Here is a 223,516-nt window from a genome sequence, read left to right on the forward strand (position 1 = left end):
CTCCGACGACCCCGAGAACAGCAGGTGCGCCTCGTCGAAGAAGAACACGAGCTCCGGCTTGTCGGTGTCGCCGACCTCGGGCAGTTCGTTGAACAGGTCGGCCAGCAGCCACATCAGGAACGTCGAGAAGACCTCGGGCTGGTCCTGCACGCCCGGCACCTCGAGCAGGCTCACGATCCCGCGGCCGTCCGGTGCGGTGCGGAGGAACTCCCGGGTGTCGATCTCGGGTTCCCCGAAGAACCGGTCGGCGCCCTTGTCGGCGAAGGTCACGAGCTCGCGGAGGATCACCCCGGCGGTCTGCTTCGACAGCCCGCCCAGCTCGGCGAGCTCCGCCTTGCCCTGGTCGCTCACCAGGTACGTGAGCACGGCGCGCAGGTCCGACAGGTCGACCAGGGGCAGCCCGGCGCGCTCGGCGTAGTGGAACACCAGCCCGAGCGAGGACTCCTGCGTCGCGTTCAGGCCGAGCACCTTCGACAGCAGCAGCGGACCGAAGCCGGAGACCGTCGCACGGATCGGCACCCCGGTGCCCTGCCCGCCGAGTGAGTAGAACTCCGCCTGGCTCCCCGTGCCCTGCCAGCGCTGGCCGATCGCCTCGGTGCGGGCGAGGAGCTTCGCGTTCGGCTGCCCGGCCTCGGCGAGTCCGGAGAGGTCGCCCTTGACGTCGGCCGCGAACACGGGAACGCCGTTCGCCGCGATCTGCTCGGCGAGCAGCTGGAGTGTGCGGGTCTTGCCGGTGCCGGTGGCACCGGCGACCAGGCCGTGCCGGTTGAGCATGGCGAGCGGGATGCGCACCTGGACGTCGGGCAGCGGGCCGCCGTTGACGAGGGCCCCGAGCTCGAGGGCGGAGCCCTCGACGGCGTACCCGGTGCGGATCGCCTCGACCGCGTCGGGACCGAGCGGTCCGGCTGCTTGTGGCGTCACCGGTGCGGAGTCAGGGGTCGACGTCGGCGCGGAGACCGACGTCGGATCGGGGGCCGACGTCGCGTCGGTGGTCGCGTCGGGCACCGTCCGGCCGGGAGGCGCGGTGCCCGTCTCGACGGTCGACCCGCCCGTCGACGCGGTCGCGTCCGTCGACGCGGTCGCCTCGTCCACTCGGCTCACGTCCGGGGCCGGTGTCGGTGCCGCCTCGTCCACTCGGCTCACGTCCGGGGCCGGTGCCGGTGCCGCCTCGGCCGCCCGGTGCAGCGCCGCGGCGAGCTCCTCGGCCCGTCGGGCTGCCTCGTCGGCCAGCCGTCGCGCCTCCTCCGCCGCTGCCTGCGCCGCTGCTGCCGCTGCCCGTGCCTGCTCCACCGCGTCGATCATGTCCGCAGCATACGGACGGCCGGGGTCAGCGGTCCGGCCACGTCTCGCGGGGCGCCCCGGTGCCGGTCCGGACGACGGTGTCGACGTCGTCCGACAGCGGTCGCGTCGGACGACAGCGCCACCGCCGCTCGTCCCGGCTCCCGCGCCCCACCGCACGGCCGGGCGCCGGCGGAGGTCGCTCCCCGGTCAGTGCGAGAGCGCCGGCACCGTCCGCGGCCGGACGACCACCCAGAGCACGATGACCGCCACGGCCGCCGTGCACGCCATCACGCCGGCCATCGGCGTCGCCGCGGTGATCCCGAGCCAGCCCACGATCGGCGACACGAGCCCGGCGACCCCGAAGTTCAGCGCACCGAGGAGCGACGCGGCGGTGCCGGCCTCCTTGCCGTGCGCAGCGAGGCCGATCACCTGCACGAGCGGGAACGTGAACCCGCACGCGGCGATGAAGAACCACAGTGGCACGAGCACCCCGACGAGACCGGCGCCGAGCTGGTCGAGCACCACGATCGCGACGGCGGACACGAGCAGGGTGGCGGTCGAGCAGGCGAGGATCCACTGCGGGCCGACCCGCTGCGCCAACCGCGAGGACACCTGCACGCCGACCACCACGCCGATCGAGTTCACGGCGAAGAGCAGACCGTACTGCTGCGCGTCGAGACCGTAGACCGTCTGGAACAGGAAGGGCGAGGCGGAGAGGTACGAGAACAGTCCGCTGAACACCATCGCGCCGATGAGCGCGACGCCGACGAAGATGCGGTCGGAGAGCAGGGCCTTGTAGCGCTGCCCGATCGTGGAGTGACCGGCCTCCTTCCGCCGGGCCGGCGGCAGGGTCTCCACGATGAGGAGCGACGATGCGATGACGACGGCCGCGCCGTAGCACGCGAGGAACACGAACACACCACGCCAGCTGACGAACTGCAGCATCTGCGAGCCGATGAGCGGAGCGAGGATCGGTGCGAGACCGTTCACCATCGCCAGGCGCGAGAGCATCCGGACGAGCGGCTTGCCGCCGAACAGGTCACGGACGGTGGCCATCGCGACGACACCGCCGGCCGCGGCACCCATGCCCTGCAGGACGCGGAACAGCGCGAGCACCTCGACGTTCGGCGCGAGCGCAGCACCCACCGAAGCCGCGACGTGCACCGACGTGGCGATGATCAGCGGGAGACGGCGCCCGACCTTGTCGCTCCACGGCCCGACGAGCAGCTGTCCGACGGCGAAGCCGAGGGTGGTCGCGGTCAGCGTGAGCTGCACGGCGCCCTCGGAGATGCCGAGCTCGCGCTCGAGCGACGGGAACGCCGGCAGGTACAGGTCGATGGTGAACGGCCCGAGCGCGGTGAGCGCGCCGAGCACGAAGACGTAGACGAGGCGCTGCCGCCGGGTGAGCGAGTCACCGGGGTGCAGCACGACGCGGAGCGAGCCGGTGGTGGCGGGCGCGGTCACGAGCGGTCCTTCACGGAGGTCGGGTGCAGGAGAGGCGGGATCGGGTCCGCTCGTCGACGTCGGGGACGTTCGACGGCGGCCGAGGCAGACGGACGCACGATCGGATCAGATCGGGTCGAATCGAATCGATTCGGCGTCGGAACCATCCTAGGGCCTGTGTGAGCGCTCTCGCGACGTCCGTCCGCCGTCGTCCTCGTCACACTGCGCGCTCTGTCCCGTCCGCGCGGCCGCCGTGCGGTAACGTCGGACTGCTCGAGCGCCGCCTGGTGCGGTCGGAACGAAGAGGGGGTGGTGTCGTGGTCGACGCCCGGATCGTGCACACCACGGCAGCGCTGCGCGAGGCGATCCTCCGGCTCGCAGCGGACCGCCCGGTCTCCGCGATCACCGTCGCCGACGTCACCCGTGCTGCCGGCATCAACCGGGCGACGTTCTACTCGCACGCGGTGTCCCCCGGATCGCTCCTCGCCGACGCACTGACGCCCGAGCTCGACCGCATCCGCGAGGACGACGTCGAGGCCCGCCGCACCGCGTCGGCCCGCGGCGCGGACGAGGACGAGCTCGCCGCCATCACCCGCCGCGGCATCGACGCCGTCGTCGAGCACGTCGTGGCGCACCGTGACATCTACGCCCGCGGGTTGCCCGACACCGAGGACGCCTCGCTCCACCGGATGCTCGTGCAGCACTTCACCGTGTCGAGCGCGCAGCACATCCGCGAGCTCGACCCCGCATCGCGCCCACCCCTGCTCGACGACGTCGCCGCCGGCTTCGTGGCCCAGGGCTTCGTCGGTGCGATCGAGGCGTGGCTCGCCGGACCGCGGCGTTCCCGGAAGTCCCTGGTCGAGACGATCACCCTGTCGTTCCCGGCCTGGTGGCACTGAGCCGAGGCGCCGACCGCGCCCGGTCGCACTGACCCGCGCCGGGCGTCGACCGCGGTCCCGGCCTCAGTCGGCCGTGTCCGGCTGCTCGCCGCGCTGCAGCGACCGGACGACCGCGACCGCAGACCGAGCCGTGTCCCCGGCATCGGCTGCCGCGGGCACGCGGTGGTCGGCGGAGACGCCGTCGCCACCGGTCCCGCTCGCCGGGAGCGGATCCCCCACCGACACCACGACCACACCGGCGTCGTGTGCCGTCTGGACCGCCCCGGTGAGCGCGTCGGCATCCGCGGCGTGGACGAGCAGCGCCTTCGCTCCGGCACGGACGAGCGCGTCGACGGAGCGGGCCTGTTCGACGGCGGTCGCCGAGGACGGTGCCACCCGGACGTCCGGCTCGAACCCGGCGCCCGCGAGACCGCGCTCGAGGTCCGCCGCGAGCACATCGTCCCCGGGGGCGAGCACCACCCCGACCACGGCGTCCTCGGCGAACCCGCCGTCCGAGCTCGTCAGGTCGGTGCTGCGGACGGGCGTCGGCGCGGCGGTCGTCGGCCCCTGGCACCCGGTCAGGGCGAGGATCGCCGCCACGAGGACGGCGACGACGCTGGTGCGCACGGGACCTCCTCGGCTCGATCGGACCCCCACGCTACCGCCGGTCGGGTCCGGCGGTGCCTGGTGCCAGCGACGAGGGCACGGGTGCGGGCACGGGCCCGAGCCGCCGCACCGCCACCGATCCGAGGAGCGCGATCAGCGTCATCGCGACGAACACGAGCGGGAACGACCACGCCCCCTCGGCTCCCCCGCTGCCGACGAAGAGCAGCCCCGTGACCGCGAGGCCGACGACGCTGCCCGAGGCGTCGGCGATCGTGAGCGCCGAGCTCGCGAAGCCGTCGTCGCCCTCGCCGGAGAACCGGAGCGTCAGCATCGACAGCCGCGGGTACATCGCGCCCATGCCCGCGCCACCCACGAACCACCCCGCCACGAGCACCCACCACGGCAGGTCCCACACCGCGACGGCGAGCGCGCTGAGCAGGCTGACCAGGACGAGCCCGAGCCCGGCACCGAAGGTCCGGGACGCGGTGAGCCGCTGCTCCCCGAGCCGACCGTGCAGCCAGCTGGCCCCCGCCCAGCTCAGGGCGGCCACCGTCAGGGCGAGCCCCGCGGCCGAAGCGCTCAGGCCGTGCCGTTCCTGCAGCAGGAACGGGACGTAGGCCTCGCTGCCGAAGAACGCGGCGGCGACCAGGCCGCGCAGGAGCACCACGGACGGCAGGCCCGCGGCGGCCCGGAAGGTGCCCGTCGGCAGGAGGGGCCGCAGGGCCGCCCACGCGCCGACCACCCCGACGACCACCGCCACGACACGCGCCCACGGACCGAGGTCCGGCGCGACGTTGAGCAGCAGGATCGCGAGCGCCGCCGCGACCGACCAGCCGATGCGCCCCGCTCGCCACGGCGGCCGACGCTCGACCGGTGGCGCGTGCAGGCGTGCCAGCGTCGGGACGAGCAGCGCGAAGGCGACGACCGCGATCACGAGGGCGCCCGCGAAGACCCAGTGCCAGCCCCACACCTCGGTCACGAGCCCCGCGAGCGCCGGACCGACGAGCGCGGGCACGACCCACGCGGCGGCGAACCCGGCGAACACCGGACCGTGCAGCTCGGCCGGGAAGATCCGGGCAACGAGCACGTACAGCACGACGTCGACCGCGCCGGCTCCGAAGCCCTCGACGAGCCGACCTGCCAGGAACACCTCCATCGTCGGCGCGGTCATCACCACGGCCGTGCCGATCGCGAAGAACGCCGCCGACACCCAGGCGACGATCCGCCCGCCCGAACGGTCCGTCCACGTCCCAGCGAGCACCATCCCGGGCACCCCGGCTGCCAGCGGGGCCGCGAAGGCGAGCGCGTAGAGGGTCTGTCCGTCGAGGTCGCGACTGATCTCCGGCATCACCGTCGTCATCGCGAGGTTCTGGAACGCCGCCACCCCGACGATGGCGACCATGCCGAGCGTGGCGAGCGCGTAGCGCCCGCTGAGGATCCCCGACCTCGTCGCCACGCTGCTCACCGCCCCAGCCTAGGGGGCGGCACCGACGATCCCTCGTCTCCCAGTGACGGACGGGAGGCTCCCCACCGGTCCGGTGGGGAGCCTCCCGTCCGTCACGACAGCGGCAGCGGCCGCGGTCACCGGGACCGTCGGCGCGTCCTGGTCAGCGCGACGTGGTCAGCGCGACAGCGCCTGCAGCACGTCCGCGACGAGGTCGCCCTGGTCCTCGATGCCCACCGACAGGCGGACGACGTTCTCCGGGACGGCGAGCTCGGTACCCTTGACCGACGCGTGCGTCATCTCGCTCGGGTAGCCGATCAGCGACTCGACACCGCCCAGGGACTCGGCGAGCGTGAAGACCTCGGTGGACTCGACGAAGCGCTTCGCTGCCTCGGGTCCGCCGGTCAGGGCGACGGACAGCATCCCGCCGAAGCCGCGCATCTGCTTCGCGGCGACCTCGTGCCCGGGGTGGTCGGCCAGACCCGGGTAGTACACGCGCTCGACGCCGGGGGCGGAGACGAGCGCCTCGGCCACCGCCTGCGCGTTCGACGAGTGCCGCTCCATCCGGACCGGCAGCGTCTTGATGCCACGGGTCGTGAGGAAGGCGTCGAACGGCGACGCGATCGCGCCCGCACCGAACTGCAGGAAGCCGACCTGCTCGGCGAACGCCTCGTCCCGCAGGACGACCGCGCCGCCGACGACGTCGGAGTGCCCGCCGAGGTACTTCGTCGTGGAGTACGAGACGGCGTCCGCGCCGAGCGACAACGGCTGCTGCAGGTACGGCGACGCGAAGGTGTTGTCGACGACGACCAGCGCGCCGGCGGCGTGCCCGACCTCGGAGAGCAGCGCGATGTCCGCGATCTTCATGAGCGGGTTCGTCGGCGTCTCGACCCAGAGCACGGTCTTCGCGGGCGCGCCCTCCAGCGCCGCACGGACCCGGTCGGCGTCGCTCATGTCGACGACGACGAGCTCCACGCCCCACGGCACGTGCAGGCGGTTCACCAGGCGGTGCGTGCCGCCGTACACGTCGTTGCCCATCACGACGCGTGCGCCGGGCTCGAGGTACGCGCGGAGCAGGGCGTCCTCGGCGGCCAGACCGGACGCGAACGAGTACGCGGCGACACCGCCGTCGAGGTCGGCGAGCAGGGTCTGCAGGGCGTCCCGCGTCGGGTTGCCGCCGCGGGAGTACTCGTACCCGTTCCGCATCGCCCCGACGCCGTCCTGCACGTAGGTGCTCGTGAGGTGGATCGGCGGGATGACGGCACCGGTCGTGGCGTCGGGCTCCTGGCCGGCGTGGACGGCGCGGGTCGCGAACTCGGTCATGCGCTGGGGTTCCTCGTGGATCGGGCCCGCAGGTCGAGGCCGCGGGTCGGGTGTGGTGGGTGCTGTGCGGACGTCACTCGGACAGCGACGTGAGCAGGTCGTGCCGGGTGAGCACGGTGACGGGCTTGCCGTCGTCGACGACGAGCAGCGCGTCGACCGTCTCGAGCGCCCGACGGGCGGCGGACAGCGACTCGCCGGTGCCGATCAGGGGCAGCGGGTCGCCGACGAAGCCGCTCACCGCGTCGGTCATCGCGGCGGCGCCGGTGAAGACCTGCTCGAGCAGGTCCTTCTCGGCGACGGCGCCGACGACCTCGCCGATCACGACCGGCGGCTCGGCGCTCAGGACCGGCATCTGCGAGACGCCGTAGGTCGACATGATCTCCACGACGTCGCGGACCGTGTCCGACGGGTGGGCGTGCACGAGGTCGGGCAGGCGACCGCCCTTGTCCGCGACGACCGAGCCGACCGTGCGGGCGTCGTCGCCGTCGGCGAATCCGTAGGAGCGCATCCACCGGTCGTTGAAGATCTTGCCGAGGTACCCGCGGCCGCCGTCCGGCAGCAGCACCACGACGACGTCGTCCTCGGTCAGGTCGCGTGCGGCACGCAGGGCGGCCACGACGGCCATGCCGCTCGACCCGCCGACGAGCAGGCCCTCCTCGCGCGCCAGTCGACGGGTCATCGCGAAGGACTCGGCGTCCGTCACGGCGATGATCTCGTCGGGCACGCCTGCGTCGTACGCCCCGGGCCAGAAGTCCTCGCCGACGCCCTCGACCAGGTACGGCCGACCGGTGCCGCCCGAGTAGACGGAGCCCTCGGGGTCGGCGCCCACGATCCGGACCCGGCCGTCGGACGCCTCCTTCAGGTACCGACCGGTGCCCGAGATGGTGCCGCCGGTGCCGACCCCGGCGACGAAGTGGGTGAGCTTCCCCTCGGTGTCGCGCCAGATCTCCGGACCGGTCGTCTCGTAGTGGCTGCGCGGGCCGTTCGGGTTCGCGTACTGGTTCGGCTTGTAGGCACCGGGGATCTCCCGCACGAGCCGGTCGGACACCGAGTAGTACGACTCGGGGTGCTCCGGCGGGACCGCGGTCGGCGTCACCACGATCTCGGCGCCGTACGCGGTGAGGACGTTGCGCTTGTCCTCGCCGACCTTGTCCGGCAGCACGAAGACGCAGCGGTACCCGCGCTGCTGGGCGACGAGCGCGAGACCGACGCCGGTGTTGCCCGAGGTCGGTTCGACGATCGTGCCGCCCGGGCGCAGGTCGCCGGAGGCCTCGGCCGCGTCGATGATCCGCGTGGCGATGCGGTCCTTCGACGAGCCACCCGGGTTCAGGTACTCGACCTTCACCAGGACGGTCGCCCGGATGCCCTCGGTGACACGGTTCAGGCGGACGAGCGGGGTGTCACCGACCAGGTCGACGACGGAGTTCGCGTAACGCACGCGGCAGAGTCTAGGTGGCCGGCCCGGTCGTCGTCTGGGTTGCGACGAAGGATGTCGACGCATCGTTCTGTTGGTGGAAGAGCGAGGCGTAGACGCCGTCGCGTGCGAGCAGCTCGTCGTGGTCGCCCCGCTCGACGATCCGCCCGTGGTCGAGCACGAAGACGACGTCTGCGTCGCGGATCGTCGACAGGCGGTGCGCGATCGCGATCGTCGTGCGCCCCGCCGCTGCCGTGTCGAGCGCGGTCTGCACCACGTGCTCGGAGATCGAGTCGAGCGCGCTCGTGGCCTCGTCGAGCACCAGCACCGGCGGGTCCTTCAGCAGCACGCGCGCGATCGCGATCCGCTGCTTCTCGCCGCCGGACAGCCGGTAGCCGCGCTCCCCCACGACGGTGTCGTAGCCGTCGGGGAACGAGGCGATCGTCTCGTGGATGTTCGCCGCACGGGCGGCACGCTCGAGTTCCTCGTCGGTCGCGTCCGGCTTCGCGTAGCGCAGGTTGTCGCCGATGGAGGCGTGGAACAGGTAGGTCTCCTGGCTCACGATCCCGACGTGGCGCATCAGGTCCTCGTGCTCCAGGTCGCGCACGTCGGCCCCGGCGAAGCGCACGCTCCCCGACGACGCCTCGTACAGGCGCGGCACCAGGTACGAGATCGTGGTCTTGCCCGCGCCGGACGGTCCGACGAACGCCGCGAACTGTCCGGGCTGCAGCTCGAACGAGACCCCGCGCAGCGTCGGCTTGTCCGGTTCGCCATCCGGGTACGTGAACGAGACGTCGTCGAACGCCACGTGCCCCAGGCGCGACTCGTCCACCGGCCGCGCGTCGGGTGCGTCGGTGATCGCCGGCCGGAGGTCGAGGTACTCGAAGATCCGCGCGAACAGCGCACCCGAGGTCTGCAGGTCCAGCACCACCCGGAGCAGGCCGACGGTCGGGAAGAGCAGCCGCGACTGCACGGTCGTGAACGCGACGATGGTGCCGGCGGTGATCGGGACGTCACCGATGATCAGGTACGCGGCGACGACGTAGATGACCGCCGGGATGATCGACAGGAAGACCTGGACGATCGCGAAGAACCACTGCCCGGACATCTGCTGCCGGACCTGCAGCTGGATCTGGTTGCGGTTCTCGTCCCCGTAGCGCTGGGTCTCACTGCGCTGCTGGGTGAAGCTCTTGGCGAGCAGGATGCCGGAGACGCTCAGGGCCTCCTGGGTGATCGCGGTCATGTCGGACAGCGACTCCTGCGTCTGCGCGGCGATCCGGGCCCGGACCTGGCCGACCCGGCGCTGCGCGATGACGAGCAGCGGCAGGAGCACGACCGCGACCAGGGTCATCTGCCAGCTGAGCAGCAGCATGGCGACGACCGCCGCGATGACGGTGACCGTGTTGCCCAGCACCGAGGAGATCGTGTTGTTCAGCACGCTCGCAACGCCGCCGACGTCGTTCTGCAGGCGGGACTGGATCACGCCGGTCTTCGTGCGGGTGAAGAACGCGAGCTCCATGCGCTGCAGGTGCGCGAAGAGCCGCATGCGCATCGCGCCCATGACCTTGTTGCCCACCGTCGCCGTCAGCCAGGTCTGCCAGATGCCGACGCCGGCGCTCGCGATCCAGAGCGCGACCATCCCGCCGACCAGCTCGAACAGGACCGGCAGGTCGGGTCGACCCGAGGGCGGGAAGAGCCCGCGGTCGAAGGCCTGCTGGGTGAGCAACGGCGGGATCACCGAGAGCGCCGCCCCGACGAGCACGAGCACGACCGTCAGCACGATGGCGCGTCGGTGCGGGACGAACAGGCCGGCGATGCGTCGGAGCAGGTGCGGGATCCGGGGCGCCTCGGCGTTCGCGGCCTTCTGCGCCTGCACGTCACCGCTGGAGATCCGCCCGCCGCCGCGGGGACCGCCCGGACGCATCCCGTGCCCCATGCTCATGGCACCAACGTATCCCCGGCGCCGACTCCGGGCGGCTGCCCTCAGCCCTCGGCGTATTTGACCCCGTTCAGGGGCCGTGCGACCATCGTCCGTCCCCTTCCCCGCGCCGATCACGAGGTCCCATTGACGTCCGCGCCCACCCGCCCCACGTCCCTCCGTCACCAGCTCGCTCGCCGCAAGCCGATCGAGCAACTGCAGGCCGAGGCCGCGGCGGGTGTCGACGGCGAGCCGCTCCGGCGCTCGCTCGGGGTCTGGCACCTGACGATGATCAGCGTCGGGGCGACGCTCGGCACCGGCATCCTGGTCGTGCTCGGGACCGCCGTGCCGCTGGCGGGTCCGGCGGTCTGGATCTCCTTCGTGCTCGCCGGCGTGGCCGCGCTGCTGTCCGCCCTGTCGTACGCCGAGATGGCCGGCGCGGTGCCGACATCGGGGTCGAGCTACTCGTACACGTACGCGACGATGGGCGAGGGCATCGCCTGGGTCTGCGGCTGGTGCCTCGTGCTCGAGTACGCGGTCTCCGTCGCCGCCGTCGCGGTCGGAGCGAGCGAGTACGTCGACGAGACCATGCGCGTCTTCGGGTTCCACCTGCCCGCGGCGATCGCGGCCCCGCCCGGTGACGGCGGCGTGGTCAACCTGCCGGCCGCGGTGCTCGTGCTCCTCGCGATGGCGGTCCTGCTGCCGGGTGCCCGCGAGAGTGCCTGGGTAAACACGCTCATGGTCGTCGTGAAGATCGCGCTGCTCGTGTTCTTCGTGGTCGTCGCCTTCACGGCGTTCTCGTCGCAGAACTTCGCACCCCTCGCGCCGATGGGGGCTGCCGGGGTGACCGCCGCGGCCTCGCGCCTGTTCTTCTCGTACATCGGGTTCGACGCCGCCTCGACAGCGGGGGAAGAGGCGAAGGACCCCCGCCGTGACCTCCCCCGAGCGATCATCGGGTCGATCGTCATCGTCACGACGCTGTACATCCTGGTCGCGATCGCCGCGATCGGTGCCCGACCGTGGACGTCGTTCTCGTCCGACGAGGCCTCGCTCGTCCGCATCGTGGTCGAGGTCACCGGTCAGCCGGTCGTCGCGCTCGTCTTCTCGATCGGCGCGGTCATCGCCATCGCGAGCGTCGTGCTCACGGTGCTCTACGGCCAGACCCGCATCCTGCTGACGATGGCGCGGGACGGCATGGTGCCGTCCGTGTTCGGCCGGGTGTCGCCGCGGACGGGTACCCCGGTGCCGAACACGCTCATCGTGGGCATCGTCGTCGCGGTCGGCGCAGCGCTGGTCCCCCTCGGCGAGCTCGCCGACGCGACGAGCATCGGCACGCTGGTGGCCTTCGCCCTGGTGAACGTCTCGGTGATCCTGCTCCGCCGCACCCGCCCGGAGCTCGAGCGCTCGTACCGGGTGCCGCTGTTCCCGGTCGTCCCCGTCCTCGGGACCCTGTGCTGCGTGCTGCTCGCGGTGTTCCTCGGCGCAGGCACGTGGATCGCGTTCGGCCTGTGGATGGTCGCCGGCGCCGTGCTCTACCTGGCGTACGGCCGCCGCCACAGCACCCTGCGCTGACGCGCGCGGCTGCGCCGGCTGCGCCCGCGGCCGTGCCGGACGACTTCACGCGCTCAGCGACAGTTCACGGCCCGACACGGCCGTGAGCTGTCGCTGAGCGCGTGAGGCCTCTCCTCCCCAGCTCCTCCAGTACGTCGACGTGTCCACAGGTCGGCGCCCGTCACCGCGCCGCGATGCGCTCGCGGCGAGCATCGTGCTCATGCACGAGCACAGGCGACTACCCACGATCCTCCGCGCGGCACACGGCGACCCCGCTCGAACCCGGGCGCTGCAGCGACATCACGCCGCCGGGCGCCTGGTACGACTGCTGCCCGGCGTGTTCGTGGCGATCGAGGACTGGGAACACCTCTCTCCCGCCGGACGGCACCTCGCACGAGCCCGGGCCGCAGCACCGACCCTGCGACCCGGCTCCGTGTTCTCCCACGTCACCGCGGCGTTGATCCACGGCTGGCCGTGGATCGGCCGCGTCGACGAACGCGTCCACGTCCTGGACCCCGCGGCCCCGGTGATCCAGCACCGCGTCGGTGTGATCCGACACCCCGGCACACCACGGCACGATCCGTCCGATGCCGCGTTCGACGGAGTCCCCGTGACGTCGCTGCTCGAGACGGCTGTCACGCTCATGACGACGGCGGAGCACCACGTCGCGGTCGCGGCAGTGGACGCCGCCGTCCGCTCGGATGACCTCCGGACCGAGCGACTCCGGGCCGCCGTCCCCCTGCGACCCGCGCGTGGCTCGGCCCGAGCAGCCGCCGTGCTCCAGGCACTGGACCCGCTCCACGAGTCGGTCGGCGAGTCGTTCGCGTCGGCCCGGTTCGTGGAGCTCGGGCTCCCTGCGTGGACCAGCCAGGCGCAGTTCCGGCATCGTGACGGCTCCGTCGACCGGGTCGACTTCTGGTTCCCGTCACTCGGCGTCGTGGTCGAGTTCGACGGCAGGCAGAAGTACGTCGACCCGTCGATGCTGCAGGGGCGTGATCCGGCCGACGTCCTCTGGGCCGAGAAGCGACGCGAGGACCGGATCCGAGCGCTTCCCGCGGTGCGATCGGTCATCCGGGTGACCTGGTGGCACCTCGTCGAGCCGGATCGGCTGCGAGCACTCTTCCGCGCTCACGGCGTGCTGGTGTGACGCCCGACGACTTCACGCCCTGAGCGACACCTCACGGGCGCCGGTGGCCGTGAGGTGTCGCTGGGCGCGTGAAGTCCCAGCGCACTGCACATGCGCCGCGCACGACGAAGGCCGCCGCCCCGAGGGGCAGCGGCCTTCGTGACCGAACGGTCGAGACTACGCGAGCTCGATCGTGGCGCCGGCGGCCTCGAGGGCCTCCTTCGCCTTGTCGGCCGTCTCCTTGTTGACACCCTCGAGGATCTTGGCGTCGGCGGTCTCGACGAGCGCCTTGGCCTCGCCCAGGCCGAGCGACGTGAGGCCACGGACCTCCTTGATGACCTGGATCTTCTTGTCACCGGCCGACTTGAGGACGACGTCGAACTCGCTCTTCTCCTCGACCTCCTCGGCGGGGGCAGCAGCGCCACCGGCCGCGGCGACCGCGACGGGGGCAGCAGCGGTGACCTCGAAGACCTCCTCGAACTTCTTCACGAAGTCCGAGAGCTCGATGAGCGTGAGCTCCTTGAAGGCCTCGATGAGCTCGTCCTGCGAAAGCTTCGCCATGATTTTCTCCTACTACTAGCTAGTACGTGTGGTTGATGAACGCGTGCCTGATCAGGCCGCGGACTCCTGCTTCTCGCGGAGGGCGTCCACGGTGCGGACGGCCTGCGAGAGGGGTGCCTGGAACAGGTACGCAGCACCGAACAGCGAGGCCTTGAAGGCGCCGGCGAGCTTGCCGAGCAGCACTTCGCGGGACTCGAGGTCAGCGAGCTTGTCCACCTCGGTCGCGGTGAGCGGGTTACCGTCGAAGTAACCGCCCTTCACCACGAGCTGAGGGTTCGCCTTGGCGAATGCACGCAGCGACTTCGCGACGGCGACGGTGTCACCGTGGACGAAGGCGAGAGCGGACGGGCCAGCGAGCTCGTCGTCGAACGACGTGATGCCGGAGTTGTTCGCCGCGATCTTGGTCAGCGTGTTCTTCACCACGGCGTACGTGGCGTGCTCACGGATCGAGTTGCGGAGCTCCTTGAGCTGCGCGACCGTGAGACCGCGGTACTCGGTGAGCAGAACGGCGTTCGAGCTCTGGAATGCTTCCGTGAGCTCGGCGACCGCAGCTTCCTTGTTCGCCATGGTTCTCCTTGGGGTTCTTGCCGGCTAGCCCCTGGTCACCACACGAAAAAAGCTCCGGCGCAGAGGCTCGGAGCTGCTCCCCCGCGAACGGGAGGAGTTGTTCTGAACACCTGCGCTGGCTGCCCCACGAGTGAGGACCTTCGGTCTGTGCGCGAGCGCACAGACGACCGGCGGTCTTTGGCTTCGAAGAAGGTACCACAGGATCCGGCGGTGACCAAGTGCCGGTCTGGAGGCGCGGTGCGGGCCCGCCCCGCGCCTCCCGTCCGTCAGGCGGTCACCTCGTCACCCGTGACGTCCCGTGCACCCGCGCCCGCCGGTCGGGTGGCCGGCAGGTGCACGGTGAACACGGTGTCCCCCGGGACGCTCGCGACCGCGACCCGGCCACCGTGCGCCTGCACGACCGCGTCGACGATCGCCAGCCCGAGCCCCGTCGACCCGGCACTCCGCGACCGCGAGCTGTCCGCCCGCGCGAAGCGTTCGAACAGCTTCGGCAGGAACTCCGGGTCGATGCCCTGCCCGTCGTCACGGACCGTCAGGTCGACGCCGTCGGCGACGGGGGCGAGGCCGACCGTGATGTGGGTGCCGTCCGGGGTGTGCGTCCGGGCGTTCGTCACGAGGTTGACGACCACCTGGTGCAACCGGGCGGCGTCGCCGGGGACGACCACGGGCTCGTCGGGCACGTCCACGGCGATGACGTGGTCGGGCGAGGCGGCGTGCGCGTCGTTCACCGCGTCGAGCACGAGGCCGGTCAGGTCCACGTCGGCGAATTCGACCTCGCGACCCTCGTCGAGTCGGGCGAGCAGCAGCAGGTCCTCGACCATGCTCGTCATCCGGAGCGACTCCGACTCGATGCGACCCATCGCGTACACGACGTCCTGCGGCAGGTCCGCGCCCATCCGCCGGGTGAGCTCGGCGTACCCGCGGACCGACGCGAGGGGTGTGCGGAGCTCGTGCGAGGCGTCGGCGACGAACTGCCGGACCTTCTGCTCCGAGCGCTCCCGGGCCTGCATGGCGTTCCCGATGTGTCCGAGCATGCGGTTGAAGGCGGTGCCGACCCGGCCGACCTCGGTGCGTGGGTCGGTGTCGGGGACCCGGACACCGTCGAGGGCGTCGCTGCGCTCCAGGGGCATCCGTGCGACGGAGGACGCGGTCTCGGCGACCCGCTCGAGTGGTCGGAGCGACCGACGGACGACGACGGCGGCGACCCCGGTCGCGGCGAGCAGGGCGAGCGCGGTGACCACCAGCACCACGCCGAAGAGCTTCCAGACGCTCTCGTAGACGGGCGCCATCGGCAGGCCCACCACCAGGACGGCCGATCCGAGCGACACCGCGGTGACCCGGTACCGACCGAGGTCGCTGCCGAGGTCGATGGTGTGCGCTGCACCGTCGACGGTGACGTCGCCGAGCGGTCGCACCGCTGAGGACGCCAACCGGTCGACGTCCCCGGCGTTGTCGAGGACGCTGCCGATGACGGCGTTGCCGTCCAGGAAGTACGCGGTCAGCGTGCCGGCCGCCTGGCCGCTCGGTCGACCGATCTCGAGTCCGGGCCCGCCCGGTCCCTGCTGTTCGACCGAGCGTTGCGCGCGGGTCGTCGCGAACGCGAGCTGCTCGTCGATCGCCGACCGCTGGATCGAGAACAGCGCGATGATGCTGCCCGCCCCGATGACGGCGCTGACGGCGACGACGAGCGCGACGATGCTCAGGACGAGGCGCCGACGGAGCGTCACGAGGTCGGCTTGATGACGTACCCGACGCCGCGCACCGTGTGGATCATCGGGGTCTCGCCGGCGTCGATCTTCTTCCGCAGGTAGGAGATGTAGATCTCGACGACGCTGGACTTGCCGCCGAAGTCGTACGACCAGACCCGGTCGAGGATCTGCGCCTTCGAGAGCACCCGGCGGGGGTTGCGCATGAGGAAGCGGAGCAGCTCGAACTCGGTCGCCGTGAGCTCGATCGGCCGTCCGGCGCGGGACACCTCGTACGACTCCTCGTCGAGCACCAGGTCCCCGACGACGATGCGGGAGTCACCGGCCTCGGACACCGAGATCTGCGAGCGGCGGATGAGCCCGCGGAGCCGCGCCACCACCTCCTCCAGCGAGAACGGCTTCGTGACGTAGTCGTCGCCGCCCGCGGTCAGCCCGGTGACGCGGTCCTCGACGGAGTCCTTGGCGGTGAGGAACAGCACCGGGGTGTCGTCGTTGTTCTGCCGCAGTCGGCCGAGGACCTGCAGTCCGTCGAGGTCGGGCATCATCACGTCGAGCACCATCGCGTCCGGCTTCCACTCGCGTGCCGTCGTCAGGGCCTCCTGACCGCCGTTCGCGCTCTTCACGTCCCAGCCCTCGTAGCGGAGCGCCATCGAGAGCAGGTCGGTCAGGCTGGCCTCGTCGTCCACGACGAGGATGCGCAACGGCGAACCGTCGGCGCGGGTGAGGCGGGGGGCTGCGGCGGGCTGGGAGATGGTCACGTCATCGAGGATCGGTGCGGTTCCTATGAGCGGTCTGTGGAGCACCCCTCCCCGCTCTGTGGATCGTCCGACGGACGCCTGCACCGTTCGGCTGCTCGCTCGCCGGGCCGCTCGCTGCCCACGGCCCGGCCGTCCCGCCCTGTCGCACGAGCCGCACGACGCGGTCCCCGGACGGCCGCACGGCACCGCCGCCGTACGGTCGGCCGCATGCTGCGATCCCCGGCCTGGCCCGCGTCCGTCTCGCTCGTCGACACGGCGTCCGTCGAGGCGGCGGCCGGGAGGACCGGGTCCTCGCCGGCGGACCGTCTCGCCTTCGCGCAGGTGCTCGCCGACACCACCCCGGTGCTGACCGCGGGGACGGCCGGTCCGGTCTTCGCCACCCTGGCGGCGGTCGCCGCCGCGGACGTCGCGCTCGCCCGGACGGTCGAGCCGCACCTCGACGCACTCGGCATCCTCGCGCAGGCGGGCACCGCGGTGGCGTCCGGGTCGACCTGGGGTGTCTTCGCGGCCGAGGCCCCGGGGCTCCGGGTCACCGCGACGCCGTCGTCCGGCAGCGGCGCGTCGGACGGTGCCGTCACGCCCGGTGACACGGTCGCGACCGGGAGCGCCGTCGTCGCCGACGGCGCCGTCAGGCTCGACGGCACGAAGCCCTGGTGCTCGCTCGCGTCCTCCCTGACCCACGCCCTGGTGACGGCGCACGTCGGCGAGCAGCGCCAGCTCGTCGCGGTCGACCTCCGCCAGCCCGGGGTGACCGTGCACGACGAGGCCTGGGTCGCCCGCGGGATGCCCGACGTCCCCAGCGGTCCCGTCGACCTCGACGGCGTCGTCGGCACCGCGGTCGGCGCTCCCGGCTGGTACCTGACCCGTCCGGGGTTCGCGTGGGGCGGCATCGGCGTCGCCGCGTGCTGGTGGGGCGGCGCGGTCGGGCTCGCACGGGCGCTCCGGACGGCCACGGCGGCGCGACCCGGCTCGGAGCTGCTGCAGGCCGCACTCGGCGCCACGGTCGCTGACCTCGCCGACGCCGAGGACGCGCTCGCGACCGCCGCGGCCCGGATCGACGAAGCCTCGACCGGTGCAGCCGGACCGGACGACGACACCGACTGGTCGCTCGTGGCACAGGTCACGCGGTCGCGGGTGCGCCGCGCGGTCGACGCGGTGTCGCAGCGCGTCGTCGCGACCCTCGGCCCTGCCCCGCTGGCGAACGACGCCGCGGTCGCCGCACGGGTCGCTGACCTCGGGCTCTACGTGCTGCAGGACCACGGGGAGCGGGACCTCGCCCGGGTCGGACGGATCGTCGTCGAGCGCGGCGGTGTCGCGTGGTGAGCTTCGACCACCGCGAGCCCGGCACGGACCCCGCGGCGTGGACAGCGTTCCTCCGCTCGGTGCCCGCGGCCCCGGTCGACCTCCGGGGCGTCGGTGCCGTGGTCGTCGTCGCGCCGCACCCGGACGACGAGACCCTCGGCGTCGGCGGGCTCGTCGCGACCGCCGCCGACGCGGGCGTCCCCGTGCACGTGCTCCTCGTCACCCGCGGCGAGCGCTCCCACCCCGACTCCCACACCGTGACACCGGCCGACCTGGCCCCGCGCCGGTCGGCCGAGTTCCGGGCCGCGCTGCGGGTGCTGCACGCGACCGCCGGTGCCACCGAGCTCGACGTCCCCGACGGTGCGGTGCGTGAGCACGCGGAGGTGCTGCGCGCCGCGCTCGAGCACCGGCTCGCCGGGACACCACGTCCGACGCTCGTCGTCGCGCCGTGGCGCGGGGACGGGCACCGCGACCACCGGGTCGCCGGCGAGGTCGCGGAGCAGGTGGTCGCTGCGACGCCGGGCACGGAACTGCTCGCCTACCCGGTGTGGGCCTGGCACTGGGACGACCCCGCTGCTCGCACCATGCCGTGGGACCGGGCCCGCACACTCGTCCTCGACGCCGACGTCCGCGACCGGAAGGCCCGGGCGCTGGCCGCGTACCGGTCCCAGACGGAGCCGTTGTCCGACGCACCCGGCGACGAGCCGATCGTCGACGACCGCCACGCCGCGCACCACCTGCGCGCCGAGGAGTGGCTCTTCGCGCCGCTGCGGTCGCGCTCGCGGGAGTCGTTCGACGCGCACTACGCCCGGAAGCCCGAGGGGTGGGACTTCGAGGGCTCCTGGTACGAGCAGCGGAAGCGTGCCGTCACGCTGGCCGCGCTGCCCCGCCCCCGCTTCCGGTCGGCCCTCGAGCTCGGCTGCGCGACCGGGGTGCTCACGGCAGCACTGACCGAGCGCGCGGACGCGGTGCTCGGGACGGACGTCGCAGCCGCCGCGATCGAGCGTGCTCGGCGTCGTGCACCGGCCGCGCGCTTCGAGACGGCCGCGTTCCCCGTCGAGTGGCCGGACGGGCGGTGGGACCTCGTCGTCCTGTCCGAGGTCGGCTACTACCTGTCGCCCGACGACCTCGACCGCACCGTGGACCGGGTGCTCGGGTCGCTCGACGACGACGGCGTGCTCGTCGCCTGCCACTGGCGTCACCCGGACGACGACGCGGTGATCGGCGGCGACACGGTGGACGCCCGGCTCGCCGCCCGGTGGCCGCGGCCCGCGCTCGTGCGCCACGTCGAGGAGGACTTCGTGCTCAGCGTGCTGCCCGGCCCGGCCGTCACCTCGGTCGGCCGCGCCGAGGGGCTCGTCCGGTGAGCACCGCCCGCGCCGAGGGGTTCGTCCGGTGAGCACCGCCCGTGTCGACGTCGTCGTACCGGTCCACGACGAGGAGAGCTCGGTGCGCGCTGCCCTCGACGCGCTGGCCGCTGCCGTCACGACCCTGCACACCGCGCACCCGTCGGTACGGTCCGGCGTCACGCTCGTCCTCGACGGGTGCACCGACGGTACCGCCGGCATCGTCGAGGCGACCCGGCAGACCGACCCGGTGTGGCGGGCCGGACACCTCCACGTGCGGACGTCGCCGCGCGTCGGCGTGGGTCGTGCCCGGGCCGTCGGGACCGCGCACGCCCGGGCGCTCGCCCGGACGTCGCCGCCCGACCGGCACTGGTTCGCCCACACCGACGCCGACTCGCGGGTCCACCCGGACTGGCTCGTGCAGCAGGTGGACGCACTGCTCACCGGAGCGCACGTGCTCGTCGGCGCGGTGGTCCCCGACCCGGACGACCTCGACCCCGCCGTGCTCGACCGCTGGCGTGCGGCGCACCCACCGGGGGCCACGCTCGGGCACGTGCACGGTGCGAACCTCGGCGTGCGTGCGGACGCCGACACCGCACTCGGTGGGTTCGATCCGGTCCCGGAGCACGAGGACGTCCGGTTGGTGGAGCGGGCGCGGGCGCTCGGGCTCGACGTCCGGGCGACGACCGAGCTGCCGGTGGTCACGAGCGGCCGCTTCGCCGGACGGACCCCCGGGGGCTACGCCGAGCACCTGCGCCGCACCTACGGCGACGCCGGCTGACCCGCCGTCTCGTCCGCCGGGTTCAGGCCACGGGGTAGTCGCAGTACGCGAACCAGCGCGAGTCGGGCGACCACGGCGGCACGTTGACCGTCCCCTGGCCGCCGTCGAGCACCACGAGGGTCGCGGGCAGGACGGCGATCCGCGCACCCCGCGTCAGGACCCCGGGCAGCAGCCGCAGCTCCACCCGGTGGTCGGCGGGGTGCCCCTGCACGCCGGGCTCGTACGACAGGTAGAGCAGGTGCGCGCCGTCCGGGGACAGGTGCGGGAACCAGTCCACCCGATCGTCGGCGGTGATCCGTACGGGAGCGCCCGCGGCGGCGCGGCCCGTGGTGCCACCGCCAGCGCCGTCGTCGTCGTCACCGTCGTGGTCGCCGTCGCCGGATGCGTCGAGTCGGAGCGCTGCGAGCTGAGCGGTGCCCGGCGTGAAGCGCTCGGTGTTGAACAGGAGCGTCCGGCCGTCCGGCGTGATCGCGCAGCCGTCGTCCGGGTGCTCGTCCCGGGTCAGGAACGTCGTGGTTCCGGACACCGGGTCGACGAGGGCGACGTCGGTCGTCCAGACGCCCTCGGGCGTCCGCTCCCCCACGATCGCCGCGAGCGACGAGCCGTCCGGCGCGATGCCGTGCAGGTAGTACTTCCGAACGACCGGCAGCGCCGCGCGCGTGTCGGTGATGCGTGTGGCCGAGCCCCCCTCGGGCAGCGGCACGCGGTACAGCTCACCGTCCCGGGCGCTCACCACGACGGACTCCCCCGACGGGTCGAGCACGTGGTCGTTGTTGATCTCGCCGACCCCGGGCATCGGCACCGGCACGAGCGCGGTCTCGTCGAGCACGCGGTCGTCGCCGGGCTGCGGGAGCGGCAGCAGCCAGAGGTCACCGTCCCCGTTCAGCACGAGCGTGCGGTCGTCGAGGACGTTCGGCGCCTCGACGAGCACCGTGTCCGACTCGAACACGAGCCGACTCGTCCGCGAGGCCACGTCGTACACGTGCACTCGGCTGGTCTGTCCCGGCAGCAGTTGCCGCCCGCGTGTCCCGGTCATCCGTCCATCCTGTCTGATGCGCGGAAGCGACAGATCTCCGGCGACCGTTGCCGCAGATCTGTCGCTTTCGCGGAAGTGCCCGAGCGGGACCTGCCCGAGCGGGGACCTGCCCGAGCGGGAAGTGCCGAGCGGGAACCGTCCGAACGAGTGAGAGCGCTCCGCCTACTTCACTGCGCCCGCGGTCAGGCCGGCCACGAACTGGCGCTGCACGATGAGGAACGCCACCACGACCGGGATCGACACGACGAGCGACGCCGCCATGATCTGGTTCCAGTACACGTTCGTCTGCGTCGAGTACTGCTGCAGACCGTTCGCGAGCAGCTGCCCGTCCCCGTTCGTCATCACCGAGGCGAAGAGGACCTCGCCCCACGCGGTCATGAACGAGTAGATGCCGACCGCGACGAGACCCGGGCGGGCCGAGGGCAGGATGACCCGGAACAGCGCACCCATCGGACCCGAGCCGTCGACCATCGCGGCCTCGTCGAGCTCGCGCGGGATGGTCTCGAAGTAGCCCGAGAGCATCCAGATCGAGAACGGGAGCGTGAACGTCAGGTAGGTGATGATGAGCCCGAGCCACGACCCGACGAGCTGGATGCCGAGCGCGTTGCCGAGGTTCGTGAAGATGAGGAACAACGGCAGCAGGAACAGCACACCCGGGAACATCTGGGTGGAGAGCACCGCGGTGGTGAAGGTGCTCTTGCCCCGGAAGTTCCACCGCGAGACGCCGTAGGCCGCGAACGTCGCGATGATCAGCGAGAACAGCGTCGCGATCGTGCAGACCACGAGCGAGTTCACGAAGTACTTCGCGAGCGGCACCGTGGACCACATGTCGATGAACGGCTGGAAGGTGATGGTCGTCGGGATCCACGTGAAGTTGTTCTGCACGTCACCGAGCGGCTTCATCGCCGTGGTGATCATCACGTAGAGCGGCACGACCGTGAACAGCGTCAGCAGGACGATCGTGACGACCTTGAAGGACTTGGCGCCCATTGTTTCACGCACGGACGGACCTCCGGTTGGTCACGGCCAGGTAGATGCCCGTGACGATGAGCAGGAAGAGCAGGAGCAGGACGCTCATCGCGGCACCGGAGCCGAAGTTCCAGGTGATGAACGACGCGTTGTAGATGTGGAAGCTGAGCAGGTCGGCTGCCGGCGGCTGCGCGGTCGATCCGAACAGCACGTAGGGCGTGTTGAAGTCGTTGAACGTCCAGAGGAACATCACGAGCACGAGTGTCACGTTGACCGGTCGGACCATCGGCAGCGTGATCGAGCGCCACTGGCGGAAGGGCTTCGCGCCGTCCACCGACGCGGCTTCGTACACGTCGTTCGGGACGGACTGCAGCCCGGCCATGAGCATGAGGAACGCGAACGGCCAGGTCTTCCAGATCGCGACGACCACGACGGACACGAACGCGTTCGAGCCGATCAGCCAGAACGGCCCCTGCCCGCCGAACAGCCCGAGCTGGTCGACGAGGACGTGGTTCACGGCGCCCGAGTCCCGCTGGAACATGAACTTCCAGGTGATGATGCCGGCGTACATCGGCAGCGCGTAGGGCACGAGGAACAGCGTGCGGAAGAGCCCGCGTCCCTTGAACGGCTTCTGCAGTGCGACCGCCGCAGCCATGCCGAAGGTCCACGCCAGGGCGACGACGATGATCGTGTAGCCGCAGGTGATGAGGAACGAGTTGAGGACGCCCTTGCCGATGGCCTGGTCGAAGTCGATCGCGACCGAGTAGTTGCGCAGCCCGGCGAAGGGCGCGGCACCCCAGTTCGCGATGAAGTACTTGGTGAGCTGGACGAACGAGATCCAGATGCCGGTGAGCATCGGCACGATGTGGATCAGCAGCTCGAACAGGACAGCGGGTGCGACGAGCGCGTACGGCAGCCAGTGGCGCTTCGGCTTCCGACCCGGCTGCGGCCCCGACAGGGTCGGGGCCTTCGTACGGGTCAGGTCGATGCGCTCGGAGTCGGGCAGGACCGAGGTGGTCATGGGTGGTGGCCTTCCGGCGATGACGGGATCGGGTGCGTCGTCCGCCGGGCCGTGGCAGCGGCCTGGAGGATCGACCAGCGTGAGCCGATCGGCTCACCCCGGCACGGGGCCGGGTGTGGAGGGGCGAGGCCCGGGGCGCGTCCTGCGGACGCGCCCCGGGCCTCCAGGCCGACTAGCCGACCGACTGCGAGACCTGGTCCTGCGCGGTCTGCAGGGCCGTCTTGATGTCGCTGTCGGACACCGTGCCGCCGGTGGCGATCTTGGCGAACATGTCGTTCATCGCCTTGCCGACCGTCGACTCGAACTGGTCCTCGGCGGGCACCAGCGGGAGCGGCTTGGCCTTGTTGTTGTAGATGTCGAGGAACGTCTTCGTCTGCTCGTCGGTGACCGAGTCAGCAGCGGAGGCGAGCACCGGCAGGGCCGAGTACGGCTTGTCGAGCGTGCTCTGCGTCGACTCGCTCGTCATGAACTTCACGAACTCGAGCGCGCCGTCCTTGTTCTTCGTGTTCTTGAAGATCGACAGGTTGATGCCGGCCGGGAAGGACGCGATGTCCTTCGCGCCCTCGGGTGCCGGGAAGGGCACCACGCCGAACTGGTCAGCGGACATGCCGTTGGAGGTGATGGTGGCGTTCGCGTTGTTCTGCGTCAGCATCATCGCGGCCTTCTTGTTCGCGAAGTCCGAGACCGCCTGCGTGCCGTTGTCGTACTGGGCGTTCGAGGTGTTGACGACCTTGTCCGACTGCATCAGGTCGAGGTAGCGCTTGATGCCGTCGACGTTCGCCTTCTCGGTGAAGGTCGGCTTGCCGTCCTTGTCGAACCACTCGCCACCGTTCTGCGCCGAGTTGATGAACGCGAAGTGGGCGTTCTCGGTGTACGACCCACCGGCGATGGTGAAGCCGTACTGGTCGCCCGTGGTGAGCTTCTTGGCGTCCGCCGTCAGCTCCTCCCACGTGGTGGGTGCCTGGAGACCGGCGTCCTGGAACATCTGCTTGTTGTAGTACAGGCCGTACGCGAGACCGTAGAGCGGGACGCTCGTGACGGTCTTGCCGGGGGCACCGCCGGTGGAGAGCGCGACCTTGCCGAACTTGTCGGCACCGCCGATCGCCTTCATCTCCGAGTCGCCGAACTCCTGGAAGGCGCCGGTGGCCTGGAGCGAGGTCGCCCAGGTGTTGCCGATGTTCACCACGTCCGGGCCCTGACCCGAGGTGACGGCGGTCGTGATCTTCGTCTGCAGGTCGTTCCAACCGATGACCTGGAGGTTCACCTTGATCCCGGTCTCCTTGGTGAACTTCTCGAGGACGGGGGTGAGCACCTCCTTGTCGTTCTGCAGGGACGTGCCCTGGTTGGACGCCCAGTAGGTGAGCGTCTTCGAGTCGCCGGACGAACCGGACGATCCCGAGGAGCAGGCTGCGAGGCCGGTCACGGTGAGTGCCGCGGCCGCGGTGATGGCCAGTGCGCGGATGGCAGTGCGCATGACTCTCTACTTTCTCGTCGTTGAGGTGGTGCAGGAGGTGGTGCGGTGGTGCTGGTCGTGCTGTCGGGTGCTGCTGTGTGGTGCGGTGTCCCCGACCGGGTGTCCGTCCGTCGTCGGACGGGTCCGGCCGGCGCCGTCCGTCAGGACAGGGTGGACGCCGCGGGGTCCCAGCCCTCGGGGAGGGTCGGGGAGGGTGCGACGGTGCTCTCCACGAGCACGGTCTCACCACGTTCGGCTGCCTCGGCGATGGAGACCATCACGTCGAGGACGTGGAAGGCGAGGGCGCCGGGGACCCGGTTCTCCTCGCCGGCGCGGAGCGAACGGGCCAGGTCGACCACGCCGGTGCCGCGCGAGTACGTCGAACCGACCGCGGGGATCGTCTCGGGGTCTTCGGCACCGTGCGCGTACAGCTCGGTGTCGCCGTCGAAGTCGTTCGGGTCCGGGAACACGACCGTGCCGGTCTCCCCCGCGATCTCGACGAAGCCGGTGCGACCGCGGTCCGACTCGAACGAGAACACGCTCTGCGCGCTCCCGCCGTGCTCGAACTGGATGAGCGCGGAGTGGTTCGTCGGGACCTCGACCGGGAACTCGGTGCCCGCCTTCGGGCCGGAGCCGATCGTCCGCGTGGCACGGGCCTTCGACGCCGTTGCGGTGACCTTCGCGACCGGACCGAACGCCTGCACGAGGGTCGTGATGTAGTACGGGCCGATGTCGAAGAGCGGGCCGGCCCCGTGTGCGAAGAGGAACTCCGGGCTCGGGTGCCACGACTCCGGGCCGGGGCTCTGGAAGAGCGTCAGGCCGTTGAGCGGGGTGCCGATCCGGCCCTCGCGGACGACGCGGAGCGCGGTCTGGAGCCCTGCGCCGAGGAACGTGTCCGGCGCCACGCTGACGGTCTTCCCCGCGGCACGTGCCGCGTCGCGGAGCTCGGCGGCACTGGCGCGGTCGAGGGCGTAGGGCTTCTCCCCCCAGACGTGCTTGCCGGCGGCGAGGACCTGCAGGGCGACCTCGACGTGCGCGGCGGGGATCGTCAGGTTGACGACGATCTCGATGTCGTCGTCGGCGAGGAGCTGCTCGACCGAGCCGGACCCGGCGACGCCCCACTTCTCGGCCTGGGCGGCGGCACGGGGCTCGTCGATGTCGGCGATGAAGCGGACCTCGACGTCGGGGAACACCGTGAGGTTCGACAGGTACTGGTCCGAGATGACGCCGGCACCGATGACGCCGACGCCGACCGGTCCGGTGCGGCGGGTGCCGTCGACGGCTGGAGACGCGGTGGCTGCGGTCGTGTCGGTCATGCCCGGGCCCCCTCGAGGAACGTGTAGGAGTCGGCCACGGCCTGGAACACGTCGCCCTCGTGGTCGTCGAGCTCGACGACGTGCAGGGCGTCGGGCGCCGCGGCGACGATCTCGCGGATCGGCATGATGCCGTTCCCCACGGCGACCTGCTGCTTGTCGTCGTGCGAACCGTCGCCGTCCTTGACGTGCAGGAACTGCACCTTGTCGCCGAGGCGCTGCAGCACGGCCACGGCGTCGTCACCGCCGACCTTCGCCCAGTAGGTGTCCAGCTCGAGCACGACGTCGTCGGACAGCGCGTCCGCGAAGACCTCGTAGGCGCTCACGCCGTCGATGCGGTTCGAGAACTCGAACGCGTGGTTGTGGTACCCGAGCACGAGCCCGTGGTCGGCGGCGCGGGGAGCCAGTGCGCTGAGCTCGCGGGCGATCGCCTCGACGTCCTCGCGAGTCGTCCACCGCGCCTCGTCGATGTGCGGGTCGATCAGGGTGCCGAGACCGACCGTCACGCTGGCGTGGAAGATGCGCTCGAGGTCCTGCTCCCCGGCGTCCAGCAGGCGGGCGTGACCGCTCGGGACCTGCAGGCCGGCGGCGGCGAGGGCGTCGCGCAGTTCCTCGGCACGGTCGACGAACCCGAAGGCCTCGACGTTCGTGTAGCCGATGGACGCGATGCGCTGCAGCGTGCCCGGCAGGTCCGCCGAGAGGGCGTCCCGCACCGTGTAGAGCTGGACCGACAGGGGTTGTGTCACCAGGGGTTCTCCTCGTCGAGATGGTGGATCGTCAGTGATCGAGCGTCACACTATGACCGCTTCTGTCGGCGGTCAAGCAGAAGTTGCGACAGAGTCGACAGTCTTCGTTGCGTGGCGCGTTCGATGTGTGCTTCACTCCCCACATGGTCGACTTCACCCGGACGGCAGCGTCGCCTCCGGTCGGAGCGAGCGAGCTCTTCCAGATCCTCCGCGACGGTGTGCCGCGGACCCGGGCGGAGCTCGCCGCCCTGACAGGTCTCGCACGCTCGACGATCGCCGTGCGCCTGGACGCGCTCGTCGACGTGGGGCTCGTCGGTCCCGTCGAGACCGCGGCCTCCACCGGTGGCAGGCCGCCGGCCCAGGTCGCCCTCCTCCCCCGCGCCCGACTCGTCGTCGCCGCGGACCTCGGTGCCTCGCACGGCCGCGTCGCCGTGACCGACCTCGTCGGTGCGCCGCTCGCGACGCGGGAGGCGGCGATCGACATCGCCGCCGGTCCGATCCCCACGCTCACCTGGCTGGTCGAGACCGTCGACGCACTCCTCGACGAGGTCGGCCGCGCGCGCGACGACGTCGTCGCGATGGGCATCGGCGTGCCCGGTCCCGTCGAGTTCTCCACCGGGCGTCCGGCGAACCCGCCGATCATGCCGGGCTGGGACGGCTTCGACGTCCCCGGCTGGCTGCGCGGTCACCTGTCCGCGCACGTCCTGCTCGACAACGACGTGAACATCGCCGCGCTCGGCGAACGGGCGCACGGCTGGCCGGACGTCGACCACCTGCTCTTCGTGAAGGTGGCGACCGGCATCGGGTCGGGCATCGTCTCCGACGGCCAGCTGCGCCGCGGCGCCCAGGGCACGGCCGGCGACATCGGCCACGTGCGGGTGTCACGTGCCGGTGACATGCCCTGCCACTGCGGCAACACCGGCTGTCTCGAGGCCGTCGCGTCCGGCCCCGCCATCGCGCGGGCCCTGCGGGCGAAGGGCCACGACGTGCACACGAGCGGTGACGTCATCGCACTGGTCGAGCGCTCCGAGCTCGACGCGATCGGTGCCGTCCGCCAGGCCGGCCGCGACATCGGCGAGGTGCTCGCCACCTGCGTCTCGCTCGTCAACCCGTCGGTGATCGCGCTCGGTGGCTCGATCACGCGCGCCGGGGAGCACCTCCTCGCCGGCGTCCGTGAGGTCGTCTACGCCCGCTCGATGCCGCTCGCCACCGAGCACCTCGTGATCGCGCAGTCCCGCGCCGGCTCGGTCGCCGCGCTGCAGGGTGCTGCCGCGCTGGCCATCGGCTACGCGCTCTCCCCCGCCGGCGTCGACGAACTGGTCGCCGTGGCGGAGCGACGCGCGCTCGTCTCCTGAGGGCGGACGCCGCGCGCGTCGGTTCGCGCCGTGTCGGCCCGCGGGGTGAGAATCGTCGGGTGACGATCGTGCAGCCCACCCTGTGGGGCGACCTGGACCCCGGTCTGGAGGCCCTCCCCGCCTCCGCCACGCCGGCCGCGTCCGACGCGCGGTCGGCTGCACGTGCGGCCGCTCCCGTCGGGCGGTCCGCCGCGGGTCCGCGCTCCACGGCGGGCGTCCACGACGCGTTCACCGCGCTCCGCGGGCACACCGAGCGGATCGTCGCGCACTCGTCCGACCGGGTGGCCTGGCTGCGCGCCCGCGCGATGGGGATCACCGCCACCGACGTCGCACGGCTCGCCTCGCTGCGCGCCGTCGAGGCCGTCGTCGCCGAGAAGCGGTACGGCTCCCGGTTCTCGGGGAACGCCTGGACCGAGCACGGCAAGGACCGCGAGCCCGTCATCGCCGCCTGGGTCGCCGCCACGCACGGCATCGAGCCGTCGGCGCACCTGTTCCACGCGAGCACGAACCGTGCCCACCTCGCCACCCCGGACGGCGTCGGGTACGACGCGTCGGAACGCCTCGTGCTCGCGGAGATCAAGACCACCGGCAAGGCCTGGCGGAGCATCCCACGGCACTACCTGCGCCAGGTCTGGTGGCAGCAGTACGTCCTCGGCGCCGACCGCACGCTGTTCGTGTGGGAGCGGCACGACGACTTCGTGCCCGTCGCCGACGAGCCGGAGTGCCGCTGGGTCGACCGTGACGACGACCAGATCCGCGGGCTGGTGCAGCTCGCCGACCTGGTGCTCGACAAGCTGCGGGCGTTCCGGGTCTAGACCTTCACCAGGCGCAGGCGGCTCATCCCGACCACGAGGACACCGAGCAACGCGATCGTGACGCCGACACCGATGCAGTACAACGTGACGACGCCGTAGCCCTGCGACGGGTTCAGGAACGGGTACGGCACCCAGCCGTCCGTCGCGCCCCGGACCAGGACGACGACCGTCCAGACCGCCGGGTAGAGCAGGAACCACCAGATGTGACGGAAGAGCAGTCGCGCGCGGTCGGAGAACAGCAGCCAGTCGAGCACGGCGTAGAGCGGGATCCACCTGTGCAGCAGGTCGTTCGACCACGGGACCGTGTTCTCGACGGCCGCGCCGACGAGGAGCGTGTTGTAGACGATGCCGGTGGTCGCGATGTAGACCGTCGCCGCGCCCCTGAAGACGCTCACGCCGAGCACGGTGCGCTTGCGACGGGCCGCCGCGACGAGGGCGACCGCGAACGCGACGCCGATGATGATGTTCGACTGGATCGTGAAGTAGCCGAAGAAGTTCAACGGGTCGTAGCCCGCGAGCGTGGAGCTGACGAGCCACTGGCCGAGCACGGCGGCCACGACGCCGATCACGGCGAGGAGCCGCAGTGAGTTCACGAGGATGCGCACGGTGCCACGCTATCCGGCTGATCGCCCGGGAACGCAGAGGGACCCGCACCGATCCGGTGCGGGTCCCTCGATCCGATCGGTCGATCAGATGGTGCTTCCGATCAGTCGATCAGATGGCGTTGACGTCGAGCGGGATGCCCGGTCCGAAGGTCGTCGAGACGGCGCCCTTCGTGATGTAGCGACCCTTCGAGGCGGACGGCTTGAGGCGGACGATCTCCTCGAGCGCGGCCGAGATGTTCTCGTCGAGCTGCTCCGGCGTGAACGAGGCCTTGCCGACGACGAAGTGCACGTTGGCGTGCTTGTCGACGCGGAACTCGATCTTGCCGCCCTTGATGTCGTTGACGGCCTGCGCCACGTTCGGGGTCACGGTGCCGGTCTTCGGGTTCGGCATGAGGCCACGCGGGCCGAGCACCTTGCCGAGACGACCGACCTTGCCCATGAGCTCCGGCGTCGCGACGGCGGAGTCGAACGCGGTGTAGCCCTCGGCCACCTTCGCGATGAGCTCGTCGCCACCGACCTCGTCGGCACCGGCGGCGATGGCGGCCTCGGCCGCAGCGCCCACGGCGAAGACGATGACGCGGGCGGTCTTGCCCGTGCCGTGCGGCAGGATGACCGTGCCGCGGACCATCTGGTCGGCCTTGCGGGGGTCGACGCCGAGCTTCAGCGCGACCTCGACGGTGGAGTCGGTCTTCGCCGAGCCGGTCTCCTTCGCGAGGGCGACGGCCTCGGTCGGGGTGTAGAACTTGTCGGCCTCGATCTTCGCGGCCGCGGCCTGGTAGGCCTTGGACTTCTTCGCCATGGTGTTCTCCTTGCAGAGCTACGTGGTTGACGAGCCGGCGAGGCTCTCCCACGGAAAGGGGTCGGGGTGTGTGGGGCGCTGAGGCTTACGCCTCGACCGTGATGCCCATCGAACGAGCGGTGCCGGCGATGATCTTCGCGGCCTGCTCGATGTCGTTGGCGTTCAGGTCGGCCTGCTTGGTCTCGGCGATCTGACGGACCTGGTCCATCGAGATCTTCGCGACCTTGACCGTGTGCGGGGTCGAGGACCCCTTCTGCACACCCGCGGCCTTCTTGATCAGCTCTGCGGCCGGCGGGGTCTTGAGGACGAACGTGAACGAACGGTCCTCGTAGACGGTGATCTCGACCGGCACGACGTTCCCGCGCTGCGACTCGGTCGCGGCGTTGTACGCCTTGCAGAACTCCATGATGTTCACGCCGTGCTGACCGAGCGCAGGACCGATCGGCGGGGCCGGGTTGGCGGCGCCCGCGTTGATCTGCAGCTTGATGAGGCCCGTGACCTTCTTCTTCGGTGCCATGTTGTGCTTCCTCCTGGAATCGAACGCACGGGGACCCGTGCACTCTCCCGCTGGCCCGGCGGATCCGGACCGCGGTGAAGCCCCGCATGCCACAGCACGCGGGGCCAAACCTCAGCAGTCTACCCGATCGGTCGGACCGGGTCGACGCCCTGGGACGAACTAGAGCTTGGTGACCTGGTCGAAGCTCAGCTCGACCGGGGTCTCACGCTCGAACAGCGAGACGAGGACCGTGAGCTTGCCGCTCTCCGGCTTGATCTCCGAGATCGACCCCGGCAGACCAGCGAACGAGCCCTCCTTGATCGTGATCGTCTCGCCGATCTCGAAGTCGACCTCGGCCTGGGGCTGCGCCTGCGCGGCACCGCCGGACTTCGCGCCGCCCTTGGTGGGCGCGGCCTCGGCGACCTGGACGAGCGACTTCAGCATGCCGAACGCCTCGTCGAAGCGCAGCGGCGTCGGGTTGTGGGCGTTGCCCACGAAGCCGGTGACGCCGGGGGTGTGGCGGACGACCGACCACGAGTCCTCGTTGAGGTCCATGCGGACGAGCACGTACGAGGGGATCCGGACCCGGGTGACCAGCTTGCGCTGCCCGTTCTTGATCTCGACGACGTCCTCCATCGGGACCTCGACCTGGTAGATCGAGTCCTCCATCGACATCGAGATCATGCGGTTCTCGATGTTCGACTTCACGCGGCGCTCGAAGCCCGCGTAGGAGTGGATGACGTACCACTTGCCCGGCTTCATCCGCAGCTCGGCCTTGAAGGCGTCGTACGGGTCGACCTCGGCAGGCTCGTCGTCGGCGTCGAGGGCCTCGTCCGCGGCGAGCGTCTCGTTCGCCTCGGCAGCCGTGGCGTCCTCGAGCTCGGACTCCTCCTCGTCCTCGACGGCCTCGACCGCAGCCTCGGCCTCGTCGGCGGAGTCGATCTCGAGCGCGTCGTCCACGACGGCGTCCGCCTCGGGGTCGCGGGACTCGGCCAGTGCGGTGAGCGTCTCGTCGACGGAGGCGTCGACCGTGCCGTCGTCCGGCTCGTCGCTCAGACCGAGGGAGTCGTCGTCCTCGTCCTCGACGGAGATCGCGCGCTCCTCGGCGGACTCGACCGAACGGCCCTCGGCGGTCTCGACGTCGCCTTCCTGGTTCTCCTCGACCTCGGAGGACTGCTCAGCAGCCGTGGCGAGGTCGATGTCGTCGCGGGAGTAGTCAGACACTGCGGTTCTTTCCGTTCGGTGGTGCGGATCGGGTGAGTGGCCGGAGCGGTTCGCGTCCGTCGCCGTCTCGGGGAGACCGTACTCCTGTCCGTGTCCGGCCAGGTGGACGGACGCTGCCGGCCGCTGTCGGACTGGCCGCTGTCGGACCAACCGCTGACCGGCCGGTCGACGACGGATCAGACCGTCGGACCGTTGCCGAACACGTAGCCGACCCCGAGACCGAAGACGAAGTCGAGGATCGACACCAGGATCATCATCACGACGACGAAGACGAGCACGACGCCGGTGTAGCTGAAGAGCTCCTTGCGCGTCGGCGTCACGACCTTGCGGAGCTCGCCGATGACCTGGCGGATGAAGAGGGCGACGGCGGCGATCGGGCCACCTCGCTGAGCACGGTCGGCCTTGGCCTTCGCGACGACGTCATCCGTCGTCGTCTCCATGTCCTTGCTCGCCACCTTCACACCTTCCAGACTTGCAGGGCGGACAGGACTCGAACCTGCAACCTGCGGTTTTGGAGACCGCTGCTCTACCAATTGAGCCACCGCCCTGTGAGGGTCGAGACCCCCTGGCACACGTTCCGTCACCGTTCCGTGCGCCGGTGGTCGAGTGTACGGGAGTACGTCACACGCTGTCCACTCGGCCGCTCCCCCGGCGTGCCGCGCCGGTAGGCTCGTGGCCGTGAGCACCGCAGCCCCCGGCCCCGAGTCCACCGCCCCCGAGCACGCGCCGACCCCCGTCGACGCGACCTCCGACCGCCCGCGCATTGCCTCGCGCATCGCCGCGATCGCGGAGTCCGCGACGCTCAAGGTCGATGCCAAGGCGAAGGCGCTGAAGGCCGCCGGTCGCCCGGTGATCTCGTTCGCCGCCGGCGAGCCGGACTTCGCCACGCCGCAGCACGTCGTCGACGCGGCCGTCGTGGCCGTGCAGGACCCGGCGAACCACCGGTACACGCCCGCGACCGGCCTGCCCGAGCTCAAGCGGGCGATCGCCGAGAAGACCGCGCGCGAGTCCGGCACCACGGTCGACCCGTCGCAGGTCATCGTCACCAACGGCGGCAAGCAGGCCGTCTACCAGGCCTTCCAGACGATCGTCGACGAGGGCGACGAGGTCCTCCTCCCCGCCCCGTACTGGACCACCTACCCGGAGGCGATCCGCCTGGCCGGTGGCACTCCGGTCGAGGTCTTCGCCGGCAGCGACCAGGACTACCTCGTCACGGTCGAGCAGCTCGAGGCCGCCCGCACGCCGCGGACCAAGGCGCTGCTCTTCTGCTCGCCGTCGAACCCGACCGGCTCGGTGTACTCGGCCGAGCAGACGAAGGCCATCGGCGAGTGGGCGCTCGAGCACGGCATCTGGGTGATCAGCGACGAGATCTACCAGGACCTGGTCTACGACGACGTCACGTTCACGGGCATCCTCGACGCGGTGCCGGCCCTGGCGGACACCACCATCCTCGTCAACGGCGTCGCCAAGACCTACGCCATGACCGGGTGGCGCGTCGGCTGGTTCATCGGTCCGGCCGACGCCGTGAAGGCCGCGTCGAACCTGCAGTCGCACCTGTCGTCGAACGTCGCGAACGTGTCGCAGCGCGCGGCGATCGCCGCACTCACCGGCCCGCAGGAGCCCGTGCAGGCGATGCGCGAGGCGTTCGACCGCCGCCGCCGCGCGATCGTCGACGGACTCAACGCGATCCCGGGCTTCGTCACGCCGACGCCGAAGGGCGCCTTCTACGTCTACCCCGACGTGACGGCACTGCTCGGCCGCGAGTGGGCGGGCTCGACCCCCACGACGACGCTCGAGCTCGCGGACCTGATCCTCGAGCACGCCGAGGTCGCGGTCGTCCCGGGCGAGGCCTTCGGTCCCTCCGGGTACATCCGCATGTCGTACGCGCTGGGCGACGACGACATCGCCGAGGGCGTCCGTCGCCTCACGGAGTTCTTCTCCGCGTAGATCCCCCTCCGCAAGACGCAACGAAGGCGGTTCCTCGCAGCGCTGTGACGCTGTGCGGGACCGCCTTCGTTGCGTTCTGCGGGCCGGGAGGGTCGGCCTGGAGGCCCGGGGCGCGTCCGGTGGTCAGCTCGCGGCGAGCAGGTCCCCCACCACGACCGGCTCCGGCACCAGCGAGACCCCGAACCGGTTGAGGACGGTCACCTGCACGTACCGCGCCAGCTCGGCGACCTGGGCGGCGGTCGCCCCGCCGCGGTTCGTCAGCGCGAGGGTGTGCTTCGAGGAGATCGCGGCGTGCGATCCGGGGACCGCGTACCCGCGGTGGACACCCGCGTGCTCGATGAGCCACGCGGCACTGAGCTTGACGTCCTCGCCAGCGGGCCACCGCGGGGCCTCGGCGGGGAGCGTCTCGGCGAACGCCGCGGACACGATCGGGTTCGTGAAGAACGAGCCGGCGCTCCAGGTGTCCGGGTCGGCGTCGTCGAGCACCATGCCCTTCGAGGCTCGGAGCCGCAGGACGGTCTCGCGGATCGTCATGGGCTCGACCGGGGTGCCGAGGTCGACGCCGAGCGAGCCGGCGAGCTGGGCGTAACGGACCGGGACCCCCTGGTCGACTGCCGTGCCGAGACGGAACTCGACCGTCAGCACCACGCCCCGCCGCCCGTGCTTCAGCGTCGAGGTGCGGTAGCCGAGCGCCAGCTCGGCCGCTTCCACCCACGTGCGGTCCCCCGTCGACGCGTCCAGGAACTCGATGCGGGTGAGCACGTCGGAGAGCTCGACCCCGTAGGCGCCGATGTTCTGCACGGGGGCGGCGCCGACCGTGCCCGGGATGCCGCTCAGGGCCTCCAGACCGGTCCAGCCGTTCTCGACGGTCGTCGCGACGAACCGGTCCCACGGCTCACCGGCCGCGACGCGGACGGTGACGCCGTCCGCGTCGGGATCCGCGTCCACCCCGTGCGTCCGGACGAGCACGACGGTGCCGGCGAAGCCGTCGTCGGCGACGAGCAGGTTGCTGCCGCCGCCGACGACGAGCCACTCGTCGTCCTGCCAGGCGGCCCGCGCGTGCGCGACGAGCTCGTCGGTCGTGTCCGCGACCAGGAGGGTGGCCGCGGGACCGCCGACGCGGAACGTCGTGAGGTCGGCCAGTCGCGTCGTCACGGTCAGCGGAACACCACCGTGACCTGCGCCTTGCCGAGCACGGTCTGCCCGGCGGCGGTCACGGTGAGGTCGATGCGCTGCGGACGGCCCTGGTCGTCCACGGTGCCGACCTTGGCGACCACGCCGACGGTCGCGCCCTGCTCCGGGTCGACGACGACCGGGCGGGTGAAGCGGACGCCGTAGCGCTGGACCCAGCCGCCGTCGCCGAGCCACTCCGCGACGGGCTGGACGGCGAGGCCCATGGTGAGCATGCCGTGCGCGAGCACGCCCGGCAGGCCGACGGACGCGGCGACGTCGTCGCGGTAGTGGATCGGGTTGAAGTCCCCCGAGGCCCCGGCGTAGCGCACGAGGGCGTCGCGGGTCAGGTGGACCTCGCGCTCGGCGACGACGGCGCCGACCTCGAGCGCGGTGGCGGGTGCGGCGGTCATGCGTCGTCTCCTCGGACCACGAGGGTGGAGGTCGCCGTGACGACGTGCTCCCCCGAGGCGTCCTGCATCGTGCTCTCCGCGGTCACCATGGCGTTGCCACCGAGGGTCTTGACGCTGGTGACGGTGAGCGTGGCGGTCAGCTCGTCGCCGGCCACGATCGGCCGGTCGTAGGTGAAGGACTGCTCGCCGTGCACGACACGGGAGAAGTCGATGCCGGCGTCCGGTTCGGCCAGGAGCTGGGCGAGCGTGGCCTCCTGCACGACGACGGCGAAGGTCGGCGGCGCGACCACGTCGGCGTACCCGGCGGCGCGGGCGGCGTCCGGCTCGTGGTGGATCGGGTTCGTCGCGAACACGGCGCGGGCGAACTCGCGCACCTTCTCGCGACCGACCAGGTAGGGCTGGGCCGGCGGGAACGTCCTGCCGACGAGCTCGGGGTTCACTGACACGGGTGGGAGTCTACCGAGCACCCTCGACACAGGGCCGCTTCATGAGGATGCATCGGCTAGGCTCGGCGGACGGCGTCCGGGGGGACGCCGTCGGGACGACTCCGGGGACGGGGAGGGACGCATGGAGCACACGACCGAGTACGCGGTCCACACGGGCGACCGGTGCACCGCGATGGAGGTCGCCAGCGCGGCCCTCCGGCAGGCGGGACACCGGGTCGAGTCGACGGGCGGCACGATCACCGCGACGACCGGGAGCCGGCTGCTCACCATCCTGCTCGGCGCGCTCGTGCACCCGTCGCGGGAGTTCCGGCGCTACGAGCTCTCGACGACCGTCACGGGGACGTCGACCACCATCACGCTCCGGCACGCGCAGCACGCCACGGCGGTGTCCGGCGGGAGCATCGGGGCGGGGCGTCGGCGGAGCGCGTGGCAGCAGGTGGAGGCGACGCTCGAGCGGGCGCTCCGGGCCGCCGGCGTGCTGACCGCTCCCCCGCGCTGACGCCCGGGCGCGGAGTGGCGCGCGCCTCGGGTGGCGCGAGTGTTCGGGAGCCCGTGCCGCCGTCGCGTGCGGCGCGGTCCGCGCGATGCACATCTGGCCAGACCGGGCGCACTTCGCCACTTCGGGCATACCTGGCCAGACCGGGCGTACCTGGCCAGACCGGGCGTACCTTGCATGTCAGGATCACCAGGTACGCCCGATCACGTCAGGTACAGCGCCCGTGATGGGAAAGAACGGGCGAGCCGGACGTGCGACACGACCGTTGCCCGAGGCGTTGCGGCCCGGGAGAAGTGCAGCACGGCAACGAGAAGACCCCGGGAAGAAGAAGCCCGGGAACGACGAAAGCCCGGCGATCTGGCCGCCGGGCCTGTGGTAGCGAGGACGGGACTTGAACCCGTGACCCCACGATTATGAGTCGTGTGCTCTAACCAACTGAGCTACCCCGCCAGAGATCCGGAGCGACAACAGCTCCGGGTCGGAGCCCCGAGTCAGGATTGAACTGACGACCCCTTCCTTACCATGGAAGTGCTCTACCACTGAGCTATCGGGGCGAGTGCCGCTCGGCGGCACCAGACGAGCGTAGCAGACGCGCGGCGGTGGTCGGGAACCGGACGCGACGCCCGGGCGTGCCGCCGCGCCTCCGCTAGTTCGCGTTCGCGCGGAGCCAGGCCAACGGGTCCACCGGGACCCCGCCGACGTGGATCTCCAGGTGCAGGTGGGGTCCGGTCGAGTTGCCGGTCGAGCCGACCTCGCCGAGTTCGTCCCCCACGGCGATCTCCTGGCCGGTGACGACCTTGAACGTGCCGTCCTTCATGTGGCCGTAGACGCTGACGAACTGCTTGCCGTCCACGTCGTGCTGGACCCAGACGTCGTTGCCGAAGCCGCCGTCGTGCGCCTGCACCTTGATGACGGTGCCCGCGGCGACCGAGCGGATCGGGGTGCCCTCGCCCGGGGCGAAGTCGACGCCCATGTGGTTCGTCGAGCAGAACGAGCAGCCCTCGACCTGGCGGCCGCCGAAGCCGGACGTGATCGGGACGCCGGTCAGGAACGGCCACTGGATGGACCCGTTCGGGTCGTTCGTGAAGGTCGACGCGTCCACGTTCTTGTACTGCGTGGCGGACGTGACCGAGTACTGGTCGCGGGTGGTCTCCGCGTCCGCAGCTCCGTCACCCACGCTGAGCGACTGCCCGTCACCGGCAGCGACGGTCCGGGCCGTGGTGGTGTCCGACTGCGGCACCCAGAGCGCCTGTGCTGGCAGAGACGTCGAGACGACCAGCCCGGCGGCGAAGAGCAGGGCTCCGACCGCGGTGACGCGTGAGGCGTTCCGACGGAAGGCGGCACCACGCTCGGCCCGGGGCACGATCGAGGACGCGGGCGCACCACCGATGTGCCGGGTCGCGCGGTCGACGCGCACCGACGGGGCAACAACGGAGCCAGCAGCCGCGGATCGCCGTCCTGCGGACGGGTGCACCGGATCGACCACCGGGGTGGGCGCACGCGAGGCGTCGACCGCCGGCGTGACGTCCGGCGACGCGGGGGCCGGCGGCGTGACCGCGCCGGCCGACGGTGCGGGCCGGACAGGCGAGGTCGGCGCGAGGTCGATCGGGGAGACCGGAGCCGCCGGCGTCGTCGGTGCGACGAGTTCGTCGAACGACGGCCCGGAGACGGACCCGGTGGCCGCCGCCGTCGCCTGCGCCGCAGGCTGGACCACCGTCGCAGCGGCACGACGCTCGGCCTCGATGCGTGCGCGTCGCGTCAGGTGCACGACCGGTTCGGTCGCGGTCTCGGGGCGGGTGGGCGTCGTCGCGGTCGGCTGGGAGGCGTGGGGCATGTGTTCGGGGCTGATCCTGATCGGGGCACGAGGCGCTCGTTGGTAACGAGCAGGTAACGGGACTGCAGCACGCTAGCAGGGGCCGTGCCGCACCGCCAGTCGCGTGCACGACCGTGCAGGACCCACGACGGGACTCCGCCCGGCGGTCAGTCCCCGAGCACCTCGGACTCGAGCCGACGCACGAGGGCCTCGAGCTCGTCCGCCACCGCCGGTGCGGCGAACAGGAACGACCGCGTGCCGTCGGCCTCCCAGATCCGGACCTCGGCCCCCGCCTCGGCCGCGACGAGCGACCCGGCCGCCATGTCCCACGGGTTGATCCCGCGCTCGTAGTAGGCATCCACGGTGCCCGCCCCGACCGCGCAGCAGTCGAGCGACGCGGCTCCGGCACGCCGGACGTCCCGGACCTCGCCGATCAGACCCGCGAGGACCGCGACCTGCTCGCGACGGCGCTCTGCGGTGTAGCCGAAGCCCGTCGCGACGAGCGTCTCGGCGAGCGATGCGGGCGTCGACGCCCGGAGCGGGACGCCGTCGCGCGTCGCGCCCTCGCCGACCACCGCGCGGTGCACCGTGCCCGTCGCCGGTGCCACGACGATGCCCGCGAGCGCCTCCCACTCCGTCGGGTCCGCGCTCCCCCGGACGACACCGATGCTCACGCCGTACTGCTCGCTGCCGTACAGGTAGTTGACCGTTCCGTCGATCGGGTCGACGACCCACGTGATGCCCGACGAGCCGATCCCGGAGCCGGACTCCTCGCCGTGGAAGCCGTCGTCGGGACGCGCCTCGGCGATCCGGGCACGGATGAGCGCCTCGACCTCGCGGTCGGCTGCCGTCACGACGTCGACGATGCTCGACTTCCGGTCGGCGACCTCGACACCCTCCGCACGTCGGCGCGCGGCGAGGGCAGCTGCCTCCCGGGCGATCGACTCGGCGAGGTCGGCGAACTGGACTGGGGTGAGCGTGTCGGGCATGCCCCCAAGCCTGCCGGATCGCGACCAGGAAGGCCGCCAGCCCAGGAACGGCAACGACAACGACAACGGCAACGGCAACGGCGAGAACATCGGCCGAGGAACGGGAACAGCCCCGTCCGATCCGGACGGGGCTGTCGTGTGTGGCAAGTGAGGGATTCGAACCCCCGAAGGCTACGCCGGCTGATTTACAGTCAGATCCCTTTGGCCGCTTGGGTAACTTGCCGTGTGCGCACCCGGCCGGTGTGGTCACCAACCGAAGGCGCGGTGAAGAGCATACCGGACTCCGGAGGGTGCTCGTGACCACCGAACCGGGACCGCGCCGCGCCGTTAGGCTGTCCGGCATGGCAGACAGTTCCTTCGACGTGGTCAGCAAGGTCGACAAGATGGAGGCGGAGAACGCCCTCAACCAGGCCGCCAAGGAGATCGAGCAGCGGTACGACTTCAAGGGCGCCGACGCGTCGATCGCGTTCAGCGGCGAGGACGTCCTCATCAAGGCGAACTCCGAGGAGCGCGCGAAGGCCGTCCTCGACGTGCTGCAGAGCAAGGCCATCAAGCGGAACATCTCGCTGAAGAGCCTCGACGCCGGCGACCCCTACCCCTCGGGCAAGGAGTACCGCATCGAGGTGAAGTTCAAGAACGGCATCGAGCAGGACGTGGCGAAGAAGATCGGCGCGTTCCTCCGCGCGAACGCCCCGAAGAGCGTGAAGAGCCAGATCCAGGGTGACGAGCTCCGCGTCTCCTCGAAGAGCCGCGACGACCTGCAGAACACGATCCAGCTCCTCAAGGGTGAAGAGTTCGACGTGCCGCTGCAGTTCATCAACTTCCGCTAGCCCCGCACCCCGTGGAGCACTGGCTCGGCGTCGCGGTCACCGTCCTCCTGGTCCTGCTGGACCTGGCGATCCGCGTCTTCTCGATCATCTACGTCCCCTACAACCGGAAGCCGCAGACCGCGACGGCCTGGCTGCTCGCCATCTTCCTGATCCCGTACATCGGGTTCATCGTCTTCCTCATCATCGGGTCGACGAAGCTGCCGAAGGCGCGTCGCGAGAAGCAGACCGAGATCAACGCGTACATCCTCGAGCAGACCGAAGGCATCGAGCGCGTGCGCCGCGACCACCCCTGGCCGCCGTGGCTCGAGAGCGTGACGAAGCTGAACCGCGAGCTCGGCGCGATGCCGCTCGTCGGCGGCAACTCCGCCGAGCTCTACCCGGACTCCTACGAGTCGGTGCAGGAGATGACCCGCGCGATCGACCAGTCACGGCGGTTCGTGCACGTCGAGTTCTACATCGCGACGCTCGACGACACGACCCGGCCGTACTTCGAGGCCCTCGCCCGGGCGCAGGCCCGCGGCGTCACGGTGCGGTTCCTGCTCGACCACTGGGCGAGCCGCGGGTACCCGGGCTACAAGGACACGCTCGCGTTCCTCGACCGCGCGAACATCGAGTGGCACCTCATGCTCCCGCTGCAGCCGCTGCAGGGGAAGTTCCAGCGCCCCGACCTGCGCAACCACCGGAAGATCATGGTGATCGACGGCTCGGTCGCGTTCACCGGGTCGCAGAACCTGATCGACCCGTCCTACGACCTGAAGTCGCACATCGAGAAGGGCATGGTCTACAAGGACCTGTTCGCCCGGTTCGAGGGGCCGGTCGTCGCGGGACTCAACGCCCTGTTCGTGACGGACTGGTACAGCGAGACCGACGAGCTCCTGCTCCGCGAGAGCGACCCGGTGCAGCGGGCCGACCGCGGCGACGCGCTCGACTGCCAGGTCGTGCCGTCCGGGCCCGGCTTCGACGGCGAGAACAACCTGCGCCTGTTCAACGCGCTGCTGTACTCCGCGCAGGAGAAGGTGTCGATCACCTCGCCCTACTTCGTCCCGGACGACTCGATGCTCTACGCCATCACGACAACCGCGCAGCGCGGGGTCGCGGTCGAGCTCTTCGTCGGCGAGATGGGCGACCACGCGATGACGTGGCACGCGCAGCGGTCCTACTACGAGGAGCTCCTGCGCGCCGGCGTCCGGATCTGGCTCTACCGTGCGCCGACGATCCTGCACGCGAAGCACTTCACCATCGACGACGAAGTGTCGGTCATCGGGTCGAGCAACATGGACATGCGGTCCTTCAGCCTGAACCTCGAGGTCTCCGTGATGGTGCGCGGCCGCCGCTTCGTCGACGCGCTGCGCGGGGTGCAGGACGCGTACAAGGACGCGTCGTTCGAGCTCACGCTGGACGCGTGGCTCGAGCGCCCGCGCCGCTCGCAGGTCCTCGACAACGTCGCGCGGCTCACCGCCGCCCTGCAGTAGGTCCCCGGCCGGGAGGCGCGGCGCCGGCCGTCAGCGTGCGTCCGGCACCAGACGGGTGAGGCGCGCGACGAGACGCTCGAGCGGTCCGCTCCCGAGGAACGCCCGCCACAGCATCGCGACGAGCACCGACCCGATCGCGAACCACGCCCACACCGCCCCGGACTGCGGGTACTCCGGCAGCAGCGCGATCACGACCAGGTGCCCCGCGTAGACCGTCAGCGGCATCGACCCGACCGCCGCAAGCGGGAACGCGGTCCGCGCGGCGGTCCGTCCACGCCCGTCGAACACCAGGGTGCACAGGGCGATCACCGCCACCGCGACCCCGGCGGTCGCGACGACGTCGACGACCGACGACGAGTGGTCGCGCGGGGACAGCAGCAGCTGTGCGAGCGCCGACGCTCCCCCGCTGCCGTCCGGCGCCCACGGCACCCCGGGGAACGCCTCGTACACGGCGCCGGGCGGGACCGGCGCCAGGACGTTCCCGACCACGTACGCGACGACGGCGACCAGGGCGCCGGACGCGAGGAGCGCGACCTGCGTGCGCCGTGCCTCCAGACCGACCCTGGCGACCGCGAGACCGACCAGCACGTACGCCAGGAACGTGACCACGGGGTAGACGAGTCCGAGCTGCACCTCCCACATCCCGGCACCCGCGTAGAGCGGCACGACCGCGAGTGCGACGACCGGCGACAGCAGCGCGCACACCGCGGCGGCGACGAGCAGCCCCACCGGACGCCACCGGAGCGTCGGGAGCACGAGCAGGAACAGCGCGCCGTACGTCGGCAGGATCACGTAGACCGGCGTGCCGAGGGCCATCAGCAGGAGGCCGACGGCGACCACCGCCACGGCACGGATCGCGAGGCGTACCCGGATCCGCCCGATCGCCGGTGGGCCGGGCGGGTCCGTCCTGCCGCTCGTCAGGCCGATCGAGACACCCGCGAGCACGGCGAACAGCGTCGACGGCCGCCCGTGCGCCACGGCGGTCCAGGTGGCGGGATCGGACCAGTCGACCTCGTCCGCGATGCCGCCGATGTGTGCGGCCATCATGCCGAGGAGCGCGAGTGCCCGCGCGACGTCGACGCCCTGCAGTCGGCCGGGCGCGACGAGCGCGCCTCGCATCGCGGCGGGCGGTGCGGGGCGTGCGGCGGTCATCGTGCGGCGATCAGCTCGTGGGCGAGGAGACGCGTCGGAGCGAGACGTCGACCATCTCGTCGCGCGGCACGACCTTGATGCGCTCGCGCCCCTCGGCGGCGCCCAGGGCCTGCTCGTGCTCGTCGAGCGCGTGCCACCCGTCGAGGTCGGTGTAGTCCACGCCGCGCTCGCGGAGCAGGGCCGGGACCGCCTCGGGTGACGGGTCGGCGGGCGTCCACCACGAGGCCTGGTCGTTCACGATGTGCTGGACGGTCTCCATGGCGTCGGACTTCGTGTGCCCGATCAGGCCGACCGGACCGCGCTTGATCCATCCCGTGGCGTAGACGCCGGGGACGGGCGAGCCGTCCTCGTCGAGCACCTGGCCCTCGCGGTTCGGGATCACGCCGGTCGTGTCGTCGAAGGGCACGCCGGGCAGCGGGGAGCCGAAGTAGCCGACCGCGCGGTACACGGCCTGCACGGCGAGTTCGCGGATCTCCCCCGTGCCCTCGACGCCGCCCTCACCGTTCGGCCGGGTGCGCTCGTAGCGCAGCGCCGTGACGTGGCCGTCCTCGCCGACGATCTCGACGGGCTTGGCCCAGAAGTGCAGGTGGAGCCGTCGGCTGGCCTGCCCGACCTCGCGCGTGCGCCACTGCTCCAGGACGCGGTTCATCACCATGACCTGCTTGTTCGTCTGGATAGCGATGAGCGACGCCTCGTCGTGGTCGAAGTCCTCGTCGTACACGACCATGTCGACGTCGCGGAGCTCGCCGAGCTCGCGGAGCTCCAGCGGGGTGAACTTCACCTGCGCCGGACCCCGACGACCGAACACGTGGACGTCGGTGACCGGGGAGCCCTTGAGCCCCTCGTACACGTTCGCCGGGATCTCGGTCGGCAGCAGGTCGTCCGCGTGCTTCGCGAGGATGCGCGACACATCCAGCGCGACGTTGCCGTTGCCGATGACCGCGACGCTCGACGCCGTGAGCGGCCATGTGCGCGGCACGTCCGGGTGCCCGTCGAACCAGCTGACGAAGTCCGCCGCGCCGTACGAGCCGTCGAGGTCGATCCCGGGGACGTCGAGCTCGGCGTCCTTGATCGCGCCGGTCGAGAACAGCACCGCGTTGTAGTGCTGCTTGAGGTCGTCCATCGTGATGTCCCGGCCGAAGCGCACGTTGCCGAACAGTCGGACGACACCGCGGTCGAGTACGTCGCGCAGCGCGTTCACGATGCCCTTGATCCGCGGGTGGTCCGGCGCCACGCCGTAGCGGACGAGACCGTAGGGGGCCGGGAGCTGCTCGAAGAGGTCGATCGACACGTCGGTGCCGTGCGCCTCGCGCAACAGGATGTCCGCGGCGTAGATGCCGGCGGGACCGGCGCCGACGATGGCGATTCGGAGGGTGGGCACTGATGTCTCCAGTTCGTTCGGTCGGGTGCTCCCGGCGGGCCGTGGCGGGCCCTCGTGTCAGCGGCTGCGCTCGACCACGGACTCGGCGAACCGCGTCAGTGCGCGCTTCACGGTGCCGTCGGGCAGCGGTTCCAGGGCGGCCACCGCCTCCTCCGCCCAGCGGACGGCCACGGCGCGGGTCGCCGTGGTCGCCTCGTGCTCGCGGAGCGCGGCGACTGCCGACTGGTAGGGCTCGGAGCCCACGGCGTCGTCGGGGGCGTCCTTGACGTCGTGCTCGATGCGGTCGAGCAGCGCCGCCGCGCCGTCGTCACCGGCAGCCAAGCGGCGGAGCTGGAGCAGGGGCAGCGTGTCGACCCCGGCGCGTAGGTCGTTGCCGGCGATCTTGCCGGTGCGGTCCTTCGCAGGGGCGAGGTCGATGACGTCGTCGACGAGCTGGAAGGCCACGCCGACCTTCTCGCCGAAGGTGCCGACGGCGTCGAGGTAGGCGCGGTCCGCGCCGGAGAACATGACGCCCGCGCGGGCCGCGGTGGCGATCAGCGATCCGGTCTTGTCGCTGAGCACCTGGATGTAGTGCTCGACCGGGTCGTCGTCGGGCTGCGGTCCGGTCGTCTCGTGCAGCTGGCCCATGCAGAGCCGCTGGAAGGTCTCGGCCTGCATCCGGATGCCCTCGGTGCCGAGGTCGGCGGTGATCAGGCTGGCCCGTGCGAAGAGCAGGTCACCGGTCAGGATCGCGACGTTGTTGCCGTAGGTGACGTGCGCGGCGGGCACCCCGCGGCGGACCGGCGCCTCGTCCATGACGTCGTCGTGGTACAGCGACGCCAGGTGCGTGGTCTCGATGCTCACGGCGGCCTTCACCACCGCGTCCGTCACGCCGTTGCCGAGCTGCGCGATGAGCAGGGTCAGGGTGGGCCGGATGCGCTTGCCGCCCGCCGAGAGCAGGTAGCGACTCGTGGTGTCCGCCAGCGTGTCGGTCGACCGCATGGCCTCCTCGAGGCCCTGCTCGACGAGCTCGAGCCCGTCGTCGACCGCGCTGATGAAGCGCCGCTCGGACGGGGTCGCGAACAACCGCTCGCCGATGCCCAGCGAGGCGCGGAGGCTCGGTGCGCGACGTGCGACCGGGACGCTCGGGTTCAAGTGCTGCTCCGTGTTCGGGGTCTGGTGACCGGTCAGGCGTCGCCGGGTTCGACGCTCGGCTGCTCGCCGGTGTGCTGGTGCTCGCGACGCGCCTTCGCCCGGCGGGCGACGGACTCGCGCACCTCGCCCGCGACGGGCTTGCGGCCACGGTGCAGCGCGACGATGCCGGCGGTCAGGTTGCGGTGCGCGACCATCGTGAAGCCGACGCCGCGGAGCCACTGGCTGAGGACCTGCTGGTCCGGCCACGCCTCGATCGACTCGGCCAGGTACCGGTACGCCGCCGGGTTGCTGCTCGACAGCCGTGCGATGCCCGGCAGCACACGCTTGAGATATGCGCCGTACCCGAAGCGCAGCAGCGCCATCGGGGGCGTGGAGAACTCGCAGATGACGAGCCGACCGCCGGGCTTCAGCACCCGGAGCATCTCGGTGATCGCCTGCATGGGGTCGTTGACGTTGCGCAGCCCGAAGGAGATCGTGACCGCGTCGAAGGTGTCGTCGTCGAAGGGCAGCTGCTCGGCGTCGCCCTCGACGAACGTGATCTCGGGGTGCCGCTCGCGTCCGACGGCGATCATGCCCGCCGACAGGTCGAGCGCCGTGACGTCCGCACCCTTCTTCGCGAGCGCCGCCGCGCTCGTGCCGGTGCCCGCGGCGATGTCCAGCACCTTCTCGCCCGGCTGGGGGTCGACCGCTCGGACCGTCGCGACGCGCCACAGCGGGGCGTTGCCCGCCGACAGGATGTCGTTCGTGAGGTCGTACTTCGCGGCGACGTCGTCGAACATGGCCGCCACCTCGTCCGGCCGCTTGCTCAGGTCCGCTCTGCTCACCGCACCATCCTAGAGGGCGAGGCTCCCCACTGCCCGGACGCCCGGCCGGGGCCCGGCGGTCCGCCGCGCGCGTACGATCGGGTCGTGACCCGAACCACCACGGCGGCCCCCACGCTCACGGTCTCGACCAGGATCCTCGACGACCCGGGGGACGTCCTCCGCCACACCCTCCGGGACGCACCGCTGGCGTTCGTCCGGAGCGGGGACGGCATCGTGGGGATCGGTGAGGCGGCGCGGTTCACGTTCTCCGGCCCCGACCGGATGCGGCAGGCGTCCGCCGTCTGGCGCGACCTCGTGCGGGGCGCGACGGTGGACGATCCCGTGCAGCTGCGCGGGACCGGGCTCGTCGCGTTCGGGTCCTTCGCCTTCGCCGACGACTCCGCGGAGCGGAGCGTGCTCGTCGTGCCCCGGGTGGTCATCGGCAAGCGCCGGGGGAAGGCGTGGCTGACCGCCGTCGACACGACCCCCGACCCCGAGCCCCTGACCTTCTCGCGGACCTCGGTCCCGGTGCCGGCCGTCGGCGGACACGTCTCGGTCGCCCTCGGCCCCGGCCAGGTCGACGAGGACGCCTACGCCGCGGCCGTCGCGGACGCCGTGCGCCGGATCACCGCGGGCGAGGCCGAGAAGGTCGTCCTGGCCCGCGACCTGGTCGGGTCGCTGCCGGCCGGCGCCGACCGACGCGCGATCCTGCTCGACCTGGCGGCCGCGTACCCGCAGTGCGTGACGTTCGCCGTCGACGGCCTGGTCGGCGCGACCCCCGAGACCCTCGCCCGGACCGACGGCACGGAGCTCTCGGCACGGGTGCTTGCCGGGAGTGCCGCACGCGGTGCCGACCCGGCGTCCGACCGGGCCGCGGCCGAGGCCCTCGCGTCGAGTGCGAAGGACGTCGAGGAGCACGGGTTCGCGATCGCGAGCCTGCTGCACGCGCTCCGCTCGGTCGCAACCGACGTCCGCGCGGACCCGGAGCCCTTCCGCCTGCAGCTGCCGAACCTCTGGCACCTGGCCACCGACGTCCGTGCGACCCTGCCGCTCGGCACCACGTCGCTCGACGTGGCCGACGCCCTGCACCCGACCGCCGCCGTGGCGGGGACCCCCACCGACGTCGCCGTGCGCCTGGTCGCCGAGCTCGAGGGCGTCGACCGCGGTCGGTACGCCGGCCCCGTCGGGTGGCTCGGGGCGAACGGAGACGGCGAGTGGATGCTCGCACTCCGCAGCGCCCGCATCGACGACGACGGGACGGTCCGGGCGTGGGCGGGTGCCGGGATCGTCGCCGGGTCGGAGCCCGCGCGCGAGGTGGCCGAGACCGCCCTGAAGTTCCGCCCGATACGCGACGCCCTGGCCTGACGGCCGAGCGCCGGTCGGCCGAGCGCCGGTCGGCCGAGCGCCGGTCGGCCGAGCGCCGGTCGGCCGAGCGCCGGTCGGCCGAGCGTCAGTCGGCGAGCGGGACCTCGACGACCAGGCGCTGCGCCGGGTCGGTGAGCGCGCCCTCGAGGTCGCCCCACGTCGCAGCCCGCCGGTACGCCCAGCCGAGCCCGGTGACGACCCGCTCGACGTCGACGTGCTGCGGCGTCGTCATCACACGCCGCATGTCCTGCTCGGGGGTGGTCGCCGCGACCTCGAGGCCGCGGAAGATCGCGCCTCCGCCGTCGTTGCCGACCACCACCTGGACACGGTGCGTCGGCTCCTCGGTCCCGGTGACGAACGCCCCGAGGTCGTGCAGGAACGTCAGGTCGCCGACGAGCACCCGCGTGGTGCCGACGGAGTCCGGCGTCCGCTCGAGTGCGGCGGCGATCCCCAGTGCGGTCGACACCGTGCCGTCGATGCCCGCGAGCCCGCGGTTCGCGTGCACCCGGATCTTCTTGCCCGGCACCTGCGCGTCCGCGACCCGGATCAGCTGCGAGGCGCCGAGCACAAGGCGGTCGTGCGGCCACGTCGCCCCCCAGACCGCCTCGACGAGCATGGTCCGGTCGACCGCTCGACGACGCAGGGCGACCTCGTCGCGCAGGTACCGGTTGCGCTCGGCGCGGTCCCCCGAACGCTTCGCGTCGAGGTCCGGCCCGGCATCACCGTCGCCGAGGAGTGCGCGGCTCGTCGCCACCCACCGTCCCACCCACGCGCGGTGCGCCGGGGTGGTCCGACCCGTCACGCGGACGCCGGAGACGAAGGCGGTCGCGGCGTCCGGCCGGGAGGCACGGGCCGGGTCGAAGGGGTCGGCCCCCGGTCCGCGGACCACGACCGTCTCGACGTCGGCCCGCTGCAGCAGGGCGGGCACCTCGCGGCTGAGCGTGGGGTGTCCCAGGACGACGGCGCGGCGCACGGCACCGCCGAATGCGGGGTCGCGGAGCAGCTCCCGGTAGGTGACGACCAGGTTGCGGCCGAAGCGCGCCCCGCTCGACACCTCGGCCAGCAGCGGCGCGCCGAGCTCCCACGCGATCCGTTCGGCGTCCTCGCCGGCGTCGTGTCCCGCGATGACGACGGTCGCGGGCTCGTCGTCCGGAGCGAGCTCGGCGACCGGCAGTCCGGCGTGCACCCGACGGCAGGCGTGCTCGGTGTCGACCTCGTCCTCCGGCACGGGCGCGACGTCCTCGGGGCGGAGCCCGGCGGAGAGCGGCTCGCGGAAGGCGACGTTCAGCTGCACCGGTCCCGGCTGTCCGGTGTGCCCGGACGCGACGGCGACCGCCTCGCGTGCGAGGGACCGGACGGCGTCGACGTCCACGCCGTCCGCCGCGGTCGGTGCCTGGACGTCACGCACGAAGGACACGGCCGGGCCGAACAGTCCGGGCTGGACGGTCGTCTGGTTGCTGCCGATTCCCCGCAGCTCGTCCGGTCGGTCGGCGGACAGCACCACCATCGGCACACCGGAGTGGTGCGCCTCGAGCACGGCGGGGTGCAGGTTGGCGACGGCGGTTCCCGACGTGGTCACCACCGCTGCAGGCCGGCCGGACTCGACGGCGAGCCCGAGCGCGAAGAACCCTGCGGTGCGCTCGTCGAGCCGGACGTGCACGGTGGTGCCGCCGGCCCGCTCGAGGGCGACCGCGGCGAGGGCGAGTGCCTGCGACCGGGAGCCCGGGCTCACGACGACGTCGGTGACACCGGCACGGGCGAGCTCCCGCAGGAGCGCGAGCGCGAAGTCCGTGGCCGGACTGCCGGAGCCCGCGGGACCGTCAGCGATCGGCGGGGCGGTCGTCGTCTCGTTCGTCGCGGTCGCGTCGTTCGTCACGGAGCTGGTCATCGCGGAACTGGTCCTCGAGGTCTCGGAGGGTTGCGTCGTCCTGGTCCGTTCCGGTGCGGAGGGTCCCGGTGCCACGGGGGCCACCGAGGAAGTCGGGGTCGTCTTCGGGTCCACGGTACCGGGGCGTCGGTGCGGGTGTGGCGGGGGCTCGACCGAGCACGAACCACAGCAGGCCGCCGAGCACCGGCAGGACGAGCACGAGGAGGATCCACCACCCGCGCCGCAGGGAACGGATGCGCTGGCGTGGCATGGTTGCGCAGTCGATGACCGCGTAGACCGTGAAGGCCACGGCGGCGACGGCGACGATCAACCACAGACGGACCATGCGACGACTCTAGGCAGTGCGCCTGGGACGGACCTGCCCGTCAGCCGCTGCACGAGCGACGTTCCGTAGACTCGTGGGGTGAAAGCGTGGCTCGTCTACACCCTTGCCCGGCTCGGCATCTTCGCCGCGGCGCTGGCCGTCCTGCTCGTCATCGGCCTGAAGTGGTACTGGGCGGCGATCGGCGCTGCGTTGATCGGCCTGCTCGTGTCCTACATCGCCCTGCCCGGACTCCGGGGCCGGGTGACCTCGTCCATCGCCGAACGCCGGGTTCGACCGGAGCACGACGCCGACTCGGACTTCGAGGACGACTTCGTCGACGCCGCCGACACCGACGCGACCGCCGCCACCGACCAACCCGTGTCGGACGCCGACCGGCACCGCGAGCGTCGCGAGCACGACGCGGAGTAGTCCGCGCCGTCGCGGCGCGTCCCGACGGGTGGTCCGCACCGCCCGGTCGCCGTCCCCCGCGGCCGCCCGGTCGACGCGCCTACGGCAGGAGGACGAGCGTCAGGCCCAGGACCACGCCGTAGGCGAGCGACGCGAAGGACGACAGCTGCAGGGCCGTGATGAGCTCGCGCGGCTTCCGCGACGAGACGCCGATCGCGAGTGCCGGCAGCGCCAGCAGCAGCGAGAAGTACGCGAACCCGGTGCGGAAGTACAGCAGCACGAACCACAGCAGCACGACGTACGGCAGCATCAGGAACAGCCCGAACAGGACCCGGGCGACGGGCCGACCGACCACGACCGCGAGGGTCCGCTTGCCGGCCTGACGGTCCTCGTCCACGTCGCGGATGTTGTTGACCATGAGCACGGCGCAGGCGAAGAAGCCGGCGGCGACCGCCGCTGCCCAGCCGCTCGCGGTGACCGCCTGGATCTGCACGTACTGGGTGCCGAGCACGGCGACCAGCCCGAAGAAGACGAAGACGAAGACCTCGCCGAGCGCGTTGTAGCCGTACGGCTTCTTCCCGCCGGTGTAGTACCAGGCCGCGACGATCGCGGCCGCGCCGACGAGCAGCAGCCACCACGTGCCGGTGAGCAGCACGATGACCAGGCCGGCGACCGCGGCGAGCCCGAAGAACGTCAGCGCGACGGTGAGCACCGTGCGGGGCTTCGCCAGGCCGGCACCGGTCAGACGGGCCGGACCGACGCGGAACTCGTCCGTGCCCCGGACGCCGTCGGAGTAGTCGTTGCTGTAGTTCACGCCGATCTGCAGGAACAGCGCGACCGCGAGCGCGAGCAGGGCGACCGCCAGGTGGTGGTCGCGTCCGAGGTACGCGCCGAAGTCCCCCGGCTCGCCGGAGTCCACGAACGCGACGCCGGTGCCGAGCACGACCGGCACGACGCCGAGCGTGAGGGTGCGGAGCCGGGCCCCGCCGATCCAGTCGCCCGCGGTCGCCCGCCGCTTCGTGCGCTGCGGTGCCGAGGCCTTCGCCGGGTTGCCGCTGCGGCCCTTGACCGCGGTCCTGTTCTTCGTACGTGCCACGGCCGACCATCGTATCCGTGACGGCTACGGGGTCGGTGCGTCCTCGGGGTCGGCGAGCGTCCGGACGGCCCGCCGGTCGGGCTTGCCCGATGCGAGCATCGGCAGCGCGTCCACGACGAGCACCGCAGCGGGGCGGGCTGCTCGTCCGAGTGTCCCGGCCACGTGCGCGCGGACCGTGTCGAGGTCGAGCGGGCGTTCCGTGACGACGACGGGGACCTCGCCCCACTCCCCCGACGCCCGTCGCGTGACGACCGCTGCGTCCTGCCCGGGCAGCTCGCGCACCCGGCGTTCCACCGCGCCGAGCGGGATTTTCTCACCGCCGGAGACGATGACGTCGTCGAGCCGGCCGAGCACGCGCAACCGACCGTCGTCGTCGATCGTCGCGGCGTCGCCGGTCCGGTACCAGCGGTGGCCGTCGCGCTCGACGAAGGTGTGCGCGGTGCGCTCCGGGTCGTCGAGGTACCCCTCGGCGAGCATCGGACCACTCAGCTCGAGCGCGCCGTCGACGAGTTCCGCGCGGACCGTGCCGAACGGCGTGCCGTCGTACACGCAGCCGCCGCTCGTCTCGCTCGCGCCGTAGGTCGTGACGATCCGGATGCCGGCGTCGAGGGCGCGCTGCCGGAGCGGTGCGGGGGTGGACTGGCCGCCGACCAGGACGGCGTCGAACCGGGTCGCGGCAGCGGTGGCGCGCGGATCGTCGAGCACGCGGGCGAGCTGCACCGGCACGAGCGACGTGTAGCGGCGAGGCGCTCCGGGGCCGACGTCGAGCCGGTCGACCGCGTCGGCGAACGCACCGCCGTCGAAGTGCCCAGGCGGGACCACGATCGGGGTGGTGCCCGACGTGATCGAGCGTGTCAGGACGTTGAGACCGGCGATGTAGTGCGTCGGGAGCGCGAGCACCCACCGGCCGGGACCACCGAGTGCGGCATCGGCCGACGCGGCGCCCGCGAGCAGTGCGTCCGACGACAGGGCCACCCGCTTGCCGGTGCCGGTGGACCCGCTCGTCTCGACGACCAGGGCGACCCGCTGCGCGACGTGCGACGGCGGCGGTGTCGGTAGCGCCGGGGCGTCCTCGGCGACGGGGAGCAGTGCGGGGCCGCCGGCGAGGGCAGCCTCCAGGCCGCGCAGCACCGCGGACGGGTCGGACGCGCCGATCGCGACCAGCGGGCGGTTCACCTGCGGGGTCCCGGGATCAGTAGTGCCACGGGAACGAGGTCCACTCCGGCTTGCGCTTCTCGAGGAAGGCGTCGCGCCCCTCGACCGCCTCGTCCGAGGCGTAGGCGAGGCGCGTCGCCTCGCCCGCGAAGACCTGCTGGCCGACCATGCCGTCGTCCACCGCGTTGAAGGCGTACTTGAGCATCCGGATCGCCGTCGGCGACTTGCCGAGGATCGTCTCACCCCAGCGGATCGCCTCGCGCTCGAGGTCCTCGTGCGCCACGACCTTGTTGACCGCACCCATCTCGTACGCGCGTTGCGCCGAGTACTCCTCGGCGAGGAAGAAGACCTCGCGCGCGAGCTTCTGCCCGATCTGGCGGGCGTAGTACGCGCTGCCGTAGCCACCATCGAAGGACCCGACGTCGGCGTCGGTCTGCTTGAACCGACCGTGCTCCGCGCTCGCGATGGTCAGGTCGGCGACGGCGTGCAGTGAGTGCCCGCCGCCTGCGGCCCAGCCGGGAACGACGGCGATGACGACCTTCGGCATCATCCGGATGAGGCGCTGGACCTCCAGGATGTGCAGCCGACCCATCGACGCCTGCGCGGCCGCGGGGTCGACGCCCTCGGGTGGCGCGCCCTCCTCGCCGACGTACTGGTAGCCGCTGCGCCCGCGGATGCGCTGGTCGCCGCCCGAGCAGAACGCCCAGCCGCCGTCCCTCGGACTCGGGCCGTTGCCCGTGAGCAGGACGACGCCGACGTGCGGGTCCTGACGGGCGTCGTCCAGGGCACGGTAGAGCTCGTCGACGGTCCGCGGGCGGAAGGCGTTGCGGACCTCCGGCCGGTCGAACGCCACGCGGACGATGCCCCGCGAGACGTGCTTGTGGTACGTGATGTCGGTGAAGTGCTCCGCGACCGGAGCTGCGGTCCAGACGTCGGGGTCGAACAGGTCGGAGACGGGAGCAGCCATGCCTCCACCGTATCGCCGGGGTGTGGGACCGGCCCGCGCTCCCCGTCCGGACCCCGACTCGGCGGGGCTACGTGCCCGCGAGCGCCTCGGGGGCGAGGACGACGAGCAGCACGATGAGGATGACCGGGTTCGCGAAGAACGCGAGGACGACCCCGAACGCGCCGTACCAGCGGCCGAACGATCCCACCGCGGCGATGAAGCCGAGCACCGCCGCGATCAGGGTGAGGAAGACCACCACGAAGCAGATGCCGAAGGCGAAGGTGGTGTCGCCGCCCATGAATACCGCGAAGGCGCTGGCGTCGACCGCGGCGGAGACCACGGCGAGCCCGAGGGCGATCTTGCCGACGATCGGGTTCCGGCGGCGACGGGCGGCGTGTTCGAGCGCGCGGGTGTCGACGGTGTTGCGCTGCATCAGGCGCTCGAAGTCACCGGTGTCGGACCGCGCTCCGGGGGTCCGGGGTGCGGCTGGACGGGCGGTCGCGCTCGTGGCCCGCTGGGTCGGCGCCGGGGCGGCTGTACGCTGCGCTGCAGCTGGTCGGGCTGCACCGGGACGCTGTGCCGCCGCTCGCTGTGCCGCCGCTCGTTGGGCTGCGGCACGCTGCGCGGCTGCTCGCTGCTGCGGATCCGACGCCACCGGCCCTCCCTCTCCTCGGTCGCCACACGGACGTGCCACGGGTGTCCGTGACGCCGTCGACGCTCAGGCCGACCGATGCATGCTAGTGGCCTGCCCTGGCGGTCGGCTCCGAGGAAGCGGCGGGAGCGCTGGACGCGGGACGGGCCCCGCGCCGCCTGTGCTGCGAGCGTCGCCGGTCCGGTCGCTGACACGGCTCGTGCGCGAGGATGGGGTGTGCTCCCCGACCTCGCTGACCTCATCGCAGACGCCCACGTCGTCGCGCTGCCCATGCGCGTCCGGTTCCGCGGCATCACCGTCCGCGAAGCCCTGGTGCTCCGCGGACCCGCAGGGTGGACGGAGTTCTCGCCCTTCGTCGAGTACGAGGACCGCGAGGCGACCGCGTGGCTCCGGAGCGCCGTCGACTTCGGGTGGACCGAGCACGACCCCGCGGCCGACACCGTGCCGGTGAACGCCACGGTGCCGGCGGTCGGACCGGACGCGGTCGCCGACCTCCTGGCGCGCTACCCCGGCTGCACGACCGCGAAGGTGAAGGTCGCCGAGCCGGGGACGAGCATCGAGGACGACGTCGCCCGCGTCGCCGAGGTCCGTCGCGTGATGGGACCGGACGCGGCGATCCGCGTGGACGCCAACGGGCTCTGGTCCGTCGACCAGGCCGTCGAGGCGCTCGAGCGTCTCGCCCCGTTCCGGCTCCAGTACGCCGAGCAGCCGTGCCGATCGGTACCCGAGCTCGCCGAGCTCCGCCGCCGCGTCGCGGGACTCGGTGTGCCCGTGGCCGCCGACGAGAGCGTGCGCCGAGCGTCGGATCCGCTCGCCGTCGCCCGGGCGGGGGCTGCCGACGTGCTCGTCGTGAAGGCGCAGCCGCTCGGCGGGGTCACCGCGGCGCGCGCGATCGTCGCCGAGGCCGGTCTGCCGTGCGTCGTCTCCAGTGCGCTGGACACCTCGGTGGGGCTCGGGACCGGGGCGTTCCTCGCGGCTGCGGCGATGACGCCCGGGTACGCGGCGGGCCTCGGGACGGCGGCGATGTTCGAGTCGGACGTCACCGCCACTCCCCTGCTTCCGGTGGATGGTCGGGTGCCGGTCCGCCGCACGGAGGTGTCCCGAGAGCTCCTCGAGCGCAACGCGGCGTCGCCCGAGCGCACGGCGTGGTGGCTCGCTCGGCTCGAGCGCGTGCACGCCCTGCTTGCCGGCGCGTAGCCCGCAGCTGGTCGCGTCGCCGGCCGGCAGCGGCGCAGGCGCCATCGCGACCGGGCAGGACCTGCCGCTCACGTCTGTCGAGCGGGCACGTTCTGTCGGCGGCGAGCACCGAGCGTGACAGATCGGGCCCGTTCGAACGGAACGGAACGGGACGGGACGGACGGCCGGGCCGAACAGGCCGAACCGGTCGGAGACGACCCGGGTGCACCGGCACCGGCCGCCGGCGGTGTGACGGACGGGAGGCGCGGTGCCAGCTGGCACCGCGCCTCCCGTCCGTCTCCCGGTCGCGTCAGCGACGCCCGGCCGGGCTCAGAGACCCGAGTAGCTGTGCAGGCCCTTGAAGAAGACGTTGACGACCGAGAAGTTGAACATCACCGCGGCGAAGCCGATGAGCGCCAGCCACGACGAACGGGCACCCCGCCAGCCGCGGGTCGCACGCGCGTGGATGTAGCCGGCGTAGACGACCCAGATGATGAAGGTCCAGACCTCCTTGGTGTCCCACCCCCAGTACCGGCCCCATGCGCGCTCGGCCCAGATCGCACCCGCGATCAGGGTGAAGGTCCAGAGCACGAAGCCGACGAGCAGCACGCGGTAGGTCAGGACCTCGAGCCGTTCGGCGTCGGGCAGCGTCTCCATGAAGCGGAGCTGCTTCGAGACCGGGCGGCCCTGGCGGTAGGTCTGCACCAGCTGCGCCACCGCGAGACCCGCGCCGAGGGCGAAGAACCCGGTGCCGGCGATCGCGACGAAGACGTGGATGACGAGCCAGTACGACTGCAGTGCGGGCTGCAGCGGGACGACGGGCACCCAGTAGTTCACGGTGGCGATGCCGAGCAGGATGATCGTGAGCCCCGTGATGAACACGCCCAGGAACTTCAGGTTCTGCCAGAACTGCACCAGCAGGAAGATCAGCGTGATGAGCGCCGTGCCGGTGAGCGAGAACTCGAACATGTTGCCCCACGGCACACGGTCCGCCGCGATGCCGCGCAGGACGGTCGCGCCGACGTGCAGGACGAGCGCGAGGATCGTCATCGCCATGCCGACACGCTCGAACTTCGTACCGCCGCCCGTCCGGCCCCGGTCGGTGTCGACCTTCTCGAGCACGACCGTGCCGCCCTGCACCGTTGCGACGGTGCGTTCGGCGGGCGCCGCCGCAGCGGCGCCGGCAGCGGACGCGACCTGACCCGACCGCTTCGCCATGTCGAGCGCGAACGAGATGAACGCGATGACGTAGACCGCCATCGCGGAGTACGTCAGGACGACCGAGTAGGTCGCGAGGTTGGTCGTCATGTCCGGGTTCACGAAGGGATCCTAACTCCGAGGTCCGACAGGTGCCTCTTGGCGATGTCGTCGACGGCGCGCTCGAGGTTGGGGTCCTCGCCGCGCGCCAGGCCGGCGTACTCGAGGTCGTACTCGCCGTGCTCCGCACCCTTCCGCGGGACGGCCTTCACCCACACGCGACGACGGGGCACGAACAGCGACGTGAGCAGGCCGAGCACCGCGAGCACCGCGAAGCCGGCGACGAACAGCTGCGACGGATCGTGGTGCACGTCGAGCGAGACGTAGCGCTTCACGCCGTCGAAGGTGATCGAGCCGGTGCCGTCCGGCAGGGTCTTCGTCTGCCCGGGCTTCAGCTCGATGCTGGCGGTCTTCGACTGTCGCCCGGCGATCTGCTCGAGGCCACTCGTGTCGAGCGAGTACACGCTCTGCGGGACGCCGCTGTCGAGACCGAGGTCGCCGCGGTACACCTGCAGCGTCAGGAGCGGGTTCTGCGCGTCCGGGTAGGCGCTGGCGAACGCGCCGGTCGACAGCTTCGACGCGGTCGGGTAGAAGAAGCCGACCATGCCGAGCTGCGACGGTGAGGCGTCCGGCACCTTGATGACACCGGTCGACGTGTAGTTCGCGTCCTCCGGCAGGAACGGCACGACGTCCTGGAACGCCACGTTCCCCTTGCCGTCGCGGACCGTGACCTGCATCGCGTAGCCGTTGCCGAGCAGGTAGACGTTCGTCCCGCCGACCGACAGCGGGTCGTTCACGCCGATGCGACTGGTCTTCGGCGCCTGGCCCTTCTCTTGACTCGTCACCGTCGCCGAGTAGTCGAGGGCCTGCCCGAGGGCGTCGAGGTTCTTCTCCTCGTACGTCGTCGTGAACTTGTCGAGGGTCAGGTTGTAGCCCTGCAGGTCCGACTGACGGAACCACCGGCCGGGGTTGAAGGAGTCGTACGAGCCGAGGACGTTCGAGAACGTCTGCCCCTCGACCAGCAGGCGCTGCCCCGTGTAGCTGAACCCGCCCCCGAGTCCGACCGCCACGAGCACCCCGACGAGCGCGGCGTGGAAGACGAGGTTGCCGGTCTCGCGCAGGTAGCCGCGCTCCGCGCTCACCGAGTCCCCGAAGCGCTCCACCCGGTAGCCGGACCGCTTGAGCAGCGCCGCCGCGCGGGTCACGGCGTCGTCGACGGACGGGAGGCTCGTGGCCGCGTCCGCCTCGACGGGGACCGACCGGTAGCCGGCCAGTCGGCCGAGGCGCACCGGGGTCCTCGGCGGTCGCGTCCGCAGCGCCTGCCAGTGGTGCTTCGTCCGCGGGACGATGCACCCGATCAGCGAGACGAAGAGCAGCAGGTAGATCGCCGAGAACCACACCGATGTGTAGGTGTCGAAGACCTGCAGGGTGTCGAGCACCGGGAAGAGCTGCGGGTGGTCCGCCTTGTACTGCACCACACCGTTCGGGTCGGCGGTGCGCTGGGGCACGAGGGAGCCCGGGATCGCGGCCAGCGCCAGGAGCATGAGCAGGAAGAGCGCAGTGCGCATGCTCGTCAGCTGGCGCCAGAAGAAGCGGACGTAGCCGACGAATCCGAGCTTCGGCTGCGTCGGTCCGTCATCGCCGGTCACCGCCGGAGCGGCGCTGTCGACGTGGTCGGACGGGCGCATCGGGTCGGCACCCGAGGTCGTCTCGTCCACGGAGACCGGCTCGGCGTCGGGGCGCTCGGGGGTGGTGTCGTGCTCAGACCACGGGGACAAAGCTCTGGATCACCGCCCCGAGGCTCGACATGACGGCCGACCAGATGCCGGTGACCATGAGCAGACCGATGACGATCAGGATCGCTCCTCCGATGATGTTGACGGTGCGCATGTGGCGCTTGACGACCCGGATCGCCCCGGTCGCCCACCCGGCGCCGAGCGCCACGAGGACGAAGGGCACACCGAGCCCCAGGCAGTACGCGACACCGAGCCACATGCCCTGCCAGGCGCTGCCCGACTGCACGCTGAGCAGGTTGATCGCGGCGAGCGTCGGCCCGAGGCAGGGGGTCCAGCCGAGGCCGAACACGATGCCGAGCAGCGGCGCCCCGACGAGGCCGGTCGCGGGCGTCCACGACGGCTTGATGGTGCGCTGCAGGAAGGTGAACCGTCCGATGAAGACCAGGCCCATCGCGATCACGACGACGCCGAGCACCTGCGTGATGAGGTCACGCCATCGGACGAGCCAGAAGCCGAGCGCGCCGAACACGGTCGTGTACGCCACGAACACCGCGGTGAAGCCGAGCACGAACAGCACGACGCCGAGCACGACACGACCCCGACGCTGACCGCCCTCCGCGATCCCGCCGACGTACCCGAGGTAGCCGGGCACGAGCGGGAGCACGCACGGGGACAGGAACGACACGAGACCGGCCAGGGCGGCGACGGGCAGCGCCACCAGCATCTGGCCGCTCAGGATGGCGTCGGCGAAGGGGTTGCCGGGCACGGGTCAGGACGCCTTGCCGTCGAGCTCGTCGCCGACCAGCGTCTGCAGGATGCTCTTGCCGTCGATCGCGCCGAGGACGCGGGCGGCCACGCGGCCCTGCTTGTCGAGGACGATCGTCGCCGGGACGGCGTTCGGGGCGATCTGCCCGGAGAGGGCGAGCTGCACGGTGCCGTCGCGGGCGTCGAGCACGGTGGGGTAGTCGACGCCGAAGGTGCGCTCGAACGCCGCCGCGGTCCCCTCCTCGTCGCGGACGTTGACGCCCACGAAGACCACGTCGTCGTCGGCGTACTGGTCGTGCACCTGGTTGAGGTACTTCGCCTCGGCGCGGCACGGCGGGCAGCCGGCGTACCAGAAGTTGAGCACGACGACCTTGCCGCGGAGGTCCTTCGCCGAGATGGTGTCCCCGTCGGTGTCCTTCGTCGTGAAGTCGACCGGGTCCGTCCGCTTGTCGGCAGCGACCTCGGTCACCGCGCCGGTACCGGAGATGTAGTTCTGGGTGGTGCCGCTGCCGTACTGACGGGACAGGTCGTCGTTCGACGACGAGCACCCGGCGAGCGCCAGGGCTGCGATCACCGCCGAGGCTGCGACGGCGGCGATCCGGCTGCGTGCGGACATCAGACTGCTCCTTCGTCGACCGCGGACACGCGCAGGGACTGCGCGGGGTCCGCGTACCCGACCTCGGTGAACCGACCGGACGAGGTGGCGGGCACACGCTCGAGGGTCGTGATGCTGGACAGGTCGCAGCGGCGCTTGCGCGGGTCGTGCCAGAGCGGCTCCCCCGCGAGCTTGCGGTGCACCGTCCAGATGGGCAGCTGGTGGCTCACGAGCACGACGTCGCCGCCGTCCACGCTCTCCCACGCGGACGTGACCGCGGCGAGCATGCGGTTCGCGATGGACTCGTACGCCTCGCCCCAGCTCGGGCGGAACGGGTTCGCGATCCACGGCCACTCGGCCGGACGCCCGATGGAGCGCTTCGTGAAGCCGGGGCGCTGGCCCTCGTAGCGGTTGGTGGGCTCGATCAGCCGTTCGTCGAGCGCGACCTCGAGCCCGTAGGCGGCCGCCCAGGGGGCCGCGGACTCCTGCGTGCGCTGCAGCGGCGACGCGACGATCCGTCGGACGTCGACCCCGGCGTCGTGCCAGGCGGTCGCCGACGCGGCGGCCATCCGGGCACCGAGTTCGCTGAGCCCGAAGCCGGGCAGCCGGCCGTAGAGCACTCGCCCCGGGTTGTGGACCTCGCCGTGCCGGACGAGGTGGATCCGTGTCGCGGGCATGGGTTCCAGTCTAGGTCGCTCCACCGTCATCACCCGCCCCACAGCGGATTCACCGGATGTGCGAGCGTTCAGCCCCGTCCGGTCGGCCGGATCAGCCCAGGCGTCCGGTCAGCCGACCGTGCAGCGCCACCGACCCGGTGTTCAGGTTGACGACCTCGACGGTCGAGCCGTGCCGGGCGTACCGCTGCTCCACGCCGTCGAGCGCAGCGACGGTGCTCGCGTCGAACACGTGCGCGGCCGACATGTCGACGATCACCCGCTCCGGGTCCTCGGCGTAGGAGAACCGCGTGACGAGGTCGTTCGAGGAGGCGAAGAAGAGTGCTCCCTGCACGCGGTACCGGACCGTGTGCTCGTCGACCGGCTCGCGCACCACGGAGACGACGTGCGCCGCTCGACGCGCGAACACGAGGGCGGCGACCACCACACCCACCAGGACGCCGGTGGCGAGGTTGTCGGTGGCGACCACCACCACGACGGTGATGACCATGACCGCCGTCTCACCGAGCGGCATCCGTCCGAGCGTGCGCGGCCGGACACTGTGCCAGTCGAAGGTCGCGACGCAGACCATGAGCATCACGGCGGTGAGCGCCGCCATCGGGATCTGCGCCACCAGGTCGTGCAGGACGATCGTCAGCACGAGCACCGACGCCCCCGCGGCGAAGGTCGACACCCGCGTCCGCGCACCCGCCGTCTTCACGTTGATGACGGTCTGGCCGATCATCGCGCACCCACCCGTCCCACCGAAGAACGCCGACGCGATGTTGGCGATGCCCTGCCCCCAGGACTCGCGCCACGCGCTGGACCGGGTCTCGGTCAGGGAGTCGACGAGCTGCGCCGTCAGGAGCGTCTCGATGAGCCCGACGATCGCGACCCCGAACGCGTACGGCGCGACGATCTGCAGGGTCTCGAGCGACAGCGGGACCGTGATGCCGCCGAAGCCGGGCAGGGAGGTCGGCAGGGAGCCCTCGTCGCCGACCGTCGGCACCGCGACCCCGAACACGATCGTGATCGCCGTGACCACGACGACGGCGATCAGCGGCGCCGGGACGGCCCTCGTCAGGAAGGGGAACGCGACGATGATGCCGACGCCGAGGGCCGTCAGCGGCCACACCACGAGCGGCACGTCGTCGCCGAACAGGTTCGGCAGCTGCGCGGTGAAGATGAGGATCGCGAGCGCGTTGACGAAGGCCACGTTCACGCTGCGCGGGATGAAGCGCATCAGCCGGGCCACCCCGAGGAACCCGAGCACCAGCTGGAACACACCGCCGAGCACGACCGCGGGGACGAGGTAGGCGACGCCGTGGTCGCGCACGAGCGGTGCGATCACGAGCGCGACCGACCCCGCGGCGGCGGAGATCATCGCGGGGCGGCCGCCGACGATCGAGATCACCACCGCGATCACGACGCTCGAGAAGAGCCCCACCGCGGGGTCGACGCCGGCGACCACCGAGAACGAGATCGCCTCGGGGATCAGGGCGAGGGCGGTGACGACACCTGCCAGGACCTCGCGGGTGAGCAGACGAGGTGACCGGAGGGCGCTGAGGACGCTGGGTGCCGCGGGGGCATGGGGTGCGAGGGACATCGCTGACGACCCTACCCTGACGTGAGGGTAGGGTTGACTCACGTGTACCGAGCGACGACGGAGGGAGGTCTGCCACGATGACGACCGTGCACTCCCCCTCACCGGCTCCCGACGACCGGACACCCGACCAGGTCACGGACGGTCCGGCGTCCGGCGAGACCATGCACATCGGCGAACTCGCCGAACGTGCCGGGATGTCACTGCGGACGATCCGGCACTACGACGAGGTCGGTCTCCTCGTGCCGAGCGGCCGGACCGCCGGGGGCTTCCGCGTGTACACCGCGCAGGACCTCGAGCGCCTGCTCGTCATCCGTCGGATGAAGCCGCTCGGCTTCACGCTCGACGAGATGTCCGAGCTGCTGCGGGTCGTCGACGCTCTGGCCGGCGCCGCTCCGGAGGACCAGCCGGCACTCGCCGCCCGACTCGACGCTTCGCTCGTGGACGCCCGCGCCCGGCACGCGAAGCTCGTGGAGCGCGCCGGTATGGCCGAGGAGTTCATCGGCACGCTGAGCACCCTGCGCGCCTCGCTCCCCTGACCAGCGGACGACTCCGCACCGTCACCGGTCGACCTGCAGTTCCCCCGCCTCGATCAGCCGTGCCCGCTCACGCCGCGCGGCCTGCCACTCGTCCTGCCGACGGAGCAACTCGTCGTGCTCCCAGATGAGACGGCGGGCCTTCCACGGGCGCCATCGGTAGCGCCGGCGCACGCGCTGACGCCACTCCTCCTGCCGCCGTCTGACCAAGGCGAGCACCGGATCCTCAGCCACCGTGTCCGTTCCTTCCCGTGATGAGTCCGAGCACCAGCGTCCCGAACACGGCGTCGTCACCGTGCAGGTCCTGCATGTCGTACATCGCGTCGGCGCTGATGCTGCCGATCTCCGCGCGCCCGGTGTCCGGGTCGCACGCCTGGTCGACCGTCCACACGAACCGCGCCCACGCCCGGTCACGCTCCTCACGTGCCACGTCCCGCCGCCACCGCACCAGCGCCCGGATCCCGCCCACAGCAGCACCGACCAGCGTCAGCGCAGACCCGACCACCGCGGCCAGCACCGCCGCCACCGCGACGGGCGGCCAGGCCGCGAGCCCCACTCCCGATGCCGTCATCCGGGACCCCTCTCGACTCGCGACCCGACCACACGGACGACGCTACGGAGACGCCGAGGCCGAGCCGCGCCTCCCGGCCGGAACTGTGGAGGACGCACGCCGCGACCCCACTTGTGGAGGAGGCCGTAGACTCGACGACCGTGATCGAACGCACCCGCATCGCCGACCTCGCCGCCCTCCCCGACGGCCCCGTTGCCGTCGCCGGCTGGGTGGAGACCGTCCGCGACCAGAAGAAGGTCCAGTTCGTCGTCCTCCGCGACGAGACCGGCGCCGCGCAGCTGGTGAACCCGGCGACGCGCGAGGCCGAGGACGGCGACGACGACGCCCAGGCCCGGCTCGCCATCACCAACGAGATCTCCGGCCTGGCGCACGGCACCTTCGTGCACGTCCGCGGGACCCTCAAGCACGACGAGCGCGTCAAGCTCGGCGGCCTCGAGGTCAAGGTCGGCTCGCTCGAGGTCGTCAGCGCGGCGATCCCGGAGACGCCGATAGCGGATGACTCCTCGCTCGACAAGCGCCTCGACTGGCGCTTCCTCGACCTGCGCAACCGCAAGCAGAACCTCATCTTCCGCATCCAGACGACGCTGGAGCACGCGTTCCGCACCTACTGGGTCGAGCGGGACTACATCGAGATCCACACCCCGAAGCTGATGGCGTCGGCGTCCGAGTCGCGGGCCGAGCTCTTCCAGCTCGAGTACTTCGAGACCACCGCCTACCTGGCGCAGTCGCCGCAGAACTTCAAGCAGATGGCGCAGCCCGCCGGCTTCGGTGCGGTGTTCGAGATCGCCGACGCCTTCCGCGCGGACCCGTCGTTCACGAGCCGCCACGCGACGGAGTTCACGAGCGTCGACGCCGAGATCTCGTGGGTCGAGTCGCACGCCGACGTCATGGCCATGCACGAGGAGCTCCTCGTCGCGGGCTTCACCGCCGTGAAGGACAAGTACGGCAAGGAGATCGAGGAGGTGTTCGGCTTCGAGTTCGTCGTGCCGACCGCTCCGTTCCCCCGCGTCACCCTGGCCGAGGCCCGGAAGATCGTCGCCGACAGCGGACACGACGTCGTGCGGGCGGACGGCGACCTGGACCCCGAGGGGGAGCGCCGGGTCAGCGCGTGGGCGAAGGAGACGCACGGCTCCGAGTTCGTCTTCGTCACCGACTACGACGCCTCGATCCGCCCGTACTACCACATGCGTCACGCCGACGACCCGACGCTCACGAACAGCTACGACCTGCTGTTCAACGGCGCCGAGATCTCGACCGGCGCCCAGCGCGAGCACCGCGTCGACGTCCTCGAGGCGCAGGCCGTCGAGAAGGGCCTCGACCCCGAGGAGCTCGGCTGGTACCTCGACTTCTTCCGCTACGGCGTCCCGCCGCACGGCGGCTTCGGCATGGGCCTCGCCCGCGTGCTCATGCTCGCGCTGCACGAGCCGTCCATCCGTGAGGTCACGTACCTGTTCCGCGGCCCGACGCGCCTGACCCCGTAGCCACCGCCGACGACGACGGCCACCCTCCGACAGGAGGGTGGCCGTCGTCACGTGCGGGCCGGGAGGCGCGTCCTACTGCTCCCAGTCGATGGCCGCCCGCCCCGTGACCAGCTCGCGGATCTCGGCGGCCGCCGCCTGGTGGTCCGGGTGGACCTGGTATCCGTCGAGACCGGCGAGGTCGTCGAAGGTCGCCACGACGGCGACGTCCTGGTTCTTCCCCGGGTAGGCGACGTTCTCCACGACCTGCAGCGAGCGGATCGACCCGATCGTGCCGATCAGGCCGGTCAGCAGCTCGCGGATCCGCGTGGTGACCTCCACGCGGTCGAGGTCTTCACGGACCGTCCAGGAGACGACGTGGTGGATCATGCGCCGGCCTCTGCCTTCTCTGCCTTCTCGAGGGCACCGTGCAGCCGGTCGGCGTCGACGTGCCAGTTGCTGTGGACCCGGCCGTCGACGAGGACGACGGGGATGTCCTCGGCGTACTCCTCGCGCAGCGCGTCGTCGTCGAGGATCGACCGCTCCTCGAGGGTCGTACCGGGATGGGCCGCCACGACCTGCTCGACGACCGGTCGGGCGTCGTCGCAGAGGTGGCAGCCGGGCTTCGTCAGGAACGTCACGGCGGGCATGCACCCCACCCTAGACCGAGCGGACACGGCGCCCGGGAACACGAAAGCCCCGGCGGACCGGGGCTTCGGGTGCAAGTACTGGACTTACTTCTTGTTGCGACGCTGGTGACGCGTCTTGCGAAGGAGCTTGCGGTGCTTCTTCTTCGCCATGCGCTTGCGACGCTTCTTGATGACAGAACCCATAGTGGACCTCGCTCGGAACGATGCTGATGTGTGGACACCGGGCCCGAAGAGACCGCGGAAAATCAACCCGGCCGAGTCTAGCGGAGCGCAGCGGTCCTGTCGAACGAGCGCGGGCCGGGAGACCTCAGCCGACGTCGGCGATGCCGCCGCGCAGGAGCTCGGCGACGGCCGACTCCGGGACGCGGAAGGACCGGCCGAACCGGATCGCGGGGAGCTCCCCCGCGTGCACCATGCGGTACACGGTCATCTTCGAGACGCGCATCATCTCGGCCACCTCAGCGACGGTGAGGAAGCGCACGTCGTCGAAACTGCCGGTCATGGTCCGCCTTCGGGTACCCGCGGTTCGCGCGGGGTCGGTGTGACCTGTGTGGTCAAGGGTGAGTGTAGGGGCGCGTGGGACCGCGTGTCCAGGAGACTCCGAGCGGACGCTCGACCGGGCGCGACGCGGACCCCCGACCGGGCGCGACGCGGACGCTCGACCGGGCGCGACGCGGACGCTCGACCGGGCGCCACGCGGACCCTCGACCGGGCGCGACGCGGCCGCCGGGCCGAGCGATCAGTCGTCCTCGCCGCGGCGCGTGAAGCGCTTCCGACCGCGGTCGACCACGCGCTCCCAGCCCTGCTGTGCGCCCGTGAACGCGGCCGTCGCGCGGTGCGACGCCTCGGCCATCACGCGACCGAGCTCGGTCCCGACCTCGACGGTCGAGCGAACGCCCGCACCGGAGCGACGCACCGAGACCGGCTGTCCGTCCAGCGTCCACGCCGTCGTCGCCGGTTTGCCGTCCGCGTCGACCGCGCCGGTGAACGGCACCACCCACTCCTCGAGCCGCACCAGGGGCTCCGGGTCGAGTCGGTAGAAGCGGTGCTGGCCCTCCTCCCTGCTCGACACCAGGCCGTGGTCGCGCAGGACGCGGAGGTGCTTCGACACGGTCGGTTGGCTCACGCCGATCTTCTCGACGAGCTGGCCGACGCTCAGCTCACCCCCGGTGGCGTCCGACCCGTAGGCCGTCAGCAGTGCGCCGAGCAGCTCGCGCCGGGTGGGGTCCGCCACGACGGTGAAGATGTCGGCCATGGGGCAAGGCTAGTCGGACGACCGCGCATGTACCATGTCCGCTGACCTGCTCGACGGCTCCGGAGGCGCCCGATGCTCGACCGCACCGAGCCGCTCGACCGGCACGCGCCGGTGAGCGACGTCCGTCGGTGGTGGAACAGCGTGCTCGACGTCCTCCGAGCATCCCCGTCGCGGCTCGCCATCCTCGTCTTCGTCGCGCTGATCCTCATCTTCACGACGCTCTTCACGACCCCGTGGGCGGCGGCGGACCGCTCCCCCACGCACTTCGCGGACGCCCTGTTCACGGCGGCATCGGTGGTCTGCGTCACCGGCCTGGCCACCGTCGACATGGCCACGCACTGGTCGGTGTTCGGCAAGGTCCTGATCGTGGTCGGCACCCAGATCGGCGCGGTCGGCGTGCTCACCTTCGCCTCGATCCTCGGCCTGGTCGTCACGCGGCGACTCGGGCTGCGCGCGAAGCTCATCGCGGCGGGCGACTCGAACCCGCTCCGCACGCACCCGGGTGCGGTCCCCGAGGGTCAGGCCGTGCGGCTCGGCGAGGTCGGCACGCTGCTCCTCACGGTCGCCGTCAGCACCCTGACGATCGAGGTCGCCATCGGCGTGCTCATCCTGCCCTCGGTCCTCGCCGCCGGGTACCCGTTCTGGACGGCCGTCGGCGACGCGTTCTACTACTCGGCGATGGCGTTCACGAACACCGGCTTCTCGCCGAACGCCGACGGGCTTGCCCCCTTCGCGAACGACTACTGGTTCCTCTCCCTGCTCATGGTCGCGGTCGTCGCCGGTTCGATCGGCTTCCCGGTGATCCGCGCGGTGACGAAGCAGTTCCGGACTCCACGGCGGTGGCCGATCCACGTCAAGCTGACCCTGACCACGAGCGCAGTGCTCCTCGTGCTCGGTGCCGCCGTCTACACCGCGCTCGAGGCGTCGAACCCCCGCACGCTCGGCGACGCCGGGGCCGGGCACACGGCGTTCCAGGCGCTCTTCTTCTCGACGATGACGCGGTCCGGTGGCTTCGCGACCATCGACGTGCAGCAGATGCACGGTGCGAGCCTGCTCGTCACCGACATGCTCATGTTCATCGGCGGCGGCTCCGCCTCGACCGCCGGCGGCATCAAGGTGACGACGCTCGCCGTCCTGTTCCTGGCTGCCGTCGCCGAGGCCCGCGGTCGTCGCAGCATGGAGGCGTTCGGCCGCCGTGTCCCGAGCGACGTGCTGCGCGTCGCGGTCGCGGTCGTGCTCTGGGGCGCGACCATCGTCGCCGTCATGACGGTCGTCCTGCTGCAGATCACCGGCGACTCGCTCGACCGCGTGCTCTTCGAGGTGATCTCGGCGTTCGCCACGTGTGGCCTGAGCTCCGGGATCTCCGCCGAGCTCCCGGAGGCCGGGAAGTACGTGCTCGCCGCCACGATGTTCCTGGGTCGGGTCGGTACAGTGACCATCGCCGCCGCCCTGGCCGCCAGCCAGAGCAGGCAGCTGTTCCGCCGTCCCGAGGAGAGGCCGATCGTTGGCTGACCGCCGCGCCGCACGCGCCGAGCGCCGTGCCCCCCACCCCGCCGACGGCGCCGTCAGCCACGACGCGCCCGTGCTCGTCCTCGGCCTCGGGCGCTTCGGTGCCGCCACCGCCGGGCAGCTCGAGCGACAGCACCGCGAGGTGCTCGTCGTCGACACCGACGCCTCGCTCGTGCAGAAGTGGTCGGACCGCGTCACGCACGCCGTGCAGGCGGACGCGACCGACATCGACGCCCTCCGGCAGATCGGTGCACAGGACTTCGCGATCGCCGTGGTGGCCGTGGGCTCGCACCTCGAGTCGAGCGTGCTCATCACGTCGAACCTGGTCGACCTCGGCATCCCGCAGATCTGGGCGAAGGCCGTCAGCCGGTCGCACGGCACGATCCTGTCCCGCATCGGCGCGAACCACGTGGTCTACCCGGAGCGGGAGGCCGGCGAGCGCACGGCGCACCTCGTCTCCGGCCGCATGCTGGACTTCATCGAGTTCGACGACGACTTCGCCGTCGTCAAGATGTTCCCGCCGCGCGCGGTGCGTGGCAAGGACCTCGCCACCACGGTGATCCGCACCCGGCACGGCCTGACCGTGCTCGGCATCAAGTCGCCGGGCAGGGCGTTCGTGCCCGCTACGCCCGACAGCGTCATCGGCGAGGACGACGTGATCATCGTCTCGGGCACCGAGACGGACCTGGAGCGGTTCGCCGCGCTCGAGTAGCGACCAGTCGACGGACGGGAGGCCCGTGGCGACGCCGCCACGGGCCTCCCGTCCGGCTCCCGGTCACCTCCCACGGGTCGGGGCGGCACCGGCGATCAGGACGCGGCGATCTCCTCGGCTCGCGCGATCGCGGCGCGGGAGGCGCGCGTGAACGTGCCGGACAGGTCGGCGTCCTGCAGGACGGCGACCGCGCGCTCGGTGGTGCCCTTCGGGCTGGTCACCGCACGGCGCAGGTCCGCGGGCTCGCGGCCGGACGCGGCGAGCAGCTCGACGGCGCCCCGGACCGTCCCCTGCACCATCGTCGCGGCCTGCTCCGGCGTGAAGCCGAGCCCCTCGGCCGCCTGCTGCCACTGCTCGACGAGCAGGAAGACGTACGCGGGGCCCGACCCGGACACGGCGGACAGGGCGTCGAGCTGCGCCTCCGGCACCTCGATGACCTGTCCCGACGCGGCGAAGACGCTCGATGCCAGGGCGACCGCGTCGGCGTCCCCCGTGGTCCCCGCGCTGACACCGGTGATCCCGTGACCGACCCCGATCGGCGTGTTCGGCAGCGCGCGGACGACTCGGACCCCCGCGGGCACCCGAGCCTCCATCGATGCGAGGGTGGTGCCGACGGCGACGCTCACGACGACCGCACCGGGGTGCAGGGACGCGGCGACATCGTCCAGGACCTCGCCGACCAGGTACGGCTTCACACCGAGCACGACGAGTCCGGCGCCCCGGACGGCCTCACGGTTCGCGTCCGGGTCGGTCTCCGTGGCCGCCGCGGCGAGGCCACGCTCGCGCCACGCCGCCGCGGACTGCTCGGACCGCGTCGTGAGGGTCACGGTCGTCGGGTCGAGTCCCGCGGCGAGCAGGCCCTCGAGGACGCTGCCGGACATGGAGCCGACGCCGAGCATGGCGGTACGGGGCAGTGCGATCGTCATGGTCCCGACCCTACCCAGCGCCCACGCCTAGGATCGGTCCGTCAGGGGGCCGTCCGCGGGGGTCGGCCCGGTGCACCGCAGGGAGAAGGGACACCGTGAGCGCTTCGGGAGGCACCAGGGCGATCGTCGCTGCACTCGCCGCCAACGTCGGCATCGCGATCGTGAAGTTCGTCGCGGCCGCGATCAGCGGGTCGGCGGCCATGCTCGCGGAGGGCGTGCACTCCCTCGCCGACTCGGCGAACCAGCTGCTGCTCCTGCTCGGCGGACGCCGTGCACGGAAGGCCGCCGACCAGGAGCACCCGTTCGGCCACGGCCGCGAACGGTACGTGTACGCGTTCGTCGTCTCGATCGTCCTGTTCACCATCGGCGGCGTGTTCTCGCTCTACGAGGGCGTCGAGAAGCTCGCCGACCCGCACCCGATCACGAACTGGTGGCTCCCCGTCGCCGTGCTCGTCATCGCGATCGGGCTCGAGGGCTTCTCGCTCCGGACCGCGCTGCGCGAGGCCCGCCCGCACAAGGGCTCGCAGTCGTGGGTGCAGTTCGTGCGCCGGGCGAAGGCGCCGGAGCTCCCCGTCGTGATGCTCGAGGACACCGCGGCGCTGACCGGCCTCGTGTTCGCGCTGTTCGGCGTCGGGCTCACCGTGCTCACCGGCAACGGGGTGTTCGACGCGATCGGCACGATCCTCATCGCCCTGCTGCTCATCGCGGTCGCGATCGTGCTCGGCATCGAGACGAAGAGCCTGCTCGTCGGCGAGGGCGCGAGCGCCGCCGACGTCGAGCGCATCCGGGCCGCCGTGCTCGACGGACCCGAGGTCGAGTCGATCGTGCACCTCAAGACGCTGTACCTCGGGCCGGACGAGCTCATGGTGGGCATGAAGGTCGCGGTCGACGGCGACCGACGCCTCGGCGACGTGGCCGCCGGCATCGACACGGTCGAGCAGCGGATCCGCGACGCCGTCCCGGCTGCGCGCGTGATCTACGTCGAGCCGGACGTCCTCCGGACCGGGCCCCGTCCGCCGACCGAGGCGATCGTCATCCGCGCGGCCGACTGAGGCAACCCGTGCCGCCCGCGCCGTCGGTCCGCCAGCGCCGTCGGTCGGTCAGCGGCGCTCGTGGAAGAACGCGTCGAGCAGGTCGGCACAGGCCCGCTCGCGGACGCCGGCGACGACCTCGGCCCGGTGCGGCAGCCGCCGGTCCCGCGCGATGTCGTAGACGCTGCCGCTCGCCCCGGCCTTCGGGTCCCACGCCCCGAACACGATCCGGGGCACGCGTGCGGCCAGGGCGGCACCGGCGCACATCGGACACGGCTCGAGCGTGACGACCAGGGTGTGCTCGGCGAGGTGCCAGTCCCCCGTCGCCGCGGCCGCGGCGCGGAGCGCGAGCACCTCGGCGTGGGCGGTCGGGTCCTGCCGGGCCTCGCGCTCGTTCCGGCCGACCGCGACGACCTCGCCCGCGGCGTCGAGCACGACGGCACCGACCGGGACGTCCCCGGCGGCCAGGCAGGCACGCGCCTCGTCGAGCGCGCGGTCCATCGCCGCGGTGAACGGTCGTCCGGCTGGGTGCTCCACGCGTCGATCCTGCCCCATCGGCACGGTACGCTCGACACCATGCGAGTCCACGTCGCCGACCACCCGCTCATCACCCACAAGCTCTCGGTGCTCCGCGACCGGACCACACCCTCCCCGACCTTCCGCGCGCTGACCGAGGAGCTCGTCACGCTCCTCGCGTACGAGGCGACGCGCAACGTCCGGGTCACGGCGACGCCGATCGACACCCCTGTCGCACACACGATGGGCGTCGCCATCGCGAAGCCCCGTCCGCTCGTCGTGCCGATCCTGCGCGCCGGGCTCGGCATGCTCGAGGGCATGGTCAAGCTCGTCCCCACCGCCGAGGTCGGCTTCCTCGGCATGGCCCGCAACGAGGACACGCTCGAGCCGCAGACCTACGCCGAGCGCCTGCCCGACGACCTGTCCGGCCGGCAGTGCTTCGTGCTCGACCCGATGCTCGCGACGGGTGGCACGCTCGCGGCAGCGATCGACTTCCTGTTCGACCGCGGCGCGGAGGAGGTCACGTGCGTGTGCATCCTCGGCGCACCCGAGGGCCTGGCCGCCGTCGAGCAGGCCGTCGGTGACCGGAACGTGAGCATCGTCCTGGGCGCCCTCGACGAGAAGCTCGACGAGAACGGCTACATCGTCCCGGGTCTCGGCGACGCCGGCGACCGCCTGTACGGCCTGGCCGAGTAGCACCCGCTCCCCCGACGCCCCCGTCGACACGGCTCCGGCCCTGTCGCCGGGGGCGTCTCGCGTCCGCCGTGGTCGTGTCGAGACGCCGGCGTCGATGCGAGACGCGGCGTCCCCGACGAGACGCCGTCGCTTCCGGGGGTGTCTCGGGCGGGAGACGGCGTTCGGCACACATGCCGGCGTCTTGCGCACCGCACCCCGTCCGCGCGGCGGCGTCTCGTGCACCGCACCCCCTGCTCACGCGTGCGTCTCGCGCACCGCGCTCCGTCCGCACGACGCCGGAGGGGAGGCGCGTGGCGGGGTCGCAGCGCGCCTCCCGTCCGGCAGACGGTCCGGTCCGAGCACCGTCTGTCCACTCCCGTCACCGTCCGCACGGACGGTTGACAGCGCCTTGGTATACCGCAGATACTCGTCCCATGACTGTAACCGTGTCCTCCCGAGTCCTCTCCGAGGCCCTGGGGAACGCCGACATCATGATGTCGGCGTCGGCGGTCATGCGTTGTCGAATGTGTGCCTGATCGGTACCCGTTCCAGCCGGATCCCCCGCGACACCACCCCGGTCGCGCGCGTGTGATCCCCGGGTGACAGCACCTCGACGACGTCGCGACAGCACGTCCCGTCGGACCGACCGTCACCCGTACCTCCCGGGAGGCCCCGGTCCACCGCAGGACCGCTGGGCGACACGGCGATCAGCCGTACCCGGACCGACGCACTCGACACCGCACGGTGCACCGCACCGCAGCCCCGCCCGGAGAACCGCCATGTCGCTCACGATCCCCCAGCCCCGCACCGCCCTCCGCCCCGCCACCGCGGTGCCCACCGACCTCGGGACGGTGACCCCGATCCGCCCGCGTCGGGAGCCCGTCGCCCCGCCGGTCCCGAGCGGGATCCCGACCAGCCCGGTCGTCGCGCCGCAGCGGAACCGCGCCCTGCCGGAGGGCACCGAGGCACGCGGCTTCGCGCTGTACGTCGGCATCGACGAGGCTGCTGCCGCCGCTGCCGGCACGACCCTGGCGGCCGTGGTCGAGCAGCTGAAGGCCCTCACCGCCCAGCTCGTGCCGTCGTCGGAGACGTACGCCGCCGTCGCCGTCGCAGCCGAGGGCTCCGGCGGGCGTGACGTCGACGTGGTACGCCTCGCACTGCAGGACCGCTCCGCCGTGGCCGCCCGCAAGCAGGCCGAGAAGCCCGAGCCCGAGGAGACCGGGGTCGTCATCGACATCTCCCGGAAGCGCGTGACGCTCGACGGCGAGGCCGCTCCCCTGACCTACAAGGAGTTCGAGCTCCTGCAGTTCCTCGTGCTGCGCGAGGGCCAGACGGTCGACCGCGCCGCCATCATCGACGGCCTGTGGTCCGACGGCGAGGACGAGACCCCGAACGAGCGCACCATCGACGTGCACGTGCGGCGACTGCGGTCGAAGCTCGGCGCCTTCGAGGAGATCGTCCGGACGGTGCGCGGAGTCGGCTACCGCTTCGACCGGCACGCGGACGTCGCGGTGCGCTACGCGTCGACGCCGTCGCCCGACCTCTTCTGATCCGCTCCGGCGACGTTCGGTGAACTCGCAGCGAACGATTGCCCCGCACGCTGGCGCACCGTTACCTCGTCGTTATACAGTCGGTCATGCAGGCAGTGTTTGCTGTGGCACCGTCTGCGGAATGTGATTGCAGGACACTCTTGGTGCAAGGGAGAGGGCCGGTCGCTCAGAAGGCGACCGGCCCTCGTCACGTCCGGACGCGTCCGTCCCCCGAGCCGGGTGCGGCGTCGCACGCCGTCGGTAGTGTGGGTTGACCGTACGACCGGAGGGACGACGACCGTGGACGACGCACGCCGCAGCGACAAGGCGACCGCTGTCGCGGCCTGGGAGGCCCTGTTCCGGGCGCAGGTGACCGTGATGCGCGCACTCAACGCCGACTTCCCGGGCGGTGAGATCTCCTTCAACGAGTACGACGTCTGCTTCAACCTGTCGACGCAGCCAGGACGGCGCGCACGCATGCGCGACCTGACCGGGCACCTGCTCCTGACGCAGCCGAGCGTGAGTCGCCTGGTGGACCGCCTGGCGTCGCGGGGCATCGTCGAGAAGCAGCCGGACCCGAGCGACGCGCGGGGCGTGATCGTCGCCCTCACGGCGCACGGCTTCGACGTCTACCGCTCGGTGGCGGTGCAGCACGCGCAGACCATCGCCGACCAGGTCGGCGCCGGACTCGACGACGACGAGCTCCGGACCCTGACGGCGCTCTGCACGAAGCTGCGCGACGCAGCGGGCACCGGCGACGTCCGTCGTCCCCGCGCACCCGAGGCGGTGTCGGCGTGAGCGGCGCACTCGTCTGGCTCCGCGAGGACCTGCGACTCGCGGACAACCCCGCCCTGCGAGCGGCGATCGACCACGGCGGTCCGGTGACCGTCGTCGTCGTGCTCGACGAGGAGTCGCCGGGCATCCGTCCGGTGGGCGCCGCCAGCCGCTGGTGGCTCCACCACTCGCTCGCCGCCCTCGACGCCGAACTCCGGGACCGCCACTCACGACTCGTCCTGCGCCGTGGCGCCGCCGCGCGGGTGATCCCCGAGCTCGTCGCGCAGACCGGCGCCGACGCCGTCTACTGGAACCGCCGGTACGGCAAGGTGGAACGCGACCTCGACGCGGGCATCAAGAGCGCCCTGACCGACGACGGGAAGGACGCCCACAGCTTCGCGGCGAACCTGCTCTGGGAACCGTGGACGGTCCTCACCGGACAGGGCGAGCCGTTCAAGGTCTTCACCCCGTTCTGGCGCGCAGCCCAGGCGATGCCCGAACCGCGGCACCCGCTGCCGAAGCCGCGTGACCTGCCCGCCCCGGCGGACGTCGATTCCGACGACCTCGACGACTGGGCACTGCTGCCGACGGCGCCGGACTGGGCGGGCGGGCTCCGTGACGCGTGGGAGCCCGGCGAGGCAGGCGCACACCGGAAGCTCGAGCAGTTCGTGCACGGGCCGCTCGAGGACTACGACCAGCGTGACGAGCCCGCGATGGCCGCGACCAGCGACCTGTCCCCGCACCTCCGGTGGGGCGAGGTCAGCCCGTACCAGGTGTGGCACCGGCTGCACGGCGAACTCGAGCCCGAGCAGCGCCGGCAGGCCCCGGCGTTCCTCCGCCAGCTCGCGTGGCGCGAGTTCAACTGGAACGAGTACTTCCACTGCGACGACATCGCGACCGTGAACGTTCGACGCGAGTTCGACGCCTTCCCGTGGCGCGAGGTGGACGACGACGAGCTCGACCGCTGGCGGCACGGGCGGACCGGCTTCGACCTGGTCGACGCCGGCATGCGGGAGCTCTGGCACTCCGGGGCGATGCACAACCGTGTCCGCCTGGCCACGGCGAGCTTCCTCGTGAAGAACCTCCTCGTCGACTGGCGCATCGGTGAGCAGTGGTTCTGGGACACCCTGGTCGACGCGGACCCGGCGAACAACGCGGGCAACTGGCAGTGGGTCGCCGGCTCCGGCTTCGACGCCGCGCCGTACTTCCGCGTGTTCAACCCCGACCGGCAGATGGAACGCTTCGACCCGCACAAGGAGTACGTGCGGCGCTGGGTTCCCGCGGACGAGGACCGCCCGGAACCGATGGTCGACCTCAAGGCCTCTCGGCAGCGTGCGCTCGACGCCTACGACCGGATGCGTCGCGCATGACGCCGTCGGCCGGGGTGCTCGCGGAGGTCGACGCCCTGTTCGCCGCGCGGGTCGCCGACCGGGTGGCACCGAGCAGCGTCTGGGGCGTGTTCGACCGGGACGGCCTGGTCGCCACCGGCGGGCACGGCGACCGTGGTGACGGCCGCGCACCGGACGCCGACACGGTCTACCGCATCGCCTCGTGCACGAAGAGCGTGACCGCCGCGACGCTCCTCACCCTGGTCGCCGAGGGGCGGGTGGCCCTCGACGACCCGATCACCACGGCCGTCCCGGCGTTCGCCGAGGTCGTCCTGCCGTCGGCCGACGCGCCGGTGCCCACGCTCCGGATGCTCCTGACGATGTCCGGCGGGTTGCCGACCGACGACCCGTGGGCGGACCGGCAGGAGTCGATCGCCGACGACACGTTCGACGCGGTGCTCCGTTCGGGGCTGCTGTTCGACTCCGTCCCCGGCACGCGCTTCGCCTACTCGAACACCGGGTACGCCCTGCTCGGCCGCGCGGTCGCCCACGCCGCCGGGGTGCCGTACACGGAGGCGGTGACGGGCCGGGTGCTCCGACCCCTCGGGCTCACGGACACCGTGTTCAGCGCCGCCGAGGCACGGGGGTACCTCGTCACCGGCCAGCGCGACGACGACGGGTCGTGGACCCCGCAACCGATGACCGGACCGGGTGCGTTCTCGCCGATCGGCGGTCTGTTCTCGACGGTCCGCGACCTGGCACGCTGGGCGCGGTTCCTCGCCTCGGCGTCCAGCGCCGCGCCGGAGGCCGGACCGGTCTCCCCCGCCGACCGCCGCGCGATGCAGCAGGCGATGCGGATCGTGCCGCGCTCGGTGGTGCCGACCGCGGGGCGACCGACGGCGTACGGCTTCGGGCTGTTCGTCGAGCAGGACGACCGCGCCGGGGAGATCGTGTCGCACTCCGGCGGCTACCCGGGCTTCTCGGCGCACGTGCGGTGGTCCGCGGAGCACGGTCTCGGCGTGGTCGCGTTCGAGAACGCGACGCAGGCGAAGGTGTCGGCGCCGACCGAACAGGCGCTCGACCTGTTGCTCGCCGACGCGCTCGGCGACCGGACGACGGGAGCAGCGGGAGCGACGTCAGCGAGCGCAGCGGCCACGGCACCGGGCGTCCGCCGCACCGTCGAGGCCACGCGCGCGGCGCGTCAGGCCGTCACCACACTGCTCCGGGCCTGGGCGGACCCGTCCGTCGACGACGACACCGCCGCCGACCTCGGGGCGGCCGTGTGCACGCCCAACGTCCCGCTCGACCGCCCGTGGGTGACCCGACGCCGCACGCTGCTCGAGGGCGCGCAGGCGGTCGGCGCCGACCTCGCGGCGGCTCCGGTGGACGAGCAGTCCGCGGCGCCGTCGCACCTCCGCTGGTGGCTGCCCGGCAGCGCAGGTCGCCTGCGGGTCGAGATCCGGCTCGCCCCGCTCGCGGCGGGCCGGGTGCAGACCCTGACCGTGACCCCGGAGCGCGCCGAGCAGGGGTGACCGGCGGGCCGGCTGGTGATCCGCTAACATTTCAGGTGATCGTGTCCGCACGGTCGCCGACCGATCACTCGACCTCGCCGGAGACGCCATGCCCAGGAGACCCGACCCGACCCTGAAGCCCGCGATCGTCGCGAAGGTCGCCCGGCACCTGCAGGACACGAAACTCGAGGACGCCTCGGTCCGGAGCATCGGCCGCGTGCTCGGCACGAGTGCGTACCCGATCGTGTACCACTTCGGCTCGCGTGAAGCCCTGATCGACGCCGTGGTCGACCACCTCTCCGCCGCGCAGGACCGTTCCCTCGACCCCGCCGCCGACCCGTGCACGCTCACCGAGCACCTGCTCGCCGTCTTCGGTGGCCTCGACACCCCCGAACGGCGCCTCGCGGCGCGGCTGACGTTCGAGCTCGGGTGCGTCGAGGGGCTCGACGGCCGCGACCGCCAGCTGCGGCTGCACCGCCGCCGGGTCGACGAGCTCTCGGCGTGGTGCCGTGCGCACGGCCGCTGCGAGGCGGACGCGGACCGGACCGCACGGGCCGCGGTCGCCGCGGCGCGCGGTGCCCAGTGGGGTGCCCTCGTCGACCCGGACCGCTCGGACGTCGACGGCGCGCTGCGCGCGATCGCGCACGACCTCGCGGCGTCGGTGCGCCTCGCTGCCGCCTGACGGCCGACGAGCACGGCACCCGGCCGGCACGACGACCGACCCGCACGACGACGGACCGGCGCGATCACCGACCCGCACGACGACGACGGACGGGAGGCGCGGTGCCAGCCGGCACCGCGCCTCCCGTCCGTCAGCCGGTCACCACGTGACCGGCAGCCGCGTCACAGGGTGACGAACGACTGCGACTTGGCGTTCGCGAAGCGAGCCGCGACGTTCTCCCAGTCGACGATGTTCCACACGGCCTTGACGTAGTCCGCCTTGACGTTGAGGTAGTCGAGGTAGAACGCGTGCTCCCACATGTCGAGCATGAAGATCGGCACGACGCCCAGCGGCACGTTGGCCTGCTGGTCGAAGAGCTGGAAGGTGGTGAGCTTCTGACCGACCTGGTCCCACGCGAGCACCGACCAGCCGGAGCCCTGGATGCCCGTGGCGACGGCGGTGAACTGCGCCTGGAACTTCTCGAACGAGCCGAAGAACTCGTCGATCGCCGCGGCGAGCTCGCCCTCGGGGACCTTCGTGTCCGGGCCGAGGTTGGTCCAGAAGATCGAGTGGTTGACGTGGCCGCCGAGGTTGAACGCCAGGTCCTTCTCGAGCTTGTTCACGTTCGCCAGGTTGCCCGACTCGCGGGCCTCGGCGAGCTGCTCGAGCGCGGTGTTCGCACCCGTGACGTAGGTCTGGTGGTGCTTGTCGTGGTGCAGCTGCATGATCTTGCCGCTGATGTGCGGCTCGAGCGCTGCGTAGTCGTACGGCAGCTCCGGCAGGGTGTACTCAGCCATCTGAGGTCCTTTCGATCGGTGGTTGGCGGAACGGTGCCCCGCGGCTCACGAGAGCCGGGAACGGTCGGAGAGGGAGTGGAATTCCCGGTTGTGGTAGACCAGCGGCTCGCCGCGGTCGGTCCCGGTCGCGATGTCGAGCACCTCGGCCACGACGACGGTCGACGAGCCGATCTCGGTCGTCGACCGCGGGCGGCAGCGCAGCGCGGTCGCGGCGGCGGGCAGGTAACGCTCACCGGTCGGCAGCGTCCCCCACATCGGGTCGTCCGCCGCGGGGCTACCGGTCGCGGCGAACCGCTTGGCGAGACCGACGCTGAGCGAGTCGACGAGGTGCACCACGAAGACGTCGGCGCCGAGCACGACCCCGGCGGAGCCGGACTTGGTCGAGAGCGAGAAGACGAGCACGGGCGGGTCGACCGCGACGCTCGCGACGCTCGAGGCGGTCAGGCCCGTCGGACCCTCGGGCCCCTCGGCGGTGATGACCGCGACACCGGCGGGGTGTCCGCGGAAGGCGGCCTTGTACGCGTCGGCGATGGTGGCCGGGGTGTCGTCGGGCATGGCAGTCGTGGTGTTCCTCCGGATGGGATCGGCCGCGGCTGCGCGGCCACCTCCCACCGTAGGACCTCGACCAGGGTCCACGTCAGCGATTCCCAGGTTCGTCCGATCCCGGGCGCGCCGGACGGACCGCCTCAGTCGCGCTTCAGCATCACGACGGAGGCCGCCGCGGCGACGAGCATGAGCACCGCCGCGACCGCACCGGTGATCGTCACGCCGGAGTCGAACGCGGCCCGGGCACTCTCGAGCAGCGCCTGCCCGGCCGTGCCGCCGAGGTCGGCCGCAGCGGACACCGCCCCACCGAGGGTCTCCTGCGCCGCCGTCCGCGCCGAGCCGACGAGGGCGTCCGGCACCGACACGTGGGACCGGTACGCGGTCGCCAGGATCGTCCCGAGCACCGCCGTCCCGAGCACGGCGCCGATCTCGTACGCGGTCTCGGACACCGCCGACGCCGCGCCGGCCTTGTCCGCGGGAGCCGTGGAGATGATGAGGTCGTTCGTGACGGTCTCCGATGCACCGATGCCGATGCCGAGCAGCACGAAGGCGACCGCGAGCGCGACGATCGACGCGTGGTGCCCGAGGACCGAGACCATCGCGTAGGCGGCGGCCGAGAACGTCAGGGAGACGGCGACGACCCAGCGCGGGGCGACCCTGGCGACGATCGGTACGACGACGAGTCCGGCGACGATCGTGAGCACCGACCCGGGCACGAGCACCAGGCCGGACGTGAACGGGTCGAGCCCGGCGACGAGCTGCAGGTGCTGCGCGATGAAGAACAGGAACCCGGTGAGCGAGAACATCGCCGCCATGTTCATGAGCACGCTGCCCGTGAACGCGGTGCTCCGGAAGAGCCGGAGGTCGAGCATCGGCGTGCGCGAGCGCAGCTGCCGGCGGACGAACGCGATGCCGCAGAGCACGCCGACGGCGAGCGCCGCGATCGCGAAGCCGCGCTCCTCCGGGTGCACGACCGACTTGATCGCCCACGCGGTCGGGGCGAGGGTGCCGAGCGACAGCAGCATGCTCGGGACGTCCACCGGACCCGGCTGGGGGTCGCGGGACTCGGGGACGAGGAAGGGCACCCCGACGAGCATGAGCACGAGGATCGGCACCGCGACGAGGAACACCGCACCCCAGTGGAAGTGGGCGAGCAGCGTGCCGCCGACGAGCGGACCGAGCGCGTTGCCCGCCGCGAACATCGTCGACCAGACGGCGAGGGCGACGCGGCGCTCCCCCGCGTCGACGAAGACGTTGCGGATGATCGACAGGGTGGCGGGCATGAGCATCGCGCCGAAGACGCCCATCACGGCGCGGGCGGCGACGAGCATCCAGGCCTCGGTCGCGAAGGCCGCGGCGACGGACAGCAGCGCGAAGCCGGTCGCGCCGACGACGAGGATGCGGCGTCGCCCGATGCGGTCGCCGATGCTCCCCATCACGACGAGCAGGCCGGCGAGCACGAGCGGGTAGGCGTCGACGATCCAGAGCTGGGTCGTCGCGCTCGGGTCGAGGGCACGCGCGATGGTCGGCAGCGCGAAGCTCAGCACGGTGTTGTCGACGGAGATGAGCAGCACCGGCAGCATCAGCACGGCGAGCGCCGCGAACCGACGGGCGCGGCTGCCGGTGACGGCGGTGGCGACGGGGCTGGTGAGCAGAGTGGACACGGTGACTCCCTGGGGAACGAGCCGGACCAGGTCGACGGCGGACACTTTCGGTGGGGCAGACGAGACGGGACGCGGAAGTGGTCACGCGCCCCGTCAGGACTCCATGAGTGTACCGTCTGGACGGTTGTGGTTGCAAGTGCAACCAATCGACGGACGGGAGGCCCGTGGCGACACCGCCACGGGCCTCCCGTCCGTCGTCGGTCCCCGCTGCGGACCGAGGTCGCTCAGGCGGACTCGCGCACCAGCAGCCGGTGGCGGACCGTGCGCTGCACGGCCGCGCCGGACCGCGGCAGGTCGTCGACGAGCATGCCGGTGGCGAGGTCGAGGGCCTCGCGCGCGACGGCGTCGAGGTCGACCGCGAGGGTGGTGAGGGTGGGTGCGACGAGCGTGCCGAGCGCGAGGCCGTCGACGCCGACCACGCGGACGTCCCCCGGGACGTCGATCCCGGCGCGCCGGCAGGCTCCCAGGACCCCGAGCGCCATGAGGTCGTTGAAGGCGAGCACCGCGTCGACCCGGCGGAACCGCTCGAGCGCCCTGGTCGTCATCGCGGCGCCGAGCTCCGAGGTCGGGGCGTCGGCGATCGCGATCTCCGGCAGGTAGCCGCGGCGGCGGAGGGCGTCGAGCATGAGCCGGCCGCGCCCGCTCGGCCGCCCGGTGTCCGAGGCGTCGACGATCACCGGGTGCCGGACGCCCGTCTGCACGAGGTGGTCGGCGAGGTCCTCGACCGCCTGGGTCGGGTCGATCCGGACGGCTCCGCGGAGGACCTCGCCGGCGGGGTCGAGCTCCACCACGGGCACGGAGCCCAGGTGCTCGACGAGTTCGGGCGCCCGGGCCCCGAGGTAGCCGATCACCACGTCCGTCTGCACGCCGAGCGCCCGGACCGCGCGGTCCGAGTCACCGGCGAGCCCGGCGTCGGCGAGCATGACGTCCCACCCGCGTGCGGCCGCGAGCCGGAGCACCGCGGCAGCGAGCTCCGGCGAGTAGGGGTTCCGCAGGTCGTCGACGACGAGCCCGAGCTGCCGGTCGCCGCCCGTGACCAGCCCACGGCCGAAGCGCGAGGGACGGTAGTCGAGCGCCGCGGCCGCCGCGAGCACGCGCTCCTTCGTCGCCGGGCTGATGCCGTACAGGCCGTTCATCGCCCGGGTCACCGTCTGCCGGGAGACCCCGGCAGCGGCCGCGACGTCGTGGATCGTGGCGCGCGCCGGGGTCGGACCGACGGTGCGGCTCAGGCGCGCAGGTCCAGCCACGCCACCTGCTCCGGGCTGAGCTCGACCGACAGCCCCGTCATCGAGGACCGCGCCTCGGCGATCGTGCGCGGTCCGAACAGCGGGAACGTCGGGAACGGCTGGTGCAGCACGTACGCCAGGGCGATCGCGGTCGCGGGCACGCCGTACTGCTCACCGAGCTCCCGCGCGCGGCGGAGGCGCTCGAAGTTGTCGTCGGAGTAGTAGCAGCGCACGAGCTCGGCGTCGCTCGTGTCGCCCGGGGCGGCACGGCCGGTGAAGAAGCCCCGGGCCTGCGACGACCAGGGCAGCAGCGGGACCTGGCGCTCCTCGAGCCAGCGCTTCGACGCCGGGTCGGTCGCGTGCTCGCAGCCGTCCCACGGCACGTCGTACGCCTCGGCCAGGCCGAAGTGGTTGCTGAGGACCTCGAAGCCGTGCCTGCCGTTCGCCGCCGCGTAGGCGTTCGCCTCGTCGAAGCGCGCCGGGGTCCAGTTCGACCCGCCGAACACACGGATCCGTCCGGCACGGCGGTGCTCGTCGAGGACGTCGACGAACTCCCCGACGGGGACGTCCGGGTTGTCGCGGTGCATCATGTAGATGTCCGCGTGGTCCGTGCCCTGCCGGTCGAGGCTCTCGAGGAGCTGCCGGGTGAGCGACTCCGGGTCGCAGTACGGGGTGTGGGCGCCCTTCGTGATGACGACCACGTCGTCCCGGATGCCGCGGTTCTCGATCCACTTACCGAGCCGCCCCTCGAGCACCCCGCCGCCGTAGATGTACCCGGTGTCGAAGACGTTGCCGCCCTGCTCGACGAACATGTCGAAGATCGCGCTCGCGTGGGCGAGGTCGGGCTGGTTGTCGACGCCCATCACCAGGCGGGACATCCGCTTGCCGACACCCGGCACCTCGCCGTAGCGCATCGGGGCGTCGTCGCGGACGCGCAGGGGTCGCCCGCTGACCGTCGGCACGTCGGCGGTCTCGGCCTCGAACGGGTAGCGCAGGCCGATCGCGGCGCGCCAGCGGTCGAGCGTGCGGGCGGTCGCGAGGGTCTCGTCGAGGGTCATCTGCGCCGCCTCGACCGCGCCCGACGCCAGCGCCGCGGTGGTCGCGTCCGCCTCGAGGGCGTAGGGCTCGGCGCCGGCGAAGGACAGCGTGCGGGGGTCCTCGTCGACGGTGTGCACCGTGATGGTCGGGTCGGCCGACAGCGTCCACGGGTCGGTCAGCACGATGCGACCGCGCGTGCCGTGCACGGTGACGGCGTTCTCGTCCTGCACACGGACCCCGGTGCGGACGCTCGCGGTGGTGCCGTCGCGGTACGTCAGGTGTGCGACCGTCCACTCGTCGACGCCGGTCGGACCGAGGGTGCCGGTGGCGGTGAGCTCGACCGGCTCGGCGACGGCGACCCCTGTGGCGGCCTGCACGACCGCGGCGGCCATGGTCACCGGGTAGCCGCCGACGTCCAGGATCCCGCCGCCGGCGGTGGCCACGTCGAACAGACGGCCGCTGCGCTCCCCGCTGCGGAACGCGAAGGACGCGTCGACGTGGGTGACCTGCCCGACGACACCGTCGCGCACGAGGTCGAGCAGCGCCGCGGTCTGCGGGTGGAAGCGGTACATGTACGCCTCGACCAGCGGCAGACCGGCCTGGCGTGCGGCGTCGACGAGCGCCATCGCGGTGCCGTGGTTCGGCGCGAGGGGCTTCTCGCAGAGCACGGCCTTGCCGGCGTCGAGGGCGCGGAGCACCAGGTCGGCGTGACCGGTGTGCACGGTCGACACGTACACCGCGTCGACGGCGGTGTCGGCGAGCACGGCGTCGTACTCCCCCGCGCGGACGTCGGTGAAGCCGTGCTCGGCGGCCTCGTCCGCGAACGCCTGCGCTCGGTCGGGCGACGAGCTCCCGGCGGCCACGAGGGTGCCGGTCGACGCGGGCAGCTGGGAGAGGAAGCGGCGGGCGATGCCGCCCGGGCCGAGGACGGCCCATCCGGGCGTGGTCGCACCGACCGGGGAGCGGTCGCCGGCGGGCGTGGTCGAGGGGGTCGCGGTCTGCGCTGACATGCGGATCCTGTTCCTGTCGTGAACCTTCACGGTCACGGCGACGCTAGCCGCGCGGATGCTGCGGGACAAGCCGCTCGTGAACGTTCACGGAACGCGGCGGTCGTCACGGTCCGGACGGTTCCCTAGACTCGTCCGCATGGCAAGTGCCCGAGACCGTGTCCTGGACAGCTTCGTCGCCATCGTGTGCGAGGAGGGCGAGCGTCCGGCGACCCTCGACGCCGTCGCCGCACGGGCGGGTGTGTCGAAGGGCGGGCTGCTCTACCACTTCGGGTCGAAGGCTGCCCTGGTCGAGGGACTGTGCGAGCGCCTCTCCGACCTGTCCGCCATCGACGTCGACCGGATGCGCGAGGCCGAGGACGGCGCAGCACGGTACTTCGTGCGCAACTGCCTCTACGTCGGGAGCGAGCTCGACCTCGCCCTGCTCGCGGCCAGCCGGCTGCAGCAGGCCGGGTACGAGGAGGCGGGGCGCACCCTCGACGAGACCGAGAACGCGTGGCTGGAGACCCTGGTCGACGCCCTCGGGGACGTCCCCACGGCGCAGGCGGTCAAGCTGCTCGGCGACGGGCTCTACCACCAGGCGTCCCTCGGTGCTGCGATCGCGACCGACGTCCGCCCGAACCGCGGCACCGTCGACATGGACGCGCTGCTCGCGGTCGTCGACCGGCTCATCGCGACCCGGCCCGGGGCCTGACGTCGGCGTCTTCCGGCCGTCCGTGAACCGGTCCGCTCCTTCCTGGGGATAGACTGGTCAGGATCCACCCGCTCGAACCGGAGGTACCACCGTGGGCCGCGTCATCGCCGCTTTCTTCTCGATCCTGCTGCTGCTGGTGTCGATGTACCTGTTCGGGTTCGCGTTCCAGGTGCAGTCGGGCCAGGCGTTCGTCTTCATGGGCGGTCTCGTCCTCATGACGCTCTCGTTCTTCCTGCCGATCCACGTCTTCGGCAAGAAGTAACCACAGCCGTACCACGACGGCCCCGCACCTCGTCCGAGGTGCGGGGCCGTCGTCGTTCGTGGTGGGCCGTGTCGAGCGCGCTGGCGCCGTCGCTCGACCGTCGCTGGCGCTTCGTGTCGAACCACGGATCCGACATCGAACCACGCTCGCTGGCTGGTTCGATGTCGGATCCGTGGTTCGATGTCGGCTCTCGGCCCCGGGCTGCGGGTCAGGCCATCTGGCGCAGGCTCCTCAGCGACACGGCGGTGGCGATCGCGGCGTGCGCGGCCTCGGCGCCCTTGTCCTCCTTCGAGCCGGGTAGACCGGCGCGGTCGATGCCCTGCTGCTCGTCGTCCAGCGTCAGCACACCGAACCCGACGGGCTTGCCGGTCTCGAGCGCGACCGTCGTCAGCCCGTTCGTCGCGGCGCTCGACACGTACTCGAAGTGCGGGGTCCCGCCGCGGATGATCACCCCGAGGGCGACGACCGCGTCGAACCCGCCCTCGAGCGCCGCCTTGGCCACGACCGGCAGCTCGAAGCTCCCCGGCACCGGCACCACCTGTGCGGTGGCGCCCAGGCGCTGCACCTCGCGCTGGGCACCGGCGAGGAGGCCCCCCGCGATGGTCTCGTGCCACTGCCCGGTCACGATCGCCACCCGGATCCCCGATCCGTCGACGTGGTCGCGCTCGGCGGCTCCTGCTCCGCTCATCGTGTCGTTCCCTCCTGGGGCGCGGACCCAGCCGCCGCCCGGTCTGCCGCGTCGAGCCACTCGACGAGTGCGGCGATGGTGATGACGGGCACGCCCTCGCGCGCCCCGAGTTCGACGAGGCCCGGCAGACGCATCATCTCGCCGTCCTCGCCGACGATCTCGCAGATCGCCGCGGCGGGACGGAGCCCGGCTGCGGTGACCAGTTCGATCGCGGCTTCGGTGTGCCCGGCGCGCTCGCGGACGCCGCCGGGTCGGGCCCGCAGCGGGACGACGTGTCCCGGGCGGTGCAGGTCGTCGCGGACCGAGGCCGGGTCGGCGAGCACCCGGAGGGTCCGTGCCCGGTCGTGCGCGCTGATGCCGGTCGTGACACCGACCGCGGCGTCGACCGTGACGGTGTAGGCGGTGCCGCGGACGTCCTCGTTGTGCGCGACCATCGGCGGGAGGTTGAGCGCGTCGGCGATCTCGGCGCTGACCGGGGCGCAGATGAACCCCGACGAGTGCGCCACCGTCCACGCGATCCACTCCGGGCTGGCGAGCTCGGCGGCGAGGATCACGTCGCCCTCGTTCTCGCGGTGCTCGTCGTCGGCCACGATCACCGGGCGTCCGGCGGCGATCGCCGCGACGGCGTCCGGGATGCTCGACAGCGCGGGCCCTGCCGGAGCGCCGGTGCCGACCACGTCTTCCCCGTGGTCCGCCTGCCCGGCTGCACCCGTCGGCCCGACGCCGCCCGTCTGCGCACGGTCGGCGGCGTCGACGGCGGTCACCGTGCCTCCAGGACGGGTGCGGTCGCGGCGTCGAGCCGGAGCATCCGGCGGACGTGGCGCGTCAGGACGTCGGTCTCGATGTTCACCCGGTCGCCGGGGACACGGGCGCCGAGCGTGGTGGCCTCGAGCGTCTCCGGGATCAGGCTGACCTCGAACCACGCGTCGGACGGCGGGGTGTCCTCGTCGGACACGGCGCTGACGGTGAGCGAGACGCCGTCGATCGCGACCGAGCCCTTGTCGACGACGAGCGGGCTGAGGTCGGGCGCCAGCGAGAACCGGACGCGCCGCCACCCGTCGCCGTCGGCGGTCTCGAGCACGGTGGCCGTGCCGTCGACGTGGCCCTGGACGATGTGTCCGCCGAGGCGGTCGCCGACCGAGGCCGCGCGCTCCAGGTTGAGCCGGTCCCCCACGGCGAGCGCGCCGTGGGCGCTCATGTCGAGCGTCTGCTTCATGACGAAGGCGGTGAAGGTCTCGTCGGTCTGCTCGACGACGGTCAGGCAGACGCCGCTCGTGGCGATGGAGTCGCCGTGGCGGGCGTCGGCGACGACCTTCGGGCCGCGGACGGTGAGCGCGACGGAGTCGCCGTGCTGCTGGACGGCGGTGACGGTGCCGAGTTCCTCGATGATGCCGGTGAACACTGGTGTCCTCTCAACGGGACTCCGGGGGTGCTCGACGATCGTCGGCATCGACGGACCGGGCGCGTCCGGGTACGGACGTGTCCTGTCCGCCAGCGCTTCCTCCCATCCGGACTCTCACCGTCGGTCCCGGAATCCCACCGGGTCAGCATCGGTCGGGTTCGCACCCGTCGTCAGCTCGTGGACTGTCACCACCGGTTCGGACTTGCACCGACCCCGGAGCGCTTGCGTACCCCGAACGATACCCCACGCCCCCGACCGTCCGCCCGGCGGCGTTGCGCCGTGTGACGGCGCCGCGGGGTCCGGCCGACCGGCCACGGGACGGACGGGAGGCGCGTGGCGGGGGTGCGACGGGCCTCCCGTCCGTCGCATGGTGCGCCGCGAGACGCCGGCGTCCCCGTGGAACGCCGCTGTCGCCGCGAGACGCCGCCGCATCCGACGGCGTCCGGCACACCCGGCGGCGTCTCGTGTGGACGCCGGCGTCTCGCGGACCACTCCGCCCCTCGATGGACGCCGGCGCCTCGTGCCGACGCCGGCGTCCCGCGTGGTCAGTGCCGCCCGCGCACCAGCGCCACCGCCTGCCGCAGCGACAGGTCCGGCAGGTAGGCCCGCACGACGGCGACCCCGATCGCCGGCAGCGCCACCGGGTCCGGGTAGGCGAGCACCAGCGGGTGCAGGTCCGGCCCGAACTTCGCCTTGAACCGCAGCAGCGAGCGGAAGCCGTAGACCGGCTCGAGCACACCGCCGACCAGGTCGAGCAGGTCCTGCACGCCCTCCGCGGCGGGTGCACCCTCGGCGGACTGTGCGAGCGGCGCCGCGGAGAGGCTGAGGCGTTCCACCCCGTCGTCACGCATCCGCTGTGCGGCGCTGGCGACGAGGAACTCCATCACGCCGTTCGGGGCCGCGTGCGTGCGGCGCATCACGTCGAGCGTCCAGCCGACGACCCGGCCGGCACGGTGGCTCGGCAGCCAGCTCGTGACGGCGAGGACGGTGCCCTCCGGGTCGAGTGCGACGAGCGTCCGCACCGCCGGGTCCCGCATCTCGTCGATGCCGCCGAGCGTGAACCCCATCTCGGGCAGTTCCCGTTCCGAGACCCACTCCTCGGAGATCGCCTCGATCTGGCGCACCGTCGCCGGGGGCAGGTCCTGCCAGGACGACCACAGTGCGGTGATGCCCTCACGGTCCGCCTTGTTCACGGCCGTGCGTACGTCCTGCTTCTTCTTGCCGCTCGTGGTCCAGGTCCGAGGGTCGAGGTCGGCGTCCTCCGCGACCGGCAGTGTCTCCCACCCCTGCGCGGTGAGTGTGCCGGCGGCCTCGGTCCCGATGCCGTAGAACACGGCCGTCCAGCCGTTGTCGTCGCACCACCGGGCGAAGTCGATCATCGCCGCGTCGCGGGCGTCGGGCCACCCGAACGGGCCGCCGACCGTCACCGCCACCCGGCCGTTCCGGCGGAACGCGACACCGGCGCGGCCGTCCTCGCTGAACCAGTACGCGTTGCCCTGCCAGGTCGTCATCCAGCCGAAGGTGTCCCCGCCGGCGGCCTCGAGCAGCGTGCGGGCACGGAGCCGGCTCTCGCGCAGCCCGTCGGCGTCCGCGTCGGGTTCGACGGCACCGGTGGGACGGACCGCGGCGCCGGCGACGACAAGCCAGAGCACCGGGCCCGCGGCGCCGAGCACGAAGCGGAGTGCCGGGTCGAGGGAGGCCAGCCGGTCCCAGAACACCACGGGCGACAGCGGGCCGAGCGCCGCGACGACGAGGCGGAACGGGTCGGCGACGGTCTCCCGGGTCGACGCCGCAGTGACGAGCACGACGGTCGTCACGACGACGAGCGCGACGAGGACGACGACGGCGAAGGTCACGACACGGCGGCGTGCGGGCAGGACGGTGAACGACCGGCGGAGCAGCACCAGGACGAGTGCGGTCGCGAGGGGTACGACGACGGAGGCGATCACGGAGACGGTGACCACGAAGCGGTTCTCGGCGCCGTGGAGCGCTGCCGCTCCGGCGGGCAGGAGTCCGTAGGTCACGGCGGCTGCGACGGCGAGCACGACGTCGACGACCACGGCGAGCCACACCGCGAAGCGGCTCCCGCGGAACAGCCCGAGTCCGGCGACGAGGAGAACCAGGAGCGGCGCGACCGCCAGCACGAGCGTCCAGGGATCGGTCGCCCGGTACGCCAGCAGTCCCCGGAGGCACTCGCCCGACGCGCTGTCCGCACGGCAGCCGTGCACGGGGGTGACCGGACCGGTGCCGACGACGGCCGCGAGCGGGGCGAGGAGCCCCACCCGGGCACGGGACACGAGTGCGATCACCGGGCCGACGGCGGACACCAGGACCACGGTTCCGAGCAGGACGCGCGTCTCGCGGTGCGAGCTCCTGGTCCAGCCGATCCGGGCCGGACCGCGCCGGAGCAGGTCACCGAGCAGCCACCCGGCCGCGGTCGCGAGTGCGGCGTACAGATCCGAGGCGTGCCCCGCGTAGAGCAGCAGCGCGGCGACGACTGCCACGGCGTTGACCCGGATGCGTCGGCGCCAGAGCGGGCCGGCGAACGCGCTCGCGGTGACGATCGTGCCGACCAGGGCGGTCCAGGGGTCGAAGCTCGTGGCGCGTCCGAGCAGCAGGCTCCCGACCTGGCGGCCGTCCTGGTCGACGAGCGCCGTCAGGGCGCCGAGCCCGGTCCCGACGACGGTCGTCACGACGAACGCGAGGACGGTCCGGCGTCCGCCCATGAGCCGCTCCGACGCTCCGACGAGCACCACGACCCCGACCAGGGTGAGGACGAGTGCCACGACACCGGTCGTCACCGCGAAGACGCGGAACGGGCTGAGGGGCACGGCGTCGAGCGTCGCGGTGCGCGCGACGACACGGACGACGAGTCCCCCGACCGAGGTGAGGAGCACGAGGACGAAGACGACGGCGGTGACCGGGTACCGGCGGACCGACCGGGCGATCCGCGACCACACGGCGGTCACTCCTGACGTGGTCCTGCTCACAGCGCACCCTCCTGTTGCGGGAGACCGAGGTGCCCCAGCACGACGGGCAGCCCGTGTGCGAGCACGTAGCGCACGGTGTTCCAGTCGTGTGCCGATCCCGGCGACACGATGACCTGCGTCTGCATGCCCGCACGGACCGCTGCGGCGTGCAGGGTCTCGGTCGACGCCCGGTAGGGAGCGTCCTCCGAACCGTAGCCGAACACGGTGAGGTGGTCACGGTACGGACCGTGCGCCGCCATGATCGCAACCGGTGCCGCGGCGCGGTACGCCGCCGTCGACCCGCCGAAGGCCAGCGCGGTGCTCGTGTGCGCGTTGCCCGTGACGGGGGCGAGTTCGCTGGAGATCGCCAGCGCCGAGCCGAACACGTCGGGGTGCTCGGTGGAGAACTGCATCGCGCAGGTCGCGCCCTGTGAGAACCCGGTGATGCCCCAGGCGTCGGGTCCGCTGGCGACCGGCAGGTGGTGCTGGATCCAGTCGACCGTGTCGGTCATCACGTAGGTCGCGCTCCGACCGAGGCGTCGGGAGTCCACGCACATCGGGTTCCGGTTCGGCGCCCCGAGCTGGTCCGGCGCGACGACGATCGGCGCGAGGCCGTCGTGGGCCGCCGCGTAGCGGTCGAGGAAGCTCCCGAGGTCTCCGGTCTGGAACATGTCGGCCGGCTGACCGGGCTGCCCCGAGAGCGCGACGAGCACGGGCAGGCGTGGCGGATCCGCGACCTGCGCCGCCGGCGGGAGCCAGACCACCGCCTTGCGGGCACGGAAGTGCGATACCTTGCCCGGGATCGACACGCTGAACGTCTCCCCCTTCGACGGCATGCCGGCGGGTGCGTGCCAGTCCGCCGCGTCGACCTCGGGCTGCGATCCCTGGTCGGCCAGCACCGGCAGGTCCCGGGTCTTGTAGGGGTTGGTCGCGATGGCCTGCTCGATGTTCTTGTAGAACCCGAAGTCCACGTTGACGCCGAGGCCCGCGGACAGCACGAGCGCGCCGGCCGCTGCGACGGCGAGGACGCGTGCGAGCCACCCGCCCTGCACCGCCACGACGAGCAGCAGCGCCACACCGGCGAACGCGAAGGCGATCCACATCCGGGTGACGGGGGTGAACTGCACGCCGAAGTCGTCCTGCACGTCGCCCGTCCACCACACCGCGGCGAGGCCGATCCCCGCGCCGACCGCGACTCCTGCGACCCGGACCGCGGCGCGACGCAGCCGGTGCCGCTCGTGCAGCGGACCGACCAGCGCCCAGCCGGCGAGGAGGGCTGCGATGACGTACACCGGGACGAGCAGACTGCTGCCGGTGATCGGGACGCGGAGGAGTTCGTGGAGCACGGGTTCATCGTGGCCCCGCAGCGCTGCCGCACAGCCTCGGAAGCGCTTCCACTGCGCACAGGTTGGGCACCGAATGCTCCCAGGGAAGCTCCAGTGACTCCAAAGCGGGTCGCCTCGAACGGACACGGGTCGGAGGGGCGTCGCGGACGACGCCCCTCCGACCCCCTGGTGTCAGGCGGTGCGCTTCCGGAGCGCGAGCACCCCGGCTCCCAGGAGCAGGAGCAGGAACGCGATGCCTGCCGGGACCGTCTGCGAGCCGGCTCCGGTGTAGGCGAGCTCGGGCTGCGCTGCCCCCGCAGGAGCGGTCGCCGCAGCCGTCGTCGCCGACGCGGTCGGCCGGGAGGCGCTGGTCGCCACGACCGCGTCGGCCGCGGGGACGTCCGTGGTCGCGACCGGGACGGTGGTCACGCCCGGCTCCGAGGTGCCGGGGGTGGTGCCGCCGGGCACGGTCGTACCCGGGTCAGTACCCGGGTCGGTGCCGGGGTCCGTACCGGGGTTCGTGCCCGGGTCCGTACCGGGGTTCGTGCCGGGGTCCGTACCGGGGTCGGTGCCCGGGTCCGTGCCGGGGTTCGTGCCCGGGTCCGTACCGGGGTCGGTGCCCGGGTCCGTACCGGGGTCGGTGCCCGGCGTCGTGCCCGGGTTCGTGGTGCTGGTGCCGTCGCCGACGATGCCGATGCCGTTCCCGCCGATGGTGATCGGCACGCTGATGACCGGGATCACCTGCGCCCCACCGAGCAGACCGCCGTCACCGGAGGTCGTGCCGCCCGCGCCCGGGGTCGTGCCCGATCCCGTGCCCGTGCCGCTGCCGGGCGTCGTGGTGCTCGTGCCGTCACCGACGATGCCGATGCCGTTGCCACCGACGGTCACCGGGACGGACACGACCGGGGCGACCTGCGTGCCGGAGCCCACACCGTCGTCACCCGACGTCGTGCCACCGGCTGCCGGGGTCGAACCCGATCCCGTGCCCGTGCCGCTGCCCGGGGTCGTGGTGCTCGTGCCGTCACCGACGATGCCGATGCCGTTGCCACCGATGGTCACCGGAACCGACACGACCGGGGCGACCTGCGTCCCGGAGCCCACGCCGTCGTCACCCGATGTCGTACCACCCGCGGCCGGGGTCGAACCCGAACCGCTGCCGGTGCCGGTACCGGTACTCGTGCCGTCACCGAGGACACCGATGCCGTTCCCACCGATCGTGATCGGCAGGTCCACGACCGGCGACACCTGCGTGCCGCCGAGCACCGCGTCGTCACCCGACGTCGTGCCACCCGCAGTCGGGGTCGAACCCGAGCCGGAGCCCGTGGTCGGCGCCGTCCCCGTCGCCGAACCGTCACCGAGCACACCGATGCCGTTCCCGCCGATCGTCACCGGGACCGACACGACCGGGGCGACCTGCGTCCCGGACGCGATGCCGTCCGACCCGGACGTGGTCGGCTCCGCTGCCGGCGCCGCGGGCGCGGGGCTGCTCGTGACCGGGGCCGGCGAGGATGCCGGAGCAGCCGCTGCGTCGCCCGCGACCCCGACGGCGTTGCCGGAGACCGTCACCGGAGCGGTGACGTCACCGACGACCTGCGTCCCCGAGGCGACACCGTCCGAGCCCGACGTCGTCGGAGCCGGGGCCGGCGCAGGAGCCGGAGCCGGAGCCGCCGGAGCCGGAGCCGGAGCCGGGGCGGTCGGAGCCGGAGCCGGGGCGGTCGGAGCCGGAGCCGGGGCGGTCGGAGCCGGAGCCGGGGCGGTCGCCGCCGCGTCGCCCGCGACGCCGACCGCGTTCCCGGTCACCTGGACCGGGGCCGTGACGACGGGCGCCACCTGGGTACCGGACGCGATGCCGTCCGAACCGGACGTCGTCGGAGCCGGAGCAGGTGCCGGTGCCGGTGCGGCGGCCGGGGCAGGAGCCGCGGCGGGCGCCGCGGCCGGGGCGGTGGAGACGGCGTCGCCGAGCACCCCGAGGGCGTTCCCGGCGGCGGACACCGGCGCGCTGATCGCCGGAGCGACCTGGGTGCCGGACAGGAGGCCGTCGTCACCGGAGGTCGTCGCAGCGTTCGCCGCGCACGCCCCTCCGAGTGTCAGGCCGCCGACGAAGAGGGTGAACCAGAGCCCTCTCGAGACGTACTTGTTCATGGTCGTTCGTTCCTCACTGATCGAGATCTGTCGTCCGACCGCGATCGCGGTCGGGTGGTGCGGGCCTGCCGTGCCGGACAGGCGCACCGATCTCAGTCAGGAGCGACGTCGTGGTCGCCGACGACGGACGTGGGGACCACGTCGTCGGCGAGGGTGCCGCGTGACCCCGCGGCGAGGGAGAACAGGACACCGGACGTGCCGTCGACCCCGACGGGCGCGGCGCCGGCGGAGCCGGAGGTGGAACCGCCGGTGGTCCCGGAGGTACCCGGGCCGGACGGGAGGCCCTCGTGGCCGTCACCGTCCGCGGGGACGAGGAGCGCCACGCCGCCGACCGTCGCCGCGGCCGGAGCGCCCGCGGGGGCGGCGGCGACCACGGTCACGGCCCCGGCGCGATCGGTGGTCTGCGCGCCGACGGGTGCTGCGGGGACGGCTGCCGACGAGGATCCCTCCAGGACCAGCGGAGCGGCCGCGGCGGACACGTCCGTCGAGGCCGACGCGGCGGCCGTGGCCGGTGCGCCGGGACCGGACGCGTGCGGCAGGGTGACCACGGGCTGCTCGACCGGACCGCCCACCGGGATCGGTGTGGTCCCGGGGACGGGCAGCGCGCCTCCCGGCAGGAGGGGCGGCAGCGGGACCGGCAGGACCGGCGTGACGGGCAGCGGCAGGACCGGGAGCGCGTCCTCGACGGGCGCGACGACCTGCTCGACCGTGCCCGGCAGCACGCCGACGGTCGTCCCGACGCCGTCGACCACGTCGTCGACGACACCGGTGACCGGGCGGGTGACGGTGCCGAGGGTGTCGTCGCCGAGCAGGTCCCGCGTGACCGGGAGCGCGCCGACCACCGTGTCCACGGTGCCGACGACGCCGGAGACGGGTCGTGCGTCAGTGACCGACTGCACCGTCTCGGTGACGGGCCGGACGACGTCGGTCAGGGTGTCGGTGAGCGGCCGGGAGGCACTGCTCACCGCGCTCGCGGCACCGTTCGTCGTCGACGTGGCCGGGCTCGCGGCGGTGCCGGTCGGGGCCGGTGCCGCCTGCTGCGGAGCCGGCGTCGACGTCCCGGTGTGCTGCGCCGACGGTGCCACCGGGACGACCGGTGCGGCCTGCTGCACGGGCACTGCCACCGGGGCGGGCTGGGTCGGGACCGGGGCCGGCGCAGGTGCTGCGGGCGCAGGTGCCGATGCTGCCGGGACCGGCGCAGCCGCCGCGGGAGCAGGGGCGGCGGCGGCCGGAGCCGCCGGAGCGGCGGCGGGCGGGGCGACGGCACTGCGGACGGGTGCGACGGCGCTGTCGACGACCCCGCCGACGCCCTGCGTGACGCCCTGGACGGTGCCACCGGCGTCCTGGACCAGCCCACCGACCAGCCCGCGCTGCTGCGGGGCACCCTCGGCCGCGGCGGCCGGACGGGCTCCGAGGAGCAGCGAGAGCAGCACGAGCGCAGCGGCGACCCCGACGCCCACCAGGGCGGTCCGGAGCAGCGCGCGCCAGGGGTCGCGCAAGGGCTGGTCCATGCGCTCACCTCCTGATCTCGGCTGCGCACGTAGAGTGGTTGACCGGCACTGTACGCCGATCGATCCCGGACCGGAACCGGTTCTGGAAGGAATTCTCAGGAAAGGCCGCACGTGGTCTCGATCTTCTCCGCCCCGACGCGCAACCTCGACATCGTGACGCTGCACGAGATCCTGCGGCTCCGACAGGACGTGTTCGTCGTCGAGCAGGAGTGCGCCTACCCGGACATCGACGGCCGTGACCTCGAGCCGGGCACGGTGCAGTTCTGGGCCGGTCAGGGGTCGGTGGACGCCACGCTCCGACTCCTCCGCGAGGACGACGGCACCGAGCGCATCGGCCGGGTCGCCACCGCCCGGCACGCCCGGTCGCAGGGGCTCGGGGCACAGCTCATGGAGGCGGCGATCGCCGAGTCGCGCTCGTCGTCGATCGCGATCAACGCGCAGGCGCACCTCGAGCAGTGGTACGGCCGCTTCGGCTTCGTGCGATCCGGCGACGACTTCCTCGAGGACGCCATCCCGCACGTCCCGATGACGCGCACGCGCTAGTCAGGCGCTCCGTCGGCAGGGCTTCGTCCGGGTCAGGCGCGCCAGCGGCGGAGCTCGTCGAACGACCGACCCTGGTGCGCCCGGTCCGCGACGAGCCGCTCGAAGACGATGTTGGTCTGCGTCGTCGCCACCGCCGGGTCCCCGCTCAGCTCGTCGGCGACGAAGTCCCGCAGCTGCTCGGTGGAGGTGCACGCGATGTGCACCAGGAAGTCCTTGTCGCCGGCGAGGAACGAGACGTCCTGCACGACGGGCACCCGGAGCAGGCGCTTCGCGAAGTCGCGGAGCTCGTGCCGGGCGGCGGCGTGGACCCGGACGGACACCATCGCCTCGATCGCGAACCCGAGCCCTGCGACGTCGACGTCGGCGCGGTAGCCGCGGATGACGCCGGCGTCCTCGAGCGCGCGCACCCGTGTCAGGCATGTCGAGGGCGCGATCCCGACCGCGGCGGCCAGCCGGTTGTTCGGGATCCGGGCGTCGGCCGCCAGGGTCCAGAGGATGCGCTCGTCGACCTCGTCGAGGCGCGGCGTGGTGACGGGACGACGGACGGTTCGGTCGGACACGCCCCGAACGTTACCGCCGGACGGCGCCGGGGCTCCATCGTCCCGCGCGTCGGCAGCGCTACATCGCCAGGGTCATCCCGACCACGGCGACCGTCATGGCGAAGACCTCGCCGCTGCGGACCGCACGACGGTCCTCGCGCGCCCACTCGTACCGGAGCAGCCAGCCGCTGAACCCGCAGTAGCCGATCACCCCGGCGCCGAGGACCACGGAGAGCGCGATCCCGTGGCCCGCGTGTCCGTCGGTCAGACCGGTGGCGTGCCCCATCAGCAGCATGCCGGCCATCACGACCGAGGACAGCGCCCGGTGCACGTCCATCGGTTCCGCCCGGCGCCCGTCCGGCCGACGGCGCCGCAGCACGGGCAGCGGCGCCAGGAGCAGCAGCACGGCGGCCGCGAGGAGCGTCCACGACGCCCCGGCCTGCACGACGGGCAGCACCATCGCCACGAGCATCACGGCGGCGGGGACGATCACGCCGGGGCGGGGACGGTAGCGGTCCCCCACGATGCAGCACACCGACGCGAACTGCGGCACGACGAGCATCGCGTCGGCGACGGTCTCGTGCACGGCGGTCATGGCGAGCGGCGTCCGGGGTGGGTCCGGTCGGTCAGTCCTGGGCGCGGGCAGCGGCCTTGTCGGCGCGCTCCTGCTTCACGCGGGCGTTCTCGGCGTGCACCTCGGCCTGGGTCGCGCGCTCGCGCACCAGCCACTCGGGCATCTCCTGCAGCAGCGCCTTGATCTCGGCGGTGGTCAGGGGCTCCTCGACGCCGGCGCGCACGAGGCCGGAGATCGACACGCCGAGCTTCTGCGCGACGACCGGACGCGGGTGCGGCCCCTCGCGACGGAGCTCCTCGAGCCACGCCGGCGGCTGCGTCCGGAGCTCGTCGAAGGCGGTGCGGGTGACCGGTTCCGCGCGGAACGACTCCGGGGCTGCCGCCAGCAGGATGCCGAGCTTCTTCGCGGCCGTCTCGGGCTTCATCGTCTGTTCCTGCGCCATGGGTACCAGGGTACGGCCCCTACACTCGGTTGCATGACCGCGGCCCTCACCATCGCCTTCGTCCCGGGGGTCTCCCCCGCGAAGTGGGTCCGGGTCTGGCGGGAACGCTTCCCGGACGCCGAGCTCGGCCTGCTGCCGATCGGCCGGACCGAGGTCGACCAGGCACTCACCGGCGAGGCGGACATGGCCTTCGCACGGATGCCCGTCGGCGCGCACCTGAACGCCATCCCGCTGTGGACCGAGACCGCCGTCGTCGCGATGCCGAAGGACGGCCCCCTCGCCTCGGCCGACGTCGTGACCGAGGCCGACCTGGCCGACGTGCACGTCGTCGACGCCGGCCCCGTGCCGGACGACGTGTCCGCCGCCCTCGACCTGGTCGAGGCGAACGTCGGCGTCGTGGTGCTCCCGCAGTCCCTCTTCCGCGCGGCCAGCCGCAAGGACCTGGTGGCGAAGCCCCTCGACGGCGCGGCGGGCACCAGGATCGCGCTCGTCTGGCGCGACGCGGACTCCTCGGACACCACCGAGGAGTTCATCGGCGTCGTGCGCGGCCGCACCGCGAACAGCTCGCGGAACGCCGCGGACCGCCCGGGAGGCACGACGAGCGCCGACGACGACGGCTCGCGCGGCGCGCGTGGCGGCTCCGGCGCCGGTCGCGGCTCCGGTGGAGGCGGCCGGTCCGGCGGTGGCTCCGGCGGTGGCAAGGCCACCGCGAAGCAGGCCTCCGGCGGCAAGGCGGGCGGCAAGGGCGCCCGCAAGCCGCGCGGATCCGGACGGCCCGGCACACAGCGACTCGGCAACGGGAAGCCGAAGCGTGGCTCGAAGGGCAACCGGTGACGGAGACGCGGCTCGTCCCGATGCCGGCCACGCGCCTCCCGGCCTGGCTCGACCGGACGATGGCCGACTACGTGGCGTCGCGCATGCGGGCCGGTGAGACCCGCGAGCAGGCGGAGGCGAACAAGCAGAAGTCGCTCGACCAGTGGTTCCCCGACGAGGCACCCCTGCCCGACCACTTCGTCTGGGACCTGGTCGACGACGAGGACATCGTCGTGGGGTTCCTCTGGATCGGACCGTTCTCGCCGGGCGGCACCGAGTGGTGGGTCTTCGACGTCGAGGTCGACGAGCAGCACCGTCGCCGCGGCCACGCCCGACGGGCGCTCGAGGCCGGGCAGCGGGTCGCCCGCGAGCACGGAGCCGCGAGCATCGGCCTCAACGTCTTCGGGTACAACACCGGCGCGCAGGACCTGTACGCGTCGCTCGGCTACCGCGTCACGGCGACCCAGATGCAGCTCCCGCTCGACTGAGCGCGATCGGTCCTCAGGCCCAGACGCCGGAGGTCCCGCGACGGTGGCTGCCGACCAGGTGCGTGTCGACGATGCCGAGTGCCTCCATCAACGCGTGCATCGTCGTCGGCCCGACGAACGCGAACCCGCGCTTCCGGAGTGCCTTCGACAGGGCGATCGACTCGTCGCTCGTCGTCGGGACCTCGGCGATCGTCCGCGGCGCCGGCGTCACCTCCGGCCGGAACGACCACACGAGGTCGGCGAGTCCGCCGTCGGCGCGCAGAGCGATCGTCGCGGTCGCGTTCGTGATCGTCGCACGGATCTTCGCCCGGTTCCGGACGATGCCGGCGTCCGCCATCAGGCGCTCGACGTCGCCGTCACCGAAGGTCGCGACGACGTCGGGGTCGAAGTCGGCGAACGCTGCGCGGAACGCCGGACGCTTCGCGAGGATCGTGCGCCAGGACAGCCCCGACTGGAACGCCTCGAGCGACAGCCGCTCGAAGACCCCGCGCTCGTCGCGGACCGGCATGCCCCACTCGGTGTCGTAGTACTCGCGGAGCATCGGGTCGGTCGCGGCCCACGCCGGTCGCGCGAGTCCGTCGTCCCCCGTCACCAGGCCGTCGGGGGTCGTGGTCGTGTCGGTGCTCACGGCTCCATCCTGGCCGACGGCACCGACAGGGACGTCACTCCTGGTCGTCCCCGTCGGTCATCGCCGACTGGTCCATCCAGACGTACTCCCACCGGTGGCCGTCCGGGTCGGTGAAGCTGCGCTGGTACATGGAGCCGTAGTCGGTCTCCGGACGGTCCTCGTTCCCGCCGGCCATGACGGCAGCGTCCACGATGCGGTGCACCTCGTCCTTCGACGCGGCGCTGAGGGAGTTGATGACCTCGATCGTGCCCGGGTCGGCAATGGTCTTGTCCGTGAACTCTCGGAACTTCGCGTGGGTCAGGAGCATCACGTACACGGTGCTGCTCACCACGATGCACGCGGCGGTCTCGTCGGTGAACTCGGGGTTGACCGAGTACCCGAGCGCCTCGTAGAAGCCGACCGCTCGATCGAGGTCGGTGACCGGCAGGTTGATGAAGACCATCTGTTCCACGGCGGATCCCTTCGTCGAGCACCAACCTGGCGCAGGCGTCCGAGGAGTGCAACCGTTCCGCCCCGCAACGAACTGGTACGTCATACTCTGGTCGCATGGAACGCGCCTACGTCGACGAGTCCGAGCCCGGCGGCGGCCTGGACCACACCAGCTACGTCCTCGCCGCGGTCGTGGTCCCGCACGGCCGGACTCAGACTGCACGCGAAGCGGTCCGGGCGGCGAAGCCGTCCCGCATGCGGAAGCTGCACTGGTACGAGGCACTCCGGACGCAGCGCATCTCCTGGTTGGACCTGCTCGCGGTCGCGGCAGCGGTCCTGATCGTGCGCTACGACCGCGCCCCGGCACGCGCCGAGCGCCGTCGACGGTCGTGCCTGGAACGCCTCGTCTGGGAGCTCGAGGCCCGCGGCGTGCGGCACGTCGTGCTCGAGTCGCGAGGCGCCTCGCGTGACGCCGCCGATCGTTCGATGCTCGATGCACTCCGCCGACGGGGCGTCGGTCGGTCCGTCCGGTACGAGCACGTCCGAGGAACGGACGAGCCCCTGGTCGCCCTCGCGGACCTGGCCTGCGGGGCGTACGTGTCCGGGTTGCACGAGGAGGTCGGCGCACAGGTCGTCGTCGTGCGCTGACGCAACGCGAGGTGCCGCAGAGCGGAGCGCCGTGGAGCTCGCCAGCTGCTCAGTCGTTGAGGCCCGGACAGCGCAAAACCCCGGGCCCGCGCTGGCTGCAGGCGTATCCGGGGCTCACTTCCGGCCGAGCAACACGCGGCCGACATGTCAATGTTAGGAACAGTGACCAGCGTCGTCAAGCGCGCCGCGCCTCCCGTCCGTCCTCTCCCTCCCGTGACGCCCGCCCTGCAAGGTGAGAACGGGCGTCCCCGGTCGAATCGTCCGACCCGGGACACCCGTTCTCACCGGGCGGACGCGCAGGCGCCCGCGCGGCGGGAGATCAGGCCCGCTCGCGCCCTTCGCCCGCGGCGCGCTGGTCGGCCTCGGCCTCGGCCTGGCCGACGATGTCCTCTGCCGGCACCGGGTTCAGCCGGTCCCACAGGAAGAACAGCAGCCCGCCGACGAGCAGCGAGAGCCCGACCCACAGGTTGATGTGGATGCCGCCGGTCTTCTCGGGGTCGGTGTCCCAGTGGACGATGCCGACGATGGTGGTGATCACGCCGTAGAGCACGAACAGGCCACCGAGGATGCGGCGCAGGTCGAGTCGGCGGGTGGAGCGGACGAGGGCCGCCTGCTCCTCGGTGAGCTTCGTGGTGTCCTCACGCATGGGAGTACTCCTTCGGGTCCGGGCCTAGAGGAACGGCAGGTAGAGGGCGACGCACAGCACGAGCGCGACGGTGCCGAGCAGCGCGGGCGAGCGGTACCAGGCGGTGTCGGTCGCGACGGCCCCGGCGGTCATGTCGATCTTGCCGACGCCGTAGACCAGACCGCCGAGCTCCGACACGTCCTTCGGCTTCGTGGCGAGCGAGACGAGCACTCCGACGACGAGCACCGTCACGAAGGAGATGATCGCGCCGTACATCGTCTCGGCGGTCGCCGTCGAGAAGAGCGACGGGTTCACCAGGTAGGCGATCCAGGTGATCGTCGGCGTGACGATGCCGAGCACGTACCCCCAGAGCGCACCCTGCGTGGTCATCCGCTTCCAGAGCAGACCGAGGATGAAGACGCCGAAGAGCGGTGCGTTGAAGAACGAGAACAGCGTCTGCATGTAGGTCATGATGTTGCCGGCCTGCGCGGCGAGGAACGCCGTGCCGATGCCGACCACCACGCCGACGACCGTGACCCAGCGGCCGGTCTTCAGGTAGTGCAGGTCGGGCATGTTCGGCTTGATGTAGCGCTGCCAGATGTCGTACGTGAAGACGGTGTTGAACGACGAGACGTTCGCCGCCATGCCCGCCATGAACGATGCGAGCAGACCCGTGACCGCGATGCCGAGCACACCGGTCGGCAGGTACATCTGGATGAGCTTCGGGATCGCGTCGTTGTAGGTGAGCTCCCCCGAGGCGAACTGGTTGCCGACCACTGCCGCGGCGATGAGGCCCGGGATCACGACGATGAACGGGATGAAGAGCTTCGGGATCGCCGCGATGAGCGGGGTCCGGCGGGCGGCGGACATGTTCTTCGCCGAGAACGCGCGCTGCACCTCGGTGAAGTTCGTCGTCCAGTAGCCGAAGGAGAGCACGAAGCCGAGGCCGAGCACGATGGCGAGCCAGTTCGCCCCGATCGGGTTCGTCACGTCGCCGATGCCGGTGCCGGTCCAGGTCTGCAGGTGCTGCACGCCCTGGGTCTGCTTGATCGCCTCGGTGAGACCGCTCCAGCCGCCGACGCGGTGCAGGCCGACGATCGTCAGCGGCACGAGGCCGGCGATGATCACGAAGAACTGCATGACCTCGTTGTAGATCGCGCTGCTCAGGCCGCCGAGGGTGATGTACGCGAGCACGAACGCGGCGGACACCAGGATGGCGAGCCACTCCGGCCAGCCGAGCATCGCCTCGATGACGATCGCCATCGCGTAGAGGTTGATGCCGGCGATGAGCACGTTCGATACCGCGAACGCGATCGAGTTCACCAGGTGCGGCGCCTTGCCGAAGCGGCGGAGCATGAACTCCGGCACCGAGCGGACCTTGGAGCCGTAGTAGAACGGCATCATCACGAGCCCGAGGAACACCATCGCGGGCACGGCACCGATGAGGTAGTAGTGCAGCGTCGCCATCCCGATCTGCGCGCCGTTCGCGGCCATGCCGAGGATCTCGGTCGCGCCGAGGTTCGCGGACACGAACGCCAGGCCGGTGATCCAGGCCGGCATCGAGCGGCCGGACAGGAAGAAGTCCATGCTCGTCCGCACCTGCTTGCGGGCGGTGAACCCGATGCCGATGACCACCGCGAAGTACACGATGATCATCAAGTAGTCGACCCAGCCCAGTTCGAGCCGGATCCCGTTGGTCGCCGCAGCGAGAACCATGCGATCTCCACATCAATGTGTTGCAGTCGGCAACTGCGCCGACCCGGACGGGAACGTTACACCGCGATGTGACCGTTCACACACCCGGCACACCCGGCACCGCGGCCGCGCCCCCGTCCCTCGGTAGGCTCTCCCCCATGAGCGAGCCGGCCACCGACACCACGACACGCCCGGAGCGGATCCTCGTCCTGAACGGGCCCAACCTCGACATCCTCGGGCGTCGCGACCCGGCCCAGTACGGCACGGTCACGCTCGCAGAGCTCGAGGCGATCGTGCACACCGAGTGCGCCGTGCACGGGCTCGAAGCGGACTTCCGGCAGACCAACCGCGAGGGCGAGCTCGTCGAGTGGCTGCACGAGGCGCTCGACGACTTCGTCGGGGTGGTGATCAACCCCGCCGCGTACGCGCACACCTCGGTCGCGCTCCACGACGCGGTCGAGGCACTGAGCGTCCCGGTCGTCGAGGTGCACCTGTCCAACACGTGGAAGCGCGAGCCGTTCCGGCACGTCGACCACGTGGCGACCGCCGCGACGGCGGTCATCGCCGGCGCGGGCGCCGACGGCTACCGGCTGGCCGTCGCGCACGTCGCGACCCTGGTGGTGGACCCCACCGACTGACGGCCTGGAGGCACGGCGCCCGCCCGCCCCGCGCCTCCCGTCCGGCGCGTCTCCCGTCCCGCTTGCTGCAGCCTTGCGTCGAATCTCGAGCGGGTGACACACGTCACCGTCACCCGCGAGAGAGACAGATCGCGCCCGCTCGGTGAGCGACGGGCGGCGTGTCCTGCCCGCTCGGCGGAGGTTGCCGGGCGCGGCGGGCCGCGGTCGACTGCGGGAGCGGCGACTAGAAGTCGGCGGGGCGTCGGACGTCGTCGGCGCCGACGGCGGCGAAGCCCCCGCGGACGATCGGCAGCGCCCGTCGCACGGCCTGGTCGATGCGCAGCTCGAGGTCGACGCTGGCGAGGTCGTACCCGCCCTCGCGCTTGGTGAAGTCCCGCTCGTTGCCGAACACGCCGAGGGGCAGGGTCGTCGACTGGAAGAAGCCGAACAGCGGGCGCATCTGGTGCTCGACGAGCAGCGCGTGCCGGTCGCTCCCGCCCGTGGCGGTCAGGAGCACCGGGGTGTCGACGAGGTCGTACTGCCTCACCCAGTCGAAGAAGAGCTTGAACGCGCCGGAGTACGCCGCGCGGAACGCCGGGCTGCCCACGACGAGCACGTCCGCCGCCTCGACGGTCTCGAGCGCCCGTCGGGTCTCGGCCGACATCGCCTCGCGGGAGGGCGCGGCGCCGAGGTCCGCGAGCAGGGGGCCGATCTCGACCTGCGCGGTCCGCGCGTCCGGCAGATCCTCCGCCAGGCGCGCGACGGTCGCCGCGACCAGGGTCGAGGTGCGCGAGGGGTCCGATGGGCTGCCGCTGACGCCGACGACGAGTGCTCCGTCCATGCGCTCGATGCTCACACGTCGTCGGGGTGCCCGCCCGGGTGTGACGACTTGTGTCGCGTGCCAGCGGCCCGGCGTACCGTCCGGTGGATGCAGACGTTCCTGCCCTACGCCGACTTCCGCGCCTCGGCCGAGGTGCTCGACGACAAGCGGCTCGGCAAGCAGCGCGTCGAGACCCTGCAGGTGATGCGGGCGCTGACCCTGCCGGACTACGGCTGGCAGCGCCACCCGGTCGTCGCGATGTGGCGGGGGTACCGCCCGGCACTCATGGCGTACCAGGACGCGACGTGCCGGGTGTGGCTCGAGCGCGGGCACGCCGACACCTGCCTCGAGAAGACGCTCGCCGACCTCGGGCTGGTCCCCGAAGACCTGGTGGCGTACGAGCGCGGAGACTTCGCCGTGCCAGCGTGGAACGCCGACCCCGCGGTCCACGAGTCCCACCGCTCGAAGCTCGTGCAGAAGGCGCCGGAGCACTACCGGCCGCTGTTCCCCGACGTGCCCGACGACCTGGACTACGTCTGGCCCGGCGTACCCGAACCGTCCGCGTCGACGCGCTGACCGGGGGACCGCGCGATCGCTGCCCGGATGACGCCACCGCGGCCCGCCGTGGACTGACAGGGGGGCGTGCGGCGCCGGTCAGGGTCCGGCGCCACGTCCACGACGGGCGCGGCGGCCGCTCGGACGCGACGACAGGGGATGTCGTGTCCGGCGCCGGACGCGGTCAGGGGTACCACGTCCGGTCAGGAGCACCGCGGGCCCCAGAGGGGGGACGGGGCCGCGCGGTGCTGGCTTCGGGTCAGGTCACCAGGGCTGTTCGACGTCCCCTCGGTACCGGTCCGCCTCGCTCGGTGCGGGCAGGGATCGACGGACTGCCGCGGTGCCGACGGTCGGGGTCAGGGCGCTCGCGACGGTGGCGAGTGCGCCCACGGTCGCGATCACCCCGAGCGGGGCGGTGCCGAGGTCGTGCTGCGCGGCGAGGGCGAGGGCCACCACGGTCGCCGGCGCCGGCAGGAGCTGGACCGCCCGGAAGGGGGCCTCCCGTCGGTGCCGAGTCGTGATCGCGTTCGCCATGGCTCCATGGTGACGGAGGATCGCTGTCCGCAGAAGGGGGGACATCACCCCAACTGTGGAGGAGAACGTCTAGTACACCCCTCCGAGGTCACGCACGGCAGCGACCGCCGCGGCGACGGCTCCGACGACCACGGGCACGTCCGCCTCGGTGAGCCCGGCGTCGAAGGTGAGTCGCAGGGCCGTCCGTGCGGTGTCCTCCGGGAGACCGATCGCGGTGAGGACGTGCGAGGCCTCGGTGCTCCCCGCGGCACAGGCGCTGCCGGACGAGGACACGACGTCACGGGCCTCGAGCTCGAGCAGCACGGTCTCGCCGTTGACCGCGGCGGGACCGCCGGGCACCGCCGGGAAGCAGAACGAGGCGTGCCCCGGGAGCCGACGCGAGCCGGGCACGCTCGGTGCGGCTCCGGTCAGCACGGCACCGGGGACCGACGCCAGGACCCCCTCGACGACGGCGTCGCGGGTCGTCGTCGCCCGGTCGGCGTGGGCGTCCCTGGAACCCTCGACGAGCGACACCGCGGTCGCGAGGGCGACCGCTCCCGCGACGTCCTCGGTGCCGGACCGTCTCCCCCGTTCCTGTCCTCCACCGTGCAGCAGCGGCTCGAGCGGCACACCGCCACGGACGGCCAGCGCACCGGTGCCCTTCGGCGCGCCGAGCTTGTGCCCGGAGAACGAGACCGCGTCGACACCGAGCAGGTCGAGCCCGATCGGCAGCCACGGCGCGCTCTGCACCGCGTCGGTGTGGAACCGGGCGCCGACACCGTGCGCGACCGCCGCGAGTGCCGGCAGGTCCTGCACGGTGCCGATCTCGTTGTCGGCGTGCGCCACCGACACCAGGGTGGTGTCCGGACGGACGGCCCGGGCGAGCGCCTCGGGCGTCACCGTCCCGTCGCGCTCGACCGGCACGAGCGTGACCGTGAACCCGTGGTGGCGCTCGAGGTACCGGCAGCTCTCGAGCACCGCCTCGTGCTCGATCGCGCTCGTCACGACGTGCCGGCCACGGGGTGCCGCGAGTGCGATCCCCTTCACGGCGGTGTTCGCGCCCTCGGTGCCGCCGGTGGTCAGGACGACCTCGCCCGGCCGGCACCCGAGGAACCGGGCGATCGTCGCGCGGGCGTCGGCGAGCCCCCGTGCCGCGGCGTCGCCGACCCCGTGCGTCGAGGACGGGTTGCCGAACACGCCCGTCAGGTACGGCCACATGGCCTCGAGGACCTCGCGGCGGACCGGCGTGGTCGCGGCGCGGTCGAGGTAGAACACCGTCAGGCGCCGGTCGCGTCGACGTCGCCACCGGCGGACGCGCCGGTCACGTCGACGTCGAGCCCGAGGTCGAGCGCCCGGGCCGAGTGGGTCAGTGCCCCGACCGAGACGACGTCCACCCCGGTCCGCGCGATCGCGCCGACGGTCTCGAGCGACACGCCGCCCGAGGCCTCGACGAGTGCGCGGCCGGCGACCTGGTGCACGCCCTCGACGAGCTGCTCCGCTGTGAAGTTGTCGAGCATGATCGTGTCGACCCCGGCGGACACCACGGCCTCGACCTGGTCGAGCCGGTCCACCTCGACCTCGAGGTGGACCGTGTGCCCGAGCCGACGGCGGGCGTCACGCACGGCGTCGCCGATCGGGGTGCCGCCGGCGAGCAGCACGGCCAGGTGGTTGTCCTTGGCGAGGACGGCGTCGGACAGCGAGTTCCGGTGGTTGTGCCCGCCGCCGCAGCGCACGGCGTACCGCTCGACCGCACGGAGGCCCGGCGTCGTCTTGCGGGTGTCGGCGATCCGGGTCCCCGTCCCCGCGACCGCCGCGACGTACCGCGCGGTGACCGTCGCGATGCCGGACATCCGCTGCACCAGGTTGAGCCCGACGCGCTCGGCGCGCAGGACCGAGCGGGCGGGCCCCACGACGGTCGCCAGCACCTGCCCGGCCGCGAAGGTCGCGCCGTCGGCGAGGTGCAGCTCGGTCCGCACCGCGGGGTCGACGGCGTGCATCACGGCCGCGAACACCGCACCGCCGGACAGCACGCCGGGCTCGCGGGCGGCCAGGGTCGCGGTCGCCCGGGCGTCGACGGGGATGAGCGTCTCGCTGGTGACGTCGCCCCACGGCGCGTCCTCCTCGAGCGCGGTCTCGATCACGCGGCGCAGGGCGTGCGGCGGGATCGCCCCGGGGTCGGACGGTCCGGTGGGACGGCCACCGGCCACGGCGGTGGCACCGGCTGCTGCGGGGACGGTGGTGGTCATGCGGGGACTCCCTGCTGGACGAGGGCGGTGCTGTCGGACGGCGTGGTGCTGACGGGTCGGTCGGCGCGGTCGACCGGGGCGCGTCCCGTGGCGACGGCGCGGGCCCAGCCGACGGACACCGGCGCGGACGGGTCGGTGTCCGGGTGGTCGGTCCGGGCGTGCGCGCCACGGGACTCGGCGCGGGCCTCGGCGGCGAGCGCGGTGATCCGCGCCAGGTCGAGCAGGGCACGGTCCTCGTGGTCCCGCACCGAACGCGCCACCGGCGGACGCAGGGCGGCGAGCGCCCGACGCGCGGCCGCCAGTCCGTCCGCGTCACGGAGCAGGCCGACCCGCTCCGTCATCTCGGTCTGCACCGCCTGCCGGAGGTGGGCGGCACGGTCGGGGTGGGCGGAGCCTCCAGGCCGTCGACGGCGGTCGGTCCGGTACGGCGTTGCGTCCGGAACGGTCGTGTGCCGCTCCGTCGTGTCCGGTCCCGTTCCGTCCGGCCGGGAGGCACCACGCGGGTCCGCCACGTCACCCACCCGGTCGTCGGGCACGGTGTGCACCGGCAGGGTCGCGTCGCCGCGCAGGCGCAACTGCGCCGGTCGCGGTGCACCGATCGCGTCGGCGGTTCGCACGCCGAACACGAGGCCCTCGAGCAGCGAGTTCGACGCGAGGCGGTTGGCGCCGTGGACGCCGGTGCAGGCGGCCTCACCGACGGCGAGGAGTCCGGGCAGGCTCGTGCGGCCCTCGCTGTCGGTGGCGATCCCACCCATCGCGTAGTGCGCGGCGGGGGCGACCGGCACGCCCTCGCGGGTCCAGTCGAAGCCGGCCGCACGGGTGGCGCGGGTCAGCCCGGGGAAGCGCGCGACGAGCCGGTCCGCGCCGAGCCCCGTCGCGTCGAGGAGCACGGGGGCGCCGCCCTGGTCGCGGACGGTGGCCGCGATGCCGCGGGCGACCACGTCGCGCGGGGCGAGTTCGGCGTCCGGGTGCACGGCGGTCATGAAGCGCCGGCCGGTCGCGTCGCGGAGGACGGCGCCCTCGCCGCGGACCGCCTCGGACAGGAGCCCGCCGTCCGGGACGGCCAGCCGGGTCGGGTGGAACTGGACGAACTCCAGGTCGGCGAGGACGGCACCGGCACGCCAGGCGGCGGCGACCCCGTCCCCCGTCGCGACCAGCGGGTTCGTCGTCTCGCGGTACAGGTGCCCGGCACCCCCGGAGGCGACGACGACCGTGTCGGCGTCGATCCGTCGGGGCTCGCCGAGCAGGTCGAGCACGTCGACGCCGACGACGGCGCCGTCGCGGACGACGAGGTCGGTGAGGCAGGTGCGCTCCAGCACCGTGACGTGCCGGCGGAGCAGGGCGGCGACGAGGGTGCGCTCGACGGCCGCCCCGGTGGCGTCGCCGTCGGCGTGCACGACCCGCCAGCGTGCGTGCGCGGCCTCGCGCCCGCGGGCGAGGTCGTCGCCGTGGCGGTCGAGCGAGTCCGGGTCGGTCGTCCGGTCGAACGGCACACCCAGTGCGAGCAGGTCGCGGACGCGCGCCGGGCCGTCGGCGCAGAGCAGTGCGACGGCGCGCGCGTCCGCGCTCCCGACGGCCGCGGTGTGGGTGTCGTGCTCGTGCAGGGCGACGGTGTCGTCGGCGCCGAGCGCGACGGCGATGCCGCCCTGGGCGGCGGCGGTGGCGCCGTCGGCGAGCCCGCCCTTCGTCACCAGGGTGACGTCGTGGCGGGCGCTGGCGCGGATCGCGGCGGTGAGCCCGGCGATGCCGGACCCGACGATGACGACGTGCACGGTGTGGTCCTCGGTGTCCTCGGTCGCCGGACCGTCAGCCGCGGGGCTTCGCGGCGAGCATGCGCTCGAGCGCGACCCTGGCGTCGGCCTGCACGTCGGCGGGGACCGTGATCTCGTTGAGGACCTCGCCGCGGACGAGGGCCTCGAGCACCCAGGCGAGGTAGCCCGGGTGGATCCGGTACATCGTCGAGCAGGGGCAGACGACCGGGTCGAGGCAGGTGATCCGGTGCTGCGGGTACTCGGCGGCGAGCCGGTTCACCATGTTGATCTCGGTGCCGATCGCGAACGACGTCGGCTCGGTGGCGGCTGCGACCGTGCGCCGGATGAGGTCGGTGCTGCCGGCGGCGTCCGCGGCGTCGACGACCGCCATCGGGCACTCGGGGTGCACGATGACCTGCACGCCCGGGTCCTCGCGCCGGGCCTGCTCGATCTGCTCGACCGTGAAGCGGCGGTGCACCGAGCAGAAGCCGTGCCAGAGGACCACCTGCGCGTCGAGCAGGGTCTGCTCGTCGTTGCCGCCGAGGGCCTTGCGGGGGTTCCACATCGGCATGCGGTCGGTGCTGATCCCCATCGCCTTCGCGGTGTTCCGGCCGAGGTGCTGGTCGGGGAAGAAGAGCACGCGCTGCCCGCGCTCGAACGCCCACTCGAGGACGGTCGCCGCGTTCGACGACGTGCAGACGATCCCGCCGTTCCGGCCGCAGAACGCCTTGAGGTCGGCGGCGGAGTTCATGTACGTGACCGGGATGACCGGGACGCGGCCGTCGGCGTCGGGCGCCGTGCCGTAGACGGCGGTGAGCTCGGCCCACGCGGCCTCGACGCTGTCGATGTCGGCCATGTCCGCCATGGAGCAGCCGGCGGCGAGGTTCGGCAGGATCACGCGCTGGTCGTCGCGGGCGAGGATGTCCGCCGTCTCCGCCATGAAGTGCACGCCGCAGAACACGATGGCCTCGGCGTCCGGCTTCGTCAGGGCGGCGTTGGCCAGCTGGAACGAGTCGCCGAGGAAGTCCGCGTGCCGGACGACCTCGTCGCGCTGGTAGAAGTGCCCGAGCACGACGACCCGGTCCCCCAGTGTCGCCTTCGCCCGCTCGATGCGCGCGCGCAGCTCGTCGTCGCTCGCGGTCTTGTACTCGTCGGGGAGCTGCCCCTGTCGCGGTGCCGAGGTCGGGATGACGTCGGACATCGACGAGCCGGGACCGTAGCCGGGACGGCTGTCGAAGTCCCACGTCGGTGCGGCGAGGTCGGGCGTGCAGGTGCTGCCCGCGACGGCGCCGTTGGAGATGCGCTCGATGGTGACGGCGATGGACACGGTGGTTCCTATCGGTTTGAGGTGGACCGCGGCGGCAGGACCGTGGCCAGGGCCGTGGCCCCGGGCGTGGTCCGGGTCGTGGTGTCGGTCAGCGGACCGTTGTCCGCGTAGGCCAGGTCGGGGTTCGAGCGGTACAGCCGGGCCGGCCGGTGCCGGTCGCCGCTCGTGGTCTCGTCGGTGGGCAGGATCGCGTCGGTCCGCTCGACCTGGCGCCGGAAGTTCGCGGGGTCGAGGGTGCGGCCGAGCACCGCCTCGTACACACCCCGGAGCTCGGCGAGGGTGAAGCGGTCGCCGAGGAAGGCCTGCGCGATCCGCGAGTACGACATCTTGTTGCGCAGTCGCCAGAGGGCGTACTCGACGATGCGGTCGTGGTCGAACGCGAGCGCCGGGTGCTCGTCGGCGAGGAACCACCGGACGTTCCAGTCGTCGGGGACGGACTCGGCCTCGTCCGGGTGCACGAGCGCCCAGTAGACGATGGACACGACCCGGCTCGGCGAGCGGTCGACGTCGCCGAACGCGTAGAGCTGCTCCAGGTACCGCGGTTGCACGTTCGTCGTCTCGCGCAGGCGTGCGGCGGCGGAGTCCTCGAGCCCCTCGTCCGGACCGACCCAGCCGCCCGGCAGCGCCCACGAGCCCTCGAACGGGTCGGTCACGCGGCGCACCAGCGGCATCCACAGCGCCGGGGCCCCGGTGTCGGGGTGCGGGCGCAGGGCGACGATCACGGTGGAGACCGCGACGCGGATGGTGGTGGAATCAGTTTGTGTCATGGTGACTCGAAGTGTTCGGGTTGCGTTGACACTATCACCGTTCACGAGACCGGAACAGACCCGTAACGCACCGGGGACCACGCGTGCCTACATTGACGGCATGACGACGGTGACGAGGGTGCACGCCGTGGTGTCCGGCTCGGTGCAGGGGGTCGGCTTCCGGTACTGGACCGCACGCAAGGCAGACGGACTGGAGCTCGACGGGTACGCCAGGAACCTGTTCGACGGGACGGTCGAGGTCGAGGCCGAGGGGCCGTCCGAATCGGTGCAGGCGCTCATGGCGTTCCTGCGCACCGGCCCGCCGACGGCCACGGTGACCGACGTCGCCGAGCGCAGCGTCGTGCCGCACGGCGACGGGGACGGGTTCGCGATCCTGCGCTGACCGCGGGCGAGGTCGCGCCGCGCATCCGGTCCGTGCGCTCGGTCCGTTCACGAGGACGACACACGGAAGCGGAATACTCGGATCCGTTCAGGCTGTTGCCTCGTCTGCGCAGTCCGCGCCCCCTCTGCACGCCGTCACTCCCCAGGAGCCCCGCATGACCCAGGCCGTCGATTCCGCCCCGCGCACCGGGAGCGTCTCGCCGCCCTCCGCCGGCGAGACCAGGCTCGTGATCGGGCTCCTGCTCGTCTCGGCGTTCGTCGTCATCCTCAACGAGACGATCATGGGTGTGGCGCTGCCGCGGCTCATGGAGGACCTCGACATCTCCGCGGCGACGGGGCAGTGGCTCACCACGGGCTTCCTGCTGACCATGGCCGTCGTGATCCCGGTCACCGGCTTCCTGCTGCAGCGGTTCAGCACCCGGCAGATCTTCATCGCCGCGATGGCGCTCTTCTCGCTCGGCACGCTCGTCGCCCTGGCCGCACCCGGGTTCCCCGTGCTGCTCGTCGGCCGCATCGTGCAGGCCAGCGGGACCGCGATCATGATGCCGCTGCTCATGACCACCGTCCTCAACCTGGTCGAGCCGGCGCACCGCGGCCGGATCATGGGAAACATCTCGATCGTCATCTCGGTCGCGCCGGCCGTCGGTCCGACCATCTCCGGCCTGATCCTCAACGCGTTCTCGTGGCGCTGGCTGTTCGGGTTCGTGCTGCCGATCGCCGTCGCCGCGCTCGTGCTCGGCATCCTCAAGGTCCGCAACGTGACCACGCCCCGACGCGCGCCGCTCGACGTCCTGTCGGTCGTGGTCTCCGCCGTCGCGTTCGGCGGGATCGTCTTCGGGCTGTCGAGCTTCGGCGAGGCCGGGTCGACCGGTCCGCTCGTCCCCGTCCTCGCCCTGGTGGTGGGCTTCGCGGCACTGGCGTTCTTCGTCGTCCGGCAGACCCGCCTGCAGCGCACCGACAGCGCCCTGCTCGACCTCCTGACCTTCCGCACGAAGGGCTTCACGGTCCCGATCGTGGCGATGGGCATCAGCTTCATGGCGATGTTCGGCACGCTCATCCTGCTGCCGATCTACCTGGAGCGCGTACTCGGGCTCGAGGTCCTGACCGTCGGGCTCCTGCTGCTGCCCGGTGGTCTGCTGATGGGGCTGCTCTCCCCCGTCGTCGGGCGCATCTACGACCGCCGCGGTCCCCGGGTGCTCCTCGTGCCGGGCTCGATCATCATCAGCGCGGTGCTGTGGGCGCTCTCCACGGTCGGCGTGGACACGAGCGTGTGGTTCGTCCTCGGCGCCCACGTCGTGCTGAGCATCGGGCTCGCGCTGACCTTCACGCCGCTGTTCACCGCCGCGCTCGGGGGTCTGCCGCCGAAGCTGTACTCGCACGGCAGCGCGGTGCTCGGCACGACCCAGCAGCTCGCGGGTGCGGCGGGCACGGCGCTCTTCGTCACGCTCCTCACGATCGGTGCGGCCTCGGCGGGGGCCGACGCGGACGCCGCCGGGGTGGCCGCCGCGACCGCCTCGGGTGTGCAGACGGCGTTCCTGGTCGGTGGGGTCATCTCGCTGGTCGGCATCCTGACGTCGGCGTTCGTGCGCCGCCCGGCGACGCCCGAGGGCGCCCCCGCCGGCGCTCCCGCGATGCACTGACCGGCGCTGGTCCGCGGTACCCCGTCGTCGACGGCGGGCACCGCGCCCTCGCCCGCGGTGCCCCGTCGACGACGTCGGGCACCGTCCCGGCCGCAGTGCCCCGTCGACGACGGCGTGGCATCGTGGGCGGCATGCGGTCGACGGCGAGCGAGATCAACTGGTCCGGCACGGTCACGTACTCGGCCGAGCGGGTGGAACGGCCGCGGACGCTGGAGGAAGCCGCGGAGATCGTCGCGCGGTCCCGCCGGGTACACGGCCTCGGCACCCGGCACTCGTTCAACGACGTCGCGGACGCCCGCGGGGTGCTGCTCGACCTGACCGGGCTCCCCACCGACCTGGTCGTGGACACCGCCGCCGGCACGGCCTCGATGAGCGCCGGCACCCGGTACGGCATCGTCGCCCCGGACCTCGACGCCGCCGGGGTCGCCCTGCACAACACCGGCTCGTTGCCGCACATCTCGCTCGGCGGCGCGATCGCCACCGGCACGCACGGCTCCGGCACGACGCTCGGGTCGCTGAGCACCGCCGTCCGGTCCTTCGAGCTCCTCGGCGCGGACGGCTCCGTGCGCACCGTCCGCCGCGGCGACGACGACTTCGACGGGGCCGTGCTGCACCTCGGGCTGCTCGGCATCGTCACGCGCGTCGAGGTGGACGTCGAACCGCGCTACCGGATGCGCCAGGACACCTACGGGCGGATCCCCTGGGACCGGTTCCTCGCGCACGTGGCCGACGTGCACGCGGCCGCCTACTCGGTGTGCTCGTACACCGTGTTCGGGGACGAGATCAGCGAGGTGCTGCTGAAGTCCCGCGTGCCGGAGGGCGCCGACGACGTCGACGTCCCGGAGGCACTGCTCGGCGCACCGAGGCTGCCTGCACGCCCGGCGGACGGGCACGTCACCCCCCGGGACGGCACGGTCGGACCGTGGTGGGACCGGCTGCCGCACTTCCCCATCGACGCCGTGCCGAGCGTCGGGTCCGAGGTGCAGAGCGAGCACTTCGTCCCGCTCCGACACGCGGCCGCGGCGCTCGACGCCCTCCGCGGACTGGCCGACCGGATCCAGCCGCACCTGCACGTCTGCGAACTCCGGACGATGGCCGCCGACCCGTTCTGGTTGAGCCCGACGCAGGGCGAGGACGTGCTCTGCATCGCGTTCACCTGGCGGAAGCACCCCGAGGCCGTGGCGGCGCTGCTGCCGGACCTCGAGGCACGCCTCGCGCCGTTCGACGGGCGACCGCACTGGGGCAAGACGAGCTCGCTCGACACCGGTGCGATCGAGGCGCTCTGGCCACGACTGGCCGACTTCCGGCGGCTGGTGGCGGCGGGCGACCCGGAGCGGGTGTTCGCGTCCGCGTTCGGTGAGCGGGTGCTGCGGACCTGAGCCGCGCCTCCAGACAGGGCGCCCGTCACCCGACGGGCGTGACCGTCCGCGTCTCGCCGTCCCAGTGGCGGACACCGCCGACCGTGAGTGTCTCCGGCAGCGGGGTCGCGCGCAACGCGGCCACGGCGGCGGGCAGGTCCTCGTCACGCACCCGACGGGCGAAGGTGACGTGCGGCGACCAGGCACCGGGCAGCGAGGTCTCGACGGCGTCCGGCGCGAGCCGGTGCACCGAAGCGTGGAACGCCGACAGCACCGGGTCCACGACGACGGCCCGGACGAGCACGGACCGCCCTGCGCCGGCCGGGAAGAGCAGGAGCCCGCCGAGCCGGAGCGTCGTCGGCACGGGGGCGTCGAAGCGGTCCGGGACCGGCAAGGCGTCGCCGGCGGCCAGGGTGACGTGCGGGTCGTTCGTCCCCGACCGCCCGAGGCTCGGCAGGTCGGCTGCCGTCAGGGCGTCCCACGCCGCGCGCACGGCCGCGTCGGAGTCGGGGTCGAGGACGAGTTCGATGCTGCGCACACCCCGAGTCAACCAACGCCCCGCTGCGTCCGGCACTCGCCCCGCACCGCCTGTGGAGAACCCGGCGGGATGTAACACGGCGGAACGCGTCGTGCGTGTCGTGCCGCAGACAGCCACACTCGGAACCTGGCCGCGCATCCCGCGGCTCCCCACCGCACCGCCCGTGCACGCCGCCGTCCGGGCCCGCCACGCCCGGCACCGCCGCATCCGTCCGGGCACGTCCCCCACGAGGAGCACCCATGTCCGCAGCACCCGTCCTGCCCCAGAAGCCGAAGGGCAAGCGCCCCGTCGGCTGGATCATCGCTGCCGCGGTCGTCGTCATCGCGATCGTGGTCGCCGTCGTGGTGGCGGCCGTCCGCTCCGGCGGGTCGGACGACGCTGCCTCCGGTGGCGGCTCCGGCAAAACCGTGACCATCGGTGTCGCCGACAAGTCGCTCGGCTACTGGAACACCTACACGAAGCTCGCGAAGGAGCGACTCGGCGTGACGGTGGAGCTCACGAACTTCTCGGACTACTCGCTGCCGAACCCCGCGCTCAAGGACGGCCAGCTGGACATCAACCAGTTCCAGCACATCCAGTACCTGGCGGACTACAACGTCACCTCGAACGACGACCTGCAGCCGATCGGTTCGACCGCCGTCTACCCGCTGCCGCTCTACGCGACGGACTACACGAAGACCAGCGAGCTGCCGCAGGACGCCAAGATCGCGATCCCGAACGACTCGATCAACCAGGCGCGGGCGCTCCTCATCCTGCAGTCCGCGAAGCTCCTCGTGCTCAAGGACGGCGGGTCCGCGTTCTCGACGACGACCGACATCACCTCGTCGAAGGTCGACGTCCAGCCGCTCGACGCATCGCAGACCGCGAACGCCCTGCAGCAGGGCTCGGTCGCCGCGGCCGTCGTGAACAACAACTTCGCCACCGCCGCGAAGCTCCCGACCAGCGACATCATCTTCCAGGACGACCCGGCCAGCGCGAGCGCAGCCCCCTACGTGAACGTCTTCGCCGTGCGCGACGCCGACAAGGACAACGAGACGTACCTGGACCTCGCGAAGCTCTTCCAGGACGACGCCGTGCAGCAGGCGTTCAAGAAGGACCTGCCCGAGGCCGTCGCCCGTGACGAGAGCGCCACGAAGCTCCAGGACGAGCTCGCGAAGGTCGAGCAGGACGCGAAGGCGGCCAAGCAGTAGTGCCCGCCCTCGTCGAACTCCGCGGCGTCTCGAAGCACTACCGCCGCGCCGACACCGGCGAGACCGTGGTGGCCGTCGAGGACGTCTCCCTGGACGTGCACCAGGGAGAGGTCCTCGGCGTCATCGGGTACTCCGGTGCCGGCAAGTCCACCCTGGTCCGCCTCGTGAACGCCCTCGAGCTGCCCTCGTCCGGCACGGTCACCGTCGGTGGCAGGGAACTCACCGCCATCCCCGAGAAGGAACGCCGCCTGGCGCGTCGGAAGATCGGCATGATCTTCCAGCAGTTCAACCTGTTCCGCTCGCGGACCATCGCCGGGAACGTCGCCTACCCGCTCAAGGTCGCGGGCGTCGCCAAGGACGAACGCGACCGCCGCGTCGCCGAGCTCCTCGACTTCGTCGGGCTGCTCGAGCGCGCGCACGCGTACCCGGAGCAGCTGTCCGGCGGGCAGAAGCAGCGCGTCGGCATCGCCCGCGCCCTCGCCTCGAACCCCGAGCTGCTGCTCGCCGACGAGGCCACGAGCGCCCTCGACCCGGACACCACCTCCGAGGTCCTCGCGCTCCTCCGCCGGGTCAACCGGGAGCTCGGCGTCACCATCGTCGTCATCACGCACGAGATGGACGCGGTCCGGCAGATCGCCGACCGCGTCGCCGTCATGGAGAACGGCCGCGTGGTCGAGGTCGGGGACGTCTACGACGTGTTCGCCTCGCCGCAGACGGGCGCCGCCCAGCGCTTCGTACGCACCGCCCTGCACGACCGTCCGTCCGCCGAGCAGCTCGCCCGGCTGCGCGAGCACCACCGCGGCCGGCTGGTCACCGTGCAGATCACCGACGAGGTCGGCCTGCAGAACCGGATCGACGCCGCCTTCCGCACGGCTGGCGTGTCCGCCGAGCTCGTGTTCGGCGGCGTCGGCGAGATCCGCGAACGCCGCATCGGATCACTCACCTACGAACTGACCGCGGAGGACCCCACCGCCGTCGACCGGGCGCTCGGTGCGCTGCGCGACGGTCGAATCACCGTCGACGAGGAGGTCGCAGAATGAACGGGAACGGCTTCCAGAGCGTGATCGACACGTTCGACGTCTTCCTCGGCGCGATCCGCGACACCCTGGTCATGACGCTGGTCTCCCTGGTGTTCGCCGGCGTGATCGGACTGGCGCTCGGACTGGTCCTGTACGCGACCCGTCCGGGCAACCTGCTCGGCAACCGGACGGTCTACACGATCGTCAACGTGCTCGTGAACATCGTGCGCCCGATCCCGTTCGTGATCTTCCTCGCCGCGATCGCGCCCCTGTCCCGCGTCGCGGTGCAGACCACGATCGGCGTCCCTGCGGTGACCTTCGCGATCTCGCTCGCGGCGTCGTTCGCGGTGTCCCGGATCGTCGAGCAGAACCTGCTCGCGGTCGACCCCGGCGTGGTCGAGGCGGCACGGGCATCGGGCGCGCACCCGGTGTCGATCCTGCTGACGGTCCTCATCCCCGAGGGCGTCGGGCCGCTCATCCTCGGCTACACGTTCATCTTCGTGGGCATCGTCGACATGACGGCGCAGGGAGCCCTGATCGGCGGCGGTGGCCTCGGCGAGTACGCGATCGTGTACGGCTCGCAGCGGTACGACTGGTGGATCGTCTACGTGTCGGTCGCCGCGATCGTGGTGATCGTGCAGCTCGGGCAGTTCATCGGCAACCGGCTCGCCAGGGCGACGCTGCGTCGCTGAGCTGACCACTGGTCGCCGAGGCGGCCACGGACGGACGGGAGGCGCGGTGCCAGCTGGCACCGCGCCTCCCGTCCGTCGCCCGGTCGCGTCCCGTCCTCTGGCGCCGTCCCGCCGTCGGCTCCGGTCGCGCCGGGGCGGCTCCAGTCGCACGACGTGCCGCTCATGATCACTCGGGACGGCATGTCGTGCGACCAGGACGGTCGGCCGACGGCATGGCGTGCGACCAGGACGGTCGGTCGACGGTGGGTCCTGCGACCAGGACCCGGGGCGCGGCCGCCGCGCACGCCACCGTCAGGCGGCGGGGGCCTCGGGGACCTCCACGGCGGCGGTCGCGACGCCGGGGTGCTCGTAGTGCGCCCGGACCAGGATCGGCCGGTGGTCGGAGATGCCCGCTGGCAGGGTCTCGACGCCGGCGATGTGCAGTCCGACGCTCGTCGCGAAGTCGAAGTGGCCCGTGAACTTGCGGTAGCGCAGGTAGGTCGGCTGGTCGGAGAGCGACAGCGCGAAGCCGTGCTCCTCGATCTTGCGGCGCAGGTTCGTCTGGAACCAGGGGTAGTTGAAGTCGCCGACCATGATCGCCGGGGCCTCGTCGGACAGGTCGCGCACGAACTGGTGCGCAGCCTCGATCTGCTTGCGCCGGAGCGAGTTCGTGGCCGTCAGCGGCGAGGCGTGGAACGACGCCACGATCACCTCGGTGTCGGCCTCGGTGTCGCGGAGCCGCATCGCGATGAGCCGCTCGTGCGCGGGCGCGAGCACCCGGTCGTGCAGGGACTTCTGCAACGAGTGGATGCTGAAGTCCTGCACCTCGAACCGGTCGTCGCGCTTGTAGATCGCGAGCCCGAGGCGGTTGGCCTTCGTCGACGCGGCGAGGGAGAGCCCGGCGACCTTCGACGCGAGGTCGTTGCTGTCGCACTCCTGCACGCAGACGACGTCCGCCTGCGACGCCTCGGCCAGGGCGGCGAGTTCGCCGTTGGCGGTGTGCTCGCGGAGGTTGTAGCTGACGACGCGCAGCTCGGTGGGCTGCACGGCGGTGTCGCCTGCGATCGTCCCCTGCTGCTGTGGCCCGGCCATGCTGCCTTCCGTCCTGGGTGTCTCGGTCACCCTGCCGCGGCAACCGTACTCGGCTGTCGCGGACAGTTGCTGTGACCGTAGCGCACCCCGGGTTTCGAGCGTGTGACCGTGTCGCGAACGGACAGCGGTCGGCGCGCCGCCGTCCGCACCCGCCGCGCCGGTCAGCGCGCCGCAGCCCGCACCCGCCGCGCCGGGCGCACCGTGTCCCCCGCGGTCCGGCTCATCAGGACGCCCTCGACGCACGCCACCACGAGGAGCACCGCGATCACCCAGAACGCCACGTCGTAGGGCCCGGTCCCGCCGAGCCCGGCCGCAGCCCGGATCGCCACCGCGGCCACCGCCACCCCGAAGCCCGCCGCGACCTGCTGCAGCGTGGACGAGAGCGTGTTCGCCGGGGTCATGTCCGCCTGCTCGACGTCCGCGAAGGCGATCGTGTTGTACGCCGTGAAGCCGACCGAGCGCGCGGCGCCGCTCACCACGAGCAGCACGGCGAGCAGCCAGAACGGGGTGTCCTCGGTGAGGAACACCATCGCGACCACGCTCAGCGCCGCGATCGCACTCGACACGACGATCACCGGCCGGTAGCCGAACCAGCGGAGGAACGGCGTCGTCATCGGCTTGATGCCGAGGTTGCCGACGAACACCCACAGAACCGCGGACCCGGCGAGCACCGCGCTCCAGCCCCAGGCGTCCTGGAACAGCAGCGGCAGCACGAACGGCACGGCCGACACGGCGAGCCGGAACAGGCTGCCACCGGCGTGCGAGACGCGGAAGGTCTCGAGCCGGAACGAGCCGAGTCCCATGATCGGGTGCGGTGCCCGGCGGAAGTGCCGCACGGCCAGCCAGCAGCACACCGCGCCGACGACACCGGACACGACGACCGCGACCAGGGGGATCTCGTCGAGCGCGAGCAGCGAGGCCATCACCACGAGCGACCCGAGCCCCAGGCACGCGAGCAGCGACCCTCGCCAGTCGAACGGGACGCGTTCGGACGCGCGCTCCTGGGGCACGAGCACCAGCGCGGCGACGAAGGCGCTGATCCCGAGCGGGATGTTCACGAGGAAGATCCAGTGCCAGCTGAGGGTGTCGACGAGCACCCCGCCGACGAAGGGCGCGATGATCGGCGCGGCGAGTGCGGGCCAGGTGAGGATGGCGATGGCCGTGACGAGCTGCTCGCGCCCCGCGCTGCGCAGGACGACCAGACGCCCGACGGGCACCATCAGCGCCCCGCCGAGGCCCTGCAGGATCCGCCAGGCCGTGAGCTCGACGAGCCCGGTCGACGCGGCGCAGAGTGCGGACGCCACGGTGAACAGTGCGATCGCCCCGGCGAACACCGTACGCGACCCGACCCGGTCGGTGAGCCAGCCGCTGACCGGGATGAACACGGCGAGCGTGACGAGGTAGGCGGTGATCGCCACGCCGATCGCGGCGGAGTCGACGCCGAGGTCGCGCCCCATCGCCGGGGCGGCGGTCGCCAGGATCGTGCCGTCCAGGAGCTCCATGAAGAAGGTGCCCGCGACGAGCACGGCCACCGCCGTGCTGCCCCGTCGTCGTGTCGTCGTCATCGTCATCATCTCAGTCGAATGCTATGCCCGCTCGGTTTCTGAGCCGCGCAGCCGGGAGCGCCCGGACGCCGCGCAGCGCACCGTCCCGGGATCCCGCGCATCGTCGGCCTCACCGACTCGCGACCAGCCGACTGTTCTGCAGAGCAGAATGAGTCCGACGAGAACGTTGCCCTCAGGGACACGGCACCGGGAACGTTGCAGCAGGAGCGGACCGCACCAGCGCAGGAGGACCGATGACGACGACCACCGCAGCAGGGCAGCCCGTCCGCACGCCCGGCACCGTCACGACGAAGGGCGCCGCCGACCCCGCCGCCCCGGTCGTCGGGCGCCACGTCCTCGACCACGCGCACTTGCCGGTGATGACGCTCCGCGAGTCCGCCCTCACCCACAACACCGCCGTCATGCAGTCCTACGTCGACCGCCACGGACTGCTCCTCGCCCCGCACATGAAGACGCACATGGCACCGGCCCTCGCCGAGCGCCAGGTCCGTGCGGGCGCCTGGGGCGTCACCGTCGCCTCCGTCCAGCAGGCGATGGTCGCCTGGGCGCACGGCGTGCACCGGATCCTCGTCGCCAACGAGGTCCTCGACCCCGCCGGTCTCGCCTGGCTCGCCTCGCGCCGCCACGTCGACCCCGACGCCGACGTGCTCTGCAACGTCGACTCGGTCGCCGGTGTCGCGGCCGCGGCGAGCGCCGCCCGCTCCGTCGACGGCACCGTGCACGTCCTGGTGGAGGTCGGCTTCCCCGGCGGCCGCACGGGCGTCCGCTCGGCGGACGGGGCGCGCGAGGTCGCCGAGGCCGCGCACGACGCGGGCCTCGTGCTCCGTGGCGTGACCGGGTACGAGGGCGGCCTGCCCGACGTCGACACCGCCCGTGCATGGGTCGCCGGGGTGCTCGCGATCGCGGGCGACCTCCGCCGTCTCGTCGCCGGGCGCGCACTGCTCAGCATGGGCGGCAGCGCGTGGTTCGACGGGGTGGTCGACGCCGTGCAGGACCGGCCCGACGACGTCGACGTGCTCCTGCGGTCGGGCGCCTACCTCACCCACGACGACGGCTTCTACGCCCAGCGCACGCCGTTCGGCCGCCGCCCCGAGGAGGGCTCGCTCCGCCCGGCGATCGAGGTCTGGGGTCGCGTCACGTCGTGCCCGGAGCCGGGTCGCGCGCTGGTCGCGGTGGGCAAGCGCGACGTGTCGTTCGACGAGGGCCTGCCCGTCGTGCGCGGGATCCGGCCGGGAGGCACGGCAGGCGACCCGCAGGTCGTCCCACCACCCGGCGCGGTCACCGTCACCCGCCTGGACGACCAGCACTGCTACCTCGCCCTGGCCGACGGGGCACCCGGGCTGACGCCCGGCGACGTCGTCGTGCTCGGCGTCTCCCACCCGTGCACGGTCTTCGACAAGTGGCGGCAGGTGCAGCTGCTCGCGGACGACGACACCGTCACCGAGACGATCGCGACGTGGTTCTGATGCCCGTCGACGACGAGCAGCAGCCGGGGCCGGCCGTCCCCGCGCGGAACGCCGCCCTGTCGCTCCGCCGGGGGCTGGCGCTCCTCGACCACGTGGCCGACCGCACCCGGAACGGTGCCGCGTCGGTGTCCCTCGGCGAGCTCGCGTCGATGCTCGGGACCGCGAAGTCGACGGTGCTGCGCCTGACCGCCCCGATGGTCGAGACGGACCTGCTCCGCCGCACGCCCGACGCCGGCTTCACGCTCGGGCTCGGTGCGCTGCTCCTCGGGCAGAGCTACCTCGAGGGCATCGACCTGCGCTCCGCCGCCGCGCCCTTCATGCGGCGCACCGCCGAGTTGACGGGGCTGACGTGCCACCTCGTCGTGCCCGACGGCACCGACATCGTCTACGTCGACAAGGTCGAGACCCGCGGCACGGTCCGGATGGGGTCGCGCATCGGGAACCGCCTGCCGATGCGCAACACGGCGTCCGGCAAGGCGATCGTGGCGTTCGGCGACCCGGGGCTCCTCGGCGCGGTGCTCGCCGTGCCCGCGACCGCGATGACCGACCAGTCCATCACCGACGACGGGCGCTGGCGGCAGGAGGTCGAACGCACGCGGGCGCGCGGCTACGGCATCGACGACCGCGAGAACGAGCCGGGCATCCGCTGCGTCGCCGCGCCCGTGCTCGACCACGCGAACCAGGTCGTCGGTGCGATGAGCATCTCGGGGCTGGCGTCCCGCTTCCCCGCGGCGGCGGTCCGTGAGCTCGGGGACGGTGTCGTCCGGACCGCGCTCGAGATCTCGGTCGCCCTCGGGTCCTCCTCCGCACAGCTCGCCCTGCGGCGGACGACGCCGGGCGGAGCGGTCCGGTGACCGCGAGCGCGGGGGTGCTCACCCTCGGCGAGACGATGCTGCTGCTCGCCGGCCCGGGCGTCGGCGAGGTGTGCGACCTCGACCACATGCGCGTCGACACCGGCGGGGCGGAGAGCAACGTCGCGATCGGCCTGGTCCGGGCCGGGGTGCCGGCGACCTGGGTCGGCCGGGTCGGAGCGGACCCCGCGGGCGACCGGGTCCTGCGCGACGTCGGACAGGCCGGCGTGGACGTCGTCGCGGTCGTCGACCCGGAGCGGTCGACCGGGCTGATGATGAAGGAACGGCTCCGGGACGGCCGGACCCGCGTGACCTACCACCGTCGGCACTCCGCGGGGTCGGCGCTCGCGCCCGAGGACGTCCCGCCCGGGCTCGTCGAACGGTCGGCGCTCGTGCACGTCAGCGGCATCACGCTCGCGCTCTCGGAGTCCGCCCGGCGGACGGTCACCGCGGTGCTCGACCGGGCCGAGGCCGCCGGGGTCCCGGTGTCGTTCGACGTGAACCACCGGCAGAAGCTGCTCGACGCCGCGGTCGCCCGAGAGCACTACCGCGCCGTCGCCGCCCGTGCCGCGGTGGTGTTCGCCGGTGACGACGAGGCCCGGATCCTGCTCGGGTGCCCGGACGACCGGGACGCCCCAACTGTGTCCGACGAGGACCTCGCCCGGGGGCTGGCCGACCTGGCCCGGGGTCGTGCCGTGGTCAAGCTCGGCTCCCGCGGTGCCGTCTCGGTCGTCGACGGGCGGACGACCCGGCGCGCGGCGACCCCGGTCCGCGTCGTCGACCCGGTGGGTGCCGGCGACGCGTTCGTTGCTGCGTGGCTCGCGGCGACGATCACGGGAGCCGATCCGGACACCGCACTCGACCGCGCCGCGGACGCCGGGGCGCTCGCCTGCACGGTCCCGGGCGACTGGCGACTCCCCGCTCCGGGAGCCGCGGCCGAGGCCGAGGCCGACGCCGACTCCGACACCGACACCGCCGTGCACGACCGCGTCGACCGCTGATCCCGCACCAGAAGAGCACGAACGCCACCCCGAGGAGCCCAGCTCGTGAGCACGAACCGTACGACCTCCGGCAGCACCACACCGTGTCCCGACCACGGCACCCGGCACGGCGCGGGTCCCGCCGTCGCGATCCTCCGCGGTGGCACCGGCGACCACGTCGAGGCGGTCGTCGACGCCCTGGTGGGAGGCGGCGTCCGGGCGATCGAGCTCACCACGAACACGCGACGGTGGCGCGAGGGAACCGCCTGGACCGCACGACGGTTCGGCGGTGACGTCTCGGTCGGGGTGGGCACCGTACTGGACCCCGAGCAGGTCGACGAGGCTGCCGAGCTCGGGGCGTCCTTCGTCGTCAGCCCGCACCTCGACCCCGCGATCGGCGAGCGAGCGCACGACCTCGGACTCGGGTGGTACCCGGGTGCAGCGACCCCGACCGAGATCGTGCGGGCGTGGCGGCTCGGCGCCCGGGCGGTGAAGGTCTTCCCGGCGGCGCAGCTCGGCGGCCCCGCGTACCTCCGGCAGGTGCTCGCCCCGCTCGACTTCGTCGACGTCGTCCCGACCGGTGGGATCGGTGTCGACGACGCCGCCGACTACCTGGCGGCCGGGGCGGTGGCCGTCGGACTCGGTTCCCCCCTGGTGGGCGACGCCCTGACCACCGGGGACACCGATGCGGTGCGGTCCCGCGCCGAGCGGCTCCTCGCGGGGATCGCCCGATGACCACCCCGGACGTCGGTGCCGCGGTCCTGCTGCGGGGCGGGTCGGTCGTCGGGCCGGACGGGCTGCACCGTGCCGACGTGCTCGTCGACGGCGGCCGGGTCACCGCGGTCGACCCGGGCCTGCATGCGCCCGACCACGCGAGCACGATCGACTGCGGTGGGCGCGTCGTCCTCGCCGGGGCCGTCGACGCGCACGCGCACGCCGGGTCGCGGGTCTTCGACGAGGACGTCCAGCTCGCCCTGCTCCGACAGGGCGTCACCACGATCGTCACCGGCCAGGACGGCGTCGGTCCGGCCCCCGGTGACGGGACGTGGGCGGACCGGTACTTCGCAGCGATCGACGGTCCGCACCCCCGCTACCGCGGCGACGGCATCGCGGGCCTGCTCGCGACGTACGACGGCACCACGCCGGTGAACGTCGCCACGCTCGTGCCCGCCGGCACCGTCCGGCACGAGGTGATCGGCGACGAGGACCGACCGGCGACCGCCGAGGAGACCGCTGCGATGCGGGCGCTCGTCCGCCGCGGGCTCGCCGACGGGGCGCTCGGCCTGGCCTCCGGACTCGACTACGTCCCCGGGCTGTACGCCGACCCAGCCGAGCTCGCCACGCTCTGCCGGGAGGTCACGGCAGCCGACGGCATCTACGTCTCGCACGTCCGTGGCGGGTACGAGGCGAACCTGCGCGAGGGGCTCGACGAGGTCGCCGCGATCGTCCGGGCGAGCGGCGTCCGTGCGCACGTGTCGCACCTGCACGCCCCGGTCGACACCGCCCTCGGCGCGCTCGACGACCTGGCGGCCGCGGGTGTCCCGCTGACCTTCGACGCCTACCCGTACTCGCGCGGGTGCACCATCCTGTCGATGCTGCTGCTCCCCGCCGCGCTCGCCCGTCCCGGCACCGAAGATCTGGCCCGCGCGGTCGCCGACGGCGACGGACGTGCCCGGGTCCGTGCTGCCGTGCTCGAGCGGGTGACCGCTCGGCCGGACCTCGGAGCGGGCTGGGCCGACCAGATCACCCTGTCGCACGTGCCGTCCCGCGCACACCACGACCTGCAGGGCAGGACCCTGACCGAGGCGGCCGCCCTGCGCCGCACCGAGCCCGTCGAGCTGGCGGTCGACCTGCTCGTGGCCTCCGCGCTGCAGGTCACGGCGATCATGCGGGTGCCGCACCCCCGCTCCCCCGCGGACCTCGCGCCGCTCGTCCGGCACCCTGGGCACACCGCGGGATCGGACGGCATCCACGTCGGCACGCACCCGCACCCGCGGGCGGCGGGCACCGTCGCGCGGTACCTCGGTGACTTCGTGCGCGCCGGGTTGTTGACCTGGCCGGAGGCGCAGCGGCACCTGTCCACCACCGCCGTCGAGCACCTGCGGCTCGGCGACCGCGGGGCGGTGCGTGCCGGTGCGGTCGCCGACCTCGCGGTCGTCGACCCCGAGCGGGTGGCCGCGCGCTCGACCTACGCCGACCCCACGGCCACCGCGGTCGGGACCGACGACGTCCTGGTCGCCGGCGTCCCGGTGCTCCGGCACGGGGAGCTGACGGGCGCGACCCCAGGAGCGGGGATCCGGCGCGGCGGCCCGCCCGCACCGCGCGAGGTCGGTCCCGCGTGAGGTTCCGTTCAGGGACCGGGACGCGGGCGGACGGTCAGGAGGCGCTCGGCAGCACCGCGACGACGTCGATCTCCACGAGGATGCCGGCCAGGTGCGACTGGACGGTCGTGCGCACCGGGTACGGCTCCGAGAAGTGCTTCGCGTACTCCGCGTTGAAGGCCGCGAAGTCGCGGTCCGAGTGCTCGAGGTGGACCGTCGACTTGACGACGTCGTCGAGGGTCGCGCCGTGCTCGGCGAGGACGGCGGCCACGTTGGCCAGCACCTGGGCGGTCTGGCCTGCGACGTCGTCCGCCATCGCGCCGGTCGCCGGGTCCTGCGGTCCGAAGCCCGCGGTGTAGAGGAACCCGTTCGCCACGATCCCCTGGCTGTACGGGCCGGCCGGTGCCGGGGCGTTCTCGGTCACGATGGCGGTCTTCGGCACGGTGGCTCCTCGTCGGTCGTCTGACTGGGCCCGGCAGCGCGGTCACGGCGGTGCGGTCCCCGCAACACGTGCCCGTCGCACCGGGCAGGCGCTTCCAGGCTAGGACCGGCCACGCGACGGAGGCCGACCACTCGCCGGGCTCGTTCCGGTCTGCAGAACGCAGGGACGAGCCTCCCGTCCGCTCCGGGAGCGTGCCGGAGGGTGCCAGGCGACGGTCGGTACGCTCGTGACGTGCCCACCACGAGCCCTGCGCCCGCCGGAGCGGGCCGGTGAGCCGGACCGACGGCACCGTCACCGGGACGCTCGCGAACGGTCGACGACGCATCGTCGACCTCGCGACGAGCCTGCCCGTGTGGGCCGCGGTCCTGATCGTCTGGGGCGGCGGCCGTCTCGTGTCCACGGTCTGGCTGGCGCTCGCCTACCCGCTGATGGCCCGGGCGATGCCGGACAACGCGATCTGGGGGAACGAGCACGGCTTCGGGTCCTTCCTGACCGCCTGGGACGGGCAGTACTACGAGCAGATCTCGGTGCACGGCTACCCGAGCACGCTGCCCCTCGACGCCGCCGGGCACGTCGCACAGAACGCCTGGGCCTTCCTGCCCGCGTTCCCGTTCGCGATCCGCATGCTGACGGCCTCGACGGGCGTGCCGTTCACGGTGGGCGCTCCGCTCGTCGCCCTGGCCGCCGGGCTGGTCGCGACGTTCCTGCTGCACCGGCTGGTGAGCGACCGTGCCGGCAACGCCGCGGGCATGTGGGCGGTCTTCTTCTTCACGTGCGGCCCACTGTCGTTCCTGCTCCAGGTCGGGTACGCGGAGAGCACCTTCCTCGCGCTGACGTTCGGCGCCCTGCTCGCGCTCGAGCGGCGACGGTACGGCCTGCTGGCGGTGCTCGGGGTCGTCGCCGCGTTCACGCGCCCTGGTGCGCTCGCGCTGCCGCTGCTGCTCGGGGTCGTCGCACTGGTCCGCTGGGTGCGGGCACGACGGGAGGCCGCCGGCACCGGTGTGCGGTCGCTCGACGCGTTCCCCGTGGCGGAGCGCGTGCGGGTCGTGGCCGCGGGCGTGGTGATGGCGGCGGCGGGGCTGGCGTGGCCGGTCGTCGCGGCCCACGTCACCGGTCGGCCCGACGCGTACCTCGAGACCGAGATGTCCTGGTGGGTCAACTTCATCGGGCGCGTCGAGTTCACGCCGATGACGCCCTGGTTCCTGATCGCCGGCCGGTGGCTCGGGGTCGGCGGGGTCCTCATCGTGGTGTCCCTGCTCGTGGCGTACCCGGTCTGGCTGCTGCGCCGGTCGACCCGGGCGCTCGGCTCCACGACGGTGCTGTACTCCGCCGCCTACGCGCTCTACATCTTCGCGGTGTCGCTGCCGATGGCGTCGACGCCCCGGCTCCTGATGCCGCTCGCGCCGCTGTTCGGTTCTCCCGAGCTCGTCGCCCGGCCCTGGATGCGCTGGACGTTCGTGAGCTGTGCGCTGCTCGGGCAGCCGGTGCTCGTCGCCGTGCTCTGGTTGCTCGGCCCGCCCTGACCCCGATCCGGACTTCGCCGTGACGCCGCCGAGACGCCGAGACGCCCCCGGATCCGGGGGCGTCTCGCGTGCTCGGAGGTGTCTCGCCGATGCAGAGGTGTCTCGACGGACTCCTGCTAGAGCTCGACGGTGCCGTGGTGCCCGGTGTCGGGCTGGCTCTGCTTGCCGAGCGCGGCCTTCAGCGTCTGCACCAGGCTGCCGACGGGGCCGGTGTCCTGCGTCCAGTACTCGACCGAGTCACCCTCGACGGTCAGCAGTCGGATGGTGGGGTCCTGCCGGCCCTGGGGGAACCAGGCCTCGGCGAACGGTGACCAGAGTTCGTCGATCACGGACTCGTCGCGGGTGACCGTGGCCGTGCCGGCGATCGACAGGTAGCCGCCCTGCGACTCGATAGCGACGTTGACGTGCGGGTTCCGCGCGATGTCCTCCACCTTCTCGCTGCCGTCCTGCACCAGGAAGCGCAGGGTCCCGTTGAACGCCTTGTCCTGCACGGCGAGGGGCCGGGCGTGCAGGCTGCCGTCGTCGCTGACGGTGGTGAGCAGGGCGGTTCGGGCGCCGTGGACGATGTCCGAGATGGCTGCGCGGTGGTCTGCCTGCGTGTCGGTCATGATGCTCCTGTTCGTCGTGCGCCCCGTTGTGCTCGACGTCCGGCCGGGCACTGCCCGGGCGCGTTCCGTTCCCGCCAGTGTGCCCCTCGTCGCTGGGACCTGCCCGGCGCGGCACGGGCGGCCCCGGAGCGTGGAGCGGACGAGCAGGGGTCAGGCGGCGGGTTCGCGGATCGTCGTCTCGACGTCGACGACCTGCGGGACGCGCGGCATCGACGCGAAGCCGAACGCCACGGGCGGGTCGAGCGGGGCCAGTGTGCCGAGGGACTCCCCCGCCCAGGACCCCGAGACGGCCGTGACGTCGTGCGCCCCGGTCACGCCGTAGTACTCGCGGCGGCCGCCTCCGGCGGTGCCGGCGGTCCCCGCACCGGGAGCGACGAGTCGTGCGACCGGGTCGATCACGCTGAGCCACCGGGGGTCGCGCGCGATCGGCTTCGGCACGATGCGGAGCACCCGGCCGAGCGGTGAGATGGCACCGACGTCGATCGAGGCGCGGAGCGGACCGGCGTCGAGCTCGAGCCCACGGGCCGTCCGACGGGCGCTGACGTCGACCACGGAGACGGTGTCGAACCGGTAGGTGCCGGAGACGTACGCCGCGACGATCTCGTCCGGTGCGAGCAGCACGCTGGACCCGTCGGGCTGTTCCACGAAGACGTCCGTGAAGGCCCCGAAGGGTGACCGCTCCCACATGCCGACGACGAACCGCACGCCGGACGTCGTGCCGACGCCCATGATGCGACCACGGAACCGACGCTCGACGATCTCGGGACGGGGTGACATGCCCTGGACGGTACCCGGCGCTGCCGTGAGCCGGCGTGGCGGGGCGGGGCGGGCCTCCCGGCCGGACGACTGCCCGTGCCGCTGCCCTGCTGCTGCCGCTGCGGAGCGGAGCGTGACGCGGAAGCGACAGACTGCGCCGGAACATCGGCGCACATCTGTCGCTTCCGCGGAAGGAACGGGACGGAAAGGCCCCCTACGGCACCGGCACCGGCTCGGCGAGCAGCTCGCGCACCCGCGGCGCGACCCGCGTGCCGTAGAGCTCGATCGACCGCATCATGTCCTCGTGCGGCAGACGGCCCGTCGCGTAGCGCATGTCGAAGCGCGAGACGCCGAGGATCCGCATGTTGCGCGCGATCTTCCGCGCCACCGTCTCCGGCGACCCGACGTACAGCGACCCGCCCGCGGACAGCCCGGCCTGGTACTGCGCGGCATCGAGGGGCGGCCAGCCGCGCTCGCGGCCCAGACGGTCGGTGACGGCCTTGTGGTACGGCCAGTAGCGCTCGGCGGCCTCCTCGTCGGTCTCGGCGACGAAGCCCGGCGAGTGCATCGCGATGGGCTGCTGCGGGAGCTCGAGCTGCGCCAGCGCCTGGCGGTAGAGCCGCGAGAACGGGGCGAACTGCGCCGGCTGCCCGCCGATGATGGCGAGGAACAGCGGCAGGCCGTACGACGCCGCACGGATCACGGACTGCGGTGAACCACCGACGCCGACCCACGTCGGGATCGGGCCGTGCTCGAGCTTCGGGAAGACGTCCTGGTCGACCAGCGCCGCGCGCTTCGTGCCGGACCAGGTGACGGCGTCCCCGCCGCGCAGGGCGTTCCAGAGCTGCAGCTTCTCCTCGAACAGGACCTCGTAGTCCGACAGGTCGTAGCCGAACAACGGGAACGACTCGGTGAAGGACCCGCGGCCGAGGATGACCTCGGCTCGACCGTCGGACAGGGCATCGACCGTGGCGAAGCGCTCGTACACGCGGACCGGGTCGTCCGACGACAGGACGGTCACGGCGGAGCCCATCCGGATGCGGTCGGTGCGGGCGGCGATCGCAGCGAGGACGACCTCGGGGGCGCTGACCACGAAGTCCTCGCGGTGGTGCTCCCCGACGCCGATGAAGTCGATGCCGACCTGGTCGGCGAGCACGGCCTGGTCGACGACGTCGCGGATGCTCTGCGCGTCGGACCGCAGGGACCCGTCGGCGCGCTCGGTGACGTCGCCGAAGGTGTCGAGGCCGAGCTGCACCGGGCCGATGCGCTCGGGTGCGGGCGGCGGGACGTCCGAGGGACGGCCGGTGCCGAATGCGTTGCTCATGTGCGCCTCCTGGTCGATGCGTTTGCATGGATCGTACCACCCTGCGGAGCGGCGGACCAGCCCCACGACTCCGTCCGACGACCGGCCAGCCCTGCGCCCCCGCCCGGCGACCGGCCAGCACGGCGGCGTACCGTCCCGCGCATGGCGAACATCCCCGACCAGACCGGCCGCCGCATCGTCGTGACCGGTGCGAACAGCGGCACGGGCAAGGAGACCGCGAAGCGCCTCGCCGGCGCCGGGGCGAGCGTCGTGCTCGCCGTCCGCACGACCACCAAGGGCGAGGACGCCGCCACCGAGATCCGGCAGGAGCACCCGGGCGCCGACCTCGAGGTCCGCGAGCTCGACCTCGCCGACCTCGGCAGCGTCCGCCGGTTCGCCACGGGGATCGCCGACGACGGACGGCCCCTCCACGTCCTGGTGAACAACGCCGGCGTGATGGCCCCGCCCGAGCGCTTCGAGACCGCGGACGGCTTCGAGCTGCAGTTCGGCACGAACTTCCTGGGGCACCTGGCGCTGACGAACCTGCTGCTGCCGACGCTGCTCGGCACGGCCTCGGGCAGCGACGACCCCCGGCCCCCGCGCGTCGCGACGATGTCGAGCCTCGCCGCGATCCCCGGCAGCATCCGCTTCACCGACCCGCAGTGGGAGCACGGCTACAACGGCTGGCGCGCCTACTCGCAGTCCAAGCTGGCCGACCTGCTCCTCGCGCTGCACCTGCACCGGCTGTCCGCCGAGCGGGACTGGCCACTCGTCAGCACGGCGGCGCACCCCGGGTACACCCGCACCAACCTGCAGTCCGCCGGGCGGTCACTCGGTCGCGACCGCCCGGTGCGGGCCAGCGACCGCGCCCTCCCCTTCACGCAGGCGGTGGAGCAGGGCGCCGAGCCGCTCCTGTACGCCGCCGTCGGTCCGGCCGCGGTCGGCGGCGCCTACTACGGGCCGTCCGGGTTCGGCGGCCTGACCGGTCCGACCACGACCGTGTCGGTGCCGCGGTCGGCCCGCAGCGCCGACCTCGCCCGCTCGCTGTGGGCGGTCGCCGAGGACCTCACGGACACGCACGCGCCCGCCTGACCGATGGCCTACCACTGCGGCACGGCACCTCGGCGCACCGCGGCGACGCGGCACCTCGGCGCACCGCGGCGACGCGGCACGTCGGCCGGGAGGCACCACCCGCCCCGCCCCGTCGGCGTCAGAACCGCACGTGGTCCCGCGCGAACGCGGCGATCACCCCCGCCTCGAGGGCACGCTGCCCACGGGCGGTCGGGTGCACGTCGTCGGACTGCATCCACTCCGGGTGGCCGGACAGCGGTTGCCCGATGTCGACGTAGGTGCCGCCGTCGCGCCGGACCGCCCGGTGCAGTGCGTGCGAGATCGTCGCGAGCTGCGCCGGCGGTGCCTGCTCGCTCCACACCGCGCTCAGCCCCACCACCCGGGCCTCGGGCAGGTCGCGGTGGACCAGGGCCACGAGCTGGTCGGTGGCGCTCGTCACCTGCGCGTCGTCCTCGCCCAGGTCGTTGGAGCTCGCCTGCACGAAGACCACCCGGGGGCGCAGGTCGACCGCGCGCTTCACGAGTCCCGGGTACGCGCTGGCGCACTCGTCCTGGTCCCCCTCGGCCACGACCCCGGCGCCGTCGCAGGACAGGTTCGTCAGCTGCCACCGTTCGGTCCGGGCGAGGAGCGCCGGCCAGGCCTGCTCCGGCGTCAGCCCGTGGCCGCCGCTCACCGAGTCGCCGATCACGACGATCCGCTCCCCCGGGGCGTGGTCCCAGGCGCGGCCGGTCGCGCTCGGCGACGGTGCCGCGGCCACCGAGGAGTCCTCGCTGCACCCGACGAGGGTGAGTGCGGTCAGGGCGGCGAGCGCCGTCGCGACGACGGCTCGGCCGCGGGGACGGCGGCGTGGGGCGGTGCTGCCGTCGACCGCCGGGGTGTGCGGGGACGGCCGTGTGGTCGGGGTCACGTCGGGGACCGTACGCCGCCCGACCACGACCGGACCGCCCGGTGCGCTGCTGCTCCTCACAGCATCGGGGATCCTCGGGCTGCAGCGTCGGGTCGTGCCTCAGGCGCGGTGGAGCTCGACCGAGCCGTCGAGGCGACCCGGGTGGGCGAGCCGAGCGTGCTGCAGCACCGTCCGACCGAGCGCGACCGCGGCGGCGACGACCGACAGCGTCGCGACGTGTCCGTCCGGCTCGACCGCGTCACGGAGGATGGCGTCCGGGTGGTCGGACGGCAGCGTCGAGGACTCCGCGAGCACGCCGAACCACCCGCTCCAGCCGTCGCCCGCGTCCTCGCCGTGGTCGACCGTGCGGAGTTCGTCGAAGGGACCGAGGACGGGCGGGCCGGTCGGTGCGGGGGCGCCGCGGAAGGCGTCGAGCCACCGACCGATGCGCGGTGCCGCGGGGTCGTCGGGTGCACCGTGCGTGACCATGTGCACGCCGGGCCCGAGCTCGGTCGTCCGGACCGCCGTGCCGTCCCACGTGTCGACGGCGGCACCGTCGGCCGTGGCGCGGACGAGGTTGAACGCCCGGGTGGTCGGGAGTGCGCCGTCGAGGCCCGGTGCCGCGCCGGTCAGGGCGTCGAGCGGCAGCACCCCGCGGGTGGTCCACGTCCCGTCCTCGCTCGGTACGGGCTCGGCACGGTTCAGCACGACGGCGAGTCCCGCCGTGTCCGAGGCCGCGAGCCATGCCCCGCCGGCGGACCGGTCGCGGACGCCGCGTACGGTCGGGTCGAGCTCGGGCCACCAGGCGGCGGGCGGGTCCCAGGGCCGGTCGGGCGACTCGTCGCGGAGGGCCAGCACGGTGACGGGCCACGCGGCGGCGGAGTCGACGCGGACGACGACGGTGCACATGGGCTCGATCCTCGCACGGCCGTCCGGGTAGCGTGACCGACGTGGATGCTGCAGCAGGTCGCCGTCTGTCCGTCGTCGTCGGGATCACCGGGGGCATCGCCGCCTACAAGGCCGTCGGGGTGGTCCGCGACCTCGTCAAGCGCGGCCACGACGTGCACGTCGTCCCGACCGAGGGCGCACTCCGCTTCGTCGGCCTGCCGACGCTCGAGGCGCTGAGCCGGAACCCCGTCACGACCAGCGTGTGGGACGACGTCGCCGAGGTGCGGCACGTGGCGCTCGGACGCCGGGCGGACCTGGTCGTCGTCGCGCCGGCGACCGCGGACTCGCTGGCGCGCATGGCGCACGGCCTGGCCGGGGACCTGCTCGGGACGACCCTGCTCGCGACCGAGGCGCCCGTCGTCGTCGCACCCGCGATGCACCCGCAGATGTGGGAGCACCCGGCGACGCGCGCGAACCTGCGCACCCTGCGCGACCGGGGGGTGCACGTCGTCGGACCGGTGGTCGGTGCGCTCACGGGCGACGACGCCGGGATCGGCCGGATGGCGGAACCCGAGGACATCACGGCCGCGGCGCTGGCGGTGCTCGACCGCCCGGCGGAGGCAGGGCGACGGGACCAGGGCGGGGCGGGCCTCCCGGCCGGTGCCGTGGCGGGGACGGGTGCCGGTGCTGCGGCGACGGGCGCACGGGGCGACCAGGGCGACCTCGCCGGGGTGCGGGTCGTCGTCAGCGCCGGCGGGACGCGGGAGCCGTTCGACCCGGTGCGCTTCGTCGGCAACCGGTCGAGCGGACGCCAGGGGGTCGCGATCGCCGCGGACGCCGTCCGACGCGGCGCGACGGTGACGCTCGTCGCCGCGAACGTGGACGCCGGGCTCACCGCGGGTCTCGGGGCGACGGTGGTGCCGGTCGGGTCCGCCCGGGAACTCGCCGACGCGGTGCACGCCGCGGCGGCCGACGCCGACGTGGTGGTGATGACCGCCGCGGTCGCCGACTACCGACCAGCCGAGGTCCGGCCGGACAAGCTGAAGAAGGACGAGCAGGGCGACACCATGACGCTCGAGCTCGTCCGCAACCCGGACGTGCTCGCCGACCTCGTGCGCGCGCGCCGCACCGGGCAGATCGTCGTCGGGTTCGCGGCGGAGACCGAACCCGACCGCGAGGCCCGGATCGCCCTCGGCCGCGCCAAGATCGCCCGGAAGCCGGCCGACCTGCTCGTCGTGAACCACGTCGGGTGGGACGCGGGCTTCGAGCGCGAGGAGAACGCGATCGAGGTGCTCGTGCCCGGTGGCGAGGTCGTCCGGGAGACCTCCGGCAGCAAGGCCGACGTCGCCGCGGCGGTGCTCGACCTCGTCGCGACCGCGCTGACCTGAGCGACGCCCGGCACCCGCACGGGCGGCGGCGTGCACGATGGGGCCATGCGACGACGCGAGCGCTCCCGACGCGCCACCCGGACCGCCACCGTGCTCGCCGTGCTCCTCGGCGGGGCCGGTGTCACGCACTTCCTGCGCCCGCGCGGCTACGACCGGATCGTGCCGGAGGGACTCCCGCCGCGCCTGACCACGGTCGTGTCCGGTGTGGCCGAGCTCGGCATCGCCGCCGGGCTCGCCGTCCCGGCCACCCGACGGGCGTCCGGCTGGGCGGCCGCGGCGCTGTTCCTCGCGGTGTTCCCCGCGAACGTCAAGATGGCCGCCGACCTGCTCGACAGCCCGCGCGCCGGTCGCGTCGCACGACTGGTCGGCGTTGTGCGGCTGCCGCTGCAGGCCCCGCTCGTCGCCTGGGCCGTGCGCGTCGGTCGACACGCGCCGCGTCGATGACCGGGGCGGTCGCACGGCGAGCTGCCGTCCCGCTCGTGCACCGTCCGGTCGCCGTGCACGCGTGGGAGGACATCGTCTTCGCGCACTGGCGGCGGGACCCGGCGTCGCTCGCCCGGCTCGTGCCGCGGGGCACGCGACCCGACGTGGTCGACGGGAGCGCCTGGGTCGGCCTGACCGCCTACGTGTTCCGCGAGACGGCCGTCCCACCGTTCCCGCCCTCGCGGCGACTCGGGTCGATGACCGAGGTCACGATCGAGATCCCGACCGTCGACACCAGGGGACGCCACGGCATCGTGTACCGCACGGTCGACACCGGCCACGTGCCCGCCATCGTCGCGGCGAACACCCTGCTCGGCGTGCCGTACACGTTCTCCCACGTCCGGGCGATCCGTCGCGGGGACACCCTCGACCACCGCTCCGTCCGGCATCCGGCCCGCACGGCGCACCCGGTGCGGTGGGCTCGGGAGCTCGTGCGGGGCCGCCGGCCGCGCCCGCCGCGACCGCGCCCGCGACACGACGCGGTCGTCCGGGTCACCGCCGGCGAGGTGGTGGACACACCACTCGCCGCCGCGCTCACCACCCGCTCGGGCATCCACGCGCGACACCTGGCCCAGACGCTGTTCTGGCAGCGGCAGCACCCGCCGTTGGCGGTCCGTGCCGCCCGACTCGAGCGACTCGAGGGCGACCTGCCGGACGCCGTGGGGCTGCCCGGACTGTTCGACCGGGAGCCCGACTCGTTGCTCGTCGTGGACGCCACGACGGTGCGGTACGCGTGGGGCGAGGTCGTGCGGTGAGCGTCGACGGGGACGCGGTCGACCGGCAGGACCGCGACCGGTCCGACCTCGACCGCTTCGTGCGCGCGCAGGAGGGCGTGCACGAGCAGGCGCTGGAGGAGCTCGCGTCCGGCCGGAAGCGCTCGCACTGGATGTGGTTCGTGTTCCCCCAGCTCGCCGGGCTCGGGCGCAGTGCGACGGCGCAGCGGTACGCGCTCGCGGGGCTCGCCGAGGCGCGGGCGTACCTGGCGCACCCCGTGCTCGGACCCCGACTGCTCGAGGCCGCCAGGACCGCGGCAGCCGCTCCGGCACGGAGCGCGGACGAGCTGTTCGGCGGGATCGATGCGCTGAAGGCCCGCTCGTCGATGACGCTGTTCGCGCGGGTAGCGGCGGACCCGGCCCCGTTCCGAGCCGTCCTCGACCGGTGGTTCCACGGCACCGAGGACCCGCTGACGGTCCGGCTCCTCGACGAGGCCTAAGCACCGAGCACTGGACACACCGAGCCGGAGCCGACGCGTGACGGACGACCGTTCACATATCAGGTACGGTGATCACGCGCCGACACCGACCGGTTCCGGCGTCCCACACCGTCCACCGAGAACGAGGACACCAGCATGCCGGTCCCCAGCAGCGCCCCCACCGAGCACCAGCTGCTCCGCGACACCGTCCGCCACAAGATCCACGCCGCGATCATGGACGGCACGCTCGAGCCCGGCGAACGGCTGAACGACGACGAGCTCATCGCCTGGCTCGGTGTCTCCCGCACCCCGATCCGCGAGGCCCTCAGCCAGCTCGCCCGCGCCGGCCTCATCGAGATGGCACCGAACCGCTACACCCGGGTCACCACGCCGAAGGCCGAGGAGGTCGTCGAGGCGATGCAGACCCTCGGCGTGCTGTTCGGCGGGGTCGTCCGCCTGGCCGTCCCCCGGCTCACGGCGTCGACGCGGAAGAAGATCCTCGCGCAGCTGGACCGGACGATCGCCGAGCTCGACGCCCACGACGTCCCCGGTGTGAACCACGACGCCCTCTCCGTCTTCGGGCTCTACGTCGACGCCTGCGGCAACGAGAACCTGCAGCGGGTGTGCCGCGACACGATGGACGGACTCGCCTTCCGACTGCGCCTGCCGAACCTCGACGAGCTCATCGACTGGGACCAGCTGACGGCCGACTTCCGACGGCTGCGGGACGCGACCGAGAGCGGCGACAACGTAGCCGCCGAGCTGGCGACCGAGGCGATCCACCTGCTCCCGGGCGAGAAGCAGCACCGCTCGAGCTGAACGAACCTGTCACCTCGTACAGGAACGCCCGCTCCGGACCAGGGAGTGGGCGTTCGTGCACTCGGCGGCAACGGCCCGCCCGGCGCTCGGCAACGGTCCTGCCCGCACCGGTAGCATCGCTCCGACCACGGTCGAGCCGCCTCGACCCGACGACCCGGGAGCCCCGCATGAGCCACCGCCAGCCGGACCGCACGGAGATCGCCGCACGCCTGGCCGCGGCGGTCGGTCGCATCAACCGTCGCGCCCGCACCGACTCGGCCTCGCTCGGCTACGGACTCGTCTCCGCGCTCGCCACCATCCAGGCCGAGGGACCCCTGCGCCCGGGCGACCTGTCGCGGATCGAGGTGGTCACGAAGCCGACCATGACGCGCATCCTGACCGAGCTCGAACAGCGCGGCTTCATCGAGCGCGAGGCCGACCCGACGGACGGTCGGGCGTTCATGGTGTCGGCCACCCCGGCCGGGCTCGCGGCCGTCGAACGGGCCCGCTCGGACCGCACCGGCATCGTCGCCGGACTCATCGCCGACCTGCCGGTCGAGGACGTCGACGCGATCGCCGCGGCCCTCGTCGCACTCGAGCGGATCGGTCAGGGCGAGCGCACCCAGGAAGCCCCCACCTCCGGTCGCTGAACCCGCCGATCAGCGGCCGTTACCGAACCGTTACCAAGGGGTGGACGGACGGTTCTGCCAGTCCTCCTGGACGCACTGTCCAGGCTGACACGTCATCGTGACGGCTTCGCCCGAGCAGGCGGCCACCCGGTCGCCCAGCGGCGGACGGACGGGCCCCACACCACCGTCCGGTCCTCCCCCGGCTCGCGGCTCCCCCACGACGGCCGTCCCGACGGTCGTGCACGCTCCCCCACCCCCGCGTGCCCGATCCGGCGTGCCCGGGAGTCGCCCTCCAGCCGGCCGACCACCGGAACCGATGACGCGAAACATCCCCGAACCACCCAGCACGACCGCACCCAGCACGACCGCACCCGGCACGACCCGACCCGGCACGACCGCGACGGACCCGACCACCGCGACCACCCGACGCCAGGCGCTCGACACCCCGAGCCGCCGCGTCCGCCGCGCGCTCCGCAGCCGGTCCGCCCTCGTCGTCGGCAGCGCGGCCGCCGTCGCCCTCGTCGGCGGCCTCGCGACCGTCGGCACGCAGCCGGCGATCGGTGAGGCGATCGGCGTGCCCTCGGCGAGCGCCACGAGCACCCCCGCGCTGCACGGGACGGACCTCGACCGCGCCCAGGCCGCCGCGACCATCGCGACCGCCCGCACGGTGCTCGCCGACGCGAACGACAAGACCGACACGAGCGCCCTCGAGCGCCAGGTGCACGCGCTGTCGGACTACCGCAGCATGTCCGGCTCCGCGATCACCACCCACATCGCGTCGACCGTCGACGCCACGACGCAGGTCGCCGACCAGAGCGCGTCGCAGGACAAGGCGGACGCCGACGCGGCGGCAGCAGCGGCGGCGAAGGCACAGGCCGACGCCGAGGCGAAGGCCGCAGCCGAACGTGCAGCGGCGGAGGCCGCTGCGGCAGCGGAGCGCCAGGCCGCCGCGAACACCGTGGCCGGCGCCAAGGCCACCGCGTCCTCGATGGCGGCGTCGCAGTACGGCTGGGGCTCCGCGCAGTTCCAGTGCCTCGACAGCCTCTGGACCAAGGAGTCCGGGTGGAACTACCAGGCCGTCAACCCGAACGGTGGCGCGACCGGCATCCCGCAGGCGCTCCCCGGGTCGAAGATGGGCACCGTCGCGGCGGACTGGCGGACCAACGCCACCACGCAGATCACGTGGGGGCTGCAGTACATCAGCGCGGCCTACGGCACGCCCTGCGCGGCGTGGGCCCACTCGCAGGCGACCAACTACTACTGAGCCGCCGACGGGTGACGGTCGTCACCACCCGACGGACGGGAGGCACGGTGCCAGCGGGTGCCGTGCCTCCCGTCCGTCACGTGGTCCGCCGGTCCCGCGTGCCGGCCCGGCGCTCCGTCGCGCGACCCGCCGGTCCGCTCAGCCGACGCGCGCGATGCGCACGTCCACGCGGCCGAGCGCGAGTCCGCGCTCACCGGCGACGCGGAGTGCCGCGTCGTGCGCCGCACGCGCTGCGACCCGGGCGGGCACCGATCCGTCGGTGCCGACGACGACGCGCAGGACGTCGTCGTCGAGCACGACCCGGGTCACCGGTGCACGCGAGGCGATCCGGCGGGCGGACTCGACCGCGCTGCCGAGCGTCGGCTTCGCGCGGTACAGGTCGGCCACACCGGGTGCCGCCAGGACGGCCTCCTCGATCGCCGCGGCCGTTGCGTCGTCCAGGCTCATGCGGGGTCCTCCTCGTCGGCGGCGCCGGGCACCGCTCCGTCGTCGTGCCGCGGTGGGAGCGGGGGCAGGAGGTCCCGGACCCGCACGTCGACCGCCTCGACCACCAGGTCGGTCTGCTCGGCGAGGGTCTCGGCGACGGCCTGGCGGACCTGCTCGGCGGTGGCGTGGATGGGCGTCCCGGCCCGGATCGCCAGCTCGACCAGCACCCGGACGGGCGCGTCGAGCAGGGTCACGTCGCCCTGGAGCGAGCACCGGGCGATCACGACGCCGGGCACGACGTCGCCGGCCGTCCGCACCAGCGACCGGATCGCGCCCTCGGTCATCACGGGGCGCTCGGTCGGCACCGACGGCCGGAGCGGGACGTCCCGACCGGCTCGGGCCTCGAGCGAGATGTTCGCCAGCACACCGCCGATCCACGACTCGTCGGCCGGTGCCTCCTGCTCAGCCGCGGCGTCGAGCGAGCCGAGGGACGACTGCCGGAGCCGGACCAGGGCGGCGAGGGCGTTCTGGCACGCGGCTGAGTCGTCGATGCTCGGGTCGGCAGGCAGCATCCCGGCGTCCAGGTAGTCCGCGAGCTCGTCGATGGTGTGGCCGTCGAGGTCCTCGGGTTCCAGGGCGTCGAGGCGCACGTCGGGCTGCACGTCGTCGTGGTGCACGTCGTCTGGCTGCACGTCGTCTGGTCCGGTCATCGCCATGCCTCCATGAGACGGATCATGTTCTTCCTCGCGCGCGAGAGCAGGCCGCGCACCGTCGACACCGGCAGGTCGAGTTCCTCGGCGATGTCCTCGTAGCGGTACTCGAGCACCTCCTTCATCACCCAGCACCGCCGCTGTGCCTCCGGCAGCTCAGCCAGGGCGGTCTCGACGGCCTCCTCGCGCGACCGGGCCTCGGCGACCCGCTCCGGGGCGTCGTCCCGCGGCGCCTCGACCTCGAGCTCGGTGACGTCCAGGTGCTCACGCCGCGCACGGATGCGGTCGATGCACTTGCGGCTGAGGATGCGCATGAGCCACGACTTGACCTTGGCGCCGTCCTCGAGGGCGTCGAGGCGGCCCCACGCGGTGATGAAGGTCTCCTGCACGACGTCGTCGAGTTCGTCGGTCGATCCGAGGGTGCGCCGTGCGTAGGCACGGAGCAGCGGCGTGTACCGCCGGATGAGGACCTCGAACGCCCGGACGTCGCCGTCGGACGAGCGGCCCACGAGGACGGCGTCGTCGAGGTCGGCGAGGGGCTGGTACGGCACGTCACCCTTCTACCGGTCAGTGGTGGAGGAAGTCTGGGCGGGTGGCGGCGGGGCCCGTCCCGATCACCTGCAGCGGGCCGACCGGGCGGGCGCCGAGCGTCCGGACGCGCACCTGTGCCAGACCGTGTGCCGAGGGGATGCGTGCCGTCGCGCTGTGCATCGGGGACGGGCCGGGGCGTCGCAGGACGGCGGCGGCGGCGGCGCAGGTGGTGTCGGTCATGGTCGGTCTCCTCTGGTTCCACCGGTGTGACGGATCCCGGAGCCGGATCGTCACGCCGCCGGGTGATGTCACGTGCTGCGGTCCGTCCGCCGTCTGCGTCAGGATGGGGAGCATGAGCCACATCACCGCCGTCTGCCGCGTCGACCAGCTGCTCCGCGACTCGGGCACGATCGGGATCACCGCGATCGACAAGCGTCCGGTGGACGGCCCCGTCCGCGTCCGCCCGCTCGGGCTCCACGCGGACGTGCAGGCGGACCGGAAGCACCACGGCGGCGAGGACCAGGCGGTCTACGCCTACGCCGACGAGGACGCCGCGTACTTCGCCGAGGTCCTGGGGCGCGACGTCCCGCCGGGCCTGTTCGGCGAGAACCTGCGCACGAGCGACGTCGACGTGACCGGCGCCGTGACGGGCGAGCGGTGGCGGATCGGCGAGACGCTCGAACTCGAGGTGACGATCCCCCGGGTGCCCTGCGGCACCTTCGCGCGCCGGATGGGGGTCCCCGGGTGGGTGAAGCGGTTCGCAGCGGAGAACCGTCCGGGCGCCTACCTGCGGGTCCTGCACAGCGGACCGGTGGCGGCGGGCGACCGCGTGGTCGTGACGCACCGACCGGAGCACGGCGTCACGATCGGGGAGATCTCCGCCGGGCTGTCACCCGAGCGGGCCCGCGCCGTGCTCGACTCGGGAGACCGGCTCGCCCCGAAGGTCGTCCGCGACGTCTCGAAGGTCCTCGCCCGCGGTCGCGTCTGAGTCACCGGCACGACGTCCTGCGCCGGGATCGAGCGGGCGTCGGGCCCTCGGGAGGCCGGCGACCACGAGGTCGTACGAGTTCGCGACGAGGTCCTCGACCATCGTCTCGTCGAGTCCGTCGCCCGGCGAGAGCGTGATCCAGTGCCGCTTGTCCATGTGCCACCCCGGAGTGATCTCGGCGTGGTCGCGCACGAGGGCCGCCGCGTGCGGCGGAGCACACTTGAGGTTGACGATCGGGACGCCGCGCAGCGTCGTCGCGAGGACGAACATCCGCCCGACCACCTTGTGGACGACGGAGTGCTCGCCGAAGGGCTGCGTCTCCTCGACCGCGGGGAGCGCGAGGGCCGTCCGGAAGGTCACCTCGTGCAGTGCTGCGCCGTCCACCCCACCAGCATGCCGCACGGTCCCGACACGACGGCGAGCGCGACCACGACGGCGAGCGCGGCCGGCGGCGGTCAGAGCGTCGGGACGCCCTCGTGCCCGGACCTCGGCCTGGCGGTCCCGGCGATGCCGGTGACCACGGAGCCCGCGGGAACGTCCTTCGTGACGACCGTGTTCGCCCCGACGACCGAGTCCGCGCCCACCGTGATCGCGCCGATCAACGACGACCCGGCGCCGAGCACCACGCGGTCCCCCACGGTCGGGTGCCGCCGCTGCCCCGGACCGTGTTCCCCGCCACGCCCGCCGAGGGTGACCCCGTGGAAGAGCAGGACGTCGTCACCGATGACCGCCGTCTCCCCGATCACGACGCCCATGCCGTGGTCGATGAAGAACCGGCGACCGATGCGCGCCCCGGGGTGGATCTCGATGCCGGTGACCGATCGGGCGATCTGCGCGACCCCCCGGGCGACGAACCGCGAGCCGGGGAGGCCCCGCGCGAGCCAGAGCCGGTGCGTGAGCCGGTGGGTCCAGATCGCGTGCAGCCCCGAGTAGACGACCGCGTTCTCCAGGTCGCCCCGGGCGGCGGGGTCACCGCGGCGTGCCGCAGCAAGGTCCTCCCGGACCCGCCACAGCACGCCACGTCGGACGGCACGCGTCACGCAGTGAGCCCCTCGAACAGCGGCGTGGACAGGTAGCGCTCACCGGTGTCGCACACGATCGCGACGACGCGCTTGCCGGCGTTCTCCGGGCGGGCGGCGATCTCGACGGCCGCGTGGATGATCGCGCCGGACGAGATGCCCGACAGGATGCCCTCCTCGGTACCGAGCGCGCGGGCGACCCGGAGCGCGTCGTCGAGCTCGACGTCGAACACCTCGTCGATGACGTCGCGGTCGAGGACCTCGGGCACGAAGTTGGCACCGATGCCCTGGATCTTGTGCGGGCCGGCCTTCCCCTCGGTCAGCAGCGGGGAGTCCTTGGGCTCGACGGCGACGATCTGCACGCCGGGCACGCGCTCCTTGAGCACCTGCCCGACACCCGTGATGGTGCCGCCGGTGCCGACGCCGGCGACGAAGACGTCGACGTGACCCTCGGTGTCGCGGAGGATCTCCTCCGCCGTGGTCTTCCGGTGGATCGCGGCGTTCGCCGGCGTCTCGAACTGGTGGGCCAGGATCGCGCCGGGGGTCTCGTCGACGATCTGGCCGGCGCGGGCCACGGCGCCCTTCATGCCCTCGGAGCCCGGGGTCAGGACGATCTCGGCGCCGAAGGCTCGGATCAGGGCCCGCCGCTCGACGCTCATCGTCTCGGGCATCGTGATGACGACGCGGTAGCCACGTGCGGCGCCGACCAGGGCGAGCGCGATGCCGGTGTTGCCCGACGAGCCCTCGACGATCGTGCCGCCCGGGCGCAGTTCGCCGGACTCCTCGGCCGCGTCGATGATCGCGACGCCGAGGCGGTCCTTCACGCTGGAGCCCGGGTTGTAGAACTCGAGCTTCGCGAGCACCTCGGCACCGTCGGCCTTCGGCAGGCGGTTGAGCCGGACGAGCGGGGTGTTGCCGAACGCCTGCGAGATGTTGTCGTAGATGGTGCCGGTCATCCGTTGTCGTCCTCCGGGTCGAGTCGTCACGCCGTCGGTGGCGGCGCTGCGGTCCGCTCGCGATCTTAGCGACGGCGCCCGGCGTTCCCCTGTCGATGACGCCCGTTGACGCCCGTCCTACTCGCCGCCGAGCAGCGCACGCCGCAACTGCGCCTCCGTCGGCAGTGATCGCTGTAGGTCGGGCGGCAGGAGTTCGTAGGACGCGACACCCACCGGTGCGTTCGCCGCGCTGAGTGCGTAGCGGACGACGGCGTCGTTCTTGCCGCCGACGAGCAGGAGCCCGACGGTCTCGGCGTGGTGGTCGCGGCGCAGTCGGTCGTCGACGAGGGCGACGTAGTAGGTGAGCTGGCCGAGGTTCTCCGGCCGGAAGGCGCCGGTCTTGAGCTCCACGACCACGTAGCGCAGCTGCTCGACGTGGAAGAAGAGGAGGTCGACGAAGAAGTCGCTGCCCTCGACCTCGAAGTGGACCTGGCGTCCGACGAACGCGAACCCTCGCCGAGCTCCCGGAGCGTCTCGGCGATCCGGGTCGTCATCGCCGCCTCCAGCGTTCGCTCGTCGCGGTCGCCGTCCACCGCGAGGAAGTCGAGGACGTACGGATCGCGGGTCATCTGCTGCGCCAGGTCGGCTCCGTCCGCGTCGAGCAGGCGGCTGAAGTTCGTGCTGGCGGCACCGTGTCGCTCGTGGGCGCCGCTCCTGATGTTGTGGCGGAGGACGTTCCGAGACCACCCGGACTGCGCGGCGGTCGCCGCGTACCACGCCCGTACCGCAGGCGATCGGACACCGAGCAGGAGCGTGACGTGCCCCCAGGGCAATCGGTCAACAAGCTGTTGACCGATTGCTTGCTCGTTCGGCCAGGCGACCGCGAACTGACGCATGTACTTGAGGTTCGTCGCGGAGAAGCCGCGCATCGCCGGGAACTCGCTCCGGAGGTCTTCCGCGAGGCGACCGAGGACCCCGCTCCCCCACGGCGCGGATCGGGACCGCTCGAGCAGTTCGCGGCCGATCGCCCAGTAGAGGTGGATGACGTGCGCGTTGGCAGCGAGCTGCACCGCGGTCCTGGTGCCGCGGACGTGGACGCGGATGGCGTCGAGCGTTTCCCGGTACGTCGCCGGGAGCAGGTTCCCCTCGTTCATCGCACAAGTGTCATGAGCAGGGCGCGCGCGGGGCGAGCTATCGGAATGTACGGCGACCGCGATGGGAAGAGGCGGAGCAGGAGTCCCGAGCGGCGCGCGGCGGTCGTACGCCGCGCCCCCCGGCCGCGTCCCTGCCACCGCAGCGCCGACCACGACCGGCAGCCGGCCTCAGTGCAGCGCGCTCCCCGCGAACCGCTCGTCCGTCGCCTCGAGCACCCGCAGCACGTTCCCGCCGGCGAGCGCCCGCAGGTCGTCGTCGCCCCAGCCGCGGCGGCGGAGCTCCTCCGCGAGCACCGGGTACCGCGACACGTCCCGCAGGTCCGGCGGCAGCACCGGTGTGCCGTCGTAGTCGCCGCCGAGCCCGATGTGGCGCGCCCCCGCGACCTCGCGGGCGTGGTCGACGTGGTCGGCGACGTCCGCCACGGTGACGAGCGGCGGCTCCCCCTCGGAGCCGGCTTCCTCCCAGTCCGCCCACGCGCGCGAGACGAACTTCGGCACGAACGTGATCATCACGACGCCGCCGTTGTCTCCGAGTCGGACGAGCACGTCGTCGGGGACGTTCCGCGGGTGGTCGTCGACGGCGACGGTCGACGAGTGGCTGAAGACGACCGGCTGCGTCGCGACGTCGAGGGTGTCGCGCATCGTCGCCGGTGCGGTGTGGGACAGGTCGACGAGCATGCCGATCCGCTCCATCTCGGCGACGACCTCGCGGCCGCGGTCGGTCAGGCCCCCGTGCGCCCGGACACCGGTGGCCGAGTCCGCCCAGGTCGTGTCGTCGTTGTGCGTCAGCGTCATGTAGCGGACACCCAGCCGGGCGAACGACCGGAGCACCGCGAGGTCGTCGCCGATCGAGTGGCCGCCCTCGGCACCGAGCAACGACGCGATGCGTCCGGCATCGACGGTGGCACGCAGCTCGGCGGCGGTCCGCACGAACGTCAGGTCGTCCGGGTACCGCGCGACGATCCGGTGCGCGGTGTCGATCTGCTGCAGCGTGGTCCGCACGGGATCCGGGTCGTCGGACGGCACGAACACCGACCAGAACTGACCGACGACCCCACCGGCCCGGAGCTTCGGCAGGTCGGTGTGCAGCGTCCCCTGCTCGGTGTCGATGCCCTCGACGCCGGAGTCGTGGGACTCGCGACGCTCCCAGGGCAGGTCGTTGTGTCCGTCGATGACCGGGAAGGCGAGGGAGTCGAACGTCATGGCGCCGACGCTACCCTGCGACCGCAGGCTCACTAGGCTCGCGGTGTGCTCCCCGTGACGCTCCGCACCGACCGGCTCGTGCTCTCCGCTCCGGGTCCGGCCGATGTCGAGGCCGTCGTCGCGTACGCGAACGACCCCGACGTGATCGCCTTCACCCCGGTCCCGGTGCCGTACGGTCACGCCGAGGCGCACCGGTTCCTCGAGCAGGTCGATGCCGGGTGGCGCGACGACACCCGCTACGACTTCGGGATCCGACGAGCGGACGACCCACGGTTGCTCGGCACGGTCGGCGTGTTCGGCTTCGCGGACGGCGCCGGCGAGATCGGCTACGCACTGCACCCCGACGGCCGCGGGCACGGGTTCGTGACCGAGGCCGCAGCGCGCGTACTGGATTGGGCCTTCGCAGCCCCGCCGACCGGGCTGGGTCTGGTGCGGGTGCAGTGGCGCGCGCTCGGCACGAACGCGGCCTCGGCCGCGACCGCCCGGCGGATCGGCATGCGGTTCGAGGGCCGGTCCCGCTCCGCCGTCGTGCACCGCGGGGTGCGCCACGACCAACTGCTCGCCGCCGTGCTGCGGGACGACGACCGGAGCACGCCGACGGACTGGCCGACGCCGTGACGGTCGCCTTCCGCGTCGTCACCGAGATCGCCGCTCCGGTCGAGCGCGTCTTCGCGCTGTCGCTCGACATCGGCGCGCACGAGCGATCGATGGCCGACACCGATGAACGCGCCGTTGCCGGCACGACGACCGGCACGATCGGGCTCGGGGAGAGCGTCACGTGGCGCGCGCGGCACTTCGGGGTCGTCTGGTCGATGACGAGCAGGATCACCGCCATGGAGGCTCCGGGTCGCTTCGTCGACGAGCAGGTGCGTGGTCCGTTCGCACAGTTCCGGCACGAGCACCGGTTCGAGCCGTCGGTCGTCGGCACGCGCATGGTGGACGAGATCGTCTTCCGGGCACCGCTCGGTCCGCTCGGGTGGCTGGCCGAGCGGATCGCGCTCGCCCGGTACCTGCCGCGGCTGATCGCCGCGCGGAACGCAGCGCTGCGCGACGAGCTCGAGCGGGGCGACCCGCCGCCGCGGCGCGGCGACGGGCGCCGACACGACCGCGACGACCGCGACGACGGTCAGCGAGCGGCGAGCTCCCCGAGCGCGTCGTAGGCAGCGGCGACGGCGTCCACGCGGGCACGACCCGCCGGTCCGGAGGCCTCGTACACGTCGTTCGCGATCGCTGCGACGACCGCGAAGAGCGCCGCCATCGAGTCGAACGCCGACGGCGAGTCCACCGGGCAGAGCACCGCGGTCGCCGCGGGAGCCGCGATCACCGCCGCCGTCGGGTCCCCGAGGACGACCACGTCGGCACCGGTCGCGACGCAGTGCCGGACGAGCCGCTCGGCACCCGCCGCGTGGCGCCGGACGGTGACGAGCACGACGAGGTCCCGCCGGTCGAGGTCGGCGACCTCCTCGCCCAGACGCTGCCCCGGAGCCGGACCGATCCGCACGTCCGGACGCACCTGCGCCAGCTGCGACCGGAGCTGCATGGCGACGGGGTGGGCACCGCGTTCCCCGAAGACGAGCACCCGACGGGCACGGACGATGCGGCGGGCGAGTCGGACGCGGTCCGCCCGCGCGAGTGAGGCGAACGCGGCGTCGAGGTTCCGCGCCTCGACAGCGCGCTGATCGACGTGCGCGGCGTCCTCGGCCGCCCAGGGCAGGCCGCTGCCCCGCGCGGACATGAGTTCCTGCCGGACCTCGGCCGCGTCCTGGAACCCCAGGGAGCGGACGAGCCGCGACACCGTGGCCTTCGAGGTACCCGACTCGGCCGCGAGCTCGGCGGAGGTGCCGACGAGCAGCAGCTCCGGGTCGTGGCGGACCATCGCGGCGACCCGGCGTTCGGCGGGCGACAGCCGGTCCCAGACCGCGTCGACCCGGGCGCGGACGTCGGGCACGGCGCTCACCGGGTTTCCGCCCGGTCGTCGGCGATGCGCTCGACGGCCACGGCCAGGGCGTCGAGGCCGAGTGCGACGTCGTCCTCGGAGACGAACTCGTCGGGGTGGTGGCTGATGCCGTCCGGGTTGCGGAGGAACAGCATCGCCACGTCGGTGACGAGTCCGAGGGACATCGCGTCGTGCCCGGCGCGCGAGAACAGCTCGGCCGGCGCGACCTCTCCCGTCGCGGCGATCCCGGCGCGGACGGCGTCCATCAACGCCGGGGCGCAGAACACCGCCGGTGCGCGGTGCACCTCGGTCGGCGCCACCGTCACCCCCCGGCGGGCCCCGATCTCGTCGAACGCGGCCGTTATGGACTCCCAGACGCGGTCACGGCCCTCGTCGAACTCGCCGCGCAGGTCGACGCTGAACCGGGCGAGCCCCGGGACGACGTTGACCGCTCCGGGTTCCACCGACATCGTCCCGACGGTCCCGACGTGCTGCTCGGCACGGCAGATCCGTTCGACGGCGAGCGCCGCCTCGGCCGCGGCGAGCAGGGCGTCGTGCCGCCGCTCGTACGGCGTGCCGCCGGCGTGCCGGGCCTCGCCGACCGCCTCGACGGAGAACCGTCGGGCACTCGCGATGCTCGTGACGACGCCGAGCGCCTGACCGGCCTGCTCCAGGTACGGACCCTGCTCGATGTGCGCCTCGAGGTAGCCGACGAGTCGCTCCGGGCGCAGTGCCGCCTCGCCGACGCGGGCGGGGTCGAGCCCGAAGTCGGTGAAGGCCTGCCGGAGCGTGGTGCCGTCACCGTCCTCGAGGTCCCACCAGGCGTCGTCCCAGACCCCGGCGACCGCGGAGGACCCGAGCAGGGCCTTGCCGAACCGCGTTCCCTCTTCGTCGGAGAACGCGATGACCTGCAGCGCGAAGGGCAGCGGCCCGGACGCGGCGAGCCGGGCCGCGGTGCGGATCGCCATGAGCACCCCGACGACGCCGTCGTAGCGACCGGCGTCGACCACGGTGTCGAGGTGTGAGCCGAGCAGCAGCACGGGGGCGTCCGGCGTCGCGCCGTCGACGATGCCGTGCAGGTTGCCGGCGGCGTCCTGCCAGGTGCGGAGTCCGGCGTCCTGCATCCACTCCGCGACCACCGCGTTCACCCGGGCGTGCTCCGGGGACAGGTACACGCGGGTGGTGCGTCCTTCGTCCTGCGAGATCTCGGCGAGGGTGTCGCACCACCGGACGATCGTCGCGGCGTCGGCGATCGCGCGGGCGCTCGCCGTCGGTGCTCCCGGTGCCGCGGGTGCCTCGGTGGTCGAGGGTCCGGTCGCCGGCGTCACGCGGGTGCCCCGATGGATGCGGTGCGATCGGTGTCGACGGCGGGGCCGGCGTGCACGTCGAGGGCGGCGTCGACCCCTGCGCCCTGCGGCACGGCGTGGCCGGCGCGGCGCAGGCAGTGCTCGAGCGCGGCGAGGGTCCGCACGACGGTGTCCTTCCGCGCGTTGTAGCCCATCGTCCCGATGCGCCAGACCCGTCCGTGCAGCGGCCCGAAGGACGTGCCGATCTCGATGCCGTGGTCCTCGAGCATCGCGCCGCGGACCTGATCGCCCACGACGTCGTCCGGGATCTCCACGGCGACGACGTTGTGCATCTTGTGGGCGACGTCGCCGAACACGCGCAGCCCGAGGGCCTCGACCCCGGCGAGCATCGCCCGACCGGCGGTCGCGTGGCGCTCGATCACGGCTTCGCGCCCCTCCTCGAGCAGGATGCGGGCGCACTCGTTCGCGGCGTAGAGCATCGACGCGGCCTCGGTGTGGTGGTTGAGTCGTCGCGGGCCCCAGTAGTCGAGGATCATCGCGAGGTCGAGGTAGTTCGAGCGGATCGGGTCGTCGGACACGACGTCGTCGGCCTCGCGGATGCCGGCCTCGATGCTCCGGCGGCCGTCGAGCACCGACACGGCACGCGGCGACAGGGTGATCGGCGCGCTGCCGGAGGGCCCGCCCAGGCACTTCTGCAGGCCGGCGCTCACGACGTCGATCCCCCAGGCGTCGGTCTCGAGCGGGTTGCCGCCGACGCTCGCCGTGGCGTCGGTGTAGAGCAGCACGCCGTGCCGCTCGCAGATCGCCCCGAGCTCGTCGAGCGGCTGGTTCATCGTCGTCGAGGTGTCGCCCTGCACCACTGCCAGGACCTTCGGCCGGACCCGGCGCACGGCGTCCTCGATCACCGACGGCGGGAAGACCTGCCCCCACTCGGTCTCGATCGTGTGCACCTCGGCACCGGCACGCGTGGCGATCTCGGCGAGCAGGTGCCCGAAGCGTCCGAAGACCGGCACGAGCACGCGGTCGCCCGGGGCGAGCAGGGACACCAGGGCCGCCTCGATGCCCGCGCGGGAGGTGCCGTCGACGAGCACCGTGGCGTCGTTCCGCGTCCCGAAGACCTGGCGGTAGAGCTCCTGCGTCTCGGTCATCGTCGCCGTCATCCACGGGTCGTACTGCCCGACGAGCGGGGTCGACAGCGCGCGGAGCACGCGGGGGTCCGCGTCGATCGGTCCCGGCCCCATGAGGAGTCGGGCGGGCGGGTTCACTGGCTGGGTCATGGTGCCTCCGTTCCGTTCAGGACGATACCGGAACGTTCGTTTCGTGCGTGTTGCGGTGCGGTCGGGCGGTCGACCAGGACCCCCTCGACGGCGGTGACCCCGTGGTCGGCCGTCGCCACGAGCCGACCGCGGAGCCAGGTCTCGGTGACGACGCCGACCGTGTGGAGGCCCGCGTAGGCGGAGACCGGGTTGCGGTGGGCCAGCGCCGACACCTCGACGACGCCCTCGGCCGCGGGGTCGAGGACCGCGAAGTGGGCGACCGTGCCCGGCGCGATCCGGCCGCGGTCGGTGAACCCGACGAGCGCCGCCGGCCCCGTCGTGAACCAGGGCAGGACGGCCTCGAGCGGGACCCCACGACGCAGGGCCTCGGTCCACACCGCCCGGAAGCCGACCTGGAGACCGGCGATGCCGCCCCAGGCCGAGCCCCAGTCGTCGGTCTTCAGGTCGGCCGTCGACGGCGAGTGGTCGGACACGACGCAGTCGATCGTGCCGTCGAGCAGCCCTGCCCACAGCGCGTCGCGGTTCGCGTCGTCGCGGATCGGCGGGCAGCACTTGAACTCGGTCGCGCCGTCGGGGATCGACCCGGCCTCGAACGCCAGGTAGTGCGGACACGTCTCGACGGTCACCCGGACGCCCTCGGCCCTGGCTGCGCGGATCATCGGGAGCACCCCCGCGTCGGACAGGTGCAGCACGTGCACGCGGGCTCCCGTCGCCCGGGCCCCGTCGAGGACCCGCGCGACGGCGGACTGCTCGGCACTGCCCGGACGGGTGGCGAGGAAGTCGACGTAGTGGCCACCGAGCGACCCGTGCGGCACCAGGTGGTCCGGGTCCTCGGCGTGCACGATGAGCAGCGCGTCGAGCTCGGCGACCTCCTCGATCGCCGCGCGCAGCTGCGCCGGGTCGAGGTGCGGGAACTCGTCGACGCCGCTCGGCGCCGTGAAGCACTTGAAGCCGAAGACCCCGGCGTCGTGCAGCGGGCCGCGTGCCCCGGCGTTGGCGGGGATCGCTCCTCCCCAGAACCCGACGTCGACCGCGACGCGTCCCTCGGCGCTCGCCCGCTTCACCGCGAGGGCGTCGACGTCGACCGTCGCCGGGATCGAGTTAAGCGGCATGTCGATGATCGTGGTCACGCCGCCGAGGGCCGCCGCCCTCGTGGCCGAGGCGAACCCCTCCCACTCGGTGCGACCGGGTTCGTTGACGTGCACGTGGGTGTCGACGAGTCCCGGCAGCAGCACGTGCTCGTCCGGGACGCTCCGGTCCTCCGTCGCCGCGACCGACGCCTCGAACGGCAGGACCGCGTCGACCACGCCGTCGCGGACGACGACCGCGGCCGGCTGCAGGACGCCGTCCACCCAGGCACGCCGAGCGCGGAGCACCAGGTCCGCGTGCACTGCGGCGCTCATGCCGACACCTCCGCGAGCAGGACCGGAGCCGACACCGGCGCGGAGGACCCGGCCGCCTGCACCGTGAAGCCGGACAGCAGTCCCGTCACCGGCTTCGGCGGCGGGGGTGCGTACTCGCCGGCCTTGCCGGTCCGCAGCCCGAGCCGGACGAGCGACTCCGCGAGCACCGTCGCCGCGGCCACCCCGTCGACCACCGGCGCACCGATCTCACGGGAGACCTCGGCGCAGAACTCCGCCATGCCCGCGCACCCGAGCACCACGGCGTCCGCGCCGCCCGCGATCACGGCGCGGCACTCCTCGACGACGAGCTCCCGGGCCCCCGACGTCGGGTCCTCCAGCTGCAGCACGGGCACCTCGCACGCCCGGATCTCGGTCACCAGGGAGGCGAACCCGTAGCGCTCCGCCAGCTCCCACGCACGCCCGGTCGTGCGGGCCAGCGTCGTGACGACCCCGAACCGGCGACCGAGCATCGCGGCGGCGTGGAAGCCGGCCTCGGCGATCCCGATCACCGGTCCGGCGGCGAGCTCCCGCGCGGCGTCGAGTCCCGGGTCGCCGAAGCACGCGACGACGTACGCGTCGACCCCCTGCTGCTCGCCGAGCGCGATCTGCTCGAGGAGCCCGGGGACCGCGAGGGCCTCCTCGTAGTGGCTCTCGATCGAGGCCGGTCCGGTCGTGGGGGTCACCGCCTCGACGAGGGTGCCGGGGCCGGCGACGGCGGCCGCGGCGCGGCCGATCGCCGCCGTCATCGACGCGGTGGTGTTGGGGTTGACGACGCGGATGTGCAAGCGGGACCTCTCGGACGGGAGTGGGGACAGGAGGGAGGCGGTGGACCCGGGAGGCGACGGTGCGGCCGGGAGGCGGGTCGCGCCTCCCGGCCGGTGTCGGCGATCAGGTCGGGTCGGGTCGGCGAGTGCCGTGCGACGGCCGGGTCAGTCGCGTCCGACGGCTGCGCCGTCGTCGACCGTCGGGTCGTCCGCGGCCAGCACCGGCATCCGGGGCGACCGGCGCTCGAGCGCCCAGAAGACGACCAGACCGAGGCCGCAGCCGATGAACCAGCTGTAGTTGCTCAGCCAGGGCAGGACGCCCGTCGCCGGCGGCAGCACCGCGCTCGCGACCGACACGGCACCGGCGACCAGCAGGGTCCACATCGCGTTCGGGTTCCAACCGGCGCGGTACCAGTACCGGGCGGTGGGCTCCTTCGTGTACATGTCGTCGACCGCGACCCGCTGCTTCGCGACGAGGTAGTACCCGGCGATGAGGATCCCGAAGAGCGGGCCGATGAGGGCACCGAGGATGCCGAGCGTGTAGAGGATCGCCTGGTCGTTGCCGTACCAGTTCCACGGGGTCAGCAGGACCGAGCCGACGGCGGCGATCATGCCGCCCGTCCGCCAGCTGATCTTCCGCGGGGCGACGTTCGAGAAGTCGAACGCGGGGCTGATGAAGTTCGCGACGATGTTGATGCCGACCGTCGCGGTGACGAAGGTCAGGCCGCCGAGCAGGATCGCGAACGGTGCGTCGATGGCCTGGACCGTCTCGATCGGGTCGGTGATGAGCTTGCCGAACACCGGCACCGTGGCGCTCGCGCAGAGCACGGTGAGCACCGAGAAGAACAGGAAGTTGACCGGCAGACCCCAGAAGTTGCCGCGCTTGACCGACCGGAACGAGCGGCCGTAGCGCGAGAAGTCACCGAAGTTGAGCATCGGGCCGGAGAAGTAGCTGACGACGATCGCGACGGCCGAGAGCATGACCGGGATCGAGGCGCCGAACGACATCGGCGCACCAGTGTGCAGGGTCAGCGAGATGTTGCCGATGCCGGCCTTCGCGACCAGGTACACCGCGAGCGCGATCATCACGACGTAGACGGCCGGGCCGGCGAAGTCGATGAAGCGGCGGATCGCCTCCATGCCCATCGAGAACAGTGCGGCCTGGGCGACCCAGAGGATGCCGTAGGAGATCCAGCCGAGCGCGGAGAGCCCGAGGAACGAGTGGTCGAGGAGCGCCGCGGAGCCGGGGATGAACTTGAGGAAGACGATGTTCAGCGACTGCGCGGCGAGGAAGGTCTGCACGCCGTACCAGGCCGTCGCGATGAGGCCACGGATGACCGCGGGGACGTTCGCCCCGATGACGCCGAAGACCGCGCGGTTGATCACCGGGTACGGCACCCCGGTGCGCTGCGACGGTTTCGCGACGAGGTTCGCGAAGACCTGCACGATGAGGATGCCGACGACGAGGGCGACGAGGACCTGCCAGCTCGCGATGCCGAGCGCGAAGAGCGACCCGGCGGTGACGTACCCGCCGACCGAGTGCACGTCGGACATCCAGAAGGCGAAGATGTTGTAGCTCGTCCAGCGCTGCTCGCGCAGGGGTGCGAGGTCCTCGTTGGTGAGCGCCGGGTCGTACCCGGGCTTGACGACGCCTGCGCCGGCGGCTGCCGACGAGGTCGTGCGGGGGGCGTGGGGCGCGGCGACCGGGGTCGCGATCTCTGTGACCAAGGCGTCCTCCGTGGGAGTGGGCGGCGGGGGTCCCCGCTCGTGGACGACGCTATGGAGGCTGTTCGCGCCGTCCGTTTCCCTCGTGTAACGGTCGTGTGACACGACCGGCCGGTTGGAACGGACGTTCCGAGCTGGAGGCAACCGTCGTCAGTGCCAGGTGCTCACCGCGACGTCCAAGACCTTGAGGACCACGACGACGATCGGTCGGACCACCCAGGTCCAGCACCACCGGAAGGGCTGTGGTAGCCACATCGGCTGCTCGTACTGCCGCCGCTTCGCCGTGCGTTCCGCACGTGTCAGCGGTTGAGCTCTCCTGCGTCGCGAGACCGCATCGGAGGACGTCGCGCGCGTCACGGTCGTCCGGGGAACCGCAGGTCCCGCCAGGTGAAGCCGCCCCGGGGCGGGAGCGCCGCTCGGATGTGCTCGTCGTCGAAGTGGGCCCTCGGCGCGAGGTCCGCCGGGAGCTCGCCGGCCGGCTGCGTCGCCTCGGTGACCCCCTCGACGAGCATCCGCACCTGCGCCTTCGCGACGAGCGGCACGCGCATGGTCCACTCGGTGACCTGTCCGAGCACCCGGTGCGCCCACACCGGCGCCGGGAACACCCGCACCGGCCGGTCGACCACGCGCGCGACCCGGCGGACCGCCTCGCTGAGCAACAGCGCCTCGCCGCCACGGACCGCCACCGTGCGGCGGGACAGCCGCCCCTCGAGGGCGCCGACGAGCACGTCCACGAGCTCGGCCACGGGGATCGGGCTGATCGTCTTCTCGCGGAACCCCACGGACGCGAACAACGGCACGGTCTGCACGGTGTGGCTCAGGTGGTCGACGAGGTGGTCCCCGTGCCCGTAGATCATGCCCGCCTTCAGCACCGTGTAGTCGAGCCCGGACGACCGGACCATCTCCTCGGCTGCCCACTTCGTCTCGTGGTACGGGGAGCCGGTGCCCGGCCGAGCCCGCAGGAAGCTCAACAGCACGACGCGCTGCACCCCGGCCCGGTGGGCCGCCTCGAGCACGGCGGCGGTGCCGCGGACGTGCACGCGCTCGAACGTCTGGTCGCCGATCTCGCGGTTGATGCCTGCGCAGTGGGCGATCGCGTCGACCCCGGCGAAGGCCTCGGTGAGGGCGTCGACGTCGTCGATCTCGACGCCGGTCCGACGCGAGACGACCACCACGTCGTCAGCTGCGTACCGTTCCGCGAGGTGTCGTCCCACGAACCCGGTCCCACCGGTGATCGCTACCCGCATGTCTGTTCCTCCGCCCGGGGCGAATCGCCCCCTGCACTCACTCTAGGGAGTCCCGTCGGACCCCGTCGGCGGGTGTCAGGCGGCGGGACGTCGGACCGGAGGCGCGTGGCGGGCGGGCGCGGCGCCTGCGATCCGGAGCACGACGAGCGGCTCCCCCGCGTCACCCCGGTCGGAGGTGGACACCTCAGTCCTCGCCGAGCTCCCCCGGGACGGGCAGACCGAGCAGGGTGATGAGCTTCAGCAGGGTCTCCTCGGCGAAGTCGTCGACGGGATCCTCGACGACCGCTTCGGCGAGGAGCGGCCGGATCGCGGCTGCTGCCACCGAGCTCCCCGTCACTGCTGCAGCCCACCTCGCCAGCCCTTCGGCCTGCTCGTCCAGGTCGACGTCGTCGCTCTCGTCCGGGTCGTCGAAGTAGTCGCGCGGTTGGAACCCGAGGTAGACCAGCCCTCCGGCGGAGGGTCCGGGCTCGTACGCCACGGTGACCAGGTCGCTGTCGTGGACGGACGCGGAGAAGAAGGGCTCGGGGTGGGCGCCCGGGTCAGCGATCTCCTCCTCGTCGACGCTCCACCGCTGATCGGCGAACGTGAACGTGGCGAACATGCCCATGCGGGACCGTCCTTCGGATCGTCGAGGTGACGCCGACCCAGGGAGAGCGGCGTGCGTGCAGTGTACGGCTCGCGCGGGTCCGCCATCGGCGGTTCGGTGCGTGACCGGCGCCGACGGGGCATGCAGTTCGAAGCCGAACGACATCCGAGGAGTCATCGCCGGCAGAGCGGACAGACGGGCCAGTCCGTGCGTCGCGCTCCGGGTACTCTTCCGTCGTGCAGCCACCCACGGAGGAACCGCTCGTCTGGAAGGTGGCACGACCGCCCCGGGAGCGAGGGGTGCCGGGTACCTGGCCGACGATCGCGGCGCTCGCGGTCGGTCTCGCCGCGACGGTCGGCGTCGTCTGGTTCGCGCTCTCTTGGTCCGTGCTCGTCGGCGACGCGCTGGGCTGGGCGCGCTGGATGCTCGTCCTGGTGCAGGGAGGTCTGTGGCTGTCAGCGGCCGCTCTGTGCGTGTGGCAGTGGAAGCATCGCCGGAGTGGCCTGTGGGTCGCACTCACGGCGGGCGTCGTCGCCAGCGTCTTCTTCGTCGTCGCGACGTTCTTGCTCGTTGCGTCCCTTCCCTGTCCGTCGTTCTGCTGAGGACGACACCGTCCCCGCTAGCGTCGGCGGTTCAGGGCAGCGCCGAGCCCCAGGTGATGTCACCGTGACAGAAGACCGCGGTCACCCCGTCACCTGCCCACACGTCCATCCACGTGGGAGCCGTCGGGCGGGCACTGACGGACGGGAGCGAGGACTTCGCGAGCACCGCGATCGCCGCCCGTTCGGGCCAGACGGGCTTGCACGGACCGCCGCCTCCGCAGCCGCACACCTCGTACGCCAGCTCGGCACCGGCGCGCACCAGCTCCGCCGCGGTCTCCACGCTGATGTCCGTCTTGCGGCGGGTCAGTCGTGCGCCCGCCGGCGTGAACAGCTCGCCCGCGAGGTTGAAGGTGCCGGGACGGACCGCGAAGCGGCCGGAGGTGGCCCGGGCTCCCGCGGTCGGGCTGCCGACAGCGACGGCAGCCCGTCGAGCGCGCTTCGTCATGACAGGAGTCTCGCACCACCCGGGCCCCGCTCGTCGACCCGCGATGCGCCGCCCGTCATGCGGGTGCCATGATCAGCGGGTGATCGTCCTGGGACCTCCCGCAGTGCGCTTCGGGTCGGCTGCCGTCGGAGCCGCCGCCGGCCTGTTCGCGGTCGTTGCGGCCGCCGCAGCGGCGGACGGCGGAGAGCCGCTGTTCCTGCCGGCCCTGATCCTGCTCGTCGGTCACTGGATCTCACCCATCACGGCCTTCTGGGTCTCCTCGGGCGTGCTGGCGGGCCCGGCACGACGTTCAGCTGCAACGTCCGTCCGCCGGCTCGATCAGTACCGGATCGACCGGGTACGGCGCCCGCGCCGAGCTCGGGCCGGCCCGGGCTGCCGCGCTCGGAGCATCCTCGGTACTGCTGCTCAGTGGCAGGATGCCCTCATGCCGACCATGAGTGCGATCCTCGTCATCGACCTGCAGCGAGGCGTCGTGCGCGACTGCTTCGATACCGAGGGCGTGCTCATGCGGACCGCCCGCCTCGTCGACCGTGCACGAGCGAGCGGTGTACCGGTGGTGTGGGTGCAGGACCACGGCGACTTCGCCGAGGGGTCTCCGGACTGGGAGCTCGCAGCACCGTTGGAGCGCCGGCCGGACGAGCCGCTCGTGAAGAAGGAGTACCGGGACTCGTTCTCGGACACCGACCTCCTCGCGATCCTGGAGCGCTCGGGAGTGCAGCACCTCGTCGTCGCCGGTGCGCAGAGCGACTACTGCATCCGTACGACGACCCAGGCCGCAGCGGTCCACGGGTTCGACGTGACCTTGGTGTCGGACGCGCACACGACAACGGACGCGGAGCACGACGGTGTCCACGTGAGTGGGGAGCAGATCGTCGCCCACACGAACATGTACTTCGGCGGCCTCCGGTACCCCGGCCGGCACTTCGCCGCCGAGCCGCACGACCGAGTGGACTTCGCGCTCAAAGGCTGACCGACCGGTCGCCGGCGGGGTTCGACCACGGGCCTCAGACGACGCGGATCCGCGACGGACACTGATCCTCGACTGAGCCGCCGAGAGCGCACGCTGATGGGCGTGTCGCCGCCTCACATGTCGTCGATGAAGCGGAGGGTGTACCCGTCGGGGATGGTCTGGTGCTCGACGTAGTGGACGAAGACCGGCGCAGCCTGGTCTGCGGTGAACAGCTCGGCCGGGTGCCGCGGCTCGTGAGCGTCTTGCACGTCGATGACCTCGGTGAGCGGGTCGGCGAGGTCATGGGGACAACCGATGACGTACAACCGGTACTCGCCGTCGTCTTCGCGACGGCGGAGTTCGACGCTCATCTTCTCCGCGGTGCCGCCGGCTTGGAGGTAGGAGGCGTCGAACTCCGCTTCGACCTTCTCCGGGTTGAACATCCAGTCGGCGTCGTCTGGGCACCACCAGATCCGCCACGCGAAGCGCTCGTCGTCATCGAGCAGACCGAGCATGTGCTGCACCTGCTCCGGCATCGGCCGGAACGTGTCCTTGAGGACGCTGCTGATGTGGCTGTTGGTCTCTTGGATGATCATGCGTTACTTCACTCGCTGGTAGTTGACCGACGTGATCTCGATGCGTTCACCGTTCAGTGTGGCGTAGGCCGGGTGGTCGTACGACACCTCGCGGTCGAACGCTTCTTGGGTCTTGTCCGCGGACTTGCCGCTCTTGACCTCGATGCCTTCCCACGTCCCGTCTGGTTTCTTCATCAATCCGTCGTAGACGCGCTCCTTCGTCGCGCCCTCCATCTCTGCGCGAACATGCTGCGTCGACGTGACCTTGGTCCCGTTCTCCGCTTCGTACTGCTTGATGCCCTGCGCTTCTTTCTCTGCCGAGTCGATGCGGGCCCTGTCGTTGTCCTTCGACTGGTACTCGCCCTTGTTGTTCCGACCTGGGTGGTTCTCGTTCGGGCCGTTCGGATCCTTCTTCGCCTGCTCCACGTGGTCAGTGCGGTTCGGGTTGACACGGTCATCTGTCATCGCGTGGACACCGAGCTGCCCGCCTCCGGCCGTTGCAGCCGCAGCGCCGGCACCCATGACGGCGATGCCGGCAGCGTTCAACGGCACTCCAGCCAAGGCGCCGACTCCGGTTGCATCGAGCGCAACGCCGCCGCCCTCCATCGCCGCGCCACCAGCCATCATCGCGATGCCGCCGAGCAACTCGAGTGTCTCGTCCGGGTGCTCGACCATCGCGTTACCCAGCGACGCGAAGATGTTCCCAGCGACCGCCGCGGTGTCCTGCACGTACGGCCACATCGCCTCCGCTTCTGCGCCGAGGACGGCGCTGCCGAGGCCAACCGCTGCCTTGGTGGTGTTCCACGCGTCCTCGAACCAGTTGCGGTGGTGGTCGCCGCCGACCTTGCCGGACACGTTCGTTGCCGTGTGCACCGGGTGCGCGTCCACCGTCGATGGGCTGATGCCGTCGAGTTGCGCGGCGAGGCCCGCCAACGTCGTCGTGACGTTGTCGTTGTGGCGCTCCACCTTGACTCGGAGGGCGACTTCCTCGCCGACGAGCTCCGGCACCTGCTCCCAGTTGGTGACGACCGTAGCGACGGCTCCGAGGACGTCACCGGCTGCGGCCTGCTTCGCGGCGGCTGCGGCAACCTGGCCGGGAGCAGAGGCGTGGAACTGCTCGATCTGCTGCACCAGCACGTCGCGGTCGCGCTTGAGGTCCTCGATGCTGTTCGCGGCGCGGCAAGCCACCTGCAGGAACTCGTCCGCGGCGGCCTGCATCTGCCGGGCCTTCTGCACTGCCGAGTCCATCAGGGGCGTCAGCACCGGCTGCAGCGCATCGGAGATGAACACGGTCGGCAGCTGCGACCAGGACCGTGATCCGTCGGTCGCTGCATCGAGGACTCCATCCGCCGCGGAAGCGAACCGGCGAGCAGCGCTGCGGAGCCCGTCCGCGTCATCGGGTACGTCCGTGACGTCGGCGGCGGTCAACGCACCGGCGAGATCGCTCAATTCCCGATGCTCCGGGCAGCGTCGGCAATGTTGCCGTCGGTGGCCGTGATGGCTGTCGCCGCGACGGTCAGCGACGTGCTCAGACTCGTCATCCGGTCACCGATGTCAGTTGACCGTCCTCGGAACCGGTCCTGCAGTCGCAGCATCGAGTCCGCCAACGGCGACGATGTCACCGCGCTCGTGGCAGCGGCGAGCGCTGCGTCCGCCTGCGCGGCGTGCTCGTCACTGGTGACACCGCGAAGTTTCAGCTCCCGGACCAACGCCTCAAGGCCACGTTCATCGAGTCGCAACTCCCCAGCCATGAAACCCCTTGTTCGTGGGACAGCGTGTTGCAGAGGTAACCATACGTCGGACCTGGGTGGTCGCGCGACGGCGGTCTGCCTCCTGACCCTCGAAAGCCAGCGACAATGCGGTGTGATCTCCGGGTTGAACCTTCCCGTCACCGTCACCTTCCGCGACGACGTCCCGGGGATGGCTCGACGAGGCAGTGCCCGGCTGCTGGTCGAGGCAGTCCGCGTCGCCAGCGCACACCGGTCGTCCGGCGTCGGAACCACTCTGATGCGATGGGTCGTCGAGCAGGCCGCGGTTGCACTCGGGACTCCGCTGGTGCAGCTGACTTCCGACGCCGCGCGGACCGACGCGCATCGCTTCCACCGTCGTCTCGGCTTCATCGACTCCCACGTCGGCTTCAAGATCGCCGTGTCGTTGCCCGACGCGCCTGTCCGGTAGCCGGTCGAGCATCGGTAGTTCTTCTGACCTGAGGTCAGATCCGCTCGCTCCGTCGGTCCGCCGAGTCTCACGTGTCTGGTCCTGACGAGATTCCGGTGCGGGCCCGTCGATCGGCCCGATCCGCTCACCGAGCGTCAGTCTCTCGAGCGGATTCTCGCCCTGGGCTCCCGTCGTGTCCGTGCGGGCCCCAGGAGCGCACGCTGCTCGGGCACGAGCCGTCTCCTCCCGGCACCGCGGAGCCGACTCGTCTTCCGGTCAGAGCGCGTGCGTCCCGAGCAACGCCCCCGCGACGTACGTCGCCGCGAGCGCGAGCGCCCCACCCACGACCACCCGCAGCGCCGCCCGACCTCGACGGGCACCACCGAGCACCGCCCCCGTGGTCCCCGTCAGCGCGAGGGCCACGAGCGATGCCGTCACGGTGACGGCGACACGAGCGGACTCCGGCGCGAGCAACATCGCGATGAAGGGCAGGAGCGCGCCGACGGTGAACGTCGCCGCCGACACCCACGCCGCCCGCCAGGGGCTGACGACCTCGTCCTCAGCATCCCGGAGCGCGGCCTCTGCCCGACGCCGGCGGACCTCGGGGCGCGCGAGTTCCCGTGCGACGGCGTCCGCCACCGAGTCCTCGACGCCGAGCGACCGGTAGTGCGCGGCGAGCGCCGGAGCGTCCTCGGCGTCGGCCTCGAGCTTCGCCTGCTCCGCGGCCTGTCCGGTGCGCTGCGCGTCACGGGCCCCGCTGACGGAGATGTACTCGCCGAGGGCCATCGAGATCGCACCACCGACGAGCGCCGCGGTCCCGGCCGCCACGACCGGCCCCGTGCCCGCCCCGGCACCGGCGACGCCGACGAGCACGGCCGCGACGGACACGATGCCGTCGTTCGCGCCGAGCAGGCCGGCGCGGAGCCAGTTGAGTCGGGCGGCGCTGGCGGCGTCGTCGTGCTCGGCGGTGGGGAGCGAGAGGTCCGATGCAGTCGACATGACGGTAATGGAACCACTCCCGAGCCGATCGCGCCAGCAAGGTGAGGCAAGCCTGATCAGGGGTTTCGTGGTGAGGTGAGCCTCACCTCACCCGCCGACACCCGCCCGCCAGACGTGGGTCGGACGGCCGCTCAACGCGTGCGGGAACGGCTCGCCGACCGGTCGGAAACCGGCGCTCGCGTAGAGCGCGAGGGCGGGGGCGTTGTCGTCCAGCGCGTGCAGCTCGCACCGGACGTGACCGGCGGCCGCGGCGGCGTCCACCGCTGCCGCGAGCAGCCGGCGTCCGAGGCCGTGACCCTGCGCGGCAGGCGCGACCGCGAGCAGGCTGAGGTACGCGGCGTCGCTCGGCGTCCCGCCGGATCCGGGTGCGCTGACGAGGGCGAACCCGAGCGGGACGGCTCCGCCGTCCTCGGCGACGACGAGTGCCACCCGCTCCGCCGCGAACTTCTCGTCCGCGCGGGCGCGCACCGCTTCGGACGCCGGGACGCCGTCACGGTCCGCGACGGCGTCGACCCAGAGCGCGACGCACGCCGCCGCGGTCGACTCGTCGTCCGCGGTGCGCACGACGAAGGACGACCCGATCACCGGACCACCCTACGTCGCACGCCCCGGCGGTCGGTCAGGCGGTCGCCCGTGCGCCGACGCGGTACTGCGCGCCGCGGTGCTCGTCGGGCAGGCGGTCGCCGCGGCCGTGCAGCTTGTGGCGGAGCGACCCCTCGACGTACTCCTCGGGGTACGCGCCGCGGGCCCGCAGCTCGGGCACGACGAACTCGATGACGTCCTCCCACGTGCCGGGGGTCACCGCGTAGGCGAGGTTGAACCCGTCGACGTCGGTCTGCTCCTGGATGTCGATGAGCTGCTGCGCGATCGTCGACCCGGAGCCGACCGCGACCGGGCCGAGTCCGCCGATGGCGGTGTGCTCGGCGATGTCGCGGACGGTCCAGTTCGAGCCGTCCTCCCCCGTCGCCGCCGACAGGTTCGCGGCCGCCGACTGGATGGCGTTCGACTCGATGTTGCCGAGCGGTTCGTCCAGGTCGTACTGCGACAGGTCCACACCCATCCAGCCGGAGTTGAGCACGAGCGCCCCCTCGGCCGACGCGTACGACAGGTAGTCGCGGTACTTGGCCTGGGCCGCCTCGTCGGTCTCGTCGGTGATGACCGTGAGCAGCGTGTAGACGCGGGCTGCGTAGCGGTCGCGACCAGCTGCCTCCAGGGCGTCGCGGATCTTGCCGACGGTGGCCGCGAGCTGCGGGACCGTCGGCGCGCCGACGAAGACCGCCTCGGCGTTCTCGGCGGCGAAGCGGATGCCGCGCGGCGAGGCGCCGGCCTGGTAGACGACGGGGCTGCGCTGGACCGAGGGCTCGGACAGGTGGATCCCGGGGACGTCGAAGTGCTGGCCCTGGTGCTCGATCGGGTGCACCTTCGCCGGGTCGGTGAAGACGCCGGTCTCGCGGTCCTCGACGACGGCGTCGTCCTCCCACGAGCCCTCCCACAGCTTGTAGAGCACCTCGAGGTACTCGTCGGCGACGTCGTAGCGGTCGTCGTGCGAGAGCTGGTCGGTCTGACCCATGTTGCGAGCCGCGCTCGGCAGGTACCCGGTGACGACGTTCCAGCCGATGCGGCCCTTCGTCAGGTGGTCGAGCGTCGAGATGCGACGGGCGAACGGGTACGGGTGCTCGTAGGCGGTGCCCGCGGTGATGCCGAACCCGAGGTGCTCGGTGACGGAGGCCATCGCGGAGACGAGCAGGATCGGGTCGTTCACCGGCACCTGCGACCCGGTGCGGAGCGCCGCCTCGTTCGTCCCGCCGTAGACGTCGTAGGTGCCGAGGACGTCGGCGATGAAGATGCCGTCGAAGCGCCCACGCTCGAGCAGCTGCGCCAGGTCCGTCCAGTACGACAGCTCGTTGTAGTTCCGCGATCGGTCGCGGGGGTGGCGCCACAGTCCGGAGGACTGGTGCGCCACGCAGTTCATGTCGAACGCGTTGAACCGGATCTGCCGCTGCTTCGGGTCGCTCACGGTCGCGACGCTACGTGGCGGAGGCGTCCTGGTCACGCACCGTGACGAAGCGTGACACGCGACCGTGTGCCGGACGGGAGGCGCGGGACCGGCCCGCCCCGCGCCTCCCGTCCGTCGCACGCTCGTGTCAGCGGGCTGCGCTTGCGTCAGCGGGCTGCGCTGGCCCCTCAGTGGGCTGCGCTGGCCTCGCGCGCCGCGGCCTCCGCCGCCACCCACGCGAGCATCCCGCACTTCACGCGCATGACGAACTTCGAGACACCGTGGAACGCGACGAGGTCCTCGAGGACGTCCTCGTCGGGCTCCCCCGCGCCGCGTGAGCGCATCATGTCCCGGAACGCCGACGTGAGCTCGAGCAGCTCGGGCACGGTCCGGCCGACGGCCATGTCGGTGAGCACCGACGCGGACGCCATCGAGATCGAGCAGCCGTCACCCTGCCACCCGATCGCGGCGATGCGGTCCGTGCCCGGCTCGAGGCGCAGGCTGACGGTGATCTCGTCGCCGCAGGTCGGGTTCCGCTCGAAGTGCGACGCGTCGGGGTCCTCGAGCACGACGTCGCCGTGCCGGACCTTCGCGTGGTCGAGGATGACCTGCTGGTAGAGCGAGTCGAGGCTGTTCACGAGGCCGCTCCGAAGTAACCGCGGACCTCGCCGACGGCCGTGAGGAAGCGGTCGACGTCCGCCTCGGTCGTGTACACGTAGGTGCTCGCGCGGCTGGTGGCGACGAGGCCGAGCCGACGGTGCAGCGGTTGTGCGCAGTGGTGCCCCGACCGGACGGCGATGCCCTGCGCGTCGAGGTACTGCGAGACGTCGTGGGCGTGCACCCCGTCGACGTCGAAGGACACGAGCCCCGAGCGCGGCACACCGGACGGCGGCCCGACGACGCGGATGCCCGGGACCGCCGCGAGACCGTCGAGCATCCGCTGTGCGAGGTGCTCCTCGTGGGCGCGCACCCGTTCCATGCCGATGCCCTGCAGGTAGCGGACCGCCTCGGCGAGCGCGACGGCCTGTGACACCGGCTGCGTGCCGGCCTCGAACCGCTCGGGCGCCGGCATGTACTCCGACGCCTCCATCGTCACGGTGGTGATCATCGACCCACCCGTGCGGAACGGCGGCAGGGCGTCGAGGAGCTCGGCGCGACCCCAGAGGACGCCGATGCCGTTCGGCCCGAGCATCTTGTGCCCCGAGAACGCGGCGAAGTCGACGCCGAGCTCCCGCACGTCGAGGGGGCGGTGCGGCGCCGACTGGCAGGCGTCGAGGACGACGAGGGCACCGTGCGCGCGGGCGGCCGCGACCACGGCGGCGGCGGGCGCGACCATGCCCGTGACGTTCGAGACGTGGGCGAACGCGACGACCTTCGTCCGCTCGGTGATGCGCTCGACGGCGTCGGCGGCGGTCCAGGTGCCGTCGTCGGCGACCGGGACCCAGCGGAGCGTCGCACCGGTGAGCGCGGCGAGCTCCTGCCACGGCACGAGGTTCGCGTGGTGCTCGGCCTCGGTCACCAGGACCTCGTCGCCGGGGCCGATGCGGAAGCGCTCGGCCGCCGCCCCACCGCGCCCGCGGCTGGCGTTCGCGATGCCGTACGCGACGAGGTTCAGCGCGTCGGTGGCGTTCGCGGTCCAGACGACCTCGGACGGCGACGCGGCGCCGACGAACCCGGCGACCGTGGCGCGGGCGTCCTCAAAGGCGTCGGTGCTCAAGGCCGCCAGCGTGTGCGCACCGCGGTGCACGGCCGCGTTGTCGTGCTCGAGGAACCGTCGCTCGGCGTCGAGCACCTGGCGCGGCCGCTCGGCCGTCGCCCCGGAGTCGAGGTACGCGAGCGGCTGCCCGTTCACCTCCTGCTGGAGGATCGGGAAGTCCCGCTTGATCGCGGCGACCTCGGACTCGGTCAGCGGCTGGTTCGGGGCGAGCACGGTCACCACACAATCGTGGTCCGTCGCGCCCACCACGTCCAATCGCCCTCAGCGGACAGGCGGGATCGCGCCCCGGCTCGCTCCGCGGGGCGGCGGGAGGCCCTCCCGCTACTCGTTGCCGATGCGCTTGTCGGCTGCGTCGCGGGCGTTGTCGATCTTGTCGTCGTACTTGCCGCCGGTGGCCTTCTTGACGGCGTCGGCCACACCGCCGAGGACCTTGTCGCTGACGTCCTCGGCCTTCTCGCTCTTCAGGGCGTCCTGGACCTTGCCGTCCTTCAGGAACTCCTGCGCCTTCTTCGTGATGTCGTCGAACCCCGCCATGGACGGCTCCTCACCTCGTGCGGGGCCCGTCGCCCCGACCTGCCGCCGATGGTAGGCGCGCGCACCGCTCGTGTCCGCGGTGCCCCGGCTGCGCCTCAGACCATCTGGGCGCTGCGCCGCCGCGCGAGCACGTAGGAGACCGCGACCGAACCCGTGATCGCCAGGAGCGACGGGATCAGGATGTCCGTGCCCTCCTGCGTGAACTCGACGACGAGCACGAGGGCGGTGAACGGCGCGCGCATCGTGGTCGCCAGGAAGGCCGCCGCGCCGACGAACGCGAAGGCCGCGAGGCTCGATCCGTCAGCCGGCCAGAGCAGCACCCACAGGCCGCCGAGGGCACCGCCGACCGCGGACCCGATGGCGATCGAGGGCGTCAGCGTGCCGCCGACCGCACCGGCCCCGATCGTCGCCGACGTGGTGATGGTCCGGATGATGCCGAGCAGCAGCAGGAACACGATCGGCGACAGACCCGCGAACGTCGGCGCCTCTGTCGTGGCGTTCATCGCGACGAGTCCGAGGGCGCGGCCGTTGCCGAGGATCTCCGGGAACGGCACGGCGATGAGCCCGACCATGGCGAACACGACCGGCAGCACCACGAGCAGGTGCCACCCCTTCGGCGCCATCCCCTGCAACCGGTTCGTGAGCTTGACGAAGCCGACCCCGGCGAACCCGAGCACCGGCCCGACGATGATCGCCCACACCAGCAGCGACGGCGACAGGTGCATCGCGGGCACGTGGTAGAGCACCTCGTCCGGGATCACGATCCGGGCGGTGAACGCGGCGATCGCGCTCGTGGCGAATGCCGGCAGCGCGGTGGCGAACGTCAGCTCGCCGAGCAGGACCTCGACCGCGAAGAGCGCTCCGCCGAGCGGGACGTCGTACACCGCGGCCAGGCCGGCAGCCGCTCCGCAGGCCACCAGGATCCGCGTCTCACGACCGGTCAGACCCGCACGCGCGGTGACGAGCTGGGACAGCCAGGCACCGATCTCGCGCGGCGCGACCTCCTTCCCGATGGACGCACCGAGCCCGACCGCGAGGATCTGCACCGCGGCGTTCGCGACCGTGGCGAACGCCGGCATCCGCTTGCCGTCGACGGCACCGGTCACCGACACGACGGGCTTCGCCCACCGTCGGAGCGCCCACCACGCGACGCCCGTCAGGACACCGGCCGCGGCGAGCGCGAGGAAGCGGTTCAGCCCGGACGGCGCGTCCGCGGCCTCGCGGTGCCCGCCGAACGGGTAGCCGAAGGCGACGAACTGGATGGCCTGCAGGGCGAGCCACACCGCGATGCCCGCGACCCCGCCGGCGATGCCGACGAGTGCGGTGATGACGGCGAGCTTGAGGGCCCAGACCGGCGTGGTCGTGCGTGTCGCGGTTCCGGTCTGCGGCATGACGGGAAGCCTAGCGGCGATCGGGACCGGCCCACGGACCGCGGACCTGACCTGTGGACGGACGGGAGGCCCGGGGCGGCGTCGCCACGGGCGTCCCGTCCGTCTCCTGGTCGCGTCCCGGTCAGACGGCCGTCACGCGGAAGGGGACCACCCGGTCCGACGGCAGGAGCGGCGGCTGCAGGCCGACCTGCTCGAGCACGCGCCCGCTGAAGACGCGGTCGCCGGACCACCACTCGGGCGGGCGGACGTCGTGGCCGTCCCCGACCAGGACCGGGTCGACGCGGTACCGCGTCTCCGGGTCGAGGTCACGGAAGACCACTCGTCCGACGCCGGACACCTCGGACCGACCGGTGCTCACGACGAAGAAGGCGGCGTCGCGGCGGTCCTCGGCGACGACGCCGTGGACCAGGCGTGTCGGGTCGACCTCGTCGACGCGGACGAGCTGCCCCGTGTGCAGCAGTGCGCGCCACTCCTTGTGCAGCGCGATCCACGACGCGAGCGTGCGCTCCTCGTCCTCGGTCGCCTGCGAGAGGTCCCACTCGATGCCGAAGTGGCCGATCAGGGCCGTCCCGGCACGGAACGACACGTCGTGGAAGCGACCCGTCGTGTGGTTGACGCCGCTCGCGACGTGTGCGCCGAGGAGTTCCGGCGGCAGGAGCTGCTGCGTCCAGCGGTGCATCTGCTGCCGCTCGGACGGGTCGATGTCGTCGGACACCCACACGCGGTCGGTGTGCTCGATGACCGCGAGGTCGACGCGGGCACCGCCGGACGAGCACGACTCGATCTCGAGCGACGGGAAGCGCTCCTTGAGCGTCGCCATGAGCCGGTAGGTGGCGAGGGTCTGCTCGTGCACGGCCGCGCTGCCGCCGAGGAAGCCCGCCTCGACCAGGTCGCGGTTGTGGTCCCACTTGACGTAGTCGACGCCGTACTCGCCGATGATGGCCGTCATGCGCTCGAGCACGTACGCGAAGGCCTCGGGGATCGCGAGGTTGAGCACCTGCTGGTCGCGGGAGCGCACCGGCAGCCGCCCGTCGGCCTGCATGATCCACTCCGGGTGCGCGCGGGCGAGGTCGCTGTCCTCGTTGACCATCTCGGGCTCGAACCACAGGCCGAACTCCATGCCGAGTGCACGGACGCGGTCGACGATCGGACCGAGGCCGTCCGGCCAGACGTCCTCGTCGACGTACCAGTCACCGAGGCCCGCGTGGTCGTCGCGGCGGCCGCGGAACCAGCCATCGTCGAGGACGTACCGCTCGACCCCGAGGCGCGCGGCACGTTCGGCCAGGTCGGTGAGCCGGGCGAGGTCGTGGTCGAAGTAGACCGCCTCCCAGACGTTGATCGTGACCGGACGCGGGGTCGTGGGGTGCTGCGGGCGGCTGCGGAGCCAGTGGTGGAACCGGCGGGCCTGGTCGTCGAGGCCCTCGCCCCAGGCGCCGTAGACCCACGGGCCCTCGTAGGTCTCGCCGGTGCCGAGCCGGACCTCGCCGGGCAGCAGGAGCTCACCGCCGCCGACGACCTGGCGCCCGGTGGCCAGACGCTCGGCGAAGTGGCGGTGGTTGCCGCTCCACGCTGTGTGCACGCCCCACACCTCGCCCCGGGCGAAGCCGAAGCCGGGCTCCCCCACGCTGAGGACCGTGGCGGCGTCCGCGCCGGTGCGACCCTTGCGGCTGTCGCGCTCGTGCGTGCCGACGACGAGTTCGCGCCGCTGCGGAGTGCGCTCCTTGCCCCAACGACCGGCGAAGTCGAGCACCTCGCGGGCGCGGGACGGCACCGGGAACGCGACGGTCAGGTCGTCGACCGTGTAGGTCCCGGCGGCGGTGTTCGTCACGGCCGCGCCGGTGCGGACCAGGCCGGAGACGAGCAGCTCGAGCGTGATGCGGACGGCGAGACCGGCGGTCGGGTCCTCGGCCTCGGCGGTCAGCCGGGTGTCGTCGACGTGGAGCGCCGTCACCGTGAAGGCCGGGGACCAGTCACGGCCGTCGCGGTGGCCGGAGAGCCCGGGACGGCCGGTCCACCCGCGGTGGGGCTCGGGCAGCAGGGCGAGGCGGACCGGCACGTCGGCCTCGTTGTTCGCGACCGGGGCGACGTCCGCGTCGGCAAGGGCGACGAGCTCGTCGTGGCCCAGCGGGCCGAGGGCGGTACCCCAGTGGACGACGGCGGGCAGCGCGCCGTCGCGGCAGTCGAGGACGACGGACACCCCACCGGCGGTCAGGTGGACGAGGTCGTTCGTGGTGGTGGGCATCGTTGCTCCGGTCGGCGTCGTCGACGCCTGCGCGTCGTGGGCAGGACGAGCCTGGCCGCCGTGGTGCGTCCCGCGCAACACGACGCGCGCGGCTGGTCGGAACCGACGAGGCAAGGGGCCGTCAGAACCAGCGCTTGACCTTGAAGACGACGAACAGGATCGCGGCGAAGGCGATCATGGCGACGATGGACAGCGGGTAGCCCCACGTCCACGACAGCTCCGGCATGTGCGTGAAGTTCATGCCGTAGATCGCGGCGATGAGCGTCGGGGCGAACAGGATCGCCGCCCACCCCGAGATGCGCTTCGTGTCGTCGTTCTGCTTCTGCGCCGCCAGGGTCGAGTCGACCGTCAGGGCGTTCTGCAGCAGCTGACGGAAGGTGTCCAGGCGCTCGACCGTGCGGATGACGTGGTCGAGGACGTCCCGGAACCGGCGCTGCAGCTCGACCGGCAGGTGGTACTTCTCGGCTCCGCGGTGCAGGTTCTCGATGATGCCGATGAGCGGGCGGGCGGCGCGCTGGAAGTCGACGACCTCGCCGAACAGCTCGTAGATGCGCCGCGAGACCCCGGCCACCCCGGAGAACAGCTGGTCCTCGATCTGGTTGATGTCCTCCTCGAGCCCGTCGATCACCGGCGCGTAGCCGTCGACGATCGAGTCCATCAGCGCCCACAGCTGTGCCTGCGGTCCCGCGGTGACCAGGGCCGGCTTGCCGCTCAGCCGCTGCAGCGCGCGCGGCACGGCCTGGGGTCCGCGCGGGTCGGCCGGGACCACCGCCAGGAAGAAGTCCTGCCCGACGAAGGCGTGCACCTCGCCGAACTCCACCTGTTCGGGACCGTCCTGGTAGACCGCCGGCTTCAGCACGGTGAAGAGCGTCGAGCCGTACCGTTCGAGCTTCGGGCGCTGGTGTCCCTCGGCCGCGTCCTCGACCGCGAGCTCGTGCAGCCCGAGGGCGACCGCGACGTCCCCGAGCTCCTCGGCGTCGGGGCGGTGCAGCACGATGCACGCGCTCGCGCCCTGCTCGCCGATCATCCGGAAGGTGTCGTCGAGGGACGGGCAGGCGATCGGGGCGATGCGGTCGACGTAGACGGTGTTGAGCTCGACGGTCACGAGGCCACCGTACGCAGTGGCGGACGACTCGTCCCCCGACCACCTGGACGTGCGCTGCGACGGGGTGCACCGGACGGGCCTACCGTGCAGGTCATCAGCATGCTGACGAACGGAGCGGACATGAGGAAGATCTGGAAGCGCATCGCGGTCGCCGTGAGCGCCGTCGTGGCAGTGGTCGGCGCGTTCGTCGGCTCGGGAGCGGCGGGCGGGACCCCGATCGCCGAGGCGTCGGGCGGCGCCCTGTCGGCGTCCTCGACCGCGATCGCCCCCGCCGGACCGGCGTTCTCGATCTGGAGCGTCGTCTACGTCGGCCTGATCGCCTGGACCGTGCGGCAGTTCTTCCGCACCGCCGACGACGAGCGCCACGACCGCCTGTTCGTGCCTGCGGTGCTGTCCCTGCTGCTCAACGCCGCGTGGATCCTGTCCGTGCAGTTCGGGCTGCTGTGGGCGAGCGAGCCGATCATCGTCGCACTGCTGGGTGTCCTCGTCTGGGCGTTCGCGGTCCTGCGGCGGACGCGGCCCTCGGGCACCGTCGAGGCGATCGTGACCGACGGGACCTTCGGGCTCTACCTCGGCTGGGTCTGCGTCGCGACCGCCGCGAACACCGCCGCGGTGCTGACGGCCGCGGGCTTCCGGGGCTTCGGGCTCGGACAGGACGTCTGGGGCGTGGTCGTCGCCGCGGTCGCCGGACTCGTCGGGGTGCTGCTCGCGGTGTGGGGCGGCGGACGACTCGCTCCGACGGCCGCGCTGTCCTGGGGACTGGCGTGGGTCGCGGTCGGACGGCTCGACGGCCCGCTCGTGTCCGTGCCGACGGCCGTGACGGCGGTCGTCGCGGTCGCCGCCGCGGTCGTCGTCACCCTCGTGGTGCGCTCCCGCGTCGGCTGGGCTGCGCGCTCGCGCGGCGCGGCCGCGCAGGCGCCCGCGCCCGCGGCGTAGCCGCGGCGCCGACTTCACGCGCTGAGCGACAGTTCACGGGGCGGAGCCCGCGTGAACTGTCGCTCAGCGCGTGAGGTAGCGGCGGCCGGCGCGCGGCGCGGCGCCGCACGGCCGCCGCCGGCCGCGGCCGCGGCCGCACGTCAGCGCGCGGCGGCCGCCAGGCCGTGCGCGGCGGCGACGGCCTCGTTCACGACCTGGCCGGCGTGCACGTTCACGCCCTTCGCGAGCGCCGGGTCCGCTGCGGTCGCCTGCTCCCACCCCCGGTCGGCGATCGCGATGGCGTAGGGCAGCGTCGCGTTCGTCAGCGAGATCGTGCTGGTGCGCGGTACCGCTCCCGGCATGTTCGCGACGCAGTAGTAGACGGCGTCGTGCACGAGGAACGTCGGATCGTCGTGGGTGGTCGGTCGCGAGCCCTCGAAGCAGCCGCCCTGGTCGATGGCGATGTCGACGAGCACCGATCCCTGTCGCATGTCCGCGACCATGGCGTCGGTGACGAGCTTCGGCGCCGAGGCTCCGGGGATGAGCACCGAACCGATGACGAGGTCCGCGTCGCGCAGCGCGTCGGCGATCGCGTGCGAGGACGACCGCAGCGTCGTGATCCGCCCGTCGAACCGGGCGTCGAGCGCGCGCAGCCGCGGCAGGCTGATGTCGAACACCGTGACCTCGGCGCCGAGCCCGAGGGCCATCGTCGCGGCGTGCTCCCCCGCGACCCCGCCGCCGATGACGACGACCCGACCGCGCGGCGTCCCGGGGACACCGCCGAGGAGCAGCCCGCGGCCGCCCTTCGTCCGCATGAGCTGGTCCGCACCGACCTGCACGGACAGCCGGCCGGCGATCTCGGACATCGGCGACAGCAGGGGCAGCGATCGGTCCGGCAGCTGCACGGTCTCGTACGCGATCGCGGTCGCCCCGGAGGCGACGAGTGCATCGGTGAGCGGGCGGTCGGCCGCCAGGTGCAGGTAGGTGAAGAGGACCTGCCCGGGGCGGATCGAGGCGTACTCGGAGGCGACCGGCTCCTTGACCTTGAGGACGAGCTCCGCCTGCTCCCAGACCTCGGCGGCCGTGGCGACGACGGTGGCGCCCGCAGCCCGGTACTCGTCGTCCGAGAAGGACGATCCGGCTCCGGCCCCGGACTGCACCAGCACCTGGTGACCGTGCAGCGCGAGCTCGCCGACCCCCGCCGGCGTGGCCGCGACGCGGTACTCGTTGTTCTTGACTTCGGTGGGGACGCCGATCAGCATCACGGACTCCTTCGTGGGCGGTGCAGGACCCTTCCACGATGCGTCGCGGTTCGTTACCGGAGCGTTTCAGCCGAACATCTGCATGACCGGAGCGCATTCCGACGCACGAGATTCGATCGGGGCCCCTCCCGCAGCCGGTCGATCAGCGCGTTCGGAGTGACTCGCTCGGCAGTTCCCCGAAGCGCGCACGGTAGGTCGCGGAGAACCGGCCGAGGTGCCCGAACCCCCACGCACGGGCGATGTCCGCCACGCTGGTGTCGTCTCGATCACCGCGGACCAGGTCCCCACGGGCGCCGTCGAGCCGCACGCTGCGCAGCAGGTCGCCCGGGGTCTGGTCGAGGTGCCGTCGGAGCGACTGCTGCAGCCCACGGGGGCTGAGCCCGGCGGCGGCTGCGATCTCGGCGGTCCCGATGGGGTCCCGCGCGTGGGCGTGCACGTACTCGAGAGCCAGCCGCAGTCGGGCGTGCTCCGGACCGTTCCCGGTCACCGTCGACTGCCAGCGCTCACGGTGCGGGAAGGCCTCGACCGCGGCGGCGGCGAACGCGTCGACGATGCTCCGCCGAGCCGCCGGCGTGAGCGCCTGGTCGGCACCGAGCCAGGTCCGCGTGTGCTCGCGGACCGCTGCCTGCCAGGCACGCATGCCCTCGGCAGTCGGACGCCGGAGCGGGTCGAAGGCGAAGGCGTCGTCCCCGACGAGCGCCCGGAGGTGCGCACGGTCGAGCTCGACGAGGTTGAGGCCGATGTCCCGGTGGTGCAGCTCGTACCGGTCGGGCAGCACGAGCGGCACCCCGGGTTCGAGGTCGACCGACCGGCCGTCGACCGTCAGCGTGCTCGACCCGGCGCGGAGCCAGGCCACCAGGAACTTGTCGTCCACCGCGCTCTCGGTGCGGAGGTCCACCAGGAAGCGGGACGACCGCAGGGAGAGCAGGTCGTCGCCCACCCCGGAGAAGTCCCACATCGGGCGGTTACCCGTCCGACGGACGCGGGGCGTCCGGAAGTCGTAGTCGGCCGTGAAGAACGCCAGGGCCTCGTCGACGTCGGTCCCGGTGATCCGTCGGAAGGACCGACCGTCCGGGGTCGCCGGAGTGGTGCGGTCGGATTCCACCCGGCCGAGGTTCTCGTGAGAAGGCACCATGCACCAGAACCTACGGGGGACCACCGACATGTAGGTCACGACCTGACCGAGGCACCCTGCTCAGGGCTGCAGGATCGCCTGCCCGACGCTCTCGTCGAGGATGAGGTCGGTGACGAGCCCGGCGGCGAGCGCACCCCGGAGGGACGCTGCCTTCGACCGGCCGGCCACCACGCAGACCCGCCGTGGCGCCCGCTTGATGGTGTCGAGGTCAGGCGCACCCGCGCGGGCGTTCACCCCGATGTCCTTCCACGACCCGTCGGCCCGGTAGAACACGGTCGAGACGTCCCCGACGACGCCCGCCTCGGAGAGCTCGTCGCGGTCGGAGGGGTCGAGGTACCCGCCGGAGTACACGTGCGAGGGCACCGGCGCCTGCGGGGCCCCGACGCCGAACACGACGAGGTCCATGCGTTCGTGCAGGTCGAGCACGCGGCGGATCGAGCGCTCGCGGAACAGTGCCTCCTTCGTCGCCGGGTCGTCGAAGAACGCCGGCACGGGGAACTGCTGCACGAACGCGCCGTACGCCTCGCCGAAGCGGCGGAGGATCTCCGACGCGTAGACGATGCCCGTGGTCCGGGTGTTCGCGGCGCCGTTGATCTGCACCACGGTGGAACCGTGCGTGGTCTTCGGCACCAGGTACCGGCTGACCGCGCTGACGGTCGAACCCCACGAGATGCCGATCACCATGTTCGACTCGACGTACTGCGTGAGGATGCGCGCGGCGGACAGCGCCACCCGCTCGAGCCGGTCGACGTCGCTCGTGTGGTCCGGCACCGGGACGACGTGCGCGTGCACCCCGAAGCGGGCGCGGATGTTCCGGCTGAGCGCGGCCGCCTGGTCGAGGGGCGAGCGGATCTGGATGTCGACGAGCCCGGTGTCCCTGGCGAACTTCAGCAGCCGCGAGACCGAGGACCGCGAGGTCCCGAGCTCGTCGGCGATGGCGTCCATCGTCAGGTCCTGCAGGTAGTAGAGGTGTGCGGCGCGCAGCGCCTGCTGCGTGCGCATCGGCTGAGCCGCGTCGCTCATGGTGCTCCGATCGGTAGAACGCAACCATGCACGGACGTGCACGGCCTCTGCAACCCCTGTCGCGCCTCCCGACCGTCCGTCCCGCCACCCGCGCGCCGCCACGACACGTGTGCTGCACGTTCGTGCACGCGAGTTGCCCGCACTTCCACCCAGGAGCACCATCGAGGGAGTCCCCACGGAACCGACCAAGGAAGCGACGCACCATGTCGAAGAAGACGCAGCCCCGGAAGACGGTCAGCGCGCTCACCGAGCGCCCGAACGCACAGGTCCTCATCGTCGGTGGCGGCATCAACGGCATCGCCACCTTCCGCGACCTCGCCCTGCAGGGCGTCGACGTCGTGCTCGTCGAGCGCGGCGACTACGCCGGCGGCGCCTCGGCCGCGTCGAGCCACATGATCCACGGTGGCATCCGGTACCTCGAGAACGGCGAGTTCCGCCTGGTGCGCGAGAGCGTGCAGGAGCGCAACGGCCTGATCCGCATCGCCCCGCACTACGTCAAGCCGCTGCAGACGACGATGCCGATCTTCTCGACGTTCTCCGGCATCATGAACGCCCCGCTGCGCATGCTCACCCACAAGCAGCGCTCGACCAAGGAGCGTGGCGCGGCCCTCATCAAGATCGGCATGACGATCTACGACTCCTTCTCGCGGGACGGCGGCTCGGTGCCGAAGCACCGCTTCCTGACGAAGAAGGCGGCGCTGGCCGACATGCCGGCGCTCAACAAGGACCTGAAGTACACGGGCACCTACTACGACGCCTCGGTGCACGAGCCGGAGCGCCTCGCGCTCGACGTGCTCAAGGACGGCCTCGCCGCGGCGACGGGCGCCGGCAGCGCCGCGTCCGCCCGTGCGGTCAACTACGTCGAGGCCGCCGGTACCCGCGACGGCGGCGTGGTGCTGCGCGACCGCGAGACCGGTGAGGACTTCGTGTTCACCGCCGACGTCGTCGTGAACGCATCCGGCCCCTGGACCGACCTGACCAACCAGGCGTTCGGCGGCGAGACGAAGTTCATGGGCGGCACGAAGGGCTCCCACATCGTCGTGCAGAACGACGAGCTGCTCGAGGCGACGAAGGGCCGCGAGCTGTTCTTCGAGAACAACGACGGCCGCATCGTCCTCATCTACCCGCTGAAGGGCCGGGTGCTCATCGGCACGACCGACATCGACGCCGACCCGTCGCAGCCTGCCGTCTGCACCGAGGAGGAGGTCGACTACTTCTTCGGGCTGGTGAAGCACGTCTTCCCGCAGATCGCCCTCGACCGCGACCACATCGTCTACCGCTACTCCGGCATCCGCCCGCTCCCCCGTCACGAGGACACCGCCCCCGGCTTCGTCTCCCGCGACTACCGGATCGTCGACACCCCGATCGCCGGGCTGCCCGGCACGACCGTGCTCTCGCTCGTCGGTGGCAAGTGGACGACCTTCCGCGCCCTGGCCGCGCACCTGTCGAGCGACGTCACGACGAAGCTCGGCGTCGCCCGGAAGGTCGACACGACGGGCATGCCGATCGGCGGTGGCAAGGACTTCCCGACCACCGACGCGCAGCGTGCGCTGTGGATCAAGTCGCACCGGGACGGTCTCGACGAGCAGCTCGTCGACGGCCTGCTCGAGCGCTACGGCACCCGTGCCGCCGAGGTCGTGGACGTCCTGACCGACGGCCCGGTCGAACCGCTCGAGTCGGACCCGTCGCTCACCCGTGCCGAGGTCGCGTACTTCGCCGAGCACGAGCAGGCCGTGCACCTGGTCGACGTCGTGCTCCGTCGCACGAACCTGGCCTTCGTCGGCGGGGTCACCATCGACCTGCTCGACGAGCTGGCCGACGTGCTCGCAGACACCCTGGGCTGGAGCACCGAGGAGCGCGCGGACGAGGTCCAGCGCACTCTCGACGTCCTGCGCGAGTCGCACGGCGTGATCGTGCCGCTGCACACGACGACGGCGCAGCCCGCGTAGTCCACGCGGCCCCCGACGGACGGGAGGCGCGGTGCCGGCCGGCACCGCGCCTCCCGTCCGTCGTGTGGTCCCGAACTCGTCCGTCGCGCCCGCCGCGCACGCCACCATCTCGATGAGACGACGCCGTCCCGACGAGACGCCGCCGAATCCGGCGGCGTCTCGCCCAACCGCGGGCGTCTCGCGTCGACGCCGGCGTCTCAGCAGGCGTCGCGAACGTCAGAACGCGTCGCCGGTCGGGTCCTGCGCCGTCCGGTCGATCAGGTCCTCGCCGCCGACGGGCTCACCCTCCCAGTCGACCAGGCGCCAGCCGTCCTCGAACGACCCCTCGACCTCGACGATCCCGGTGTTCTCGAGGTGCCGCTTGGTCCCGAACTCGTCGGGGGTGTTCTGCGCCGCCGCACTGGCCCACGTGCGGATCGCCGCGCCGTGGCTGAACGCCGCAGCGACCTCGACGCCCGTGCCGAGGATCTGCCGCACGGCGTCGTCGTAGCGCGCGAAGAACTCCTCGCCGCTCTCGGCCCCGGGCATCCGGCTCGCCCGGTCCCCCGCCGACCAGCCGTGCACGGTCGAGATGTACAGCTGCACCGAGGTCCGGTCGCGCTTGCCCTGCAGGTCCCCGGCCTCGATCTCGCGCAGCCCGGGGAGCACGACGGGTTCGGTCCCGAGCGCGGCGGCGAGCGGCGCGGCGGTGACCTGCGTTCGGACCATCGACGAGACGAACAACCGCTCGATCCCGCGGTCGGCGAGGGCCGTGGGCAGGGCGTCCGCCTGCTGCTGCCCGAGCTCGGTGAGCCCGGGGCCGGGTACTTCGGCGTCGAGCACGCCGTCCACGTTCGCAGGGGTCTGGCCGTGCCGGATGAGCAGGAGTCGCATGCGCCCCACCCTACGGACCCGCGGTGACCTACCCCTGGCGGGCCTTCCACCGCGGGTCCCGCTTGTTGATGACGTACACGCGGCCGCGGCGTCGCACGATCTGCGAGCCGGGGATCTTCTTGAGCGCCTTGAGCGAGTTGCGGACCTTCACGGGTCTCCTTCCTGTACCGACCCCTTGTTGAGAACGGTTGTCATGTAGGCTACCCGACATGCGCCCTGCAGCAACCACCCTCGTCACCGCCCTGCACGATGCCGACGTAGTCCGCGTCGCGCGCCGGATCGGCAGCGGCCACCGGATGCACGTCCAGGGCGATGCCCTCGCGGCGGCCAGGGGCATCGCCGCGCGGCGCGACCAGCTCGACCGCGTGTGCGGACCGGACGCCGACCACGACCTCGTCGTCACGCTCGCGCCGGAGGTGGACGTCCGCGCGGTCGGGATGCTCCTCGCGAACGCCGCACGTTCGGAGACCGGCGACGACCGGGTCCTGCGCCACGTGGTCGCCGTGCTCCGGGCGGACGACGTCGCCCACCTGCTCTGGTCGGACGTGGACGATGCCTTCGTGGCCGCAGAGCGCGTGGTGGCCCTCGTCGAGTACGCGACCGTGGTCGCGCTCGACCGACTCGAGCCACTCTCCGGCCGTCGTCGTCGGGCGCTCGTGGCGTTGCTCCACCGCATGGCCCCGCAGGCGGCGATCGTCGCGGCACCCGCCGTCAGGGGGCCGCTCGACCTGCCGGCGTCGAACGGCGGCGCCGCCCGCCTGCTGGCCTCCGGCGCCGGCTGGATGCGCGCACTGTCGAGCGACGCCGGTCGGACCGACACCGGGCGAGGGCCGCGGGACGACCTGGTGACGATGCGGTACCGCGAGCCGCTGCCGTTCCACCCCGGGCGACTCGCCGACGTCATCGCGGACGACCTCGCCGCGGGCGCGAACGGGCGGGTCCTGCGCTCGAAGGGGTTCGTCCGCCTGGCGTCCCGGCCGGACCACGTCGGCTCGTGGTCGAGCTTCGGCGCGATGCTCGCGCTGGACCCGACCGCGAACCCGTCATGGGACGAGGACGCACCGGTAGGGCAGGCGATCTGGTTCGTCGGCGAGCGCCTCGACGTGCACGCGATCGAACGCGCGCTGGACGGCGCACTCCTCACGTCGGAGGAGCTGCTCGCCGGGCCGGACGTCTGGCGTCGGTGGCCGGACCCGTTCCCGGTGTGGCCGGCGCTCGACCCCTCGCACGAGTACCGGCACGACTGACCGCGCTGCGACACTGCACGCGTCGATCGACGAGTGCCATGTCGCAGAGCGCGCGCCGCGCCCCACGCCCCACGCCCCACGCCCCGCGCCTCACGCCCCAGACGACCGATGCCCGGGACGATCGGCGCCGGGCGGCCTCAGCGCCGGGCGGTCTCCGCGATCCCGTCGTGCGCCGCGAAGGGCAGGTCGCCCAGGTCGAGGTTCGGGTTGGTGTCCTGCGTGAGCACGAGCTCGCGCGCCTCGGCCTCGGACTCCACCGCGGGCATCGACCCCGGGAGCGGCCGCTGCGACGACTCCCGCATGCAGAACACGCCGATCGCCCCGACGATGCTCATCGCCACGAGGAAGTACGCGGGCGCGAGCTGGTCGCCGGTCGCGGTCAGGAGCGCCTGCACGATGAGCGGCGTCGTCCCACCGAACACCGCGATCGCGATGTTGTAGGCGAAACCCATGCCCCCGTACCGGGTCGACGTCGGGAAGAGCGCGGGCAACGAGGCCGCCTGGTTCGACACCCACAGGGCGGTCATCAGCGCCAGCAGCCCGAGTCCGGCCAGGGTCGACCACTGCGCGCCGTGGCCGATGAGCAGGAAGGCCGGGACGGCGAGCACGACCGTGGTGCCGGCACCGATCCACATCACGGTGCGACGACCGATGCGGTCGGAGACGCGACCGGCGACCGGCAGCATCACCGCGAGCAGCACGAGCACGGGGATGGTGAGGAGCGTCCCGTCGATCGCCGAGTACCCCAGCGAGTCGGTCAGGTACGTCGGCATGTACGAGGTCAGCGCGTAGCCGACCGTGTTGGAGGCACCGACGAGCATGATCGCGATGACGATCGGGCGCCAGTGGTCCCGGATCATCACGAGCACGTTGGCGGGCCGACCGCCCTCGGCGGCCTCGCGGTCCGACGCGGCAGCTTCCTGTGCGGCCTGCGTGGCCTGGAAGACCGGCGACTCCTCGATGCGCAGGCGGAACCAGATCGCGACGACGCCGATCACGCCGGCGAGCAGGAACGGCAGGCGCCAGCCCCACGCGGTCATCGTCTCGTCGCCGAGCGTCACCTGCAGCACGGTGACCACGGTGGCGCCGAGCGCGAAGCCCATGTAGCTGCCGAAGTCGAGGATGCTCGCGAAGAAGCCGCGTCGACGGTCGGGTGCGTACTCGGTCACGAACGTGGTCGCACCGGCGTACTCGCCACCGGTCGAGAAGCCCTGCGCGAGCTTCAGCACGACGAGCACGACCGGGGCGACCGCACCGATGGTCGACCAGGCCGGCAGCACTCCGATCAGGAACGTCGACGACGCCATCAGGATCAGCGTCGTGGCGAGCACCTTCTGCCGCCCCAGCCGGTCCCCCAGCCGCCCGAACACGATGCCACCCAGGGGCCGCGCCACGTAGGTCGCCGCGAACACGCCGAGGCTGAACAGGATCTGCACCGACGGCTCGGCCGTGGGCAGGAACACCTTGCCCATCGTGACCGCCAGGTAGCCGTAGACCCCGACGTCGTACCACTCCATCGTGTTGCCGACGACCATCCCGCTGACGGCCCGGCGCATCATGCTCTTGTCGACCACCGTGACGTCGCTGACCCGCAGACGTCGGGGCGCTCGGGCGGTGGTACTGCTGGGGTCGGAACCCATACGCGATCTCCTCGTGGTGGGGACGGGCCGATCGGTACCGGTCCGGAACAGCCAGCAACGGTACCGAGCGACCGACATGTCACTGGCCGGGGATTCACAGGTACCGGCGTGTCACCCGGACGGGGGTCACGCCCGATCCGCACGACGGTGCCGATCGGCCCGGAGGTCACGAGGCGGTAACGTCTGCCCCGTGGCGATCGAACCGGACACGAAGAACTGGACCTGGGTGATCGGGACCGCGTGCCCCGACTGCGGCTTCGACGGTGCGACCCTGGCGTTCCGCGACGTCCCGTCGGTGATCGCCGAGAACGCTGCCGCGTGGCCGGAGCAGCTCGCCCGTCCGGACGTCCGGCAGCGCCCCGACGACCGCACGTGGTCGCCACTGGAGTACGGCGCGCACGTCCGCGACGTCCACCGGAAGATGACGGAACGGCTCCGGCTCGTGCTCGCCGAGGACGACCCGGCCTTCCCGAACTGGGACCAGGACGCCACCGCCGTCCAGGACCGCTACGGCGAGCAGGACCCGGCGGTCGTCGCCCGGGAGCTCACCGATGCGGCCCGTGACGCGGCGGCCGCGTTCGCCGCCGTCCCCGACGGCGCCGTCGGACGGACGGGGCGGCGCTCGGACGGCAGCGCCTTCACGGTCACGACCCTCGCGACCTACTACCCGCACGACCCGGTGCACCACCTGTGGGACGTGCGCCGGACCGCCCACCGCACGGGGTGACGGACGGGAGGCGCGGTGCCGGCCCGCACCGCGCCTCCCGTCCGCCCCTGGTCGCCTCGCGGCTCAGGCGAGTGCGTCGAGCAGGGCGCGCGCGGTCGCGGCGTCGGTCACCAGTTCGTTGATCATGCCGGCACGGACGGCGCCGATGATGCTCGGCACCTTCGCCGACCCGACGGCGACGCCGACCGCGTGCGGGACGCCCGCGAGCACCTCGCGCGAGGTCCGGACCATGCGCTCACTGCCCGGGAACTCGATCGGCGACCCGTCGGCGGCGAAGAAGTTGAGGCAGACGTCACCGGCGGCCTGGTCGAACACGGCGTCCTCGACCGGGATCCCCCGCGCGAGGGCATCGCGTGTGGGGGTCGGTGCGCCGACGCCCAGGATCGCACCCTTCGCCCGCCCCCACAGGCCGACGACGTGCTGGAAGGCGGGGTCCTCGTCGAGCGAGGCCCGCATGGCGGCCGACGGCAGGGCCTGCGCGAACAGGAACGCCGGGATCGCGCCGGAGTGCTCGGCGGCCGTCCGGGTGATCTCGTTCGTCTGGAACCACGGCATCGGGTCCGCCTGCCCGCCGACGGTGGGGACGAGCTGCACCCCCGCGAGCGGTGGCATCCCGGTCTGCGCGACGTCGTAGACCGTCCGACCGGACGACACCAGGACCGCGTCGCCCGGGGTGAGCCCCATCCCCTCGACAGCGGTCGCGATCGGGGCGGCCAGGTCGGCGCCGAGCGTCGCCTGGTGCGTCACGGCCGCCAGGTGCACGGCGCGCAGCCCGAGCACGACCTGCAGCCGTTCGGCGAGCGCGACGGTCTCGTCCTGGAAGGGGTCCACGACGTCGATCCGGACGAGACCGGCGCGGCGCGCCTCGGCGACCAGCCGGCTGACCGTGGGGCGCGAGACCCCGAGGCGCGAGGCGATCTCGACCTGGGTGGCGTCCTCGAGGTAGTACATCCGGGCCGCCTGGTAGACGGTGTCCAGCGGGAAACGGGCCCGCGACCCCTCGGCGCCGGTGGTGCTCTCGGAGGACATGCTCGCTGGACCCTTCGGATCGGTCGGACACTCGGATCGTAGTCCGACCGAGGGTCACCGGATCGTGAACCCGCCGTCCACGCGGAGGTCGGCACCGTTCACCATCGCGGCACCGTCGCTCGCCAGGAACAGCACCGCGGCGGCGATCTCGGCGGGGGTCGCGAAGCGGCCGGTCGGGATCTCGTCCTGGTGCCGGATGCCCGCCTCGTTCGCCCAGGCCGCACGACCCAGGTCGGTGAGCACGACCGTCGGCGAGACGGTGTTGACCGTGACCCCGCGCCCACCCCACTCGAGCGCGAGCACGCGGGTCAGGCCGAGGACACCGGCCTTCGACGCACAGTAGGCGGCGTGCCGGTCGAGGCCGACGTGGGCCGCCTGCGACGCGATGTTCACGATGCGCCCGGTGCCGGCGGCGAGCATGTGCCGCCCGACCGCCTGCGCGAGCCGGAAGGTGCCCGTCAGGTTGACGTCGAGCGTCCGCGCCCACGCACCGGCGTCGAGGTCCTCGGCGGCGTCGAGCGCGACGATGCCCGCGCAGTTCACGAGCACCTCGATCGACCCCGCGGCGTCGACGACCTGCTGGACCGCCGCCGCGACGGAGCCGTCGTCGGTGACGTCGCACGCGAGCCCGAGGTGGTCCCCGGCGGCGACGGCGGGCAGTTCGGCGGCGGCAGCTGCCGAGGCGTCGGCCCGGACGTCGACGATGGCGACCCGGGCACCGCGGGAGGCGAAGGCCTTCGCGATCGCGTTCCCGATGCCGGACGCACCGCCCGTCACGACCGCTGTCCGGCCGGTCAGGTCGTTCGTCAGGTCGACGGTCCGGGGACCGGGCCGCAGGGCCGCGGCGAAGTCGGTGTCGTTGGCGGTTCCGGTGGCGGTGGCGCTGTCGACGGCGTCGGTCATGGTCGCTCCCTTGCGATGTGGGGTGGTGGTGTCGGAACGATAGCAGAAATTGTGTTCTGGACATCTGTTCCCAACCGTGTACAGTCATCGCCGAACCATCGGAACGGGCGCACCGCCCGGCTGACCAACGGAGGACCAGCACATGTCGACGACGACGACCGAGACCCCGGCGCAGGGCGACGCGCACCCCGACATCCCGAACACGATGCGTGCCGTCGTGGTCCACGGCCCGAGTGACTACCGGCTCGAGGAACGCCCGGTGCCGCAGCCCGGGCCGGGCGAACTGCTGCTCCGCACCGACGCCGTCGGCATCTGCGCGAGCGACCTGAAGTGCTACCACGGCGCGGCGAAGTTCTGGGGCGACGAGAACCGGCCGGCATGGGCGGAAGCCGACCGCATCCCCGGCCACGAGTTCGTGGGGACGATCGTCGCCGGTGACGACGCCGCACTCGCCAAGCGCGGTGTGACGCTCGGCGACCGGATCGCGTGCGAGCAGATCGTCCCGTGCTGGGAGTGCCGGTACTGCCTCGAGGGCGCCTACTGGATGTGCGCCGTCCACGACATGTTCGGGTTCAAGGGCTTCGACGGCGCCATGGCCGAGTACGTGCTCGTCCCGGCGAAGGCCCTCACCCACCCCGTCGACCGCGCGCTGCCCGGCCAGGTCGCCGCCTTCGCGGAGCCCCTGTCCTGCGCCTTCCACGCCGTCGAGCGCGGCGACATCAGGTTCGGCGACACCGTGGTGATCGCCGGCGCCGGCCCGATCGGCCTGTCCGCCATCGCCGGTGCCCGCCAGAAGAACCCGCTGCGGATCATCGCGCTCGACGTCGTCGACGACAAGCTCGCGCTCGCCCGCAAGGTCGGTGCAGACCTGACGATCAACATCGCGCAGGAGGACGCCGTCGCCCGGGTGAAGGAACTCACCGACGGCTACGGCGCCGACGTCTACATCGAGGCGACCGGGCACCCCTCCGCGGTGCCCCAGGGCCTGAACCTGCTCCGCAAGCTCGGCACGTTCGTCGAGTACTCGGTCTTCAAGGACGCCGTCTCGGTCGACTGGTCGATCATCTCCGACGACAAGGAGCTCGACGTCCGCGGCGCCCACCTCGGCCCGCACACCTGGCCGGCGGCGATCAAGCTGCTCGAGTCGGGCACCCTGCCGATGGACGAGATCTGCACGCACCAGTTCCCGCTCGAGGACTTCCAGCAGGCCCTCGACCTGGTGGGCGACTCCGCCGGGGCGTCGGTCAAGGTGTCGATCATCCCGTCGCTCTCGGCGCCCACCACGTCCGCCCCGACCGCGTCCGCTGCGCGGGCCTGAGCGCCGAGGAGTCCCGCGATGTCCACGACGACCGCGCGCACCACCACCGCGCCCACGACCACCGCCGCCCGCCCCGAGGGCCGACTCGACCGGATGGGCATCCCCCGTCCGCTCGCCCTCGGCTTCGTCGCCGTGCTCGTCTTCATGACCGGCAACGGCGTCGAGTCGAACTTCATCACGCCGCACATGGTCGCGGTCCTCGGCAGCCCCGAGGCCACCGTCGCCACGATCGTGACGTTCTACAGCCTCGCCGCGCTCATCGGCAGCTACGTCTCCGGCGCCCTCTCCGACCTGATCGGGCCGCGCCGGGTGATGATCCTCGGGTTCGCCGTCTGGGTGGTCTTCGAGGTGCTCTTCCTGCTGGCGCTGAACGTCGAGAGCGTGCCCTTCGCCGCCGTCGCCTACGCCCTGCGCGGCTTCGGCTACCCGCTGTTCGCGTTCGCCTTCCTGGTGTGGGTGAACATCACCACGCCGGTCGAGCGCAACGGTGCAGCGGTGGGGTGGTTCTACGTCGCCTTCACCGGTGGTCTGCCGACCCTCGGCTCCCTGTTCGCCATCGGGGCGATCCCGGTGTTCGGCGGCGGCACGGTCGGTGAGACGGGCGCGATGATCGCCTCGATCGGCCTCGTGGTCGCCGGGTTCCTGATCATGCTGTTCGGCGTCCGCCTGCCCAACGGGTTCTCGCGGATCGCGCCGGCCGGGGAGAGCGCCTGGCGGGTCCTGACGAGCGGCATCCGGCTCACCGCGACGCGACCGAAGATCCTGATGGGCTTCCTGGTCCGCCTGATCAACACCGCACCCGAGTTCGGCATGTTCGTCGTGCTGCCCGCCGTGATCGCGAACGACCGCGGCTGGGGCCAGAGCCGCTGGCTGCTCATGACCGTCTGCGTCTACGCGACGAACATCCTGGTGAACGCCCTGTTCGGCTGGGTCGGCGACCGCATCGGCTGGCAGCGCACCGTCAAGTGGTTCGGCATCGTCGGCTCCGCGACCGGGCTCGTGGCCTGGTGGTACGTGCCGCAGCTGGTGCCCGCCGGGTCGGACTGGGGCTACGTGCTCTCGGTCGTCGCCGGCTGCGTGTTCGGGTGCCTGCTCGCGGGCTTCGTCCCGATGGGCGCGATCATGCCGGCGCTCGCTCCGGAGCACAAGGGCGCCGCGATGGCGATGTACACCACGGCCGCTGGCGGCGCGGCGTTCCTCGGTACCGGCGTCGTCGCCGCGGTGTTCGCACTCGGCGGTGGCGGCCAGGCGGTCACGTGGACGTTCGTCGGCCTCTACGCCTGCGCGTTCGTGATGATCCACTTCCTCGACGTGCCGCAGGGGCGCCCGCACCGCGGCACCCGCTGACGCACGTCGACCCGACCACGGGCGGCGGTGGCCGTCCCACCGCCGCCCGGTCCCCCGACACGACCCGACCCGCGCACCCGACCGACGCACCCGGTCGTCCGACCCGATCCTGACCCCATCCACCGGACCCCGGTCCACCGCACGACAGGAACGAACCCCATGACCACCATCCACGACGACCCCGAGGACTTCGCCGAGGACCAGCTCGCCGGCTGGCTCGCCCTGTACGCCGACCGCGTCCGCGGCGTGCACGGCGGCGTCGTCGCACTCCCGACGGACGGCGCCGAGCGTCAGGTCGCCGTGATCGTCGGCGGCGGCTCCGGGCACTACCCCGCGTTCTGCGGAGTCGTGGGACCGGGCTTCGCCACCGGCGCCGTCGTCGGCAACGTCTTCACCTCGCCCTCGGCGGCGCAGGTCTACTCGGTCGCCAAGGCCGCCGACCAGGGCCGCGGCGTCGTGCTGTCCTTCGGCAACTACGCCGGTGACACCATGAACTTCGGGCTCGCCGCCGAGCGGCTCCGCGCCGAGGGCATCGACACCCGGATCGTCGTCGTGACCGACGACGTGGCGAGCGCGGACGAGGTCACGAAGCGTCGCGGCATCGCCGGCGACTTCTCGGTGTTCAAGGCGATGGGTGCCGCCGCGGCCGCCGGTGCGGACCTGGACGAGGTCGAGCGCGTCGGCACCGCCGCGAACGCCGCCACCCGCACGATCGGCGTCGCGTTCTCCGGCTGCACCATGCCCGGCGCCACCGAGCCGCTCTTCTCGGTCCCCGACCGCCACCTCGGGCTCGGCCTCGGCATCCACGGCGAACCCGGCATCCAGGACGTCCCGGTGCTGCCGGCCCGGGAGCTCGCCGCGCTGCTCGTCGAGCGTGTGCTGGCCGAACGACCCGAGGGCTCCGGACCGCGGGTCGCGCCGATCCTCAACGGCCTGGGCGACACGAAGTACGAGGAGCTCTTCCTGCTCTGGGGCCGGGTGCTGCCCCTCCTCGAGGACGCGGGGCTCGAGGTCGTCGAGCCCGAGGTCGGCGAGCTCGTCACGAGCCTCGACATGGGCGGGTGCTCGCTGACGCTGCAGTTCCTCGACGACGAGCTCGAACGGTACTGGCGCGCCGATGCCTACACGCCGGCGTACCGCAAGGTCGCCGCCCCGGTCGCCGCGCTCGTACCGGCCGCGGCCGTCACCGAGGCTGCCGCCGAGGCGACGGTCGTGCCGGAGGCGACCGGGGCCTCCCGGCGGGCCGCCGAGACCGCACGCGTCGCCGTCGAGGCGATGGACGTCCTGCTCCGCGAGCAGGAGGAGACGCTGGGCCGCATCGACGCGGTCGCCGGTGACGGCGACCACGGCCGCGGCATGGTGAAGGGCATCGGTGCGGCCCGTCGCGCCGTCGAGCAGACCGACCGGGAGGCCGGGGTCGCCTTCGTCCTCGGCCGTGCCGGTGAGGCGTGGGCCGCGTCGGCCGGCGGTACCTCCGGTGTGCTGTGGGGTGCGGCACTCGAGGCGTTCGGTCGCGCGCTCGGCGACGACACCGAGCACGTGGACGCGTCCGACGTCGTGGCGGCCGCCCAGGCCTTCGCGGACTCGATCGTCCACCTCGGTGGCGCGTCCCGTGGTGACAAGACCCTGCTCGACGCCCTGCTGCCGTTCGTCGACGAGCTGCGGTCCCGGGTCGACGAGGGCGCCGACACGGCGGAGGCGTGGCAGGCGGCGGCCGAGGTCGCGGTCGAGCAGGCGGCGGCCACGGCGGACCTGCGGCCGAGGGTCGGGCGTGCCCGGCCGCTGGCCGAGAAGAGCGTGGGGACGCCCGATGCGGGCGCCACCTCGATGGGGATGGTCCTCACGCGGATCGGCGAGGTGCTCGCCGTCCGCGCACGACGCGAAGGAGTGGACGCATGACGTACCGGTTGGTGGTGGGCTCGGACGACGCGGGCTTCGACTACAAGGAGGTCATCAAGCGTGACCTCGAGGCGGACGACCGCGTGGCGAGCGTCGTCGATGTCGGGGTGGACGCCGACGGCCACACGGCGTACCCGCACGTCGCCGTCGACGCGGCGCGGATGGTGGCCGACGGCGAGGCCGACCGGGCGATCCTGGTCTGCGGCACCGGGCTCGGCGTGGCGATCAGCGCGAACAAGGTCCCCGGCATCCGGGCGGTGACCGCGCACGACTCGTTCAGCGTCGAGCGCTCCGTGCTGTCGAACGACGCGCAGGTCCTCTGCATGGGGCAGCGCGTGATCGGGCTCGAGCTCGCACGGCGGCTGGCGAAGGAGTGGCTCGGGTACGAGTTCGACACGTCGAGCGCGAGCGCCGAGAAGGTCGCGGCGATCTGCGGCTACGACGGGTCGGTGCCGGTGGGCGTCGACGGCGCGGTGGCACCAGGCCGCTGAGTGCGCGGATCCCCAGCGCGCTGTCGGGTGCGCGACGTACGGTTCTCGCGCACCCGACGCGCCACGGTGACGCCGCCCGTGCACCCACCGCACCACCGAAGGGGACCCGATGAAGAAGTCAGCCTGGCTGCCCGCCGCGATCGCTCCGGTCGTCGTGGCCGGAGCGATCGCGGCACCCGTCATCGCGAACGCCGCCGCCGACCCGGTCGCCGGCACGGACCCGAGCGCGGCGGACGTGCTCGCGAGCATCGCTTCTTCGCGGGACGCGCAGTACTCGGGCACGCTCTCGCAGACGAGCGACCTCGGCCTGCCGGAACTCCCCTCGGGCAGCGGTGGGTCCTCGCTCGAGGGCGAGGCGTCCGACGTCCTCGGACTGCTCACCGCGTCGCACACCGCGCGCCTGTACGTCGGCGGGAAGGACGAACAGCGCTTCCAGCTGACGCAGCAGCTCGCCGAGCAGGACGTCGTCCGGAACGGGTCCGACGTGTGGACGTGGGACTCGGAGGAGCGCAAGGCCGTGCACCTCACGCTCCCCGCCGGTTCCGACGGTCCCACGGCCGGCGCGACCACGCCGGCGCAAGCTGCGGAGCGCGCGGTGGCGGCGATCACGCCGAGCACCCGGGTCTCCGCACCGACGATGGTCCGCGTCGCCGGTCACGACGCGTGGCAGGTCACCCTGACGCCGAGGTCCGACGACACGCTGGTCGGCAGCGTCCGGCTGGCGGTGGACCAGCAGACCGGGCTCCCGCTCCGCGTCACGGTGACGGCGGCCGGGCAGGACGACCCGGCGTTCCAGGTCGGCTTCACGAGCCTCGACTACGGCGCACCCGACGCCCGACTGTTCGACTTCACGCCGCCGGCCGGCGCGGACGTCACGACGAAGGACCTCTCCGAGGCGGGTCAGCACCGACCGAGCCAGCACGGGCAGTCACAGGGTGCCGGTGTGCGGCCGACGGTGACCGGGTCCGGCTGGGACAGCATCGTCGAGCTGCCGACCGGTGACTCCGACCGGACGACCCGGGACCCTGACGCATCGGCACTCCTCGACCAGCTGACGAAGCCGGTCGACGGCGGCCGGGCGCTGCAGACGTCGCTCGTCTCGGTGTACCTGACGGACGACGGCCGGGTGCTCGCCGGTGCCGTGCCGGTGTCCGCGCTGGTCGCCGCCGCGAAGTGATGGCAGCACCGCAGCCGGGCGAGGCAGCACGGCAGTCGGCCGACGCGGCGACGGAGCTCGCGGTCCGCACCGAGGGGCTCGTCAAGGTGTTCCGGAAGCAGCGGGCCGTCGACGGGATCGGCCTTGCCGTGCCGCGCGGGTCGGTCTTCGGGTTCCTCGGCCCGAACGGCTCGGGCAAGACCACGACGATCCGCATGCTCCTCGGACTGTCCTCGGCGACGAGTGGCACGATCGAGCTGCTCGGCCAGCCGGTGCCCGGTGCACTGCACGAGGTCCTCCCCCGCGTCGGCGCACTCGTCGAGGGCCCGGCCGCCTACCCGTACCTGTCCGGACGGGCGAACCTGCAGCGGTTCGACGCCGCCGACCCGAGCTCGGACCCGCGCACCCGTCGGGACCGCGTGGCAGCCGCCCTCGATCGCGTGGGGCTCACCCACGCTGCGGACAAGAAGGCACACGCCTACTCGCTCGGCATGAAGCAGCGCCTCGGGCTGGCGAACGCCCTGCTCGCGCCGCGCGAGCTGCTCGTGCTCGACGAACCCACGAACGGCCTCGACCCGCAGGGCACGCGCGAGGTCCGGAACCTCATCCGCTCGCTCGCCGCCGACGGCACCACGGTGTTCGTGTCGAGCCACCTGCTCGCCGAGATCGAGCAGGTCTGCACGCACGCCGCCGTGATGCGGAGCGGACGTCTCGTGGCGCAGGGGTCCCTCGACGACCTGCGCGCCACCGGTGGCCGGACCGTCACCGTGCGGACCCCGGACGTCGGCGAGGCCTCCTCGGTCCTCGTCCGGATCGGGCTCTCCCCCCGACGCGACGCCGGTTCGGACGCCCTCGTCGCGGACCTGCCCGCCGACCTCGAGCCCGAGACCGTGACGGCGGCGCTCGTCCGTGCCGACGTCCGCGTCCGGGGCATCGCGCTCGGTGGTGGCACCCTCGAGGACCTGTTCGTCGCGCTCACCGGGGAGGGCTTCGATGTCGCAGCCTGACACCGCGCGCCGGCCCAGACGACCGTTCGCCCTGCTCGGCTCCGAGCTCGCCCTGGTGTTCCGCCGTCGACGGACCTGGGCGATGCTCGGCGCGCTCGCCCTGGTGCCGGTGCTCATCGCGATCGCCGTCCGCCTGACGACCGACGGCGACCGGGGTGGCCCGGCGTTCCTCGGCGACATCACGAACAACGGCCTCTTCGTCGCCTTCACCGCCCTGACCGTGTCGATCCCGCTGTTCCTGCCGCTCACCGTCGGGGTGGTGTCGGGTGACACCGTCGCGGGCGAGGCGTCCCACGGCACGATCCGCTACCTGCTGGTGGCGCCGACCGGGCGGCTGCGCTTCGTGCTCGTCAAGTACGCGGGCGCCGTGGCGTTCTGCCTGGCCGCGACGCTCCTCGTCGTGCTCGTCGGCGCGGCGGTGGGCGCGATGCTCTTCCCGATCGGGCCGGTCACCCTGTTGTCGGGGACGCAGATCGGTGGCTGGTCGTACGCCGGCCGCGCGGTGCTCCTGGCGCTGTACGTGACCCTGTCGATGCTCGGCCTGGCCGCGATCGGGCTGTTCGCCTCGACGCTGACGACGGTGCCGGTCGGGGCGATGGCCGCGACGGTCGTGCTCGCAGGGGTGTCCCAGGTGCTCGACCAGCTCCCCCAGCTCGACTGGCTGCACCCGTTCCTGTTCTCGCACCGCTGGCTCGGGTTCGGGGACCTGCTCCGCGACCCGATCTCGTTCGACTCGTTCGGGTCGAACGCGGTCCTGCAGCTCGGGTACGTCGCCGTGTTCGGCGCACTGGCGTACGGACGGTTCGCCACCAAGGACGTCCTGAGCTGACCCACCGGCCCCGCGCACGGATCGGGCCCGGCCTCCCGCACGAGACCGGGCCCGATCGGGCGCGGGGGGCTCAGGCCTTCGGGCTCGCCGAACCGCCCGCCATCGTCTCCGTGTCCGCCCCGCGCTGGTCGGCGTACCGGTCGCGCAGGTCGCGGGCCTTCTCCGAGCGGTACCAGTCGAGCCGGGCTCCGGTCTCGACGGTCTGCATGCCGATGACGACCTTGCCGCGGGACCGCATCTCGGCCAGGTCCTCGTAAGCGTCGACGATGTACTCGAACGGGTAGAAGCCCGAGATGAGCACCTGCACGCGACGGTCCTGGACGGCCTTCGCGAGCAGGGTCAGCAGGTCGCGGGCCTCCTCGTCGTCGGCCGGAGCGCGCAGGAACCGGATCTCGACGTCGCGGCGGTGCTCGGAGGTCACGAGGCGCTCGGCCGGCACACCGAGCCGCGCAGCCAGGTCCGCCGCACCGCCACCACCGTGGTTGTCGATGAACGCGGTGATCGGCCGGCCGGCCGCCATCTCGCGGATGCGGTCCTCCTCGCCGTCGCCGTACGCGACGGGCAGGGTGCCGATCTGCCGGAGGTAGTCGTGGTTCCGCGGGCTGCCGAGCGCGATCACGGTCGCACCGGCGTCGTGCGCCAGCTGGCACTCGATGTGTCCGACGCCGCCGGCCGCGGCCGAGATCACGACGGTGTCGTCCGGCCCGAGGCGCAGGTTCCGCACGATGGTCGCGGCGGTCGCGCCGGCCAGGTACAGGCCACCCGCGACCTCCCACCCGACGTGCTCCGGCTTCTTCACCACGGCACCGCGGGGCACGCGGACCCAGGTCGCGTGGGCGCCGCCCTCGGGGGCGTGTCCCATGACCTCGTCGCCGACCTTGAGGTCACGGACCTCGGCGCCGCGAGCGCGGACGATGCCCGCGAAGTCGACGCCCTGGTGCGCCGGGAACTCCAGGTCGATGTGGTCGCGCAGCTTCCCCTCGCGGAGGAACCGCTCGACGTGGTTGAGACCGGCGGCGACGACCTCGACGACGATGTCGCCGGGCCCGGGTTCGGGACGTTCCTGCGGGACGAGGTCGACGACGTCGAACCCGCCGTACCGGTCGTACTGCACGGCACTACCGATGCGCATGGCTGACTCCTTCCGTGGTCATGGCTCCGGTGTACTCGCGCCGGCGGAGCGGTGTCCGTGAGCGAGGGGTACCGGCCGGCGGGCTGCGCGCGGCGGGTCGCGTCGCGTCGCGTCGCGTCGAACCACGGGAGCGACACCGAACCAGCCACGTCGCCTGGTTCGGTGTCGGGAACGTGGTTCGACGGATCGGAGGCGGGCCGTCGTCGGACGGGAGGCGCAGGGCGGGCGGATACCGCGCCTCCCGTCCGTCGGTCGGTGCGTCCTCCGCGCGGTGCGGCCACCGCGACCGTGCGGACCCACGCGGGGTCGCGCGCGATCAGTCCGCGGCGGGTCCCGCCTGCTCCGCGATCCGCGCGACCGTGTCGGCGTCGAGTGCGAAGGCGAGCACGTCGCGGTCCGGATCGGGCACGCGCACCGGGGTCGACCAGACGGAACCATCTGCGGCGACGTCGACGATCAGGGCACCGTGTGCGACGTGCGCCGATTCCTCGTCGTACGGGCCGACCACGTCGGTGTCGTTCGCGACCCCGGGGGCGACGAGCACCGGGACCCCGGCCAGCGACCCGACGGCGTGGTGGTGCTGGTGCCCGCCGAGCACGACCCGGACGTCGGAGCCGTCGAGCAGCTCCACGAGGTCCTCGGGGTCCTGCAGGCGGAGGGCCTCGTGCAGGAGCGTCGGCGACGGCACCGGTGGGTGGTGGAGCACGACGACCGTGCCGTGCGGGACGGGCTCGCCGGTCAACGCCGTGCGGAGCCGGTCGAGCGCGGTCTCGCTGAGCGCCCCGTAGCCCGCGCCGGGGACGCTCGTGTCGACCGTCACGACCCGGAAGCCGGCGACGACCGACTGGCCGCAGACCGGCACGGACGGCGGCGTGTACTCCATGGTGTGCGCGAGCGGGGTACCGCCCTCGCCCAGGACGTGGCCGTTCGCGAGGACCTGGCGGAAGCCCTCGCGGAGGTCGTGGTTGCCGGGCACCAGGACGAGTGCCGCGCCGTGTCGCTCGGCCCAGGCGCCGATGCGCTCGCGGGCGGTGCGGTAGGACTCGGGGCTGCCGTCCTCGGAGACGTCACCGGAGACGACGACCAGGCCGACCCCCGGCACGCCGTCGACGTGCGCCAGCACCGCGTCGAGTGCCGCCGTCGTGTCGACGGATCCCTGGTGCAGGGCACCGTCACCGGTCAGGTGCGTGTCGGAGAGGTGGAGGATGCGGAGGGTCCCGGCTGCTGGCGGCTGCATGCGGCTCACGCTAGCCGCGGTGGTGATCCGGGGTCTGGACGGCGGGTTAGCGTTGCCTGGTGACCGACGCCCCGATCGACCTTCGCTCCGACACCGTCACCCGCCCCACGCCCGCGATGCGCCGCGCGATGGCCGAGGCCGAGGTCGGTGACGACGTCTTCGGCGAGGACCCGGAGACGAACGCCCTCGAGCGCGAGGTCGCCGACCTGCTCGGGCACGAGGCCGGGCTCTTCACCCCGACCGGCTCGATGGCGAACCAGCTCGGCCTGCGGCTGCACGTCGCTCCGGGCGAGGAGCTGCTCGCCGACGTCCGCGCACACGTCGTCCGCGCCGAGCTCGGTGCGGCGGCGGTGTTCTCGGGCATCACGACGCGCACGTGGCCCTCGGAGCGCGGACGACTCGTCGCGACGGCGGTCGCCGAGGTGGCGGAGCCGAACGCCGGGGCCTACAGCGTGTCGACGACGGCGATCGCGGTCGAGAACACGCACAACTTCGGCGGCGGGACCGTGCAGCCGGTCGACGAGGTCCGCGCCGTGCAGGCCTTCGCGCGGGAGCACGGGATCGCGGTGCACCTCGACGGCGCTCGGCTCTGGAACGCGCACGTGGCGTCGGGTGTGGCCCTCCGCGAGCTCGCGGCCGGCTTCGACACCGTGTCGGTCTGCCTGTCGAAGGGGCTCGGCGCGCCGGTGGGGTCGGTGCTCGTCGGCTCCCGCGACCACGTCGACGCGGCGCGGGTCTGGCGGAAGCGGTACGGCGGCGGCATGCGGCAGACCGGCTTCCTCGCCGCCGCGGGCCGGTTCGCGCTCCGGAACCACGTCGACCGCCTCGCCGAGGACCACGCGAACGCCAGGGTGCTCGCGGCGGCGCTCGACGTCGACCCGGAGACGGTCGACACGAACATCGTGTTCGCCGACGTGTCCGACCCGGCGGCGTTCGTGCGCGCTGCCGCCGACCGGGGCGTCCGGGTGATGCAGCTCGGGCCACGCAGTGTCCGGCTCGTGACGCACCTGGACGTCAGCGCCGAGCAGACCACCCGCGCCGCCGAGGTCCTGGCGACGCTCCCGCGCTGAGGATCCACCGCCGCTCGCAGCGGCCTCCGCATACCTGGTCGAACCGGGCGTACCTGGTCGGACCGGGCGTACCTGGTCGAACCGGGCGTACCTGGCCGAACCGGGCGTACCTGGCCGAACCGGGCGTACCTGGTCGAACCGGGCGTACCTGGTCGAACCGGGCATACCTGGTCGGATGGTCCCACCGGGTACGCCCGGATCCACCTTCCATCGCGGGCGTTCTGGGAAGGATCGTCAGCGCAATCCTCGTGGGTGGTCAGGTCGTGCGGTCTGCCTCGCGGCGGTCGAGTTCGTCGAGCAGGGCCGCGGTCGTGCGCAAGAGCCTCGGTGTCTGGACGAGCGCGGCCACGAGGAACCCGGCGAACACCGCCGCGGCGAGCCACCAGAGCGGATCCTGGGTCAGCGCCAACGCCACGTACAGCACCGTCCCGCCACCGAACACCAGGGGTCCGAACCGCTGCTGCCGCAGGGTGACCGCGCGGCGGTGTCCGACCGACCGGCGCCAGGCGACCGTGTCGACGCCCGGTGGCAGGACACCCGTGCGCAGCGCACGACGGAACGAGCGGTCCGCCGACGCAGGCCCGGCGGCTCGTCGCTGGCGGCCGAGCCAGCCGCCGAACAGGACACCGAAGAACAGGCCGCCGACGACGGCTCCGATCGCGAGCTGCGGCCCGCGGAGCTCGGGCTCGACCAGCGGGAGGCCGACGAACCACCCGACGCCGAAGACGAGCCCCGTCACCACCATCGTCAGGATCGTTGCCGGGACCGTCGAGCGGTGGGTCGGGGAGCGCACCGCCCCAGCGTGCCAGGAGGTCCCGAGGGCCGCTCAGACAGCGATCGACGAGCGCACCGCGGGGAGCGGGAACGCCAGGGGGTCGGCGTGCACGAGGTCGAGCGCGCGGGCGACGGCTCCGAGCACGACGACGTCACCACCGAGGCGGGACGCCACGACCTCGGGTGTCGGGTCGTACTCCCCCGTCGCCAGGTGTTCGCGCGCCCGCTCGATCACCGGCGCTGCGGCGTCCGCGATCGCTCCGGCGACGACGACGCGGTCGATGTCGAGCAGGCTCGCGAGCAGGACGCAGACCCGGGCGAGACGGTCCCCCAGGCGGTCCACGACCTCGAGTGCCACCGGGTCGAGCAGGGCCGCGGCGGCGAACACCGCCTCGGCCCCGGGCTCCTCGTCGCTGCCGAGCAGTGACGACGGGTCGATCCGCCCCTCGGCTCTGGCCTCGCGGACGAGCTCGCGGGCGGTGCGGCCGATGCCGTTCGACGAGGACACCCCGTCGACGAGGTCGAGCACACGGAGCTCGCCCGCGCCGCCCCGGGCACCGCGGAGCAGCACCCCGTCGACGACCAGACCGGCGCCGAAGCGCTCACCGGACAGCAGGGCTGCGAACGAGGCGTCCCCGGAGGACGGCCGTTCGGCCAGCGCGGCGGCGTTCGCGTCGTTCTCCACCACGACGACGCCGTGGGACACCACGTCGGCGAAGCCCGGGTTCATGCTGTCCCAGAACCCGCCGTCCCGGGGCGATGCGCCGAGCGCGTCGACGGGCGCCGGGATGCCGACGACCGTCACGAGCACGCGGACCGGGTCGACGTCGGCCGCGGCGAGCGCCGCCGCGATCGTCTCGGTCGTCACCCGCAAGCGGACCGGCACGTCGAGGCCGGACTCCCCGAGCGCGCCCTCGGCGCGGGCGAGCACCGCGCCTCGGAGGTCGGCCACGAGCGCCGTGACGCGGTGCTGTCCCGCGTCGACACCGACGACGACCCCGGCGTCCGCGACGAGCTCGTAGCGGCGTGCGGGTCGGCCCTTCCGGTACTCCCCCGCTGCCCGGGCGTCGTCGAGATCACGCAACCAGCCGAGCCGGACGAGTTCCGTGCACGCCGCGAGCACGGTCGAGCGGGTCAGTCCCGTCGCCTCGATCGCCTCGGTCGCGGTGAAGGCGCCGGTCAGCGGGTCGAGGGCGTAGGCCAGGACCGTCTCGGCGCTGGTCGCGCGCGGGGTCACACGGCGCTGTGGCATGCGCCGACCCTACCGCGACGGCAGTTGCTTGCGCGATTAGATTTTCTGGGTAGATTTACTCCAGCGAGCCGACACCGACGCCGGCACGCGGGCCGGAACGGCAGGGACGCCGGGTCCGGACGAACGGAGACGACGTGCAAGCACACGCCACCACCAGGAGCACGGCCGGGGTCACCCGCCGTGGGTTCCTGCTCGGTGCGGGCGGCATCGGCGCGGGGCTGGCACTCGCCGGCTGCGCCCCGCTCGGAGGATCGAGCAGCCGACCCGAGACCATCACCTTCTACGTGTCGAAGCCCGAGGTCATCGGGTACTTCGACGACGTCATCGCGAAGTTCCACGACAGCCAGTCGAAGATCCGGGTCGTCCGCGACTCGACGTCGAACATGTCCGCGAACTTCGTCCGGAACCGCCCGCCGGACCTCGGGTGCCTGAACTACAACTACGCGATGGTGTCCTTCGTCGAGCACGGGGCCCTGACGGACCTGTCCGACATGCCCGAGAAGGACACGATCAACCCCGACCTGTGGCCGCTGATGGAGCAGACCGCGGACTACCCGGGTCGGACGAGCGTCCTGCCCTACTCGGTCACCGCGGCGTCCGTCATCTACGACAAGCAGCTGTTCGCACAGCAGGGCCTCGAGGTCCCGACGACGTGGAGCGCGTTCACCGACGTGTGCGAGCGGCTGACGAAGGCCGGCATCACGCCGATGTACGGCACGTACAAGGACAACTGGACGATCGCCCAGGGCATGTTCGACTACTCGGTCGGCGGCATGCTCGACGTCCCGGCGACCTTCACTGCCCTCGACCGCGAGGGCACGTCGGTCGGCAAGGGGTCCGCCGTCTCGTTCCAGAAGGACTTCGCGGCGCCGGTCGGACGGATGGTCGACCTGCTGCAGTGGCACCAGGAGGGTGCGGCCAGCCGGGGCTACGGCGACGGCAACCTCGCGTTCGCCCAGGGGAAGGCCGCGATGTACCTGCAGGGCCCGTGGGCGCTCGGCGAGATCGCGAAGACGAACCCCGACATGGACCTCGGTACGTTCCCGTTCCCCGCGACCGACGACCCCGCCGACAACAAGGTGCGCGTGAATGTCGACCTCGGGCTCTAGATCCCGGAGGCCTCCCGCAAGCAGGAGGCCGCTCGCGAGTTCCTGTCGTTCCTGATGAGCCCGGCGATCAGCGACCGGTACAACGCCGACAACAACGGCTTCGGTGTCCGGAAGGACTCCCCGCCGGTGTCGAACCCCGCGCTCCGCGGCATGCAGGACTCGTACGACCGCGCCGCCTTCTACCTGGGCGCCTCGCAGCTCATCCCCGCCGAGATCCCGGTGGCGAACTACCTGCAGTCCATCGCCTTCGGCGGTGCGCCCGAACCGCAACTCCGCACCCTCGACGGCGACTGGGCGCGGCTCGCGCTCCGGTCGGCCGCGTAAGGAGACGACCTTGGCCACCACGACCACCGAATCGATCACGACGGCGGACCGCCGCCGACGGGGCGGAGTCGCACCGCGCCTCCAGGCCGGCAGCCGCGGACGCGGCAAGCGCGTCGACCCGCTCTTCCTCGTGTTCCTCGTCCCCACGCTCGTGCTCTTCACGCTCGCGATCACGCTCCCCGCCGTGATGGGCATCGTGCTGAGCTTCACGAACTCCGTCGGCTTCGGCGAGTTCCGGTTCACCGGCCTGACGAACTACGTCGCGGTGTTCTCCGACCCCGCGATCCTGCAGGCGTACCTGTTCACGATCGGCTTCTCGCTCGTCACCGTGCTCCTCGTGAACGCCGTCGCGTTCCTGCTCGCGATCGCGCTGACCTCGAAGATCCGCGGCAAGATCGCGCTCCGCGCCGTGTTCGTCCTGCCGATGGTGATCTCCGGCATCGTCATCGCGTACGTGTTCTCGTTCCTCTTCGCGAACAGCCTGCCGGCGTTCGCGACCGCGCTCGGCTTCGCCCCGCTCGAGCAGAGCATCCTGGCGAATCCCGACCTGGCGTGGGTCGCGGTCGTGATCGTGACCGCGTGGCAGGCGATCCCGTCGACGCTCCTCATCTACATCGCCGGCGTCCTGTCGATCCCCGGCGAGGTGTACGAGGCCGCGTCGCTCGACGGCGCCAGTGCGTGGCGGCAGCTCGTCTCGATCACCGCACCGCTGACTGCGGGCTACATCCTCATCAACCTGGTCATCGGGTTCAAGAACTTCCTGAACTCGTACGACATCATCGTCGGCCTGACCGACGGCGGCCCGGGCACGTCGACCACGTCGGTCGCGATGTCGATCTTCAAGGGCTTCAGCGGCGGCGACTACGCGTACCAGATGGCGAACGCGACGATCTTCTTCGTGATCGCCGTGGTCATCGCCGTGATCCAGCTGCGGGCGACCCGCGGGAAGGCAGCGCTCTGATGACCATGCAAGCACCCCTCCGCCCGGGCACGACGGCCACCGGCAGCATCCGGTCGGTCGACGCCGACCGCACCGCCGGACGTCGCGGCGAGCGCTTCAACTGGCCGGTCACGATCGTGCTCGCGCTGTGCACGCTGTGCGTCCTCGTCCCGCTGTACGTCACCGTGACGATGGCGTTCAAGACGACCTCGCAGGCCGTCGACGGCAACGCGTTCTCGCTGCCGGCACCGTTCAGCGTCGACGGGTTCGTGCAGGCCTGGGAGCTCACGGACTTCCCGCGCGCCTTCGGCGTCTCCGTGCTCATCGCGGCCATCACCGTCGCCGGGACGATCCTGCTCGCCTCGTTCACCGCGTACGCGATCGCCCGGAACTGGGAGCGCCGGTTCTTCCGCTGGTCGTTCTTCTACCTGCTCGCCGCGATGTTCCTGCCGTTCCCGGTGCTCGCGCTGTCGCAGGTCAAGCTCACCGGGCTCGCCGGGCTGGACAACCCGATCGGCGTCGCGATCCTGCACGTCATGTTCCAGCTGTCGTTCAGCGTGCTGCTCTTCACCGCGTTCCTGCGGTCGATCCCGGCCGAGCTGGAGGAGAGTGCACGCATCGACGGTGCGAGCACGGGGCAGGTGTTCTGGCGACTGGTGTTCCCGCTCCTTGCACCGATGAGCGCCACCGTCGGCATCTTCGCGTTCCTCGCGTCCTGGAACGACTTCGTGATGCCGTCGCTGATCACCTCCGACCCGGCACTGCAGACCCTGCCGGTGCTGCAGCAGATGTTCCAGACGCAGTTCAGCAACAACTACAACGTGTCGTTCGCCTCGTACCTGATGGCGATGGCCCCGGCGATCATCGTCTACCTCGTCACCCAGCGATGGGTGATGGCGGGCGTGACGCAGGGCGCGATCAAGTGAGCGCCGAGACCACGCACGCGGCCGCGGCCGCGACGCCCGACACGACGACCACCACCGAGAGGACCCTCACCACCATGACCGACGTGCTCGACCCGGCCGTCCAGCCCGCTGCCTCCACCGACGCCGAGACCTGGTGGCGACAGGCGAGCGTCTACCAGGTGTACCCGCGCTCGTTCGCCGACGCGGACGGCGACGGCATCGGCGACCTGCGCGGGGTCACCTCGCGTGTGGCGTACCTCGCCTCGCTCGGCATCGAGGCCGTCTGGCTCAGCCCCTTCTACCCGTCCGCCCTGGCCGACGGCGGCTACGACGTCGACGACTACCGTGACGTCGACCCGCGCCTGGGCACCCTCGCCGACTTCGACGAGATGGTGGACGCGCTGCACGGCGCCGGCATCCGGGTGATCGTCGACATCGTCCCGAACCACACGAGCGACCGGCACGAGTGGTTCCGCGAGGCCCTGGCGTCCCCGAAGGGCAGCCCGGCGCGCGACCGCTACGTGTTCCGCGACGGCACCGGCCCTTCCGGCGAACAGCCCCCGGCCGACTGGGTGTCGATCTTCGGTGGCCCGGCCTGGACCGCCGTGGGTGACGGCCAGTGGTACCTGCACAACTTCGCGAAGGAGCAGCCCGACCTGAACTGGGCGAACCGCGAGGTGCGCGACGACTTCCTCCACACGCTGCGCTTCTGGTCCGACCGCGGGGTCGACGGCTTCCGCATCGACGTCGCGCACGGACTGGCGAAGGACCTGCCCGAGGGCGAGCTGCCGACGTGGGCCGAGGTCCTCGCCGCGCCGAAGGACGGGTCGCACATCCTGTGGGACCGCGACGACGTGCACGGGATCTACGCCGAGTGGCGGACGGTGTTCGAGGAGTACTCCCCGGCCCGCACCGCCGTCGCCGAGGCGTGGGTCGCCGCCGACCGTCGTGCGCGGTACGCCAGCGCCGAGGGACTCGGGCAGGCGTTCAACTTCGACCTGCTCGAGGCCGACTTCGACGCCCAGCAGTTCCGCACGATCATCGAGTTCAACCTCGGCCTCGCCGAGCAGTCCGGCTCGTCGACGACGTGGGTGTTCTCGAACCACGACGTCGTCCGGCACGCCACCCGGTACGCGCTCCCCGCCCGCAACGGCGACGAGCAGAAGCAGGGCGCCGCGTGGCTGCTCGCCGGCGGCGACCAGGCCGTGCTCGACCGTGCGCTCGGCCTCCGACGTGCTCGGGCTGCGACGCTCCTCGAGCTCGCGCTGCCCGGGTCGGCGTACCTGTACCAGGGCGAGGAGCTCGGGCTGCACGAAGTCGGCGACATCCCGGACGCCGACCGCCAGGACCCGGCGTTCTTCCGGAACCCCGGTGTCGACGTCGGCCGTGACGGCTGCCGCGTCCCGATCCCGTGGACCAGGAGCGGCGAGAGCTTCGGCTTCGGCGAGGGCGGCTCGCACCTGCCGCAGCCGGCGTGGTTCGCCGACGTCTCGGTCGAGGCCGAGGACGCCGACCCCGACTCGACGCTGAACCTGTACCGGAAGGCCCTGGGCCTGCGTGGTCAACTGCAGACCGAGGAGCACCTCGAGTGGCTGGAGACCGGCCGCGACGACGTGCTCGCGTTCCGTCGGCCGAACGGCTGGACGAGCGTCACGGTGTTCGGCGACGAGCCGTACGCACTCCCCTCCGGCGAGCTGCTGCTCGCCTCCGCGCCGGTGGCAGACGGCGCACTGTCGGGTGTCGGGACCGCCTGGTTGCGTTCCTGACGGAACCGGGTGACGGACGGGAGGCTCGGTGCGGGCAGGCACCGCGCCTCCCGTCCGTCGTGTGGTCCCGTCACTCGCCGCTCGTCGCTCGCCGGGCGGGAACGGGCGTACCGGGCGGGAACGGGCGTACCTGGTCGGATGAATCCACCAGGTACGCCCGTTCTCGCTTCCCACCGCACGTGCGATGGGAAGGAACGGGCGAGCGGAACTCGCGGCGTCCCTCGGTAGGGTCGGCGCATGAGCGGTGCGGCCATCAGCGTGCGGGACTTCGTCATGCGGTTCGGCGACCGGGACGTCGTCGACGGGCTGTCCTTCGACGTCGCCCCCGGCGAGACGTTCGGGCTGCTCGGCAGCAACGGCTCCGGCAAGACGACCACGATCCGTGCGCTCCTCGGCATCACGACACCGACCTCCGGCACACTGCACGTCGACGGCGCACCGTACCGTCCTGCAACCGGCGGCATCGGCTACCTGCCCGAGGAACGCGGGCTCTACCGCAAGGAGTCCGTGCTCGACGTGATGACCTACTTCGGCATGCTCCGCGGGCTGCGCCGACCCGAGGCAACCGCGTGGAGCACCGAGTACCTGGCGCGCGTCGGACTCGCGGACCGCGCGAAGCTCCGGGTCGACAAGCTGTCCGGCGGGCAGCAGCAGAAGGTGCAGCTCGGGATCACGATCATGGACCGCCCGCGCCTGCTCATCCTCGACGAACCGACGAAGGGTCTCGACCCGGTGAACCGCCGGCTGCTGCTCGACCTGGTGGACGAGCGTCGGGCGGACGGCGCGACCGTGGTCCTCGTGACGCACCACATGGACGAGGTCGAACGGCTCTGCGACCGGATCCTGCTGCTCAAGGACGGGCGGGCGGCCGCGTACGGCAGCATCCCCGACGTGCAGGACGCCTTCGGCGGCGCCGTCGCCCGGGTGCAGCTCACCGGGACGGTCCCCCGCTCCCCGCTCTACCGGCTCGCCCGGCACGAGGGGCACGTCGCGCACCTGGTGCCCACCGAGGCAGCCGCGGTCGACGGGTCGGACATCCTGGCCGCGCTGGTGGCCGCTGGCGCGCACGTCACCGCGTTCGAGATGCGCCGCATCCCGCTCGACGAGATCTTCGTCCAGGTCTACGGCCACGACGCCGACGAGGACCGGTCCGCGGACGGCCGCAACGCGGTCCGGGGCACCGCGAACGGGGCAGCGGCGTGAGCCGGCTCGGGACGGTCGTCCGCTTCGAGTTCGTCCGCGCGGTCAAGAAGCCCGCGTTCTGGATCGGGACGCTCGCACTGCCGATCGTCGTCGTCCTCGTCTCGGTGCTCGTCGGCATCGGGCAGGCTGCTGGCTCCGACTCGATCTCGTCGAGCTCGTCGGCGACGAAGACCACGTTCCGGTACGTCGACCACTCCGGCCTGGTGTCGGCATCGGTGGCTGCCCGGTCGGGTGGGACCCCGTCGACGGACCCGGCCGCCGACCGCGCCGCCGTCCGTGCCGGGACGCTCGCTCTGTTCGTCGAGTTCCCGGCGAAGCCGTCGGCCGAACCGATCCGGCTCGACGCGGCCGACCGCGGGCTGTTCGAGAACGGCGGCTACTCGACACTCGCCGAGGGCGTGCTCGAGCGGAGCGTCGCGGACTCGGTCGGCGACGACGAGGCGGTCGCGCTCCTCCGCGCACCGCCGTCCACCGACCTGACGACCTACGCGGACGGCCGGATCGCGCCGGGCTGGTTGTCGATCGTGCCGCCCCTGCTGTTCCCCCTCGCGTTCTTCGGGATCGTGATCCTGCTCGCGACCCGGATGGTGACGGTCGTGGTCGAGGAGAAGGAGAACCGGATCTCCGAGATGATCCTGACGACCGTGACGGCGGGCGACCTGATCCGGGGCAAGGTGCTCGCCATGCTGCTCGTCGGGCTCGTGCAGGTCGGGGTCGTCGTCGTGCCGGGGCTCGCGGTGGCGCTGGCAGCACTGCCCCTGGTCGCGTCGCGGCTCGGCGGCCTGACGGTGGACCCGTGGCGGATGGTCGTCGGCGCCCTGCTGCTGATCGGAGGCGTCCTGCTCGCCTGCGGGCTCTTCGTCGCCGTCGGCGCTGCCGTGCCCTCGATCAAGGACGCCTCGACGCTGCAGTCCGCCGCGATCTTCGCCCTGATCATCCCGCTCTACGCGGCGTTCTTCGTGATGACGACGCCCTCGTCACCGGTCGCGGCGTTCTTCACGTGGTTCCCGACCTTCACGCCGATCACGGCCATGGTGCGGAACGCGGTCGGCTCACTGTCCGTCGTCGAGTCGGTCGTGAGCATCGTCGAGGTGTTCGTCGTCGCCGCGCTGCTGCTCTGGTTCGCCGAGTACCTGTTCCGTCACTCGGTCGCGCAGTACGGGTCGAAGGTCACGCTGCAGCAGATCGCGGGCTGGCGGAAGGGGCGACCCCGGACACGCTGAACCGCTAGCCGCGGACGAGCGCTGCGTCGAGGTCCCAGGCCACGGGCTCGGGTTCACGCCACCCGTGCCGGAGCGTGTGCACGGCACGGTCGTACTCGACCAGGACGTCCAGGTACGGACGGACGACCATCTGCACCTGCAGCCCCTCGTAGACGGCGAGCAGCTGCGTCGCCGCCTGGTGCGCGGGGATGCCGATGATCTCCGTGCCCGCGTCGACGTCGCGCTGCAGCCCGACGGTCAGCTCCTCGACGTACTCCTCGAACCGCTTCCGGAAGAAACCGGCGAAGTCGCGTTCCGAGGCGGCGAGGGGCAGGACGCCGGCGAGCAGCCGGACGAGCCCGGGGTCGGCGACGTCCTCGGCGAGGGTCGTCCGCACGTGGTCGAGGGTGCACCGGGGCACGGAGGAACGACGGGAGCCTCGGAGCTGCAGCCAGCGGTCGTAGACCACCAGCAGCAGGCCGTCCCAGGTCGGGAAGAGCCGGTCGACGGCGGCGCGGTCCACGCCGCAGGTCTCGGCGATCGTCGCCGCGTCGACGTCGTGGAAGGGGTGCAACCGGTAGGCGCGGATCGCTCCGCGCACGATCCGCTCGGCCAGCGTCGCGTCGTCGTCGACGCGCGCGCCGTGCATGTCTGCCATCCCGACATCCCACCGCACCGGGGCCCTGTGTGTCTCCACCCAGTGCGGGGGTCAGGCGACACCTGTCGAGCGGGTCAGCCCACCGTCACCGGCGCGGCCGAGGGCTTCCGCCCCTGCTGCATCCAGACGAAGAACCCGGTCAGGGTGAAGACGCCGTAGAAGACGTACATCAGGCCGGATGCGTAGTACCCGGCCGAGAAGAGCAGCGGCACGCCGACCAGGTCGACGGCGACCCAGATCAGCCAGAACTCGACCCACCCCTTGGCCATGCCGTAGGTCGCCAGCACCGACCCGACGAAGATCCAGGCATCGCTCCACACCGGCTCGTACGAGCCGAGGGCGCGGAACACCGGGGTCAGGACGGCGGTGCCGCCCACCAGCGCGAGCACGAGCAGGCCACGGGTCGGCCAGGAGGCCCACCGCGGCTCGACGACGGTCGTCGCCTCGTCCGCGCGGTGCGTCCACCGGTACCACCCGTAGACGCTGACCGCGATGAACATGACCTGTCGGCCGGCCTGGCCGAGCAGGTTCACCGGGTTCGGGGTGCCGAAGAGCGCCCCCATGAAGACCGTGAAGAGCAGGGCGTTGCCGAGGATCCCCACCGGCCATGCCCAGACCCGGCGGCGCATCCCGCCGAGCGCACTGAGCAGTCCGAACAGGTTGCCGATCACCTCGCGCCAGAGCACGGTCTGGTCGCCGATGACGAGCTGCGCGTCGAACAGCCACCGCACGATGCCCATGGGCCCTCCTCGTTCCGAGACCGTGCAACCGTACGGGCAGCGGGCGCATTCCACCGGCCGCGAGACCCCGCGTGACGCACCGGTCTAGGCTCGGGCAGCGTGACGGACGGGGTCGTGCAGGACGCGGTGCAGCGCACGCGTGCCGCCCTCGACGCCGCCGCGGACCGCCTCCGGGACGCCGAGGTCCGCGACGAGGCACTCGGCGAGTACGTCGAGCCGCGTGCCGTCCTCGGCATCCGACGGGAGCCCACGATCCGCTCCCTCGGTCGGGTCTGGCGTGTGGGCGCCCTGCTGCTCGGGTCCTCGCCCGAGACCGCGGGCCGGGTGTGGGCGACCGGCCGCATCACCCGGGTGACCGATCCCGGCCGGCAGCAGTTCGTCTCGGTCTCCGCCGAGGTGCGTCGCGCGTACCGGGCCGCCGCGGCGAAGGGGCACTTCACCGAGGGCGACACCGTCAACCACGGAGCGATGCCGATCGCGCTCGACGACTCGCTCGTCGACGCCGAGGGCGTGCTCGCCGTGGTCGACGGGGAGCCGGTCGTCCGCTGGTCCCCCACCGCCGGCACGGCCGTGCCGCTCGAGGACTACCTACGTGACCGGGTCGCCCTGCTCGTCGATCCGCCGCGCGGTGCGACCGACTGAACGGTGGAGCCGGTGCGGCGACGCAGCCCGTCGATCGTCAGTGCGCGGCCGGCACGGCGACCCACTCGTCGAACGAGGGCCCGACGATCTCGGCCTCCGGCCCGGGCAGGAGCGCACCGTCACGGAAGGCCCGCCCGAGCGTCCCGGGGAGCCGCACCGGCACGATGCGCCCGGCCCGGTCCGGCAGCGCCTCGGTCATCGCACGCAGGGTCGTGACCTGTGGGCCGGCGACCTCGACACGTCCCCCTGATCGCGCGCCCGTGACCACGTCGCCGACGACCGCGGCCACCGTCTCCAGGGCGACCGGCGCGACGGTCATCCCCGGGACGAGGACGAACCGCCCGACCCGGAACCGTCCAGCGTTCTGCTCCGCGAACTCGTGCCACTGCGTCGATCGCACCACCGACAGCTCAGCACCGGTCGTCGCCGCTGCCCGCTCCTGGGCGGCCTTGCCGGCGAAGTAGCCGTACCCCTGCACCTCCGCCCGCTCGCACCCGAGGATCGACAGCAGGACGTGCCGGGCACCGACCGCCGCTGCAGCCGAACCGATCGCCGTGGTCGACCGGACGAAGAAGTCGGTCGCGCGACGGCGGCTCGTCGTGAAGCGACCCGTCGCCTCGACCACCACGTCGGCGCCCCGGAGCGCGGCGATGAGGTCGTCGCGCAGGACGTCGACCCCGGTCCTCCTGGACGCCACCTGCACCGTCCATCCGCGCGCTGCGATGGCCGCCCTGACGGCGCGACCCGATGCTCCTCCGCCGATGACGACTGCGTGCACGACACCCTCCCGATCGTCCCTCTACATCTGTAGAGAACAGTACGATGTCCAAGCGGGAAGGGGAAGCCATGGGACGACGCGAGGACCTCGCCGACGCGGCAGTCCGCCTCGTCGCCCGCGGCGGTTCCAGGTCGCTCACTCATCGTGGTGTCGATGCCGAGGCAGGGCTCCCGTCCGGGTCGACGACGTACTACGCGTCCACACGCCGAGCCCTGCTCGCGCTGGTCACCGCACGGATCACCGAGCAGCTGGCGTCGGACGTCGCCCGACTCCGGCTGCCGGAGGATCCGGACGACGCCGCGGTCGCGGCCGTCGCGACCGGGTTCCTCGACGCGCTCGCCGCACGTGGCGATGCACAGGCCGCCCGGCTCGCGCTCCTCGTCGAACTGCGCGACGACACCGAGCTCCGCGCTCCCCTGACCGGGTCCGACCCGGTGCGCGACGAGCTCGTCCGGGCGGCGCGGACCCTGCTCGACGGAATCGGTGTCGATGGTCCGGACGCGGCCGCGCGGGATCTCGTCGGGGTCGTCGACGCCCTGCTGCTCTACCGCGTCGGCGCAGTGGGCCCGGTCGATCCCGCCGCGGTGCTCACGGCCTACGTCGCCGGGCTCCCGCGCCGCTGACGCCCACCACGGTCAGCCCGCGACGCGGTCGACCACCGCTGCGCGGGCCATCGCGTCGAGGCCGTCGTCGAGCGCTCCCCTGCTCACCGACCACAGCGCCGACTCGACCAGGCGTGCCGTGCACCACGCGGTGATCCGGTCCGCGGACTCGCCGGTCACGTCCGCGAGCACGGCGACGCGCTCGCGGACGACCCGCAGGGGCTCAGCGCCACGGAACGGATCGTCGACCTGCACGAGCAACGGGCACAGGTCGTAGGCCGGATCGCCGACCATCGGCTTCGGGTCGATGACGAGCCACGGCTCCCGCTCCGCCGCGAGCACGTTGCCGGGGTTCGCGTCGCCGTGCACGACCACCGACCGCGATGCTCCGATCGGCAGGGTGCGGAGCATCTCGGTCCCGCGGCGCACGAGTCCGGGGTCGAACGGCGGTGCGAGCTCGCGCATCCGGTCCTCGGCGAGCGCCGCCCACCCGGTGGTGACCTCGGCGAGCGACGCGAACGGACCGCCCTCGGGGACCCCGGCCGCCCAGAGCCGGGTGAGCAGGCCGCCAGCGGTGCGGAGACGATCCTCGACCGGCAGGTCGTCGCGCTCTGCGAGTCGGGCGCCGGGGTCGCAGCGCTCGACCAGCAGCACGAAGGGGTCGTCCGGGTCCGTGGCGAGCAGGCGGACCGCGCCGGCGCCGTCCCACCACGCGAGCGCTGCGGCCTCGTGCTCGGCCTCGCGGTGCGGGAGCGACAGCTTGAGGACGCCATCACCTCCGTCGGGCAACCGCACGGGCACCACGTGCGAGACGGTGCCGCCGGTGTACGGCTCGCCGGGGTGCAGGTCCCAGCGCTCGACCGCGCGGGCCAGCCGGCGCGGGACGGACGCACGCCAGTCCTGCTCGGTCGGCCACATGCGCGCAGCGTACCGACCGCGGGACGGAGCGTGACGAGGCGGCGGTGGGACGAGCCTCCCGGACGACCCCCGAACGGGGTACGCGCTTGTCCGCCGCAGCACCGACTGCCGCGGCGTCCGGTCGGGTCTAGCGTCTGTTGCGGGCGGCAACGGGGCCACCCGACGACGAATCGAGCATCATGCAACGACGGATGAGCACGCTCCTCGCGACGATCACGGCGGTCGGCCTGGTCGGCGCCCTGGCGCCGGCCGTGCAGGCACAGGCAGCCGTCCCGACCAGCGACACCCCGGACTTCGGGAGCAACGTCAAGGTCTACGACCAGTCCACCCCCGCCTCGACGATCCAGTCCGACGTCGACGCGGCCTTCAACTCGCAGCTCCGCAGCAGCACGGCGCAGTTCGGCTCGCAGCGGTACGCCTTCCTGTTCAAACCGGGGAGCTACGGCCGGGTCTGGGCGAACCTCGGCTTCTACACGTCGGTGGCGGGCCTCGGGAAGAACCCCGACGACGTGACGATCAACGGTGCGCTCAACGTCGACTCCGGTTGGAACGCCGGCGACGAGAAGAACGCGACGCAGAACTTCTGGCGGTCGGCGGAGAACCTGTCCGTCGTGCCGGAGAGCGGCACGGACCGGTGGGCGGTGTCCCAGGCCGCGCCGATGCGACGCGTCCACATCAAGGGGAACCTGACCATGGGGCCGTCCAACCAGGACGGCGGGCAGGGGTACTCGTCCGGCGGCTACATCGCCGACTCGAAGGTCGACGGCACGGTCACGAGCGGCTCGCAGCAGCAGTGGTACACGCGGAACTCCTCGCTCGGCAGCTGGCAGGGCGGCAACTGGAACATGGTGTTCTCGGGCGTGCAGGGCGCCCCGGCGAACGACTTCTCGAAGAGCTGGACCACGCTGTCGAGCACCCCGGTGACGCGGGAGAAGCCCTACCTGTACGTCGACTCGTCGAACAAGTACCACGTGTTCGTGCCGTCGCTGCAGACGAACTCGGCCGGGGTGACGTGGCCGAACACGCCGGGGACGGACATCCCGATGCGCAACTTCTACGTCGCGCACCCCGGTGACAGCGCGGCGACGATCAACAGCGCGCTGTCGCAGGGGCTGAACCTGTTCTTCACCCCGGGCACGTACCAGCTGAACGCCGCGCTGAACGTCACGCGCCCGGACACCGTCGTCACCGGCATCGGCTTCCCGACGCTTGTGCCGACCGCAGGCAACGCGGTGCTCACCACCTCCGACGTCTCCGGGGTCAACGTGTCGAACCTCGTCGTGGACGCGGGGACGCAGAACAGCGCGCAGCTCGTCCGACTCGGCACCAGCGGCTCGCACGTCGACCACGCCTCGGACCCGCAGAGCATCCAGGACGTGTTCTTCCGCGTCGGATCGAGCATCCAGGGCAAGGCGTCGACGACACTGCAGGTGAACGCCGACGACACCCTCGTCGACCACATCTGGGCGTGGCGGGCCGACCACGGCGGCGCTGCGACGGGCTGGAACGTCAACACCGGCGCCACCGGCGTCGAGGTGAACGGCGACGACGTCCTCGCGACCGGGCTGTTCGTCGAGCACTACCAGAAGTACGAGGTGCTCTGGAACGGTAACCGCGGTCGGACGATCTTCTTCCAGAACGAGATGCCGTACGACGTGCCGGACAACGCGTCGTGGCAGAGCCCGACCGGAGCCGGGTACGCGGCCTACAAGGTCGCGTCGGGTGTGACGAACCACGAGATCTGGGGCGGCGGTGTGTACTGCTTCTTCAACACGAACCCGTCCGTGCACGCCGACCGGGCGTTCGAGACCCCGACGGGCTCGGGCATCCGGGCGCACGGGCTCGTGACGGTGTCACTCGGGGACACGGGCACGATCTCGAGCGTGATCAACGGCGTCGGTGGAGCGGTGCCGACCCCGGCGGGCAACACCGCGCCGAACCGTCTCGGGTCGTACAACTGAGCGGGCTGACCGGCTGCAGGGGCCGTCGACGACTCCGGTCGTCGGCGGCCCTCGGTCGTCGAGGCGCGCGACGTGCTGTCGGCATACGTTCCGGTCGCACGACGTGCCGCTGCGGACGTTCCGGTCGCACGACGTGCCGTCGGCGTCGAAGCTGAGCGGCAGGTCGTACGACGAGGACAGCGGGGCACCGCCGGGGCACACGCGCCGTCAGCCGGTCGTCACGCGCCGCCGGTAGCGTCCGGGCATGACACCCGAGCGCGGCAGCACCGAAGCCGGCAGCACCGAACGCACCCGGCTCGTCCTCCCCGGGCAGTACGGCCCGCTGTTCGACGACGGCGGCCCCGCGCTCGTGGTCGAGGCGCGTGAGTTCTTCACCGCCCGCCCGATGCACCGGGCGAAGGCGCACCTCTGGCTGAGCGCCCTGCGACACCGGGTGCGCGAGCTCGGCGACCGGGCCGAGCACGTGCAGGTGGAGAGCCTGAAGGACGCCCTGGTCGGACGCGACGACCTCGACGTGGTCGACCCGCCCTCCCGTACCCTCCGCGCGCAGGTCCGGCACTGGGGCCGCGGCACCGAGATCCTGCCGAGCCGCGGGTTCATCACCGACGAGGCCGAGTTCGCCGAGTGGGCCGCCGAGCGCACCGGTCGCTTCCGGATGGAGACCCACTACGAGCGGGTCCGCCGCCGTGAGGGCTGGCTGATGCAGTCGGACAAGCCGATCGGTGGGAAGTTCAGCCTCGACGACCAGAACCGCGAACCCCCGCCCAAGGGTGCGACGACGCTCGGGCTGCCGGAACCCTGGTGGCCGACCGAGGACGACATCGACGACGAGGTCCGGCACGACCTCGACCGCTGGGAGCGCGACGGCGAGGTCCGGTTCGTCGGCCGGGACGACACGCGCCGCTTCGCCGTCACCGCCGACGAGGCCAGGCAGGCGCTCGACGACTTCGTGCAGGTCCGCCTGGGCGACTTCGGCCCGTTCGAGGACGCCACGCTCACCAACGACTGGACGATGGCGCACTCGCTGCTCAGCGTGCCGATGAACCTCGGCGTGCTCGACCCCTTCGAGGTCGTCGAGGCAGCACTCACCGCCCACCGCGACCACGACGCCCCGCTCGCGAGCGTCGAGGGCTTCGTCCGCCAGGTCGCCGGCTGGCGGGACTACGTCTGGCACCTCTACTGGTGGTTCGGCGACGACTACGGCGCCGAGGAGAACGCCCTCGACGCGCACGAGCGGCTCCCCCGCTGGTGGCGCGAGCTCGACGCGTCGGAGATCGACGCGGTCTGCCTGTCCACCGCGATCGAGGGCCTGCACGACCACGGCTGGCTGCACCACATCCAGCGACTGATGGTGCTCGGCAACTGGGCGCTGCAGCGCGGCTACGACCCGGTCCACCTGACCGAGTGGTTCACCGACGTCTTCGTCGACGGCACCGACTGGGTGATGCCGGCGAACATCATCGGGATGTCGCAGCACGCCGACGGCGGCATGGTGGCGACGAAGCCGTACGCGTCCGGCGGCCGGTACATCGACCGGATGTCCGACCACTGCGGCGGGTGCCGGTACGACCCGACGAAGCGGCTCGGCGAGGACGCCTGCCCCTTCACCGCCGGCTACTGGGCGTTCCTGTCGCGCACCGAGCCCGCCCTGCGGGACAACAACCGGATGGCGCGGCCGCTCCAGCAGATGCGGAAGCTGGCGGACCTCGACGAGGTGGTGGCGCAGGAGGCGCGACGCGGCACGCCCTGACCGGCCACGGTCCGTCAGGTGACGACACGACGGACGGGAGGCCCGTGGCGGCACCGCCACGGGTCTCCCGTCCGCCGTCCCCCTCCGCCTGCAGACGGAGGCTCCCACAGCGGAGGCACCGGTAGGGTCGGGCCCGTGGCCAGCAACGAAGCGTTCGACGACCGGTACGACCTGCGCGAGTTCGCGCCCACGACCGACGCGCAGGGGGCGCCGTCAGCGGAGACGGAGGCGTGGATGCACGCCGTGGAGCTGGGGTTCCACGAGGCGCACCCCGATGCCGAGGGCGCCGCGCGGATGGCGTCGCACTTCATCGCCGACCAGGAGACGTTCCTCGGGGTCTACCTGCGCGACCCCTTCCCCGGTTCGGTCGACGAGACCTGGCCGGCCGGCACCTTCACGTGGTTCCGCAAGCGCCTGACGTGGGGCGAGGGCGCCTCGATCGACACCCAGGCGATCTCCGCCGTGACGGTGCGCCCGACCGAGCGTCGGCGCGGGATCCTCCGCCGGATGATGACCCACGCGCTCGAGCGTGGCGTGGCCGAGGGCTACGCCGTCGCGTCGCTCACCGCCTCCGAGGGGACGATCTACCGACGCTTCGGGTTCGGGTGCGCGATCCGCGAGCGGGCCGTCCGCGTCCGTCGTGCGCGCGCGCTGCCGTTGATCGCCCCGACCACCGGCACCGTGACCGTCGTGACGCCGGAGTGGCTCGCCGCCGGCCCCGGCCGCGCCGTCTTCGACCGCTTCGACGCCCGGACGCCGGGGTCCATGGTCCGGAACACCGGCACCTGGCCGATCGTCTTCGGCGAGCGGAACGGCGACGGCTCCCCCGCGAAGGACGTCCGTGCCGCGGTGCACCGCCCGGAGGTGGCAGGGTCCGACCCTGCAGAGATCGACGGCTACGTGACCTGGCGCGTCAAGGAGGGCCGTGGTGAGGACACCGTGCTCGAGGTCGTGGATCTCGTGTACGCGACCGACGACGCCTACCTGTCCCTGTGGGAGTTCCTGTTGTCGATCGACCTGAACGACGTGGTGCGGTACAACCGCTCACGCCTCGACGACCCGATCGTCGCGGCCCTCGGCGACAACCGCGCGTACGACGTCGAGCACGAGGAGGACCACGTCTGGTTGCGGGTGCTCGACATGCCGGCGGTGCTCACCAGCCGGCCGTACGCGGTCGACGGCACGCTGACGCTCGCGGTGTCGGACGCGATGGGGTTCGCAGCGGGGACCTACCGGCTCGACGTCGTCGACGGGCAGGGCACGGTCACGCGCCTGTCCGACCGTGACGACGGCGAGGCCGATCTGCGGCTCGACGTGGCGGACCTCGGCGCGGTGCTCATCGGCTCGGTGTCCCCGGTGACGCTGGCGGCGGCCGGACTCGTGCGTGCGGTGGACCCGGCGGCGCCGGCGTTGCTCCGGGCGATGCTCACGCCGGCGCGGACGCCGCACGGGATCACCTACTTCTGATGCCGGACGGCGAGCTCTCCACGTCGATCGGACGTGCGCGGCAGGCCGTGGCCGTGCTGGCCTCCCCGACGCTCCGCGCCGCAGTGGTCGGAGGCGGGACGCTCGACGACCGGACCGCGGCGGCCGTGGCGGCGTTCGACTGGCTGGGCGACGACGGACCGGACAGCGCCGTGCTCGGACGGACGACGAAGGACCTGCAGCGGTTGCAGGGCGCGGCGGCGCTGCTCGAGTTCGGGCGGATCGAGCGCGTGCCCGCGCCGGAGGACCAGCGGCACCCGCTGTCGGTGCGCATCGTCGGAATCGTCGGGGATCGCCTCGGTCGAACGCGTCCGGTGTCGGAGCGCGAGCTCAACGCGGCGATCGCGATGCTCTGCGCCGACGTCGCGATCGTGCGGCGCGACGCGGTCGACCTCAGCGTGCTCGAGCGGACAGACGACGGCGCGGCGTACCGCTTCGTCGGCTGACACGCAGCGCCGCCTCCGCAGAACGCAACGGCGGCGACTCCTCGCCGCGGTGTACCGCTGCGAGGAGCCGCCGACGTTGCGTGTCGAGGAGGCCCGGGCAGGTCCTGCTGCCCGGGCCCCCTCACGTCACTGCGCCAGGATCGCGGGGCTGGTCCCCGGTTGCATCCCCACGCCGAACGACGTCGCTGCATCGTCGTTCGTGACCGACCAGAGGTCGCTGCTGTTGGTCTGCACCGCCACCACGTACCCGCTGCCGACCTCGGCGATCGCCGGGCTGGTCCCGGCAGCCATGCCGATGTCGAACGCGGTCGCCGCCTTGCCGTCGGTGATCGTCCAGAGCTTCCCGGTGTTCGTCTGCACCGCGATGACGTACCCGCCGGACGGGAGCGCCAGGATCGACGGACTCGTACCGGCGAGCATGCCCACCGGGAACGCCGTCGCGGCCTTCGTGTTCGTCACGCTCCACAGGGCGCCGGTGTTCGTCTGCGCCGCGATGACGTAGCCGCCGTTCGCCGTAGCGGTGATCGACGGACTCGTCCCCGCCTTCATGCCGACGTTGAAGTCGGTCGCGGCCTTGGTGTCGGTGATGCTCCAGAGGTCACCACTGTTCGTCTGCACTGCAACCACGTAGCCGCTGCCGACCTTCGCGATGGACGGGCTGGTCCCTGCTGCCATCCCCACCGGGAACGCCGTGGCGGCCTTGGTGTTCGTGATCGTCCAGAGCGCGCCCGTGTTCGTCTGCACTGCGATGACGTACCCACCACCCGAGGTCGGGATGATCGACGGACTCGTCCCCGCCTTCATCCCCACCGGGAACGAGGTCGCTGCGCCGTCGGACGTGATCGTCCACAGGGCGCCGCCCGCGGCCTGGAAGGCGGTGACGTACTTGCCCCCACCGAGCGTCGCGATCGCGGGGCTGGTCCCCGATGCGACGCCGACCGGGTACGCCGTCGCCGCCTTGCTCGCGGTGACGCTCCAGAGCTTCCCGGTGTTGACCTGCTCGGCTGTCACGTACGAGGTCGTGTGCACGGTGCCCGCGCCGGACCCGGATCCGGACAGCGAGCCGCTCGGGCGCCCGACCACGTCGAGGAGTTGCTCCCCGGGCTCGGACCAGAGCGTCTGCTCCTTCACGCCCTCACCCGGAGCAGCCGCTGCCACCATGTACCCGTTGCCCAGGTAGATGCCGTCGTGCAGGAAGTTGCCCGAGGTCGTGCCGTCCGAGGTCCAGAACAGGACGTCCCCGGGCTCGGCGTCCGCGCGGGAGACCAGGTGCCCCGCGAGTGCGGCGTACTCGTCCCCGACGACCGGGCGGGACGCCCCGTCGGACAGGTCGACGCCTGCCTGCAGGTACGACTTCCACACCAGGCCCGAGCAGTCCCAGGCACTGGGACCGTTACCCCCGAGCTGGTAGTAGGTGCTCGAGTTCGGCCCGCCGTCGCTCGAGCTCCACATGCTCTCGGCGTAGGCGATCGCACTGTTCGCAGCAGCCGAGGGCCCACCCCCGGTGTCCAGGCCTGGTTGGCTCGCCACGGCCGGGGCCGCGAGGCCGATCGACCCGACGATGGCGACCGCGGCAGCCGCGACCCCGATGAACGTCTTCTTCGCCCGCCAGCGCACCGACACCGGTGACACTGCGGGATCCCCATGCGTGTTGATCACGACCGAACTCTCGATCGCCGTCCACGCCGCGACAAGTCCCGCAATGTGCGGACCGGCGGGGGACGAACCCAGTGTCCGTCAGGGCTCCGGCCCGTCGAGGTGTGGAGAGTCTCAGCGGCACGCCCGGGATCCGGGTCCCCGGCGTGTGGGAAGGTTCAGGCCCGGCGGCGCACCCGCGGGTCGACGAACGCGTACACCACGTCCACGATCACGTTCGCGGTGACGATGAGGAGCGCCGAGAACACCGTGAAGCCGACGACCACCTGCAGGTCGAGGGTGTGCACCGCGTCGATGAGCAGCGCCCCGAGGCCCTGCATCGAGAACACCTTCTCGGTGATGACCGCACCGCCGAGCAGCGACCCGAGGTCGAGCCCGAACAGCGTCACGACGGGCAGGATCGCCGTCCGGAGCCCGTGCCGCACGACGACCTGGCGCTCGCGCAGCCCCTTGGCCCGAGCGGTCCGGACGAAGTCCTGCGACATCGACTCGAGCATCTCGCCACGGGTGAGCCGAGCGTAGATCGCCGCGCTGATGAACGCGAGCACGCACCACGGCAGCACCAGGTGCGTCACCCAGCCGACCGGGTCCTCGACGAACGGCACGTACCCGCTCGTGGGCAACCACCCGAGGGTGAAGCCGAAGAGCAGGATCGCGAGCAGCCCGATCAGGTACGCGGGCGAGGACACCCCGGCGACGGCGACGGTCATGACGGCGCGGTCGGCGAGCGTCCCCCGCTTCAGCGCCGACACGGTACCGCCCGCGACACCGGCGACGAGCCACAGCACGGCGGCACCGACGGCGATCGACGCGGTGACGGGCAGGCGCGACGCGATGAGGTTCGTGACGCTGTCGTGCAGCTGGAACGAGTACCCGAAGCAGGGTGCCGCGCACGTGATCGTCGACGCGCCGGAGCCGAACGTGCGACCGGCGAAGATGCCGGCGAGGTACGCCCCGAACTGCGCGAACCACGGCTTGTCCGTGCCGAGGAACGCCCGCACCTCCGCGAGTCGCTCCGGCGTGCACGGCTTGTCGCAGATCGCACGCGCCGGGTTCGTCGGCAGCAGCATGAACAGCGCGTAGGTGATCGCCGCGACGACGAACAGCACGACGACGGCGCCGAGGATCCGGATCGCCAGGAAGCGGAAGGTCGTCACCGGTCGACTCCTCGCGGGTCGAGGGCGTCGCGCAGGGCGTCACCGAGCACGTTGAAGGCGAGGGTGATGAGGAACAGTGCGGCTCCGGGGAAGACGAGGTACATCGGGTCGGTCTGCACCCAGCCGATGGCGTCGCCGATGCTGCGGCCCCACGACGGCGTCGGCGGGTTCACCCCGACGGCCAGGAAGGACAGCGCGGCCTCGGCACCGATCATCGACGGGATCGAGATGGTCGCGTAGACGGTGATCGTCGCGGCGAGGTTCGGCAGGAGCTGCTTGCGGATGACGTGCCAGCGCCCCGCGCCCATCGCCGTCGAGGCGACGACGTAGTTCCGGCTGACGAGCGAGAGCGTCTGCCCCCGCACGACGCGGGCGACCGAGGGCCAGCCGAAGAACCCGATCACGAGCACGACGAGCAGCGGCTTCGGGAACGACGTCGGCACGACCGCGGTGAGCGCGATCATGAAGACCAGGGACGGGAACCCGAAGATCACGTCGACGACGCGCGACAGCACCCGGTCGTACCACCCGCCGAGGAACCCCGTGGTGACACCGACGAGGACCCCGATGACGATCGACACGGCGGTCGCGGCGAGCCCGATCCCCAGCGAGGTCCGCGCGCCGTACGTCACGATCGCGAAGAGGTCGCGGCCGGTCAGCGGCTCGACGCCGAACCAGTGATCGCCGCTCACCCCGCCGGCAGCGCCGCGGGGCGCCCCGAAGTCGTTCAGCGCGTCGACGTCGTAGCGGTACGGGTCGCGCCCGGTGACGGCTGCGATGAGCGGTGCGGCGATCGCCACGACCACGAACACCGCGATGACGACCGCAGCGGCCACCGCCCAGCGGTCCCGACGGACCCGGCGCACGACGGCGCGGAACCCGGTGCTCCGTCCGGCCGACGCGGAGACGGGCCGGTCGACGACGTTCGCGGTCACGAGACCACTCCTTCCCAGGCACGCCAGGCCTCGCGGCGGGCTGCCTGTCGCTCGGGATCGGCGACCGGGGCCGCCGCGAGCAGCATGCGCGTGTAGTCCTGCTGCGGGTGGTCGAGCACGGCCGACGTCGTGCCGCGTTCGACGATGCGGCCGTCGTGCAGCACGACGACGTCGTCGGCGAGCTGGCGCACCACGGCCAGGTCGTGGCTGATGAGCAGCATGCCGAAGCCGAACTCGTCCTGCAGGTCCGCGAGCAGGTCGAGCACGGCGGCCTGCACCGTCACGTCGAGGGCGCTGGTCGGCTCGTCGGCGATCACCAGCGCGGGCCGCAGCGCCAGTGCCCGCGCGACGGCGACGCGCTGCCGCTGCCCGCCGGACAGCTGGTGCGGGAACCGTTCCGTCCACGACGGGTCGAGCTGCACCGCCGTCAGGAGCTCGCGGGCGCGGTCGGCACGCGACGTCGACGTGCCCTCGCCGTGCACGAGCAGTGGTTCGGCGATGCTCCACCCGATGGTCTGTCGCGGGTTCAGTGACGACGCCGGGTCCTGGAAGACGATGCCCACACGGCTGCGGAGCTCGCGGAGGCGCTTCCCGCGCGCGGTGCGCAGGTCGTGGCCGTCGACCTCGACCGATCCGTCGACGACGGGGACGAGCCCGGCGAGCGCCCGCCCGATGGTGGACTTGCCCGAGCCGGACTCCCCCACCAGGCCGAGCGTGCGTCCGGCGGCGAGCTCGAGGTCGATCCCGCGAACGGTGGGCTCGCCGCGGCGTGCGTAGCGCACCGCGACGTCGCGCAGGCGCGCGACCACGGCGTCCGGCCGGGAGGCGCTGGGCGCGTCGGGTGCGTCAGCACCTTTCGCGCTCAGCGACAGTTCACGGCCCTCGTTCGGCGTGAACTGTCGCTCAGCACGCGAGGACGATGCGTCCCACCCGGCCGAGTGTGCGTCCGCAGCCGGCCTGACGGACGCGGGTCGTGCCTCCAGGGCGGGGACCGCGGCGAGGAGCTCGCGCGTGTACTCGGCGGTCGGGTGCGCGAAGACCTCGGCGACCGTCCCGTGCTCGACGGGGTCGCCGCGGCGCATCACCAGTACCTCGTCCGCGACGTCCGCGACCACGCCCATGTCGTGGGTGATGAGCAGGACGGCAAGGTTGCGCTCGCGACCGAGCCGACGCAGCAGGTCGAGGATCCCGGCCTGCACGGTGACGTCCAGCGCGGTGGTCGGCTCGTCGGCGAACAGCGCCACCGGGTCGCCCGCCAGCGCCATCGCGATCATCGCTCGCTGGAGCTGTCCGCCGGACAGCTCGTGCGGGTACGCCTTCCGGATCCGCGCGGGATCCTGCAGACCGGCGGCGCGGAGCAGCTCGTCCACGCGCGCCGAGACCCCGGCACGGTCGAGGTCGGTCGGGTGCGCCCGCACGGCCTCGGCGATCTGCGTGCCGATCGACAGCACGGGGGTGAACGAGTTCATCGGTTCCTGGAACACGACCCCGATGCCCGCACCACGGACGGCACGCAGCTCGTCCGCGGAGGCACCGATGAGCTCGGTCCCACGGAAGCGGGCGCTGCCCGACACCCGGGCGGCGGGTGGCAGGAGTCCGAGCACGCTCATCGCGCTGACGGACTTGCCCGAGCCGGACTCGCCGACGAGTGCGAGCACCCGGCCGGGCATCAGGGTGAAGGAGACGTCACGGACGACGGGCTCCGCGTCGCCGAACGCGACGCGGAGCCCCTCGACCTCGAGCAGCGGTGCACTCACTGGGAGAGCGAGACCTTGAGGTAGTTCGGGTAGGCCGGGAAGTCCGCGATGCGGAAGTTCTCGACGTTCGACCCGGCCAAGAACGACTGCTTCGCGTAGATCAGCGGGACGACGGGGGCGTCCTCCATGATGCGGCGGTCCGCCTGCGCCCACAGCTGCTGCGCCTCGGACTGGTCGACCGTGCCGGTCGCCTTCGCGATGAGGGCGTCGACCTCGGGGTTGCTGTACTTCGAGACGTTGTAGCCGCCCCCACCGATCTGCGACGAGTCGTAGAGCGGCTGGATGTTGGCGTTCGCGCTCGGGAAGTCCGGCTGCCAGCTCGACAGCGACAGGTCGAAGTCGGTGCCGTTCGTGGTGGCCTGCGTGAAGGAGTCGTAGTCGAGCGGCTTGAGCGTCACGGTGATGCCGGCGCGCTTGAGCCCGGCCTGCAGCGCCTGCGCCTGCGCCAGGTACGTCGGGTCGTTCTGCGTCACGAGAGTGAGCCGCAGGTCCGTTGCACCGGCCTCCTGCAGGAGCTGCTTCGCCTTGTCGACGTCGCCGGTCGCTCCGGTCTTGTACAGGTCGTAGTCCTTGCGCCCGGCGATGCCCGGCGTCACGAGCGTCGACGCGTACTCGCCGGCGAGCGCACCGCCCGCCGCGATGCGGAAGGACTTGCGGTCGACCGCGTACTGCAGCGCCTGGCGGACCTTGAGGTCCGTGAGCTTCCCGCGCTGGGTGTTGATCGCCATGTAGGTGATCGGGCCGGCCTTGCTCGTGGCGAGGCGGTCCTGCGCGGCCGGGTTGGCGCGCACCTGGTTGAGCTCGGCGGCGCCGAGGAACTGCGCGCCGAAGGAGTTCTTCGCGTCGCCGTTGTCGGCGATCAGGCTCTGCGTCGTGGTGGAGGCGTCCTGGCTCTCCTTGAAGACGATCTTCGACGGACCGGCGGTGCGGACGCTGTCGGTCTTCGCGCTCCACTCCTTGTTCCGGACGAGCGTGACCTGCGAGCCCTGGGTGTTCGACTCGATCTGGTACGGGCCGCTCGACACGGGCTTCGCGTCGTAGGCGCCGGTGTCCGTGCCCTCACCCTCGGGCACCGGAGCGAAAGCCGGCATCGAGGCGAGCCACGGCCAGTCGCCGTACGGGGCGTCGAGCTTGAACACGATCGTCTTGTCGTCCGGGGTCTCGATGCTGTCGAGCGTCTTGCCCTCGAAGGGGCCCTGGTAGTCCGAGCCGCCGACGAGCAGGGACTTGTGGTAGCTCAGACCACCGGTGAGGTTCGGCGCGAAGGACCGCTCGATCCCCCACTTGATGTCCTTCGTGGTGATCGGCGTGCCGTCCTGGAACTTCAGACCGTCCTTGAGCGTGTACGTCCAGGTCTTCCCACCGTCGCTCGACTCACCGGTGGTGGTCGCGAGGTCCGGCACCACCTTCGCGGTCTTGCCGGGCTGGACGTCCCACGTGGTCAGGCGCCGGGCGACCAGGCCCATCGAGGTGATGCCGAGGCTCTGGCTGGTCGCCGGGTCCCAGTGCAGCGCGGTCTGCGCCGTCAGGATGTCGAGCGTGCCGCCCTTGCTCGTGCCGGTGGACGCGTCGTCCGACGCGCCGCCACCGGAGCAGCCGGTCAGCACGAGGGCTGCGGCGGCGGCGACGGCCGCGGTGATGGTCAAGCGCTTGGGGCGGTGCATGGTGAGCTGCTCCTCGTGGGGGGGGTGGGGTGTCGGGCGGACGACCGGGTAGCGATCGTCGTGCGGCCCGCGTCGTCGTGGTGGACGGGGTGTCCGTCCCGGTTCGGGTGGCCGGGCGGTCCATGGTGGCACCGGTCGGTGCGCGGGTCCGAACGCCCGCGGGGTCCGGACGACATGCAACGCAACATTGCATGACGCAACGTGCCAACGTCCGCGCCCCGAGCGTATTCCCGAACCGCGCGGGTCGGCCGGATCGCGATGGGTCCGCGATCACCTCGGACCGGCCGGGAGGCACGGCGCGGCCCCGTCAGGCCGGGACCGTCGCGCGGGCGGCACGTGCGGACGCGTGCGGCCCCGTCACACCGGGACCGTCGCGCGGGCGGCACGTGCGGACGCGTGCGGCCCCGTCAGGCCGCGATCGTCGTGCGCGCTGCCCGCCCGGCGATCGCGCCCACGCCGAGTGCCGAGCCGAGGAACACGACGGCGAGGATCCCCCAGCCGATCGTCCCGAGGTCGACGGTCGTCAGGGTGACGACGGTGGGCGCGATCATCGCCGCAACCGCGTAGCCGGTGCCGTACACCCCCTGGTAGGCGCCGACCCGGTCCGCCGGTGCGAGCTCGAAGCTCAGCGCCCACCCGGCGACACTCGAGGTGATCTCCGCGAGCGAGTGGGCGACGGCCGCGACCACGAGCACGGCCGTGGCGATCGCCGCTGGCACCCAGTCGTCCCCGCGGACCCACCCGGCGGCGGCCCAGAGTCCGCACGCCACCGCCATGACCCAGCCCGCGTGCCGCATCACCCGGGCCGCCCCCGCGACGGTGTCGGTCCCGCGGCTCAGCCGGACCTGCAGCAGCACGACGATCACCGTGTTCACGAGCAGCAGCGGCGAGACGAGCACGTCCGGCGCGACGGTGTGCTGGACGACCCAGATCGGTACGCCGACCTCGAACAGGCCGAACTGCATGCCGAACAACCCGGTCAGTGCGGTGACCGCGAGGAACCGCAGGTCCCGGTAAGGGCTGCGGCCGGCGGGCTCCCGACGGACGATCGTGCCCGTGTCGGTCCGATCGGCCGGTGCCGCGTCGACCCGCACCGCCGGGAGACCGGCGACGAGGACCGCGGACGCCAGGAACAGCGCGCCCGACAGGATCATCGTCACGCGGTAGGCCTCGCCGGTTCCGATCGCGAGCGGGACCGCGGCGAGTGCCGTACCCACGCCGATGCCGACGTTCGTGACCGTGCGCATCGTCGCGCGCACCCGGACGCGCTCGGTGCCGGGGAACGCCCGACCGACCGCGGCGCCCCGGACGGAACCGCCGCCCTGCTGGGCCAACGTCACGACGGACGCCGTCGCGATGAGCGTCGGCAGGTCGTGGACGAGCACGTAGCTGATGAGCGCGAGACCCTGCACGAGGTGCAGCCAGACGAGCATCCGCCGTGCGCTGAACCGGTCCGCGAGGTGCCCGAACACGAGCGACGATGCCACGCCGACCGCGCCGGCGACGGTGAGCCCGAGGCCGACGACGACGGCCGGGATCCCGACGATCGTGATGAGGTACAGCGAGGTCAGCGTGAAGAAGGCACCGCGACCGAGGGTGTCCACCAGTGTGACGGTGAGCAGGCGTCGGAGGGTCGCGTCCCGTCGGACGAGGGTGCGGATCGGGACCGGTTGCTCCGTGGTGCTCACGGTCCAGTTCTCGCACCGCTCCGGTGCTTCATCGAAGGGATGTAGCGTGGGGCTTCATGATCCGGTACCGCCTCGACCCGTCGGACGTCTCCGCCGTGCGCTTCGGCATCTCACCGCTGTCGGAGCTCGGTCTCGGGCTCCGTGCCTTCCGAGCACCGGAGCGGTACCCGTTGCAGCGCCCGTGGCTCGAGCGCATCGCCGGCGTGCTGCCCCTCCTCGACCGGCCCGTGCTCGCCGGCCTGGTCGACGAGCGGCGATGGGTCGCGGACTTCGTCAACCCCCGCCCGGAGTCACCCCTCGGGTCGTTCGACGACGAGCTCCGGACCCTCGCCGACATCTCCCCCGCACGACTCCGGAGCGACCTGGAGCGGGTGC

General features: G+C 72.4%; 226 protein-coding genes, 4 tRNA genes, 2 pseudogenes and 1 riboswitch (2 of these 233 cut by a window edge). Of the genes and pseudogenes, 87 read left to right on the forward strand and 145 right to left on the reverse strand.

What is annotated here, in order from left to right; genetic code table 11:
* Both C1N91_RS11065 and C1N91_RS11070 read right to left on the reverse strand, forming a co-directional pair.
* Positions 1-1,302 carry the 5' portion of a helicase HerA-like domain-containing protein gene (locus C1N91_RS11065; protein ID WP_137767751.1) on the reverse strand. It extends 789 nt beyond the left edge of the window, so the window shows 1,302 of its 2,091 coding nt (coding positions 1-1,302); its start codon is at positions 1,300-1,302; the stop codon falls past the left edge of the window.
* Between the two features lie 186 nt (positions 1,303-1,488).
* Complete coding sequence (locus tag C1N91_RS11070) at positions 1,489-2,745, reverse strand: multidrug effflux MFS transporter (protein ID WP_137767752.1); 1,257 nt, start codon at positions 2,743-2,745, stop codon at positions 1,489-1,491.
* 296 nt (positions 2,746-3,041) lie between these two features.
* Between C1N91_RS11070 and C1N91_RS11075 the strand changes: the two genes are divergently transcribed.
* The gene (locus C1N91_RS11075) at positions 3,042-3,623 is read left to right on the forward strand and encodes a TetR/AcrR family transcriptional regulator (RefSeq protein WP_175415994.1); all 582 of its coding nucleotides are present in this window, start codon (positions 3,042-3,044) and stop codon (positions 3,621-3,623) included.
* A gap of 63 nt (positions 3,624-3,686) precedes the next feature.
* Here C1N91_RS11075 and C1N91_RS11080 read toward each other — a convergent pair whose 3' ends face one another.
* The 5 genes from C1N91_RS11080 to C1N91_RS11100 form a co-directional block, all read right to left on the reverse strand.
* The gene (locus C1N91_RS11080; protein WP_175415995.1) at positions 3,687-4,229 is read right to left on the reverse strand and encodes a substrate-binding domain-containing protein; all 543 of its coding nucleotides are present in this window, start codon (positions 4,227-4,229) and stop codon (positions 3,687-3,689) included.
* 31 nt (positions 4,230-4,260) lie between these two features.
* Positions 4,261-5,673 carry an MFS transporter gene (locus C1N91_RS11085; RefSeq protein WP_137767755.1) on the reverse strand — a complete coding sequence of 471 codons (1,413 nt, stop codon included), beginning with the start codon at positions 5,671-5,673 and terminating at the stop codon, positions 4,261-4,263.
* A gap of 156 nt (positions 5,674-5,829) precedes the next feature.
* Entirely contained in the window at positions 5,830-6,975 is a 1,146-nt protein-coding gene (locus C1N91_RS11090; RefSeq protein ID WP_137767756.1) for a cystathionine gamma-synthase, read from the reverse strand.
* A gap of 73 nt (positions 6,976-7,048) precedes the next feature.
* Positions 7,049-8,413: a cystathionine beta-synthase gene (locus C1N91_RS11095; RefSeq protein ID WP_137767757.1), complete on the reverse strand. Its 1,365-nt coding sequence runs from the start codon at positions 8,411-8,413 to the stop codon at positions 7,049-7,051.
* 10 nt (positions 8,414-8,423) lie between these two features.
* Complete coding sequence (locus tag C1N91_RS11100) at positions 8,424-10,325, reverse strand: ABC transporter ATP-binding protein (protein ID WP_137768796.1); 1,902 nt, start codon at positions 10,323-10,325, stop codon at positions 8,424-8,426.
* Positions 10,326-10,454: 129 nt separating this feature from the next.
* Here C1N91_RS11100 and C1N91_RS11105 point away from each other — a divergent pair, with 129 nt between their 5' ends.
* Entirely contained in the window at positions 10,455-11,879 is a 1,425-nt protein-coding gene (locus tag C1N91_RS11105) for an APC family permease (protein ID WP_137767758.1), read from the forward strand.
* Between the two features lie 199 nt (positions 11,880-12,078).
* Entirely contained in the window at positions 12,079-13,005 is a 927-nt protein-coding gene (locus C1N91_RS11110; RefSeq protein ID WP_137767759.1) for a hypothetical protein, read from the forward strand.
* A gap of 156 nt (positions 13,006-13,161) precedes the next feature.
* Here the strand turns inward: C1N91_RS11110 and rplL are convergent, their stop codons facing one another.
* From rplL to C1N91_RS11130, 4 genes are all read right to left on the reverse strand, one after another.
* Positions 13,162-13,545: a 50S ribosomal protein L7/L12 gene (gene rplL, locus C1N91_RS11115; protein WP_058727461.1), complete on the reverse strand. Its 384-nt coding sequence runs from the start codon at positions 13,543-13,545 to the stop codon at positions 13,162-13,164.
* A gap of 51 nt (positions 13,546-13,596) precedes the next feature.
* A complete protein-coding gene (gene rplJ / locus C1N91_RS11120; protein ID WP_058727460.1) occupies positions 13,597-14,112 on the reverse strand; it encodes a 50S ribosomal protein L10 in 516 nt (171 codons plus the stop codon).
* A 266-nt stretch (positions 14,113-14,378) separates the two neighbouring features.
* Positions 14,379-15,839: a sensor histidine kinase gene (locus tag C1N91_RS11125; RefSeq protein ID WP_137767760.1), complete on the reverse strand. Its 1,461-nt coding sequence runs from the start codon at positions 15,837-15,839 to the stop codon at positions 14,379-14,381.
* The gene (locus C1N91_RS11130) at positions 15,836-16,576 is read right to left on the reverse strand and encodes a response regulator transcription factor (RefSeq protein ID WP_175415996.1); all 741 of its coding nucleotides are present in this window, start codon (positions 16,574-16,576) and stop codon (positions 15,836-15,838) included. The genes C1N91_RS11125 and C1N91_RS11130 overlap by 4 nt, the downstream gene beginning before the upstream one ends.
* A gap of 207 nt (positions 16,577-16,783) precedes the next feature.
* Here C1N91_RS11130 and C1N91_RS11135 point away from each other — a divergent pair, with 207 nt between their 5' ends.
* From C1N91_RS11135 to C1N91_RS11145, 3 genes are read left to right on the forward strand one after another with little or no spacing between them, the layout of a single operon-like run.
* Positions 16,784-17,899: an acyl-CoA/acyl-ACP dehydrogenase gene (locus tag C1N91_RS11135; RefSeq protein ID WP_137767761.1), complete on the forward strand. Its 1,116-nt coding sequence runs from the start codon at positions 16,784-16,786 to the stop codon at positions 17,897-17,899.
* Positions 17,896-19,245, forward strand: a complete 1,350-nt coding sequence (locus C1N91_RS11140; RefSeq protein ID WP_254678229.1) for a bifunctional PIG-L family deacetylase/class I SAM-dependent methyltransferase — start codon at positions 17,896-17,898, stop codon at positions 19,243-19,245. Before C1N91_RS11135 ends, C1N91_RS11140 begins: the two co-directional genes overlap by 4 nt.
* Positions 19,246-19,273: 28 nt before the next feature.
* Entirely contained in the window at positions 19,274-20,005 is a 732-nt protein-coding gene (locus tag C1N91_RS11145) for a glycosyltransferase (RefSeq protein ID WP_137767763.1), read from the forward strand.
* Positions 20,006-20,027: 22 nt separating this feature from the next.
* Here C1N91_RS11145 and C1N91_RS11150 read toward each other — a convergent pair whose 3' ends face one another.
* From C1N91_RS11150 to C1N91_RS11175, 6 genes are all read right to left on the reverse strand, one after another.
* On the reverse strand, positions 20,028-21,041 hold the full coding sequence (locus C1N91_RS11150) for a TolB family protein (RefSeq protein WP_137767764.1): 1,014 nt from the start codon (positions 21,039-21,041) through the stop codon (positions 20,028-20,030).
* A 162-nt stretch (positions 21,042-21,203) separates the two neighbouring features.
* On the reverse strand, positions 21,204-22,043 hold the full coding sequence (locus tag C1N91_RS11155) for a carbohydrate ABC transporter permease (RefSeq protein WP_058727455.1): 840 nt from the start codon (positions 22,041-22,043) through the stop codon (positions 21,204-21,206).
* A complete protein-coding gene (locus C1N91_RS11160; protein ID WP_175415997.1) occupies positions 22,036-23,031 on the reverse strand; it encodes a carbohydrate ABC transporter permease in 996 nt (331 codons plus the stop codon). The genes C1N91_RS11155 and C1N91_RS11160 overlap by 8 nt, the downstream gene beginning before the upstream one ends.
* A 172-nt stretch (positions 23,032-23,203) precedes the next feature.
* Positions 23,204-24,505 (reverse strand): ABC transporter substrate-binding protein, encoded by a 1,302-nt coding sequence (locus tag C1N91_RS11165; protein ID WP_137767765.1) that lies wholly within the window; start codon positions 24,503-24,505, stop codon positions 23,204-23,206.
* A gap of 140 nt (positions 24,506-24,645) precedes the next feature.
* Entirely contained in the window at positions 24,646-25,800 is a 1,155-nt protein-coding gene (locus C1N91_RS11170) for a Gfo/Idh/MocA family protein (protein WP_137767766.1), read from the reverse strand.
* Complete coding sequence (locus tag C1N91_RS11175; protein WP_137767767.1) at positions 25,797-26,543, reverse strand: sugar phosphate isomerase/epimerase family protein; 747 nt, start codon at positions 26,541-26,543, stop codon at positions 25,797-25,799. Before C1N91_RS11175 ends, C1N91_RS11170 begins: the two co-directional genes overlap by 4 nt.
* 143 nt (positions 26,544-26,686) lie before the next feature.
* Here C1N91_RS11175 and C1N91_RS11180 point away from each other — a divergent pair, with 143 nt between their 5' ends.
* Both C1N91_RS11180 and C1N91_RS11185 read left to right on the forward strand, forming a co-directional pair.
* Entirely contained in the window at positions 26,687-27,898 is a 1,212-nt protein-coding gene (locus C1N91_RS11180; RefSeq protein ID WP_137767768.1) for an ROK family transcriptional regulator, read from the forward strand.
* Positions 27,899-27,957: 59 nt separating this feature from the next.
* Positions 27,958-28,713 (forward strand): YqaJ viral recombinase family protein, encoded by a 756-nt coding sequence (locus C1N91_RS11185; RefSeq protein ID WP_137767769.1) that lies wholly within the window; start codon positions 27,958-27,960, stop codon positions 28,711-28,713.
* On the opposite strand, the gene C1N91_RS11190 is transcribed toward C1N91_RS11185, so the two are convergent.
* The 6 genes from C1N91_RS11190 to C1N91_RS11215 form a co-directional block, all read right to left on the reverse strand.
* Complete coding sequence (locus C1N91_RS11190; RefSeq protein ID WP_137767770.1) at positions 28,710-29,318, reverse strand: Pr6Pr family membrane protein; 609 nt, start codon at positions 29,316-29,318, stop codon at positions 28,710-28,712. The genes C1N91_RS11185 and C1N91_RS11190 overlap by 4 nt on opposite strands.
* A 109-nt stretch (positions 29,319-29,427) precedes the next feature.
* Entirely contained in the window at positions 29,428-30,117 is a 690-nt protein-coding gene (rplA, locus tag C1N91_RS11195; protein WP_058727448.1) for a 50S ribosomal protein L1, read from the reverse strand.
* 85 nt (positions 30,118-30,202) lie between these two features.
* Positions 30,203-30,634 carry a 50S ribosomal protein L11 gene (rplK, locus tag C1N91_RS11200; protein ID WP_017888638.1) on the reverse strand — a complete coding sequence of 144 codons (432 nt, stop codon included), beginning with the start codon at positions 30,632-30,634 and terminating at the stop codon, positions 30,203-30,205.
* 159 nt (positions 30,635-30,793) lie between these two features.
* A complete protein-coding gene (nusG, locus tag C1N91_RS11205; RefSeq protein ID WP_058727447.1) occupies positions 30,794-31,837 on the reverse strand; it encodes a transcription termination/antitermination protein NusG in 1,044 nt (347 codons plus the stop codon).
* Positions 31,838-32,013: 176 nt separating this feature from the next.
* Positions 32,014-32,292, reverse strand: coding sequence for a preprotein translocase subunit SecE (secE, locus tag C1N91_RS11210; protein WP_137767771.1), 279 nt, complete (start codon positions 32,290-32,292; stop codon positions 32,014-32,016).
* 20 nt (positions 32,293-32,312) lie between these two features.
* A tRNA-Trp gene (locus tag C1N91_RS11215) sits at positions 32,313-32,385 on the reverse strand.
* A gap of 214 nt (positions 32,386-32,599) precedes the next feature.
* On the opposite strand from C1N91_RS11215, the gene C1N91_RS11220 reads away from it, so the two are divergent.
* Positions 32,600-33,784: a pyridoxal phosphate-dependent aminotransferase gene (locus tag C1N91_RS11220; protein ID WP_137768798.1), complete on the forward strand. Its 1,185-nt coding sequence runs from the start codon at positions 32,600-32,602 to the stop codon at positions 33,782-33,784.
* Positions 33,785-33,907: 123 nt separating this feature from the next.
* On the opposite strand, the gene C1N91_RS11225 is transcribed toward C1N91_RS11220, so the two are convergent.
* The 3 genes from C1N91_RS11225 to C1N91_RS11235 are packed head-to-tail and all read right to left on the reverse strand — an operon-like array spanning position 33,908 to position 35,813.
* Positions 33,908-34,945, reverse strand: a complete 1,038-nt coding sequence (locus C1N91_RS11225; RefSeq protein WP_175416097.1) for a UDP-N-acetylmuramate dehydrogenase — start codon at positions 34,943-34,945, stop codon at positions 33,908-33,910.
* Positions 34,942-35,367, reverse strand: a complete 426-nt coding sequence (locus tag C1N91_RS11230; protein WP_137767773.1) for a MaoC/PaaZ C-terminal domain-containing protein — start codon at positions 35,365-35,367, stop codon at positions 34,942-34,944. The genes C1N91_RS11225 and C1N91_RS11230 overlap by 4 nt, the downstream gene beginning before the upstream one ends.
* Positions 35,364-35,813 carry a MaoC family dehydratase N-terminal domain-containing protein gene (locus C1N91_RS11235; protein ID WP_082687594.1) on the reverse strand — a complete coding sequence of 150 codons (450 nt, stop codon included), beginning with the start codon at positions 35,811-35,813 and terminating at the stop codon, positions 35,364-35,366. The genes C1N91_RS11230 and C1N91_RS11235 overlap by 4 nt, the downstream gene beginning before the upstream one ends.
* Before the next feature lie 121 nt (positions 35,814-35,934).
* Here C1N91_RS11235 and C1N91_RS11240 point away from each other — a divergent pair, with 121 nt between their 5' ends.
* Complete coding sequence (locus C1N91_RS11240) at positions 35,935-36,312, forward strand: hypothetical protein (RefSeq protein WP_137767774.1); 378 nt, start codon at positions 35,935-35,937, stop codon at positions 36,310-36,312.
* 370 nt (positions 36,313-36,682) lie between these two features.
* Here C1N91_RS11240 and C1N91_RS11245 read toward each other — a convergent pair.
* The 4 genes from C1N91_RS11245 to C1N91_RS11260 form a co-directional block, all read right to left on the reverse strand.
* A tRNA-Met gene (locus C1N91_RS11245) sits at positions 36,683-36,759 on the reverse strand.
* A 32-nt stretch (positions 36,760-36,791) separates the two neighbouring features.
* Positions 36,792-36,863 (reverse strand) — tRNA-Thr (locus C1N91_RS11250).
* 92 nt (positions 36,864-36,955) lie between these two features.
* Positions 36,956-38,143 (reverse strand): M23 family metallopeptidase, encoded by a 1,188-nt coding sequence (locus C1N91_RS11255; RefSeq protein ID WP_137767775.1) that lies wholly within the window; start codon positions 38,141-38,143, stop codon positions 36,956-36,958.
* A 146-nt stretch (positions 38,144-38,289) separates the two neighbouring features.
* Positions 38,290-39,111: an inositol monophosphatase family protein gene (locus C1N91_RS11260; protein ID WP_137767776.1), complete on the reverse strand. Its 822-nt coding sequence runs from the start codon at positions 39,109-39,111 to the stop codon at positions 38,290-38,292.
* On the opposite strand from C1N91_RS11260, the gene C1N91_RS16730 reads away from it, so the two are divergent.
* Positions 39,110-39,262, forward strand: coding sequence for a hypothetical protein (locus C1N91_RS16730; protein WP_175415998.1), 153 nt, complete (start codon positions 39,110-39,112; stop codon positions 39,260-39,262). The two genes, C1N91_RS11260 and C1N91_RS16730, sit on opposite strands and share 2 nt — an antisense overlap.
* Here C1N91_RS16730 and C1N91_RS11265 read toward each other — a convergent pair.
* Positions 39,253-39,334, reverse strand: a tRNA-Tyr gene (locus C1N91_RS11265). The two genes, C1N91_RS16730 and C1N91_RS11265, sit on opposite strands and share 10 nt — an antisense overlap.
* 118 nt (positions 39,335-39,452) lie before the next feature.
* Between C1N91_RS11265 and C1N91_RS11270 the strand changes: the two genes are divergently transcribed.
* Positions 39,453-39,941, forward strand: a complete 489-nt coding sequence (locus tag C1N91_RS11270; protein WP_058730193.1) for a YajQ family cyclic di-GMP-binding protein — start codon at positions 39,453-39,455, stop codon at positions 39,939-39,941.
* An 11-nt stretch (positions 39,942-39,952) separates the two neighbouring features.
* Positions 39,953-41,413, forward strand: coding sequence for a cardiolipin synthase (gene cls, locus C1N91_RS11275; protein WP_137767777.1), 1,461 nt, complete (start codon positions 39,953-39,955; stop codon positions 41,411-41,413).
* A gap of 30 nt (positions 41,414-41,443) precedes the next feature.
* Here cls and C1N91_RS11280 read toward each other — a convergent pair whose 3' ends face one another.
* Genes C1N91_RS11280 through C1N91_RS11295 form a run of 4 tightly spaced genes read right to left on the reverse strand, consistent with a single transcriptional unit; the run spans position 41,444 to position 45,904 of the window.
* Positions 41,444-42,565, reverse strand: a complete 1,122-nt coding sequence (locus C1N91_RS11280) for a heparan-alpha-glucosaminide N-acetyltransferase domain-containing protein (protein ID WP_137767778.1) — start codon at positions 42,563-42,565, stop codon at positions 41,444-41,446.
* A gap of 10 nt (positions 42,566-42,575) precedes the next feature.
* Positions 42,576-43,946, reverse strand: coding sequence for an FAD-dependent oxidoreductase (locus tag C1N91_RS11285; RefSeq protein WP_137767779.1), 1,371 nt, complete (start codon positions 43,944-43,946; stop codon positions 42,576-42,578).
* 57 nt (positions 43,947-44,003) lie between these two features.
* Positions 44,004-45,080, reverse strand: a complete 1,077-nt coding sequence (locus tag C1N91_RS11290; RefSeq protein ID WP_137767780.1) for a polyprenyl synthetase family protein — start codon at positions 45,078-45,080, stop codon at positions 44,004-44,006.
* A gap of 32 nt (positions 45,081-45,112) precedes the next feature.
* Positions 45,113-45,904: a demethylmenaquinone methyltransferase gene (locus tag C1N91_RS11295; RefSeq protein ID WP_137767781.1), complete on the reverse strand. Its 792-nt coding sequence runs from the start codon at positions 45,902-45,904 to the stop codon at positions 45,113-45,115.
* Positions 45,905-45,988: 84 nt separating this feature from the next.
* On the opposite strand from C1N91_RS11295, the gene C1N91_RS11300 reads away from it, so the two are divergent.
* Positions 45,989-47,248: an isochorismate synthase gene (locus tag C1N91_RS11300; RefSeq protein ID WP_137767782.1), complete on the forward strand. Its 1,260-nt coding sequence runs from the start codon at positions 45,989-45,991 to the stop codon at positions 47,246-47,248.
* An 85-nt stretch (positions 47,249-47,333) separates the two neighbouring features.
* On the opposite strand, the gene menD is transcribed toward C1N91_RS11300, so the two are convergent.
* Positions 47,334-49,136: a 2-succinyl-5-enolpyruvyl-6-hydroxy-3-cyclohexene-1-carboxylic-acid synthase gene (gene menD, locus C1N91_RS11310; protein ID WP_137767783.1), complete on the reverse strand. Its 1,803-nt coding sequence runs from the start codon at positions 49,134-49,136 to the stop codon at positions 47,334-47,336.
* Positions 49,069-49,461 (reverse strand): PLDc N-terminal domain-containing protein, encoded by a 393-nt coding sequence (locus C1N91_RS11315; protein WP_137767784.1) that lies wholly within the window; start codon positions 49,459-49,461, stop codon positions 49,069-49,071. The genes menD and C1N91_RS11315 overlap by 68 nt, the downstream gene beginning before the upstream one ends.
* Before the next feature lie 78 nt (positions 49,462-49,539).
* Between C1N91_RS11315 and C1N91_RS11320 the strand changes: the two genes are divergently transcribed.
* A complete protein-coding gene (locus tag C1N91_RS11320; RefSeq protein WP_137767785.1) occupies positions 49,540-49,869 on the forward strand; it encodes a DUF4229 domain-containing protein in 330 nt (109 codons plus the stop codon).
* 79 nt (positions 49,870-49,948) lie between these two features.
* Here C1N91_RS11320 and C1N91_RS11325 read toward each other — a convergent pair whose 3' ends face one another.
* The 4 genes from C1N91_RS11325 to C1N91_RS11340 all read right to left on the reverse strand — a co-directional run bounded on the left by C1N91_RS11325 (position 49,949) and on the right by C1N91_RS11340 (position 53,478).
* The gene (locus tag C1N91_RS11325; protein WP_137767786.1) at positions 49,949-50,944 is read right to left on the reverse strand and encodes a 1,4-dihydroxy-2-naphthoate polyprenyltransferase; all 996 of its coding nucleotides are present in this window, start codon (positions 50,942-50,944) and stop codon (positions 49,949-49,951) included.
* 24 nt (positions 50,945-50,968) lie between these two features.
* Positions 50,969-52,120, reverse strand: coding sequence for an AMP-binding protein (locus tag C1N91_RS11330; RefSeq protein ID WP_137767787.1), 1,152 nt, complete (start codon positions 52,118-52,120; stop codon positions 50,969-50,971).
* A 16-nt stretch (positions 52,121-52,136) separates the two neighbouring features.
* Positions 52,137-53,066 (reverse strand): 1,4-dihydroxy-2-naphthoyl-CoA synthase, encoded by a 930-nt coding sequence (locus tag C1N91_RS11335; protein WP_137767788.1) that lies wholly within the window; start codon positions 53,064-53,066, stop codon positions 52,137-52,139.
* 67 nt (positions 53,067-53,133) lie between these two features.
* Positions 53,134-53,478: a hypothetical protein gene (locus C1N91_RS11340; protein WP_137767789.1), complete on the reverse strand. Its 345-nt coding sequence runs from the start codon at positions 53,476-53,478 to the stop codon at positions 53,134-53,136.
* A 435-nt stretch (positions 53,479-53,913) separates the two neighbouring features.
* On the opposite strand from C1N91_RS11340, the gene C1N91_RS11345 reads away from it, so the two are divergent.
* Positions 53,914-54,894, forward strand: a complete 981-nt coding sequence (locus C1N91_RS11345) for an o-succinylbenzoate synthase (protein WP_175415999.1) — start codon at positions 53,914-53,916, stop codon at positions 54,892-54,894.
* Positions 54,895-55,203: 309 nt separating this feature from the next.
* On the opposite strand, the gene ccsB is transcribed toward C1N91_RS11345, so the two are convergent.
* The 6 genes from ccsB to C1N91_RS11375 form a co-directional block, all read right to left on the reverse strand.
* Entirely contained in the window at positions 55,204-56,181 is a 978-nt protein-coding gene (gene ccsB, locus C1N91_RS11350) for a c-type cytochrome biogenesis protein CcsB (protein WP_137768799.1), read from the reverse strand.
* An 8-nt stretch (positions 56,182-56,189) separates the two neighbouring features.
* Positions 56,190-57,818 carry a cytochrome c biogenesis protein ResB gene (gene resB / locus C1N91_RS11355; RefSeq protein ID WP_137768800.1) on the reverse strand — a complete coding sequence of 543 codons (1,629 nt, stop codon included), beginning with the start codon at positions 57,816-57,818 and terminating at the stop codon, positions 56,190-56,192.
* A gap of 73 nt (positions 57,819-57,891) precedes the next feature.
* Positions 57,892-58,590 carry a cytochrome c biogenesis CcdA family protein gene (locus tag C1N91_RS11360; protein ID WP_137768801.1) on the reverse strand — a complete coding sequence of 233 codons (699 nt, stop codon included), beginning with the start codon at positions 58,588-58,590 and terminating at the stop codon, positions 57,892-57,894.
* Between the two features lie 45 nt (positions 58,591-58,635).
* Positions 58,636-59,247 carry a TlpA family protein disulfide reductase gene (locus C1N91_RS11365; RefSeq protein ID WP_137767791.1) on the reverse strand — a complete coding sequence of 204 codons (612 nt, stop codon included), beginning with the start codon at positions 59,245-59,247 and terminating at the stop codon, positions 58,636-58,638.
* Entirely contained in the window at positions 59,247-59,903 is a 657-nt protein-coding gene (locus C1N91_RS11370) for a histidine phosphatase family protein (RefSeq protein WP_137767792.1), read from the reverse strand. The genes C1N91_RS11365 and C1N91_RS11370 overlap by 1 nt, the downstream gene beginning before the upstream one ends.
* Positions 59,904-59,994: 91 nt before the next feature.
* Positions 59,995-61,485: a SulP family inorganic anion transporter gene (locus C1N91_RS11375; protein WP_137767793.1), complete on the reverse strand. Its 1,491-nt coding sequence runs from the start codon at positions 61,483-61,485 to the stop codon at positions 59,995-59,997.
* Between the two features lie 161 nt (positions 61,486-61,646).
* Here C1N91_RS11375 and C1N91_RS11380 point away from each other — a divergent pair, with 161 nt between their 5' ends.
* On the forward strand, positions 61,647-62,021 hold the full coding sequence (locus C1N91_RS11380; protein ID WP_254678419.1) for a MerR family transcriptional regulator: 375 nt from the start codon (positions 61,647-61,649) through the stop codon (positions 62,019-62,021).
* Between the two features lie 21 nt (positions 62,022-62,042).
* Here C1N91_RS11380 and C1N91_RS11385 read toward each other — a convergent pair whose 3' ends face one another.
* Together C1N91_RS11385 and C1N91_RS11390 are read right to left on the reverse strand one after the other, a co-directional pair.
* Positions 62,043-62,252 carry a hypothetical protein gene (locus tag C1N91_RS11385; RefSeq protein WP_137767795.1) on the reverse strand — a complete coding sequence of 70 codons (210 nt, stop codon included), beginning with the start codon at positions 62,250-62,252 and terminating at the stop codon, positions 62,043-62,045.
* Positions 62,245-62,589 carry a hypothetical protein gene (locus C1N91_RS11390; RefSeq protein WP_137767796.1) on the reverse strand — a complete coding sequence of 115 codons (345 nt, stop codon included), beginning with the start codon at positions 62,587-62,589 and terminating at the stop codon, positions 62,245-62,247. Before C1N91_RS11390 ends, C1N91_RS11385 begins: the two co-directional genes overlap by 8 nt.
* Before the next feature lie 140 nt (positions 62,590-62,729).
* Here C1N91_RS11390 and aspS point away from each other — a divergent pair, with 140 nt between their 5' ends.
* Positions 62,730-64,070 (forward strand): aspartate--tRNA(Asn) ligase, encoded by a 1,341-nt coding sequence (gene aspS / locus C1N91_RS11395; protein WP_137767797.1) that lies wholly within the window; start codon positions 62,730-62,732, stop codon positions 64,068-64,070.
* Positions 64,071-64,142: 72 nt separating this feature from the next.
* On the opposite strand, the gene C1N91_RS11400 is transcribed toward aspS, so the two are convergent.
* From C1N91_RS11400 to C1N91_RS11420, 5 genes are all read right to left on the reverse strand, one after another.
* A complete protein-coding gene (locus C1N91_RS11400; RefSeq protein WP_137767798.1) occupies positions 64,143-64,436 on the reverse strand; it encodes a Dabb family protein in 294 nt (97 codons plus the stop codon).
* Complete coding sequence (locus C1N91_RS11405) at positions 64,433-64,696, reverse strand: glutaredoxin family protein (RefSeq protein ID WP_137767799.1); 264 nt, start codon at positions 64,694-64,696, stop codon at positions 64,433-64,435. The genes C1N91_RS11400 and C1N91_RS11405 overlap by 4 nt, the downstream gene beginning before the upstream one ends.
* 84 nt (positions 64,697-64,780) lie before the next feature.
* Positions 64,781-64,879: a 30S ribosomal protein bS22 gene (locus C1N91_RS11410; protein WP_003792170.1), complete on the reverse strand. Its 99-nt coding sequence runs from the start codon at positions 64,877-64,879 to the stop codon at positions 64,781-64,783.
* Between the two features lie 124 nt (positions 64,880-65,003).
* A complete protein-coding gene (locus C1N91_RS11415) occupies positions 65,004-65,198 on the reverse strand; it encodes a helix-turn-helix domain-containing protein (RefSeq protein ID WP_058729786.1) in 195 nt (64 codons plus the stop codon).
* 237 nt (positions 65,199-65,435) lie between these two features.
* Positions 65,436-65,951 carry an ArsR/SmtB family transcription factor gene (locus tag C1N91_RS11420; protein WP_137767800.1) on the reverse strand — a complete coding sequence of 172 codons (516 nt, stop codon included), beginning with the start codon at positions 65,949-65,951 and terminating at the stop codon, positions 65,436-65,438.
* Positions 65,952-66,023: 72 nt separating this feature from the next.
* Here C1N91_RS11420 and C1N91_RS11425 point away from each other — a divergent pair, with 72 nt between their 5' ends.
* Together C1N91_RS11425 and C1N91_RS11430 are read left to right on the forward strand one after the other, a co-directional pair.
* Positions 66,024-67,463: a TrkH family potassium uptake protein gene (locus tag C1N91_RS11425; RefSeq protein ID WP_137767801.1), complete on the forward strand. Its 1,440-nt coding sequence runs from the start codon at positions 66,024-66,026 to the stop codon at positions 67,461-67,463.
* A 70-nt stretch (positions 67,464-67,533) separates the two neighbouring features.
* Positions 67,534-68,172 carry a potassium channel family protein gene (locus C1N91_RS11430; protein ID WP_126890932.1) on the forward strand — a complete coding sequence of 213 codons (639 nt, stop codon included), beginning with the start codon at positions 67,534-67,536 and terminating at the stop codon, positions 68,170-68,172.
* Positions 68,173-68,267: 95 nt separating this feature from the next.
* Here C1N91_RS11430 and proC read toward each other — a convergent pair whose 3' ends face one another.
* Entirely contained in the window at positions 68,268-69,098 is an 831-nt protein-coding gene (gene proC / locus C1N91_RS11435; RefSeq protein ID WP_137767802.1) for a pyrroline-5-carboxylate reductase, read from the reverse strand.
* Positions 69,099-69,193: 95 nt separating this feature from the next.
* On the opposite strand from proC, the gene C1N91_RS11440 reads away from it, so the two are divergent.
* On the forward strand, positions 69,194-70,150 hold the full coding sequence (locus C1N91_RS11440; protein WP_137767803.1) for a cation diffusion facilitator family transporter: 957 nt from the start codon (positions 69,194-69,196) through the stop codon (positions 70,148-70,150).
* Between the two features lie 48 nt (positions 70,151-70,198).
* Here the strand turns inward: C1N91_RS11440 and C1N91_RS11445 are convergent, their stop codons facing one another.
* Positions 70,199-70,630, reverse strand: coding sequence for a nucleoside deaminase (locus C1N91_RS11445; RefSeq protein WP_137768802.1), 432 nt, complete (start codon positions 70,628-70,630; stop codon positions 70,199-70,201).
* 75 nt (positions 70,631-70,705) lie between these two features.
* Here C1N91_RS11445 and upp point away from each other — a divergent pair, with 75 nt between their 5' ends.
* From upp to C1N91_RS11475, 6 genes are all read left to right on the forward strand, one after another.
* Positions 70,706-71,341 (forward strand): uracil phosphoribosyltransferase, encoded by a 636-nt coding sequence (upp, locus tag C1N91_RS11450; RefSeq protein ID WP_058729799.1) that lies wholly within the window; start codon positions 70,706-70,708, stop codon positions 71,339-71,341.
* A 758-nt stretch (positions 71,342-72,099) separates the two neighbouring features.
* On the forward strand, positions 72,100-72,870 hold the full coding sequence (locus C1N91_RS11455; RefSeq protein WP_137767804.1) for a winged helix-turn-helix domain-containing protein: 771 nt from the start codon (positions 72,100-72,102) through the stop codon (positions 72,868-72,870).
* 279 nt (positions 72,871-73,149) lie between these two features.
* A complete protein-coding gene (locus C1N91_RS11460) occupies positions 73,150-73,647 on the forward strand; it encodes a MarR family winged helix-turn-helix transcriptional regulator (protein ID WP_137767805.1) in 498 nt (165 codons plus the stop codon).
* A complete protein-coding gene (locus C1N91_RS11465) occupies positions 73,644-74,993 on the forward strand; it encodes a cryptochrome/photolyase family protein (RefSeq protein WP_137767806.1) in 1,350 nt (449 codons plus the stop codon). Before C1N91_RS11460 ends, C1N91_RS11465 begins: the two co-directional genes overlap by 4 nt.
* The gene (locus tag C1N91_RS11470; protein ID WP_137767807.1) at positions 74,990-76,483 is read left to right on the forward strand and encodes a serine hydrolase domain-containing protein; all 1,494 of its coding nucleotides are present in this window, start codon (positions 74,990-74,992) and stop codon (positions 76,481-76,483) included. The genes C1N91_RS11465 and C1N91_RS11470 overlap by 4 nt, the downstream gene beginning before the upstream one ends.
* 88 nt (positions 76,484-76,571) lie before the next feature.
* Positions 76,572-77,144, forward strand: a complete 573-nt coding sequence (locus tag C1N91_RS11475) for a TetR/AcrR family transcriptional regulator (RefSeq protein ID WP_137767808.1) — start codon at positions 76,572-76,574, stop codon at positions 77,142-77,144.
* 161 nt (positions 77,145-77,305) lie between these two features.
* On the opposite strand, the gene C1N91_RS11480 is transcribed toward C1N91_RS11475, so the two are convergent.
* The 5 genes from C1N91_RS11480 to C1N91_RS11500 form a co-directional block, all read right to left on the reverse strand.
* Positions 77,306-77,920, reverse strand: a complete 615-nt coding sequence (locus tag C1N91_RS11480; RefSeq protein WP_058725055.1) for a superoxide dismutase — start codon at positions 77,918-77,920, stop codon at positions 77,306-77,308.
* A 45-nt stretch (positions 77,921-77,965) separates the two neighbouring features.
* A complete protein-coding gene (locus C1N91_RS11485; protein ID WP_137767809.1) occupies positions 77,966-78,475 on the reverse strand; it encodes a flavin reductase family protein in 510 nt (169 codons plus the stop codon).
* A gap of 131 nt (positions 78,476-78,606) precedes the next feature.
* Positions 78,607-80,130, reverse strand: coding sequence for an MFS transporter (locus C1N91_RS11490; RefSeq protein WP_137767810.1), 1,524 nt, complete (start codon positions 80,128-80,130; stop codon positions 78,607-78,609).
* Between the two features lie 224 nt (positions 80,131-80,354).
* Positions 80,355-81,377 carry a LacI family DNA-binding transcriptional regulator gene (locus C1N91_RS11495; RefSeq protein ID WP_254678230.1) on the reverse strand — a complete coding sequence of 341 codons (1,023 nt, stop codon included), beginning with the start codon at positions 81,375-81,377 and terminating at the stop codon, positions 80,355-80,357.
* A complete protein-coding gene (locus C1N91_RS11500) occupies positions 81,356-83,404 on the reverse strand; it encodes an aldo/keto reductase (protein ID WP_137767811.1) in 2,049 nt (682 codons plus the stop codon). Before C1N91_RS11500 ends, C1N91_RS11495 begins: the two co-directional genes overlap by 22 nt.
* Before the next feature lie 136 nt (positions 83,405-83,540).
* On the opposite strand from C1N91_RS11500, the gene C1N91_RS11505 reads away from it, so the two are divergent.
* Together C1N91_RS11505 and C1N91_RS16735 are read left to right on the forward strand one after the other, a co-directional pair.
* Entirely contained in the window at positions 83,541-84,095 is a 555-nt protein-coding gene (locus tag C1N91_RS11505; protein ID WP_137767812.1) for a TetR/AcrR family transcriptional regulator, read from the forward strand.
* A gap of 91 nt (positions 84,096-84,186) precedes the next feature.
* Positions 84,187-84,357, forward strand: a complete 171-nt coding sequence (locus C1N91_RS16735) for a hypothetical protein (RefSeq protein WP_175416000.1) — start codon at positions 84,187-84,189, stop codon at positions 84,355-84,357.
* Positions 84,358-84,565: 208 nt separating this feature from the next.
* Here the strand turns inward: C1N91_RS16735 and ribH are convergent, their stop codons facing one another.
* The 7 genes and pseudogenes from ribH to C1N91_RS16745 form a co-directional block, all read right to left on the reverse strand.
* Entirely contained in the window at positions 84,566-85,045 is a 480-nt protein-coding gene (gene ribH, locus C1N91_RS11510) for a 6,7-dimethyl-8-ribityllumazine synthase (RefSeq protein WP_137767813.1), read from the reverse strand.
* A gap of 20 nt (positions 85,046-85,065) precedes the next feature.
* A pseudogene (gene ribB, locus C1N91_RS11515) lies at positions 85,066-85,722 on the reverse strand (3,4-dihydroxy-2-butanone-4-phosphate synthase); the annotation flags it as partial.
* A gap of 83 nt (positions 85,723-85,805) precedes the next feature.
* Positions 85,806-86,447 carry a riboflavin synthase gene (locus C1N91_RS11520; protein ID WP_137767814.1) on the reverse strand — a complete coding sequence of 214 codons (642 nt, stop codon included), beginning with the start codon at positions 86,445-86,447 and terminating at the stop codon, positions 85,806-85,808.
* A 90-nt stretch (positions 86,448-86,537) separates the two neighbouring features.
* Positions 86,538-86,671, reverse strand: a riboswitch (FMN riboswitch).
* Between the two features lie 321 nt (positions 86,672-86,992).
* The gene (locus C1N91_RS11525) at positions 86,993-89,437 is read right to left on the reverse strand and encodes a bifunctional lysylphosphatidylglycerol flippase/synthetase MprF (protein ID WP_137767815.1); all 2,445 of its coding nucleotides are present in this window, start codon (positions 89,435-89,437) and stop codon (positions 86,993-86,995) included.
* Positions 89,434-90,762, reverse strand: a complete 1,329-nt coding sequence (locus tag C1N91_RS11530) for an alpha/beta hydrolase (RefSeq protein ID WP_254678231.1) — start codon at positions 90,760-90,762, stop codon at positions 89,434-89,436. The genes C1N91_RS11525 and C1N91_RS11530 overlap by 4 nt, the downstream gene beginning before the upstream one ends.
* Positions 90,763-90,933: 171 nt before the next feature.
* A complete protein-coding gene (locus tag C1N91_RS16740; RefSeq protein WP_175416001.1) occupies positions 90,934-92,883 on the reverse strand; it encodes a hypothetical protein in 1,950 nt (649 codons plus the stop codon).
* 92 nt (positions 92,884-92,975) lie between these two features.
* A complete protein-coding gene (locus C1N91_RS16745) occupies positions 92,976-94,394 on the reverse strand; it encodes a hypothetical protein (RefSeq protein WP_175416002.1) in 1,419 nt (472 codons plus the stop codon).
* Positions 94,395-94,505: 111 nt separating this feature from the next.
* Between C1N91_RS16745 and C1N91_RS11545 the strand changes: the two genes are divergently transcribed.
* Positions 94,506-94,937 carry a GNAT family N-acetyltransferase gene (locus C1N91_RS11545; protein WP_126892230.1) on the forward strand — a complete coding sequence of 144 codons (432 nt, stop codon included), beginning with the start codon at positions 94,506-94,508 and terminating at the stop codon, positions 94,935-94,937.
* Positions 94,938-94,969: 32 nt separating this feature from the next.
* Here C1N91_RS11545 and C1N91_RS11550 read toward each other — a convergent pair whose 3' ends face one another.
* From C1N91_RS11550 to C1N91_RS11560, 3 genes are read right to left on the reverse strand one after another with little or no spacing between them, the layout of a single operon-like run.
* Positions 94,970-95,497, reverse strand: a complete 528-nt coding sequence (locus C1N91_RS11550) for an Lrp/AsnC family transcriptional regulator (protein WP_137767816.1) — start codon at positions 95,495-95,497, stop codon at positions 94,970-94,972.
* A gap of 58 nt (positions 95,498-95,555) precedes the next feature.
* Positions 95,556-96,071 (reverse strand): hypothetical protein, encoded by a 516-nt coding sequence (locus tag C1N91_RS11555; protein ID WP_137767817.1) that lies wholly within the window; start codon positions 96,069-96,071, stop codon positions 95,556-95,558.
* Positions 96,072-96,102: 31 nt separating this feature from the next.
* Positions 96,103-96,492, reverse strand: coding sequence for a DUF5997 family protein (locus C1N91_RS11560; RefSeq protein ID WP_058729189.1), 390 nt, complete (start codon positions 96,490-96,492; stop codon positions 96,103-96,105).
* A 33-nt stretch (positions 96,493-96,525) separates the two neighbouring features.
* Here C1N91_RS11560 and C1N91_RS11565 point away from each other — a divergent pair, with 33 nt between their 5' ends.
* Positions 96,526-97,326, forward strand: coding sequence for a LysR family transcriptional regulator substrate-binding protein (locus C1N91_RS11565; RefSeq protein WP_137767818.1), 801 nt, complete (start codon positions 96,526-96,528; stop codon positions 97,324-97,326).
* A complete protein-coding gene (locus C1N91_RS11570) occupies positions 97,323-97,793 on the forward strand; it encodes a GNAT family N-acetyltransferase (protein WP_137767819.1) in 471 nt (156 codons plus the stop codon). Before C1N91_RS11565 ends, C1N91_RS11570 begins: the two co-directional genes overlap by 4 nt.
* Positions 97,794-97,806: 13 nt before the next feature.
* Here C1N91_RS11570 and C1N91_RS11575 read toward each other — a convergent pair whose 3' ends face one another.
* A complete protein-coding gene (locus C1N91_RS11575; protein ID WP_137767820.1) occupies positions 97,807-98,421 on the reverse strand; it encodes a DNA-3-methyladenine glycosylase I in 615 nt (204 codons plus the stop codon).
* A 34-nt stretch (positions 98,422-98,455) separates the two neighbouring features.
* On the reverse strand, positions 98,456-98,863 hold the full coding sequence (locus C1N91_RS11580) for a VOC family protein (protein WP_368074222.1): 408 nt from the start codon (positions 98,861-98,863) through the stop codon (positions 98,456-98,458).
* A gap of 104 nt (positions 98,864-98,967) precedes the next feature.
* Between C1N91_RS11580 and C1N91_RS11585 the strand changes: the two genes are divergently transcribed.
* Positions 98,968-99,498: a DUF3800 domain-containing protein gene (locus tag C1N91_RS11585; RefSeq protein WP_137767822.1), complete on the forward strand. Its 531-nt coding sequence runs from the start codon at positions 98,968-98,970 to the stop codon at positions 99,496-99,498.
* 319 nt (positions 99,499-99,817) lie between these two features.
* Here C1N91_RS11585 and C1N91_RS11590 read toward each other — a convergent pair whose 3' ends face one another.
* Entirely contained in the window at positions 99,818-100,144 is a 327-nt protein-coding gene (locus C1N91_RS11590; RefSeq protein WP_175416003.1) for a hypothetical protein, read from the reverse strand.
* 24 nt (positions 100,145-100,168) lie between these two features.
* Positions 100,169-101,839 (reverse strand): sodium:solute symporter family protein, encoded by a 1,671-nt coding sequence (locus C1N91_RS11595; RefSeq protein WP_137767823.1) that lies wholly within the window; start codon positions 101,837-101,839, stop codon positions 100,169-100,171.
* Positions 101,840-101,976: 137 nt separating this feature from the next.
* Here C1N91_RS11595 and aroQ point away from each other — a divergent pair, with 137 nt between their 5' ends.
* Complete coding sequence (aroQ, locus tag C1N91_RS11600; RefSeq protein WP_137767824.1) at positions 101,977-102,456, forward strand: type II 3-dehydroquinate dehydratase; 480 nt, start codon at positions 101,977-101,979, stop codon at positions 102,454-102,456.
* A 223-nt stretch (positions 102,457-102,679) separates the two neighbouring features.
* Here aroQ and C1N91_RS11605 read toward each other — a convergent pair whose 3' ends face one another.
* Positions 102,680-103,276, reverse strand: coding sequence for an NAD(P)H-dependent oxidoreductase (locus C1N91_RS11605; protein WP_137767825.1), 597 nt, complete (start codon positions 103,274-103,276; stop codon positions 102,680-102,682).
* 87 nt (positions 103,277-103,363) lie between these two features.
* Between C1N91_RS11605 and C1N91_RS11610 the strand changes: the two genes are divergently transcribed.
* On the forward strand, positions 103,364-103,831 hold the full coding sequence (locus tag C1N91_RS11610) for an MSMEG_6728 family protein (RefSeq protein WP_137767826.1): 468 nt from the start codon (positions 103,364-103,366) through the stop codon (positions 103,829-103,831).
* Positions 103,832-104,074: 243 nt separating this feature from the next.
* Here the strand turns inward: C1N91_RS11610 and C1N91_RS11615 are convergent, their stop codons facing one another.
* The 6 genes from C1N91_RS11615 to C1N91_RS11640 form a co-directional block, all read right to left on the reverse strand.
* A complete protein-coding gene (locus C1N91_RS11615; RefSeq protein WP_137767827.1) occupies positions 104,075-104,344 on the reverse strand; it encodes a hypothetical protein in 270 nt (89 codons plus the stop codon).
* A 69-nt stretch (positions 104,345-104,413) separates the two neighbouring features.
* Positions 104,414-105,598 carry a cysteine desulfurase family protein gene (locus C1N91_RS11620; protein WP_137767828.1) on the reverse strand — a complete coding sequence of 395 codons (1,185 nt, stop codon included), beginning with the start codon at positions 105,596-105,598 and terminating at the stop codon, positions 104,414-104,416.
* 2 nt (positions 105,599-105,600) lie between these two features.
* Positions 105,601-106,569 (reverse strand): carboxylating nicotinate-nucleotide diphosphorylase, encoded by a 969-nt coding sequence (nadC, locus tag C1N91_RS11625; RefSeq protein ID WP_137767829.1) that lies wholly within the window; start codon positions 106,567-106,569, stop codon positions 105,601-105,603.
* Positions 106,566-108,341, reverse strand: coding sequence for an L-aspartate oxidase (locus C1N91_RS11630; protein WP_137767830.1), 1,776 nt, complete (start codon positions 108,339-108,341; stop codon positions 106,566-106,568). Before C1N91_RS11630 ends, nadC begins: the two co-directional genes overlap by 4 nt.
* 34 nt (positions 108,342-108,375) lie before the next feature.
* Positions 108,376-109,647 carry a quinolinate synthase NadA gene (gene nadA / locus C1N91_RS11635; protein ID WP_137767831.1) on the reverse strand — a complete coding sequence of 424 codons (1,272 nt, stop codon included), beginning with the start codon at positions 109,645-109,647 and terminating at the stop codon, positions 108,376-108,378.
* An 8-nt stretch (positions 109,648-109,655) separates the two neighbouring features.
* Positions 109,656-110,414 (reverse strand): NUDIX hydrolase, encoded by a 759-nt coding sequence (locus C1N91_RS11640; protein WP_254678232.1) that lies wholly within the window; start codon positions 110,412-110,414, stop codon positions 109,656-109,658.
* Between the two features lie 100 nt (positions 110,415-110,514).
* Between C1N91_RS11640 and C1N91_RS11645 the strand changes: the two genes are divergently transcribed.
* From C1N91_RS11645 to C1N91_RS11655, 3 genes are all read left to right on the forward strand, one after another.
* A complete protein-coding gene (locus C1N91_RS11645) occupies positions 110,515-110,796 on the forward strand; it encodes an acylphosphatase (RefSeq protein ID WP_175416004.1) in 282 nt (93 codons plus the stop codon).
* 154 nt (positions 110,797-110,950) lie between these two features.
* Positions 110,951-112,435, forward strand: coding sequence for an MDR family MFS transporter (locus tag C1N91_RS11650; RefSeq protein WP_137767832.1), 1,485 nt, complete (start codon positions 110,951-110,953; stop codon positions 112,433-112,435).
* 131 nt (positions 112,436-112,566) lie between these two features.
* Positions 112,567-113,814, forward strand: coding sequence for a D-arabinono-1,4-lactone oxidase (locus C1N91_RS11655; protein ID WP_137767833.1), 1,248 nt, complete (start codon positions 112,567-112,569; stop codon positions 113,812-113,814).
* A 25-nt stretch (positions 113,815-113,839) separates the two neighbouring features.
* Here C1N91_RS11655 and C1N91_RS11660 read toward each other — a convergent pair whose 3' ends face one another.
* On the reverse strand, positions 113,840-114,331 hold the full coding sequence (locus C1N91_RS11660; protein ID WP_175416005.1) for a 2'-5' RNA ligase family protein: 492 nt from the start codon (positions 114,329-114,331) through the stop codon (positions 113,840-113,842).
* A gap of 239 nt (positions 114,332-114,570) precedes the next feature.
* Between C1N91_RS11660 and C1N91_RS11665 the strand changes: the two genes are divergently transcribed.
* Genes C1N91_RS11665 through C1N91_RS11675 form a run of 3 tightly spaced genes read left to right on the forward strand, consistent with a single transcriptional unit; the run spans position 114,571 to position 117,232 of the window.
* On the forward strand, positions 114,571-115,521 hold the full coding sequence (locus tag C1N91_RS11665; RefSeq protein WP_137767835.1) for a MetQ/NlpA family ABC transporter substrate-binding protein: 951 nt from the start codon (positions 114,571-114,573) through the stop codon (positions 115,519-115,521).
* Positions 115,521-116,561, forward strand: a complete 1,041-nt coding sequence (locus C1N91_RS11670) for a methionine ABC transporter ATP-binding protein (RefSeq protein WP_137767836.1) — start codon at positions 115,521-115,523, stop codon at positions 116,559-116,561. Before C1N91_RS11665 ends, C1N91_RS11670 begins: the two co-directional genes overlap by 1 nt.
* Positions 116,558-117,232, forward strand: a complete 675-nt coding sequence (locus C1N91_RS11675; RefSeq protein WP_137767837.1) for a methionine ABC transporter permease — start codon at positions 116,558-116,560, stop codon at positions 117,230-117,232. The genes C1N91_RS11670 and C1N91_RS11675 overlap by 4 nt, the downstream gene beginning before the upstream one ends.
* A 291-nt stretch (positions 117,233-117,523) precedes the next feature.
* On the opposite strand, the gene C1N91_RS11680 is transcribed toward C1N91_RS11675, so the two are convergent.
* Together C1N91_RS11680 and C1N91_RS11685 are read right to left on the reverse strand one after the other, a co-directional pair.
* The gene (locus C1N91_RS11680) at positions 117,524-118,303 is read right to left on the reverse strand and encodes an endonuclease/exonuclease/phosphatase family protein (RefSeq protein ID WP_137767838.1); all 780 of its coding nucleotides are present in this window, start codon (positions 118,301-118,303) and stop codon (positions 117,524-117,526) included.
* 161 nt (positions 118,304-118,464) lie between these two features.
* Positions 118,465-119,877 (reverse strand): MFS transporter, encoded by a 1,413-nt coding sequence (locus tag C1N91_RS11685; protein ID WP_217496427.1) that lies wholly within the window; start codon positions 119,875-119,877, stop codon positions 118,465-118,467.
* A gap of 224 nt (positions 119,878-120,101) precedes the next feature.
* Between C1N91_RS11685 and C1N91_RS11690 the strand changes: the two genes are divergently transcribed.
* The 5 genes from C1N91_RS11690 to C1N91_RS11710 are packed head-to-tail and all read left to right on the forward strand — an operon-like array spanning position 120,102 to position 125,507.
* On the forward strand, positions 120,102-121,334 hold the full coding sequence (locus C1N91_RS11690) for an alanine racemase (protein WP_137767839.1): 1,233 nt from the start codon (positions 120,102-120,104) through the stop codon (positions 121,332-121,334).
* Positions 121,334-122,188 (forward strand): IclR family transcriptional regulator, encoded by an 855-nt coding sequence (locus tag C1N91_RS11695; RefSeq protein ID WP_137768807.1) that lies wholly within the window; start codon positions 121,334-121,336, stop codon positions 122,186-122,188. Before C1N91_RS11690 ends, C1N91_RS11695 begins: the two co-directional genes overlap by 1 nt.
* A complete protein-coding gene (locus C1N91_RS11700) occupies positions 122,185-123,186 on the forward strand; it encodes a sugar kinase (RefSeq protein WP_137767840.1) in 1,002 nt (333 codons plus the stop codon). Before C1N91_RS11695 ends, C1N91_RS11700 begins: the two co-directional genes overlap by 4 nt.
* 45 nt (positions 123,187-123,231) lie before the next feature.
* On the forward strand, positions 123,232-123,900 hold the full coding sequence (locus tag C1N91_RS11705) for a bifunctional 4-hydroxy-2-oxoglutarate aldolase/2-dehydro-3-deoxy-phosphogluconate aldolase (protein ID WP_137767841.1): 669 nt from the start codon (positions 123,232-123,234) through the stop codon (positions 123,898-123,900).
* Complete coding sequence (locus C1N91_RS11710; RefSeq protein ID WP_137767842.1) at positions 123,897-125,507, forward strand: N-acyl-D-amino-acid deacylase family protein; 1,611 nt, start codon at positions 123,897-123,899, stop codon at positions 125,505-125,507. Before C1N91_RS11705 ends, C1N91_RS11710 begins: the two co-directional genes overlap by 4 nt.
* Before the next feature lie 34 nt (positions 125,508-125,541).
* Here the strand turns inward: C1N91_RS11710 and C1N91_RS11715 are convergent, their stop codons facing one another.
* Positions 125,542-125,928, reverse strand: a complete 387-nt coding sequence (locus tag C1N91_RS11715; RefSeq protein WP_137767843.1) for a RidA family protein — start codon at positions 125,926-125,928, stop codon at positions 125,542-125,544.
* A 269-nt stretch (positions 125,929-126,197) separates the two neighbouring features.
* On the opposite strand from C1N91_RS11715, the gene C1N91_RS11720 reads away from it, so the two are divergent.
* Positions 126,198-127,451 (forward strand): hypothetical protein, encoded by a 1,254-nt coding sequence (locus C1N91_RS11720; protein WP_137767844.1) that lies wholly within the window; start codon positions 126,198-126,200, stop codon positions 127,449-127,451.
* Positions 127,452-127,567: 116 nt separating this feature from the next.
* On the opposite strand, the gene C1N91_RS11725 is transcribed toward C1N91_RS11720, so the two are convergent.
* The 3 genes from C1N91_RS11725 to C1N91_RS11735 all read right to left on the reverse strand — a co-directional run bounded on the left by C1N91_RS11725 (position 127,568) and on the right by C1N91_RS11735 (position 130,139).
* The gene (locus C1N91_RS11725) at positions 127,568-128,059 is read right to left on the reverse strand and encodes a pyridoxamine 5'-phosphate oxidase family protein (protein WP_137767845.1); all 492 of its coding nucleotides are present in this window, start codon (positions 128,057-128,059) and stop codon (positions 127,568-127,570) included.
* Between the two features lie 150 nt (positions 128,060-128,209).
* Entirely contained in the window at positions 128,210-128,836 is a 627-nt protein-coding gene (locus C1N91_RS11730; protein WP_137767846.1) for a hypothetical protein, read from the reverse strand.
* 193 nt (positions 128,837-129,029) lie between these two features.
* On the reverse strand, positions 129,030-130,139 hold the full coding sequence (locus C1N91_RS11735; protein ID WP_254678233.1) for an LLM class flavin-dependent oxidoreductase: 1,110 nt from the start codon (positions 130,137-130,139) through the stop codon (positions 129,030-129,032).
* Positions 130,140-130,280: 141 nt separating this feature from the next.
* Here C1N91_RS11735 and C1N91_RS11740 point away from each other — a divergent pair, with 141 nt between their 5' ends.
* Complete coding sequence (locus C1N91_RS11740) at positions 130,281-131,210, forward strand: SDR family oxidoreductase (RefSeq protein ID WP_137767847.1); 930 nt, start codon at positions 130,281-130,283, stop codon at positions 131,208-131,210.
* Positions 131,211-131,328: 118 nt separating this feature from the next.
* Here C1N91_RS11740 and C1N91_RS11745 read toward each other — a convergent pair whose 3' ends face one another.
* Both C1N91_RS11745 and C1N91_RS11750 read right to left on the reverse strand, forming a co-directional pair.
* Positions 131,329-132,096, reverse strand: a complete 768-nt coding sequence (locus C1N91_RS11745) for an SGNH/GDSL hydrolase family protein (protein ID WP_175416006.1) — start codon at positions 132,094-132,096, stop codon at positions 131,329-131,331.
* Positions 132,097-132,195: 99 nt separating this feature from the next.
* Positions 132,196-132,984, reverse strand: coding sequence for an NRDE family protein (locus C1N91_RS11750; protein ID WP_137767849.1), 789 nt, complete (start codon positions 132,982-132,984; stop codon positions 132,196-132,198).
* A gap of 65 nt (positions 132,985-133,049) precedes the next feature.
* On the opposite strand from C1N91_RS11750, the gene C1N91_RS11755 reads away from it, so the two are divergent.
* From C1N91_RS11755 to C1N91_RS17005, 7 genes are all read left to right on the forward strand, one after another.
* Positions 133,050-134,351 carry a bifunctional phosphopantothenoylcysteine decarboxylase/phosphopantothenate synthase gene (locus C1N91_RS11755; protein WP_137768809.1) on the forward strand — a complete coding sequence of 434 codons (1,302 nt, stop codon included), beginning with the start codon at positions 133,050-133,052 and terminating at the stop codon, positions 134,349-134,351.
* 45 nt (positions 134,352-134,396) lie between these two features.
* On the forward strand, positions 134,397-134,795 hold the full coding sequence (locus C1N91_RS11760) for a DoxX family protein (protein WP_137767850.1): 399 nt from the start codon (positions 134,397-134,399) through the stop codon (positions 134,793-134,795).
* Positions 134,792-135,589, forward strand: coding sequence for a DUF2071 domain-containing protein (locus C1N91_RS11765; RefSeq protein ID WP_137767851.1), 798 nt, complete (start codon positions 134,792-134,794; stop codon positions 135,587-135,589). The genes C1N91_RS11760 and C1N91_RS11765 overlap by 4 nt, the downstream gene beginning before the upstream one ends.
* Positions 135,586-136,047: a DUF1810 domain-containing protein gene (locus tag C1N91_RS11770; RefSeq protein ID WP_137767852.1), complete on the forward strand. Its 462-nt coding sequence runs from the start codon at positions 135,586-135,588 to the stop codon at positions 136,045-136,047. Before C1N91_RS11765 ends, C1N91_RS11770 begins: the two co-directional genes overlap by 4 nt.
* A gap of 135 nt (positions 136,048-136,182) precedes the next feature.
* Positions 136,183-136,845, forward strand: coding sequence for a GntR family transcriptional regulator (locus tag C1N91_RS11775; protein ID WP_137767853.1), 663 nt, complete (start codon positions 136,183-136,185; stop codon positions 136,843-136,845).
* Positions 136,846-137,012: 167 nt separating this feature from the next.
* Positions 137,013-137,474 (forward strand): MarR family winged helix-turn-helix transcriptional regulator, encoded by a 462-nt coding sequence (locus C1N91_RS11780; protein WP_137767854.1) that lies wholly within the window; start codon positions 137,013-137,015, stop codon positions 137,472-137,474.
* A 295-nt stretch (positions 137,475-137,769) separates the two neighbouring features.
* Complete coding sequence (locus C1N91_RS17005) at positions 137,770-138,717, forward strand: phospholipase (protein ID WP_254678234.1); 948 nt, start codon at positions 137,770-137,772, stop codon at positions 138,715-138,717.
* 138 nt (positions 138,718-138,855) lie between these two features.
* On the opposite strand, the gene C1N91_RS11790 is transcribed toward C1N91_RS17005, so the two are convergent.
* From C1N91_RS11790 to C1N91_RS11805, 4 genes are read right to left on the reverse strand one after another with little or no spacing between them, the layout of a single operon-like run.
* Positions 138,856-139,164, reverse strand: coding sequence for a hypothetical protein (locus C1N91_RS11790; RefSeq protein WP_137767855.1), 309 nt, complete (start codon positions 139,162-139,164; stop codon positions 138,856-138,858).
* Positions 139,161-139,853, reverse strand: coding sequence for an Asp23/Gls24 family envelope stress response protein (locus C1N91_RS11795; protein ID WP_137767856.1), 693 nt, complete (start codon positions 139,851-139,853; stop codon positions 139,161-139,163). Before C1N91_RS11795 ends, C1N91_RS11790 begins: the two co-directional genes overlap by 4 nt.
* A complete protein-coding gene (locus C1N91_RS11800) occupies positions 139,850-140,404 on the reverse strand; it encodes an RNA polymerase sigma factor (protein WP_137767857.1) in 555 nt (184 codons plus the stop codon). Before C1N91_RS11800 ends, C1N91_RS11795 begins: the two co-directional genes overlap by 4 nt.
* A gap of 16 nt (positions 140,405-140,420) precedes the next feature.
* Positions 140,421-140,624, reverse strand: a complete 204-nt coding sequence (locus tag C1N91_RS11805) for a hypothetical protein (RefSeq protein ID WP_137767858.1) — start codon at positions 140,622-140,624, stop codon at positions 140,421-140,423.
* Between the two features lie 112 nt (positions 140,625-140,736).
* Between C1N91_RS11805 and C1N91_RS11810 the strand changes: the two genes are divergently transcribed.
* The gene (locus tag C1N91_RS11810) at positions 140,737-141,372 is read left to right on the forward strand and encodes an MOSC domain-containing protein (RefSeq protein WP_137767859.1); all 636 of its coding nucleotides are present in this window, start codon (positions 140,737-140,739) and stop codon (positions 141,370-141,372) included.
* Here C1N91_RS11810 and C1N91_RS11815 read toward each other — a convergent pair.
* From C1N91_RS11815 to C1N91_RS11835, 6 genes and pseudogenes are all read right to left on the reverse strand, one after another.
* Positions 141,274-141,756, reverse strand: a complete 483-nt coding sequence (locus C1N91_RS11815) for an MmcQ/YjbR family DNA-binding protein (RefSeq protein ID WP_137767860.1) — start codon at positions 141,754-141,756, stop codon at positions 141,274-141,276. The genes C1N91_RS11810 and C1N91_RS11815 overlap by 99 nt on opposite strands.
* Positions 141,757-141,827: 71 nt before the next feature.
* Positions 141,828-142,412 (reverse strand): serine O-acetyltransferase EpsC, encoded by a 585-nt coding sequence (gene epsC, locus C1N91_RS11820; protein ID WP_254678235.1) that lies wholly within the window; start codon positions 142,410-142,412, stop codon positions 141,828-141,830.
* Entirely contained in the window at positions 142,409-143,347 is a 939-nt protein-coding gene (cysK, locus tag C1N91_RS11825; RefSeq protein WP_137767861.1) for a cysteine synthase A, read from the reverse strand. The genes epsC and cysK overlap by 4 nt, the downstream gene beginning before the upstream one ends.
* Before the next feature lie 117 nt (positions 143,348-143,464).
* Entirely contained in the window at positions 143,465-144,103 is a 639-nt protein-coding gene (locus C1N91_RS17010; RefSeq protein ID WP_368074194.1) for a PDDEXK nuclease domain-containing protein, read from the reverse strand.
* A pseudogene (locus C1N91_RS17015) lies at positions 144,082-144,480 on the reverse strand (DUF1016 N-terminal domain-containing protein); the annotation flags it as partial. The pseudogene C1N91_RS17015 and the gene C1N91_RS17010, both read right to left, overlap by 22 nt.
* 168 nt (positions 144,481-144,648) lie before the next feature.
* Entirely contained in the window at positions 144,649-145,683 is a 1,035-nt protein-coding gene (locus tag C1N91_RS11835) for a dipeptidase (protein WP_137767862.1), read from the reverse strand.
* A gap of 45 nt (positions 145,684-145,728) precedes the next feature.
* Here C1N91_RS11835 and C1N91_RS11840 point away from each other — a divergent pair, with 45 nt between their 5' ends.
* Together C1N91_RS11840 and C1N91_RS11845 are read left to right on the forward strand one after the other, a co-directional pair.
* On the forward strand, positions 145,729-146,301 hold the full coding sequence (locus C1N91_RS11840) for a GNAT family N-acetyltransferase (protein ID WP_137767863.1): 573 nt from the start codon (positions 145,729-145,731) through the stop codon (positions 146,299-146,301).
* The gene (locus C1N91_RS11845) at positions 146,298-146,843 is read left to right on the forward strand and encodes an SRPBCC family protein (protein ID WP_137767864.1); all 546 of its coding nucleotides are present in this window, start codon (positions 146,298-146,300) and stop codon (positions 146,841-146,843) included. Before C1N91_RS11840 ends, C1N91_RS11845 begins: the two co-directional genes overlap by 4 nt.
* Here the strand turns inward: C1N91_RS11845 and C1N91_RS11850 are convergent.
* The 8 genes from C1N91_RS11850 to C1N91_RS11885 all read right to left on the reverse strand — a co-directional run bounded on the left by C1N91_RS11850 (position 146,810) and on the right by C1N91_RS11885 (position 155,949).
* Positions 146,810-147,640 carry a MurR/RpiR family transcriptional regulator gene (locus C1N91_RS11850; protein ID WP_137767865.1) on the reverse strand — a complete coding sequence of 277 codons (831 nt, stop codon included), beginning with the start codon at positions 147,638-147,640 and terminating at the stop codon, positions 146,810-146,812. The genes C1N91_RS11845 and C1N91_RS11850 overlap by 34 nt on opposite strands.
* Positions 147,637-148,947, reverse strand: a complete 1,311-nt coding sequence (locus C1N91_RS11855) for an allantoate amidohydrolase (RefSeq protein WP_254678237.1) — start codon at positions 148,945-148,947, stop codon at positions 147,637-147,639. Before C1N91_RS11855 ends, C1N91_RS11850 begins: the two co-directional genes overlap by 4 nt.
* A complete protein-coding gene (locus C1N91_RS11860) occupies positions 148,944-150,203 on the reverse strand; it encodes a pyridoxal-phosphate-dependent aminotransferase family protein (RefSeq protein ID WP_137767866.1) in 1,260 nt (419 codons plus the stop codon). Before C1N91_RS11860 ends, C1N91_RS11855 begins: the two co-directional genes overlap by 4 nt.
* Positions 150,200-151,606 carry an allantoinase AllB gene (allB, locus tag C1N91_RS11865; protein ID WP_137767867.1) on the reverse strand — a complete coding sequence of 469 codons (1,407 nt, stop codon included), beginning with the start codon at positions 151,604-151,606 and terminating at the stop codon, positions 150,200-150,202. Before allB ends, C1N91_RS11860 begins: the two co-directional genes overlap by 4 nt.
* Complete coding sequence (locus tag C1N91_RS11870; protein ID WP_137767868.1) at positions 151,603-152,391, reverse strand: aspartate/glutamate racemase family protein; 789 nt, start codon at positions 152,389-152,391, stop codon at positions 151,603-151,605. The genes allB and C1N91_RS11870 overlap by 4 nt, the downstream gene beginning before the upstream one ends.
* Positions 152,392-152,535: 144 nt before the next feature.
* A complete protein-coding gene (locus tag C1N91_RS11875) occupies positions 152,536-154,098 on the reverse strand; it encodes an NCS1 family nucleobase:cation symporter-1 (RefSeq protein ID WP_137767869.1) in 1,563 nt (520 codons plus the stop codon).
* A gap of 350 nt (positions 154,099-154,448) precedes the next feature.
* Positions 154,449-155,342 (reverse strand): SDR family oxidoreductase, encoded by an 894-nt coding sequence (locus tag C1N91_RS11880; RefSeq protein WP_137767870.1) that lies wholly within the window; start codon positions 155,340-155,342, stop codon positions 154,449-154,451.
* 184 nt (positions 155,343-155,526) lie between these two features.
* Positions 155,527-155,949: a hypothetical protein gene (locus C1N91_RS11885; protein WP_137767871.1), complete on the reverse strand. Its 423-nt coding sequence runs from the start codon at positions 155,947-155,949 to the stop codon at positions 155,527-155,529.
* 215 nt (positions 155,950-156,164) lie between these two features.
* On the opposite strand from C1N91_RS11885, the gene C1N91_RS11890 reads away from it, so the two are divergent.
* Positions 156,165-156,530, forward strand: coding sequence for a hypothetical protein (locus C1N91_RS11890; protein ID WP_137767872.1), 366 nt, complete (start codon positions 156,165-156,167; stop codon positions 156,528-156,530).
* A gap of 31 nt (positions 156,531-156,561) precedes the next feature.
* On the opposite strand, the gene C1N91_RS11895 is transcribed toward C1N91_RS11890, so the two are convergent.
* Together C1N91_RS11895 and C1N91_RS16750 are read right to left on the reverse strand one after the other, a co-directional pair.
* A complete protein-coding gene (locus C1N91_RS11895; protein WP_137767873.1) occupies positions 156,562-156,975 on the reverse strand; it encodes a hypothetical protein in 414 nt (137 codons plus the stop codon).
* A gap of 55 nt (positions 156,976-157,030) precedes the next feature.
* Positions 157,031-157,201 carry a hypothetical protein gene (locus C1N91_RS16750; RefSeq protein WP_175416007.1) on the reverse strand — a complete coding sequence of 57 codons (171 nt, stop codon included), beginning with the start codon at positions 157,199-157,201 and terminating at the stop codon, positions 157,031-157,033.
* A gap of 198 nt (positions 157,202-157,399) precedes the next feature.
* On the opposite strand from C1N91_RS16750, the gene C1N91_RS11900 reads away from it, so the two are divergent.
* Complete coding sequence (locus C1N91_RS11900) at positions 157,400-157,945, forward strand: cysteine hydrolase family protein (protein ID WP_137767874.1); 546 nt, start codon at positions 157,400-157,402, stop codon at positions 157,943-157,945.
* Positions 157,946-158,058: 113 nt separating this feature from the next.
* On the opposite strand, the gene C1N91_RS11905 is transcribed toward C1N91_RS11900, so the two are convergent.
* Genes C1N91_RS11905 through C1N91_RS11915 form a run of 3 tightly spaced genes read right to left on the reverse strand, consistent with a single transcriptional unit; the run spans position 158,059 to position 160,250 of the window.
* On the reverse strand, positions 158,059-158,520 hold the full coding sequence (locus C1N91_RS11905) for a hypothetical protein (protein ID WP_137767875.1): 462 nt from the start codon (positions 158,518-158,520) through the stop codon (positions 158,059-158,061).
* 3 nt (positions 158,521-158,523) lie between these two features.
* Positions 158,524-159,948, reverse strand: coding sequence for a hypothetical protein (locus tag C1N91_RS11910; protein WP_137767876.1), 1,425 nt, complete (start codon positions 159,946-159,948; stop codon positions 158,524-158,526).
* Entirely contained in the window at positions 159,945-160,250 is a 306-nt protein-coding gene (locus C1N91_RS11915) for a hypothetical protein (protein ID WP_137767877.1), read from the reverse strand. Before C1N91_RS11915 ends, C1N91_RS11910 begins: the two co-directional genes overlap by 4 nt.
* Positions 160,251-160,419: 169 nt before the next feature.
* Between C1N91_RS11915 and C1N91_RS17225 the strand changes: the two genes are divergently transcribed.
* Entirely contained in the window at positions 160,420-160,677 is a 258-nt protein-coding gene (locus tag C1N91_RS17225; protein ID WP_394587523.1) for a GNAT family N-acetyltransferase, read from the forward strand.
* A 255-nt stretch (positions 160,678-160,932) separates the two neighbouring features.
* Here C1N91_RS17225 and C1N91_RS11925 read toward each other — a convergent pair whose 3' ends face one another.
* From C1N91_RS11925 to C1N91_RS11965, 9 genes are all read right to left on the reverse strand, one after another.
* Positions 160,933-161,655: a VIT1/CCC1 transporter family protein gene (locus C1N91_RS11925; RefSeq protein ID WP_137767879.1), complete on the reverse strand. Its 723-nt coding sequence runs from the start codon at positions 161,653-161,655 to the stop codon at positions 160,933-160,935.
* 87 nt (positions 161,656-161,742) lie between these two features.
* Complete coding sequence (locus tag C1N91_RS11930; protein WP_137767880.1) at positions 161,743-162,240, reverse strand: GNAT family N-acetyltransferase; 498 nt, start codon at positions 162,238-162,240, stop codon at positions 161,743-161,745.
* A gap of 34 nt (positions 162,241-162,274) precedes the next feature.
* On the reverse strand, positions 162,275-163,672 hold the full coding sequence (locus C1N91_RS11935; RefSeq protein ID WP_302640994.1) for an LLM class flavin-dependent oxidoreductase: 1,398 nt from the start codon (positions 163,670-163,672) through the stop codon (positions 162,275-162,277).
* A 167-nt stretch (positions 163,673-163,839) separates the two neighbouring features.
* Entirely contained in the window at positions 163,840-164,289 is a 450-nt protein-coding gene (gene sufU / locus C1N91_RS11940) for a Fe-S cluster assembly sulfur transfer protein SufU (RefSeq protein ID WP_137767881.1), read from the reverse strand.
* Positions 164,286-165,581 carry a SufS family cysteine desulfurase gene (locus tag C1N91_RS11945; protein ID WP_137768813.1) on the reverse strand — a complete coding sequence of 432 codons (1,296 nt, stop codon included), beginning with the start codon at positions 165,579-165,581 and terminating at the stop codon, positions 164,286-164,288. Before C1N91_RS11945 ends, sufU begins: the two co-directional genes overlap by 4 nt.
* Positions 165,582-165,689: 108 nt before the next feature.
* A complete protein-coding gene (locus C1N91_RS11950; RefSeq protein ID WP_058729068.1) occupies positions 165,690-165,902 on the reverse strand; it encodes an antitoxin in 213 nt (70 codons plus the stop codon).
* A gap of 95 nt (positions 165,903-165,997) precedes the next feature.
* Positions 165,998-167,293: a chloride channel protein gene (locus C1N91_RS11955; RefSeq protein ID WP_137767882.1), complete on the reverse strand. Its 1,296-nt coding sequence runs from the start codon at positions 167,291-167,293 to the stop codon at positions 165,998-166,000.
* 121 nt (positions 167,294-167,414) lie between these two features.
* Complete coding sequence (locus C1N91_RS11960; RefSeq protein ID WP_137767883.1) at positions 167,415-169,535, reverse strand: alpha-galactosidase; 2,121 nt, start codon at positions 169,533-169,535, stop codon at positions 167,415-167,417.
* A gap of 121 nt (positions 169,536-169,656) precedes the next feature.
* Positions 169,657-170,640 (reverse strand): magnesium and cobalt transport protein CorA, encoded by a 984-nt coding sequence (locus C1N91_RS11965; protein WP_254678238.1) that lies wholly within the window; start codon positions 170,638-170,640, stop codon positions 169,657-169,659.
* A gap of 120 nt (positions 170,641-170,760) precedes the next feature.
* Between C1N91_RS11965 and C1N91_RS11970 the strand changes: the two genes are divergently transcribed.
* The gene (locus tag C1N91_RS11970; RefSeq protein ID WP_137767884.1) at positions 170,761-171,576 is read left to right on the forward strand and encodes a tryptophan-rich sensory protein; all 816 of its coding nucleotides are present in this window, start codon (positions 170,761-170,763) and stop codon (positions 171,574-171,576) included.
* A 140-nt stretch (positions 171,577-171,716) separates the two neighbouring features.
* Here the strand turns inward: C1N91_RS11970 and ald are convergent, their stop codons facing one another.
* The 3 genes from ald to C1N91_RS11985 all read right to left on the reverse strand — a co-directional run bounded on the left by ald (position 171,717) and on the right by C1N91_RS11985 (position 174,975).
* On the reverse strand, positions 171,717-172,817 hold the full coding sequence (ald, locus tag C1N91_RS11975; RefSeq protein ID WP_137767885.1) for an alanine dehydrogenase: 1,101 nt from the start codon (positions 172,815-172,817) through the stop codon (positions 171,717-171,719).
* Between the two features lie 142 nt (positions 172,818-172,959).
* On the reverse strand, positions 172,960-173,952 hold the full coding sequence (locus tag C1N91_RS11980; protein ID WP_175416008.1) for a helix-turn-helix transcriptional regulator: 993 nt from the start codon (positions 173,950-173,952) through the stop codon (positions 172,960-172,962).
* Positions 173,953-174,012: 60 nt separating this feature from the next.
* Entirely contained in the window at positions 174,013-174,975 is a 963-nt protein-coding gene (locus C1N91_RS11985) for a sugar-binding transcriptional regulator (protein WP_254678239.1), read from the reverse strand.
* Positions 174,976-175,178: 203 nt separating this feature from the next.
* Between C1N91_RS11985 and C1N91_RS11990 the strand changes: the two genes are divergently transcribed.
* Positions 175,179-176,924 (forward strand): glycerol-3-phosphate dehydrogenase/oxidase, encoded by a 1,746-nt coding sequence (locus tag C1N91_RS11990; protein ID WP_137767887.1) that lies wholly within the window; start codon positions 175,179-175,181, stop codon positions 176,922-176,924.
* A gap of 216 nt (positions 176,925-177,140) precedes the next feature.
* On the opposite strand, the gene C1N91_RS11995 is transcribed toward C1N91_RS11990, so the two are convergent.
* A complete protein-coding gene (locus C1N91_RS11995; protein WP_137767888.1) occupies positions 177,141-177,797 on the reverse strand; it encodes a histidine phosphatase family protein in 657 nt (218 codons plus the stop codon).
* A 28-nt stretch (positions 177,798-177,825) separates the two neighbouring features.
* Entirely contained in the window at positions 177,826-177,948 is a 123-nt protein-coding gene (gene ykgO, locus C1N91_RS12000) for a type B 50S ribosomal protein L36 (RefSeq protein WP_058743312.1), read from the reverse strand.
* Between the two features lie 58 nt (positions 177,949-178,006).
* Here ykgO and C1N91_RS12005 point away from each other — a divergent pair, with 58 nt between their 5' ends.
* A complete protein-coding gene (locus C1N91_RS12005; protein WP_137767889.1) occupies positions 178,007-179,044 on the forward strand; it encodes a GTP-binding protein in 1,038 nt (345 codons plus the stop codon).
* Positions 179,045-179,181: 137 nt separating this feature from the next.
* Here C1N91_RS12005 and C1N91_RS12010 read toward each other — a convergent pair whose 3' ends face one another.
* Complete coding sequence (locus C1N91_RS12010) at positions 179,182-180,684, reverse strand: MFS transporter (RefSeq protein ID WP_137767890.1); 1,503 nt, start codon at positions 180,682-180,684, stop codon at positions 179,182-179,184.
* A 190-nt stretch (positions 180,685-180,874) separates the two neighbouring features.
* Here C1N91_RS12010 and C1N91_RS12015 point away from each other — a divergent pair, with 190 nt between their 5' ends.
* Positions 180,875-181,411 (forward strand): DinB family protein, encoded by a 537-nt coding sequence (locus tag C1N91_RS12015; protein WP_137767891.1) that lies wholly within the window; start codon positions 180,875-180,877, stop codon positions 181,409-181,411.
* A gap of 63 nt (positions 181,412-181,474) precedes the next feature.
* Here C1N91_RS12015 and C1N91_RS12020 read toward each other — a convergent pair whose 3' ends face one another.
* Both C1N91_RS12020 and C1N91_RS12025 read right to left on the reverse strand, forming a co-directional pair.
* Complete coding sequence (locus tag C1N91_RS12020) at positions 181,475-182,440, reverse strand: sugar-binding transcriptional regulator (RefSeq protein WP_137767892.1); 966 nt, start codon at positions 182,438-182,440, stop codon at positions 181,475-181,477.
* 54 nt (positions 182,441-182,494) lie between these two features.
* The gene (locus C1N91_RS12025) at positions 182,495-183,343 is read right to left on the reverse strand and encodes a GolD/DthD family dehydrogenase (RefSeq protein WP_137767893.1); all 849 of its coding nucleotides are present in this window, start codon (positions 183,341-183,343) and stop codon (positions 182,495-182,497) included.
* 142 nt (positions 183,344-183,485) lie between these two features.
* On the opposite strand from C1N91_RS12025, the gene C1N91_RS12030 reads away from it, so the two are divergent.
* The 7 genes from C1N91_RS12030 (at position 183,486) to C1N91_RS12060 (ending at position 191,390) form a co-directional block, all read left to right on the forward strand.
* Positions 183,486-184,661 (forward strand): zinc-binding dehydrogenase, encoded by a 1,176-nt coding sequence (locus C1N91_RS12030; protein ID WP_137767894.1) that lies wholly within the window; start codon positions 183,486-183,488, stop codon positions 184,659-184,661.
* 18 nt (positions 184,662-184,679) lie between these two features.
* Positions 184,680-186,008 (forward strand): MFS transporter, encoded by a 1,329-nt coding sequence (locus C1N91_RS12035; protein ID WP_217496428.1) that lies wholly within the window; start codon positions 184,680-184,682, stop codon positions 186,006-186,008.
* Positions 186,009-186,167: 159 nt separating this feature from the next.
* On the forward strand, positions 186,168-187,907 hold the full coding sequence (locus C1N91_RS12040) for a dihydroxyacetone kinase family protein (protein ID WP_137767895.1): 1,740 nt from the start codon (positions 186,168-186,170) through the stop codon (positions 187,905-187,907).
* Positions 187,904-188,398, forward strand: a complete 495-nt coding sequence (locus tag C1N91_RS12045; protein ID WP_137767896.1) for a ribose-5-phosphate isomerase — start codon at positions 187,904-187,906, stop codon at positions 188,396-188,398. Before C1N91_RS12040 ends, C1N91_RS12045 begins: the two co-directional genes overlap by 4 nt.
* Before the next feature lie 109 nt (positions 188,399-188,507).
* Entirely contained in the window at positions 188,508-189,575 is a 1,068-nt protein-coding gene (locus C1N91_RS12050; protein ID WP_137767897.1) for a LolA family protein, read from the forward strand.
* Entirely contained in the window at positions 189,575-190,561 is a 987-nt protein-coding gene (locus C1N91_RS12055; RefSeq protein WP_137767898.1) for an ABC transporter ATP-binding protein, read from the forward strand. Before C1N91_RS12050 ends, C1N91_RS12055 begins: the two co-directional genes overlap by 1 nt.
* Entirely contained in the window at positions 190,548-191,390 is an 843-nt protein-coding gene (locus tag C1N91_RS12060; protein ID WP_137767899.1) for an ABC transporter permease, read from the forward strand. The genes C1N91_RS12055 and C1N91_RS12060 overlap by 14 nt, the downstream gene beginning before the upstream one ends.
* A 70-nt stretch (positions 191,391-191,460) precedes the next feature.
* Here C1N91_RS12060 and C1N91_RS12065 read toward each other — a convergent pair whose 3' ends face one another.
* The gene (locus C1N91_RS12065) at positions 191,461-192,522 is read right to left on the reverse strand and encodes an NADP-dependent oxidoreductase (RefSeq protein WP_137767900.1); all 1,062 of its coding nucleotides are present in this window, start codon (positions 192,520-192,522) and stop codon (positions 191,461-191,463) included.
* 316 nt (positions 192,523-192,838) lie between these two features.
* Positions 192,839-193,759 carry a metallophosphoesterase gene (locus C1N91_RS12070; RefSeq protein WP_137767901.1) on the reverse strand — a complete coding sequence of 307 codons (921 nt, stop codon included), beginning with the start codon at positions 193,757-193,759 and terminating at the stop codon, positions 192,839-192,841.
* 59 nt (positions 193,760-193,818) lie between these two features.
* On the opposite strand from C1N91_RS12070, the gene C1N91_RS12075 reads away from it, so the two are divergent.
* Complete coding sequence (locus C1N91_RS12075; RefSeq protein WP_137767902.1) at positions 193,819-194,829, forward strand: threonine aldolase family protein; 1,011 nt, start codon at positions 193,819-193,821, stop codon at positions 194,827-194,829.
* A 256-nt stretch (positions 194,830-195,085) separates the two neighbouring features.
* On the opposite strand, the gene C1N91_RS12080 is transcribed toward C1N91_RS12075, so the two are convergent.
* Positions 195,086-195,622, reverse strand: coding sequence for a hypothetical protein (locus C1N91_RS12080; protein ID WP_137767903.1), 537 nt, complete (start codon positions 195,620-195,622; stop codon positions 195,086-195,088).
* A 33-nt stretch (positions 195,623-195,655) separates the two neighbouring features.
* Entirely contained in the window at positions 195,656-196,855 is a 1,200-nt protein-coding gene (locus C1N91_RS12085) for an ROK family protein (protein WP_137767904.1), read from the reverse strand.
* Positions 196,856-196,989: 134 nt separating this feature from the next.
* Between C1N91_RS12085 and C1N91_RS12090 the strand changes: the two genes are divergently transcribed.
* The 7 genes from C1N91_RS12090 (at position 196,990) to C1N91_RS12115 (ending at position 204,325) form a co-directional block, all read left to right on the forward strand.
* Positions 196,990-197,964 carry an ABC transporter substrate-binding protein gene (locus C1N91_RS12090; protein ID WP_368074195.1) on the forward strand — a complete coding sequence of 325 codons (975 nt, stop codon included), beginning with the start codon at positions 196,990-196,992 and terminating at the stop codon, positions 197,962-197,964.
* A gap of 54 nt (positions 197,965-198,018) precedes the next feature.
* Entirely contained in the window at positions 198,019-198,288 is a 270-nt protein-coding gene (locus C1N91_RS17230) for a hypothetical protein (protein WP_368074196.1), read from the forward strand.
* 10 nt (positions 198,289-198,298) lie between these two features.
* A complete protein-coding gene (locus tag C1N91_RS12095; protein WP_137767905.1) occupies positions 198,299-199,249 on the forward strand; it encodes a carbohydrate ABC transporter permease in 951 nt (316 codons plus the stop codon).
* Positions 199,249-200,154: a carbohydrate ABC transporter permease gene (locus tag C1N91_RS12100; RefSeq protein ID WP_175416009.1), complete on the forward strand. Its 906-nt coding sequence runs from the start codon at positions 199,249-199,251 to the stop codon at positions 200,152-200,154. The genes C1N91_RS12095 and C1N91_RS12100 overlap by 1 nt, the downstream gene beginning before the upstream one ends.
* Before the next feature lie 74 nt (positions 200,155-200,228).
* Positions 200,229-201,899 (forward strand): glycoside hydrolase family 13 protein, encoded by a 1,671-nt coding sequence (locus C1N91_RS12105; protein ID WP_137768818.1) that lies wholly within the window; start codon positions 200,229-200,231, stop codon positions 201,897-201,899.
* 237 nt (positions 201,900-202,136) lie between these two features.
* The gene (locus C1N91_RS12110; RefSeq protein ID WP_137767906.1) at positions 202,137-203,102 is read left to right on the forward strand and encodes an ABC transporter ATP-binding protein; all 966 of its coding nucleotides are present in this window, start codon (positions 202,137-202,139) and stop codon (positions 203,100-203,102) included.
* A complete protein-coding gene (locus C1N91_RS12115; RefSeq protein WP_137767907.1) occupies positions 203,099-204,325 on the forward strand; it encodes an ABC transporter permease in 1,227 nt (408 codons plus the stop codon). Before C1N91_RS12110 ends, C1N91_RS12115 begins: the two co-directional genes overlap by 4 nt.
* Before the next feature lie 4 nt (positions 204,326-204,329).
* On the opposite strand, the gene C1N91_RS12120 is transcribed toward C1N91_RS12115, so the two are convergent.
* Together C1N91_RS12120 and pnuC are read right to left on the reverse strand one after the other, a co-directional pair.
* On the reverse strand, positions 204,330-204,962 hold the full coding sequence (locus tag C1N91_RS12120) for a TetR/AcrR family transcriptional regulator (RefSeq protein ID WP_137767908.1): 633 nt from the start codon (positions 204,960-204,962) through the stop codon (positions 204,330-204,332).
* A gap of 74 nt (positions 204,963-205,036) precedes the next feature.
* Positions 205,037-205,702: a nicotinamide riboside transporter PnuC gene (pnuC, locus tag C1N91_RS12125; protein WP_137767909.1), complete on the reverse strand. Its 666-nt coding sequence runs from the start codon at positions 205,700-205,702 to the stop codon at positions 205,037-205,039.
* Positions 205,703-205,801: 99 nt separating this feature from the next.
* Between pnuC and C1N91_RS12130 the strand changes: the two genes are divergently transcribed.
* Complete coding sequence (locus C1N91_RS12130) at positions 205,802-206,344, forward strand: hypothetical protein (protein ID WP_137767910.1); 543 nt, start codon at positions 205,802-205,804, stop codon at positions 206,342-206,344.
* A 37-nt stretch (positions 206,345-206,381) separates the two neighbouring features.
* Here C1N91_RS12130 and C1N91_RS12135 read toward each other — a convergent pair whose 3' ends face one another.
* A complete protein-coding gene (locus tag C1N91_RS12135; protein ID WP_137767911.1) occupies positions 206,382-207,122 on the reverse strand; it encodes an SDR family oxidoreductase in 741 nt (246 codons plus the stop codon).
* 68 nt (positions 207,123-207,190) lie between these two features.
* Between C1N91_RS12135 and C1N91_RS12140 the strand changes: the two genes are divergently transcribed.
* Entirely contained in the window at positions 207,191-207,745 is a 555-nt protein-coding gene (locus C1N91_RS12140; RefSeq protein ID WP_137767912.1) for a TetR/AcrR family transcriptional regulator, read from the forward strand.
* A 12-nt stretch (positions 207,746-207,757) separates the two neighbouring features.
* Here the strand turns inward: C1N91_RS12140 and C1N91_RS12145 are convergent, their stop codons facing one another.
* On the reverse strand, positions 207,758-208,642 hold the full coding sequence (locus tag C1N91_RS12145) for an aminoglycoside phosphotransferase family protein (RefSeq protein WP_137767913.1): 885 nt from the start codon (positions 208,640-208,642) through the stop codon (positions 207,758-207,760).
* 191 nt (positions 208,643-208,833) lie between these two features.
* Between C1N91_RS12145 and C1N91_RS12150 the strand changes: the two genes are divergently transcribed.
* The 4 genes from C1N91_RS12150 (at position 208,834) to C1N91_RS12165 (ending at position 214,284) form a co-directional block, all read left to right on the forward strand.
* Positions 208,834-210,603 carry a hypothetical protein gene (locus C1N91_RS12150; protein WP_137767914.1) on the forward strand — a complete coding sequence of 590 codons (1,770 nt, stop codon included), beginning with the start codon at positions 208,834-208,836 and terminating at the stop codon, positions 210,601-210,603.
* A gap of 244 nt (positions 210,604-210,847) precedes the next feature.
* Positions 210,848-212,353, forward strand: coding sequence for a cryptochrome/photolyase family protein (locus C1N91_RS12155; RefSeq protein ID WP_137767915.1), 1,506 nt, complete (start codon positions 210,848-210,850; stop codon positions 212,351-212,353).
* A gap of 135 nt (positions 212,354-212,488) precedes the next feature.
* A complete protein-coding gene (locus tag C1N91_RS12160) occupies positions 212,489-213,820 on the forward strand; it encodes a GNAT family N-acetyltransferase (RefSeq protein ID WP_137767916.1) in 1,332 nt (443 codons plus the stop codon).
* Positions 213,820-214,284, forward strand: coding sequence for a DUF2087 domain-containing protein (locus C1N91_RS12165; RefSeq protein WP_137767917.1), 465 nt, complete (start codon positions 213,820-213,822; stop codon positions 214,282-214,284). The genes C1N91_RS12160 and C1N91_RS12165 overlap by 1 nt, the downstream gene beginning before the upstream one ends.
* Before the next feature lie 126 nt (positions 214,285-214,410).
* Here the strand turns inward: C1N91_RS12165 and C1N91_RS12170 are convergent, their stop codons facing one another.
* The 6 genes from C1N91_RS12170 to C1N91_RS12195 all read right to left on the reverse strand — a co-directional run bounded on the left by C1N91_RS12170 (position 214,411) and on the right by C1N91_RS12195 (position 223,141).
* Positions 214,411-215,943, reverse strand: a complete 1,533-nt coding sequence (locus C1N91_RS12170; protein ID WP_137767918.1) for a C40 family peptidase — start codon at positions 215,941-215,943, stop codon at positions 214,411-214,413.
* A 155-nt stretch (positions 215,944-216,098) separates the two neighbouring features.
* Positions 216,099-217,097, reverse strand: coding sequence for an ABC transporter permease (locus tag C1N91_RS12175; protein ID WP_137767919.1), 999 nt, complete (start codon positions 217,095-217,097; stop codon positions 216,099-216,101).
* On the reverse strand, positions 217,094-218,032 hold the full coding sequence (locus C1N91_RS12180; RefSeq protein WP_137767920.1) for an ABC transporter permease: 939 nt from the start codon (positions 218,030-218,032) through the stop codon (positions 217,094-217,096). Before C1N91_RS12180 ends, C1N91_RS12175 begins: the two co-directional genes overlap by 4 nt.
* A complete protein-coding gene (locus C1N91_RS12185; RefSeq protein WP_137767921.1) occupies positions 218,029-219,789 on the reverse strand; it encodes a dipeptide ABC transporter ATP-binding protein in 1,761 nt (586 codons plus the stop codon). Before C1N91_RS12185 ends, C1N91_RS12180 begins: the two co-directional genes overlap by 4 nt.
* A complete protein-coding gene (locus C1N91_RS12190; RefSeq protein ID WP_137767922.1) occupies positions 219,786-221,453 on the reverse strand; it encodes an ABC transporter substrate-binding protein in 1,668 nt (555 codons plus the stop codon). Before C1N91_RS12190 ends, C1N91_RS12185 begins: the two co-directional genes overlap by 4 nt.
* Positions 221,454-221,860: 407 nt before the next feature.
* Positions 221,861-223,141 carry an MFS transporter gene (locus C1N91_RS12195; protein WP_137767923.1) on the reverse strand — a complete coding sequence of 427 codons (1,281 nt, stop codon included), beginning with the start codon at positions 223,139-223,141 and terminating at the stop codon, positions 221,861-221,863.
* Positions 223,142-223,197: 56 nt separating this feature from the next.
* Between C1N91_RS12195 and C1N91_RS12200 the strand changes: the two genes are divergently transcribed.
* Positions 223,198-223,516, forward strand: partial view of an ArsR/SmtB family transcription factor gene (locus tag C1N91_RS12200; RefSeq protein WP_137767924.1) — the 5' portion only. 638 nt of this gene lie beyond the right edge of the window; only the first 319 of its 957 coding nucleotides appear in the window; its start codon is at positions 223,198-223,200; the stop codon falls past the right edge of the window.

This window comes from Curtobacterium sp. SGAir0471 (assembly GCF_005490985.1).
GTDB lineage: Bacteria > Actinomycetota > Actinomycetes > Actinomycetales > Microbacteriaceae > Curtobacterium.

Bases quoted from the DNA above. Each gene is read 5' to 3' on its own strand.
- C1N91_RS11090 (WP_137767756.1), bottom strand. From the start codon at position 6,975: ATGACCGAGTTCGCGACCCGCGCCGTCCACGCCGGCCAGGAGCCCGAC.
- C1N91_RS11100 (WP_137768796.1), bottom strand. From the start codon at position 10,325: ATGGGGCACGGGATGCGTCCGGGCGGTCCCCGCGGCGGCGGGCGGATC.
- C1N91_RS11110 (WP_137767759.1), top strand. From the start codon at position 12,079: ATGCACGAGCACAGGCGACTACCCACGATCCTCCGCGCGGCACACGGC.
- rplL (WP_058727461.1), bottom strand. From the start codon at position 13,545: ATGGCGAAGCTTTCGCAGGACGAGCTCATCGAGGCCTTCAAGGAGCTC.
- rplJ (WP_058727460.1), bottom strand. From the start codon at position 14,112: ATGGCGAACAAGGAAGCTGCGGTCGCCGAGCTCACGGAAGCATTCCAG.
- C1N91_RS11135 (WP_137767761.1), top strand. From the start codon at position 16,784: ATGCTGCGATCCCCGGCCTGGCCCGCGTCCGTCTCGCTCGTCGACACG.
- C1N91_RS11150 (WP_137767764.1), bottom strand. From the start codon at position 21,041: ATGACCGGGACACGCGGGCGGCAACTGCTGCCGGGACAGACCAGCCGA.
- C1N91_RS11160 (WP_175415997.1), bottom strand. From the start codon at position 23,031: ATGACCACCTCGGTCCTGCCCGACTCCGAGCGCATCGACCTGACCCGT.
- C1N91_RS11165 (WP_137767765.1), bottom strand. From the start codon at position 24,505: ATGCGCACTGCCATCCGCGCACTGGCCATCACCGCGGCCGCGGCACTC.
- C1N91_RS11170 (WP_137767766.1), bottom strand. From the start codon at position 25,800: ATGACCGACACGACCGCAGCCACCGCGTCTCCAGCCGTCGACGGCACC.
- C1N91_RS11180 (WP_137767768.1), top strand. From the start codon at position 26,687: ATGGTCGACTTCACCCGGACGGCAGCGTCGCCTCCGGTCGGAGCGAGC.
- rplA (WP_058727448.1), bottom strand. From the start codon at position 30,117: ATGGCGAAGAAGTCCAAGGCCTACCAGGCCGCGGCCGCGAAGATCGAG.
- rplK (WP_017888638.1), bottom strand. From the start codon at position 30,634: ATGGCACCGAAGAAGAAGGTCACGGGCCTCATCAAGCTGCAGATCAAC.
- C1N91_RS11230 (WP_137767773.1), bottom strand. From the start codon at position 35,367: ATGACCGCCGCACCCGCCACCGCGCTCGAGGTCGGCGCCGTCGTCGCC.
- C1N91_RS11240 (WP_137767774.1), top strand. From the start codon at position 35,935: ATGGAGCACACGACCGAGTACGCGGTCCACACGGGCGACCGGTGCACC.
- C1N91_RS11255 (WP_137767775.1), bottom strand. From the start codon at position 38,143: ATGCCCCACGCCTCCCAGCCGACCGCGACGACGCCCACCCGCCCCGAG.
- C1N91_RS16730 (WP_175415998.1), top strand. From the start codon at position 39,110: ATGCCCCCAAGCCTGCCGGATCGCGACCAGGAAGGCCGCCAGCCCAGG.
- C1N91_RS11260 (WP_137767776.1), bottom strand. From the start codon at position 39,111: ATGCCCGACACGCTCACCCCAGTCCAGTTCGCCGACCTCGCCGAGTCG.
- C1N91_RS11270 (WP_058730193.1), top strand. From the start codon at position 39,453: ATGGCAGACAGTTCCTTCGACGTGGTCAGCAAGGTCGACAAGATGGAG.
- C1N91_RS11280 (WP_137767778.1), bottom strand. From the start codon at position 42,565: ATGACCGCCGCACGCCCCGCACCGCCCGCCGCGATGCGAGGCGCGCTC.
- menD (WP_137767783.1), bottom strand. From the start codon at position 49,136: ATGACCAGCTCCGTGACGAACGACGCGACCGCGACGAACGAGACGACG.
- C1N91_RS11315 (WP_137767784.1), bottom strand. From the start codon at position 49,461: ATGGTCCGTCTGTGGTTGATCGTCGCCGTCGCCGCCGTGGCCTTCACG.
- C1N91_RS11335 (WP_137767788.1), bottom strand. From the start codon at position 53,066: ATGGCTGCTCCCGTCTCCGACCTGTTCGACCCCGACGTCTGGACCGCA.
- C1N91_RS11340 (WP_137767789.1), bottom strand. From the start codon at position 53,478: ATGCAGCGCAACACCGTCGACACCCGCGCGCTCGAACACGCCGCCCGT.
- ccsB (WP_137768799.1), bottom strand. From the start codon at position 56,181: ATGACGACCAACCTCGCGACCTACTCGGTCGTCCTGACGTACTCCGCG.
- resB (WP_137768800.1), bottom strand. From the start codon at position 57,818: ATGCGCCCGTCCGACCACGTCGACAGCGCCGCTCCGGCGGTGACCGGC.
- C1N91_RS11360 (WP_137768801.1), bottom strand. From the start codon at position 58,590: ATGCTGGTGGCGCTGCCCGTCGCCGCCCTGGCCGGTCTCGTGTCGTTC.
- C1N91_RS11365 (WP_137767791.1), bottom strand. From the start codon at position 59,247: ATGTCCGCACGCAGCCGGATCGCCGCCGTCGCAGCCTCGGCGGTGATC.
- C1N91_RS11370 (WP_137767792.1), bottom strand. From the start codon at position 59,903: ATGCCCGCGACACGGATCCACCTCGTCCGGCACGGCGAGGTCCACAAC.
- C1N91_RS11375 (WP_137767793.1), bottom strand. From the start codon at position 61,485: ATGTCCCTCGCACCCCATGCCCCCGCGGCACCCAGCGTCCTCAGCGCC.
- C1N91_RS11380 (WP_254678419.1), top strand. From the start codon at position 61,647: ATGCACATCGGCGAACTCGCCGAACGTGCCGGGATGTCACTGCGGACG.
- C1N91_RS11390 (WP_137767796.1), bottom strand. From the start codon at position 62,589: ATGACGGCATCGGGAGTGGGGCTCGCGGCCTGGCCGCCCGTCGCGGTG.
- C1N91_RS11400 (WP_137767798.1), bottom strand. From the start codon at position 64,436: ATGATCCACCACGTCGTCTCCTGGACGGTCCGTGAAGACCTCGACCGC.
- C1N91_RS11405 (WP_137767799.1), bottom strand. From the start codon at position 64,696: ATGCCCGCCGTGACGTTCCTGACGAAGCCCGGCTGCCACCTCTGCGAC.
- C1N91_RS11410 (WP_003792170.1), bottom strand. From the start codon at position 64,879: ATGGGTTCTGTCATCAAGAAGCGTCGCAAGCGCATGGCGAAGAAGAAG.
- C1N91_RS11415 (WP_058729786.1), bottom strand. From the start codon at position 65,198: ATGACCGGCAGTTTCGACGACGTGCGCTTCCTCACCGTCGCTGAGGTG.
- C1N91_RS11420 (WP_137767800.1), bottom strand. From the start codon at position 65,951: ATGGCCGACATCTTCACCGTCGTGGCGGACCCCACCCGGCGCGAGCTG.
- C1N91_RS11425 (WP_137767801.1), top strand. From the start codon at position 66,024: ATGCTCGACCGCACCGAGCCGCTCGACCGGCACGCGCCGGTGAGCGAC.
- proC (WP_137767802.1), bottom strand. From the start codon at position 69,098: ATGACGATCGCACTGCCCCGTACCGCCATGCTCGGCGTCGGCTCCATG.
- C1N91_RS11445 (WP_137768802.1), bottom strand. From the start codon at position 70,630: ATGGACCGCGCGCTCGACGAGGCGCGTGCCTGCCTGGCCGCCGGGGAC.
- upp (WP_058729799.1), top strand. From the start codon at position 70,706: ATGCGAGTCCACGTCGCCGACCACCCGCTCATCACCCACAAGCTCTCG.
- C1N91_RS11455 (WP_137767804.1), top strand. From the start codon at position 72,100: ATGTCGCTCACGATCCCCCAGCCCCGCACCGCCCTCCGCCCCGCCACC.
- C1N91_RS11470 (WP_137767807.1), top strand. From the start codon at position 74,990: ATGACGCCGTCGGCCGGGGTGCTCGCGGAGGTCGACGCCCTGTTCGCC.
- C1N91_RS11475 (WP_137767808.1), top strand. From the start codon at position 76,572: ATGCCCAGGAGACCCGACCCGACCCTGAAGCCCGCGATCGTCGCGAAG.
- C1N91_RS11480 (WP_058725055.1), bottom strand. From the start codon at position 77,920: ATGGCTGAGTACACCCTGCCGGAGCTGCCGTACGACTACGCAGCGCTC.
- C1N91_RS11485 (WP_137767809.1), bottom strand. From the start codon at position 78,475: ATGCCCGACGACACCCCGGCCACCATCGCCGACGCGTACAAGGCCGCC.
- C1N91_RS11500 (WP_137767811.1), bottom strand. From the start codon at position 83,404: ATGTCAGCGCAGACCGCGACCCCCTCGACCACGCCCGCCGGCGACCGC.
- C1N91_RS11505 (WP_137767812.1), top strand. From the start codon at position 83,541: ATGGCAAGTGCCCGAGACCGTGTCCTGGACAGCTTCGTCGCCATCGTG.
- ribH (WP_137767813.1), bottom strand. From the start codon at position 85,045: ATGAGCGGAGCAGGAGCCGCCGAGCGCGACCACGTCGACGGATCGGGG.
- C1N91_RS16740 (WP_175416001.1), bottom strand. From the start codon at position 92,883: ATGAACAAGTACGTCTCGAGAGGGCTCTGGTTCACCCTCTTCGTCGGC.
- C1N91_RS16745 (WP_175416002.1), bottom strand. From the start codon at position 94,394: ATGGACCAGCCCTTGCGCGACCCCTGGCGCGCGCTGCTCCGGACCGCC.
- C1N91_RS11555 (WP_137767817.1), bottom strand. From the start codon at position 96,071: ATGACCGCCGTGCACGAGACCGTCGCCGACGCGATGCTCGTCGTGCCG.
- C1N91_RS11560 (WP_058729189.1), bottom strand. From the start codon at position 96,492: ATGGCGCAGGAACAGACGATGAAGCCCGAGACGGCCGCGAAGAAGCTC.
- C1N91_RS11565 (WP_137767818.1), top strand. From the start codon at position 96,526: ATGACCGCGGCCCTCACCATCGCCTTCGTCCCGGGGGTCTCCCCCGCG.
- C1N91_RS11580 (WP_368074222.1), bottom strand. From the start codon at position 98,863: ATGGTCTTCATCAACCTGCCGGTCACCGACCTCGATCGAGCGGTCGGC.
- C1N91_RS11585 (WP_137767822.1), top strand. From the start codon at position 98,968: ATGGAACGCGCCTACGTCGACGAGTCCGAGCCCGGCGGCGGCCTGGAC.
- C1N91_RS11590 (WP_175416003.1), bottom strand. From the start codon at position 100,144: ATGCGTGAGGACACCACGAAGCTCACCGAGGAGCAGGCGGCCCTCGTC.
- C1N91_RS11595 (WP_137767823.1), bottom strand. From the start codon at position 101,839: ATGGTTCTCGCTGCGGCGACCAACGGGATCCGGCTCGAACTGGGCTGG.
- aroQ (WP_137767824.1), top strand. From the start codon at position 101,977: ATGAGCGAGCCGGCCACCGACACCACGACACGCCCGGAGCGGATCCTC.
- C1N91_RS11605 (WP_137767825.1), bottom strand. From the start codon at position 103,276: ATGGACGGAGCACTCGTCGTCGGCGTCAGCGGCAGCCCATCGGACCCC.
- C1N91_RS11610 (WP_137767826.1), top strand. From the start codon at position 103,364: ATGCAGACGTTCCTGCCCTACGCCGACTTCCGCGCCTCGGCCGAGGTG.
- C1N91_RS11615 (WP_137767827.1), bottom strand. From the start codon at position 104,344: ATGGCGAACGCGATCACGACTCGGCACCGACGGGAGGCCCCCTTCCGG.
- nadC (WP_137767829.1), bottom strand. From the start codon at position 106,569: ATGACCACCACCGTCCCCGCAGCAGCCGGTGCCACCGCCGTGGCCGGT.
- C1N91_RS11640 (WP_254678232.1), bottom strand. From the start codon at position 110,414: ATGACACAAACTGATTCCACCACCATCCGCGTCGCGGTCTCCACCGTG.
- C1N91_RS11645 (WP_175416004.1), top strand. From the start codon at position 110,515: ATGACGACGGTGACGAGGGTGCACGCCGTGGTGTCCGGCTCGGTGCAG.
- C1N91_RS11650 (WP_137767832.1), top strand. From the start codon at position 110,951: ATGACCCAGGCCGTCGATTCCGCCCCGCGCACCGGGAGCGTCTCGCCG.
- C1N91_RS11655 (WP_137767833.1), top strand. From the start codon at position 112,567: ATGCGGTCGACGGCGAGCGAGATCAACTGGTCCGGCACGGTCACGTAC.
- C1N91_RS11665 (WP_137767835.1), top strand. From the start codon at position 114,571: ATGTCCGCAGCACCCGTCCTGCCCCAGAAGCCGAAGGGCAAGCGCCCC.
- C1N91_RS11675 (WP_137767837.1), top strand. From the start codon at position 116,558: ATGAACGGGAACGGCTTCCAGAGCGTGATCGACACGTTCGACGTCTTC.
- C1N91_RS11680 (WP_137767838.1), bottom strand. From the start codon at position 118,303: ATGGCCGGGCCACAGCAGCAGGGGACGATCGCAGGCGACACCGCCGTG.
- C1N91_RS11685 (WP_217496427.1), bottom strand. From the start codon at position 119,877: ATGATGACGATGACGACGACACGACGACGGGGCAGCACGGCGGTGGCC.
- C1N91_RS11690 (WP_137767839.1), top strand. From the start codon at position 120,102: ATGACGACGACCACCGCAGCAGGGCAGCCCGTCCGCACGCCCGGCACC.
- C1N91_RS11695 (WP_137768807.1), top strand. From the start codon at position 121,334: ATGCCCGTCGACGACGAGCAGCAGCCGGGGCCGGCCGTCCCCGCGCGG.
- C1N91_RS11710 (WP_137767842.1), top strand. From the start codon at position 123,897: ATGACCACCCCGGACGTCGGTGCCGCGGTCCTGCTGCGGGGCGGGTCG.
- C1N91_RS11725 (WP_137767845.1), bottom strand. From the start codon at position 128,059: ATGACCGACACGCAGGCAGACCACCGCGCAGCCATCTCGGACATCGTC.
- C1N91_RS11730 (WP_137767846.1), bottom strand. From the start codon at position 128,836: ATGTCACCCCGTCCCGAGATCGTCGAGCGTCGGTTCCGTGGTCGCATC.
- C1N91_RS11735 (WP_254678233.1), bottom strand. From the start codon at position 130,139: ATGAGCAACGCATTCGGCACCGGCCGTCCCTCGGACGTCCCGCCGCCC.
- C1N91_RS11740 (WP_137767847.1), top strand. From the start codon at position 130,281: ATGGCGAACATCCCCGACCAGACCGGCCGCCGCATCGTCGTGACCGGT.
- C1N91_RS11750 (WP_137767849.1), bottom strand. From the start codon at position 132,984: ATGTGCACCGTCGTCGTCCGCGTCGACTCCGCCGCCGCGTGGCCCGTC.
- C1N91_RS11760 (WP_137767850.1), top strand. From the start codon at position 134,397: ATGCGACGACGCGAGCGCTCCCGACGCGCCACCCGGACCGCCACCGTG.
- C1N91_RS11765 (WP_137767851.1), top strand. From the start codon at position 134,792: ATGACCGGGGCGGTCGCACGGCGAGCTGCCGTCCCGCTCGTGCACCGT.
- C1N91_RS11775 (WP_137767853.1), top strand. From the start codon at position 136,183: ATGCCGGTCCCCAGCAGCGCCCCCACCGAGCACCAGCTGCTCCGCGAC.
- C1N91_RS11780 (WP_137767854.1), top strand. From the start codon at position 137,013: ATGAGCCACCGCCAGCCGGACCGCACGGAGATCGCCGCACGCCTGGCC.
- C1N91_RS17005 (WP_254678234.1), top strand. From the start codon at position 137,770: ATGACGCGAAACATCCCCGAACCACCCAGCACGACCGCACCCAGCACG.
- C1N91_RS11790 (WP_137767855.1), bottom strand. From the start codon at position 139,164: ATGAGCCTGGACGACGCAACGGCCGCGGCGATCGAGGAGGCCGTCCTG.
- C1N91_RS11795 (WP_137767856.1), bottom strand. From the start codon at position 139,853: ATGACCGGACCAGACGACGTGCAGCCAGACGACGTGCACCACGACGAC.
- C1N91_RS11805 (WP_137767858.1), bottom strand. From the start codon at position 140,624: ATGACCGACACCACCTGCGCCGCCGCCGCCGCCGTCCTGCGACGCCCC.
- C1N91_RS11810 (WP_137767859.1), top strand. From the start codon at position 140,737: ATGAGCCACATCACCGCCGTCTGCCGCGTCGACCAGCTGCTCCGCGAC.
- cysK (WP_137767861.1), bottom strand. From the start codon at position 143,347: ATGACCGGCACCATCTACGACAACATCTCGCAGGCGTTCGGCAACACC.
- C1N91_RS11835 (WP_137767862.1), bottom strand. From the start codon at position 145,683: ATGACGTTCGACTCCCTCGCCTTCCCGGTCATCGACGGACACAACGAC.
- C1N91_RS11860 (WP_137767866.1), bottom strand. From the start codon at position 150,203: ATGACCCAGCCAGTGAACCCGCCCGCCCGACTCCTCATGGGGCCGGGA.
- allB (WP_137767867.1), bottom strand. From the start codon at position 151,606: ATGAGCGCCGCAGTGCACGCGGACCTGGTGCTCCGCGCTCGGCGTGCC.
- C1N91_RS11880 (WP_137767870.1), bottom strand. From the start codon at position 155,342: ATGCGGGTAGCGATCACCGGTGGGACCGGGTTCGTGGGACGACACCTC.
- C1N91_RS11885 (WP_137767871.1), bottom strand. From the start codon at position 155,949: ATGGGCATGTTCGCCACGTTCACGTTCGCCGATCAGCGGTGGAGCGTC.
- C1N91_RS11895 (WP_137767873.1), bottom strand. From the start codon at position 156,975: ATGACGAAGCGCGCTCGACGGGCTGCCGTCGCTGTCGGCAGCCCGACC.
- C1N91_RS11900 (WP_137767874.1), top strand. From the start codon at position 157,400: ATGCCGACCATGAGTGCGATCCTCGTCATCGACCTGCAGCGAGGCGTC.
- C1N91_RS11905 (WP_137767875.1), bottom strand. From the start codon at position 158,520: ATGATCATCCAAGAGACCAACAGCCACATCAGCAGCGTCCTCAAGGAC.
- C1N91_RS11915 (WP_137767877.1), bottom strand. From the start codon at position 160,250: ATGGCTGGGGAGTTGCGACTCGATGAACGTGGCCTTGAGGCGTTGGTC.
- C1N91_RS17225 (WP_394587523.1), top strand. From the start codon at position 160,420: ATGGCTCGACGAGGCAGTGCCCGGCTGCTGGTCGAGGCAGTCCGCGTC.
- C1N91_RS11925 (WP_137767879.1), bottom strand. From the start codon at position 161,655: ATGTCGACTGCATCGGACCTCTCGCTCCCCACCGCCGAGCACGACGAC.
- C1N91_RS11950 (WP_058729068.1), bottom strand. From the start codon at position 165,902: ATGGCGGGGTTCGACGACATCACGAAGAAGGCGCAGGAGTTCCTGAAG.
- C1N91_RS11955 (WP_137767882.1), bottom strand. From the start codon at position 167,293: ATGCCGCAGACCGGAACCGCGACACGCACGACCACGCCGGTCTGGGCC.
- C1N91_RS11960 (WP_137767883.1), bottom strand. From the start codon at position 169,535: ATGCCCACCACCACGAACGACCTCGTCCACCTGACCGCCGGTGGGGTG.
- C1N91_RS11970 (WP_137767884.1), top strand. From the start codon at position 170,761: ATGAGGAAGATCTGGAAGCGCATCGCGGTCGCCGTGAGCGCCGTCGTG.
- ald (WP_137767885.1), bottom strand. From the start codon at position 172,817: ATGCTGATCGGCGTCCCCACCGAAGTCAAGAACAACGAGTACCGCGTC.
- C1N91_RS11980 (WP_175416008.1), bottom strand. From the start codon at position 173,952: ATGGTGCCTTCTCACGAGAACCTCGGCCGGGTGGAATCCGACCGCACC.
- C1N91_RS11985 (WP_254678239.1), bottom strand. From the start codon at position 174,975: ATGAGCGACGCGGCTCAGCCGATGCGCACGCAGCAGGCGCTGCGCGCC.
- C1N91_RS11990 (WP_137767887.1), top strand. From the start codon at position 175,179: ATGTCGAAGAAGACGCAGCCCCGGAAGACGGTCAGCGCGCTCACCGAG.
- C1N91_RS11995 (WP_137767888.1), bottom strand. From the start codon at position 177,797: ATGCGACTCCTGCTCATCCGGCACGGCCAGACCCCTGCGAACGTGGAC.
- C1N91_RS12005 (WP_137767889.1), top strand. From the start codon at position 178,007: ATGCGCCCTGCAGCAACCACCCTCGTCACCGCCCTGCACGATGCCGAC.
- C1N91_RS12010 (WP_137767890.1), bottom strand. From the start codon at position 180,684: ATGGGTTCCGACCCCAGCAGTACCACCGCCCGAGCGCCCCGACGTCTG.
- C1N91_RS12020 (WP_137767892.1), bottom strand. From the start codon at position 182,440: ATGTCCTCCGAGAGCACCACCGGCGCCGAGGGGTCGCGGGCCCGTTTC.
- C1N91_RS12025 (WP_137767893.1), bottom strand. From the start codon at position 183,343: ATGACCGACGCCGTCGACAGCGCCACCGCCACCGGAACCGCCAACGAC.
- C1N91_RS12030 (WP_137767894.1), top strand. From the start codon at position 183,486: ATGTCGACGACGACGACCGAGACCCCGGCGCAGGGCGACGCGCACCCC.
- C1N91_RS12035 (WP_217496428.1), top strand. From the start codon at position 184,680: ATGTCCACGACGACCGCGCGCACCACCACCGCGCCCACGACCACCGCC.
- C1N91_RS12040 (WP_137767895.1), top strand. From the start codon at position 186,168: ATGACCACCATCCACGACGACCCCGAGGACTTCGCCGAGGACCAGCTC.
- C1N91_RS12045 (WP_137767896.1), top strand. From the start codon at position 187,904: ATGACGTACCGGTTGGTGGTGGGCTCGGACGACGCGGGCTTCGACTAC.
- C1N91_RS12050 (WP_137767897.1), top strand. From the start codon at position 188,508: ATGAAGAAGTCAGCCTGGCTGCCCGCCGCGATCGCTCCGGTCGTCGTG.
- C1N91_RS12055 (WP_137767898.1), top strand. From the start codon at position 189,575: ATGGCAGCACCGCAGCCGGGCGAGGCAGCACGGCAGTCGGCCGACGCG.
- C1N91_RS12060 (WP_137767899.1), top strand. From the start codon at position 190,548: ATGTCGCAGCCTGACACCGCGCGCCGGCCCAGACGACCGTTCGCCCTG.
- C1N91_RS12065 (WP_137767900.1), bottom strand. From the start codon at position 192,522: ATGCGCATCGGTAGTGCCGTGCAGTACGACCGGTACGGCGGGTTCGAC.
- C1N91_RS12070 (WP_137767901.1), bottom strand. From the start codon at position 193,759: ATGCAGCCGCCAGCAGCCGGGACCCTCCGCATCCTCCACCTCTCCGAC.
- C1N91_RS12085 (WP_137767904.1), bottom strand. From the start codon at position 196,855: ATGCCACAGCGCCGTGTGACCCCGCGCGCGACCAGCGCCGAGACGGTC.
- C1N91_RS17230 (WP_368074196.1), top strand. From the start codon at position 198,019: ATGAGCCCGGCGATCAGCGACCGGTACAACGCCGACAACAACGGCTTC.
- C1N91_RS12100 (WP_175416009.1), top strand. From the start codon at position 199,249: ATGACCATGCAAGCACCCCTCCGCCCGGGCACGACGGCCACCGGCAGC.
- C1N91_RS12105 (WP_137768818.1), top strand. From the start codon at position 200,229: ATGACCGACGTGCTCGACCCGGCCGTCCAGCCCGCTGCCTCCACCGAC.
- C1N91_RS12110 (WP_137767906.1), top strand. From the start codon at position 202,137: ATGAGCGGTGCGGCCATCAGCGTGCGGGACTTCGTCATGCGGTTCGGC.
- C1N91_RS12120 (WP_137767908.1), bottom strand. From the start codon at position 204,962: ATGGCAGACATGCACGGCGCGCGCGTCGACGACGACGCGACGCTGGCC.
- pnuC (WP_137767909.1), bottom strand. From the start codon at position 205,702: ATGGGCATCGTGCGGTGGCTGTTCGACGCGCAGCTCGTCATCGGCGAC.
- C1N91_RS12140 (WP_137767912.1), top strand. From the start codon at position 207,191: ATGGGACGACGCGAGGACCTCGCCGACGCGGCAGTCCGCCTCGTCGCC.
- C1N91_RS12145 (WP_137767913.1), bottom strand. From the start codon at position 208,642: ATGTGGCCGACCGAGCAGGACTGGCGTGCGTCCGTCCCGCGCCGGCTG.
- C1N91_RS12150 (WP_137767914.1), top strand. From the start codon at position 208,834: ATGAGCACGCTCCTCGCGACGATCACGGCGGTCGGCCTGGTCGGCGCC.
- C1N91_RS12155 (WP_137767915.1), top strand. From the start codon at position 210,848: ATGACACCCGAGCGCGGCAGCACCGAAGCCGGCAGCACCGAACGCACC.
- C1N91_RS12165 (WP_137767917.1), top strand. From the start codon at position 213,820: ATGCCGGACGGCGAGCTCTCCACGTCGATCGGACGTGCGCGGCAGGCC.
- C1N91_RS12190 (WP_137767922.1), bottom strand. From the start codon at position 221,453: ATGCACCGCCCCAAGCGCTTGACCATCACCGCGGCCGTCGCCGCCGCC.